Source organism: Neoroseomonas oryzicola (genome assembly GCF_012163135.1).
Classification (GTDB): Bacteria; Pseudomonadota; Alphaproteobacteria; order Acetobacterales; family Acetobacteraceae; genus Neoroseomonas; species Neoroseomonas oryzicola.
Genome location: NZ_JAAVUP010000001.1, coordinates 1,054,333 through 1,275,760, shown reverse-complemented (window position 1 = coordinate 1,275,760; position 221,428 = coordinate 1,054,333). Strand labels below are relative to the sequence as shown.

General features: G+C 71.8%; 214 protein-coding genes, 2 tRNA genes and 2 other RNA genes (2 of these 218 running past the window's edge). 89 read left to right on the top strand and 129 right to left on the bottom strand.

Going from position 1 to position 221,428, the window contains the following annotated elements; all coding sequences use genetic code 11:
• The 16 genes from GWK15_RS06260 to GWK15_RS06185 form a co-directional block, all read right to left on the bottom strand.
• A protein-coding gene (locus GWK15_RS06260) for a cell division protein FtsQ/DivIB (RefSeq protein ID WP_168040108.1) crosses the window boundary here: on the bottom strand, positions 1 to 94 show its beginning. The gene continues 788 nt to the left of window position 1, outside the view; the window shows 94 of its 882 coding nt (coding positions 1–94); its start codon is at positions 92 to 94; the stop codon falls past the left edge of the window.
• Complete coding sequence (locus GWK15_RS06255) at positions 84 to 1,010, bottom strand: D-alanine--D-alanine ligase (protein WP_168040106.1); 927 nt, start codon at positions 1,008 to 1,010, stop codon at positions 84 to 86. The genes GWK15_RS06260 and GWK15_RS06255 overlap by 11 nt, the downstream gene beginning before the upstream one ends.
• Complete coding sequence (gene murB, locus GWK15_RS06250) at positions 1,007 to 1,903, bottom strand: UDP-N-acetylmuramate dehydrogenase (RefSeq protein WP_168040105.1); 897 nt, start codon at positions 1,901 to 1,903, stop codon at positions 1,007 to 1,009. The genes GWK15_RS06255 and murB overlap by 4 nt, the downstream gene beginning before the upstream one ends.
• An 8-nt stretch (positions 1,904 to 1,911) precedes the next feature.
• The gene (gene murC, locus GWK15_RS06245; protein ID WP_168040103.1) at positions 1,912 to 3,354 is read right to left on the bottom strand and encodes a UDP-N-acetylmuramate--L-alanine ligase; all 1,443 of its coding nucleotides are present in this window, start codon (positions 3,352 to 3,354) and stop codon (positions 1,912 to 1,914) included.
• Entirely contained in the window at positions 3,354 to 4,487 is a 1,134-nt protein-coding gene (gene murG, locus GWK15_RS06240) for an undecaprenyldiphospho-muramoylpentapeptide beta-N-acetylglucosaminyltransferase (RefSeq protein ID WP_168040101.1), read from the bottom strand. The genes murC and murG overlap by 1 nt, the downstream gene beginning before the upstream one ends.
• A complete protein-coding gene (locus GWK15_RS06235) occupies positions 4,484 to 5,656 on the bottom strand; it encodes an FtsW/RodA/SpoVE family cell cycle protein (protein WP_209442002.1) in 1,173 nt (390 codons plus the stop codon). Before GWK15_RS06235 ends, murG begins: the two co-directional genes overlap by 4 nt.
• On the bottom strand, positions 5,656 to 7,038 hold the full coding sequence (gene murD / locus GWK15_RS06230; protein ID WP_168040099.1) for a UDP-N-acetylmuramoyl-L-alanine--D-glutamate ligase: 1,383 nt from the start codon (positions 7,036 to 7,038) through the stop codon (positions 5,656 to 5,658). Before murD ends, GWK15_RS06235 begins: the two co-directional genes overlap by 1 nt.
• Positions 7,035 to 8,123: a phospho-N-acetylmuramoyl-pentapeptide-transferase gene (gene mraY, locus GWK15_RS06225; RefSeq protein WP_168040097.1), complete on the bottom strand. Its 1,089-nt coding sequence runs from the start codon at positions 8,121 to 8,123 to the stop codon at positions 7,035 to 7,037. The genes murD and mraY overlap by 4 nt, the downstream gene beginning before the upstream one ends.
• Positions 8,120 to 9,499: a UDP-N-acetylmuramoyl-tripeptide--D-alanyl-D-alanine ligase gene (locus GWK15_RS06220; protein WP_168040095.1), complete on the bottom strand. Its 1,380-nt coding sequence runs from the start codon at positions 9,497 to 9,499 to the stop codon at positions 8,120 to 8,122. Before GWK15_RS06220 ends, mraY begins: the two co-directional genes overlap by 4 nt.
• Complete coding sequence (locus GWK15_RS06215) at positions 9,496 to 10,938, bottom strand: UDP-N-acetylmuramoyl-L-alanyl-D-glutamate--2,6-diaminopimelate ligase (RefSeq protein WP_168040292.1); 1,443 nt, start codon at positions 10,936 to 10,938, stop codon at positions 9,496 to 9,498. The genes GWK15_RS06220 and GWK15_RS06215 overlap by 4 nt, the downstream gene beginning before the upstream one ends.
• A gap of 4 nt (positions 10,939 to 10,942) precedes the next feature.
• Positions 10,943 to 12,859 (bottom strand): peptidoglycan D,D-transpeptidase FtsI family protein, encoded by a 1,917-nt coding sequence (locus GWK15_RS06210; RefSeq protein ID WP_168040093.1) that lies wholly within the window; start codon positions 12,857 to 12,859, stop codon positions 10,943 to 10,945.
• Between the two features lie 12 nt (positions 12,860 to 12,871).
• A complete protein-coding gene (ftsL, locus tag GWK15_RS06205; RefSeq protein WP_168040091.1) occupies positions 12,872 to 13,711 on the bottom strand; it encodes a cell division protein FtsL in 840 nt (279 codons plus the stop codon).
• Positions 13,708 to 14,646, bottom strand: a complete 939-nt coding sequence (gene rsmH / locus GWK15_RS06200) for a 16S rRNA (cytosine(1402)-N(4))-methyltransferase RsmH (protein WP_168040089.1) — start codon at positions 14,644 to 14,646, stop codon at positions 13,708 to 13,710. Before rsmH ends, ftsL begins: the two co-directional genes overlap by 4 nt.
• Positions 14,643 to 15,113 (bottom strand): division/cell wall cluster transcriptional repressor MraZ, encoded by a 471-nt coding sequence (locus tag GWK15_RS06195; RefSeq protein WP_168040087.1) that lies wholly within the window; start codon positions 15,111 to 15,113, stop codon positions 14,643 to 14,645. The genes rsmH and GWK15_RS06195 overlap by 4 nt, the downstream gene beginning before the upstream one ends.
• A gap of 314 nt (positions 15,114 to 15,427) precedes the next feature.
• Positions 15,428 to 15,828, bottom strand: an RNA gene (gene rnpB / locus GWK15_RS06190) — RNase P RNA component class A.
• A 36-nt stretch (positions 15,829 to 15,864) separates the two neighbouring features.
• Positions 15,865 to 16,770: a LysR substrate-binding domain-containing protein gene (locus GWK15_RS06185; protein WP_168040085.1), complete on the bottom strand. Its 906-nt coding sequence runs from the start codon at positions 16,768 to 16,770 to the stop codon at positions 15,865 to 15,867.
• A 116-nt stretch (positions 16,771 to 16,886) separates the two neighbouring features.
• On the opposite strand from GWK15_RS06185, the gene GWK15_RS06180 reads away from it, so the two are divergent.
• Entirely contained in the window at positions 16,887 to 17,147 is a 261-nt protein-coding gene (locus GWK15_RS06180; protein ID WP_168040083.1) for a DUF1127 domain-containing protein, read from the top strand.
• Here the strand turns inward: GWK15_RS06180 and GWK15_RS06175 are convergent.
• The 3 genes from GWK15_RS06175 to GWK15_RS06165 are packed head-to-tail and all read right to left on the bottom strand — an operon-like array spanning position 17,144 to position 19,141.
• A complete protein-coding gene (locus tag GWK15_RS06175) occupies positions 17,144 to 17,692 on the bottom strand; it encodes a nucleotidyltransferase family protein (protein WP_168040081.1) in 549 nt (182 codons plus the stop codon). The genes GWK15_RS06180 and GWK15_RS06175 overlap by 4 nt on opposite strands.
• Position 17,693: 1 nt before the next feature.
• Positions 17,694 to 18,407, bottom strand: a complete 714-nt coding sequence (locus GWK15_RS06170; protein ID WP_338147200.1) for an N-acetylmuramoyl-L-alanine amidase — start codon at positions 18,405 to 18,407, stop codon at positions 17,694 to 17,696.
• Positions 18,374 to 19,141, bottom strand: a complete 768-nt coding sequence (locus GWK15_RS06165) for a TerB family tellurite resistance protein (RefSeq protein WP_168040079.1) — start codon at positions 19,139 to 19,141, stop codon at positions 18,374 to 18,376. Before GWK15_RS06165 ends, GWK15_RS06170 begins: the two co-directional genes overlap by 34 nt.
• 154 nt (positions 19,142 to 19,295) lie before the next feature.
• Here GWK15_RS06165 and GWK15_RS06160 point away from each other — a divergent pair, with 154 nt between their 5' ends.
• From GWK15_RS06160 to GWK15_RS26530, 3 genes are all read left to right on the top strand, one after another.
• Complete coding sequence (locus tag GWK15_RS06160; RefSeq protein ID WP_168040077.1) at positions 19,296 to 20,918, top strand: FMN-binding glutamate synthase family protein; 1,623 nt, start codon at positions 19,296 to 19,298, stop codon at positions 20,916 to 20,918.
• Between the two features lie 75 nt (positions 20,919 to 20,993).
• Positions 20,994 to 24,599: a hydantoinase B/oxoprolinase family protein gene (locus GWK15_RS06155; protein WP_168040075.1), complete on the top strand. Its 3,606-nt coding sequence runs from the start codon at positions 20,994 to 20,996 to the stop codon at positions 24,597 to 24,599.
• A complete protein-coding gene (locus tag GWK15_RS26530; protein ID WP_168040073.1) occupies positions 24,596 to 27,445 on the top strand; it encodes an AsmA family protein in 2,850 nt (949 codons plus the stop codon). The genes GWK15_RS06155 and GWK15_RS26530 overlap by 4 nt, the downstream gene beginning before the upstream one ends.
• Before the next feature lie 20 nt (positions 27,446 to 27,465).
• Here the strand turns inward: GWK15_RS26530 and GWK15_RS06145 are convergent, their stop codons facing one another.
• The 11 genes from GWK15_RS06145 to GWK15_RS06095 all read right to left on the bottom strand — a co-directional run bounded on the left by GWK15_RS06145 (position 27,466) and on the right by GWK15_RS06095 (position 34,878).
• Positions 27,466 to 27,684: a ribbon-helix-helix domain-containing protein gene (locus GWK15_RS06145; protein WP_168040071.1), complete on the bottom strand. Its 219-nt coding sequence runs from the start codon at positions 27,682 to 27,684 to the stop codon at positions 27,466 to 27,468.
• Complete coding sequence (locus GWK15_RS06140) at positions 27,681 to 29,093, bottom strand: class II fumarate hydratase (protein ID WP_168040069.1); 1,413 nt, start codon at positions 29,091 to 29,093, stop codon at positions 27,681 to 27,683. The genes GWK15_RS06145 and GWK15_RS06140 overlap by 4 nt, the downstream gene beginning before the upstream one ends.
• A gap of 18 nt (positions 29,094 to 29,111) precedes the next feature.
• Positions 29,112 to 29,519, bottom strand: a complete 408-nt coding sequence (locus GWK15_RS06135; RefSeq protein ID WP_168040067.1) for a VOC family protein — start codon at positions 29,517 to 29,519, stop codon at positions 29,112 to 29,114.
• A gap of 67 nt (positions 29,520 to 29,586) precedes the next feature.
• Positions 29,587 to 29,901: a YXWGXW repeat-containing protein gene (locus GWK15_RS06130; RefSeq protein WP_168040065.1), complete on the bottom strand. Its 315-nt coding sequence runs from the start codon at positions 29,899 to 29,901 to the stop codon at positions 29,587 to 29,589.
• Between the two features lie 128 nt (positions 29,902 to 30,029).
• Positions 30,030 to 30,422, bottom strand: a complete 393-nt coding sequence (locus GWK15_RS06125; RefSeq protein ID WP_168040063.1) for a RidA family protein — start codon at positions 30,420 to 30,422, stop codon at positions 30,030 to 30,032.
• Positions 30,423 to 30,433: 11 nt separating this feature from the next.
• On the bottom strand, positions 30,434 to 30,691 hold the full coding sequence (locus GWK15_RS06120) for a DUF1272 domain-containing protein (protein ID WP_168040061.1): 258 nt from the start codon (positions 30,689 to 30,691) through the stop codon (positions 30,434 to 30,436).
• A 16-nt stretch (positions 30,692 to 30,707) separates the two neighbouring features.
• Entirely contained in the window at positions 30,708 to 30,956 is a 249-nt protein-coding gene (locus GWK15_RS06115) for a DUF2798 domain-containing protein (protein WP_338147199.1), read from the bottom strand.
• Positions 30,953 to 32,614, bottom strand: a complete 1,662-nt coding sequence (locus tag GWK15_RS06110) for a fumarate hydratase (RefSeq protein ID WP_168040059.1) — start codon at positions 32,612 to 32,614, stop codon at positions 30,953 to 30,955. The genes GWK15_RS06115 and GWK15_RS06110 overlap by 4 nt, the downstream gene beginning before the upstream one ends.
• Before the next feature lie 216 nt (positions 32,615 to 32,830).
• Positions 32,831 to 33,355 carry an SspB family protein gene (locus GWK15_RS06105; RefSeq protein ID WP_408891864.1) on the bottom strand — a complete coding sequence of 175 codons (525 nt, stop codon included), beginning with the start codon at positions 33,353 to 33,355 and terminating at the stop codon, positions 32,831 to 32,833.
• A 40-nt stretch (positions 33,356 to 33,395) separates the two neighbouring features.
• Positions 33,396 to 33,714, bottom strand: a transfer-messenger RNA (tmRNA) gene (ssrA, locus tag GWK15_RS06100).
• Positions 33,715 to 33,720: 6 nt separating this feature from the next.
• Positions 33,721 to 34,878, bottom strand: a complete 1,158-nt coding sequence (locus tag GWK15_RS06095; RefSeq protein WP_168040055.1) for a M20 aminoacylase family protein — start codon at positions 34,876 to 34,878, stop codon at positions 33,721 to 33,723.
• Positions 34,879 to 35,100: 222 nt separating this feature from the next.
• On the opposite strand from GWK15_RS06095, the gene thyX reads away from it, so the two are divergent.
• The 4 genes from thyX to GWK15_RS06075 all read left to right on the top strand — a co-directional run bounded on the left by thyX (position 35,101) and on the right by GWK15_RS06075 (position 37,389).
• Positions 35,101 to 36,042, top strand: coding sequence for an FAD-dependent thymidylate synthase (gene thyX / locus GWK15_RS06090; protein WP_168040053.1), 942 nt, complete (start codon positions 35,101 to 35,103; stop codon positions 36,040 to 36,042).
• Positions 36,032 to 36,637 carry an HD domain-containing protein gene (locus GWK15_RS06085; protein ID WP_168040051.1) on the top strand — a complete coding sequence of 202 codons (606 nt, stop codon included), beginning with the start codon at positions 36,032 to 36,034 and terminating at the stop codon, positions 36,635 to 36,637. The genes thyX and GWK15_RS06085 overlap by 11 nt, the downstream gene beginning before the upstream one ends.
• Entirely contained in the window at positions 36,634 to 36,861 is a 228-nt protein-coding gene (locus GWK15_RS06080) for a hypothetical protein (RefSeq protein ID WP_168040049.1), read from the top strand. The genes GWK15_RS06085 and GWK15_RS06080 overlap by 4 nt, the downstream gene beginning before the upstream one ends.
• Positions 36,862 to 36,930: 69 nt before the next feature.
• Positions 36,931 to 37,389, top strand: coding sequence for a hypothetical protein (locus tag GWK15_RS06075; RefSeq protein ID WP_168040047.1), 459 nt, complete (start codon positions 36,931 to 36,933; stop codon positions 37,387 to 37,389).
• Between the two features lie 45 nt (positions 37,390 to 37,434).
• Here the strand turns inward: GWK15_RS06075 and ilvD are convergent, their stop codons facing one another.
• Positions 37,435 to 39,291 (bottom strand): dihydroxy-acid dehydratase, encoded by a 1,857-nt coding sequence (gene ilvD, locus GWK15_RS06070; RefSeq protein ID WP_168040045.1) that lies wholly within the window; start codon positions 39,289 to 39,291, stop codon positions 37,435 to 37,437.
• 74 nt (positions 39,292 to 39,365) lie between these two features.
• Complete coding sequence (locus tag GWK15_RS06065; protein WP_456306833.1) at positions 39,366 to 40,445, bottom strand: Mrp/NBP35 family ATP-binding protein; 1,080 nt, start codon at positions 40,443 to 40,445, stop codon at positions 39,366 to 39,368.
• A gap of 341 nt (positions 40,446 to 40,786) precedes the next feature.
• Here GWK15_RS06065 and hflK point away from each other — a divergent pair, with 341 nt between their 5' ends.
• The 5 genes from hflK to GWK15_RS06040 all read left to right on the top strand — a co-directional run bounded on the left by hflK (position 40,787) and on the right by GWK15_RS06040 (position 46,301).
• Complete coding sequence (gene hflK / locus GWK15_RS06060) at positions 40,787 to 41,872, top strand: FtsH protease activity modulator HflK (RefSeq protein WP_456306832.1); 1,086 nt, start codon at positions 40,787 to 40,789, stop codon at positions 41,870 to 41,872.
• Complete coding sequence (gene hflC / locus GWK15_RS06055; RefSeq protein WP_168040039.1) at positions 41,869 to 42,792, top strand: protease modulator HflC; 924 nt, start codon at positions 41,869 to 41,871, stop codon at positions 42,790 to 42,792. The genes hflK and hflC overlap by 4 nt, the downstream gene beginning before the upstream one ends.
• Entirely contained in the window at positions 42,789 to 42,980 is a 192-nt protein-coding gene (locus tag GWK15_RS06050) for a DUF2065 family protein (protein WP_211844052.1), read from the top strand. The genes hflC and GWK15_RS06050 overlap by 4 nt, the downstream gene beginning before the upstream one ends.
• 94 nt (positions 42,981 to 43,074) lie before the next feature.
• Entirely contained in the window at positions 43,075 to 44,595 is a 1,521-nt protein-coding gene (locus GWK15_RS06045) for a DegQ family serine endoprotease (RefSeq protein ID WP_245211405.1), read from the top strand.
• Positions 44,596 to 44,642: 47 nt separating this feature from the next.
• Complete coding sequence (locus GWK15_RS06040) at positions 44,643 to 46,301, top strand: DUF6311 domain-containing protein (protein WP_168040037.1); 1,659 nt, start codon at positions 44,643 to 44,645, stop codon at positions 46,299 to 46,301.
• A gap of 121 nt (positions 46,302 to 46,422) precedes the next feature.
• On the opposite strand, the gene serB is transcribed toward GWK15_RS06040, so the two are convergent.
• A complete protein-coding gene (serB, locus tag GWK15_RS06035; RefSeq protein ID WP_168040035.1) occupies positions 46,423 to 47,316 on the bottom strand; it encodes a phosphoserine phosphatase SerB in 894 nt (297 codons plus the stop codon).
• A 23-nt stretch (positions 47,317 to 47,339) separates the two neighbouring features.
• Between serB and miaA the strand changes: the two genes are divergently transcribed.
• The 4 genes from miaA (at position 47,340) to ilvC (ending at position 51,779) form a co-directional block, all read left to right on the top strand.
• Complete coding sequence (gene miaA / locus GWK15_RS06030; RefSeq protein WP_168040033.1) at positions 47,340 to 48,305, top strand: tRNA (adenosine(37)-N6)-dimethylallyltransferase MiaA; 966 nt, start codon at positions 47,340 to 47,342, stop codon at positions 48,303 to 48,305.
• A gap of 86 nt (positions 48,306 to 48,391) precedes the next feature.
• Positions 48,392 to 50,191: an acetolactate synthase 3 large subunit gene (locus GWK15_RS06025; protein WP_168040031.1), complete on the top strand. Its 1,800-nt coding sequence runs from the start codon at positions 48,392 to 48,394 to the stop codon at positions 50,189 to 50,191.
• Positions 50,192 to 50,204: 13 nt separating this feature from the next.
• Positions 50,205 to 50,723, top strand: coding sequence for an acetolactate synthase small subunit (gene ilvN, locus GWK15_RS06020; RefSeq protein WP_168040029.1), 519 nt, complete (start codon positions 50,205 to 50,207; stop codon positions 50,721 to 50,723).
• 39 nt (positions 50,724 to 50,762) lie between these two features.
• Entirely contained in the window at positions 50,763 to 51,779 is a 1,017-nt protein-coding gene (gene ilvC / locus GWK15_RS06015) for a ketol-acid reductoisomerase (protein WP_168040027.1), read from the top strand.
• 57 nt (positions 51,780 to 51,836) lie between these two features.
• Here the strand turns inward: ilvC and GWK15_RS06010 are convergent, their stop codons facing one another.
• Entirely contained in the window at positions 51,837 to 52,460 is a 624-nt protein-coding gene (locus tag GWK15_RS06010; RefSeq protein WP_168040025.1) for a TetR/AcrR family transcriptional regulator, read from the bottom strand.
• A gap of 199 nt (positions 52,461 to 52,659) precedes the next feature.
• Here GWK15_RS06010 and GWK15_RS06005 point away from each other — a divergent pair, with 199 nt between their 5' ends.
• The 3 genes from GWK15_RS06005 to GWK15_RS05995 all read left to right on the top strand — a co-directional run bounded on the left by GWK15_RS06005 (position 52,660) and on the right by GWK15_RS05995 (position 56,054).
• Positions 52,660 to 53,994 (top strand): tetratricopeptide repeat protein, encoded by a 1,335-nt coding sequence (locus tag GWK15_RS06005; RefSeq protein ID WP_168040023.1) that lies wholly within the window; start codon positions 52,660 to 52,662, stop codon positions 53,992 to 53,994.
• A gap of 86 nt (positions 53,995 to 54,080) precedes the next feature.
• On the top strand, positions 54,081 to 55,022 hold the full coding sequence (gene puuE / locus GWK15_RS06000; RefSeq protein ID WP_168040021.1) for an allantoinase PuuE: 942 nt from the start codon (positions 54,081 to 54,083) through the stop codon (positions 55,020 to 55,022).
• Positions 55,023 to 55,067: 45 nt separating this feature from the next.
• Complete coding sequence (locus GWK15_RS05995; protein ID WP_168040019.1) at positions 55,068 to 56,054, top strand: tripartite tricarboxylate transporter substrate binding protein; 987 nt, start codon at positions 55,068 to 55,070, stop codon at positions 56,052 to 56,054.
• Positions 56,055 to 56,089: 35 nt separating this feature from the next.
• Here the strand turns inward: GWK15_RS05995 and GWK15_RS05990 are convergent, their stop codons facing one another.
• Entirely contained in the window at positions 56,090 to 57,058 is a 969-nt protein-coding gene (locus GWK15_RS05990; RefSeq protein ID WP_168040017.1) for a Bug family tripartite tricarboxylate transporter substrate binding protein, read from the bottom strand.
• 306 nt (positions 57,059 to 57,364) lie between these two features.
• Here GWK15_RS05990 and GWK15_RS05985 point away from each other — a divergent pair, with 306 nt between their 5' ends.
• Positions 57,365 to 58,945, top strand: coding sequence for a 2-isopropylmalate synthase (locus GWK15_RS05985; protein ID WP_168040015.1), 1,581 nt, complete (start codon positions 57,365 to 57,367; stop codon positions 58,943 to 58,945).
• Positions 58,942 to 59,214, top strand: coding sequence for a hypothetical protein (locus GWK15_RS05980; RefSeq protein ID WP_168040013.1), 273 nt, complete (start codon positions 58,942 to 58,944; stop codon positions 59,212 to 59,214). Before GWK15_RS05985 ends, GWK15_RS05980 begins: the two co-directional genes overlap by 4 nt.
• Positions 59,215 to 59,242: 28 nt before the next feature.
• On the opposite strand, the gene GWK15_RS05975 is transcribed toward GWK15_RS05980, so the two are convergent.
• Positions 59,243 to 59,470, bottom strand: a complete 228-nt coding sequence (locus GWK15_RS05975; protein ID WP_168040011.1) for a YMGG-like glycine zipper-containing protein — start codon at positions 59,468 to 59,470, stop codon at positions 59,243 to 59,245.
• 201 nt (positions 59,471 to 59,671) lie between these two features.
• Between GWK15_RS05975 and GWK15_RS05970 the strand changes: the two genes are divergently transcribed.
• The 7 genes from GWK15_RS05970 (at position 59,672) to nhaA (ending at position 67,199) form a co-directional block, all read left to right on the top strand.
• Positions 59,672 to 60,715 (top strand): rod shape-determining protein, encoded by a 1,044-nt coding sequence (locus GWK15_RS05970; RefSeq protein WP_168040009.1) that lies wholly within the window; start codon positions 59,672 to 59,674, stop codon positions 60,713 to 60,715.
• 65 nt (positions 60,716 to 60,780) lie between these two features.
• The gene (gene mreC, locus GWK15_RS05965; RefSeq protein ID WP_168040007.1) at positions 60,781 to 61,647 is read left to right on the top strand and encodes a rod shape-determining protein MreC; all 867 of its coding nucleotides are present in this window, start codon (positions 60,781 to 60,783) and stop codon (positions 61,645 to 61,647) included.
• 13 nt (positions 61,648 to 61,660) lie between these two features.
• Positions 61,661 to 62,218: a rod shape-determining protein MreD gene (gene mreD, locus GWK15_RS05960; RefSeq protein ID WP_168040005.1), complete on the top strand. Its 558-nt coding sequence runs from the start codon at positions 61,661 to 61,663 to the stop codon at positions 62,216 to 62,218.
• Positions 62,215 to 64,116, top strand: a complete 1,902-nt coding sequence (gene mrdA, locus GWK15_RS05955; RefSeq protein ID WP_168040003.1) for a penicillin-binding protein 2 — start codon at positions 62,215 to 62,217, stop codon at positions 64,114 to 64,116. The genes mreD and mrdA overlap by 4 nt, the downstream gene beginning before the upstream one ends.
• Entirely contained in the window at positions 64,113 to 65,258 is a 1,146-nt protein-coding gene (gene rodA, locus GWK15_RS05950) for a rod shape-determining protein RodA (protein ID WP_168040001.1), read from the top strand. Before mrdA ends, rodA begins: the two co-directional genes overlap by 4 nt.
• 90 nt (positions 65,259 to 65,348) lie before the next feature.
• Positions 65,349 to 65,424: transfer RNA gene (locus GWK15_RS05945), tRNA-Lys, on the top strand.
• A 572-nt stretch (positions 65,425 to 65,996) separates the two neighbouring features.
• Positions 65,997 to 67,199: a Na+/H+ antiporter NhaA gene (gene nhaA / locus GWK15_RS05940; protein WP_168039999.1), complete on the top strand. Its 1,203-nt coding sequence runs from the start codon at positions 65,997 to 65,999 to the stop codon at positions 67,197 to 67,199.
• Positions 67,200 to 67,355: 156 nt separating this feature from the next.
• Here nhaA and GWK15_RS05935 read toward each other — a convergent pair whose 3' ends face one another.
• The gene (locus tag GWK15_RS05935; RefSeq protein ID WP_168039997.1) at positions 67,356 to 68,783 is read right to left on the bottom strand and encodes a DUF1254 domain-containing protein; all 1,428 of its coding nucleotides are present in this window, start codon (positions 68,781 to 68,783) and stop codon (positions 67,356 to 67,358) included.
• 179 nt (positions 68,784 to 68,962) lie between these two features.
• On the opposite strand from GWK15_RS05935, the gene GWK15_RS05930 reads away from it, so the two are divergent.
• Both GWK15_RS05930 and GWK15_RS05925 read left to right on the top strand, forming a co-directional pair.
• A complete protein-coding gene (locus GWK15_RS05930) occupies positions 68,963 to 69,976 on the top strand; it encodes an NAD-dependent epimerase/dehydratase family protein (protein ID WP_209442001.1) in 1,014 nt (337 codons plus the stop codon).
• A complete protein-coding gene (locus GWK15_RS05925; protein ID WP_168039993.1) occupies positions 69,973 to 70,944 on the top strand; it encodes a tripartite tricarboxylate transporter substrate binding protein in 972 nt (323 codons plus the stop codon). Before GWK15_RS05930 ends, GWK15_RS05925 begins: the two co-directional genes overlap by 4 nt.
• 18 nt (positions 70,945 to 70,962) lie before the next feature.
• On the opposite strand, the gene GWK15_RS05920 is transcribed toward GWK15_RS05925, so the two are convergent.
• Entirely contained in the window at positions 70,963 to 71,580 is a 618-nt protein-coding gene (locus GWK15_RS05920) for a hypothetical protein (RefSeq protein WP_168039991.1), read from the bottom strand.
• Between the two features lie 149 nt (positions 71,581 to 71,729).
• On the opposite strand from GWK15_RS05920, the gene GWK15_RS05915 reads away from it, so the two are divergent.
• Genes GWK15_RS05915 through GWK15_RS05905 form a run of 3 tightly spaced genes read left to right on the top strand, consistent with a single transcriptional unit; the run spans position 71,730 to position 74,313 of the window.
• Positions 71,730 to 73,169, top strand: coding sequence for a class I adenylate-forming enzyme family protein (locus GWK15_RS05915; RefSeq protein ID WP_168039989.1), 1,440 nt, complete (start codon positions 71,730 to 71,732; stop codon positions 73,167 to 73,169).
• Positions 73,166 to 73,432, top strand: coding sequence for an acyl carrier protein (locus GWK15_RS05910; protein ID WP_168039987.1), 267 nt, complete (start codon positions 73,166 to 73,168; stop codon positions 73,430 to 73,432). Before GWK15_RS05915 ends, GWK15_RS05910 begins: the two co-directional genes overlap by 4 nt.
• On the top strand, positions 73,432 to 74,313 hold the full coding sequence (locus GWK15_RS05905) for a hypothetical protein (RefSeq protein ID WP_168039985.1): 882 nt from the start codon (positions 73,432 to 73,434) through the stop codon (positions 74,311 to 74,313). Before GWK15_RS05910 ends, GWK15_RS05905 begins: the two co-directional genes overlap by 1 nt.
• Positions 74,314 to 74,317: 4 nt before the next feature.
• Here GWK15_RS05905 and GWK15_RS05900 read toward each other — a convergent pair whose 3' ends face one another.
• The 5 genes from GWK15_RS05900 to GWK15_RS05880 form a co-directional block, all read right to left on the bottom strand.
• The gene (locus GWK15_RS05900) at positions 74,318 to 75,175 is read right to left on the bottom strand and encodes a LysR family transcriptional regulator (RefSeq protein WP_168039983.1); all 858 of its coding nucleotides are present in this window, start codon (positions 75,173 to 75,175) and stop codon (positions 74,318 to 74,320) included.
• A 123-nt stretch (positions 75,176 to 75,298) separates the two neighbouring features.
• Entirely contained in the window at positions 75,299 to 76,066 is a 768-nt protein-coding gene (locus GWK15_RS05895; protein WP_168039981.1) for a DUF2076 domain-containing protein, read from the bottom strand.
• Between the two features lie 114 nt (positions 76,067 to 76,180).
• Positions 76,181 to 76,609: a CoA-binding protein gene (locus tag GWK15_RS05890; protein ID WP_168039979.1), complete on the bottom strand. Its 429-nt coding sequence runs from the start codon at positions 76,607 to 76,609 to the stop codon at positions 76,181 to 76,183.
• Positions 76,606 to 77,115, bottom strand: a complete 510-nt coding sequence (locus GWK15_RS05885; RefSeq protein ID WP_168039977.1) for a GNAT family N-acetyltransferase — start codon at positions 77,113 to 77,115, stop codon at positions 76,606 to 76,608. Before GWK15_RS05885 ends, GWK15_RS05890 begins: the two co-directional genes overlap by 4 nt.
• Positions 77,115 to 77,864, bottom strand: coding sequence for a maleate cis-trans isomerase family protein (locus GWK15_RS05880; protein ID WP_168039975.1), 750 nt, complete (start codon positions 77,862 to 77,864; stop codon positions 77,115 to 77,117). Before GWK15_RS05880 ends, GWK15_RS05885 begins: the two co-directional genes overlap by 1 nt.
• Before the next feature lie 120 nt (positions 77,865 to 77,984).
• Between GWK15_RS05880 and GWK15_RS05875 the strand changes: the two genes are divergently transcribed.
• Positions 77,985 to 78,959, top strand: coding sequence for a Bug family tripartite tricarboxylate transporter substrate binding protein (locus GWK15_RS05875; protein WP_168039973.1), 975 nt, complete (start codon positions 77,985 to 77,987; stop codon positions 78,957 to 78,959).
• Positions 78,960 to 78,966: 7 nt separating this feature from the next.
• Here GWK15_RS05875 and GWK15_RS05870 read toward each other — a convergent pair whose 3' ends face one another.
• The 3 genes from GWK15_RS05870 to GWK15_RS05860 form a co-directional block, all read right to left on the bottom strand.
• Entirely contained in the window at positions 78,967 to 79,737 is a 771-nt protein-coding gene (locus tag GWK15_RS05870) for a hypothetical protein (protein WP_168039971.1), read from the bottom strand.
• Positions 79,734 to 80,366 (bottom strand): isochorismatase family protein, encoded by a 633-nt coding sequence (locus GWK15_RS05865; RefSeq protein ID WP_168039969.1) that lies wholly within the window; start codon positions 80,364 to 80,366, stop codon positions 79,734 to 79,736. Before GWK15_RS05865 ends, GWK15_RS05870 begins: the two co-directional genes overlap by 4 nt.
• Before the next feature lie 298 nt (positions 80,367 to 80,664).
• Complete coding sequence (locus GWK15_RS05860; protein WP_168039967.1) at positions 80,665 to 81,861, bottom strand: FAD-dependent oxidoreductase; 1,197 nt, start codon at positions 81,859 to 81,861, stop codon at positions 80,665 to 80,667.
• A 75-nt stretch (positions 81,862 to 81,936) separates the two neighbouring features.
• Between GWK15_RS05860 and GWK15_RS05855 the strand changes: the two genes are divergently transcribed.
• The gene (locus GWK15_RS05855; protein WP_168039965.1) at positions 81,937 to 82,752 is read left to right on the top strand and encodes a S49 family peptidase; all 816 of its coding nucleotides are present in this window, start codon (positions 81,937 to 81,939) and stop codon (positions 82,750 to 82,752) included.
• On the opposite strand, the gene GWK15_RS05850 is transcribed toward GWK15_RS05855, so the two are convergent.
• The 6 genes from GWK15_RS05850 to GWK15_RS05825 all read right to left on the bottom strand — a co-directional run bounded on the left by GWK15_RS05850 (position 82,749) and on the right by GWK15_RS05825 (position 89,221).
• Positions 82,749 to 83,381 (bottom strand): sulfotransferase family protein, encoded by a 633-nt coding sequence (locus GWK15_RS05850; RefSeq protein ID WP_209442000.1) that lies wholly within the window; start codon positions 83,379 to 83,381, stop codon positions 82,749 to 82,751. The two genes, GWK15_RS05855 and GWK15_RS05850, sit on opposite strands and share 4 nt — an antisense overlap.
• A gap of 82 nt (positions 83,382 to 83,463) precedes the next feature.
• Complete coding sequence (locus GWK15_RS05845) at positions 83,464 to 84,597, bottom strand: M20 family metallopeptidase (RefSeq protein WP_168039963.1); 1,134 nt, start codon at positions 84,595 to 84,597, stop codon at positions 83,464 to 83,466.
• A 3-nt stretch (positions 84,598 to 84,600) separates the two neighbouring features.
• Complete coding sequence (locus tag GWK15_RS05840; RefSeq protein WP_168039961.1) at positions 84,601 to 84,876, bottom strand: acylphosphatase; 276 nt, start codon at positions 84,874 to 84,876, stop codon at positions 84,601 to 84,603.
• Positions 84,873 to 85,580 carry an ATP12 family chaperone protein gene (locus GWK15_RS05835; RefSeq protein ID WP_168039959.1) on the bottom strand — a complete coding sequence of 236 codons (708 nt, stop codon included), beginning with the start codon at positions 85,578 to 85,580 and terminating at the stop codon, positions 84,873 to 84,875. Before GWK15_RS05835 ends, GWK15_RS05840 begins: the two co-directional genes overlap by 4 nt.
• A 160-nt stretch (positions 85,581 to 85,740) precedes the next feature.
• Positions 85,741 to 88,236 carry an AsmA family protein gene (locus tag GWK15_RS05830; RefSeq protein ID WP_168039957.1) on the bottom strand — a complete coding sequence of 832 codons (2,496 nt, stop codon included), beginning with the start codon at positions 88,234 to 88,236 and terminating at the stop codon, positions 85,741 to 85,743.
• Between the two features lie 10 nt (positions 88,237 to 88,246).
• Positions 88,247 to 89,221, bottom strand: a complete 975-nt coding sequence (locus GWK15_RS05825) for an RluA family pseudouridine synthase (protein ID WP_168039955.1) — start codon at positions 89,219 to 89,221, stop codon at positions 88,247 to 88,249.
• Positions 89,222 to 89,289: 68 nt separating this feature from the next.
• Between GWK15_RS05825 and GWK15_RS05820 the strand changes: the two genes are divergently transcribed.
• Both GWK15_RS05820 and GWK15_RS05815 read left to right on the top strand, forming a co-directional pair.
• A complete protein-coding gene (locus GWK15_RS05820) occupies positions 89,290 to 90,387 on the top strand; it encodes a 4-oxalomesaconate tautomerase (protein ID WP_168039953.1) in 1,098 nt (365 codons plus the stop codon).
• A gap of 11 nt (positions 90,388 to 90,398) precedes the next feature.
• Positions 90,399 to 90,848, top strand: a complete 450-nt coding sequence (locus GWK15_RS05815) for a YaiI/YqxD family protein (RefSeq protein ID WP_408891868.1) — start codon at positions 90,399 to 90,401, stop codon at positions 90,846 to 90,848.
• On the opposite strand, the gene GWK15_RS05810 is transcribed toward GWK15_RS05815, so the two are convergent.
• Together GWK15_RS05810 and GWK15_RS05805 are read right to left on the bottom strand one after the other, a co-directional pair.
• On the bottom strand, positions 90,845 to 91,204 hold the full coding sequence (locus GWK15_RS05810) for a fluoride efflux transporter FluC (RefSeq protein ID WP_338147198.1): 360 nt from the start codon (positions 91,202 to 91,204) through the stop codon (positions 90,845 to 90,847). The two genes, GWK15_RS05815 and GWK15_RS05810, sit on opposite strands and share 4 nt — an antisense overlap.
• 9 nt (positions 91,205 to 91,213) lie before the next feature.
• Positions 91,214 to 92,575 carry a replication-associated recombination protein A gene (locus GWK15_RS05805; protein WP_168039949.1) on the bottom strand — a complete coding sequence of 454 codons (1,362 nt, stop codon included), beginning with the start codon at positions 92,573 to 92,575 and terminating at the stop codon, positions 91,214 to 91,216.
• A gap of 112 nt (positions 92,576 to 92,687) precedes the next feature.
• Here GWK15_RS05805 and GWK15_RS05800 point away from each other — a divergent pair, with 112 nt between their 5' ends.
• The 3 genes from GWK15_RS05800 (at position 92,688) to GWK15_RS05790 (ending at position 95,409) form a co-directional block, all read left to right on the top strand.
• Positions 92,688 to 93,632 carry a Bug family tripartite tricarboxylate transporter substrate binding protein gene (locus tag GWK15_RS05800; RefSeq protein ID WP_168039947.1) on the top strand — a complete coding sequence of 315 codons (945 nt, stop codon included), beginning with the start codon at positions 92,688 to 92,690 and terminating at the stop codon, positions 93,630 to 93,632.
• A gap of 41 nt (positions 93,633 to 93,673) precedes the next feature.
• Positions 93,674 to 94,633 (top strand): Bug family tripartite tricarboxylate transporter substrate binding protein, encoded by a 960-nt coding sequence (locus GWK15_RS05795; protein ID WP_168039945.1) that lies wholly within the window; start codon positions 93,674 to 93,676, stop codon positions 94,631 to 94,633.
• A gap of 80 nt (positions 94,634 to 94,713) precedes the next feature.
• Positions 94,714 to 95,409 (top strand): CBS domain-containing protein, encoded by a 696-nt coding sequence (locus tag GWK15_RS05790; protein WP_168039943.1) that lies wholly within the window; start codon positions 94,714 to 94,716, stop codon positions 95,407 to 95,409.
• An 18-nt stretch (positions 95,410 to 95,427) separates the two neighbouring features.
• Here the strand turns inward: GWK15_RS05790 and GWK15_RS05785 are convergent, their stop codons facing one another.
• A complete protein-coding gene (locus GWK15_RS05785) occupies positions 95,428 to 96,330 on the bottom strand; it encodes a LysR family transcriptional regulator (RefSeq protein WP_168039941.1) in 903 nt (300 codons plus the stop codon).
• A 115-nt stretch (positions 96,331 to 96,445) separates the two neighbouring features.
• On the opposite strand from GWK15_RS05785, the gene GWK15_RS05780 reads away from it, so the two are divergent.
• The gene (locus GWK15_RS05780; RefSeq protein WP_168039939.1) at positions 96,446 to 97,360 is read left to right on the top strand and encodes an alpha/beta fold hydrolase; all 915 of its coding nucleotides are present in this window, start codon (positions 96,446 to 96,448) and stop codon (positions 97,358 to 97,360) included.
• 34 nt (positions 97,361 to 97,394) lie between these two features.
• Here GWK15_RS05780 and pap read toward each other — a convergent pair whose 3' ends face one another.
• From pap to fsa, 4 genes are all read right to left on the bottom strand, one after another.
• Complete coding sequence (pap, locus tag GWK15_RS05775; RefSeq protein ID WP_168039937.1) at positions 97,395 to 98,891, bottom strand: polyphosphate:AMP phosphotransferase; 1,497 nt, start codon at positions 98,889 to 98,891, stop codon at positions 97,395 to 97,397.
• A gap of 88 nt (positions 98,892 to 98,979) precedes the next feature.
• On the bottom strand, positions 98,980 to 99,912 hold the full coding sequence (locus GWK15_RS05770; protein WP_168039935.1) for a tyrosine recombinase XerC: 933 nt from the start codon (positions 99,910 to 99,912) through the stop codon (positions 98,980 to 98,982).
• 1 nt (position 99,913) lies between these two features.
• Complete coding sequence (locus GWK15_RS05765) at positions 99,914 to 100,600, bottom strand: DUF484 family protein (protein WP_168039933.1); 687 nt, start codon at positions 100,598 to 100,600, stop codon at positions 99,914 to 99,916.
• Positions 100,597 to 101,253 carry a fructose-6-phosphate aldolase gene (fsa, locus tag GWK15_RS05760; protein ID WP_168039931.1) on the bottom strand — a complete coding sequence of 219 codons (657 nt, stop codon included), beginning with the start codon at positions 101,251 to 101,253 and terminating at the stop codon, positions 100,597 to 100,599. Before fsa ends, GWK15_RS05765 begins: the two co-directional genes overlap by 4 nt.
• Before the next feature lie 73 nt (positions 101,254 to 101,326).
• Here fsa and GWK15_RS05755 point away from each other — a divergent pair, with 73 nt between their 5' ends.
• Positions 101,327 to 103,549: a primosomal protein N' gene (locus GWK15_RS05755; RefSeq protein ID WP_168039929.1), complete on the top strand. Its 2,223-nt coding sequence runs from the start codon at positions 101,327 to 101,329 to the stop codon at positions 103,547 to 103,549.
• On the opposite strand, the gene GWK15_RS05750 is transcribed toward GWK15_RS05755, so the two are convergent.
• The 12 genes from GWK15_RS05750 to GWK15_RS25795 form a co-directional block, all read right to left on the bottom strand.
• Positions 103,546 to 103,698: a hypothetical protein gene (locus tag GWK15_RS05750; protein WP_168039927.1), complete on the bottom strand. Its 153-nt coding sequence runs from the start codon at positions 103,696 to 103,698 to the stop codon at positions 103,546 to 103,548. The genes GWK15_RS05755 and GWK15_RS05750 overlap by 4 nt on opposite strands.
• A gap of 261 nt (positions 103,699 to 103,959) precedes the next feature.
• Positions 103,960 to 104,937, bottom strand: a complete 978-nt coding sequence (locus GWK15_RS05745; RefSeq protein WP_168039925.1) for a Bug family tripartite tricarboxylate transporter substrate binding protein — start codon at positions 104,935 to 104,937, stop codon at positions 103,960 to 103,962.
• 34 nt (positions 104,938 to 104,971) lie between these two features.
• Positions 104,972 to 106,297, bottom strand: a complete 1,326-nt coding sequence (locus GWK15_RS05740) for a M20/M25/M40 family metallo-hydrolase (RefSeq protein WP_168039923.1) — start codon at positions 106,295 to 106,297, stop codon at positions 104,972 to 104,974.
• 70 nt (positions 106,298 to 106,367) lie between these two features.
• Positions 106,368 to 107,939 carry an ABC transporter substrate-binding protein gene (locus GWK15_RS05735; RefSeq protein ID WP_168039921.1) on the bottom strand — a complete coding sequence of 524 codons (1,572 nt, stop codon included), beginning with the start codon at positions 107,937 to 107,939 and terminating at the stop codon, positions 106,368 to 106,370.
• Between the two features lie 129 nt (positions 107,940 to 108,068).
• Positions 108,069 to 108,851, bottom strand: coding sequence for a succinate dehydrogenase iron-sulfur subunit (locus GWK15_RS05730; RefSeq protein WP_168039919.1), 783 nt, complete (start codon positions 108,849 to 108,851; stop codon positions 108,069 to 108,071).
• A 12-nt stretch (positions 108,852 to 108,863) separates the two neighbouring features.
• Positions 108,864 to 110,675 carry a succinate dehydrogenase flavoprotein subunit gene (sdhA, locus tag GWK15_RS05725; protein ID WP_168040285.1) on the bottom strand — a complete coding sequence of 604 codons (1,812 nt, stop codon included), beginning with the start codon at positions 110,673 to 110,675 and terminating at the stop codon, positions 108,864 to 108,866.
• A 104-nt stretch (positions 110,676 to 110,779) separates the two neighbouring features.
• Positions 110,780 to 111,172 carry a succinate dehydrogenase, hydrophobic membrane anchor protein gene (sdhD, locus tag GWK15_RS05720; RefSeq protein ID WP_168039917.1) on the bottom strand — a complete coding sequence of 131 codons (393 nt, stop codon included), beginning with the start codon at positions 111,170 to 111,172 and terminating at the stop codon, positions 110,780 to 110,782.
• A gap of 5 nt (positions 111,173 to 111,177) precedes the next feature.
• The gene (gene sdhC, locus GWK15_RS05715; protein WP_168039915.1) at positions 111,178 to 111,624 is read right to left on the bottom strand and encodes a succinate dehydrogenase, cytochrome b556 subunit; all 447 of its coding nucleotides are present in this window, start codon (positions 111,622 to 111,624) and stop codon (positions 111,178 to 111,180) included.
• 145 nt (positions 111,625 to 111,769) lie between these two features.
• Positions 111,770 to 112,225, bottom strand: coding sequence for a hypothetical protein (locus tag GWK15_RS05710; protein WP_168039913.1), 456 nt, complete (start codon positions 112,223 to 112,225; stop codon positions 111,770 to 111,772).
• Positions 112,225 to 112,629 (bottom strand): DUF350 domain-containing protein, encoded by a 405-nt coding sequence (locus tag GWK15_RS05705; protein ID WP_168039910.1) that lies wholly within the window; start codon positions 112,627 to 112,629, stop codon positions 112,225 to 112,227. The genes GWK15_RS05710 and GWK15_RS05705 overlap by 1 nt, the downstream gene beginning before the upstream one ends.
• 16 nt (positions 112,630 to 112,645) lie before the next feature.
• The gene (locus GWK15_RS05700) at positions 112,646 to 113,764 is read right to left on the bottom strand and encodes a glutathionylspermidine synthase family protein (RefSeq protein WP_211844031.1); all 1,119 of its coding nucleotides are present in this window, start codon (positions 113,762 to 113,764) and stop codon (positions 112,646 to 112,648) included.
• A gap of 4 nt (positions 113,765 to 113,768) precedes the next feature.
• Positions 113,769 to 114,110 carry a hypothetical protein gene (locus tag GWK15_RS25795; protein WP_211844032.1) on the bottom strand — a complete coding sequence of 114 codons (342 nt, stop codon included), beginning with the start codon at positions 114,108 to 114,110 and terminating at the stop codon, positions 113,769 to 113,771.
• Positions 114,111 to 114,198: 88 nt separating this feature from the next.
• On the opposite strand from GWK15_RS25795, the gene GWK15_RS05695 reads away from it, so the two are divergent.
• Genes GWK15_RS05695 through GWK15_RS05685 form a run of 3 tightly spaced genes read left to right on the top strand, consistent with a single transcriptional unit; the run spans position 114,199 to position 116,964 of the window.
• Complete coding sequence (locus GWK15_RS05695; protein ID WP_168039906.1) at positions 114,199 to 115,422, top strand: MFS transporter; 1,224 nt, start codon at positions 114,199 to 114,201, stop codon at positions 115,420 to 115,422.
• 28 nt (positions 115,423 to 115,450) lie between these two features.
• On the top strand, positions 115,451 to 116,095 hold the full coding sequence (locus tag GWK15_RS05690; RefSeq protein ID WP_338147197.1) for a trimeric intracellular cation channel family protein: 645 nt from the start codon (positions 115,451 to 115,453) through the stop codon (positions 116,093 to 116,095).
• Positions 116,092 to 116,964 (top strand): DMT family transporter, encoded by an 873-nt coding sequence (locus tag GWK15_RS05685; RefSeq protein WP_168039902.1) that lies wholly within the window; start codon positions 116,092 to 116,094, stop codon positions 116,962 to 116,964. Before GWK15_RS05690 ends, GWK15_RS05685 begins: the two co-directional genes overlap by 4 nt.
• Here GWK15_RS05685 and GWK15_RS05680 read toward each other — a convergent pair.
• From GWK15_RS05680 to opgC, 5 genes are all read right to left on the bottom strand, one after another.
• Positions 116,942 to 117,973, bottom strand: coding sequence for an aspartate-semialdehyde dehydrogenase (locus GWK15_RS05680; protein ID WP_168039900.1), 1,032 nt, complete (start codon positions 117,971 to 117,973; stop codon positions 116,942 to 116,944). The genes GWK15_RS05685 and GWK15_RS05680 overlap by 23 nt on opposite strands.
• A 126-nt stretch (positions 117,974 to 118,099) precedes the next feature.
• Positions 118,100 to 120,421 carry a methyl-accepting chemotaxis protein gene (locus GWK15_RS05675; protein WP_168039898.1) on the bottom strand — a complete coding sequence of 774 codons (2,322 nt, stop codon included), beginning with the start codon at positions 120,419 to 120,421 and terminating at the stop codon, positions 118,100 to 118,102.
• Positions 120,422 to 120,466: 45 nt separating this feature from the next.
• The gene (locus GWK15_RS05670; protein WP_168039896.1) at positions 120,467 to 121,135 is read right to left on the bottom strand and encodes an NrsF family protein; all 669 of its coding nucleotides are present in this window, start codon (positions 121,133 to 121,135) and stop codon (positions 120,467 to 120,469) included.
• Positions 121,132 to 121,776, bottom strand: coding sequence for a sigma-70 family RNA polymerase sigma factor (locus GWK15_RS05665; RefSeq protein WP_209441999.1), 645 nt, complete (start codon positions 121,774 to 121,776; stop codon positions 121,132 to 121,134). Before GWK15_RS05665 ends, GWK15_RS05670 begins: the two co-directional genes overlap by 4 nt.
• Entirely contained in the window at positions 121,773 to 122,906 is a 1,134-nt protein-coding gene (opgC, locus tag GWK15_RS05660) for an OpgC domain-containing protein (protein ID WP_168039894.1), read from the bottom strand. The genes GWK15_RS05665 and opgC overlap by 4 nt, the downstream gene beginning before the upstream one ends.
• 125 nt (positions 122,907 to 123,031) lie before the next feature.
• Between opgC and GWK15_RS05655 the strand changes: the two genes are divergently transcribed.
• Complete coding sequence (locus GWK15_RS05655) at positions 123,032 to 123,457, top strand: DUF1489 family protein (protein ID WP_168039892.1); 426 nt, start codon at positions 123,032 to 123,034, stop codon at positions 123,455 to 123,457.
• A gap of 131 nt (positions 123,458 to 123,588) precedes the next feature.
• On the opposite strand, the gene GWK15_RS05650 is transcribed toward GWK15_RS05655, so the two are convergent.
• From GWK15_RS05650 to GWK15_RS05625, 6 genes are read right to left on the bottom strand one after another with little or no spacing between them, the layout of a single operon-like run.
• Positions 123,589 to 124,158, bottom strand: coding sequence for an NADH-quinone oxidoreductase subunit B family protein (locus GWK15_RS05650; protein WP_168039890.1), 570 nt, complete (start codon positions 124,156 to 124,158; stop codon positions 123,589 to 123,591).
• Positions 124,159 to 124,213: 55 nt separating this feature from the next.
• Entirely contained in the window at positions 124,214 to 125,725 is a 1,512-nt protein-coding gene (locus tag GWK15_RS05645; protein WP_168039888.1) for a hydrogenase large subunit, read from the bottom strand.
• Entirely contained in the window at positions 125,722 to 127,158 is a 1,437-nt protein-coding gene (locus tag GWK15_RS05640) for a hydrogenase 4 subunit F (RefSeq protein WP_168039886.1), read from the bottom strand. The genes GWK15_RS05645 and GWK15_RS05640 overlap by 4 nt, the downstream gene beginning before the upstream one ends.
• The gene (locus GWK15_RS05635; protein WP_168039884.1) at positions 127,158 to 127,826 is read right to left on the bottom strand and encodes a hydrogenase-4 component E; all 669 of its coding nucleotides are present in this window, start codon (positions 127,824 to 127,826) and stop codon (positions 127,158 to 127,160) included. The genes GWK15_RS05640 and GWK15_RS05635 overlap by 1 nt, the downstream gene beginning before the upstream one ends.
• Positions 127,823 to 128,782, bottom strand: a complete 960-nt coding sequence (locus tag GWK15_RS05630) for a respiratory chain complex I subunit 1 family protein (protein WP_168039882.1) — start codon at positions 128,780 to 128,782, stop codon at positions 127,823 to 127,825. Before GWK15_RS05630 ends, GWK15_RS05635 begins: the two co-directional genes overlap by 4 nt.
• Positions 128,782 to 130,800, bottom strand: coding sequence for a proton-conducting transporter transmembrane domain-containing protein (locus tag GWK15_RS05625; RefSeq protein ID WP_168039880.1), 2,019 nt, complete (start codon positions 130,798 to 130,800; stop codon positions 128,782 to 128,784). The genes GWK15_RS05630 and GWK15_RS05625 overlap by 1 nt, the downstream gene beginning before the upstream one ends.
• A 280-nt stretch (positions 130,801 to 131,080) precedes the next feature.
• On the opposite strand from GWK15_RS05625, the gene GWK15_RS05620 reads away from it, so the two are divergent.
• The gene (locus GWK15_RS05620; RefSeq protein WP_168039878.1) at positions 131,081 to 131,629 is read left to right on the top strand and encodes a TRAP transporter small permease subunit; all 549 of its coding nucleotides are present in this window, start codon (positions 131,081 to 131,083) and stop codon (positions 131,627 to 131,629) included.
• A gap of 4 nt (positions 131,630 to 131,633) precedes the next feature.
• Positions 131,634 to 133,046, top strand: coding sequence for a TRAP transporter large permease subunit (locus GWK15_RS05615; RefSeq protein WP_168039876.1), 1,413 nt, complete (start codon positions 131,634 to 131,636; stop codon positions 133,044 to 133,046).
• A gap of 15 nt (positions 133,047 to 133,061) precedes the next feature.
• On the opposite strand, the gene GWK15_RS05610 is transcribed toward GWK15_RS05615, so the two are convergent.
• Positions 133,062 to 133,886, bottom strand: a complete 825-nt coding sequence (locus tag GWK15_RS05610) for an aldo/keto reductase (protein WP_168039874.1) — start codon at positions 133,884 to 133,886, stop codon at positions 133,062 to 133,064.
• A 65-nt stretch (positions 133,887 to 133,951) separates the two neighbouring features.
• On the bottom strand, positions 133,952 to 134,662 hold the full coding sequence (locus tag GWK15_RS05605; protein ID WP_168039872.1) for a pirin family protein: 711 nt from the start codon (positions 134,660 to 134,662) through the stop codon (positions 133,952 to 133,954).
• Positions 134,663 to 134,880: 218 nt separating this feature from the next.
• Between GWK15_RS05605 and GWK15_RS05600 the strand changes: the two genes are divergently transcribed.
• A complete protein-coding gene (locus GWK15_RS05600; RefSeq protein WP_168039870.1) occupies positions 134,881 to 135,423 on the top strand; it encodes an OmpA/MotB family protein in 543 nt (180 codons plus the stop codon).
• A gap of 58 nt (positions 135,424 to 135,481) precedes the next feature.
• Here the strand turns inward: GWK15_RS05600 and GWK15_RS05595 are convergent, their stop codons facing one another.
• Genes GWK15_RS05595 through pdxH form a run of 3 tightly spaced genes read right to left on the bottom strand, consistent with a single transcriptional unit; the run spans position 135,482 to position 138,468 of the window.
• A complete protein-coding gene (locus tag GWK15_RS05595; RefSeq protein ID WP_168039868.1) occupies positions 135,482 to 136,360 on the bottom strand; it encodes a universal stress protein in 879 nt (292 codons plus the stop codon).
• Between the two features lie 51 nt (positions 136,361 to 136,411).
• A complete protein-coding gene (locus tag GWK15_RS05590) occupies positions 136,412 to 137,878 on the bottom strand; it encodes an AAA family ATPase (RefSeq protein WP_168039866.1) in 1,467 nt (488 codons plus the stop codon).
• Entirely contained in the window at positions 137,875 to 138,468 is a 594-nt protein-coding gene (gene pdxH / locus GWK15_RS05585) for a pyridoxamine 5'-phosphate oxidase (RefSeq protein WP_168039864.1), read from the bottom strand. The genes GWK15_RS05590 and pdxH overlap by 4 nt, the downstream gene beginning before the upstream one ends.
• Before the next feature lie 131 nt (positions 138,469 to 138,599).
• Here pdxH and fabI point away from each other — a divergent pair, with 131 nt between their 5' ends.
• The 3 genes from fabI (at position 138,600) to aroC (ending at position 141,074) form a co-directional block, all read left to right on the top strand.
• The gene (gene fabI, locus GWK15_RS05580) at positions 138,600 to 139,442 is read left to right on the top strand and encodes an enoyl-ACP reductase FabI (protein ID WP_168039862.1); all 843 of its coding nucleotides are present in this window, start codon (positions 138,600 to 138,602) and stop codon (positions 139,440 to 139,442) included.
• A 54-nt stretch (positions 139,443 to 139,496) separates the two neighbouring features.
• A complete protein-coding gene (locus GWK15_RS05575; protein WP_168039860.1) occupies positions 139,497 to 139,892 on the top strand; it encodes a hypothetical protein in 396 nt (131 codons plus the stop codon).
• 75 nt (positions 139,893 to 139,967) lie between these two features.
• Positions 139,968 to 141,074, top strand: a complete 1,107-nt coding sequence (aroC, locus tag GWK15_RS05570) for a chorismate synthase (protein WP_168039858.1) — start codon at positions 139,968 to 139,970, stop codon at positions 141,072 to 141,074.
• An 88-nt stretch (positions 141,075 to 141,162) separates the two neighbouring features.
• Here the strand turns inward: aroC and GWK15_RS05565 are convergent, their stop codons facing one another.
• Both GWK15_RS05565 and GWK15_RS05560 read right to left on the bottom strand, forming a co-directional pair.
• Positions 141,163 to 141,819 (bottom strand): ribonuclease D, encoded by a 657-nt coding sequence (locus GWK15_RS05565; RefSeq protein WP_338147196.1) that lies wholly within the window; start codon positions 141,817 to 141,819, stop codon positions 141,163 to 141,165.
• An 87-nt stretch (positions 141,820 to 141,906) separates the two neighbouring features.
• Positions 141,907 to 141,993, bottom strand: a tRNA-Leu gene (locus GWK15_RS05560).
• Between the two features lie 131 nt (positions 141,994 to 142,124).
• Between GWK15_RS05560 and GWK15_RS05555 the strand changes: the two genes are divergently transcribed.
• The 5 genes from GWK15_RS05555 to fzlA all read left to right on the top strand — a co-directional run bounded on the left by GWK15_RS05555 (position 142,125) and on the right by fzlA (position 150,625).
• Positions 142,125 to 143,075 carry a complex I NDUFA9 subunit family protein gene (locus GWK15_RS05555; protein WP_168039854.1) on the top strand — a complete coding sequence of 317 codons (951 nt, stop codon included), beginning with the start codon at positions 142,125 to 142,127 and terminating at the stop codon, positions 143,073 to 143,075.
• 218 nt (positions 143,076 to 143,293) lie between these two features.
• The gene (locus GWK15_RS05550; RefSeq protein WP_168039852.1) at positions 143,294 to 144,733 is read left to right on the top strand and encodes an NAD(P)-dependent oxidoreductase; all 1,440 of its coding nucleotides are present in this window, start codon (positions 143,294 to 143,296) and stop codon (positions 144,731 to 144,733) included.
• A 5-nt stretch (positions 144,734 to 144,738) separates the two neighbouring features.
• Complete coding sequence (gene gltB, locus GWK15_RS05545) at positions 144,739 to 149,277, top strand: glutamate synthase large subunit (RefSeq protein WP_168039850.1); 4,539 nt, start codon at positions 144,739 to 144,741, stop codon at positions 149,275 to 149,277.
• Positions 149,278 to 149,401: 124 nt separating this feature from the next.
• Positions 149,402 to 149,908, top strand: a complete 507-nt coding sequence (locus tag GWK15_RS05540) for a hypothetical protein (RefSeq protein ID WP_168039848.1) — start codon at positions 149,402 to 149,404, stop codon at positions 149,906 to 149,908.
• Between the two features lie 48 nt (positions 149,909 to 149,956).
• Entirely contained in the window at positions 149,957 to 150,625 is a 669-nt protein-coding gene (gene fzlA, locus GWK15_RS05535; protein WP_168039846.1) for an FtsZ-binding protein FzlA, read from the top strand.
• Positions 150,626 to 150,639: 14 nt separating this feature from the next.
• On the opposite strand, the gene GWK15_RS05530 is transcribed toward fzlA, so the two are convergent.
• Entirely contained in the window at positions 150,640 to 151,461 is an 822-nt protein-coding gene (locus GWK15_RS05530; protein WP_168039844.1) for a tetratricopeptide repeat protein, read from the bottom strand.
• A gap of 56 nt (positions 151,462 to 151,517) precedes the next feature.
• On the opposite strand from GWK15_RS05530, the gene GWK15_RS05525 reads away from it, so the two are divergent.
• The gene (locus tag GWK15_RS05525) at positions 151,518 to 152,393 is read left to right on the top strand and encodes a Rossmann-fold NAD(P)-binding domain-containing protein (RefSeq protein ID WP_168039842.1); all 876 of its coding nucleotides are present in this window, start codon (positions 151,518 to 151,520) and stop codon (positions 152,391 to 152,393) included.
• Here GWK15_RS05525 and GWK15_RS05520 read toward each other — a convergent pair.
• From GWK15_RS05520 to GWK15_RS05500, 5 genes are all read right to left on the bottom strand, one after another.
• A complete protein-coding gene (locus tag GWK15_RS05520; protein ID WP_168039840.1) occupies positions 152,346 to 153,098 on the bottom strand; it encodes an alpha/beta hydrolase in 753 nt (250 codons plus the stop codon). The two genes, GWK15_RS05525 and GWK15_RS05520, sit on opposite strands and share 48 nt — an antisense overlap.
• Before the next feature lie 148 nt (positions 153,099 to 153,246).
• Entirely contained in the window at positions 153,247 to 154,413 is a 1,167-nt protein-coding gene (locus tag GWK15_RS05515; protein WP_168039838.1) for a fumarylacetoacetate hydrolase family protein, read from the bottom strand.
• Between the two features lie 62 nt (positions 154,414 to 154,475).
• Positions 154,476 to 154,961, bottom strand: a complete 486-nt coding sequence (locus GWK15_RS05510; protein ID WP_168039836.1) for a hypothetical protein — start codon at positions 154,959 to 154,961, stop codon at positions 154,476 to 154,478.
• 45 nt (positions 154,962 to 155,006) lie between these two features.
• Positions 155,007 to 156,197 carry a patatin-like phospholipase family protein gene (locus GWK15_RS05505; RefSeq protein WP_168039834.1) on the bottom strand — a complete coding sequence of 397 codons (1,191 nt, stop codon included), beginning with the start codon at positions 156,195 to 156,197 and terminating at the stop codon, positions 155,007 to 155,009.
• Positions 156,198 to 156,263: 66 nt separating this feature from the next.
• Positions 156,264 to 157,487, bottom strand: a complete 1,224-nt coding sequence (locus GWK15_RS05500) for a patatin-like phospholipase family protein (protein WP_168039832.1) — start codon at positions 157,485 to 157,487, stop codon at positions 156,264 to 156,266.
• A gap of 107 nt (positions 157,488 to 157,594) precedes the next feature.
• Here GWK15_RS05500 and GWK15_RS05495 point away from each other — a divergent pair, with 107 nt between their 5' ends.
• Together GWK15_RS05495 and GWK15_RS05490 are read left to right on the top strand one after the other, a co-directional pair.
• Positions 157,595 to 158,569 carry a tripartite tricarboxylate transporter substrate binding protein gene (locus GWK15_RS05495; protein ID WP_168039830.1) on the top strand — a complete coding sequence of 325 codons (975 nt, stop codon included), beginning with the start codon at positions 157,595 to 157,597 and terminating at the stop codon, positions 158,567 to 158,569.
• Positions 158,566 to 159,648, top strand: coding sequence for a malate/lactate/ureidoglycolate dehydrogenase (locus GWK15_RS05490; RefSeq protein WP_168039828.1), 1,083 nt, complete (start codon positions 158,566 to 158,568; stop codon positions 159,646 to 159,648). The genes GWK15_RS05495 and GWK15_RS05490 overlap by 4 nt, the downstream gene beginning before the upstream one ends.
• A gap of 15 nt (positions 159,649 to 159,663) precedes the next feature.
• Here the strand turns inward: GWK15_RS05490 and GWK15_RS05485 are convergent, their stop codons facing one another.
• From GWK15_RS05485 to GWK15_RS05470, 4 genes are all read right to left on the bottom strand, one after another.
• Positions 159,664 to 160,356, bottom strand: coding sequence for a hypothetical protein (locus GWK15_RS05485; protein WP_168039826.1), 693 nt, complete (start codon positions 160,354 to 160,356; stop codon positions 159,664 to 159,666).
• 92 nt (positions 160,357 to 160,448) lie between these two features.
• The gene (locus GWK15_RS05480; RefSeq protein ID WP_168039824.1) at positions 160,449 to 161,444 is read right to left on the bottom strand and encodes a Bug family tripartite tricarboxylate transporter substrate binding protein; all 996 of its coding nucleotides are present in this window, start codon (positions 161,442 to 161,444) and stop codon (positions 160,449 to 160,451) included.
• Between the two features lie 79 nt (positions 161,445 to 161,523).
• A complete protein-coding gene (locus GWK15_RS05475) occupies positions 161,524 to 162,516 on the bottom strand; it encodes a Bug family tripartite tricarboxylate transporter substrate binding protein (protein WP_168039822.1) in 993 nt (330 codons plus the stop codon).
• Positions 162,517 to 162,603: 87 nt separating this feature from the next.
• Entirely contained in the window at positions 162,604 to 163,083 is a 480-nt protein-coding gene (locus GWK15_RS05470; RefSeq protein WP_168039820.1) for an Lrp/AsnC family transcriptional regulator, read from the bottom strand.
• A gap of 146 nt (positions 163,084 to 163,229) precedes the next feature.
• Here GWK15_RS05470 and trxB point away from each other — a divergent pair, with 146 nt between their 5' ends.
• The 9 genes from trxB to GWK15_RS05425 all read left to right on the top strand — a co-directional run bounded on the left by trxB (position 163,230) and on the right by GWK15_RS05425 (position 171,801).
• Complete coding sequence (trxB, locus tag GWK15_RS05465; protein WP_168040282.1) at positions 163,230 to 164,204, top strand: thioredoxin-disulfide reductase; 975 nt, start codon at positions 163,230 to 163,232, stop codon at positions 164,202 to 164,204.
• On the top strand, positions 164,204 to 165,097 hold the full coding sequence (locus GWK15_RS05460; RefSeq protein WP_209441996.1) for a LysR family transcriptional regulator: 894 nt from the start codon (positions 164,204 to 164,206) through the stop codon (positions 165,095 to 165,097). Before trxB ends, GWK15_RS05460 begins: the two co-directional genes overlap by 1 nt.
• Before the next feature lie 543 nt (positions 165,098 to 165,640).
• Entirely contained in the window at positions 165,641 to 166,702 is a 1,062-nt protein-coding gene (rfbB, locus tag GWK15_RS05455; RefSeq protein ID WP_168039818.1) for a dTDP-glucose 4,6-dehydratase, read from the top strand.
• Positions 166,699 to 167,580: a glucose-1-phosphate thymidylyltransferase RfbA gene (rfbA, locus tag GWK15_RS05450; RefSeq protein WP_168039816.1), complete on the top strand. Its 882-nt coding sequence runs from the start codon at positions 166,699 to 166,701 to the stop codon at positions 167,578 to 167,580. The genes rfbB and rfbA overlap by 4 nt, the downstream gene beginning before the upstream one ends.
• Positions 167,577 to 168,137 (top strand): dTDP-4-dehydrorhamnose 3,5-epimerase, encoded by a 561-nt coding sequence (rfbC, locus tag GWK15_RS05445; protein WP_168039814.1) that lies wholly within the window; start codon positions 167,577 to 167,579, stop codon positions 168,135 to 168,137. Before rfbA ends, rfbC begins: the two co-directional genes overlap by 4 nt.
• On the top strand, positions 168,131 to 169,012 hold the full coding sequence (gene rfbD, locus GWK15_RS05440) for a dTDP-4-dehydrorhamnose reductase (RefSeq protein WP_168040280.1): 882 nt from the start codon (positions 168,131 to 168,133) through the stop codon (positions 169,010 to 169,012). Before rfbC ends, rfbD begins: the two co-directional genes overlap by 7 nt.
• Entirely contained in the window at positions 169,009 to 169,761 is a 753-nt protein-coding gene (locus GWK15_RS05435) for a GDSL-type esterase/lipase family protein (protein WP_168039812.1), read from the top strand. The genes rfbD and GWK15_RS05435 overlap by 4 nt, the downstream gene beginning before the upstream one ends.
• A gap of 165 nt (positions 169,762 to 169,926) precedes the next feature.
• Positions 169,927 to 171,306, top strand: a complete 1,380-nt coding sequence (locus GWK15_RS05430; protein ID WP_168039810.1) for a leucyl aminopeptidase family protein — start codon at positions 169,927 to 169,929, stop codon at positions 171,304 to 171,306.
• A 93-nt stretch (positions 171,307 to 171,399) separates the two neighbouring features.
• Complete coding sequence (locus tag GWK15_RS05425; protein ID WP_168039808.1) at positions 171,400 to 171,801, top strand: MarR family transcriptional regulator; 402 nt, start codon at positions 171,400 to 171,402, stop codon at positions 171,799 to 171,801.
• 204 nt (positions 171,802 to 172,005) lie between these two features.
• Here the strand turns inward: GWK15_RS05425 and GWK15_RS05420 are convergent, their stop codons facing one another.
• The 8 genes from GWK15_RS05420 to GWK15_RS05385 all read right to left on the bottom strand — a co-directional run bounded on the left by GWK15_RS05420 (position 172,006) and on the right by GWK15_RS05385 (position 180,661).
• Positions 172,006 to 172,938, bottom strand: a complete 933-nt coding sequence (locus GWK15_RS05420; protein ID WP_168039806.1) for a 2-hydroxyacid dehydrogenase — start codon at positions 172,936 to 172,938, stop codon at positions 172,006 to 172,008.
• Positions 172,938 to 173,405, bottom strand: a complete 468-nt coding sequence (locus GWK15_RS05415; protein ID WP_168039804.1) for a hypothetical protein — start codon at positions 173,403 to 173,405, stop codon at positions 172,938 to 172,940. Before GWK15_RS05415 ends, GWK15_RS05420 begins: the two co-directional genes overlap by 1 nt.
• The gene (locus tag GWK15_RS05410) at positions 173,402 to 175,009 is read right to left on the bottom strand and encodes an ABC transporter ATP-binding protein (protein ID WP_168039802.1); all 1,608 of its coding nucleotides are present in this window, start codon (positions 175,007 to 175,009) and stop codon (positions 173,402 to 173,404) included. Before GWK15_RS05410 ends, GWK15_RS05415 begins: the two co-directional genes overlap by 4 nt.
• A complete protein-coding gene (locus GWK15_RS05405) occupies positions 175,009 to 176,049 on the bottom strand; it encodes an ABC transporter permease (RefSeq protein WP_168039800.1) in 1,041 nt (346 codons plus the stop codon). The genes GWK15_RS05410 and GWK15_RS05405 overlap by 1 nt, the downstream gene beginning before the upstream one ends.
• A gap of 253 nt (positions 176,050 to 176,302) precedes the next feature.
• The gene (locus GWK15_RS05400; RefSeq protein ID WP_168039798.1) at positions 176,303 to 177,430 is read right to left on the bottom strand and encodes a microcin C ABC transporter permease YejB; all 1,128 of its coding nucleotides are present in this window, start codon (positions 177,428 to 177,430) and stop codon (positions 176,303 to 176,305) included.
• 7 nt (positions 177,431 to 177,437) lie between these two features.
• Positions 177,438 to 179,297, bottom strand: coding sequence for an extracellular solute-binding protein (locus tag GWK15_RS05395; protein ID WP_168039796.1), 1,860 nt, complete (start codon positions 179,295 to 179,297; stop codon positions 177,438 to 177,440).
• A gap of 48 nt (positions 179,298 to 179,345) precedes the next feature.
• The gene (locus tag GWK15_RS05390; protein ID WP_168040278.1) at positions 179,346 to 180,128 is read right to left on the bottom strand and encodes an inositol monophosphatase family protein; all 783 of its coding nucleotides are present in this window, start codon (positions 180,126 to 180,128) and stop codon (positions 179,346 to 179,348) included.
• Entirely contained in the window at positions 180,125 to 180,661 is a 537-nt protein-coding gene (locus GWK15_RS05385; RefSeq protein ID WP_168039794.1) for a c-type cytochrome, read from the bottom strand. Before GWK15_RS05385 ends, GWK15_RS05390 begins: the two co-directional genes overlap by 4 nt.
• Positions 180,662 to 180,798: 137 nt before the next feature.
• Here GWK15_RS05385 and GWK15_RS05380 point away from each other — a divergent pair, with 137 nt between their 5' ends.
• Both GWK15_RS05380 and GWK15_RS05375 read left to right on the top strand, forming a co-directional pair.
• Positions 180,799 to 181,545 carry a 3-deoxy-manno-octulosonate cytidylyltransferase gene (locus GWK15_RS05380; RefSeq protein ID WP_168039792.1) on the top strand — a complete coding sequence of 249 codons (747 nt, stop codon included), beginning with the start codon at positions 180,799 to 180,801 and terminating at the stop codon, positions 181,543 to 181,545.
• A gap of 165 nt (positions 181,546 to 181,710) precedes the next feature.
• Entirely contained in the window at positions 181,711 to 182,568 is an 858-nt protein-coding gene (locus tag GWK15_RS05375; protein ID WP_168039790.1) for a prephenate dehydratase, read from the top strand.
• A gap of 100 nt (positions 182,569 to 182,668) precedes the next feature.
• Here GWK15_RS05375 and GWK15_RS05370 read toward each other — a convergent pair whose 3' ends face one another.
• From GWK15_RS05370 to GWK15_RS05355, 4 genes are all read right to left on the bottom strand, one after another.
• The gene (locus tag GWK15_RS05370) at positions 182,669 to 184,135 is read right to left on the bottom strand and encodes an MFS transporter (protein ID WP_168039788.1); all 1,467 of its coding nucleotides are present in this window, start codon (positions 184,133 to 184,135) and stop codon (positions 182,669 to 182,671) included.
• Positions 184,136 to 184,213: 78 nt separating this feature from the next.
• Positions 184,214 to 185,170 carry an acetyl-CoA carboxylase carboxyltransferase subunit alpha gene (locus tag GWK15_RS05365; RefSeq protein WP_168039786.1) on the bottom strand — a complete coding sequence of 319 codons (957 nt, stop codon included), beginning with the start codon at positions 185,168 to 185,170 and terminating at the stop codon, positions 184,214 to 184,216.
• Positions 185,171 to 185,225: 55 nt separating this feature from the next.
• Positions 185,226 to 186,122: a tyrosine recombinase gene (locus GWK15_RS05360; RefSeq protein ID WP_168039784.1), complete on the bottom strand. Its 897-nt coding sequence runs from the start codon at positions 186,120 to 186,122 to the stop codon at positions 185,226 to 185,228.
• A 10-nt stretch (positions 186,123 to 186,132) separates the two neighbouring features.
• Positions 186,133 to 186,282 (bottom strand): hypothetical protein, encoded by a 150-nt coding sequence (locus tag GWK15_RS05355; protein WP_168039782.1) that lies wholly within the window; start codon positions 186,280 to 186,282, stop codon positions 186,133 to 186,135.
• A 53-nt stretch (positions 186,283 to 186,335) separates the two neighbouring features.
• On the opposite strand from GWK15_RS05355, the gene aroB reads away from it, so the two are divergent.
• From aroB to GWK15_RS05340, 3 genes are all read left to right on the top strand, one after another.
• A complete protein-coding gene (gene aroB / locus GWK15_RS05350; protein WP_338147195.1) occupies positions 186,336 to 188,042 on the top strand; it encodes a 3-dehydroquinate synthase in 1,707 nt (568 codons plus the stop codon).
• A 25-nt stretch (positions 188,043 to 188,067) separates the two neighbouring features.
• Positions 188,068 to 188,994, top strand: coding sequence for an FkbM family methyltransferase (locus GWK15_RS05345; RefSeq protein ID WP_168039780.1), 927 nt, complete (start codon positions 188,068 to 188,070; stop codon positions 188,992 to 188,994).
• Positions 188,995 to 189,225: 231 nt separating this feature from the next.
• The gene (locus GWK15_RS05340) at positions 189,226 to 190,518 is read left to right on the top strand and encodes a cyclic nucleotide-binding domain-containing protein (RefSeq protein WP_168039778.1); all 1,293 of its coding nucleotides are present in this window, start codon (positions 189,226 to 189,228) and stop codon (positions 190,516 to 190,518) included.
• 28 nt (positions 190,519 to 190,546) lie between these two features.
• On the opposite strand, the gene GWK15_RS05335 is transcribed toward GWK15_RS05340, so the two are convergent.
• From GWK15_RS05335 to GWK15_RS05320, 4 genes are read right to left on the bottom strand one after another with little or no spacing between them, the layout of a single operon-like run.
• On the bottom strand, positions 190,547 to 190,906 hold the full coding sequence (locus GWK15_RS05335; protein ID WP_168039776.1) for a DUF2155 domain-containing protein: 360 nt from the start codon (positions 190,904 to 190,906) through the stop codon (positions 190,547 to 190,549).
• Positions 190,903 to 191,121, bottom strand: coding sequence for a hypothetical protein (locus GWK15_RS05330; protein ID WP_168039774.1), 219 nt, complete (start codon positions 191,119 to 191,121; stop codon positions 190,903 to 190,905). The genes GWK15_RS05335 and GWK15_RS05330 overlap by 4 nt, the downstream gene beginning before the upstream one ends.
• Entirely contained in the window at positions 191,118 to 191,636 is a 519-nt protein-coding gene (mlaD, locus tag GWK15_RS05325) for an outer membrane lipid asymmetry maintenance protein MlaD (RefSeq protein ID WP_168039772.1), read from the bottom strand. Before mlaD ends, GWK15_RS05330 begins: the two co-directional genes overlap by 4 nt.
• 19 nt (positions 191,637 to 191,655) lie before the next feature.
• On the bottom strand, positions 191,656 to 192,015 hold the full coding sequence (locus GWK15_RS05320; RefSeq protein WP_168039770.1) for an NADH-ubiquinone oxidoreductase subunit NDUFA12 family protein: 360 nt from the start codon (positions 192,013 to 192,015) through the stop codon (positions 191,656 to 191,658).
• 156 nt (positions 192,016 to 192,171) lie between these two features.
• Between GWK15_RS05320 and GWK15_RS05315 the strand changes: the two genes are divergently transcribed.
• From GWK15_RS05315 to GWK15_RS05270, 10 genes are all read left to right on the top strand, one after another.
• Positions 192,172 to 193,674 (top strand): TSCPD domain-containing protein, encoded by a 1,503-nt coding sequence (locus tag GWK15_RS05315; protein WP_168039768.1) that lies wholly within the window; start codon positions 192,172 to 192,174, stop codon positions 193,672 to 193,674.
• A 158-nt stretch (positions 193,675 to 193,832) separates the two neighbouring features.
• Positions 193,833 to 194,297, top strand: a complete 465-nt coding sequence (locus GWK15_RS05310; RefSeq protein ID WP_168039766.1) for a RidA family protein — start codon at positions 193,833 to 193,835, stop codon at positions 194,295 to 194,297.
• Between the two features lie 296 nt (positions 194,298 to 194,593).
• Positions 194,594 to 194,803, top strand: a complete 210-nt coding sequence (locus GWK15_RS05305) for a hypothetical protein (protein ID WP_168039764.1) — start codon at positions 194,594 to 194,596, stop codon at positions 194,801 to 194,803.
• A gap of 399 nt (positions 194,804 to 195,202) precedes the next feature.
• Complete coding sequence (locus GWK15_RS05300) at positions 195,203 to 195,412, top strand: hypothetical protein (protein WP_168039762.1); 210 nt, start codon at positions 195,203 to 195,205, stop codon at positions 195,410 to 195,412.
• An 88-nt stretch (positions 195,413 to 195,500) separates the two neighbouring features.
• The gene (locus GWK15_RS05295) at positions 195,501 to 196,664 is read left to right on the top strand and encodes a GNAT family N-acetyltransferase (RefSeq protein WP_168039760.1); all 1,164 of its coding nucleotides are present in this window, start codon (positions 195,501 to 195,503) and stop codon (positions 196,662 to 196,664) included.
• A 48-nt stretch (positions 196,665 to 196,712) separates the two neighbouring features.
• Positions 196,713 to 197,591: an EamA family transporter gene (locus GWK15_RS05290; protein ID WP_168039758.1), complete on the top strand. Its 879-nt coding sequence runs from the start codon at positions 196,713 to 196,715 to the stop codon at positions 197,589 to 197,591.
• On the top strand, positions 197,588 to 199,588 hold the full coding sequence (locus GWK15_RS05285; RefSeq protein ID WP_168039756.1) for a DNA/RNA helicase domain-containing protein: 2,001 nt from the start codon (positions 197,588 to 197,590) through the stop codon (positions 199,586 to 199,588). Before GWK15_RS05290 ends, GWK15_RS05285 begins: the two co-directional genes overlap by 4 nt.
• Positions 199,589 to 199,596: 8 nt before the next feature.
• Positions 199,597 to 200,466 carry an endonuclease/exonuclease/phosphatase family protein gene (locus tag GWK15_RS05280; protein WP_168039755.1) on the top strand — a complete coding sequence of 290 codons (870 nt, stop codon included), beginning with the start codon at positions 199,597 to 199,599 and terminating at the stop codon, positions 200,464 to 200,466.
• Complete coding sequence (locus GWK15_RS05275; protein ID WP_168039753.1) at positions 200,466 to 201,704, top strand: MFS transporter; 1,239 nt, start codon at positions 200,466 to 200,468, stop codon at positions 201,702 to 201,704. The genes GWK15_RS05280 and GWK15_RS05275 overlap by 1 nt, the downstream gene beginning before the upstream one ends.
• A complete protein-coding gene (locus tag GWK15_RS05270; RefSeq protein ID WP_168039751.1) occupies positions 201,701 to 202,582 on the top strand; it encodes a polyphosphate kinase 2 family protein in 882 nt (293 codons plus the stop codon). Before GWK15_RS05275 ends, GWK15_RS05270 begins: the two co-directional genes overlap by 4 nt.
• Here GWK15_RS05270 and GWK15_RS05265 read toward each other — a convergent pair.
• The 5 genes from GWK15_RS05265 to GWK15_RS05245 all read right to left on the bottom strand — a co-directional run bounded on the left by GWK15_RS05265 (position 202,579) and on the right by GWK15_RS05245 (position 207,152).
• Positions 202,579 to 202,911 carry a carboxymuconolactone decarboxylase family protein gene (locus GWK15_RS05265; RefSeq protein WP_168040274.1) on the bottom strand — a complete coding sequence of 111 codons (333 nt, stop codon included), beginning with the start codon at positions 202,909 to 202,911 and terminating at the stop codon, positions 202,579 to 202,581. The two genes, GWK15_RS05270 and GWK15_RS05265, sit on opposite strands and share 4 nt — an antisense overlap.
• 47 nt (positions 202,912 to 202,958) lie before the next feature.
• Complete coding sequence (pncA, locus tag GWK15_RS05260; RefSeq protein WP_168039749.1) at positions 202,959 to 203,591, bottom strand: bifunctional nicotinamidase/pyrazinamidase; 633 nt, start codon at positions 203,589 to 203,591, stop codon at positions 202,959 to 202,961.
• Positions 203,588 to 205,939, bottom strand: a complete 2,352-nt coding sequence (gene clpA, locus GWK15_RS05255) for an ATP-dependent Clp protease ATP-binding subunit ClpA (protein ID WP_168039747.1) — start codon at positions 205,937 to 205,939, stop codon at positions 203,588 to 203,590. The genes pncA and clpA overlap by 4 nt, the downstream gene beginning before the upstream one ends.
• A gap of 108 nt (positions 205,940 to 206,047) precedes the next feature.
• Positions 206,048 to 206,389: an ATP-dependent Clp protease adapter ClpS gene (gene clpS / locus GWK15_RS05250; protein WP_168039745.1), complete on the bottom strand. Its 342-nt coding sequence runs from the start codon at positions 206,387 to 206,389 to the stop codon at positions 206,048 to 206,050.
• 265 nt (positions 206,390 to 206,654) lie between these two features.
• Positions 206,655 to 207,152 carry a phasin family protein gene (locus GWK15_RS05245; RefSeq protein WP_168039743.1) on the bottom strand — a complete coding sequence of 166 codons (498 nt, stop codon included), beginning with the start codon at positions 207,150 to 207,152 and terminating at the stop codon, positions 206,655 to 206,657.
• Positions 207,153 to 207,501: 349 nt separating this feature from the next.
• Here GWK15_RS05245 and GWK15_RS05240 point away from each other — a divergent pair, with 349 nt between their 5' ends.
• Both GWK15_RS05240 and GWK15_RS05235 read left to right on the top strand, forming a co-directional pair.
• The gene (locus GWK15_RS05240; RefSeq protein ID WP_245211403.1) at positions 207,502 to 208,701 is read left to right on the top strand and encodes a D-alanyl-D-alanine carboxypeptidase family protein; all 1,200 of its coding nucleotides are present in this window, start codon (positions 207,502 to 207,504) and stop codon (positions 208,699 to 208,701) included.
• Positions 208,702 to 208,846: 145 nt separating this feature from the next.
• A complete protein-coding gene (locus tag GWK15_RS05235; protein ID WP_168039741.1) occupies positions 208,847 to 209,812 on the top strand; it encodes a Bug family tripartite tricarboxylate transporter substrate binding protein in 966 nt (321 codons plus the stop codon).
• 10 nt (positions 209,813 to 209,822) lie between these two features.
• Here GWK15_RS05235 and GWK15_RS05230 read toward each other — a convergent pair whose 3' ends face one another.
• The 3 genes from GWK15_RS05230 to galU are packed head-to-tail and all read right to left on the bottom strand — an operon-like array spanning position 209,823 to position 212,161.
• Positions 209,823 to 210,323 (bottom strand): CAP domain-containing protein, encoded by a 501-nt coding sequence (locus tag GWK15_RS05230; RefSeq protein ID WP_168039739.1) that lies wholly within the window; start codon positions 210,321 to 210,323, stop codon positions 209,823 to 209,825.
• A 58-nt stretch (positions 210,324 to 210,381) separates the two neighbouring features.
• The gene (locus GWK15_RS05225) at positions 210,382 to 211,296 is read right to left on the bottom strand and encodes a polysaccharide deacetylase family protein (RefSeq protein ID WP_209441994.1); all 915 of its coding nucleotides are present in this window, start codon (positions 211,294 to 211,296) and stop codon (positions 210,382 to 210,384) included.
• Positions 211,289 to 212,161: a UTP--glucose-1-phosphate uridylyltransferase GalU gene (gene galU, locus GWK15_RS05220; RefSeq protein ID WP_338147194.1), complete on the bottom strand. Its 873-nt coding sequence runs from the start codon at positions 212,159 to 212,161 to the stop codon at positions 211,289 to 211,291. The genes GWK15_RS05225 and galU overlap by 8 nt, the downstream gene beginning before the upstream one ends.
• Positions 212,162 to 212,312: 151 nt before the next feature.
• On the opposite strand from galU, the gene GWK15_RS05215 reads away from it, so the two are divergent.
• Positions 212,313 to 213,518 carry an MFS transporter gene (locus GWK15_RS05215; RefSeq protein ID WP_168039734.1) on the top strand — a complete coding sequence of 402 codons (1,206 nt, stop codon included), beginning with the start codon at positions 212,313 to 212,315 and terminating at the stop codon, positions 213,516 to 213,518.
• Positions 213,519 to 213,522: 4 nt separating this feature from the next.
• On the opposite strand, the gene GWK15_RS05210 is transcribed toward GWK15_RS05215, so the two are convergent.
• On the bottom strand, positions 213,523 to 214,050 hold the full coding sequence (locus GWK15_RS05210) for a hypothetical protein (protein WP_168039727.1): 528 nt from the start codon (positions 214,048 to 214,050) through the stop codon (positions 213,523 to 213,525).
• A gap of 165 nt (positions 214,051 to 214,215) precedes the next feature.
• Between GWK15_RS05210 and GWK15_RS05205 the strand changes: the two genes are divergently transcribed.
• A complete protein-coding gene (locus GWK15_RS05205) occupies positions 214,216 to 215,814 on the top strand; it encodes a peptide chain release factor 3 (protein WP_209442059.1) in 1,599 nt (532 codons plus the stop codon).
• 25 nt (positions 215,815 to 215,839) lie between these two features.
• On the opposite strand, the gene GWK15_RS05200 is transcribed toward GWK15_RS05205, so the two are convergent.
• From GWK15_RS05200 to GWK15_RS05180, 5 genes are all read right to left on the bottom strand, one after another.
• Positions 215,840 to 216,793, bottom strand: coding sequence for a LysR family transcriptional regulator (locus tag GWK15_RS05200; RefSeq protein WP_168039723.1), 954 nt, complete (start codon positions 216,791 to 216,793; stop codon positions 215,840 to 215,842).
• 88 nt (positions 216,794 to 216,881) lie between these two features.
• Entirely contained in the window at positions 216,882 to 218,258 is a 1,377-nt protein-coding gene (locus GWK15_RS05195) for a serine/threonine protein kinase (RefSeq protein ID WP_168039721.1), read from the bottom strand.
• 17 nt (positions 218,259 to 218,275) lie between these two features.
• On the bottom strand, positions 218,276 to 219,019 hold the full coding sequence (locus GWK15_RS05190; RefSeq protein WP_168039719.1) for a metallophosphoesterase family protein: 744 nt from the start codon (positions 219,017 to 219,019) through the stop codon (positions 218,276 to 218,278).
• A gap of 5 nt (positions 219,020 to 219,024) precedes the next feature.
• Entirely contained in the window at positions 219,025 to 220,869 is a 1,845-nt protein-coding gene (locus GWK15_RS05185; protein ID WP_245211402.1) for a polysaccharide biosynthesis/export family protein, read from the bottom strand.
• Positions 220,859 to 221,428, bottom strand: partial view of a capsule biosynthesis protein gene (locus GWK15_RS05180; protein ID WP_168039717.1) — the final stretch only. The gene runs 627 nt beyond the window's last position; only the last 570 of its 1,197 coding nucleotides appear in the window; the start codon falls outside the window, past its right edge; it ends in the stop codon at positions 220,859 to 220,861. The genes GWK15_RS05185 and GWK15_RS05180 overlap by 11 nt, the downstream gene beginning before the upstream one ends.

The window sequence follows — 221,428 nt, the reverse complement described above, 5'->3', positions numbered from 1 at the left end:
GGCCGCGCCGCCGGCGCATCCAGATGCGCAGGCGTGACGGGCGGGACGGTTCCTTCTGGGTTGCGGAGGTGCGGGCGAGCCGCTCACGCGCCATACCGGGCCTCCCGCACCATCCAGGCGCAGAGCGCGCCGAAGGGAATGCCGCAATGAGCCGCCTGTTCGGGCAGCAGCGAGGTCGGCGTCAGGCCGGGCTGGGTGTTCACTTCCAGCAGCACCAGGCGGCCGGGTTCGCCCGTCGTGTCGTCGTAGCGCAGGTCGGCGCGCGAGGCGCCGCGGCAGCCCAGCGCCTGATGCGCGCGCAGCGCAATGTCGAGCGCCTGGGCATAGGCGTCGGGGTGCATCTGCGCCGGCAGGACATGGCGCGACCCGCCGGCCGCGTACTTGCTGTCGTAGTCGTAGAAGGCGCCGGCATCGGCGAGGATGTCGGTCACCGCGAGCGCCCGGTCCCCCATCACGCCGACCGTCAGTTCGCGCCCCGGGACGTAGGTCTCGGCCATGGCGTGGGCGCCGTAGCGCCAGTTGCGCGCGATCTCGCCGCGGCGGTTGTCGCCTTCCATCAGGATGTGCACGCCGACCGAGGAGCCCTCGTTCACCGGCTTCACCACATAGGGAAGGGGCAGCGGGTCGGCGGCCTCGAGTTCCTCGCGCGTCACCAGGCGGTCCTGCACCACCGGCAGGCCGGCCGAGCGGAACACTGCCTTCGCCGCGGCCTTGTCCATGGCGAGGGCGGAGGCGCGCAGGCCCGAATGCGTGTAGGGCAGGCCGAGCCAGTCGAGCACGCCCTGGATGCAGCCATCCTCGCCGAAGCGGCCATGGAGGGCGTTGAACACCACGTCCGGCCGCGGATGCGTCAGGGCGTGGATGACCGCACCGAGATCCTCCCCGACATCGATCGGCGTGACGTTGAAGCCTGCCTCGCGCAGAGCGACGATGACCTGGCCGCCGGAGGAGAGGGAGACCTCCCGCTCGGCCGAGATGCCGCCGTAGAGGACCGCGACGTTCTGGGTCATGCGGGCCTCCCGACGCGCTTGATCTCCCATTCGAGCTCGATACCCGAGGCAGCGCGCACGCGGGCGCGGACCTCTTCTCCGAGAGCCTCGATATCGGCGGCGGTGGCGCCGCCGGTGTTGAGGAGGAAGTTGCAGTGCTTCTCGCTGACCTGCGCGGCGCCGTGCATCAGGCCGCGGCAGCCGGCGGCGTCGATCAGTTCCCAGGCCTTCTTCGCACCCGGCGGGTTCTTGAAGGTGGAGCCGCCGGTGCGGGCGCGGACGGGCTGGGTCGCCTCGCGCGCAGCGCGGATATCGTTGAGGCGGGCGGTGACGGCTGCGGCATCGCCTGGCGTCGCGCGAAGTCGCGCGCGGGTGACCACGGCGCGGGCGGGCAGGGCGGCGCGGCGATAGGCGAAGTTCAGATCCGCAGCGGTCAGACGCAGCAGGCCGGACGGCGTTGCGACCTCGGCCCAGTCCAGTACGTCCTTGATCTCGGCCCCATAGGCGCCGGCGTTCATCGCCACCGCGCCGCCGATGGTCCCCGGGATGCCGACGAGGAATTCGAGGCTGCCCAGAGCACTGGCAGCCGCCGTCTCCGCGACCGTGACGTCGAGCGCGGCCGCGCCGGCCACGATGCCGTCGGCCTCGATCGCGATGTCGCCGAAGCCGCGCGCGAGGCGCACCACCACGCCCGCCACGCCGCCGTCACGGACGATCATGTTCGACGCGGCGCCGATCACCGTCAGCGGCACGTCGTCCGGCAGGTCGCGCAGCAGCAGCAGCAGGTCATCGACATCGGCCGGGCGCACCAGGATCTCGGCCGGGCCGCCGACGCGGAACCAGGTCGCGGGGCCGAGCGGCGCGTCGCGCTGCACGCGGCCGCGCAGCGGGGGCAGCGTGGCGTGCGCTTCCATCCCGGGCCTCACTTCATCGCTCCGGCGAGGCGGCCGCGGGTGCGGGACTGCAGGTCGGCAAGCTGGCCCGGCAGCGCATGCGCCCAGGCGGTGATGTTGCCGGCGCCGAGGCAGACCACGTAGTCGCCGGACTTGGCGATGGCGTGGATCATCTCGGGCAGGCTGTCGGGGCCGGGCAGCGGCACGACGGAGCGGTGGCCGCGGGCGCGCAGGCCCTCGACCAGCGCGTCCTTGTCGACGCCGGCGATCGGCTGTTCGCCCGCCGCGTAGACGTCGGCGACGATGACCGTGCCGGCGTCGTTCATGCAGGTGCAGAACTCCTCGAAGAGGGTGTTCAGGCGCGAGTAGCGATGCGGCTGGACGACGGCGATCACGTCCCGCGCGCCCGCCTGGCGGGCGGCCTTGAGCACGGCGGCGATCTCGACCGGGTGGTGGCCGTAGTCGTCGATGACGGTGATGCCGCCGGCTTCGCCGGTCCGGGTGAAGCGGCGCTTCACGCCCTTGAAGCCGGCCAGCGCGGTGCGGATGGTGCTCTCGTCGACGTCCATCTCGACGCCGATCGCGATCGCCGCGAGCGCGTTCTGCACATTGTGCTGGCCGAGCATCGGCAGGCGGAAGGGCTTCATGGTGCGCGACCGGCCGGTGGCGCGGTCGGTCACCGTCACCTCGAAGGTCGCGCCCATGCGGTCGGTGATGATGCGTTCGGCGCGCACATCGGCCTGCGGCGAGAAGCCGTAGGTGACGATGCGGCGGTCCGACAGGCGCGGGATCATCGCCTGGACCTCGGGGTGGTCCATGCAGAGCACCGCGAAGCCGTAGAACGGGATGTTGCCGACGAACTGGGCGTAGCCTTCCTTCATGGCATCGCCCGTCCCCCAGTGGTCGAGGTGCTCGGGGTCCATGTTGGTCACGACCGCGACGACGGCCGGCAGCTTCAGGAAGGAGCCGTCGGATTCATCGGCCTCGACGACCATCCAGTCGCCGGCGCCCATGCGGGTGTTGGTGCCGTAGGCGTTGACGATGCCGCCATTGATGACAGTGGGGTCGAGGCGCGCAGCCTCGAGTACTGCGGCGACGAGGGAGGTGGTGGTCGTCTTGCCATGCGTGCCGCCAATGGCGATGGACCATTTCAGGCGCATCAGCTCGGCCAGCATCTCGGCGCGGCGGACGACCGGGATGAAGCGCTTGCGGGCGGCGACCACCTCGGGGTTGTCGCGCTTCACCGCCGTGGAGACGACGACGACCTGCGCATCACCGAGATTGGCGGCGTCGTGGCCGACCGCGACGTGGATGCCGGCCTCGCGCAGGCGGGTGACGTTGTAGCCCTCGGCGATGTCGCTGCCCTGCACGTGGTAGCCGAGGTTGTGCAGCACCTCCGCGATGCCGGACATGCCGATGCCGCCGATGCCGACGAAGTGGATCGGCCCGATGTTGAGCGGAAGCGCGCGCATCAGGCGGTCCCCATGGCGTCGTGGTGGGCGAGCGCGAGCACGCGATCGGCAAGGTCCCGCGCCGCATGCGGGCGGGCGAGGGCGGCGGCCGCGGCGGCGGCCGAGACAAGGCGAAGGGGAACCGCGAAGAGCGAGACGAGGCGTTCGGCGAGCGCCGCCGGGGTGAAGGAAGGCTGCGGGTAGACCCAGGCGGCGTCGGCCTCGGCGAGCGCGCGGGCATTCGCGGATTGATGGTCGTCGATCGCCGAGGGGAGCGGCACCAGGACGGAGGGGCGCCCGGCGCAGGCGAGTTCGGCGACCGTCGAGGCGCCGGCGCGGGCGACGACGAGGTGCGCGGTCGCGATCCGCCCGGCGATGTCGGGGAAAAAGGGCGCGAGGTCGGCGACCACGCCCGCGGCGCGATAGGCGCTCTCGGTGCGGGCCAGGTCCTCGGCGCGGCATTGCTGCGTCACCAGCAGCCGCGCGCGGATCTCCTCCGGCAGGGCGGCGACGGCGGCGGGGACGACATCGGCGAAGACGCGCGCGCCCTGGCTACCGCCGGTCACCAGCAGGCGCAGCGCGCCGCCCTCGGGCGGCAGCGGATAGGGTTGGCCGGCCAGGGCGGCGAGCGCCGGGCGCACAGGATTTCCCACCACGGCGGTGGTCGTGCCGGCGGGGACATTCGTCGTGCCCTCGAAGGACAGGGCGAGCAGGTCGGCGGCGCGGGCCATCAGGCGATTGGCGCGGCCGAGCACGGCGTTCTGTTCGTGCAGCACGATGGCGGGGCGACGCGCCGCACCCGTCAGCCGTGCGGCAGCGAGGGGCGGGAAGGAGGCATAGCCGCCGAAGCCGACCACGGCCGACGGGTTGAGCGCCGCAAGGTGCCGGCGCGCCTGGACCGTGCCGGCGACGAGCGCGACCGCGCCCTTGGCCGCGCCACGGACGCCACGGCCGGACAGGCCGGCGCCGCTGAGAACGAAGCGCTCGGCGGCGGCGAAGGCGGCGCTTTCGTAAGCGGCGGAGCGCGCATCGGTCATCAGCGCGATGCGCTCGCCACGACGCAGCAGTTCCGCGGCCAGGGCTTCGGCCGGAAACAGGTGGCCGCCGGTCCCGCCGGCGGCGATGACGATGGGGCGCACGGCCGGGCCCCTCACCGGATCCCTCCCGCCGGGACGGCGGGGGCGGCGGGATCGGCATCCTCCCCGGCCCGCGTGCCGGTGCGTCGCCTGGTCAGGGCGAGCAGCATGCCCATCCCCATCGCAATGGCGAGCACCGAGGAGCCGCCATAGGAGACGAAGGGCAGCGTCATCCCCTTGGTCGGGATGAGGTGCAGCGTCGAGCCCATGTTGACGAAGGCCTGCAGGCCGAACTGCGTCAGCAGCCCGGTGCCGGCGAGCATGACGAAGAGGTCGCTTTCGCCCAGCAGCCGCATCAGCCCGCGCACCACGACATAGGCGAACAGCGCGATGATCACGAGACAGAGGACCATGCCGTATTCCTCCGCCGCGACGGCGAAGACGAAGTCGGCATGGGCATCTGGCAGCACGTTCTTCACGCGGCCCTCGCCCGGGCCGCGGCCGAGCAGGCCGCCATTGGCGAAGGCCTCGAGCGCGACGCTGACCTGGTAGGAATCGCCGGACGACGGGTCGAGGAAGCGCTGCACGCGCGACTGCACGTGCGGGAACATGAAATAGGCCGCGACCGCCCCCGCCACGCCGATGCCGCCCACCGCGCCGACCAGGAACAGGTTCATGCCGGCGACGAAGAACTGGGCGAAGAACACCGCCGAGATGACGATGAGCATGCCGATGTCCGGCTGGCCCTTCAGGATCCCCGCGACCACCAGATAGAGCACGAGGGCGATGCTTGCGCCCCAGACCTTGGAGCCGGGGGCCTTGCCCTCGGCGATCAGCCAGGCGGCGACGACGGCGAAGAAGGGCTTGAGGAATTCCGAGGGCTGCAGCGACAACGCCGGGATCGGCAGCCAGCGCCGTGCGCCCTTGATCTCGACGCCCACGACGAGGGTCGCGGCCGTCAGTGCCAGCGCGATGGCGAAGCCCACCAGCGCGAGGCGCCGCACCCCGCGCACCGAGAGCAGCGACACCGAGACCATCAGCAGCGCCGCCATGGCGAGGTAGGCGACCTGCTTGATGAAGAACATGTGGCGCGAGGAGGCGCCGATGCGCTCGGCGACCGCCGGGGAGGCGGCGAGCATCATCACGTAGCCGAAGCCGATCAGGATCAGCAGCGCGCCCAGCGTCCAGCGGTCGACCGTCCACCACCAGCGGCCGAGGACGGAGGTGTCGGCGCGGGAGAAGGCCATCAGGCGGCACCCGCCGAAAGCAGGCCGGCCACGAGTTCGCGGAACCGGTCGCCACGGGCGTCGAAGCCGCTGAACTGGTCCCAGGAGGCGCAGGCCGGGGAGAGCAGGACCACGGGGGCCGCGCCGGCGAAGGCGGCCGCGGCCGCGGCGGGCACCGCGGCATCGAGGGTGCCGACGACCTCGTGCGGGACGCCATGGGCGGCGAGGGTCGCGGCGAAGGCCGGGGCGTCGCGGCCGATCAGCAGGGCCTTCGCGATGCGGGGGAAGAAGGGGGCGAGGCCCTCGATCCCGCCGTCCTTGGCCATGCCGCCGGCGATCCAGACGACGCGGTCGTAGGAGGCGAGGGCGCGGGCGGCGCTGTCGGCGTTGGTCGCCTTGCTGTCGTTGACGAAGGTGACCCCGCGGGAGGTGCCGACGCGTTCCTGGCGGTGGGGCAGGCCGGGATAGGTGGCGATGCCGACCGCCACATCCTGCCGAGACAGGCCGAGCGCGAAGCCCGTGGCGGCGGCGGCGGCGGCGTTCTGGGCGTTGTGGCTGCCTGGCAGCGCCGGGGCGTCCTCGAGGGAGAGGATCGCGCCCGAATCGTCGCGCAGCAGCCGCCCCTCGGCCCAGACGCCGCCCGGCTGGGGCGCGACGCCCGAGACCGGAACGATCCTGGCCGCTAGGCCGCGGGACAGGGCCACGGTCATCGCGTCGTCCTGGCCCAGCACCGCGACGTCCCCGGCCCCCTGGCGCGCGAAGATGTTCGCCTTCGCAGCGGCATAGCCGGCCATGCTGCCATGGCGGTCGATATGGTCCGGGCTAAGGTTCAGCATGACAGCCACGTTGAAGCGCAGCGTGGCGATTCGCTCCAACATGTAGCTCGACATTTCGAGGGTATAGACCCCTTCGGACCCCAAGATGTTGAGTCCCAGCGCCGGGGGACCGAGGTTGCCGCCGACCTCGGCCTCGCGTCCCGCGCGGATGAGCATGTGGTTGATGAGCGCCGTGGTGGTGGACTTGCCGTTGGTGCCGGTGACGCCGACGAAGCGAGCGCCGGAATGGGCCGCGAGCACCGCCCGGTAGAGGAATTCCGCGTCGCACAGGATCGGCGCCCCGGCCTGCTGGGCCGCCGCGGCGATGCGATGCGGCTTCGGCAGGCGGTGCGGGATGCCGGGGGACAGCAGAAGGGCGTCGGCGCGGAAGCGGCCCTCGGCGGGGTCGCGGACGGGCAGTCCGGCGGCAGCGGCCTCGCGGCGCTTCGCCTCGTCATCGTCCCAGGCCTCGACCTCCGCCCCCCAGTCGGCGAGGCGCAATGCGGCGGGCAGGCCTGCGCGGCCGAGCCCGACGACCGCGATGCGCGCGCCGAGGAAGGGGGTGAAGGGCGGGGCCGGAACGGTCATCGGATCTTCAGCGTGCTGAGGCCGACGAGGGCGAGGATCATGGCGATGATCCAGAAGCGGATGACGATGGTGGGTTCCGCCCAGCCCTTCTTCTCGAAGTGGTGGTGCAACGGCGCCATCAGGAAGACGCGCCGGCCCGTCCGTTTGAACCAGAAGACCTGGATCATCACGGAGACGGTCTCGACCACGAAAAGGCCGCCAACGATGGCGAGCACGATCTCGTGCTTCGTCGCGACGGCGAGCGCGCCCAGCGCGCCGCCGATCGAGAGCGAGCCGGTGTCGCCCATGAAGACCGCGGCCGGCGGCGCGTTGAACCACAGGAAGCCGAGCGCCGCGCCGATCAGCGCCGAGGCGAAGACCGCGAGCTCGCCCGTGCCGGGCACGTAGTGCAGCTGCAGGTAGTCGGCGAAGACGCGGTTGCCGACCAGGTAGGCGATCAGCGCAAAGACGGCCGCGGCGATCATTACCGGAACGATGGCAAGGCCATCGAGCCCGTCGGTGAGGTTCACCGCGTTGGACGAACCCATCATCACCAGCATGCCGATGAGCGGGAACAGGATGCCGAAGGGGATCAGCAATTCCTTGAACACCGGCACGGCGAGCTTGTCGGCGAGCGGCCCGGGCATCAGCGCGGTGATCCAGACCGCGACCGCCAGGCCGAGGCCGGCCTGCACGATCAGCTTCATCCGCCCCGACACGCCCTTGGTGTTGCGCTTGGTCACCTTCAGCCAGTCATCGGCGAAGCCGAGCGCGCCATAGCCGACCGTGACCACCAGCGTCGCCCAGACCATGCCCGAGCGGAGGTCCGCCCAGAGCAGCGTCGAGACGACGAGGGCGAGCAGGATCATCACGCCGCCCATGGTCGGCGTGCCCTTCTTCTCGATCAGGTGGCGCTCCGGCCCGTCGTCGCGGATCGGCTGGCCACCGCGCTGGAAGGATCGCAGCCAGCGGATGATCGCGCCGCCGAAGACGAGGCAGATCAGCAGCGCCGTCAGGCAGGCCGCGCCGGCTCGGAAGGTGTGGTAGCGCGCGAGGTTGAAGAGCGCGAAATCCTCGGCGAAAGGGGTGAGGAAGTTATAGATCACGGCCGCATGCCTTCGGTCAGCGCCTCCACAACGACCGCCATGCGCGATCCGAGCGAGCCCTTCACCAGCACCGCGTCGCCCGGACGCAGCGCCTGCTTCAGCACCGGCGCGAGGCTCGCGGAATCCGGCAGGTGCGCACCGCGCCGCCCCTCGGGCAAAGCGCGGTAGAGGTGGCCCATCATCTCCCCGCAGCAGAAGACGAGGTCGCAGGACTGCGCCGCGTCAGGCGCCAGACTCGCGTGGATGGCGGGCGCCTCATCGCCCAATTCGCGCATGTCGCCAAGGGCGGCGATCCGGCGCGTCGCCGCCTGGGCGGCGAGCACGGCAAGCCCGGCGCGGATCGAGGGCGGGGAGGCGTTGTACGAATCGTCGATCAGCAACGCCTCGCCGCCCGAGACTGTGATGCGGGTGCGACGGCCACGGCCGGCGGGCGCGCCGAAGGCGGGCAGGGCGGCGGCGGCGGTCCGCGGCGACAGGCCAAGGGCCGCGACGGCGGCGAGCACCGCGCAGGCATTGAGCGCGACGTGGCGGCCCGGGGCGGCCAGCATGACGCCGATCCGTTCGCCGCGCAGAAGGATCTCGGCGCGCCCGCCATCTTCGGTGCCCTCGTAGGCGAGCAGGCGGGCATCGGCGCCGGGCGCCTCGCCATGCGCCAGGACGGCGAGGCCGGCTTCCTCGCCGCGCGCGGCGAGGCGTGCGGCGAAACGGCTGTCGGCCGGGATGACCAGCGTGCCGCCCGCTTCGATGCCGAGGAGGATGTCGCCCTTCTCCTCGGCGATCGCCTCCTCGCTGCCGAGGTTGCCGATATGCGCGGTGCCGGTAGTGGTGATGACGCCGACATGCGGCCGGGCGAGGCGGGTGAGGGGCGCGATCTCGCCGCGCTGGTTCATGCCCATCTCGATCACCGCGAAGGCGGCGTCCCGCGGCATGCGGGCGAGGGTGATCGGCACGCCCCAGTGATTGTTGAAGGAGGCCGCGGAGGCATGCGTCGGCCCGAAGGCGGAAAGCGCGACGCGCAGCATCTCCTTCGTCGTGGTCTTGCCGACCGAGCCGGTGACCCCGACGACGCGCGCCGCGGATCGCGCGCGGCCGGCGGCGCCGAGGGCGGTGAGGCCGGCCAGCGTCTCGGTCACGCGCAGCAGGGGGGCGTCCGGGGCGACGCCGGGCGGGTCGCTGTCGACCAGCGCGGCGGCCGCGCCCTTGGCCAGCGCGTCGGCGACGAAGTCGTGCCCGTCGCGCGCATCACGCAGCGCAACGAAGAGGTCGCCCGGCGCGAGGCTGCGCGTGTCGATCGAGATGCCGGTCACGGAGACCTCGGCCGCGAGCGTTCCGCCGGTCGCGGCGCGGAGCTCGTCGCTGGTCCAGAGCGCGGTCACGACAACGCCCCGGCGAGGCGGCGGACGACCTCGATGTCGTCGAAGGGGTGCTTGATGCCCGCGATCTCCTGGCCGGTCTCGTGACCCTTGCCGGCGACGGCGAGCACGTCCCCGGGGCCGAGGTCGGCGAGCGCGGCGGCGATGGCGTCCTCCCGCGCGCCGGCGTCGATGGCGCCGGGAGCGCCCGTCATCACGGCGGCGCGGATGGTGGCGGGATCCTCGCTGCGGGGATTGTCGTCGGTGACCCAGGCCTTGTCGGCGCCCTCGGCGGCGGCGCGGCCCATCAGCGGGCGCTTGCCGGGATCGCGGTCGCCGCCGGCGCCGAACAGGACATGCAGGCGGCCGGCGGTGTGGGGGCGCAGGGCCGCGAGCAGCCGCGCCAGCGCATCGGGCGTGTGCGCGTAGTCGACATAGACCGCGGCGCCGTTCGGCAGGACGGCAGCGCGCTCCATCCGCCCATGCACGCCGGCGAGGCGCGGCAGCGTGCCGAAGACCTGGTCGGCCGGCAGGCCCGCACCGACCGCAAGGGCCGCGGCGAGCAACGCGTTGTCGGCCTGGAAGCGGCCGGGCAGGGGCAGGTGCAGGTCGTGGCGCGTGCCGAACGCCTCGACCTCGAGCGCCTGGCCGTCCGGCAGCGGACGGGCGGCGAGGAGGCGCACATCCTCTCCTGCCTCGCCCACGGTCAGCAGGTTGACGTGGCGGGCGCGTGCGGTGGCGCGCAGGGCGTCGAGCGTCGTGCCGTCCATCTCGGTGCAGGCGGCGCCGATCGCCCCGGCGGGCAGCAGCGTGTCGAAAAGCCGCAGCTTGGCCGCGCGATAGGCCTCCATCGAGCCGTGGTAGTCGAGGTGATCGCGCGTGAGGTTGGTGAAGCCGGCCGCGGCCAGCACCACGCCGTCGAGGCGCCGCTGGTCGAGACCATGGGAGGAGGCTTCCATCGCCGCTGCGCCGAAGCCCGCGCGGGCGAGGGCGGCGAGCGTCGCATGCAGCGCGACCGGGTCCGGCGTGGTCAGGGAGGGCCCGCGCGGGAAGCCCTCGGCGATCAGGCCGAGGGTGCCGAGGGAGGCGGCGCGCTCGCCGGCCAGGGTCCAGATCTGGCGCAGGAAGTCGACCGTGCTGGTCTTGCCGTTGGTACCGGTCACGGCGACGACCGTGCGTGGCTGCGCGCCATGGAAGGCGGCGGCCATCAGCGCGAGCGTCCGGCGCGGGTCGGCCGAGGTGATCAGCGGCCGCACCGGCACGCCCGGCGGCCAGTCGGTGCCGTCCGGGGCGATCACTGCGGCGGCCCCGCGTTCGACGGCATCGGCGATGAAGGCACGGCCATCGGCACGCAGGCCGGGCAGGGCGGCGAAGATCATGCCGGGTGCGACGGCCCGGCTGTCGGCGGTCAGCCCGGCGACCGGGCTGTCCTCGGCGAGCGCGGGCAGGCCGCTGCGGCGCATGAGCTCACCGAGGTGCAAGGCTCGCCTCCCGCTGCGGCGCGGCGGCGGCGGGCTGGGCGGAAGGACGCGACGGCGCGGTCGGCCGGGTCGCGGGCGTCGCGGCCGGCGGCGCATAGCCGGGAATGCCGCGCCCGTTCATCGGCATGGTAATGGCGCGCGTGATCTCTGGCGTGACCGGCTCCGGCAGCATGCCGAGGATCGGGGCGATGCGGGAGATCACCATGCCGGCCGCGGGGGCCGCAACCCAGCCGGCGGTCGCGAAGCCATGGCTGCGCGCGTTCGGCTTGGGTTCGTCGACCATGACGTAGACGGCGTAGCGCGGGGCATACATCGGGAAGGCGCCGATGAAGGCGGCGATGCGCTTGTTCTCGAGGTAGCCGCCGCGCGGACCGGTCTTCTGCGCCGTGCCGGTCTTGCCGCCGACGAAGTAGCCGGGGACGTCGGCGCCGCGGCCCGAGCCGTCGGTCACCACCAGGCGCATCATGCGGCGCATGATCTCGGAGGTGCGCTCGCTGATGACGCGCGTGCCCTCGCGCTGGGTGCCGGGCGGCACGGCGAGGATGGTCGGCTGACGCAGGATGCCGCCATTGGCGATGGTCGCGCCCGCCATGGCGACATGCAGCGGCGTGACCGAGATGCCGTGGCCGAAGCCGATGGTCATGGTGTTCAGCTCGCGCCAGGTACGCTGGCCGGGCACCAGCGGCAGCGCGGTCTCCGGGATCTCGATCCGCAGGCGCGAGGTCATGCCCATCCGCTGCATGAATTCGCGGTGGCGGTTGACGCCGACCGCGGCCGCCATGTGCGCCGAGGCGAGGTTCGAGGAATAGGCGAGGATCTCGGGCAGGGCGAGCCAGCGCCCCTTGCCGCGATAGTCGTTGATGGTGAAGCGGCCGACGGAGATGGGGCGCGAGGCGTCGTAGCCCTGCCAGGGCTGCAGCCCGTTCTCCAGCGCCATCGAGGCGGTGAGCAGCTTGAAGGTTGACCCCGGTTCGTAGACGCCGACGGTGACGCGGTTGAAGCGCTGGTCGTTGGTGGCGGCGCCCACGTCGTTGGCGTCGTAGTCGGGCAGGCTGACCATCGACAGCACTTCGCCCGTGTTGACGTCCATCACGACGCCGGCGCCGCCGATGCCGTTGAACTCGTCGATCGCGCGCTGCACCGCTTCCCGCAGCGCGAGCTGCACGCGGATGTCGAGCGAGAGCCGCAGGCGTTCGTTGGGTTGGCCGCGCAGGCGCTGGTCGAAGGACCGCTCGACGCCGGCGATGCCGTTCCCGTCGACGTCGACGCCGCCGATGATGTGCGCCGCGGTGCGGCCCTGCGGGAAGAAGCGGCGCTCGGCTTCCTCGAAATACAGGCCCGGGATGCCGAGGGTGTTGACCTGTGCGACCTGGCGCGGGGTCAGGGCGCGGGCGATGTAGGCGAACTGCCGCTCGCCCGACAGGCGCTGGATCAGCCGCTCGCGGTCGAGTTCGGGCAGCACGCGGCGGAGCCGGTCGGCGGCCTCGGGGGCGTTCTCGATCTGGCGGGGGTTCGCATAGAGCGCGGTCAGCGGCAGCGAGACGGCGAGGATCTCGCCGTTGCGGTCGGTGACGGTGGCGCGCGCGACCGGCGCCTCGGCCGGCGGCGCGGGCGGGCGGGACAGGGCGGCGGCGCGGCGCGGCTCGGCCGGGTGGATCACCGTCGCCATGGCGAGCTTCAGCGCCACGGCGCCGAACAGCCCGGCGAAGCCGATGGCCGCGAGCACCAGGCGGCCGCGCGTCTTGTCGAGGATCGCCCGGCGCATCAGGTCCGGCTGGGTGACGCGGACGACGGCGCGCGGCGGATCGGCCGGCATCACCGGGCGCCGCAGCATCGGCGCATCGGCGGGTGCCGAATGCGGGGCCGGCGCGGCGACCGGAGCGTGGGGGGGGATGTGGGTCATGGTCCGCGGCGGCTACCGCCCGGTGCCGCCGGACAGCGTGGCGGCGGAGGCGCGGGAGATCGGCACGGGCGGCGCGAGGGCTGGTCCGCCGGTGGCGAGGACGGAGGTGATCGGCGGCGCGGCGACGCGCTGCACCGGCGTGGCCTGGGCCGGTTGCTCGACATGCAGGGCGCGCTGCACGGGCGGGCGCGGCGCGGCCGGCACCGGCGCTGGCCGGGGAGCCGCGGCGCTGGCGAGCCGCGGGGGCTGGTGTTCGGGCGTGCGCGGCGCTGCCGGGCGGGTGGCCTGCACGGCGGCGACGGCGACGGCCGCGGCTGCGGGCGCCGTCAGGCCGGGCGGGGCCGCGGCGGCGGTGGGCGCCATCGCGGCGACCACGACCGCGGTGGCAGCAGGCTCGGGAGCCGCGGGTTCGGCGGCGGCGGGCGCGACCGGGGCGGCGGCTGCGGCGGCTGCGGCAACCGGCGCACGGTTGCGCGGTTCGGCGGCGGCGATGGCGAGCGGCGCGGCGCGGCCGTCGCCGGGCGGTTCGGTCGGCGCGAAAAGCGAGGCGGGCGCGGCGAAGGCGCGCGGGCCCGGCAGGCGCCGTTCCAGTTCGGACATGCGCACGAACTGCGTCGGGGCCATCGGCTCGAGCGGCAGGTGGCGCTGCGCGACCTGGCGCAGGCGCTCGGGCTCGTTCAGCAGCGCCCATTCGGCGCGCAGCACCTGGGTGCGCTCGCGCGCCTGCTCGGTCTGGCGGTTGATGTTGCGCAGTTCCCGGTCGAGCTGCGCGACCGAGTGCTTCACCTGGTAGAGGTAGAGGCCTGCGCCGGCGGCGGCGACCATGCTCAGCAGGGTCAGGGGTCGGATCATGCGGCCTCCTCCAGCCGTTCGATCGCGCGCAGACGCGCGGAACGGGCCCGGGGGTTGTCGGACGTCTCGTCATCGGCCGGGCGCAGCGCGCGCGGCGTGACGAGGCGGAAGCGGGGTGCCGCGCGCTGCGTCAGCGCGCCGGGATCGTGGCGCGAGGCGCCGCCGGAGCGCCCGGCGGCATCCGCCATGAAGCGCTTGGCGATGCGGTCCTCGAGCGAATGGAAGGCGACGACCACGAGCCGCCCACCCGGGGCGAGCAGCCGCGCCGCGGCCTCGAGCCCGCGCTCGACCTCGCCGAGCTCGTCGTTCACCGCGAGGCGCAGCGCCTGGAAGGAGCGCGTCGCGCCGTCGATGCCGGAGGGATCGCGCGGCACCTTGGAGCGCACCAGGGCGGCGAGGTCGCCGGTGGTCTCGAAGGGCTGGGTCTTGCGGCGCTCGACGATGGCGCGCGCGATGCGGCGGGCGAAGCGTTCCTCGCCGAGGCGGAAGAGGATGTCCGCGAGCTCGGCCTCGGGAAGCGTGTTCACGAGGTCGGCGGCGGAGGGGCCGGACTTCTCCATCCGCATGTCGAGTGGGCCGTCGGCGCGGAAGGAGAAGCCGCGCTCGGCCTGGTCGAGCTGGAAGGAGGACACGCCGAGATCCATGACCACGCCGTCGAGCGCGGTGACGCCGCGCGCGTCGAGGTGTTCGAGCATGTCGCCGAAGCGGCCCTCGATCAGGTGAAGCCGGGGGGCGTAGCGCGCGACGAGGTCGGCGCCGCGCGCGATCGCGTCTGGGTCGCGGTCCATCGCGAACAAGGTGCAGCGCGGCGCGGATTCGAGGATAGCCGTGGAATAGCCGCCGCCGCCGAAAGTCGCGTCGAGATAGGTCGCCGCGTCGCGCGGGGCGAGAGTTGCGAGGACCTCGCGCAACATCACGGGGAGATGGCCGCTCATCGCGCCTCTCCGTCGCCGCGCGCGGGGGATGGAAGCGTGAGGCGGAAGTCGCGGGCACGGGCGCGGGCGTCGCGGATATGGGCGAGCGCGCGCTCGGTGTCCCAGATCTGGAAGCATTGGTTCGCGCCGATGAAGGAGACGGCTTCGGACAGGCCGGCCTCGGCGACGAGATCCTCGGGCAGGACCAGGCGGCCCTCGCCATCCGGGCGCGCGGGATGGGCGGTCGCGAAGAGCGCGGCGGCGAGGTTGTCGGATGCGTCGGAGAAGACATCGAGGCGCGTGTGGCCGGCCGACAGGGCGGCGAAGGCGGGCGCGGGCCAGGCCTCGATGCAGGGATGACGGAAGGAGGGGAAGAGGACGATGTCGGCGGTGCCGAGGGCCTCGAGGACCGCGCGGAACTGGGCCGGGACCGAGATGCGGCCCTTCTTGTCCAGCTTGCCCTTGTGCGTGCCCAGGAACTGGGTCATCGCCCCCCGCTGCCGGCTGCGCGATGCCGCCGAATTAAGCTGTTCCGCCCCGGTTCAGCGGCCGGCGAGGCCCCCCGACCCCGCCGGCTCGCCCGACCATCCCGCTCCGTGCCCCGCTCGCCCCCCCGAGCGCTGTGGGACCCTCACGGGATGACATGGGATAACATGGGAAAATCCGGGACAGCAAGCGAGAAACGTTGCTTCCGGAAAGATATGCGATTCGAAAAACAACATGAATCGAAATGCTTGCGGCGCGAGACTGCATGCCCTGCTGAAGCGTGGCGAATGAAATCGCGGAATGGTGTGCGCAAGGCGGCGCCAGACGGCCTGTAAGCCGGGTTCTGTCGTGCCCTTGCGGGCACGGACGGCCATTCCTCTGGAGCCCGCATCGCTGCGGGCTTCGCGCGGCCAACCCGGGCGGAAGGGCGGGACCGCCCCTGCGTCAGCGCCTTTCGGCGCCTCGCCGTCCGCCCCTATTCGGCCTTGCTCCCGGTGGGGTTTGCCGTGCCGCCGCCGTTGCCGGAAGCGCGGTGGGCTCTTACCCCACCGTTTCACCCTTGCCCGGCGGGCCGAAGCCGTCCGGGCGGTCTGTTCTCTGTGGCACTTTCCCTGGGGTCGCCCCCGCCGGCCGTTGACCGGCACCGTAGTCCCGTGGAGCCCGGACTTTCCTCCAGCGCGGGATCTCTCCCGCGCCAGCGGCCGCCCGGCCGTCTGACGCCGGGCGCGGTGTGCGCCCGCCCAGGGGCGCGCGTCAAGCCGAGGTCGCGGCCTGCGCGCGCAGCCAGTCCCAGAAGGCCTGCGCCGGGCGGCGCAACGGCCCCGCCGGCTTCGCGAGATGGAAGGCGCGCGGCCCCGGTGCGACGAGCGGATGCGCGTAGACGAGCCGCCCGGACAGCAATTCGCGATCCGCGAGGTCGCCGCGCGCGAGCGCGAGGCCGATGCCCGCGGCCGCCGCTTCGAGCGTCAGTGTGTAGTCGCTGAACACCGTGCCGTTGGCCGGCCGCGGTCCGGTCCAGCCGGCCGCGGCGAGCCAAGCCTCCCAGGTGTCGGCATTGGTGTCGAAGAGCAGCGGCAGGCGCGTCGCGATGGCGCGCACCGACGGCGTGCCGCGCAAGGGAAAGCCGGGCGCGCAGACGGGGCGCAGCGTCTCCGGCAGCAGCCGCTCGGCCTCGAGCCCCGGCCAGGGCGGCACGCCGTAGCGGATCAGGAAATCGAGGCCGCTGCGCCCCGGATCCTGCAATTCGGTCGTCGCGACAAGGTCGACGCGGATCGCGGGATGTGCGCGGGTGAAGGCGGGCAGGCGCGGCAGCAGCCAGCGCGCGGCGAAGGAGGGGACGAGGCCGACACGGACTTCCCCGGCGGCGTCCTGCGCGCGGCGGCGGCGTGGGCTCGCGGCGCGGCGCGTCGCCTCCTCGATGGCGGCGAGCAGCGGGGCGACCTCGGCGTGGTAGCGGAGCGCGAGGGCGGTGGGCTCGGCGCCACGCGGGCCGCGGGCGAAGAGCTCGGCGCCGAGCATCGCCTCCAGCGCCGCGATGTGTCGGCTGATCGCGCCATGCGTCAGGCCGAGCGCGGCGCCGCCGCGTCCGAAGGACCCCGCGCGCAGCGCCGCGTCGAGGGCGCGGAGCTGCTCCATGCTCGGCAGGCGGGTGGGGCGCATAGGTGTGAGTATTCCTCACGTCCGGCGTGATTGCTAGGCGCTTCCGCGAGCCATGCCTTGCGCGCAAGGCTTTTCCCACGGCGTGGACCGCAACCCCCGCGCCGATGGAGAGACCCATGTCCGTCGAGCCCTCTGCCCTGTCGATCCGTGCCGCGAGCGGCCGGCGCGAGACCGCGCCCGGCATCGCGACGCGAGTCTGGCTGGCGCTGGCGGCGATCGTCGAGCGCCATCGCGCGCGCGCCCTGATGACGGAGATGGAAGACCGCATGCTGAAAGACATCGGCATCACGCGCAGCGACATCGACCGCGCCGCGCGTTTCGGGCACGCCAGTCCGGATCCGATCCTGCCGTGGTGGCGTGATCCGGCAAACCGCTAGTCGAGCCTGATCCGCAGCGCCGGCCAGCGCGCGGCCCAGCCCTTGGCGGCGATGCGGGCGAGCATCGCCGCCGGGTCGGCGCGATGGGCCGGCGTTGGGCGCGCGATCATGGCGAAGAGGTCCGCCTCGCCCCAGGGTGCGAGGATCTCGATGCCCGTCGGCCCGAGCCGCGCCGCGACGGCGGTGGCGGTCTCGGGCCAATAGGCGATGGCATCCGCGACGCTCGCGTAGGGGGCATGGCCGTTGCCCCCATGCATCCGCGCCTGGTTCGCGACCGACCAGGGAAGGCCGGGTGCGGCGGCGCGCAGGGCCTGCTCCGAGGCCGCGTCGCGCGCGGCGGTCGGGTCCGTGGCGTCGTAGAAGACCACGTCGATATCGGCGGGGGGGATCGCGTCAGGATCGCGGCCGGAAAGCCGGTCCCAGACGGCGTTTCGCAGCAGGCCGGCGCCGATCCAGGCGCCGCGCGGGCCGTGCGACGCGACGGCGGCGAGCGCCTGCATCACATGCGGCTCGCGCGCGACGAAGCCCGCGAGATCCATCGGCATGTCAGCCGCAGAGCGCGGCGACGGCGGCGATCCGGGCGCGGGTTTCCGCATCCGCGATGCCGTCCGTGCGGTGCTGCAGCCAGTGGCGTTGGAACGCGGTGACGAGCACGGAGAGCGGCAGGTCCGTCCGGTAACCGATGGCGCCGAGCAACGGCTGTGTCTCGGCCTCGGGCGGCGGCGCGGGATCGCGGGCGGGCCAGATGCCGACGCCGTTCCGCGCCAGGCCTTCCCAGTCGAACAATTCCCCCGGGTCCTGCTTGCGGTCCGGCGCGACGTCGCTGTGCGCGACGACGTTGCGCGCCGGGATGGGGTGGCGGGCGAGGATGTCGAGGCAGAGGTCGCAGACGGCGGCCATCTGCAGCGCGGGGAAGGGGCGGTAGCCCCATTCGTGGCCCGGATTGACGATCTCGATGCCGATCGAGCGGCCGTTCAGCGCGGCGTTCCCGCGCCAGTGCGAGATGCCGGCATGGGCGGCGCGGCGATGTTCGGGCACCAGGCGGACGACGGTACCGTCTTCCTCGACGACGTAGTGGGAGGAGACCTTGGCTGCCGGGTCGCGCAGGCGGTCGATGGCTTCCCGGCCGGTCTTCATGCCGGTGTAGTGCAGGATGAGCGTATCAACCGGGACGCCGGCGGGGCGGTCGTCCTGGTTGGGGCTCGAGGCGTCGACGACGCGCAGCGTCAGAGGCCGCGCTCCCGCTTGATGCGGTCCCACGCGGCGTTGATGTCGGCGACCTTCGCGGTGGCGCGCTTCACGAACTCCTCGGGCACGCCGCGGGAGGCGAGGCTGTCGGGGTGGTTCTCCCGCATCAGCTGGCGCCAGGCGGCGCGGATTTCCTCATCCGTCGCGTCGCGCGTCAGGCCGAGGATGCGGTAGGGGTCTTCCACCTGCTGCGCGGTCACGCCGCGCGGCGTGCCGCCCTTGGCGCGTTCCCAGGCCGCGCGGTCGAGGCCGAAGCGCGCATGGATGCCGCGCAGCATGTCGCCCTCGGAGCGCGTCACCGGCCCGTCGGCGCGGGCGATGCGGACCAGGGCGGCGAGCACGTCTTCGAGCATCGCCTTGTTGTCGGCGAAGGCCTCGCCGAGCTTGTCGGCGAAGGATTCCCAGCCGTCCGCGTTTTCGCGCGCCTGGTCGAACAGGCGCCCGACATCGCGCAGCGATTCCTCGGGCACCCGGAACATCTGGCGGAAGGCGTCGATCTCGGCCCGCTTCACCGGGCCGTCGACCTTGGCGAGCTTGGCCGAGAGCACGACGATGGCGAAGGAGAACAGGTTCTCCTTCCCGCCGAGCATGTGGACCATGTCCGCCGCATTGGGCGGGATGCGGGCGCCGCCGGGGCCGGTGCCCTGGTCCGCGGCATGGCCGAGCGCCGCGCCCACCATCGCGCCGAAGGGCCCGCCCATGGCGAAGCCCGCCATGCTGCCCAGGATCTTGCCCCAGAAGCTCATCGTCGCGTCCGTGCTAGCACGCCGCCGCGCCCGCGTCAGGCGCTTCGCGCGGCGTGCGCTGCCGCACGGGCCGCACGGGTCGCCGCACCGCCGCCCCTGACCAGGGTGCGAGCGTTCCGCTAGCGTTGCGAGACCCCGGAGGGAATCGCCCGTCATGCAGCCCTGGCACCTGGCCTTCACGCCCCGCTACATCGCCCTGACCATCGCCGCGGCCGCGAGCCTCGTCTTCCTAGCCGGCCTCGCCACGAATCCCGGCGCCTGGGCCTGGTGGCTGCCGGGGCTTGGGTTGTTCGGGGGGCTGACCGCCCTGGGCGTGCGGGACATCACGCAGACGCGCCACGCGATCCTGCGCAACTACCCGATCGCTGCGCATCTGCGCTTCATCCTCGAGGATATCCGTCCGGAGATGCGGCAGTACTTCTTCGAGGACGAGAAGAAGGGCACGCCCTTCAGCCGCGACCAGCGCGCCGTGGCCTACCAGCGCGCCAAGACACAGCCGGACAAGCGCCCCTTCGGCACGCAGTTCGAGGTCTATGACTGCGGCTATGAATGGCTGCTGCATTCCATCGCCGCGCGACCGGTGCCGTCGGCGGATTTCCGGGTGACGGTGGGCGGGCCGGACTGTGCGCGGCCCTATTCGGCCTCGGTCTTCAACATCTCGGCGATGAGCTTCGGCTCGCTCAGCGCCAATGCCATCCGGGCGCTGAACGAGGGCGCGCGGCGGGGCAATTTCGCCCATGACACCGGGGAGGGCGGGCTGAGCCCGCATCACCTCGCCCCGGGCGGGGACATCATCTGGGAGATCGGGTCGGGCTATTTCGGCGCCCGCACGCCGGAGGGGCGCTTCTCGCCCGAGCGCTTTGCCGAGACGGCGGCGCATCCCCAGGTGAAGATGGTCGAGCTGAAGCTGAGCCAGGGGGCCAAGCCCGGCCATGGCGGCGTGCTGCCGGCGGCGAAGGTGAGCCCCGAGATCTCCGCGACGCGCGGCGTGCCGATGGGCGTCGATTGCATCTCGCCTTCTTCCCACTCCGCCTTCTCGACGCCCATCGGGCTGCTCGAGATGGTCGCGCAGATGCGGCGCCTGTCGGGCGGGAAACCCGCGGGCTTCAAGCTCTGCATCGGGCATCGCTGGGAATTCCTCGCCATCTGCAAGGCCATGCTCGAGACCGGCATCTATCCCGACTTCATCGTGGTGGACGGCAAGGAAGGGGGGACCGGCGCCGCGCCGATGGAGTTCATGGACCACCTCGGCACGCCGCTGCGGGAGGGGCTGGACTTCGTCCACAACGCGCTGGTCGGCATCAATGTCCGCGACCGCATCCGCATCGGGGCGAGCGGCAAGATCGTCACCGCCTTCGACATCGTGCGCGCCACGGCGCTGGGGGCGGATTGGTGCAATGCCGCGCGCGGCTTCATGTTCGCGCTGGGCTGCATCCAGTCCCAGTCCTGCCACACCGATCGCTGCCCGACCGGCGTCGCGACCCAGGATCCCACGCGCCAGCGGGCGCTGGTCATCGCCGACAAGGCGCCGCGGGTGGCGAATTTCCACGCCCAGACGCTGCATGCGCTGGCCGAGCTGGTGGCCGCGGCGGGGCTCGACGCGCCGGGCGAGGTGCGGCGCGAGCACCTGTTCCGCCGCATCTCGGAGCATGAGGTGGCGAGTTTCGCGACGCTCTATCCCCTGCTGCGGCCCGGCGCGCTGCTGGAAGGGACGGACGATCCCCGCTTCGCGGCGGCCTGGGCGATGGCGCGGCCGGACCGTTTCGCCCCGGCCTGAAGCGCCGGTCCGGCTTGTCCTGGGGCGGCCGGGCTCGCATTCTCCGGCCGGCTTTCACGCAAGGACGGGGACCTCATGGCCGGCTGGCAGTTCTGGATCGATCGCGGCGGCACCTTCACCGATATCGTCGCGCGCGACCCGCAGGGGCGGCTGTCCACCCGCAAGCTGCTGTCCGAGAATCCCGAGCGCTACCGGGATGCCGCCGTGGCGGGCATCCGCGAGGTGCTGGGCGTCGCCCCGGGTGCGTCGATCCCGCCCGGCGCGATCGACGCGGTGAAGATGGGCACCACCGTCGCGACCAATGCGCTGCTGGAGCGCAAGGGCGAACGCGTGCTGCTGATCGTCAACCGCGGCTTCGCCGACATGCTGCGCATCGGCAACCAGGCGCGGCCGCGGCTGTTCGACCTCGACGTGCGGCTGCCGGAACTGCTGCATGAGCGCGTGACGGAGGTCGGCGGGCGCGTCGCCGTCGATGGCGCAGAGATCGAGCCGCTGGACGAGGCCGCGGCGCGGGCGGCGCTCAAGGCGGGCTTCGCCGATGGCATCCGCGCCGTCGCCATCGTGATGATGCATGCCTGGGCGCATCCGGCGCATGAGATGCGCCTGGGCGAGATCGCGCGGGAGGAAGGCTTCACCCAGGTCTCGCTCAGCCACCAGGCGAGCCCGCTGCCGCGCATCGTGCCGCGCGGGGATACGACGGTGGTGGATGCGTACCTCTCGCCCGTGCTGCGCCGCTACGTCGACCAGGTGGCATCGGAACTTCCGGGCGTGCGGCTGTACTTCATGCAGTCCAATGGCGGCCTGACCGAGGCCGGGCGCTTCCAGGGCAAGGATGCGATCCTGTCCGGCCCGGCCGGGGGTATCGTCGGCGCGGCGCGCACGGCGGGGATGGGCGGCTTCGAGCGCATCATCGGCTTCGACATGGGCGGCACCTCGACCGACGTCGCGCTCTATGCCGGCGAGTTCGAGCGCGCCTTCGAGACCGAGGTCGCCGGCGTGCGCATGCGCGCACCGATGATGGCGATCAACACGGTGGCGGCCGGCGGCGGGTCGATCCTGCATTTCGACGGGGCGCGGATGCGCGTCGGGCCGGATTCCGCCGGCGCGGTGCCGGGGCCGGCCTGCTACCGGCGCGGCGGGCCGCTCGCGGTGACCGACGCGAACGTCATGGTCGGCAAGATCCAGCCGCGGCATTTCCCGGCGATCTTTGGCCCGGACGGCGACCAGCCGCTGGATGCCGAGGTCGTGCGGGAGAAGTTCACCGCGCTCGCCGCGGAGATCGCGCGCGCGACTGGCACGCCGCAGGACCCGCGCAAGGTCGCGGAAGGCTTCCTGCGCATCGCGGTCGCCAACATGGCGAACGCGATCAAGCAGGTGAGCATCCAGAAGGGCCACGACGCGACGCGCTTCGCGCTGCAATGCTTCGGCGGCGCGGGCGGGCAGCATGCCTGCCTGGTCGCGGATGCGCTGGGGATGGAGACGGTGTTCATCCATCCCTTCGCCGGCGTGCTGTCGGCCTATGGCATGGGCCTCGCCGACCAGGCCGCGATCCGGGAGGGCGCGGTCGAGGCGCCGCTCTCGGCCGAGGGCATGGCGGACCTCGCCGCGCGGCTCGACGCGCTGGCCGGGGAGGGGCGGGCGGAACTGCTCCGGCAGGGGGCCGATCCGGCGCGGCTGCAGGTCGCCCGGCGCCTGCACCTGCGCTACGCCGGCACCGACGCCTTCCTGCCGGTAGCCTTCGGGGACCACGCGACGGTCCTCGCCGATTTCACCGACGCGCATCGCCGCCGCTTCGGCTTCGCGACACCCGAGCGCCCGGTGGTGGTCGAGGCCTGCATCGCCGAGGTCACCATGCCCGGCGAGCAGGTGAACGAAGCCGCGCTGCCCGCGCGTGCCGGCGGCGACGCGCCCGCCGTCATCGACACCGTGCCGCTGTTCACCGAGGGCGCCGAGCACGCAGCACCCGTCTATGACCGCGACACGCTGCATGCCGGCGATCGGCTGAAGGGCCCGGCGCTGATCCGCGAGGCCAATGCGACGACCGTCGTCGAGCCCGGCTGGACCGCCGAGATCACGGCGCGCAACCACCTGGTCCTGCGCCGGACGGAGAAGCGCGCGGCGGCGCGGCTCGCGGATGCCTCGCGGCCCGATCCGGTCATGCTCGAGCTGTTCAACAACCTCTTCATGAATGTCGCCGAGCAGGCGGGCGCGGTGCTGCAGAACACCTCGCTCTCGGTCAACATCAAGGAACGGCTCGACTTCTCCTGCGCGATCTTCGATGCGCAGGGCTTCCTGGTGGCGAATGCGCCGCACGTCCCGGTGCATCTCGGCGCCATGGGCGAAAGCGTGCGGACCGTCATCCGTTCCCGCGGTACGACCCTGAAGCCCGGCGACGTGGTGGCGCTGAACAACCCGTCCAATGGCGGCACGCACCTGCCGGACATCACTGTCATCACCCCCGTCTTCGACGAGGCGGGGCGCGAGATCCTGTTCTTCGTCGGCAGCCGCGGCCATCACGCCGATGTCGGCGGGCTGACGCCCGGCTCGACGCCGCCAGGATCGAAGACGCTCGAGGAGGAAGGCGTCGTCATCGACGATTTCCTGCTGGTCGATGGCGGCAGGATCCGCGAGGCCGAGTTCCGCGCCATCCTCGCCGCCGCGACCTATCCCGCGCGCAGCCCCGACGTGAACGTCGCCGACATCAAGGCGCAGGTGGCGTCCAACGAGAAGGCGGTGCAGGAACTGCAGCGCGCGGTCGCGGAATTCGGCCTCGACACGGTGCGCGCCTACATGCGTCACGTGATGGACAATGCCGAGGAATCCGTCCGTCGCGTGCTGGAACGCCTGCCGGACGGCGCCTTCGCGACCACCATCGACGACGGCACGCCGCTCAGGGTCGCGGTGCGCGTCGACCATGCGAACCGGCGCGCGGTGATCGACTTCACCGGTACCGGCCCGCAGCGGCCGGACAATTTCAACGCGCCCTCCGCCGTGTGCAGGGCCGTGGTGCTCTACTGCTTCCGCTGCCTGGTGGGGGAGGACATCCCCCTCAACGACGGCTGCCTCAAGCCGCTGGAGATCGTGATCCCCGAAGGCACCTTCCTCTCGCCGCGCCCCGGCGCGGCGGTCGTCGCGGGCAACACCGAGGTCTCGCAGATGACCTGCAACGCGGTGCTCGCCGCGCTCGACGCCTGCGCCTCCGCCCAGGCGACGATGAACAACTTCATCTTCGGCGACGCGACCTACCAGTATTACGAGACGATCTGCGGCGGCACCGGCGCCGGCCCCGGCTTCGACGGCACCGGCCCTGTGCAGACGCACATGACCAACACGCGCATGACCGACCCCGAGATCCTGGAACTGCGCTACCCGGTGCGGCTCGAGGAATTCGGGATCCGTCGCGGCTCGGGTGGCGCAGGGCAGTGGCGCGGCGGCGACGGGTCGCGCCGGCGCATCCGCTTCCTCCGCCCGATGGAGGCCGTGATCGTCGCCTCCCGCCGCGACGTGGCGCCGCATGGCCTGCATGGCGGGCGGGACGGCGCGGCCGGGCGGCAATGGGTGGAACGGGCGGATGGCGCGGTGCAGGTGCTGAAGGGCAGCGACCGCGCCTCCCTGCAACCCGGCGACGTCTTCGGGCTGGAGACGCCGGGCGGCGGCGGCTGGGGGCCGCCCGCCGGGTGAGCCGTCGCGCGCTCCTGCTGCTGCTGGCCCTGCCGGCGGCGCTGCTCGCGCTCGCCTGGTTCGGGCCGCGGATGCTCGACTGGGAGGCGCAGCGGATGCGCGTCGCGGCGATCGTCGAGGCCCGGCTCGGCCGGCCGGTCGGGCTTGGCGGTCCGCTGCGCGTCACGCTGCTGCCGCAGCCGATGGTCGAGGCGTCGCGCGTGCATGTCGGCACGCCGGACGGGGAGGGGCTCGGCATCACGGCGCGGGCGCTGCGGCTGCGGCTCGGGCTGCTGCCGCTGCTGTTCGGGCGGTTCGAACCGCGCGACCTGGTGCTGGTCGGCGCCGACATCCGCCTGCCCTGGCCGCCCGAGACCATCGGCGCGCTGCGCCCGCCGCCCTGGCTGACCGATTTCGACGCGAGCATCGAATCGAGCCGCGTCTCCGTGGGCGGCGCGGTGTTCGAAGGCGTGGCGGCGCGGCTCGCCGCACCCGGCCCGCTCGACGCCGTGCGCATCGAAGGCAGCTTCACCTGGCGCAGCGCGCCGGTGCGCTTCGAGGCGGTGGTCGGGCGGCCCGGCTACGATGGTGTCGCGACGCTCGACGTCGTGCTGGGCGTGACGGGGGCCTCGGCCTCGGCGCGCGGGGTGCTGGTCGCCGAGGGTGGCTTCGAGGGGCGGGTCGAGGCTTCGGGGAGCGATATCGCGACGCTGTTCGCCGCACCGTCGGGCGCCTTCCGCGCGACGGGGCGGCTCGCGGTAACGGGGGAACTCGCGGCCGCGGACGACCTCGCCCTCGACATCGCGGGCGTCACCGGGCGCGGGGCGGCGACCTTCCGCTTCGCGCCGGAACCGCGGCTCGACGTCGCGCTGGCCTTGGCGCGGCTTGATCTCGATGCCTGGGTCGCGGCGTTGCGGCGCGCGCCGCAGCCGCCAATCCCGGTGGGTCTCGACCTGTCGGCCGAGGTCGCGGCCTTCCATGGCGCGACGCTGCGCGGCCTGCGCGGCGGCGTGATGCGGGAGGGCGATCGTCTCGTCCTGTCCAACGTTTCGGCCATGCTGCCCGGCGAGGCGCAGCTCATCGCCGCGGGCAGCGCGCAGGGCGGCAGGCTGGAACTGTCGGGGCAGGCGAGCGGGGCGAGCCTGCGCGCCACGCTCGCCGCCTTCGGCGTGCCGGTGGACCGCTTCGCCGCGACGCGCCTGCGCGCCTTCGAGGCGACCGGGCGGGTGGCGCTGGACGCGGCGCAACTCTCGGTGCCGGAACTCGCGGGCATGGTCGATGGCGCGCGGCTGAGCGGGGCAGGCGTGCTGCGCTTCGGCGCGCGGCCGGTGCTGGCGGCGGGGCTGACCTTCGACCGGCTCGACCTCGACGGGCTGCTGCCGGAACGCCTCGCGCCGCTCGAGGCGCTGCGCGCGCCGCCGGGCTTCGACGCAAATCTGCGCCTCGCGGCCGAGACCATCGCCTGGGCCGGGATCCGCGCCGAGCGCGCGAGCCTCGATGCCGCGGTGGAGCAGGGCCGGGTGACGATCCGCCGCGCCGCCGCGCGGCTGGGGGAGGACGATGTGAGCCTCGCTGGCACCGCCGCCTTCGGCGCGACGCCGCGCTTCACCGACGTCACGCTCGATCTCGGCGGCGGGACGGCAAGCGGCGTGGCTCAGGCGCTGCTGCCGAATGCCGGGCTGCCGGATGCGTTGCTCGCCCAGCCGCTGCGGTTGCGCCTGACCGGCACCGGGCCGTCGGATGCGCTCGCGGTGACGACGGAAGGCGAGCTCGGCGAATTGCGCGTGGCGGGGCAGGGGACGCTGGTCCTGGGGCAGGGGCGGGGCAGCGGGTCGCTGACCTTGCGCCATCCGGGGGCGCCGCGCCTCGTCTCCCTGCTGGGCTTGGCGGAGCCGCCGGCGTGGATGGGCGAGGGATCGCTGTCCATGGTCGCCGCGCTCAACGTGGCGCCGGGCAGCCTGGCTGCGGAGAACATGGAACTGGTCGCCGGCGGGCTTCGCGCGCGGGGGCAGTTGGCCCTGGCGCTGGACGGCGCGCGGCCGCGCCTGACCGGGCGCATCGTGGCGGACCGGCTGCCGCTGCCCGGCGTGCCGGGGCGCGAGGCGCCGCCGCTGGTGGTCGCACCGGTCGGCCGGGTCGATGCGGATGTCGCGATCGAGGCGGCCGAGGTCGTCATTCCCGACCTGCCGGTGCTGCAGGCGGTCACGGGCCGGCTGACCGTCGAGGACGGCAAGGCCGCGCTGGACGGGCTCCGCGCGGGCCTCGGCGGCGGGACGCTGGAAGGGCGGCTCGCGCTCGACGCGGTGGCGCAGCCGCCGGTCTTCTCGGGGTCCCTGGGGCTGAGCGGGGCGACGTTGACCGGGCCGCTGTTCGGCACGCCCTTCGACGTCACCTCGGGCCAGGTCGAGGCGCAGGGGCGCTTCACTGCCAGCGGGCACGGCGCGGCGGCGCTGCTGTCGACGCTGACCGGGGAAGGGCGCTTCGGGCTGGCCAACGGCGTGTTGGGGGGCGTCGCGCTGGCGGGGGCCGCGGCCGCCGCCGCGCGCGACGATGCCGCGGCGGCCGAGCAGGGCGTGCGCGAGGCGCTGGAGGGCGGGGCGACGGCCCTCGATCGCCTGACCGGCGGCTGGCGGGCGGCGGATGGGCAAGTCGCGCTGGAAGGCGTCGGCTTCGCGGCCGAAGGCGGGGCGACGGGCGCGATCGAGGGGCGGATCGACATCACGCGCGGCGCGCTCGACCTGCGTTTCGCGGTGCAGCCGCCGGGCGAGGGCGCGCCGCCGATCGCGCTGCGCGTCACGGGACCGGCGGAGGCGCCGCGGCGCCAGCCCGAGGTGGCGCCCTGGGCGCGGTGGCGGGCGGAGCGCTGAGGGTTCCGGCGGCGGCGGCGCTACGGTTCTCGCGAGGCCAGGGCGAAGACGCGCAGCGTGCTCGCGAGCGGCGCGCCGTCCTCGGCCCGCACCGCGTCGCGTTCCGCGACGAGCGCGGCGAGGCTGAGCCCGCGCTTGTCCGCGATCGCCTCGAGCGCCGCCCAGAAGGCCGGTTCGAGGGCGACCGAGGTGCGGTGGCCGGCGAGGCTGAAGGACCGCTTGGCGAGGTGCGGCTTCACCCGCCGCCCTCCAGCCGGCCTCCGGGACGCAGCATCTCCTCCGCCCGGACCCAGCGGTCGAAATCCTCGGGCGCGACGTGGCCGAGCTGGTGGGCCGCGTCCTTGAGGGTGAGGTCCTCGGCCAGCGCCTTCTTCGCGATCGCGACCGCCTTGTCGTAGCCGATGCGCGGGTTGAGCGCGGTGACGAGCATGAGCGACTTCGCCACTTGGTCGGCGATGCGCGCGCGGTTCGGCGTGAGCTTTGCGACCATGTGCGTCGCGAAGGACCGCGCGGCGTCGCCGAGCAGATGCGCGCTTTCCAGCACGGCCTCGATGATCACCGGTTTGAAGACGTTCAGTTCGAGATGCCCTTGCGCGCCGGCGAAGGTGACGGTGGTCTGGTTCCCCATGACGCGGGCGCAGACCATGGTCAGCGCCTCGGCCTGGGTCGGGTTGGTCTTGCCCGGCATGATGCTGCTCGACAGGCCGTCGGCCGGCACGATCAGCTCGCCGAAGCCGCCGCGCGGGCCCGAGCCGAGCAGGCGGATGTCGTTGGCGATCTTGGTGAGCGAGACCGCGAGCGTGTTCATCGCCCCGTGCAGTTCGACAAAGGCGTCGTGCGCGGCCATGCCTTCCGACTTGTCGGGGTTGGGGGCGTAGGCTTCCCCGGTGCGAGCGGCGACGATGGCGCAGAACACCTCGTCGAACGCGGGGTGGCGGTTGAGGCCGGTGCCGGCGGCGGTGCCGCCCTGGGGCAGCAGCAGCAGGCGCGGGATGGCGCCGGCGACGCGGGCGATGCCGTTCTCGACCTGGCGGGCCCAGGTGGCGAATTCGCCGCCCAGCGTGACCGGCACCGCATCCATCATGTGGGTGCGGCCGAGCTTCACGATGTCGGCGTATTCGACGGCCTTTGCCGTCAGCGCGGCGTGCAGGGCGGCAAGGCCGGGCAGCAGGCGGTGGCGCACCGCATGGACGGCGGCGAGGTGCATCACCGTCGGGAAGGAATCGTTCGACGATTGGCCGCGGTTGACGTGGTCGTTCGGATGGATCGGCGTCCGCGTGCCGAGCGGCTGGCCGAGCATCTCATTGGCGCGGTTCGAGATGACCTCGTTCGCGTTCATGTTGGTCTGGGTCCCGGAGCCGGTCTGCCAGACGGGCAGGGGGAAGTCGGCGTCGCGACGGCCGTCGATGATCTCCTCGGCCGCGGCCTTGATGGGTTCGGCGATCGCCTCGGGCAATTCGCCGAGGCGGCGGTTGGCCTCCGCCGCGGCCCATTTCTGCAGGCCGGTCGCGCGGATAACGGCGGGGTCCAGGCGTGCATCGCCGATGCGGAACAGCGCGCGGGCGCGTTCCGTCTGCGGACCCCAGTAGCGATCCGCCGGGATCTCGATGGTGCCGAGGCTGTCGGTTTCGGTGCGCGTCGTGGTCATGACGCGTAATCTAGTCCCTCAGGGGGCGGTTCCGTAGGTCGCGATCTCGATCAGGTTGCCATCCGGATCGCGGCAATAGACGGAGGTGATCGGGCCCAGGGCGCCGTCCTTGGCGACCGGGCCCTGTTCCACCGCGACGCCGCAGCGCTGAAGGTGGGCGATCACCTGCTCGGCATCGACGGTGACGATGAAGCAGAGATCCTCGGTCCCCGGGACGCCGCCGGCGGCCCCGGTCCACCATTCCTGCTGCGTGGATTCGACCGGGCGGAGGTTGATCTTCTGGCCGCCGAACTTCAGGGCGGTGCGGCGATGGGGGCCGAATTCCTCGACCTCCATGCCGAGCACGCGCTGGTACCAGGACGCCGAGATGGTCACGTCCCGGCAGGTGACGACCAGGTGGTCGAGGCGGTCGACGGCAAAGCGCATGACAGGTCCCGATCGGATGGCGGAGGCCGCCCTGTACAGAACGGCGCCGCGCCTGTCACCCGCGGGTTCAGCGGTCCCAGCGGCCCGGGTAGTAGCCCCAGCGGCCGTCGCGCTCGACCCATTGCGGTTCGCGGTAGTGCCGGCCACGGCGTTCGCGGATCCACTGGCCCTCGACCCAGACATGCCGGCGGCCGTTCCAGCGATAGTGGCCGGGTGCCCAGACATAGCCGCGGCGCGGCGGCGGCACGGGCCGGGCATAGGGCGGGGGCGGCGGCGGGCCGAAGCTGAGCGTGACGCTCTGCGCCTCGGCGGCCGTGGGCAGGGCGAGCGCCGCTGCGGCAAGGGCGGGAATTGCGGCCAGCAGGCCCCGGCGTGTGGACATCGTGGTCTCCTTCGCGTCTGGACGGGGCCGTGCGGCCCCGCCCGTGGCTCCGAACCTCGCCGTGCCTTGCGGCGGCGGCGGGGCGGGTGTGCTGCGAAGGGTAACGTCGTGTCGCGGAACGGGTTGCCTCAGGCGGCGCTGCCGCGGCGCACGGTCACCTCGATCTCGATCTTCATCTCGGGCGACATCAGCGCGGTGTGGATCAGCGTCGAGGCCGGGCGCGCGCGCCCCAGGTAGCTCTTGATGACCGGCCAGCAGGGTTCCCAGTCCTTTGGGTCGGGCACGATGAAGAGCACGCGCACCACCTCGTCAAGCGAGGCGCCGGCCTGTTCGAGCGCCGCGGCGATGTTGCGGAACACCTGGTCACATTGCGACACCACGTCGGGGCGGATGGTCATCGTCGCGTAGTCGTAGCCGGTGGTGCCCGAGACCCAGATGTCGTCGCCGACGACGACGGCGCGCGAATAGCCGATCTGGTCCTCGAACTTCGAGCCGGAGGAGATGAGGCGGCGTGGAGGCATGGCGTCGGTCCTCAGACGGTGGTGGGGCCGCCGCAGCGTTCGGGGCGGTGGATGCGGTCCGTCGAGGCGGGGAATTTCCCGAGCTTCTCGGCCGGCCGGATCGGACGGCGCACGAGCTCGCCGCCGCAATTGGGGCAGAGCCCGCCCGGCAGCTTCGTGCGGGCGCAGTCGACGCACCAGGTGCATTCGAAGGAACAGATCAGCGCGTCGCGGCTGGCGGGGGGCAGGTCCCGGCCGCAGCATTCGCAGTTGGGGCGGAGCGCGAGCACGGGAGACCTCCGGTTCCTAGGGTGTGACGACGATGCGCGAGACCAGGCGGCGCACGATCGGCAGCACGATCAGCACCGTCGGGAAGGCAACCATCCAGGAGGAGAGCCAGGCGACCGGCCAGCGCGCCAGCATCTCGGCGCCCGGCCCGAGGGCCAGCAGTGTCGAGATGCCGGAGATGATGACCGTCATGATCCCCGAAAGGATGAAGCCGGTCACCGGCAGGGTGTAGCGCGCCGGGAGGCGGCGTTCGCCGCCTCCGCTCACTCGAGCCCCTCGTAGAAGTCGTTCCCCTTGTCGTCGACGACGATGAAGGCGGGGAAGTCCTCGACCTCGATCCGCCAGACGGCTTCCATGCCGAGCTCGGGGTATTCGAGGACCTCGACCTTCTTGATGCAGTCGCGCGCGAGGCGCGCTGCCGGGCCGCCGACCGAACCGAGGTAGAAGCCGCCGTACTTCTTGCAGGCGTTGAGCACGGCCTTGGAGCGGTTGCCCTTGGCAAGCATGACGAAGGACCCGCCGGCGGCCTGGAAGGCCTCGACGTAGCTGTCCATGCGCCCCGCGGTGGTCGGGCCGAAGGATCCGGTGGCGTAGCCCGTCGGCGTCTTGGCCGGGCCCGCGTAATAGACCGGATGGTCCTTGATGTATTGCGGCAGGCCCTGGCCGGCATCGAGCCGTTCCTGCAGCTTGGCGTGCGCGATGTCGCGCGCGACCACCATGGTTCCGGTCAGCGAGACACGCGTCTTCACCGGATACTTCGACAGCGTCGCGCGGATCTGGTCCATCGGCTGGTTGAGGTCGATCTGCACGACCTCGCCGCCGAGGATGTCCTCGGTGTGCTCGGGCAGGTAGTGCGCGGGGTCGCGCTCGAGCTGCTCGAGGAAGACGCCATCCGCGGTGATCTTCGCCTTGATCTGGCGGTCGGCGCTGCACGACACGCCGATGCCGATCGGCAGCGAGGCGCCGTGGCGCGCCAGGCGGATCACGCGGACGTCGTGGCAGAAGTACTTGCCGCCGAACTGCGCCCCGATGCCGAGGTTCTGCGTGAGCTTGTGGATCTCGGATTCGAGCTCGGTGTCGCGGATGGCGTGGCCGGCCTTGCTGCCCTTCGTCGGCAGCCCGTCGAGGTAGCGCGTCGAGGCGAGCTTGACGGTCTTGAGGTTCATCTCGGCCGAGGTGCCGCCGATCACGATGGACAGGTGATAGGGCGGGCAGGCGGAGGTGCCGAGCGTCTTGATCTTCTCCTCGAGGAAGGCGAGCAGCTTCGGTTTGTTCAGCACCGCGCGGGTCTGCTGGAACAGGAAGGTCTTGTTGGCCGATCCGCCGCCCTTGAGGATGAACATCAGGTGCATCTCGTCGGCGTGGTCCTCGCCGGGCTGCGCCAGGATGGAGAACTCGACCGGCATGTTGTTGCCGGTGTTCGTCTCCTCGAACATCGTGATCGGCGCCATCATGGAATAGCGCAGGTTGGTCTCGGTGTAGGTGCGCGCGACGCCGTAGGCGAGCGCCTCCTCCTCGTCGCCCTCGACCCAGACGCGCTGGCCCTTCTTGCCGGAGACGATGGCGTTGCCGGTGTCCTGGCACATCGGCAGCACGCCGCCCGCGGCGATGTTCGCGTTCTTCAGCAGGTCGAGTGCGACGAAGCGGTCGTTCGCGGACGCCTCGGGGTCCTTGAGGATGTTGGCGAGCTGCTGGAGGTGCCCCGGGCGCAGCAGGTGGGAGACGTCCTTGCAGGCCTGGAAGGCGAGTTCGGTCAGCGCCTCAGGCTTCACCTTCAGCACGCGCTTGCCGTCGACCTCGATCGAGGAGACGCCGCCGATGTCGAGCTTGCGGTAGGGCGTGGTGTCCTCGGCGAGCGGGAACATCGGGGCGTACTGGAAGCCGGCCGGGCGGGCGGGGGCGGCGGCGTCGAGCGGCGGGGTCATGCGCAATCTCCGGGCGCGCGAAAGGGCGCGGATGGGCGGGACTTAGCGCAGCCGGGGGCGGGGCGCCAACCTGGACCAACAGGGCGGCCCAAGGCGGAGCGTCGGGCCGCGAGCGCGCAACGCGACCGCGCCAAGACCGACCGTGGCGCCCGGCGGTCCAGCCCAAGGCGCGCGAGCCAAGCGCGCGGATGCGCGCGCCGGCGCCTGAGGTCTAGATCAAACTTCCTTCGCCGGCTTGCGGCGGAAGGCGTCGAGGCTGACGACCTGGCCCTGCGGCGGGGGCGCGGCTTCGGCCGGCGGAGCCTCCTCGGCGGCGGGTTCCTCGGCCGGGGTGGCGTCGTCGAAGGTGGGCGGCTCGACGCCGGTCACCGGGAAGCGCAGGCCGAAGCGGACATGGGGGTCGTGGAACATGGTCAGGGCGCCGAAGGGCACCGACAGCCGAGACGGAACGCCGCCGAAATAGAGCGTCACCTCGAAGCGCTGGGCCTCCCGGTCGATGCGCAGATCCTCGAACTGGTGCTGCAGGACGATGGTGATCTCGTCCGGGTAGCGCGCCTTGAGGTGGCCCGGGACGGTCGTGCCCGGATGGTCGGTGCGGAAGGTCAGGTAGAAGTGATGCTCGCCGGGCAGGCCGTTCGCGGCGACGCTTTCCAGCGCGCGGATGGCCACATCGCGCAGGGCTTCCTCGGCCCAGACGTCATAGGGCAGGAGGCTGTCGGGCGGGGCGGCATCGTCGCTCATGCGGGCCATCTAGGCCAGGAGGGGGCAGGCTGCCAAGGGAAGTGGGGGGCTTCTGTTGCCCGGTGCCCCCCGAACCGCGCTTACCTATTTAGGCAGCGAGCGCCACAGCCTCGCGGCTGTTGTCGTTGGCACTTGTGATTTGGTCCGATGACGGCGGTACCATGCCGGGCAAAAGACGGATCTTTACCGCGCGCGTCGAGCCTATTTCGCCCCCATCTGCCGCTGACAAGGCGGGGTTTATGGTGGAGGCGCCGGGTACCGCCCCCGGGTCCGCAACGCTTATTCCATACGCCGTTTATCGCCATAGTCACCGAAGTGACGGCGCTCATATAGGCGAGCGCGCGCCGGATTTCGAGGGGAATTGATCAGCGGTTCAGGCCGCGTTCGACGATCCGCGCATAGAGCGCCGCGCCGTAGGGGATCGCCTCGTCGTTGAACTGGTAGCGCGGGTGGTGGGGCATCTCGCCGGGCCCGTTGCCGACATGGATGTAGGCGCCGGGGACCTTCTCCATCATGAAGGAGAAATCCTCGGATCCCATGCCTGGGGGGTTGTCGCGGGCGACATTCGCCGCGCCGACCAGATCCGCGGCGGCCTCGGCGTAGGCGTCGGTTTCCTTGGGGTCGTTGATGGTGGGCGCGAAGATCAGCCGCCAGTCGACCTCGGCCGTGGCGCCGAAGCCGGCGGCCACGCCCGCCGCAACCCGGCGCAGGCCTTCCTCGATCTGGCCGCCGACCTCGCGGGTGAAGAAGCGCGCGGTGCCGGAGATCGTCGCGGTCTGCGGAATGACGTTGTAGGCCTCCCCGCCCACCACCTTCGTCACGCTGACGACGGCGGGGTCGCGGGGCGAAAGGGTGCGGCTGACGATCGACTGCAGCGCGGTGGTGACGTGGCAGGCGGTGAGTACCGGGTCGATGCTTGCCTCGGGGCGCGCGCCATGGGCGCCCTTGCCGCCGATCACGATGTCGAAGAAGGCGCCGCCGGCCGCCGTGGGGCCGCTGCGGATGCCGTATTCGCCCACCGGCATGCCGGGGCGGTTGTGCATGCCGTAGATGGCATCGCAGGGGAAGCGTTCGAACAGGCCGTCCTCGAGCATCGCCAGGGCGCCGCCGCAGCCTTCCTCGCCGGGCTGGAAGATGAAGTGGACGATGCCGTCGAAGTTGCGCGTCTCGGCCAGGTATTTCGCGGCGCCGAGCAGCATCGTGGTGTGCCCGTCATGGCCGCAGGCATGCATCACGCCCTTGGTCGTGCTGCGGTAAGCGACGTCGTTCAGTTCCTCGATCGGCAGGGCGTCCATGTCGGCGCGCAGGCCGATGGCGCGGTTGCCGGACCCGTTGCGCAGCACGCCGACGACGCCGGTGCGGCCGATGCCGCGATGGACCTCGATGCCCCAGGATTCGAGCTTGCGGGCGACGATCTCCGCGGTGCGATGCTCCTCCATGCCCAGTTCGGGATGGGTGTGGAAATCGCGGCGGATGGCGGTGAGCTCGGCATGGTCGCGGCGGATGACGTCGAGGGGGGACATGGGCGGTTCCGTGTTTGACGGAGGGCATGGTGCGGCGGGGGGCGGCGCCCGTCGAGGGGGCGCCGCCGCCTCGGGCTCCCCCGCCAGGGGACTGCGGTCCCCTGGACCCGCGGGGACTTAGGGGATTGGTTTCCAAGGGTCTTTCGTCACCTGGGCGGGGGAGGCTGTGACGACTCGGCTCCGGCCCCCTATTAGGCAGGACTCGACCTACAGGGGGCCGGCATGGCGCTGACCGCGGAACAGCAGCAGGAAATCGACGCCGCGCGCGCCGCCGAGGGCCGCACGCGCCGGCCCACCGTGCCGGCGCTCGAGGCGATGCTCTTCCAGGCGATCCCGGTGCTCGACCACGGCTTCGTGCGCGTCATCGACTACATGGGCGACGATGCCGCCATCGTGCAGGCGGCGCGCGTGTCCTACGGGCGCGGCACCCGCGCGGCCAACGAGGATCGCGGCCTGATCCGCTACCTCATGCGGCACCGCCATTCGACGCCGTTCGAGATGTGCGAGATCAAGTACCACGTGAAGCTGCCGATCTTCGTGGCGCGGCAGTGGATCCGCCACCGCACCGCGAACGTGAACGAGTATTCCGCGCGCTACTCGATCCTCGACCGGGAGTTCTACATCCCGGGGCCGGATCACCTGGCAGCGCAGTCGGTGGTGAACCGGCAGGGGCGCGGCGATGTCCTGGAAGGCGAGGAAGCCGCGCGCGTACTCGACCTGCTGCGCGAGGACGCGACGCGCAACTACGACCATTACCTCGAGATGCTGAACGAGGACGATGACGGGCAGAAGCGCGACCCCGGCCGGCAGGGCCTGGCGCGCGAACTGGCGCGCATGAACCTCACGCTCAACGCCTATACGCAGTGGTACTGGAAGACCGACCTGCACAATCTGCTGCACTTCCTGTCGCTGCGCGCCGACGCCCATGCGCAGTACGAGATCCGCGTCTATGCCGAAGCGATGCTCGACACCGTGAAGGCCTGGGTGCCGATGGCCTACGACGCCTTCCGGGACTACCGGCTGGGCGCCGTCACGCTGTCCGCGCAGATGATGGGCATCGTGAAGCGGATGCTGGCCGGCGAGAACGTCACGCAGGAGGGCTCGGGCTTGTCGAAGCGGGAATGGCGCGAGTTGATGGAGACCCTCGGCCGAGATGCAGCCTGAGCGCGCCGCGGCGATCCTCGACTTCCTCGCGCTCGCAGACCGGCTGAAGACGGTCGAGCGGCGCGGGCGGGTCGTGCTGCCGGACGGCGCGACGCGGCGGGAGAACAGCGCCGAGCATTGCTGGTCGCTCGCGCTGATCGGCACGCTTCTGCATGCCGAGGTGGCCGAGCCGGTCGATCTGGGCCGCGCGCTGATGATGGTCGCGATCCACGACCTGGTGGAGATCGAGGCCGGCGATACCTTCGCCTATGACCTCGCCGGCCGCGCGACGCAGGCGGCGCGCGAGGCCGCGGCGGCCGAGACGGTGTTCGGCCTGCTGCCCGGTGACCTCGGCGGGCGGCTGCGCGCGCTGTGGGAGGAATTCGAGGCCGGGGAGACGCCCGAGGCCCGCTTCGCCATGGCCTGCGACCGCATGCAGGGCTTCCTGCAGAACGTGATGACCGGCGGGATCGCCTGGAAGGAACACGGCGTCAGCCGCGCCGACACCCTGCCGCGCATGACCCCGGCGATGCAGGTCGACCCGGTCTTCGCCGCGCTGATCGGCCGGCTCTATGACCGGGCAGAGGCGGAGGCCCTGCTCGGGCCGGAGGCATGAGCGGCGCGGCCAAGGGCCGGCGTACCGCGGCGCCGGCGCGCAAGGGAAAGAAGGCGACAGGATTGTCGCCCGCGGCGCGGCGCTGGATCTTCATCGCCGGCTTCACCCTCGCGCTGCTGGTCGGGCTGCCGCTGGCGCATGCCATGGTGGGGGATATTGGCGCCATCCTGCTCGGCACCTTCGCCTTCGGCTTCGTGGTCGGGCGGATGACGATCCGGCGCTGAAACGCCCCGCGTAACCGTTGCCTGCGCAGCGGCGAATCCCAGGGCACATCCGCCCAAGGGAGCACGCCCATGACGCGCACCGACCGCATCCTCCGCTGGCTCGCCTGGCCGGCGGCGATCTGGATCGCCTACGAATTCCTCTGGTACGAGCAGTACAAGCTCACCGGGCATCCGGGCTCGGTGAATTACATCTTCCAGCCGCTCGCCGACTGGTTCGGCATTCCCGCCTACGAGAAGCCGTTCCGCCTCACGGTCGCGAGCATGGAGATCCTCGCCTCGGTTCTCGTGCTGGTGCCGCTGACGCGGGCCTGGGGCGGGCTGCTGACGATCGGGCTGATGTCCGGCGCGATCTTCTTCCACACCATCGGGCCGATCGGCATCGACCCCTACGGCGACGGTGGGCAGCTGTTCAAGGAGGCGATCTTCACCTGGTGCATGGGCGCGCTCGTCGCCTATGCGCACCGGCAGGAGATCTTCGCCGTCGCCTCGCGCTTCGGCCTGCCGGTGCCGGCCCCCCGCATCGGATAGGGCCTCCGCCCCGGCCGCGTTTCCCCCGCGGCCGGGGCGCCGTCGTCAGCGGCGGCGGACGCCCGAGACGTCACGCACCGCGCCGCGCGACGCGCTGGTCGTCAGCGCCGCATAGGCCTTCAGCGCCGCGGTCACGTTGCGCTTGCGCGGGGCGGCCGGCTGCCAGGCATCCGCACCCTTCGCTTCCATCGCCGCGCGGCGCTGGCCCAGCACCTCGTCCGACACCGCGAGGTGCAGGCGTCGGGCCGGGATGTCGATCTCGATGATGTCGCCGTCCTCGACCAGGCCGATGGTGCCGCCCTCGGCCGCTTCCGGGGAGCAATGCCCGATCGACAGGCCCGAGGAGCCGCCCGAGAAGCGGCCATCCGTCACCAGCGCGCAGGTCTTCCCGAGGCCCTTCGACTTCAGGTAGCTCGTCGGATACAGCATCTCCTGCATCCCCGGGCCGCCGCGCGGGCCTTCGTAGCGGACCAGCACGACCTCGCCGGCCTTCACGCTACCGCCGAGGATGCCCTCGACCGCCGCGTCCTGGCTTTCGAAGACGCGCGCCGGGCCGGTGAACTTGAGGATCGAGGCGTCCACGCCCGCCGTCTTCACGATGCAGCCTTCCTCGGCGATGTTGCCGAACAGCACCGCGAGGCCGCCATCCTTCGAGAAGGCGTGCTCGAAGTCGCGGATCACGCCCGTCGCGCGGTCGAGGTCGAGCGTCTCGAAGCGCGCGGACTGGCTGAAGGCGACGGTGGTCGGGATGCCGCCGGGGGCGGCGCGGTAGAAGGTCTGCACCGCCTCGGACGGGGCGCGCTTCACGTCCCATTCGGTGAGCGCCTCGGCGAGGCTCGGCGCATCCACGCGGGAGACCGAGGTGTCGATCAACCCGGCGCGGTCGAGCTCGCCCAGGATGCCCATGATGCCGCCGGCATGGTGGACGTCCTCGACATGGACGTTCTGAACCGAGGGCGCGACCTTGCAGAGCACCGGCACGCGGCGCGACAGCCGGTCGATGTCGGCCATGGTGAAGGGCACCTCGCCTTCCTGGGCGGCGGCGAGGAGGTGGAGCACCGTGTTGGTCGACCCGCCCATGGCGATGTCGAGCGTCATCGCGTTCTCGAAGGCGGTGAAGGTCGCGATCGAGCGCGGCAGGACCGAGAAATCGTCGGTCTCGTAGTGGCGGCGCGTGATCTCGACGATCCGGCGACCGGCCTCGAGAAAGAGCTGCTCGCGGTCGGCATGGGTCGCGACGACGGTGCCGTTGCCGGGGAGCGCCAGGCCCAGCGCCTCGGTGAGGCAGTTCATCGAATTGGCGGTGAACATGCCCGAGCAGGACCCGCAGGTCGGGCAGGCGGAGCGCTCGATGACCTGGACTTCCTCGTCGGTCACGGAGCTGTCGGCGGCGACGATCATGGCGTCGATCAGGTCGACCGAGCGCTTCACGCCGCGATGGACGACCTTGCCCGCTTCCATCGGCCCGCCCGAGACGAAGACGGTCGGGATGTTGAGCCGCATCGCGGCCATCAGCATACCCGGCGTGATCTTGTCGCAGTTGGAGATGCAAACGAGCGCGTCGGCGCAATGCGCGTTGACCATGTATTCGACGGCATCGGCGATGAGCTCGCGCGACGGCAGGCTGTAGAGCATGCCGTCATGGCCCATGGCGATGCCGTCATCGACCGCGATGGTGTTGAATTCCTTGGCGACGCCGCCGGCCTTCTCGATCTCCCGCGCGACCAGCTGGCCGAGGTCCTTGAGGTGGACATGGCCGGGGACGAACTGGGTGAAGGAATTGGCGATGGCGATGATCGGCTTGCCGAAGTCGCCGTCCTTCATCCCCGTCGCGCGCCAGAGGCCCCGCGCGCCGGCCATGTTGCGGCCATGGGTGGTGGTGCGGGAACGGTACTGCGGCATGCGGGGTTTCCTCGGTGGCGTCGTCTGTCGGGGCAGGGGTTTAGCGCGGTTGGGGCCCGCGCCAAAACGGTGGATCAGTCGAGGACGATGGCCGGGCCGGCCTCGGCCTTGGCCCGGGCCTTTTCGTAGACACGGGCGGCGATGCGGCGGTAGGTCGCTGCTTCCTCGGTCTCGGGCATCGCCGTCACGATCGGCGTGCCGGCGTCCGCCAGTTCGCGGATGGCGAGCTTGAGCGGCAGTTCGCCAAGGAACTCGACGCCGAGCCGCTCGGCCTCCCGCTTCGCCCCGCCATGGCCGAACAGGTCGGTGCGGTGGTTGCAGTTCGGGCAGCAGAAATAGGACATGTTCTCGATCAGCCCGAGGACCGGAACGTTCACCTTCTCGAACATCCGCACGCCGCGGCGGGCGTCGAGCAGGGCGACGTCCTGGGGTGTCGAGACGATCACCGCGCCCGCGAGCGGCACGCGCTGGGACATGGTCAGCTGGGCGTCGCCGGTCCCGGGCGGCATGTCGACGATCATGATGTCGAGGGCGCCCCAGTCCACCTGGCCCATCATCTGCTCGAGCGCGCCCATCACCATCGGGCCGCGCCAGATCATCGGCGTCTCCTCCTCGACGAGGAAGCCGATCGACATCGCCTTGAGGCCCCAGCGCGACAGCGGCGTGATGCGCTGGCCGGTGGCACGCGGCTTCTCCCGCGTGCCGAGCATCTGCGGCAGGGAGGGGCCGTAGATGTCGGCGTCCAGCAGCCCGACCTTCAGCCCCTGCGCGGCGAGAGCCACGGCGAGGTTCACCGCGGTGGTGGACTTGCCGACGCCGCCCTTGCCGGAGGCCACCGCGACGATTGCCCCGACCTCGGGCAGCAGCATCGGGCCCTGGCCCGAGGGCGCGCGGGCGGCCTGGCGCGGCGTGGCCGGCTGCGGCGCGGCGTCGCGATGCGCGGTCAGGACCACGGTCGCGTTGAGCACGCCGGGCACCGCGGCGGCGGCCTTCTGCGCGGCGATGCGGAGGGGTTCGAGCTGGGCGGCGCGTTCGCGCGGAACCTGCAACGAAAACTGCACCATGCCGTCGCGGGCGGCGAGGCCCTGCACCATGCCCGCTGCGACCACGTCCTGGCCCGTCGCCGGGTCCTTCACGGCGCGGAGAGCAGACATCACCGCTTCCGCCAAAGTCTGAGCCATTGCTTGAAAAGCCCTCGTTCCTGGACAATATCGGCGCGGCGGGCGAGGTTGCCTTACATCTTCAGGCGGCTCCCCGGCACCCGGCCGGCGTCCATATGGTCGGGCGCCGGTTCGCTTGCACCCCTCATGGCAGGCGGCGGGTGAGACGTCACCACTGCTTCTGCTGGGAGGCCCATTCTCGAATGCCCTGGAACAACAGCGGCGGCCAAAGTCCCTGGGGGAATCCACGGCCCGGCGGGCCGTGGGGCTCGCCGCCCCCGCCTGGTGGCGGCGGAGGCCCCCCCGGCAGTGGCCGTGGCCCCGACCTCGACGACATGATCCGCCAGGCGCAGGACGCGGTCCGCCGCTACCTGCCGCGGGGTGGCGGCAAGGGCATCGCGCTGCTGGGCGTGCTGGTAGTCGCCGTCTGGGCGGCCTCGGGCTTCTATCGCGTGCAGCCGGACGAACAGGGCGTGGTGATGCGCTTCGGCGCCTTCGACCGCACCGCCCCGCCCGGCCTGAACTACCACATCCCCTGGCCGGTCGAGACCGTGACGACGCCGCGAGTGACGCGCATCAACCGCGTCGACATCGGCTTCATCGGTGCCTCCGACACCCCGGTGATGGGCGGGCGGGTGCAGCCGGCGCGCGACGTGCTGGCCGAATCGCTCATGCTCACGGGCGACGAGAACATCATCGACATCGACGTCGCCGTATTCTGGCGCATCCGCGATGCCGGGGAATTCCTGTTCAACACGCGCAATCCGGAAAGCACGGTGAAGTCCGCGGCTGAATCCGTGATGCGCGAGGTGATCGGCCGAACCCCGATCCAGCCCGCGCTGACCGAGGCGCGCGCCCAGATCGAGCAGGAAGTGCGCCGCGGCACGCAGGCGATCATGGACCAGTACCGCGCGGGCATCGAGATCGTGCAGGTCCAGCTGCAGAAGGTTGATCCGCCGGCGCAGGTGATCGACGCCTTCCGCGACGTGCAGCGCGCCAACGCCGACCGCGAACGCGCCCGCAACGAGGCGGAATCCTTCCGCAACGACATCATCCCCCGCGCCCGCGGCGAAGCCGAGCGCCTGGTCCAGGAAGCCCAGGGCGTGCGCGAGAGCCAGATCGCCCGCGCCCGCGGCGAGGCGGCGCGCTTCAACAGCGTGCTCGCGGCCTACCAGGCGGCGCCGGACGTGACCACGCGGCGGCTCTACCTCGAGACCATGGAGGACATCCTGCGGCGCAACCCGATGATCATCGTCGATGATCGCCTGCAGGGCGTCGTGCCCTTCCTGCCGCTCGGCGAAGGCGCCGCCGCGCCCCGCCCGGGGCAGGCGCAACTGCCCACCGCAAGGCCGCAGGCGCTGCCCGCCCTGCCGCAGGGCCAGGGCACCGTGCAAACCCGCAATCCGGGGGCGACGCGATGAACCGCACCTTCATCCTGCTCGGGGTGCTCGCCGCGATCGTCGTCACGGCCGCCTCCTCGCTGTTCACCGTGCACCAGACGCAGCAGGTGCTGATCACGCAGTTCGGCCAGCCGATCCGCGTCATCCGCGAGCCGGGGCTGCACTACAAGCTGCCCTTCATCCAGTCGGTCATCACCTTCGACCGCCGGCTGCTCGACTTCGATGCGCCCGGCGAGGAAGTGATCCTGGGCGACCAGCGCCGCCTGATCGTGGACAGCTTCACCCGCTACCGGATCATCGACCCGCTGGTGTTCTACCAGACGGTCGGCGCGACCGAGCAGGGCATCCGCGCTCGGCTGAACTCGATCGTCTCGTCCTCGCTGCGCCGCGTGCTCGGCAACGAGCCGCTGCTGTCGGTGCTGTCGACCGACCGCCCGCGAATCATGACCGAGATCCGCCAGCAGGTGAACACCGAGGCGCGCCAGTTCGGCATCGAGGTGGTGGACGTCCGCATCCGTCGCGCCGACCTGCCGGAGGAGAACACCCAGGCGATCCTGTCGCGCATGCAGTCCGAGCGCGAGCGCGTCGCCCGGGAAGCGCGCGCGGAAGGTGCCGAGGTCGCCCAGCGCGTCCGCGCCGGCGCCGAGCGCGAGCGCACCGTGCTGCTGGCCGAGGCCCAGGCCCAGGCCGACATCCTGCGGGGCCAGGGTGAGCAGGAGGCGATCCGCATCGTCGCGGAGGCCTTCAACAAGGACATCGAATTCTTCCAGTTCTGGCGTTCGATGCAGGCCTACCGGGATGCCTTCTCGGAAGGCACGACCCGCATGGTCATGACCCCCGAGCTGGAGTTCTTCCGGTTCTTCCGGGACAGCAGCGGCCGCCCGCCGCCGGGCCCCGGTCAGGCGCCCGCGCAGGCGCCGGCGCCTGCGCCCGTGCAGTGACACTGATCAACCTCCTCCAGGGCGTGGCCGTGGTCCTCGCCCTGGAGGGCCTTCTCTATGCCGTTGCCCCCGGCGCGATGCGCCGGGCGCTGCGAAGCCTGGCCGAGGCGCCGGAACAGCGCCTGCGCGTCGGCGGGCTGGTCGCGGCCATGCTCGGCATCGGCCTGGCCTGGCTGCTGAAGGCCTGATGGTGCCCTCTGCAACGTTTCGATGCATGATGGCCGCTTCCCCTGGCAGGGGATGAGCGGCACACGACTTGCTCACCCCGACCGGAGTCCTCGCATGAGGTTGCCCAGCATGCGCTTCGCCGTCCTTGCCCTTGCCGCCGCCATGGCCGTCGCACCGCTGGCGCCGGCCGCCCAGGCGCAGCGCGCGCCAGAAACCTTCGCGCCATTGGCGCGGCAGCTCCTGCCCGCGGTGGTGAACATCTCCTCCACCCAGGCGGTTCAGGCGCGGCCCGGCCGCCCGGACGCGCCGGACGTGCCGCAGGCCCCGCCTGGCAGCCCCTTCGAGGAATTCTTCCGCGACTTCTTCAACCGCAACCGCCCCGAGGGCGGGCCGCAGCAGCCGCAGCAGCCGCAGCGCCCGCAGCGGCGCGGCCAGTCGCTCGGCTCGGGCTTCATCATCGACGCCCAGGCCGGCATCGTCGTGACGAACAACCACGTCATCGACGGCGCGGACGAGATCAACGTGATCCTGTCCGACAACACCTCGATCCGCGCGGAGCTGCTCGGCACCGATCCGCGCACCGACATCGCGGTGCTCCGCATCCGCACCGACAAGCCGCTGACCGCGGTGACCTTCGGCAATTCGGATGAGGCGCAGGTCGGCGACTGGGTGCTCGCGATCGGCAACCCCTTCGGCCTTGGCGGGTCGGTGACGGCGGGCATCGTCTCGGCCCGCGGGCGCGACATCCGCCAGGGTCTGTATGACGACTTCATCCAGACCGATGCCGCGATCAACCGCGGCAATTCGGGCGGCCCGCTGTTCAACATGGCCGGCCAGGTGATCGGCATCAACACGGCGATCTACTCGCCCTCCGGCGGGTCGATCGGCATCGGCTTCTCGATCCCGTCCAACCTCGCCCAGCGCATCGTCGCGCAGCTGCGCGACGGCGGCCGCGTGCGGCGCGGCTGGCTCGGCGTGAACATCCAGCAGGTGACGGACGAGATCGCCGAGGCGCTGCGCCTGCCCGGAGGCGCGCGCGGCGCGCTGGTCGCCCGCGCGCAGGATGACGGACCGGCGGCCAAGGCCGGCATCCGGTCCGGCGACGTGATCCTGCGCTTCAACGGCGCCGATGTGCGCGAGATGCGCAACCTGCCGCGCATCGTCGCCGACAACACGGTCGGCGCGCAGGTGCCGGTGGTGATCTGGCGCGACGGCAAGGAGGAGACGGTCACCGTCACTCTCGGCGAGCTGCCGACCGAGCAGGCCCAGGCGGCCGGCGGCGGCCAGCCCGCGCAGCCCGAGCCCGCCCGTCCGGTCGAGCTCACGGGCCTCGGCCTGCTGGTGGCGCCGATCACGGACGAACTGCGCCAGCGCTTCAGCCTGCGGGCCGAGCAGCGCGGCGTCGTGATCGTCGAGGTCGCGCCGAACAGCCCTGCCGCGGAGCGGGAACTGCGCCCCGGCGACGTCATCGTCGAGGTGCAGCAGGAGCGCGTAACCACGCCCGCCGAGGTGCAGGAGCGCATCGCGCGGCTGCGCCAGCAGAACCGCGGCGTCGCGCTGTTCGCCGTCGAGGGCCAGGGTGGGCAGCGCTTCGTCCCGCTGCGCCTGCGCGGCGAGCGCGGCTCGCCAGGCTGAGGCGGCAGGACGGGGGCGGGCGCACCGCCCCCGTTCCGCAGGGTCCCATGCGGGACGGCGGCAGCCGCGTCGCGGAATGGATCGGCACCCTTGCCGCCGCCGCGCTCGGCTGCCTCATCGTGGCCGAGGCGTTCGGCACGCACATCCTGCCGCCGTCCAACACCGGCTGGATGCTGTCGGGGCGGATCGGGCCGGATCCGGTCCAGTACTGGCTCGGCTGGACCGCCTTCGCGCGGGACGCCTGGCGCTGGCCCCCGGGCGCCAATCCCGGCTGGGGCATGGAACTGGCGTCGTCGATCTTCTACGCCGACGCCATCCCGCTGCTGGCGTTCCTGTTCAAGGCGCTGCGGGCGATCGTCGAGGTGCCGCAGTACTGGGGCCTCTGGATCTATGCCTGCGGGGCGCTGCAGGCGGTGCTCGCCTTCAAACTCATGGGTCTCGCGACGACGGCGCCGCTGGCGCGGCTGTCGGTCGCCGGGCTGCTGGTGCTGCAGCCGGCGTTGCTCGGGCGGCTCGGCGGGCATTTCGCGCTCGGGGGGCAGTTCCTGCTGCTGGCGGGGCTGTGGCTGTGCGTGACGCCGGGGGCGGGGTGGCGCCGGGCGGCCGGATGGGTCGCGCTTGTCGGGGCGGCGTCGCTGGTGCAGGCCTATCTGGTGCCGATGGTGCTGGCGCTGTGGGCGGCAGATGGGCTGGCGCGCGCGGTCGATCCGGCGCGGCGGGGCGGGGCGATCCTGGCCGAGGCGGTGGGCGTGCCGGCGGCGGGGCTTCTCGGGCTGTGGGCGGCGGGGTTCTTCCTGCTCGGCGGTGGCTTCGGGGGGACCTGGGGCGGCTACGGGCAGATGCAGCTCGACCTGTTCGCGCCCTTCGACGGCGGGGATTGGAGCGTCTTCCTGCCGGATGCGGCGACGGCCGATCACCTCGATGCGGGTAACTCCTATCTCGGGCTTGGTGCGCTTGTCGTGATTGGTGCCGGGGCGCTGGCCTGGGCGTTGGGGCCGCGCGGCGGGTTGCGGCGGCATTGGGCGCTGGCGTGCGCGTTGCTGGCGCTGCTGGTCTTCGCGATGTCGCACCACGTGACAGTCGGCGGGCAGGAGGTCGCGGCGCTGCCGCTGCCGGACTGGATCGTCGAACGCGCCGATGCGCTGCGTGCCTCAGAGCGCTTCGCCTGGCCGCTGTTCTACGCCGTCCTGATCGGGGCCGCGGTCGCGCTGGTGCGGCGTATCGGCGCGGGGGCGGCGGGGGCCGTGCTGTGTGCTGCGCTGCTGCTGCAGGCGGCGGATCTGCGGCGCGGCTTCGCGAGGCTGAAGGATTTCTTCGCGGAGCAGCCGGCGCAGGTGCCGCTGCGCCTTGCCGATCCCTTCTGGGCGGAGGCGGCGCGCCGCTACGCCGCGGTGCGCGTGGTGCCGACCGGGATGCAGGCCCCGAACTGGGAAGAGGTGGCGGTCTATGCCGTCACGCTCGGCCTGCAGACGGATGCGGTCTATCTCGCGCGGCTCGATCCGCGTGCGGTCGAGGCGGTGAACGCCGCGGTCGCGCAGCGGATCGAGAGCGGCGCATATGAGGCGCGCACCTTCTACGTGCTGGGCGACGAGGCCGCGCTGGCGCGGGCGCGGGCGGGCATGGATCCGGCGCGGGATATGCTCGGGCAATTCGACGGCCGCTGGGTGCTCGCGCCGGGGTGGCGGCGTCAGGTCGGGGGAGGATGAACCTCCCCCGAACCCCCTCCCTTTTTTGGTCGGCTGGTGCCGCCCACGGCGGTCAGTCCCCAAGAGCCAAAGAAGGTTGAGGGGGGCTCGGGGGGAGAAGTTCCCTTCTCCCCCCGCCGCGTCACCCGTGAGCGATTTCCGCCGCGCGATACCCCTGCGCGAACAGCAACCCGCGCAGGTCGCCATGGTCGATGCGTGCCCGCGCCGCCGCCGCGACCACCGGCTTGGCGCGGAAGGCGACGCCGAGCCCCGCCGCCTGGATCATGTCGAGGTCGTTGGCCCCGTCGCCCACGGCGACCGTCGCCTCGAGCCCGATGCCCTCTTCCGCGGCGAGGCGCTTCAGCGTCGCGAGTTTCGCGTTGCGCCCGAGGATCGGGTCGGCGACATGGCCGGTGAGGCGGCCATCGGCCTCGAGGAGCGTGTTGGAGTGATGTTCGTGGAAGCCCACCAGCGCGGCGACGCGGCCGGTGAAGAAGGTGAAGCCGCCGGAGACCAGCGCGCAGCGCGCGCCGCTCGCGCGCATGGTGGCGACGAGCTCGCGCGCCCCGGGCATGAGTTCGGTTTCTTCCCAGGTGCGTTGCAGCGCCTCGACGCCCAGGCCCTTCAGCATGCCGACGCGTTCGCGCAGCGCGCCCTCGAAGTCGAGCTCGCCATTCATGGCGCGCTTCGTGATGGCGGCGATGCGGTCCTTGATGCCGGCCTGGCCGGCGAGCTCGTCCAGCGTCTCGGTCGTGACGATCGTGCTGTCCATGTCGGCGATGAGCAGGCGCTTGCGCCGGCCGGCCGATCCCTGGGCGATGACGTCGACCGCCTGGCCCTCGAGCGCGGCGCGCGCGGCGGCGTCGGCCTGCCCGGGCGCAAGGTCCGCGAAGGGCAGGTCCGCCGCTTCCTCGGGGGAGAGCCAGTCCGGCGTGCCGGTGGCCGCGCCCAGGGCGGCGAGGGCGTCGCGCGCGGCATGCAGCGTCGCGGAGGAGAGGCCGCCGCGCGGGGCGACGAGGGTCAGAACATGGTCCATCGGCGCCGGGGTATGCCCGCCCGATGACGGGGGATCAACCACGGGCGCTGCTGGTCGCCGGCCCGACCGCGAGCGGCAAGTCCGCCCTGGCGCTGGCGATCGCCGAGCGGGTCGGCGGGACGGTCATCAACGCCGACAGCATGCAGGTCTACCGCGAGCTGCGGATCATCACGGCGCGGCCGACGCCGGAGGAGGAGGCGCGGGTGCCGCACCGCCTCTATGGCGTGCGGCCGGCGGCGGAGGCGGCGAGCGTCGCCTGGTGGCGGGGGGCGGCGCTGGCGGAGATGGAGGCCGCGCGCGCGGCCGGGCGCCTGCCGATCCTCTGCGGCGGGACCGGGATGTATTTCGCGAGCCTGACCCAGGGCCTGTCCGACATCCCGCCCATCCCGGCCGAGGCGCGGGAGGAGGCGCGGCGGCTGCTCGCCGCGGAAGGGCCGGCGGCGCTGCATGCCAGGCTGGCGGCCGTGGACCCGAAGACGGCGGCGCGGCTGCGCCCGTCCGACAGCCAACGCATCGCCCGTGCCTTCGAGGTCTGGCGCGGGACGGGCAGGGGGCTCGCCGCTTGGCAGGCGGGGGGCGGGACGGGCCCGGCGCCCTGGCGCTTCGCCGCCATCCTGATCGACCCGCCGCGGGAGGCGCTGCGGGCGGCGATCGCGGCGCGGTGGGAAGCGATGCTCGCCGGCGGGGCGATCGAGGAGGTGCGCGCCCTGGTGGCGCAGGGGCTGGACCCGGCCCTGCCAGCCATGCGGGCGCATGGGGTGCCGGAGATCGCCGCGCATCTCGCCGGGCGGATGACGCTGGCGGAGGCATCGCGGCGGGCGATCCTCAACACCGGGCAGTACACGAAGCGGCAGGCGACCTGGTTCCGGCACCACGAACTGGCCGATGCGTCGCGAACGCATACGATCCATGCGCGTATCGCGGGTGATGCGCAATTTTCGGAAAGAATCATGGCCGACGCCTTCGCTTTTGTTGATCGGCTGCGTTGACGCAGCGCAGCGAGGGGTCTAAGGAGCGCGCCTCGCCCGCCGGACCCGCCTGCGGGCGGGTGCCGTTTTTCAGGAAAGAGAGACCCATGTCCGCCGCCACCAAGCCCGCCAGCACCGAAGCCGCCCTGACGATGTCGGGCGCCGAGGTCGTCCTGCGCGCGCTGAAGGACAACGGCGTCGAGGTCATCTTCGGCTATCCCGGCGGCGCGGTATTGCCGATCTACGACGCGCTGTTCCAGCAGAACGCCATCCGCCACATCCTGGTGCGCCACGAGCAGGCCGCGGTGCATGCGGCCGAGGGCTATGCGCGGTCGACCGGCAAGGTGGGCTGCGTGCTCGTCACCTCGGGCCCTGGCGCGACCAATGCCGTGACGGGCCTGGTGGACGCGCTGATGGATTCCATCCCGGTCGTGTGCCTCACCGGGCAGGTGCCGACGCACCTGATCGGCAACGACGCCTTCCAGGAAGCCGACACGACCGGCATCACCCGGCCGGCGACGAAGCACAACTACCTGGTCAAGAAGTCCGGCGACCTCGCGCGCGTGGTGCATGAGGCCTTCTACGTCGCGAAGTCCGGCCGCCCGGGCCCGGTCGTGATCGACCTGCCCAAGGACATCCTGATCAACAAGGCGCCTTATACCGAACCGCCGATCGCCGCGCATCGGTCCTACCGCCCGCAGACCGAGCCGGACGCCGAGCAGATCCGCAAGGCGGTGCGCCTCCTGAAGGCCGCGAAGCGCCCGATCGTCTATGCCGGCGGCGGCGTCATCAATGCGGGGCCCGAGGCGTCGCGCCTGCTGACCGAATTCGTGCGCATGACGGGCTTCCCCTGCACGAACACGCTGATGGGCCTCGGCGCCTTCCCGTCCGAGGACCCGCATTTCGTCGGCATGCTCGGCATGCACGGGACCTACGAGGCGAACCTCGCGATGCATGGCTGCGATGTCATGCTGAACATCGGGGCGCGCTTCGACGACCGCGTGACGGGGCGGCTCAACGCCTTCGCACCGAACTCGAAGAAGATCCACGCCGACATCGACCCATCCTCGATCAACAAGAACGTCCCGGTCGATGTCGCGATCGTGGGCGATGCGGGGCGCGTGCTCGCCGCCCTGATCGAGTGCTGGAAGACCGAGGACGCGCCGCAGGACAAGCATGTCCTGACCGCCTGGTGGCGCCAGATCGACGAATGGCGCACCAAGGACTGCCTGCGCTACCGGCAGTCCGGCAAGATCATCAAGCCGCAGCACGCGGTGAAGCGGCTCTATGAGATCACGAAGGAGCTCGGCCGCGAGACCTTCATCACCACCGAGGTCGGCCAGCACCAGATGTGGGCCGCGCAGTATTTCGGCTTCCAGAAGCCGAACCGCTGGATGACCTCGGGCGGCCTCGGGACGATGGGCTACGGCCTGCCGGCGGCGATGGGCGTGCAGATCGCGCACCCGGATGCGCTGGTGATCGACATCGCCGGCGAGGCGTCGATCCTGATGAACATCCAGGAGATGGGCACGCTGGCGCAGTACCGCCTGCCGGTGAAGGTCTTCATCCTGAACAACGAGTACATGGGCATGGTCCGCCAGTGGCAGGAACTGCTGCATGGCGGGCGGTATTCGGAATCCTATTCCGCGGCACTGCCCGACTTCGTGAAGCTCGCGGAATCCTTCCACGCCAAGGGCATCCGCGTGACCGACGCCGATGACCTCGACGCCGGCATCCGCGAGATGATCGCCTACCCCGGACCCGTCATCGCCGACATCGCGGTGGCCAAGGACGAGAACTGCTTCCCGATGATCCCCTCCGGCGCCGCGCACAACGAGATGATCCTCGGCGAGGATCAGGAGGGCGGCGTCGCCGGTGTCACCGACGAAGGCAAGGTCCTGGTCTGAGGGGGCGCGGAACATGTCGGAAGCAGGAAACGCGCAGCGCGCGGCGACCATCGCCGTGCTGGTGGAAAACGAGGCCGGCGTGCTGGCCCGCGTCATCGGCCTGTTCTCGGGCCGCGGCTACAACATCGACAGCCTGACGGTGGCACCGGTGGACGAGACGGGGCGGATCAGCCGCATCACCGTCGTCACCTCGGGCACCGAGATGGTGATCGAGCAGATCAAGGCGCAGCTCGACCGCCTGGTGCCGGTGCACAAGGTGTCGGACCTGACGCTGGAAGGCCCGCACCTGGTCCGCGAGCTTGCGCTGATCAAGGTGGTGGGCCGCGGCGAGAACCGCGTCGAGGCGCTGCGCCTCGCGGACGCCTTCCGCGCCCGCGTGGTGGATGCGACGACGGAATCCTTCGTGTTCGAGATGACGGGCGCGGCGGAGAAGATCGACGCCTTCTGTGCGCTGATGCGGCCGATCGGGCTGGCGGAGGTGTCGCGCACCGGCGCGGTCGCCATCGCGCGCGGCCCGCGCGGCCTGAGCTGAGTTTTTCGAGAGACCCGTAGGAAGAGGGAGAGCGCAGCCATGCGCGTTTACTACGACCGCGATGCGGATGTGAATCTGATCAAGGGCAAGAAGGTCGCGGTCATCGGCTTCGGCAGCCAGGGCCACGCGCATGCGATGAACATGCGCGATTCCGGCGTGAAGGACGTCGTGATCGGCCTGCGTCCGGGCGGATCCTGGCAGAAGGCCGAGGCCGCGGGATTCCAGGTGATGACGCCGGCCGACGCCGCGAAGTGGGCTGACGTCGTCATGGTGCTGACGCCGGACGAACTGCAGGGCGACCTGTATCGCGACCACCTGCACGCCAACATGAAGCCGGGCGCGGCCATCGCCTTCGCCCATGGCCTCAACGTGCACTTCAACCTGCTCGATCCGCGCGCCGACATCGACGTGTTCATGATCGCGCCGAAGGGCCCCGGCCACACGGTGCGCTCGGAATACCAGAAGGGCGGCGGCGTGCCGTGCCTGGTGGCCGTGCACCAGAACCCCTCGGGCAACGCGCTCGAGATCGCGCTGTCCTATGCCTCCGCCATCGGCGGCGGCCGTTCGGGCGTGATCGAGACGACCTTCAAGGAAGAGTGCGAGACCGACCTGTTCGGCGAGCAGGCGGTGCTCTGCGGCGGCCTCGTGGAGCTCATCAAGGCGGGCTACGAGACGCTGGTCGAGGCCGGCTACGCGCCCGAGATGGCGTATTTCGAGTGCCTGCACGAGGTGAAGCTGATCGTCGACCTCATCTATGAGGGCGGCATCGCCAACATGAACTACTCGGTCTCGAACACCGCCGAGTACGGCGAGTACGTCACCGGCCCGCGCATCATCACCGCCGAAACCAAGGCCGAGATGAAGAAGGTGCTCGAGGACATCCAGACCGGCCGCTTCGCGCGCGACTGGATGCTCGAGAACAAGGTGAACCAGGCCTCCTTCAAGGCCATCCGCCGCCGCAACGCCGAGCATCCGATCGAGGAAGTCGGCGCAAAGCTGCGCGCGATGATGCCGTGGATCAGCAAGAACGCGCTGGTCGACAAGGCGAAGAACTGAACCAGCCCACAGGCTGGATGGAAGGGGCGCCGGGGGGAGACCTTCGGCGCCCTTCGCTTATGTGCCCAGGAAGATCGCGCGGATGAAGGCGCGGTAGAGCGTCACCTGCTGGCTGAGCAACGCAGGATCGCGCGTGGCCTTGGACATCGTGATGCCGCCGTCGATCACGACCGAGAGCATGTCCGCGAGCGCGTCGAGGTCAGCCGCGATACGCGGCGGGTAGCGTGTGGCGATGGCATCGAGCCGTGCCCGGAAATACTGCCGCCACGCGATGACGGCGGCCTGGTTCATGGCCACGATCTCGCGGTCGAAGAGCTGTTCCTGGTAGCAGATGGAGGCGACCATGCAGCCCGGATGGACTTCCGCCATCCCGGCCATCTGCTCGGCCAGCATCTTCAGCCCGACGAGGAAGCCGTGCAGAGGATCGTCGGCGAGCTCGTCGGCGCGCGTGAAGACCTCGCCCAGCAGGTCCCGGTCGCGTTCCATCGAACGTTGCAGCAGCGCCTTCGCGAGCGCGCCCTTGTCGGGGAAGTGGTAGAAGAACCCGCTTTTTGAGATGCCGGCGCCGGCGATCAGTTCCTCGATCGAGGTCGCGCCGAATCCCTTCTGCAGGACTGCGGCTTCCGCCAGGTCCAGGATGCGTTCGCGGGCGCTTTCCCGTTTCAGCGTGGTCGCGCTCATGGAATGACTGTACCGCAGGTGCAGTCGGGCTGTGCGCCCAATTACACATGGCGATCCCTGGGGCCGGCCGCGTGGCGCAACCGACTGGAATCCTTGGCGCATTCGAAACCGCACGGACCGCACCACGCGACCGGTAGAGGAGGAGGGCCCGACGGCGCGACACATCGGGGGTCATCAACGCCGGGAAAGGATTTCCGCCATGGCCACCGACCTCCGGGGCAACCCGCTCTCCTGCTCCGCCGCCGCCGCGCGCCGCCTCGATGTCGCGATCGACAAGTTCCATGCCTACCAAGCCGATCCGGTCGCCGAGATCGACGCCTTGCTCGCCGAGGAGCCCGATTGCGTGATGGGGCATGCGCTCCGAACGGGCATCCTCGCGACGACCACGGACAAGGCGTTCGACGCCGAATTGCGGGCGAGCCTCGCGGCGGCCGAGCGGCTTGTGCCGCGCGCGAATGCGCGGGAGCGCGCCTACGTCGCCGCCGCGCGGCAGTGGGCCGATGGCGACCTGTCCGGCGCGACCGAGACCTGGGGGCGCATCGCGATCGACCATCCGGCCGACCTCGCCGCCGTGCAGCTCGCGCAGCTCGGCGACTACTTCCTGGGGCAGAGCCAGATGATCCGCGACCGCGTCGCGCGCGTGCTGCCGCGCTGGAACCGGGACATGCCGGGTCATGGATACCTGCTCGGCATGCATGCCTTCGGCCTCGAGGAATGCGGCGACTATGCGCAGGCCGAGGCCACCGGGCGCGAGGCCGTGGCGTGCAACGCCCAGGATGGCTGGGCCATCCATGCGGTCGCGCATGTCATGGAAATGCAGGGGCGGGCGAGCGAAGGCGCGGCCTTCATGACCGAGACCGCGGCGGGATGGTCTCCGGACAGCCTGTTTGCCTTCCACAACTGGTGGCATGTCGCGCTGTTCCGCATCGACCAGGGCGACATCGCCGGCGCGCTGCGGCTGTTCGATGAGCGTATCTCGGCCGGCGGCTTCGGCCAGGCGCTGGAGGCGATCGACGGCTCGGCGCTGCTGTGGCGGCTGTGGGTGCTGGGGCACGATGTCGGCGACCGCTGGTCGCGCTTGGCGCAGCCCTGGGCGTCGCGGATCTCGGACGGCATCTACGCCTTCAACGACGTCCACGCGATGATGACCTTCGTCGCGACCGGTGATCGGCACGCGCAGCGCGAAGTGATCGCGACGCTCGAACGCGCCGCGGCGGGGCGGGGAACCAATGCGATGATGTCGCGCGATGTCGGCCTGCCGCTCGCGCGCGGCATCGCTGCCTTCGGAAAGGGCGATTTCGCCAGCGCGGTGGCGCGGATCCTGCCGCTGCGCGGCATCGCCAACCGCTTCGGCGGCAGCCATGCGCAGCGCGACGTGCTGTCCTGGACGCTCTGCGAGGCGGCGATCCGTGCCGGCGATGCGCGGCTCTCCGAGGCGATGGTGGCCGAGCGCCTGGCGATGAAGGAAGGCAGCCCGGTCGCGCAGGGCTGGGCGGCCCGGGCGCGGGCGCTGGCGCGGCCGATCGCCGCCTGATCCGGCCGGGGCGGCGGCCGAGGCTTCGCGCCGCGCCGCCGCCCTGGCATCCTTTGCGTCCCGCCTGCCAGACGCGAAGGCCGACGATGCCGGACCAGCCCCATCTCCTCGCCGCCGAGACCGACTACCCCCGCGACTTCCGGGGCTACGGGCCGAACCCGCCCGACCCGCAATGGCCGGGGGGCGCGAAGCTCGCGCTCTCCTTCGTGCTGAACTACGAGGAGGGGGGCGAGAACACGATCCTCAACGGCGATGCGGGCAGCGAGCTGTACCTGCACGAGGTGCCGGGCGGGTCGCCGATCCTCGGCGAACGCAACCGCACCGTGGAATCCCAGTTCGACTACGGCGCCCGCGCCGGCGTCTGGCGCGTGCTGCGCGCCTTCGCCGCGCATGGCTTCCCGCTGACGGTCTATGGCGTCGGCCGCGCGCTGGAACTGAACCCCGAGGCGGCGCGTGCCTTCACCGCGGCCGGGCATGAGGTCGCCTCCCACGCCTGGCGCTGGATCGACTACCACAAGGTCGACGAGGCGACGGAACGCGCCGAGATCGCGCGCTGCGTCGAGACCATCGAGCGCCTGTGTGGCCATCGCCCGGTCGGCTGGTACACGGGGCGGATCAGCCCGAACACGCGGCGGCTCGTCGCCGAACATGGCGGCTTCCTCTACGAATCCGACGCCTATGACGACGACCTGCCGCACTACGTCACGGCGGCGGGCAAGCCGCTGCTGATCATCCCCTACACGCTCGACAACAACGACATGAAGTACGCGGTCCCGCCCGGCTTCGGCGATCCCGATGGCTGGGAACGGCACCTGACCGACGCCTTCGAGGTGCTGCTGGCCGAAGGCCGCGCCGGCGCGCCGAAGATGATGTCGGTCGGGCTGCATTGCCGGCTGGTCGGGCGACCGGGGCGGGCGGCGGCACTGCAGCGCTTCCTCGCCCGCGTCGCGCGGGAGAAGGATGTCTGGATCTGCCGCCGCGCCGACATCGCGCGCCACTGGTGGGCGACGCATCCGCCCGCGGCATAGGGATTGCTGCATCGCCGAGGCCCGGATCCGCGCAGGAGAGCCATGATGACCGACCGTCGCACCGCGATTGCCCTCCGCCGCCGCGCAGTGCTGGCCCTGCCGGCGCTGGCCTTGGCCGCCGGGGCGCGGGCGCAGGGCGCACGGACCGTCGAACTCATCGTCCCCTATCCGCCCGGCGGGGGGAACGACATCGGCGCGCGGGCGTTGGCACCGCTGCTCGAACGCGAGCTCGGCATGGCCGTCGTGGTGCAGAACCGGCCCGGCGCGGGCAGCCAGATCGGCATGGCGCAGGTGGCGCGGGCGCGGCCGGACGGGCTGACCATCGCCTACGGCCTCTGGCCGCAGACCACGACGCTCTACCTCGATCCCGGCCGCCAGGCGGGTTTCACGCGGGAGAGTTTCACGCCGCTCGCCCTGCACGTGACGGATCCGGGGGCGATCGTGGTGCGGACGGACAGCCCGATCCGCAGCCTCGCGGAGATGATCGCGGCGGCGAAGGCGCGGCCGGACGATTTCCGCATGTCGGACAACGGCATCCTGGGGCATGAGCACCTGGCCTCCATCCGCCTGCAGCGGCTGGCGGGCGTGACCTTCAACCAGGTCCACTTCAACGGGGCGGGGCCGGCGCTGACGGCGCTGCTCGGCGGGCAGACCGAGGCGGCGATCTTCGCCGTCGGCACCGCAAGCGCGCAGATGCGCCAGGGCGCGGTGCGGGCGATCGCGGTGCTTTCGCCGCAGGAAAGCCCCTTCCTGCCGGGCGTGCCCACGGCGCGATCGCAGGGCTACGACATCGTCGCGGGATCGACGCGCGCCTTCGTCGGTCCGGCCGGGCTGCCGCCGGACGTCCAGGCGCGCCTCGCCGGGGCGCTCGAACGCGCGATCAGGTCGCCCGAGCACGAGGAGCGGATGCGCCAGCTCAACATCCCGATCACCTTCCAGGGCCCGGACGGCTTCGCCGCCTACTGGGCGCAGGAGGAACGGGAACTGCGCCCGCTGATCGAGGGGCTGGCCCGCGCGGGGCAGACGCAGTGACGGGCCGCGCCCTCGTCAGCCGCGGGTGAGGGCGGTCAGTTCAGCTTCTCGATGTTGTTGCGCTCGACCACCTCGCGCCAGCGCGCCACCTCGGCGCGGACGTGCTCGGCGAAGCGCTCGGGCGATCCGCCTTCGGGGCGGGCGCCGAGGTCGCGCAGGCGCCGCTGCACCTCGGGGTCGGCATTCGCCTCGTTCAGGATGCGGTTGAGTCCGGCGACGACGTTGGCCGGCGTGCCGCGCGGCGCCATGTAGCCGAACCAGGGTTCGACCACGATGCCCTCGATGCCCGCCTCGGCGAAGGTCGGGATGTCCGGCAAGGCGGGGTCGCGCTCCCGGCCGGTCACCGCGAGGGCGCGGATCTGGCCCGCCCGGATCGCCTGGATCTTGGTGGGCACGTTCTCGATCATCACCTGGACTTGGTTCGCGAGCAGCGCCTGCAGCGCCGGCGCGCCGCCGCGGAAGGGGACATGCACCATGCCGGTGCCGAGCCGCCCGTTCATCAGTTCCGGGATCAGGTGGTTGGAGGACCCGAAGCCCGAGGAGCCGTAGTTGACGCGCCCGGGGTTCGCCCGCGCCCAGGCGACGAATTCCTGCAGCGTCCGCGCCGGGACCGCGGGGTTCACGGCGACCACGTTCATCACGCTGCCGCTCCAGAAGACCGGCACCAGGTCGCGCTCGATGTCGTAGGGCATGCGCGCATAGATCGCGGGATTGATGGCGCAGTTGCCGATGGTGCAGGCGCCGAGCGTGTAGCCGTCCGGCGTGCTGCGCGCCGCGGCCTCCATGCCGATGTTGCCGTTGGCGCCGGACCGGTTCTCCACCACCCAGGGAAATGGCGCGGTGCGGCTGATGCGGTCGGCGAAGATGCGTGCAACGAGGTCGGTCGACCCGCCCGGCGGAAAGGGCAGGATGATGCGCACCGGGCGGTCCGGGGCCCAATCCTGGGCGAGGGCAGGCGAGGCGATGAGCCCCGCGGCGAGCGCGAGGGCGATCCGGCGCAACATTGTTTCCTCCGGTTTTCGTTGCGGCCACCCTGCCCGCGCGGGGCGGTGGCGGCAACATCGGCGCTTGCGGCGGGTTCGCACCGCCCGTAATCTCCCGCCCGCGATGAACATGCGCGCGATCCCGGCTGGGCTGGACCTGGGGCTGATGGCCCCGGCTTCCGCGCGCGCGCCGCTCGGCCTCCTCCTTCTTCTTCGACTTACCCGCCCCTGGGCGTGACGCCCGGCTGAGCTCGGCCGGACATCGCTCAGGGGAACCTGGGACCGAACGCGCACATCCACATCATCGCCACACAGGAAACGCCTGACATGGCCATCACCCATCCCTCCTTCGGCACCCTGGCCGACGACCGCATCATCATCTTCGACACCACGCTGCGCGACGGCGAACAGTCGCCCGGCTTCTCGATGAACCTCGAGGAGAAGCTGCGCATGGCGGAAGCGCTGTGGGAGCTGGGCATCGACGTGATGGAGGCCGGCTTCCCCATCGCTTCCCCCGGCGACTTCGAGAGCGTGCTGTCGATCGCGAAGCATTTCGCCAAGGACGGCCCGGTGGTCTGCGGGCTGTCGCGCACCGCGCCGGCCGATATCCTGCGCGCCGCCGAGGCGGTGAAGCCCGCCGCGCGCAAGCGCATCCACACCTTCGTCTCGACCAGCCCGCTGCACATGCGCGTGAAGCTGCGGCTCGAGCCCGAGCAGGTGCTGGACCTGGTCACCAGCAGCGTCTCCCTGGCGCGCCAGCACACCGACGACGTCGAATGGTCGGCCGAGGACGGCACCCGCACCGATCCGGACTTCCTCTGCCGCTGCGTCGAGGCTGCGATCAAGGCGGGTGCTACCACGATCAACATTCCCGACACGGTCGGCTACGCGCTGCCCGAGGACATGCACCGCATCTTCACCATGGTGCGCGAGCGTGTCCCCGGTGCGGACCGGATCATCCTGTCCACGCACAACCACAACGACCTCGGCCTTGCGGTGGCGAACACGCTGGCGGCGATCCGCGCCGGCGCCCGCCAGGTGGAATCGACCATCAACGGCATCGGCGAACGCGCGGGCAATGCGAGCCTCGAGGAGGTGGTGATGGCGCTGCGCACGCGCCATGACGCCATCGCGACGACGAACAACATCGTCACCGAGCGGATCCTGAAGACGTCGAAGCTGCTGGCGACCATCACCAGCTTCGACGTGCAGCCCAACAAGGCGATCGTCGGCCGCAACGCCTTCGCGCATGAATCGGGCATCCACCAGGACGGCGTGCTGAAGGACAAGTCGACCTACGAGATCATGACGCCCGAGAGCGTCGGCTGGTCCAACACCTCTCTCGTCATGGGCAAGCATTCGGGTCGTGCCGCCTTCCGCGACAAGCTGAAGGGCATGGGCTACGAGATCGGCGACAACCAGCTGAACGACGCCTTCCGCCGCTTCAAGGACCTCGCGGACCGCAAGAAGGTCGTCTACGACGAGGACATCGCCGCGCTGGTCGATGACGAGATCGTCCGCGGCAATGACCGCATCAAGCTGACGGCGCTGACGGTCGCGACCGGCATGGCGACCAAGCCGACCGCCTCCATCACGCTCGAGGTCGACGGCGTCGCGCATGACGGCGTGGCCGCCGGCGACGGCGCGGTGGACGCGACCTTCAACGCGCTGCGCAACGCCTTCCCGCACGACGTGAACCTCAAGCTCTATGCCGTGCAGTCGGTCACCGGCGGCACCGACGCCCAGGCGCGCGTGACCGTGCGGCTCGAGGAAGGGGGCAAGCTCGTGGACGGGCAGGGGGCGGACACCGACACCATCGTCGCCTCCGCCCGCGCCTATGTGCACGCGCTGAACAAGCTGCTGGTGAAGCGGGAGCGGACCGAGCCGCCGGCCGTCCTGCGGGCGTGACCGGCCTGGGCCGCCGCGTCCTGCTGGCGGCCCTCGCCGTGCTGCCCGGTGCCGCCCGGGCCCAGGCGCCGGCCGCGCCGCCCCCGATCGGGACGGCGCGGATGGAGGCGGACGGCACCATCGTGCTCGACCTGGTGGCGCGGCAGGATGGGACGGTCGGGCATGCCAGGCTGACCTACCCGCCGGGCCACCCCGACTACGCCGCGATCCTGCGGCATCTGGGCGGGCTCAGGCCCGGCGAGGCCAAGCCCGTCCCGCCCTTCCCGTGATCTCCCGCCCCCCACGGGGGCGGCGGGTTCAGCGGTAGTAGCCCTGGTTCTGCGGGGCGGTGACCGCGCCGCCCACGGCGCCGACCGCGCCGCCGATCAGGGCGCCGGCACCCGCATTGCCCGACAGCGAGCCGATCGCGGCACCGCCGCCGGCGCCGAGCAGGCCGCCCGTGAGGGCGCGCTCGCCCGGGGTGTTGCCGCAGGCCGCCAGCGCCAGGCCGGCGGAGGCGAGGATCGCGAGGGTCATCCGTTTCATTACCGTTCTCCCATGAGGCTGCTGCCCGGAGAACGCCGCGACCCGGCTTCGGGTTTCATGCATGCCGCGACTTCCGGAAACCGGCTTGAGAGTCCACGCCCGGGGGGGTAAACGCCCCCGTCCTCTCTCGCCCCATCACGCGCCACGGCGGCCATGGCCCCGGCGCGGGCTGTGCGGCCCCCGTCGGAAGGTCCGGTACGCATGTTCTCTCGCCTGTTCGGCTTCCTGTCCGCCGACATGGCCATCGATCTCGGCACGGCCAACACGCTCGTCTACGTGAAGGGGCGGGGGATCGTGCTGAACGAGCCGAGCGTCGTCGCCATCTCCGACCAGCGCGGCCGCAAGCAGGTGCTCGCGGTCGGCGAGGAGGCGAAGCTCATGCTCGGCCGCACGCCGGGCAACATCGCCGCCATCCGCCCCCTTCGCGACGGCGTCATCGCCGATTTCGAGGTGGCGGAGGAGATGATCAAGCACTTCATCCGCAAGGTGCACAACCGGCGGTCCTTCGCCTCCCCCATGATCATCGTCTGCGTGCCCTCCGGCTCCACCGCCGTCGAGCGCCGCGCGATCCAGGAGAGCGCGGAATCCGCCGGCGCCCGCCGCGTGCTGCTGATCGAAGAGCCGATGGCCGCCGCGATCGGCGCCGGCCTGCCGGTGACCGAGCCCTCGGGCTCGATGATCGTCGACATCGGTGGCGGAACGACCGAGGTCGCCGTCATCTCGCTCGGCGGCATCGTCTATGCGCGGTCGGTCCGCGTCGGCGGCGACAAGCTGGACGAGGCGATCATCTCCTACATCCGCCGCCAGTTTAACCTGCTGATCGGCGAATCCACGGCCGAGCGCATCAAGCTCGAGATCGGCGCCGCCGCCCCGCCCGAGGACGGGGAGGAGGGGCCGCTCGCCGAGGTGAAGGGCCGCGACCTGATGAACGGCGTGCCGCGCGAGGTCGTGGTCAGCCAGCGCCAGGTGGCCGAGTCCCTCTACGAGCCGGTCTCCCAGATCGTCGAGGCCGTGAAGGTGGCGCTGGAGAACACGCCCCCCGAGCTCGCGGCCGACATCGTGGACAAGGGCATCGTGCTGACCGGGGGCGGGGCGCTGCTCAACCGCCTGGACCAGGTGCTGCGGGATGCGACCGGACTGCCTGTCGTGGTGGCAGAGGATGCCCTGTCCTGCGTCGCCCTCGGCACCGGACGCGCGCTCGAGGACATCAAGCGGCTTCGCCACGTCCTGAGTTCGATGTATTGATGCTGCCCCCGGCCGGCGGATCCCGCCGTCCGGGGTAACAGGGCTCGCAGGGGGACCTTGGGCGCGTGATCCGACTGAGCATCCCGCTCCGTCAGGCGCTGGCGCGGCTTTCGCTGCCGCTGATGATCGCGGCTGCCTTCGGCGTCATGCTGCTGGGCAAGGCCGATGCGCTGCTCGCCGAGCGGCTGCGCAGCCACCTGGCCGATGCCCTGTCCCCGATCTACGCGGCGCTCGCCGAGCCGATGAGCGCGGTGCGCGGGGCGGTCGAGGAAGTCCAGGCGCTCGCGCAGCTGCGCGAGGAGAACGCGGCGCTGCGCGAGGAGAACGACCGGCTGCGCCGCTGGCATTCGGCGGCCCTCGCCCTCGAATCCGAGAACGAGATGCTGCGCCGGCAGCTGAGCTTCCTGCCCGAGGCCGCGCCGGCCTTCGTGACCGCCCGCGTGGTGGCGGATGGCGGCGGGACCTATGCGCGCGCGGTGCTGCTCGCGACCGGGCCGCAGCACGCGATCCGCAAGGGCCAGGTGGCGCTGGACGACCGCGGCTTCGTCGGCCGGGTCACCGAGGTCGGCAGCCGCTCGGCCCGCGTCCTGCTCGCGACCGACATGAACAGCCGCATCCCCGTCACCCTGGAATCGAGCCGCGCCCGGGCGCTGATGGTCGGCAGCAACGCCGCCCGCCCGCGCCTGTCCCAGTGGCCCGAGGGCGTGATGCCGGTGGATGGCGAGCGGGTGGTGACGAGCGCCGAGGCCGGGGCCTTCCCGGCCGGGCTGCCGGTCGGCGTGGTGCGCCTGTCGGACCACGGCGCGCCGGAGGTCGAGCTGTTCGCCCGGCTGGACCGGCTCGATGCCGTCCGCCTGTTCGACTACGGGCTGCGCGGGATCCTGCCGCCCGAGGCCGTGGCCCGGCCGGAACCCCGCCAGGGCCGGCGCTGACAGGCGCCAGGCGATGGCCAATCCCCCCTTCCGCCGGCCCGAGGGCCGGCCGGCGCCGGCCCCGGGCCTGCTGCGCCGGATCGACGCCTTCGCTCGGCTGGCCTTTCCAGGCGTGTCGACGGCGGTGCTGATGGTCCTGGCCGCGGCGCCGGTCAGCCTACCCTCGCCGGTGCTGGCGGCCGCACTTCCCTGTGTGGCCTTCTGGACGGTGTTCCGCCCCGCCGCCATGTCTCCGCCCGTGACCTTCGCGCTCGGCCTGCTGATGGACCTGCTGACCATGGCCCCGCTCGGGGCCGGGGTGCTGGTGCTCCTCGCGGTCCATGCGGCGGCGCTGCGGCTGCGACGCTTCCTCGCGCGGCAATCCTTCCTGGCGGTGTGGCTGGCCTTCTGCGTCGCAGCGGTGGGGGCGGCGGCGCTCTACTGGGCGCTGCAGGCGCTGCTGGCCCTGAGGCTGCCGCCGATCGCGCCGGCCATGCACGGCGCGATGCTGGCCGCCGGCCTGTATCCGCTGATCGCGCTGGTGCTGACCCGCATCCACGAGGCGATGCGCATCGCGGAGAACACGCCATGAGCTGGCGCCCCTGGGGCGGGCAGGGCGCGCTGGGCGGCCAGCGCGGCGTGCGGAAGGAGGAGGAGCGCCGCCGCGGCATCTTCACCCGCCGCGCCGCGGTGCTGGGCGCGATCCAGCTCGGCGCGTTCGGCTTCCTGGGCAGCCGGCTGTACCGGCTGCAGATCGAGGAAGGCGCGCGCTACGCGACGCTCGCCGAGGAGAACCGGGTCAGCGCCCGGCTGTTCGCCCCGCCGCGCGGGCGCGTGCTGGACCGCAACGGGCGGGTGGTCGCCGGCAACCGGCTCAACTGGCGCGCCCTGCTGGTGGCCGAGCAGACCGCCGACGTCGCCGCCACGCTGCAGACCTTCTCCTCCATCGTGCCGCTCGCCGACCACGAGAAGGCGCGCATCGAGCGCGAGGTGCGCCGCAACCGCCGCTTCGTGCCCGTCATCATCCGCGAGTTCCTCTCCTGGGAGGAGATGGCGCGGATCGAGGTCAACGCCCCCGACCTGCCCGGCGTCACGGTCGACATGGGCACGACCCGGATCTACCCGGAGACCGAGCACCTCGCGCACGTCGTCGGCTACGTCGCCGCCCCGGCCGAGGCCGATGTCGGCGACGACCCGCTGCTGCAACTGCCCGGCATCCGCGTCGGCCGCGCTGGCGTCGAGCGCCACCACGACCGCGTCCTGCGCGGGCGCGCCGGCGCCGTGCAGGTCGAGGTGAACGCGGTCGGGCGCGTCATCCGCGAGCTCGACCGGCGGGAAGGCATTCCCGGCCAGGATGTGCAGATCAGCGTCGATTCCGAGCTGCAGAAGGCGATCCGCGGCAAGATCGAGGAAGGCACCTCCGCCGTGCTGCTGGATGCGCGGAACGGGGAGGTGCTGGCCATGGCCACCAAGCCCTCCTTCGACCCCAACATCTTCAATGCGGGCGTCTCGGCCGCCCAATGGCGGCAATGGACGGCGAGCCGGTCGACGCCGCTGATCAACAAGGCGACGAACGGGCTCTACGCGCCGGGTTCGACCTTCAAGATGATCGTGGGGCTGGCCGCGCTGGAGGCGAAGGTCTGCCGGCCGGGCGACATCGTGAGCTGCCCGGGGCACCTCGACTACGGCGACACCCGCTTCCACTGCCACCTGCGCAGCGGCCATGGCGGGATGAACCTGCGCAGCGCCATCATGGCGTCCTGCGACGTCTACTTCTACGAAATGGCCCGGCGCGTCGGCATGGACCGCATCGCGGCCATGGCGAACCGCTTTGGGCTCGGCGTCGACCTCGAGATCGAATTGCCGGGCACGCGCCGCGGCCTGGTGCCGACGCGCGGCTGGCGCCAGGCCCAGGGCAAGCCCTGGTCGATCGGCGACACCATCGTCCATGGCATCGGGCAGGGCTTCTACCAGATCACGCCGCTCGCCCTTGCCGTGATGACGGCGCGGCTGGCCACCGGGCGGGCGGTGCAGCCGCACCTGACGCGCGCGATCGGCGGGCGGCCGGTGCGCGGTTCGCGGCCGGAGGACTGGCCGAGCCTCGGCATCGCCGATGCCGACATGCGCCTGATCCGCGAGTCGATGTGGGGCGTGGTCAATGGCGGCGGCACCGCGGGCGTCGCCCGCCTGCCGGGCCAGTACGGCCAGATGGCCGGCAAGACCGGCACCACCCAGGTCCGCCGCGTGACGCGCGAACAGCGCGAGCGCGGCTTCAACGTCTCCCAGGTGCCGCGGGAATGGCGGCCGCATGCGCTGTTCGTCTGCTACGCGCCGCATGACAATCCGCTGTTCGCCCTGTCGGTGATCGTCGAGCACGGGTCGAGCGGTTCGGGCGCCGCGGCGCCGCTGGCGCGCGACATCATGGTCGAGGCCTTCCAGCGCCTCGGGCCGCAGCGGCCCGGCCAGCGCGTGGCGGAGGCCGGGCGATGATCTTCGAACGCCGCCTGCTGACGCGCGACCGTGGGGCCGGGATCCTCGAGAAGCTGTGGCAGATCCCCTGGTCCTTCGTGCTGCTGCTCTGCGGCGTCGCGGCGATCGGCTATGTCGCCCTGCTGTCGGCCGGCAGCGGCAACGCGGATCTGTATGCCCAGAAGCACGCGATCCGCTTCGGCTTCGGGCTGGTGGTGATGCTGGGTCTGGCGCTGGTCGACATCCGGCTGATCGCCCGCTTTGCCTGGGTCGGCTACCTCGGCGGCATCGTGCTGCTGGTGCTGGTGCTGATGCACGGCAATGTCGGCAAGGGCGCGCAGCGCTGGATCGACATCGGGCCGGTCCAGCTGCAGCCCTCCGAACTGATGAAGATCATGCTGGTCGTGGCGCTGGCCGCCTGGTTCCACCGGGCGTCGTGGGAACGGATCGGCAATCCGCTGTTCCTCATTCCCGCGGCGATCGCGGTGCTGCTGCCGATGGGGCTGATCCTGAAGCAGCCGAACCTCGGCACTGCGCTGATCACGGGGATGGTCGGCGCGGCGGTGTTCTGGGCCGCCGGGGTGCGGTGGTGGAAGTTCGCGCTGATCGGGGCGGCGGGGGCGGTGGCGGCGCCCATCGCCTATGAACGCCTGCACGACTACCAGCGCGCGCGCATCACGACCTTCCTCGACCCCGAGAGCGATCCGCTCGGCGCCGGCTACAACATCATCCAGTCCAAGATCGCGCTGGGGTCGGGCGGGCTGTGGGGCAAGGGGTTCCTGCAGGGGACGCAGGGCCACCTGAACTTCCTGCCCGAGAAGCAGACCGACTTCATCTTCACCATGATCGCCGAGGAGTTCGGCCTGGTCGGCGCGGTCACCACGCTCGGGATGCTGATGCTGGTGGTGGCCTTCTGCTACCTGGTCGCCTTCCGCAGCAAGCACCAGTTCGGCCGGCTGCTCGCGATCGGGCTGGGGACGAACTACTTCCTCTACATCTTCGTCAATGTGGCGATGGTGACGGGCTCGATCCCGGTGGGCGGCGTGCCGCTGCCGCTGATCAGCCACGGCGGATCGGCGATGCTGACGGTGATGGTCGGCTTCGGGCTGCTACTGTCGGCCTACGTCCATCGCGACGCCGAGATGGGACCCATGCGGGAATGATCCCGCGGGGGTGCTGAAAGGGGCTGGACAAAGCCGGGGCGGGCGTTATGAAGCGCGTCCTCGGCGCCGGTGATCGCACCGGTACCCGGCGGGCGCATAGCTCAGTTGGTAGAGCAGCTGACTCTTAATCAGCGGGTCCAAGGTTCGAATCCTTGTGCGCCCACCACTCTTTCCGCCGGATACTTCGGAACGCTGTGAGAATGCGGAGTTGGAATGCCAACCCCGCGCAATTTTGAGCGATCCTGCGCTGTCGCGAGGCACCGTAAGGCCGGCGCCGGCATCGACGCGGTCGGCAGGCTGCAGCAACTGCTCCTCGGTCATGCATCCTGGCCCTTAGCGGCGAGCCGCTTTCGGAAAGCGCCCTCCGCTGCCTTCGCGGTGCGGATGATGCAGGGGCGATCGAGAATCGCGCGGATGCCGTCGGGCGATGCCCGGCCCATCGACGCCGGCCCCCTGCAGCCCGATGACCGCGGCGTGCGCCGCCGCGTCCTCGCCGGACGCGCTGGCGCGCCCAAGGCGGCCGGATCCGGCAGCGGCCCAGCCGCGCCCATGTCCTGGCCCGCCTACCGCGCCCGGCGCATTGCCCGCGGGCGAGCGACGTGACAAAGAGGCAGTGGGTGTCGGGCGAGGTCGCCAGGCAGGTCGTGTGTTGGTCGGGCCGCCAGCACGGAGGACCCGTGCCCGTGATCTCCCTTCGACCTGCCATCCTTTGCCCACGGCTCCTCGCGGGAGCCCCCCGTGGCTGAGCGGCTCCGCACCATTGCCCGCCGGCCGGTGTCGCTGCTGCGCGGCTTCCTCGACAGCGAGGCTGCGGGCGGGCTGCTGCTCATGGGCGCGGCCGCACTCGCGCTGGTCGTCGCCAATTCGCCGTTGGCGGGGGCCTATCGCGCAGCTCTCGGCACCTATCTCGGCCCGATGAACCTCGCGCATTGGATCAACGACGGGCTGATGGCGGTGTTCTTCCTGCTCGTCGGGCTCGAGATCAAGCGCGAGGTGCTCGACGGCCAGCTCGCCTCCTGGTCGAACCGCGCGCTGCCGGGCTTCGCGGCTGCCGGCGGCATGCTGGTCCCTGCGCTCATCTTCGTCGCGTTCAACGCGGGGTCGGCGGATACGCTGCGCGGCTGGGCGATCCCGACCGCGACCGACATCGCCTTCGCGCTTGGCGTGCTGTCGCTGCTCGGGCCGCGCGTGCCGGCGGCGCTCAAGGTGTTCCTGGCCGCGCTCGCCATCCTCGACGACCTCGGCGCCGTCGTCGTCATCGCCCTGTTCTATACGGGCGAAATCTCGTTCGCGTATCTCGGGCTTTCCGCGGCGACCTTCGGCGTGATCCTCGCCATGAACCGGCTGCGGGTGCCGGTGCTCTGGCCCTTCCTGGTCGTCGGCCTGGTGCTGTGGTTCTTCGTGCTGCGGTCGGGCGTGCACGCGACGATCGCGGGCGTGCTGCTGGCGCTCGCCATTCCGCTGCACCCGGCGCCGGGCCGGCCGGACGACCTGTCGCATTCCCTGCTGCACCGGCTTGAGCACGCGCTGCACAAGCCTGTCGCCTTCCTGGTCGTGCCGGTCTTCGGCTTCGCCAATGCGGGCGTCTCGCTCGCCGGCATCGGATGGCAGGCGCTGACGGAACCGCTCACCCTCGGCGTCGCGATCGGGCTGCTGGTGGGGAAGCTGGTCGGCGTGCTCGGCGCCGCCGCGCTGGCCATTCGCTTCGGCCTCGCGGTGCTGCCGTTCCGAGCGACATGGACCCACCTGTTCGGCGTCGCGCTGCTCTGCGGCATCGGCTTCACGATGAGCCTGTTCATCGGATTGCTAGCCTTCGACGGCGCGCCGGACCTGCAGGAGAGGATGAAGATCGGCATCCTGGGCGGGTCGCTGCTGGCGGGGCTGCTCGGCTACGCCGTGCTGCGCCTGGCGCCCGCGCCTTCGGAGGTGCGCCGGGGCTAGAGCCGCTTCCGTTCGCCATGGCGCACGGCAACGCGCCTCTACGCACTTGTTTTCGCGTAGCAACTTCACCCGATCCGGTGATTCCCCCTGCTCGGGATCTGTCCTAGGTCGCCGCTGTCGCGGGCGGGCCGCATCGGCGGCCCGCCCTGCGGAGGTTCAGCCCGTCACCTTGCTCGCCGGCGGGATCGTCCAGCTGCCATCCAGGATCGAGGGATCGGCCTCCCGCGGCCAGTAGAGCCGCATCATCAGGATGAACTTGCCCGCCGGGGCCGGCAGCCAGTTGGATTCGCGATCGGCGCCCGGGCTGGTGTTCTGGATGTGCAGGTCCACCGACCCGTCGGGGTTGCGCTTGAGGTCCTGTCGCGCGCTAATCGAGTAGCGGTTGATCGGGTTGGCGACGAAGAAGTAGTCCGCGTCGTACATCGTGATGGACCAGAAGCCGTCGGCCGGCGGCAGCTGTCCGGGGGGGAAGCGGACGACGTAGCGGTTGGCGCCGGAATACTCGTCGCCGTTCGCGTCCTTGAGCGAGGTCGGATAGACAGCATCCTGCGGCCGGTTGGCGCCGAGGCCGATCGCCGTGACCAGCGCGCGCATCAGGTAGTCCGTGCCGTAGATGCCCGTCCGCGTCGTGTAGGCCCAGCCGTTGATGTCCTTCACGGCCGGATTGATCTTGAACTGCAGCATGATGCGGTCGAAGCCGACCTGCGGGATGCGGCTGGCGAAGTCGGCGCGCAACTTGGACGCATCGAAGCTTTGCCCGGGCACGAGCCCGATGCGCGCGAAGCGGGCCAGCGCCGGGGCGTCGGCGGCAGCCGGCGGATTGCGCTTCATCAGCTCGGCCAGCAGGGTGAAGTACTGAACGGCCGTCATTCCGTTCACCTGGTCGCGCACAGCGGTGCGCATGTCGACGGACGCGTCCACCGTGCCGGCCGGCGGCGTGTAGGGACGGCCGTAGGAACTCAGCGGGACGACCGTGACCTGGTCCTGCAGCGCATGCACCTCGGCGTAGTCCTGCGGCGTGCCGGTGCAGTAGATGCGGCCGAGCAGCCAGACGATGCTGGTGCGCGACTTGTACTCCGTGACGCCGGGCGGCAGCGTGCCAGTCCAGCCCGGCCCGGTGATGGCGTAGGTCTGCGCGCCAGTGCCCGTGGTCCGCTTGCCCGGCACCTGGAAGACCGTGGTCCAGCCGTCGAGCATCGGGAAGAGCGCGTAGCGCCCCTTCATGTCGGGCAGACTGACGATCCAGGGCTCGTTGCCGACGTCGATCCAGGCGGTGGTGTAGAGCGTGTCGGCATTCGGCGCGGTCACGTCGCGGAAGCTTGCGTCGGGATAGGTCCGCGCCTTGTTCATCTGACCCATCGGTGCGCGCAGGCCACTGGCGGTCGCGACATTGGTCATGACGCGGCGCGTCATCTCCATCGTCACCAGCGGGTAGCCGAAGATGTAGGCGTCGGTGGCGATCCAGAAATCCTCGACGCCTTCGAACAGGCGGAGGCCTTCGGCGAGCGCGCTCGTCGGCGGCACCACGGCGCCGGCCAACAACCCGAGGCCGCCCAGGGCGGCGGTGCGACGTGTGACGTTCATGCGTGATTCCTTACGGCTGAGCCACGAAAGCGAGTCCGGCGGCGCACCCTATGCCCGCCGCTTATCAGCCAGCGAGGATTTTTCGCGTCCGAAATTGGCGATGGCGCCGCCCCCTATCGCTCACCGTCCACCCGCGCAATCATCCGCGCGGAAACATGTCCAAGAGGGAATGTAAGCGCATGTCTGCGGCTGTGCCTGTTGCCGGCAACAAGTTCATCATCGTGGGCGGGGCGAGCCTGGTCGGCTCCGCGACCGCGGCCGGGCTGCTCGACGCCGGCGCGTCGGAAGTCGTGCTGTTCGACAATTTCTCCATGGGGTCGGAAGGCGCGATCGCGCATATCCGCGACAATCCGCGCCTGAAGCTGGTGCGCGGCGACGTGATGCGCCTGCCGGACCTGCTGCGCGCCATGGAAGGCTGCCAGGGTGCGCTGCTGCTCGCGGCCTACATGACGCTGAACATGGACCGCGATCCCTGGGGCGGGCTCGACGTCAACATCCGCGGCGTGCAGAACGCGCTCGAGGCGGCGCGCGCCAATGGCGTGAAGAAGGTCGTCTTCGCGTCGTCGAACGCCGTCTATGGCTACGGGCCCGGCGTGAAGGGCGACCTGGTCGAGACCACGCCCTTCCATTCGGTCGGCGCCCCGCCGGCGGCCATCCTGTATGGCGCGACCAAGATCATCGGCGAGCAGCTCTGCCGCGACTACAAGCGCCGCTTCGGGCTCGACTACGTCGTGCTGCGCTACTCCACGGTCTATGGCGAGCGCCAGCACTACCGCGCGGCGAATGCGCTCTACATCATCGAGACCTGGGACAAGGTGAAGAAGGGCGAACGCCCGCAAGTCTACGGCGACGGGTCCGAGACCAAGCACTTCGTCTATGTCGGCGACCTCGCGCGCGCCAACCGCATGGCCTTCGAGGCCGATGCGACCGACGTCGCGGTCAACACCTCCGGCCCCAAGCCGGTCACCACGCTCGAACTGGTCCGCATGGTCACCAGGCTCGCGGGCAAGGACATCGAGCCCGAATTCGTCGGCGACACGCCGGGCAAGGTGCGCCTGACCTCCGGCGGGGCCTTCCGCATCGCGCATGAGGAGGCCTTCAACGCCATCGGCTGGAAGCCCGAGGTGCAGATGGAGGAAGGCCTCCGCCGCCTCATGGCCTGGATCGAGAGCAACGAGGGGAGGACGACATGACGACACGTAGAAGGACGCTGCTCGCCGCGGCGGGCGCCTCGCTGGCCGCGCCGGGCTTCGCGCCGGCGCTGGCGCAGACCAACCGCTGGCCGGAACGCCCGGTCGAGATCGTCGTCGGCTTCGTGGCCGGCGGTGCGACCGATCTCGATGCCCGCGCCGTCGCGCCGTTGCTCGAAAAGCGCATCGGCGGATCGGTGGTGGTGGTGAACCGACCCGGGGCGGGGGGCGAGGTGGCGCTCGCCTCGGTCGCGCGGGCGCGGCCGGACGGCCATGTGCTCGCGACGACGAACATGCCGGGGCTGCTCACCATCCCGATCGAGCGCCAGGCGCAGTTCAAGCTCGACGACTTCGCCGGCATCGCGAACATCGTCACGGACCCCACCGCGATCACGGTGCATGAGGACAGCCCTTACCGCACGCTCGCGGACTTCATCGCCGCGGCCAAGGCGCGGCCCGAGGCGCTGACCTATGCCTCGCCGGGCGTCGGAACCGACGACCACCTGCAGCTGGTGCTGCTGCAGGCGGCGACCGATACGCGCTTCACCCATGTCGTCTTCCAGGGCGATCCGCAGTTGCTGGCTGCGGTGCTCGGGCGGCAGGTGGATTCGATGGGGCTGAACCTCGGCCCCGTCTCGGCCAACCGGGACAAGCTGCGCACGCTGGCGATGGCCGGCGCGGCGCGCAGCCCGTTCCGTCCCGACGTGCCGACACTCAAGGAACTGGGCTTCGACATCGAGATGGCCTCCGAGCGCGGCCTGGTCGCGCCGGCCGCGACGCCGCCCGCGGTGCTGGCGAAGCTGCGCGAGGCGATGGGCGAGGTGGTGCAGGACCCGGACTTCGTCCGCATCATGCGCAGCCGCTACACCGAGCCGCGCTACGAGGAAGGCAGCGCCTGGTTCACCCGCCTGCGCGGGCTGCAGGAAGGCTACCGCACGCTGTGGCAGCGCACGCCCTGGAACCAGCGCTGAGCGAAATCGGGGTGCCGGTCAGGCCGGCATCCCGCCCGCATATTGCTTCACCCCGCCCGCGCGGCGGGTGAGGCCGCCTGCGATCACCTCGTTGTCGACGGAGTTGGGCGCATCCGTGCCCGAGAGCGGCGAGGAATCCGTCTCGCGGCAGATCACGCCCTTCTGCACCTTGTGGATGTCCTTCACGATCGGCGTCGTCGCGTCGCACAGGTTGTGCGCGAGTTCGTGCAGCACGCAGTTCGCCACCAGCGTCTCGCGGTTCGTCGTCGCGTTGCCGCGCGGGTCGCCGCCCTGCACGATCTGGCGCAGGTAGACCTCGGACACCACGGCCTTGTCGGCGACGCCGAGCATGGTGGAGCCCGAGACGCCGAGGGTGATGTCGGTCGTGGTGCGCGTCGCGACGATGCTGTCCGCGCCCGAGGTGAGCAGGTAGCAGACCAGGTCGCCGCCCTTCACGTCGCCCTGCTTCGAATCGCTGCGGACCGACACCGCGTTGTAGGCCGCGACGGGCTTGATCGCGTCCTCGAAGTATTTCTGCAACGTGCTGCAGCAGGTCCTGAGGTGGTTCGCGTCGAACCGCCCGCTGAGATCGCCCGCCTTGTTCACGACATGCACGGTCAGGGTGGTCGCCGCCATCGCGCTTCCCTCCTTCGCCTTGTGCCCGGCGGGGCAAATCTGCACCGGGAAAGGGGGCGGATGCGAGTGATGCGGCGCACCCCGCGACTTGAACGCACGGGTTGAATCCCGCAGGGTCCGGCCGGAACGACAACGGAACCGGGAACCCGATGGACGATCGGACGGCGCCGCCCATCGTCGGGGTCATCGAGCAGGTCGCGGCGCAGGCGCCCGACCGGCCGGCGCTGATCCACGAGGACGGGGCGGTTGGCTATGGGCGGCTCGTCGCCGAGGCACGCGGCCTCGCGGCGCAATTCGCGTGCGCCGGGCTGCGGCCGGGCGATGCCGTGGGCGTCACGCTGGCCGAGGAGCGCGCGGCGATCCCGGTGAGCCTCGCGCTGCTGCGCCTCGGCTGCCGCCAGGTCGCGCTGCCGCCGCGCGATCCCGCCCCGGTGCGCGAGGACCTGGCGACGCGGCTGTCGCTCGTCGCCGTGGTGGGCACGTCGCCATTGGACGCCGTGGGCGGCGCGGCGATCGTCGTCCCGGACCTCGAGGCCGCGGCGCGGGAGGGCGAGGGACCGGCCGCACCGCCATCCCTGGCTGGCGACGTCGTCGTCGGCACCTCGGGCACCACCGGCCGGCCCAAGCTGATGCTCGCGGACCAGGGGCAGCTGGTGCACCAGGCGGCGACGCTCGCGGGCTATGGCACGGTCTTCCATCGCCAGGTGCCCTTCGACAGCAACTACGGCAAGCGCCTGACCCTGCGCAGCCTGGTGACCGGCGGGACGGAGGTGCTCGGCGCCGACCTGACGCCGGAAGGGCTGGCGGAGCTCTGCGCCCGGCACGGCGTGACGCGCGTGCACATGCCGCCCCAGGTGGCCGAGGCGCTGTTCGCCGCCGGCGCGCGGATCGGCGCGACCTGGCCCGATGCGACGCGCATCTTCACCACCGGCGCGCGCATCCCGCAGGCGCTGCGGCTCGGACTGCAGCAGCGCCTCGGCTGCGGCGTGCATGTGCAGTACGGCGCGACCGAGGCCGGCATGGTCACCATCGCCGGTCCTGAGGAACACGCCGCCCATCCCGACACGGTCGGCCACGTGCTGCCCGGGGTTGAGGTGATCCTGGTGGACGAGGATGGCCGGCCCGTTCCGCAAGGTGAGGAGGGGCTTGTGCGCATCCGCTCGGCCGGCGCGATCGATCGCTACCTCGACGATCCGGCGGCGACGGCGCGGCATTGCATCGACGGCTGGTACCAGCCGGGCGATGTCGGCCGCTTCGCCCCCTGGGGCGCGCTGCTGGTGGCGGGGCGGCGGGACGACATGATGACGCTCGGCACCATCAAGATCCTGCCCGCCGAGATCGAGGCGGTGGCCGAGGGATTTCCCGGCCTGCGCGACTGTGCCGCCTTCCCGGTGCGCGCGCCGGCACTGGGCGACATCCCCGTGCTCGCGGTGGTGGGCGATGCCGGATTCGATGCCGCGGGGCTGCTCGCGCATTGCCGCGCGCGGCTGGGGCTCCGCGCGCCGCGCAAGGTGGTGGCGGTCGACGCGATCCCGCGCAACGCGATGGGCAAGGTGCTGCGACAGCAATTGGCGGAGATGGCGCGATGAGCCGTGACGTCGCCGCGATGCGTGCGTTGGTGGTGCGGGCCGTGCTCGCCAATCCCGTCACGTTGTTCCCCGACGACGCCACGCGCGCGCGGCTCGAGGATCCCGCCGCCGACTGCACCTTCGAGGAGCTCGGCTTCGACTCCCTCGCACGCATGGAGTTCTGCATCTGGATGCAGCTCGAGGCCGGGATCGAGATCGCCGAGGCGGCGCTGCTCGACCATCCGTCCGTCGCCGCGCTCGCGGCCCATCTGGCGGGGCGCTGATGGACCTCGCCGCGGCCTTCGCGGCCTGCCGTACCGAGGCCGATTTCTACCGCGTGCAGATCGAGGCGGAGACGCTGCTCGCGCCGGCCGAGATCGCGGCGCAGGCGCCGGAGATGCTCGCCGACCCGGCGCGCGGCTGGCTCGAGCGCCTCCACGGCTCGTTGCGCCGGATCGGCCCCTCGGCTGCGCCGTTCCGTCGTCGTGCGCTGGCCGATGCGGTGACCCTTTTCGAAGGTCCGTCGACGCCGGGCGTGGCGCGAACGCTCGTCGTCGCCTTCGCCGGCATCGCGCAGCGGATGAACATCCCGACGGCGGTCTTCCTGCAGGCCCTGCCCGCGGAGCGATGCGACGTCGTCATGCTGCGCGACCCGGCGCGCGCGGCCTTCCTGACCGGCGTGCCGGGCTATGCGGCGGACCTCCGCGCGCTGGCCGTGCGGCTGGCGGAGGATGTGCCGCTCGCTGCCTATGCGGACGGGATGCGCTGCATCGGCACCAGCGCGGGCGGCGCGGCGGCGCTGTGCTTCGGGCTGCTGGCCGGGGCGCGGCGGGCGGTCAGCGTCGACGGCGCACACCCGGCGGCGCTGCGCCTGCGCTTCGCCGAGGGGGCGGACCGCGGCGCGCTCGATGCCGCGATCGCCGGGGTGGAGCCGCGTGGCACGGCGCTGCTGTCGGCCTACGGCGCCTTCCATCCGCAGGACGGGCTGCGGGCGCGGCTGCTGGCGCTGGGTCTGCCGGGCGCGCGCAGCGTCGGCATCGCGGTGCAGGGCGGGCATGGGCTGCTCGCGCCGCTGCTCGCCGCCGGCGCGCTGCCGCGTTTCCTTAGCGAGTTCCTCCTCGCCGACACGCCGCCCGAGGCCATGCCCGATCCCTGGCAGGCGTGACGCCTCAGCCCGGCGGCGCCTCGAGGCTGTCGCGGATGAAGCCGATCAGCGGATCGACCAGCGCCGAGCGGCCCTCGGCATCGCCGAACAGGCACATCTCGGCCGTGCCGCACTCCGGCAGGCCGTGGAGTTCCGCGAGCCCCACCGGCAGGCCGGTCCGACCGAGAACCGTCGCCGCGAAGCCCGCCTGCGCTGCCGCCGCGACGCCGAGCAGCGAGGCGGAGGTGTAGAGCACCTCGAAGGCAATCCCCGCGCGCGCAAGGGCGGTCAGGGCGCGGTCGCGGAACATGCAGCCCTGCGGCAGCATCGCGATCGGCAGCGGGCGGCCCTCGGGCGGCACCCAGCCGGGGGATGCGACCCAGACGATGGTCTCGGTGAAGACCGGGCGGCCCTCGGTCTCGCCGTCGCGGCGCTTGCCCAGCACCAGGTCGAGCGCACCATCGGCCATGGCCGCGCGCAGCTCGTGGCTGCGGCCCACCTCCACCTCCAGCCGAACCTCGGGGTAGGTCTGGGTGAAGCGGGCCAACACGGGGGCCAGGTTGCGCGGGATGAAATGATCCGCGACGCCCAGGCGCAGGCGGCCCGCGACCGGGGGGGCGACCATGCGGCGCACGGCCTCGTCGTTCAGGGCCAGCATGCGCCGCGCATAGGCGAGAAGGGTCTCGCCCTCCCGCGTCAGGGCCACGCCGCGGCCGCCACGGTCCAGCACGCGCTTGCCGAGGATGTCCTCGAGCCGCTTCACCTTCAGGCTGATCGCCGATTGCGTCAGGCCGAGCGCCACGCCGGCGGCGGTGAATCCGCCGCGCTCGGCCACCGTGACGAAGCCGCGCAGCAGGTCGAGGTCGAGGTCGGGAACGCGCATGGTGGGATGAGGAACCATCATGCCGCGGCGCGAGTCAATGAGAGGGGCAAATGAGAACGGGGAGGGCGCCGCCCTCCCCGAACCCCGCCCGCCAAAGGCCGAAGGGCCTTTGGAAACCGATACTCAGATTTCCTCGTCGCTGCCCCAGTCGCCGCCATCGTCCTGGGCGCCCCAGGCATCCTGCTCGACGGGCGCGGCATCCTGCTGGCCCCAGCCGGTGTCGGCGGGCGCCTTCGCACCGCCGTCGAAGCCCGCGGTGCCGGCGGGGTCCGTCCAGGGGGAGGAGACGGGGGCCGCATCGGCGCCACCGGTGCCGAAGGGGCTCGCCGCCTGGGCGGCGCCGCCATGGCCGCCGAAGGCGCTGGACAGCATGTTGCCGATCAGCATGCCGCCGGCCACGCCCGCGGCAGCGGCCGCGGCGGTGCCGAGGAAGCCCATGCCCCCGCGGCCCTGCGGCTGCAGCGCCTGCGGGTTGTAGCCCTGCGGATACTGCGGCTGCGGGCGGGGCGGCATCGGCGGGGGCATCTGCGCATTGGACCGGCCGCCGAACAGGCCGCCGAACACCCCGCCGCCGCCCGCCTGCGCCGCCGCGGCCTGGCCCTGGCGACGGGCGTTCTCGACTTCCCATTCCAGCTGCTGGATGCGGTTGTTCGCCTCGATCAGCGCGGCTTCCTGCACGAAGGCCGTCTGGGTGATGCGGTAGCGCGCCTCCGGATAGCGGGCGAAGAGGTCCGCGATCAGCCGGTCCGCCTCGGGGTCCACGGGCGGCAGGGCCGGGCGCTGCGGCGCGGCGGTGCCGCCCCACGGGCTGGCCGATGGCTGCGGCACGGGCGCCGCGCCGCTGATCCGTTCAACGAAAGCGGAGATGATCCGCCGTTCTTCTTCCGTCATCCTCAGAATCCTCTCCCGGGCAGGGTCAGGGGCGGCCCTCCATCGGACCAACTCTCCCGCCGCGCGGCGAAGTGGCCCGGCGGGAGGCCGGTTTCAAGCGGGCGCGCTGCGCTGTTACCCGCCTGTAGCAATCCGCGGCGGCAGGCCGAGCCGGCCCCATTCGATCGCCGGGCAGCGATCCATCACCACGATGAGGCCCGCGGCCCGCGCGCGGTCGGCCGCCGCCTCGTCGATGACGCCCAGTTGCAGCCAGACGGATGTCGCGCCGAGGCGGATCGCCTCGTCCACCACCGCCCCGGCCTCGGCACTGCGACGGAAGATGTCGACCATGTCGAGCGGCCCGGCCTCGGCGAGGCTGGCGACGGAAGGCACGCCATGCACCGGCCGGCCGTCCAGCGCGGGGTTCACCGGCACCGCGTCGTAGCCGCGGTCGAGCAGAAAGCGGAACACCCCATGGCTCGGCCGCCCCGGCCGGTCCGAGGCGCCGGCGACGGCGATGCGCCGCGTGCGCAGCAGCAGGTCGCGGATCTCGCCGTCAGTCATCGCGGCGCCCCCGGCGCGTCGAGGATCTTTTCCATGAAGAGCAGGTCCAGCCAGCGGCCGAATTTCCGCCCCACCTCGTGCAGCACCGCGCCGCGCACGAAGCCGAGGCGTTCATGCATGCGGATCGAGCCCTCGTTCGAGGCATCGATGCCGGCGATCATCACATGCTTGCTGAGGGCGAGCGCGGGTTCGAACAGCGCGCCGACCAGCGCGGGGCCGAGCCCCTTGCCGCGCATGTCGGCACGGACATGCACGGAATGCTCGACCGTGTGGCGATAGCCGGGGAAGGCGCGGAAATCGCCGAAGGTGGCAAGGCCCAGCACGCCGCCGCCGTCATCGGCGACCAGCACCGGATACCGCGCGGCCTGGCGCGCTGCGAACCAGGCGCGGCGGTCCTCGAGCGTCACCGGGTCGTCCATGTAGATCGCGGTCGAGGTCGCGATCACCTCGTTGTAGATCGCGGTGATCGCGGGCAGGTCGGCTTCGGTGGCGGGGCGGATGGGCATCAGAATTCCTCGAGCAGGCGCCCGCAGCCTTCCACCTTGTCCATGATCCCGTTGGCGCGCAGCGCGTGCCAGTAGGTCGCGGTGTTGATCGCGATGACCGGCTTGCCGAGCCAGAGTTCCGCCATCGCGGCGAGCTTCACCATCGAGAGGTTGGTGCCGACCTGGATGATCGCATCGACGTCGTCGCCGTCGATCTGCTTGATGGCGTCGACGCATTGCCGCGGCGTGACCTGGGCGATGCCGGTCCAGGAGCGGCATTGCAGGGCGATGTCCCGCACCACGGTGAAGCCCATGTCGCCGAAGTAGCGCGCGACCTCGATGTTCATCGCCGGCCAGTAGGGCGAGAGCACGGCGAGCCGCTTCACCCCGCCATGGGCGTTCAGCGCCGCGGTGCAGGAATGGCTGCCGACCGAGATGTCGAGGCCCGAGACGTCCTTCACCTGGCTGATGAAGCGGTCCGCGCCCTTCGATCCGTCGAAGAAGGTCACCGCCGACATGCCCATGACCAGGTAGTCCGGGTTGCAGGTCATCACCGAACGCACCGCATCGAGCGTGTTCGCGCCGATCAGTTCCGCGCCGGCGCGGAAGGTCTCGTTGGACACGGCATCGGCATTGGGGGTGTAGATTCGCGAATAATGGTTGGTCACGCCGGCCGGGCGCATCATGTCGAAATCGGGCTGCACCACCGTGTTGGTGGACGGCCCCATCACGCCGAACAGCTTGCGCCAGCCAAGGATGTCGCGGCCCATCGCCTTCTCCCGCTTTCGTCAGGGCGTGCAGCCTGCCACAGGCGCACGAACGCGCCAGCCCTTGCCGGCACGCGGCATGCAAGCATCATGGCGGTTACTTCACGCCGGAGACCGACACCGATGGCCGCCATCCGACGCCGTGCCCTGATGCTTGCCGCGCCGGGCCTCGCGCTGCCCTTCGCCGCGCGTGGCCAGGGCGCCTGGCCCGACCGCCCGATCCGCTGGATCAATCCGGGGCCCGCGGGCGGCGCGGGCGACGTGATGTCGCGCCTGGCGGGGGACCGGCTTTCGGCGAAGCTCGGCCAGCCTGTGGTGGTCGAGAATCGCCCGGGGGCGGGGACCAATATCGGCATGACCGCGGTCGCGCGCAGCGCGCCGGACGGATACACGCTGGGTCTCGCCTCCATCGCCTCCCACGCGGCGAACAAGTGGCTTTATCCGAACATGCCCTTCGACCCGGAGAAGGACTTCGCCGCAGTCGGCATGATCGCGCTGGTGCCGAACATCGTCGTCGTGCCGCCGTCCATCCCACCGAAGACGCTGCAGGAATTCGTGGCCTGGGCGAAAGGGCTTGGCCGGCCGCTCAATTTCGGCTCGGTCGGGATCGGGTCGTCCCAGCACCTGGCGGCGGCGCAGTTCGGCCAGATCACGGGCATCGAGATCATCCACGCGCCCTACAACCAGGCAGGTCAGATGAACACGGACCTGATCGAGGCGCGGCTCGACGTGCTGTTCCAGTCGATCTCGGCGGTCGCTTCCATGGCCCAGGCAGGTCGGATGCGGCCCATCGCGGTATCCGGCCCCGACCGCGTGCCGGCCTTCCCAGACCTGCCGACGATGCGCGAGCAGGGCGTCGATGTGACGACGACGGGCTGGTTCGGCCTCGCGACGCCGGCGGGCGTGCCGGAACCGATCCTCGCAAGGCTGGACGAGACGTTGGCGGCTTCACTCGCTGAGGAGGAGCTGCGCCAGCGCATCATCGCCGGCGGCTCGGTGCCGACCATCATGCGGCGCGCGGACTTCGCCCGCTTCATGGCCGAGCAGAGCGAGAAGATGGGCGCGATCATCCGCGCCTCCGGCGCACGGCTGCAGTAGGCGCGGGTCAGGCGAAGGCGCCGCGCAACGCGAGGCCGACGGGGACCATCGCGGGAATCACCTCCCGCGTGAAAAGGCCGAGGGTCGCGAGGAAGCCGGGCAGGGCCGCGGGTGCGGCGGGCGCCGGGCCCAACGTGGCGATCAGCCCTGGCGCTTCGACCGCGGCGGCCGCGACGGCGGCGTCCCGCGCATCGCGCAACGCCGCGCCCGTGAAGATCGGCGCGAGCAGGCCCGCGAGCCGCGCCAACACCTCGGGCCAATGGGCGAGGTGCAGGTAGAGGCTCGGCACCACCGCCGGGTCCGACAGGCCATGCGCGGCGGCGAGCGCGCGCACCGTAGCGGCCTCGGCCGGCGGCAGCGTGTCGAGGCGCGGCAGGGGCGGTGGCGCCGGTAGCGCGGGGCCGACCGGGGCGGAGGCACGCGGCGTGCCTTGCGCCACGCCCTCGGCGCGCATCCGTACCGCCGTCAGCACCGCGAGGTTCGTCAGGTTGCCGCGATTGTAGGTCTCGACCAGGGCGGCGACGCCTTCCGGCGCTGTGCTGTGCGCCAGGGCCGGCACCCGCACGGCCGCCGCGATGCGGTCGCGCGCGCCCGCGGCGGCGCCACTGTTCAACGCCGGCCGTGCCTGCGCCCAGAGCCAGTCCAGCACGCCCGGCAGTGCTGCCGCATGGCGCCAGATCAGGTTGATCTGCGGCACGCCCATCGTCGCGCGCAGCGCCGCGTAGACCGTGGCGATGTCGGGCGTGGCCTCGGCATCGCGGATCTCGATCAGGCTCATCGCGGCGCCGTCCAGGCGGCTTCGAGGTCCGCGCGCGTCATCAGGTCCGCGTATTTCTGGCCCATGTCGAAGAGGTTCGCCTCATGCGGCGCGATGGCGCGGTCGCCGACGCAATCCACCACGCAGACGGTGCGGAAATTGTGCTGCATGGCGTCGACCACCGTCGCGCGCACGCAGCCCGATGTGGTGCAGCCCGCCACCGCCACCGTGTCGACGCGCCGGAACGCCAGCCATCCCGCCAGGTTGGTGTCGAAGAAGCCCGAGGCGCCCTGCTTGCGCACGACCAGTTCGCCCGGCAGCGGCGCGAGCTCCGGCACGATCTGCGACAGCGGGCTGGTCTCCGTCAGCTTGCGCAGCGACGGGGCCTTCAGCGTGAAGACGCCGGCATCCGACCCGTCCTCGGCATAGACCACGCGCGTATGCGCGACCGGCCAGCCCTGCCGGCGCGCGAAGGCGAGCAGTTGCACCGTCTGTTCGATCGCGGGCCCGATGTTGCCGCCGCCGAAATGCGCGGGGTCGGAGAAACCCACCACGAAATCGACGATGACGAGGGCGGGCGCTGCGCCCAGGCCCGAGCGGTTGCCCATGCCCTGCCGGTGGTAGATGTCGGCTTCGGGGTGTCCGCTCATTTTTCTTGTCCCTCAGACGCCGGGCGGCGGCCATCCGGCCGCCTTGGCTTCGCGCCGTGGGCGGGCGTGCCGGGCGCGGCGGATGGTCTGGGCGCGGTCGCGCGTTGCGCTCCCGGCCCGAGGCGTGGCCTCGGGCCGAAGTGTGTTCTGCCCTCAAGCGCCGGGCGCCGCGCATCCGCGCGGCTTGGCTTCGCGCCGTGGGCTGGCGCACCGGGCGCGGCGGGTGGTTTGGGCGCGGTCGCGCGTTGCGCTCGCGGCCCGAGGCGTGGCCTCGGGCCGCCGGGATTTGGCGTCATGGTCACGCGACCGCTCCCAGGTCGCGCAGCGACTGGATCATCGAGCTGCGCAGCAGGAAGGCGCGGTGCTTCGCCGGGTCGGCGGCGGTGGCGCGAAGGTCGTCGTGATAGGCGCGCCGCACCTCCGGGTCGCGCTGGTTCAGGATCTGGCGGTTGCGCAGCGCCGTCGCCTGCACCGTCTCGAGCGCCACCTTCCGCCGTTGGCGCGAATAGCGCTCCATCAGCGCGAGGTCGGCGCCGCGCCAGACCTCGATCAGCTTGCCTGCCAGGTTGAAGGCGTCGTGCACGCCCCCGTTCATCCCCATGCCGCCGAGCGGATTGTTGATGTGCGCCGCATCGCCGGCGATGAAGCAGCGGCCCTTCGCATAGGTGTCGGCCACGCGTTCGTGCACGCGGTAGGCGGTGCGGTGGCGCAGCTCATAGCCCTTGGGATTCGGCACCACCGCCTGCAACCGTTGCTCGATGCGCGCGGGGTCGAGCATCCGTTCCTCGCTCTCCCCCGGATCGGTCGGAAAGAGCACCCGCCACAGGGAGGCCGTGCGCAGCAGCACGAACCACTCCTCGGGGTCGGAGATGTAGGCGATGTTGGTGAGGTCCCCGATCGCCTCGTGGAAGGGGAAGGTGGTCGAAAGGGTGAGGAAGATCTCGGGGATCGTCATCCCCTCGAAGCCTATGCCGAGCGACTTGCGCACCGCCGAGGAGGCGCCGTCCGCGCCGACCAGGTAGCGCCCGCGCAGCGGTTCGCGCGACCCGTCGGGGCGCTCGACCGTCAGCGTCACGCCATCCGCGTCCTGCGCCACCTCCACTGCCTTGGCGTCATAGACGAAGGTCACGTCGGGATTGGTCGCGAGCCGGTCGCGCAGCATGCGCGTCAGCCGCCACTGCTCGCATTGCAGCCGGTAGGGATGCCGCGTGTCGTCCTTCAGGTGACCCAGGTCGAAGGTGGCGATCACCCCGGTGTGCCGGTCGCGGAACTGCCAGGTCGGGCAGATCAGCCCCTGTTCGATCATCGCCCCCGTCACGCCGAAGCGGTCGAGCATGTCGAGCGTCGGCGGATGGAAGGTCGAGGCGCGGAGGTCGTCGGGCAGGTCGCGTGCCTGCTCGACGATCAGGACGGGAATGCCCTCATCCGCCAGCAGGGCGGCGGCAACGAGGCCGGCAGGGCCGGCGCCGGCAATGATCACGCGGTTCTCGGTCATGGGCGCATTGCAGCGCGGGGGCGGCGAACCGGCAAGGCGGCTTGATGCGGGGCGCGGCGTCGGCATCTATGGGGCATGCGTATTCCCTTCCTCGACCGCGCGCCGCGCGTGGCGCTGGTTCGCCTGGCCGGGCTGATCGCCGCGCGGCCCGATCCGCTCTCCGGCGGGCTCAATGCCGCCGGGGTGCAGGCGCTGCTCGAGCGCGCCTTCTCCCTCAAGCGTGTCGCGGCCGTGATGCTGGTGATCAATTCGCCGGGCGGATCGCCGGTGCAGTCCTCGCTGATCGCGCGGCAGATCCGGCGCCTGGCCGAGGAGAAGAAGGTCCCGGCCATCGCGGTGGTGGAGGATGCGGCGGCCTCGGGCGGCTACTGGATCGCCTGTGCGGCGGACGAGATCGTCGCCGACCCGGCTTCGATCCTCGGGTCCATCGGCGTGATCAGCGCCGGATTTGGCTTCGGGGAGGCGATGGCGCGGCTCGGCGTCGAGCGCCGGTTGCGCACGGCGGGGGAGGAGAAGTCCTTCCTCGATCCCTTCCGGCCGGAACGGGCGGAGGATGTCGCGCGGCTCGAAGACCTGCTCGCCAAGTTGCACGAGGAATTCAAGTCCTGGGTGCGGGAACGGCGCGGCGCGAAGCTCAAGTCGCCGGAGGAGACGCTCTTCACCGGCCGCTTCTGGACCGGGCGCGATGCGGTGGGGCTCGGCCTCGCCGACGCGCTGGGCGATGCCGAGAGCGAGGCGAAGCGCCGCTTCGGGGAGAAGGTGAAGATCATCCGGCTGGGCCAGCGCAAGCGCGGCTTCCCCTGGCGGCTGATCCCCGGCGCCCGGGAAGGCGCCGAGGCCGTGGCCCATGCGGTCGAGGAACGCGCCGCCTGGGCGCGGCTTGGCCTCTAGATCGGCGTACCGCCGAGGGGTTCCCAGAACTCCTCGCTGGAATTGACCTTCGGGAAGGGCTCCTCGGGCACCGGCACGCCGAGGAAGCGGCAGAGCGGCTCCCAGCCCTCCGCGACGTCGAAGACCAGCAGGCGGCCGGGCGGGATGGCGGCGCGGACCTCGGCTTCCCGCCTGCGATAGGCGGCGAGCACGCCCTCACGGTCATCGGCGGGGCAGCCGAAGGTCTGTTCCTGCACCATCGAGATCCCGGCCTGGAGCATGTCATGGACATGCGGGGGCAGGGGCGGCAGGGCGTCCCGCTTCACCGCGAGCCGCCCGATCGTCGAGGAGAAGCTGCGCCACCACGACTCCTCGGGCCGCACCGAGTGGATCACCTTGGCGTCGGGGAAATGCGCGGCGAGCTCACGCCAGACATGGGCGCCGGGCCAGTCCACCTGGGACCGGTAGCCGGCGAAGACCGTGTCCCAGTCGACCGCCTTGCCGGCCGCGACGGCCTGCCAGTGCGGCACCTGGGGCGGGTTCGCGAAGACCTCGTGCATGTGGTGGCAGGGCCCGAAGCCGAGCCGTTCGAGGGCCAGTTTCAGCGATGCCGTACCGGTGCGTCCGAAGCCGCTGCCGATGATCTCCAACGCAATGGATGATTCCTCTCGCAGACCCGGCCTGCGGAGGATGGACCGGCCCCGTGACGATGTCACGGAGCCGTGTGTTCTCTCAGAGCCCCGCGGTGCCGGGCCCCAGCGTCTCGAACAGCCGCGCCAGCAGCCGGGTGCGGGGCACGAGGCAGCGCAGCTCGACGAATTCCTCCCGCGTATGCGGACCGCCGCCGATGACGCCGAGGCCGTCGAGCGTCGGCACGCCGAGCGCGCCGGTGAAGTTGCCGTCCGACCCGCCGCCCGCGATGCGTTCCCCGGCCGAGGGAAGTCCCGCCTCCCGTGCCAGCGCCGCGGCGTGGTCGTAGAGCGCCTGGATCGCCGGCGTCTTGCCGAAGGGCGGGCGACCGAGGCCGGCCGTCACCTCGGTGAAGACGTCGGGGTCATGCTGGGGCAGGGCGTGCACGGCCTCGCGCAGCTCGCGCTCCTCGACCGCCGTCGGCACTAGCGCGTAGCAGATGGCGCGGCATTCGGCGGGGACCATGTTCTCGTGCGTGCCGCCCTGCACGATACCGATGTTGACGAAGAAGTTGCGCGGATGGTCGGTGAGCGCCTCGAGTGCCAGGATGTGGTGCGCCATCTCGCGCACCGCGGAACGCCCCTCGGCATGATAGGCGCCGGCATGGGCGGGACGGCCCAGGGTGCGCAGGTGCCAGCGCGCGATGCCGTGCCGCGCGACGGTGAACTTGCCGCCTTCGCCGGAGGGCTCGACCACCAGCGCGGCGCGATGACGCAGGGCCTCCGCCTCGATGGCGGCGCGGGAGGAGGGGCTGCCCACCTCCTCGTCCGGGATCATCATGACGCTGACCGGCAGGCGCGGGCGACGGTCGGTCGCGTGCAGGTGCTGCAGCGCCGCGACCGCCATCGCATTGCCGCCCTTCATGTCGTAGATGCCCGGGCCATAGGCGCGGTCGCCCTCGCGGCGATACGCGAAGGTCCCGCGCTGGTGCACGGTATCGATGTGGCCGAGCAGCAGCAGGCCCGGACCTGGTTCCGCGCCCGCCACGCGGCCGATCAGGATGTCGCCATAGCCGTCGCGGCCCGGGGTTCGCTCGATCGCCGCGCCGATGCCGCGCAGCAGGCCTTCGGCATGGTCCGCGACGCGGTTCACGCCGGCGGCGTCGTTGGTCGGGCTCTCGATCTCGACCCATCCGCGGACGGCGTCGAGCAAGGCTTCGGTCGTGAGGTCGTGCATGTCCTATCCGGTCGGCAGGCGGCGGAAGCCGGGCTCGGCGGGCGCCTCGGCGAAATCCTCGGCGATGTCCTCGACGCGCGCCATGACCGGGCCGCGGCGGCAGAGCAGCAGCAGCGCCTGCACCGCCGCTTCCTCGCCGGCGACCAGCGCCTCCACCGCGCCGTCGCGGCGGTTGCGCACCCAGCCATGCACGCCGAGGCGCTCGGCCTCGATCACCATCCAGTCGCGATAGCCGACGCCCTGGACGCGGCCGGTGATGATGACGATGCGCGCGCTCATGCCCGCACCAGCGCGAGGAAGCGCTCGGCCAGCGCCAGCTCCTGCGCGGCCCGGGCGCGGCGTTCGAGGCGTTCGGGATCCTCGCCCCAGCGGCGTTCCTGGAACACCTCGTCGATGACCGCGAGGCGATGCGCCTCCGCGGCCGCGATCCGGCCAGCCGAGAGCGCGAGCCCGAGCACCAGGCTGCCGAGCGAGGGCACGGCGACGCCGAGGGCCGCGAGTTCCTCCGCGCGATGCGCCGCGACCGCGTCGCGCAGCGCGGCGAGGCTCGCTTCCGGCTGCGTGACGGGCATCAGCCCGGCGGTGACGGTCAGCGGCGCGCCGTGTACCGCCGCGGCCCAGTCGAGCAGCGGCTGCCACTCGCGCGACTGCAACTCGGCGAGCGCCGGATCGTCGGCGCGGTAGCAGAGCAGGTCGGTCTCGCCATACTTCGCGAGGCCCGCGACCATCGCCGCGGGATCCGGCGCGACGCGGTCCTGCGCGGTGCCGAGCAGGCGCGTGAGCGGCACATGCTCCATCGTCATCTCGCCGCCCTTGGCTTCGCCCGCCGCCTGCCATTCGGCGGCGATGGCCTCGGCCAGCGGGCCGGAGGCGGTGGCGAGCGGCTTGCCGCCGGGCAGCCGCAGCGGACGTCCGTCGAGCAGGACGGCGTGGCCGCCCTCGGGCCGTGTCACGGCGACGGCGTTGTCCCAGAAGCGTTTCATCTTTCGTGGCCCTCAGACGGCGGGCGGCCGGCATCCATCGGCCCTGCCTTCGCGGCACGTGCCGCGGGCCGCCTTCGCGGCCTCGGCCCTTCGGGCCGCTGGGCGTGCGGGTCTTCGGCGCGTGTCATGCCGTGCCTGTACTCCCGTTCGGGCGCGGGCTCTACCGCCGCCCGCCGCCGAACAGCCCGCCGAGGCCGCGTAGCAATTCCTGCGTCGTGCCCTGCAATTCGCGCGGCACGCCGGGGACGATCTCCTGCGGCGGCGGCACCGGGCCGTCGGCGCCGAAGCGCGCCAGGCGCAGCTGCGCCGCGCAATCCCCGGCGGGATGCCCCCCGGCGATCCGCCCCCGCAGCCATTCCACCGTCGGATCGCGCCAGAGCCGGTTCGCGACCGTGTCCTCGACAACCTGGGCGAGGGCGCGCGCCGGCTCGGCGCCGATGCGCGGCGCGGCGAGGGTGCCGCCCACGCCGACCGGCGCGCGCACCCGCACGCCGAGCAGCGTGACGTCGGGCAGCAGGCGTGCGGCGATCGCCTCGGATCGCAGGTTCACCGCCACGGAACCCTCGATGCGCCCGGCCGAGGTCTCGGCGAGCAGCGCCTGCGTCGTGGCCATCCCGTCCTCCGCGCTGATCCGCACGGCGAAGCAGCGCAGGTCCAGCCCCTCCTGCGGCGCTCCCGGCAGCAGCAGCCCGAGCAGATCCGGCCCGAGCCGCAGCATGCCCGCGCGGTCGAGCCGCCCGTTCACCAGCGCGAGGCCGGCTTCCCCGGTCAGCGTGCCGGCGAGGGCGCGGGTGGTGGCGCCGCGGCCATGGCCCTCGATCCGGATCTGGGCGCGGCCGTGGATGCTTGCGGCTTCGTGCCGGGCAATGCGCAGCGCGGCGAGGTCGAGGCCCGCGCCGTCGCTCTGGATCGCGAAGGCTATCGCCGGCGGCGATTGCGCGGCGTCGATCGTCACCTGCCCCTGCACGGGCCCGCCCGGCGTCACGGCGGCGAAGGGGGTGAGATGCGCCACGCCATCCGCGATCGCGAGCGTGCCCCGCACCTCCCGCCAGGCCGCGCCGCCGAGGATCAGTTCGGTGGCCGAGACCGCGACGCGGCCCTGATAGGCGCGCACCGCGGCGATCGGCAGCGGGATGTCGGGGATGACGCGGCGTTCGCCCGAACGCGATGGGGCGGGGGCGGCTGCCGGTGCGGATGTCGGCGCAGGGGAGGGTGCGGCCGCCGGTGCCCCGGTCGCGGCACGGGCGGCGAGCCGCTCGCCCAGCGTGTCGAGATCCGCGTTGGTCGCCGCGATGCGGCCCGTGACGCCGAGCGGCCTGCCCGGCCGCAGCGCCAGGTCGCCTTCCGCGGTCAGCAGCGGCGAGGCGACGCGGAAGCGCCGGACGCGGATCTCGCCGTCGAGCCCGGCGGGCAAGGTGAGGTCGGCCTCGATGTCGAGATCCGTCAGCGGCGGCGGGTCCGGCAGCAGCGGCGCGAGCGCGGCGAGGTCCGGGATGGCCAGGCGCAGCGCGGCGGTGCCGCCGGACCGGCCGAGCGGCGCCTCGATGCGCCCCTCGGCGCGCAGCGTCGCGCCGGCCGCCGCGGCCTCGACCAGCGCGGAGACGGGGCGGTCGGCGAGCAGCGCCGCGGGCGTCTCGATCCGGATTGTCGAGGCGACGGCGAGTCCTGCGCGCGTCGCCTCGATCCGCAGCTCGGCGGGCTGATCGAGAGCCGGCGCGCTGAGGCTCGCGCGGGTCAGCGCGAGGCCCTCGCGCAGCGCGCCGAGATCGGCCGCGCCGAAGGTCGCCGTGACCTCCGTGGGGCGCAGCGTGGCGTCGAGGGTGAAGGCGGCCTCGACCGGTGGCAGCGGCGCCGCCTCGGGCAGCCCGGGGACCAGCGCGGCGAGCAACGGGCGCAGCCCGGCTGGCTCGGGCAGGGCGAGGGTCACGCGCAGCGAGGTGCCGGGGCGTCCCTCGACGCCGATTCGGTTGCCGCCGGCGACGAGGCTGCCGCGGATCGCACCGATCGCGTCGCCCTCGGGCCAGGCGTCGCCCTCGATGGTGGCGGTGAGGCCAAGCACGCCGATGCGTGCCGCGAGCCCCGGCGGGCGGCCGCTGCCGATGCCTTCCACCCGTGCGCGGGCGACCGCGACGATGCCGAGACGCGGATCGGGCAGGGTGATGCGGCTGTCGGTGAGGATGATCTCCTCGATCACCATCGGCCGGGCGGCGGTGGCCGGCCGCGCGGGGGTGGCGGGGGCGGTGGGCGCGGGGTCGCGTGGCGCCGCACGGAACAGCCAGTTCGGCGCGCCTCCGGCCGTACGCTCGAGAAGGATGTCGGCGCCGTCGATCTCGATCCCCTCGATGCGGACGTCGCCGCGCAGCAGGGGCAGCAGGGCGAGGCGGACCTCGAGCCGGCGGATCGTCGCCATTTCCGGCCGCGAGCCGCCGGGCAGGTTGGCCAGGGTGGCGCCCTGGACCTCGACGCGCGGGGACAGGCCGGGGCGCAGCGATACGGCGCCGAGCGTCGCCACCCGGCCGGTCGAGGCCTCGATCGCGGCGAGGATGCGCGGCGACAGCGCGCCGGCATCGAGCGCCATGGTCAGCGCGACGACGCCGCCGATGGCGAGGAGTACCAGGCCGAGGAGGATGCCCCCGGCCCATTTCAGGGCCTGCATCGCCGGCGCCTCAGCGCACCCGCCGGCAGGAGGGCGTGCGCGGCCGGTCGAAGCCGAGGAAGGCGAAGGTGTCCTTCATGTGCGGCGGCAGGGGGGCTGCGAGTTCCAGCATGCCGCCCTCGGGGTGCGGCACCCGCAGGGCGCGGGCGTGCAGGTGCAGGCTGCGGTCGCCGAAGCCCTCGGGATGCGCGGCCGCCCCGCCATACTTGCCGTCCCCGAGGATCGGGCATTTCAGCGCCGAGGCGCAGTGGACGCGCAGCTGGTGCGTGCGGCCGGTGAGCGGCGTCAGTTCCAGCAGCGCCGCCTGCTTCTGCGCTGAATCGATGGTGCGGAACAGCGTCACGGCGCGCGCGGCGTCCTTCGCGTCCGACGGGACGACGCGTTCGCCATGGCCGCCGGCATGCTTGGCCAGCGGCATGTCGATGCGGCCTTCGAGCGGATGCGGCCGGCCGACGACGATGGCCCAGTAGGTCTTCTCCGCGTCGCGCCCGCGGAAGGCCGCGGCGAGCTTCGACGCCGCCGCCGGGGTGCGCGCGAGCAGCAGCACGCCGGTCGTGTCGCGGTCGAGCCGATGCACCAGGCGGGGGCGTTCCTCGTTGCCGAAGCGCAGCGCGTCGAGCATGCCGTCGATGTGCTTCGCGATGCCCGGCCCGCCCTGCACCGGCATGCCCTGCGGCTTGTCGAGGGCGATGACCGAATCGTCGCGGTAGATCACCAGACGTTCGAGGGCGGCGGCCTCCCGTGGGTCGATCGGCTTGGGTTCGGCCTTGGGCGCCGGCGCGTCGGGCATGGGGGGGATGCGGAGGACCTGGCCGGGGACCAGGCGGGTATTGGACTCGGCGCGCTTGCCATCGACGCGGATCTGGCCGGACCGCAGCATCTTCTGCAGCGCCCCTTGCGTGAGGGCGGGGAAGTGGCGGTGGAACCAGCGATCGAGGCGGATCTCGCCATCCGCGGGGCGGACGGTACGGGTGGTGACGGGCATGGCGCCCTATAGCACGGCTTCGCGGGGGGTGCTGACGACTGCCCGGGGCGGGCCTATCGTCCGGCCCCATGACCCAGACCGCGATCCCCTGCACCCTGATGCGCGGCGGCACCAGCCGCGGCCCCTATTTCCTCGCCTCCGACCTGCCGGAAAGCCGGGAGGGGATCGCGCAGGTTCTGCTCGCGGCCATGGGATCGCCCGATGCGCGGCAGATCGACGGCCTTGGCGGCGCGACGACGCTAACGAGCAAGGTCTGCATCGTCTCCCCGGCCGCGATGGGGGAGAAGCAGCAGGTCGACTACCTGTTCGCGCAGGTGTCGGTGGACAAGGCCTTCGTCGATTTCGGGCCGACCTGCGGGAACATGCTGGCGGGCATCGGACCCTTCGCGATCGAGAAGGGGCTGGTCCCGGCGCAGGATGGCGAGACCAGCGTGCTGATCCGCGCGGTGAACACCGGCGCGCTGATCGATGCGGTGGTGCAGACGCCCGGCGGCAAGGTGACCTATGAGGGCGATACGGCGATCGCCGGCGTGCCCGGCACGGCCGCACCCATCGTGCTGAACTTCGCCGATGCGGTGGGCGGGGCGACAGGCAAGCTGGCGCCGACCGGCAACATGAAGGACGTGATCGAGGGGGTGGAGGTCACCTGCCTCGATGTCTGCATGCCGGTGGTGATCGCGCGCGCGGCGGACCTCGGCAAGACGGCGCGGGAGAGTGCGAAGGAGCTCGACGCCGACAAGGACTTCATGGCGCGGATCGAGCGCATCCGCCGCGCCGCGTCGCTCGCCATGGGCATGGGTGACGCGGAGGGGCGCGTGATCCCGAAATTCGCGATGGTCGCCGAACCGGCGGGCGGGTCGGGCATCGCCGCGCGCTACTTCACGCCGCTCGCCTGCCATGAGGCTATGGCGGTGACGGGCGGCATCTGCATCGCCACCGCGACGATGCTGCCGGGCACGGTCGCGGACGGGATGGCGCGCATCGGACCGAACGAACGCGAAATGGTGGTGCTGGAACACCCGACCGGGCAGATGGAAGCGGTGATCAGCACGCGCCGTACCGGCAACGAGAATGTCGAGGTGCTGGGCGGCGGCACGCTGCGCACTGCGCGCAAGCTGATGGCCGGCGAGGTCTTCATCCCTTCGCGCGTCTGGGCTGGCCGCTGACCCAACCGACCATCTACATCGACGGCGATGCCTGCCCGGTGCGCGACGAGACCTATCGCGTCGCCGGCCGGCTGGGCTTGCCCGTGGTCGTGGTCGGCAACGGGTCGCGCGGCGTGCGCCCGCCGCCGCTGCCGAATGCGCGCATCGTCGTGGTGGGCGAGGGCGCCGACGTCGCCGATGACTGGATCGTGGAGCACATCGCCGCGGGCGATGTCTGCGTCACGTCCGACATCCCGCTGGCCTCCCGCTGCCTTGCGAAATCGGCCAAGGCGCTGGCGCCGAACGGGCGCGTCTGGGACAGCAGCAACATCGGCGGTGCGCTCGCGAGCCGCGAGATCGGCCGCAGCCTGCGCGAGGCCGGGATAGCGACGGGCGGGCCGCCGCCGCTCGACAAGGCGGCGCGGTCTCGCTTCCTCTCGGCGCTCGATACGCTGGTGCAGGCGTCGCTGCGCGGGCGCTAGCGGCGCAGCAGCCAGAATCCCGCGACGCAGCAGGCGACGCCGAGCGCGATGGACGCCGCCACATAGGCGATCGACAGAAGGGGCTCCCGTTCCCACAGCATCGTCGCCTCGAGCGAGAAGGCCGAGAAGGTGGTGAAGCCGCCGAGCAGGCCGGTGACGAGGAGGAAGCGCGCATTGCCCTCGAGCCCGGCGCCGGCCATGGCGCCGATGACGAAGCTGCCGATCGCGTTCACCGCCAGCGTTCCCCAGGGGAAGGCCGCGCCCAGCCATTCCAGCGCGGCGACCGAGGTGAGGTAGCGCAGCACCGATCCGGCGGCGCCGCCGATGGCGACGAGCAGCACCGCGGTGAAGGTCACCGGCACCGCTCAGCCCCGCTTCCTGCGGCGACGGATCTCGTCCCACCGCGCCATGCGTTCGGCGATGGCGGCTTCCGCGCCGCGGTCGCTCGGGCGGTAGAAGGATTGGCGGCGCATCTCGTCGGGGAAGTAGTCCTGGCCGGAGAAGGCCTCGTCGGCATCGTGGTCGTATTCGTAGCCGCTGCCGTAGCCGATTTCCTTCATCAGCTTCGTCGGCGCGTTGAGGATGTGCTTGGGCGGCATCAGCGAGCCGGTCTCCTTCGCGGCGCGCATCGCCGCGCCGAAGGCAGCATAGACGGCGTTGGACTTCGGCGCGGTGGCCAGGTGCACGACGAGTTGCGCGAGCGCCAATTCGCCTTCCGGCGAGCCCAGCCGTTCGTAGGTCTCCCACGCCGCGATCGCGAGGGGCAGGGCGCGCGGATCGGCCATGCCGACATCCTCGGCGGCGAAGCGCGTCAGGCGGCGGGCGATGTAGCGCGGATCCTCGCCGCCCGTGAGCATGCGCGCATACCAGTAGAGCGCCGCGTCGGGGTCCGATCCGCGCATCGACTTATGCAGCGCGGAGATGAGGTTGTAGTGCTCCTCGCGGTCCTTGTCGTAGAGCGCGGCGCGCTTCGCGAGCAGGTTCGACAGCGCGGCGGTGTCGAGCGGCTTGGTGCGTTCCGGCAGCGCGAACAGCTGCTCGGCCATGTTGAGCAGATAGCGCCCGTCGCCGTCGCCCATGGCACGCAGCGTGGCGCGCGCGGCCGCATCCAGCGGCAGGGGCCGTCCGGTCAGTGCCTCGGCACGGTCCAGCAGCAGTTCGAGCGCGGCATCGTCCAGGCGCTTCAGCACCATCACCTGGCAGCGCGAGAGCAGCGCTCCGTTCAGCGCGAAGGAGGGATTCTCGGTCGTCGCACCGACCAGGGTGACGGTGCCGTCCTCGACCACCGGCAGGAAGCCGTCCTGCTGGGCGCGGTTGAAGCGGTGGATCTCGTCCACGAACAACAGCGTGCCCTGGCCGTTGGACTTGCGCGCGCGCGCCTCGTCGAAGGCGCGCTTCAGATCAGCGACGCCGGAGAACACCGCCGACAGCGCGGCGAAGCGCAGCCCTGCGGCTTCCGCGAGCAGGCGCGCGATCGTCGTCTTGCCGACGCCCGGCGGGCCCCAGAGGATCAGCGAGGCAAGCGAGCCGCGCTCCAGCATGCGCGCGATCGCGCCTTCGGGGCCGAGCAGGTGGTCCTGGCCCACCACCTCCGCCAGCGTCTGCGGGCGCAGCCGGTCGGCGAGGGGACGCGCGGCATCGGGCGTCGCCGCGGATGCATCCTCCGCAGGGGCGCCAAAGAGATCGGAGGCGGGCGCGGGATTGCCCTGCGGACGGCGAACGGCCATGACCCGAGGATACAACGCCAATGGGACGGGAGCGACAGATGACGGGCGGAACGATCCTCCGTCATCGACCCGTCGCTTGACGGATCGGCCAGGGACGCCCACCCCAGGGGCCATGCTGCGCCGCGCCCTGCTCGCCCTGCCGCTCGCCAGCCCGGCCCCGGCCCAGGACCGGCCGGTGCGCCTCGTCATCGCCTTCCCGCCGGGCGGATCGACCGACATCCTCGGCCGTCTGGTCGCGCCGCGCATGTCGGACCTGCTGGGCGCCGTCGTGACGCCGGAGAACCGGTCCGGCGCCTCGGGCGCCGTCGGCGCGGGCTATGTCGCGCAGGCGGCGCCGGATGGGGCGACGCTGCTGCTCGATTCCGGCGGCCAGAGCGTCAATCCCTTCCTGCTGCGCGGGCTCGCCTTCGATTATGTTAGGGACTTGGCGCCGGTCACGCTGCTCGCAACGCTGCCGTTGCTGCTGGTGGTGCGGGCGGAGTTCCCCGCGCAGGACCTGCCCGCGCTGCTCGCGCGGCTGCGCGCCGATCCATCCCAGGCGCGTTACGGCAGCGTCGGCGTGGGCGCGCGCACGCACCTCGCCATGGCGGCGCTGCTGCGCCGCGCGGGCATCGCGGGCGAGCACGTGCCCTATCGCGGCGGCGCCGACCAGATCGCGGGGCTGCTGCGCGGCGACCTGCCGATGGGCTTCACCTCCGTGGCACTCGCCGCGCCGCTGCTGCGCGACGGGCGGCTCAGGGCGCTCGGCATCTCCTCGGCGGAGCGCAGCGCGCTGTATCCCGACCTGCCGACCGTCGCGGAACAGGGCTTCGCGGGCTTTGCCATGGGCGACTGGCTCGGGCTGCTCGCGCCCGCCGCGACGCCGGCGCCGACCATCGCGCGCGTCGCGGCGGCGGCCGCCGATGCGGTGAACCAGCCGGCGCTGCGCCCGCGGCTCGATGCGCTCGGCCTGCTGCCGGCGGCGGAGGGGCCTGAGGCATTCGTCCGCTTCCTCGCGGCCGAGCGCGCCTTCTTCGGCGCCTTGATCCGCGACGAAGGCATCCGCCTCGACAGTTGAGCCGCATCGGGCGAGCATCGCCGCAACGGGAGGACCACCACATGCTTCGTCGCGCGCTGCTCGCCACGGCCTTCGCCACGCCGGCCCTGGCCCAGGGGCCCTGGGCGCCGACGCGACCGATCCGCCTGATCGCGCCCTATCCGCCCGGTGGCGGCGTCGATACGACCTCGCGGCTGCTCTCTGTGCCGATGGGCGCGTTTCTCGGCCAGCCCGTGGTGGTGGAAAACCGCGGTGGCGCCGGCGGGTCGATCGGGGCGCAGGAACTCGCGCGCAGCGCGCCGGACGGGCAGACCATCATGGTCGATGCGCTGGCCCATACGGTGAACCCGCATCTGATCCGCGGCCTCGGCTTCGACTACGCCACCGCCTTCGCGCCGATCAGCCAGGTGGTGGTGCTGCCGCAGATCCTCGCGGTGAATCCGCAGAAGGTGCCGGCCAGGACGGTGCAGGACTTTATCGCCTGGGCCAGGCCGCGGCAGCGGGAATTGTCCTACGGCTCCTCGGGCAATGCCACGGCGGCACATCTGGCCGCGGCGCTGTTCCTCAACCGCGCCGGGCTCGACATCACGCATGTGCCCTATCGCGGCGGCACGCCGGCGTTGCAGGACCTGCTGGGCGGCAACATCGCCTTCGTCTTCGGCACCGTCTCCTCGACGCTGCAGCTGGTGCGGGACGGGCGGCTGGTCGCCCTCGGCGTCACCACCACGCAGCGCATCCCTCCGCTGCCCGAGGTGCCGACCATCGCCGAGCAGGGCTTCGAGGGCTACGAGCTGAACGAGTGGAACGGGCTCTATGCCCCGGCCGGCACGCCGGCGCCGGTGGTGCAGCGGCTGTACGAGGCCGCGCAACATGCGCTGGCCGATGCGACGGTGCGCCAGCGCCTCGATGCGCTGGGCGCCATTCCGCTCGGCACCGATCCCGCGGTCTTCGCCCGCTACGTCGCCGAGCAGCGCGCCCTGATGGGCCGCATCGTGCGGGAAGCGAGGATCGAGGCCGGCTGAGCCACCCTATTCTTGATCCGCGTCAAGGCGCCGGGCCCGGACGCGGGCAAGTCTGCGGCAATATCCAACGGAGGAATACCATGCGCGCCCGGGACATCATGACCCCCGACCCCGTTTCCGTCCCGCCCGAGACGCCGCTCGAGGTCGTCGCGGCGCTGATGGCCGAACGTCACATCTCCGGCCTGCCGGTCGTCGAGACGGATGGCCGCCTGGTGGGGCTGGTCACCGATGGCGACCTGATGCGCCGCCTGTCGGCGAAGGAGGACAAGCCGGCATCGTTCTTCGCGGCGATCCTCGGCGCCAATGCCGACCAGGCGCTCGCCTATGCCCGTGCCCATGGCCGGCGCGTGCGCGACGTGATGAGCACCGATCTCGCCACCGTCGGCCCCGAGGCCACGGTCGAGGAAGTCGCGCATATCCTCGAGACCAAGCGCATCCGCCGCGTGCCGGTGGTCAGCGACGGGATGCTCGTCGGCGTCGTCTCGCGCGCCGACCTGCTGCGCGCGGTGATGGCGCCCGTCGCCAGTGGCGCGGAGGAGGAGGCGTCGGACCCGCGCATCCGTCGCGAGCTCTATACCGCGATGGAGGCGCAGCCCTGGGTCAGCACGCGCTTCGTCTTCCCCGAGGTGAAGGACGGCACCGTCACCTTCCACGGCTTCATCGCGGGCCAGGAGGCGAAGACGGCGCTGCGCGTCCTCGCCGAGGGCGTGCCTGGCGTGAAGCAGGTGTCCTTCGACACCTCCGAGCCGCCGCGCATCATGATCGGCGTGCCCTGATCGTCCGGCACGTCGGGGTCAGTCGCGATCCCATACCGGCGGGTCGCCGAAGGCCCGCCGCAGATGCGCGACCAGTGCGCGCAGCTTGGCCGAGCTGCGCCCGCGTTCGGCGTGGACCAGCGCGATGACTTCCGGCTCGGGCTCCGCGCCCGGATGGATCGCGACGAGCCGGCCGGCGCGCAACGCCTCGCCGGCGATGAAGGACGGCAGCATCGCGATGCCGAGGCCGGCCTCCGCCGCGTCGCGCATCACGTCGCCATTGTTGACGGCGAGCGCGACGCGGGCGCGCACCAGGACCGGTCCTATGGCGCCCATGAGCCGCCAGTCTGCGACGCCCCGATGGGCGTAGAAGATTCCGCGATGGCGCTCGAGCTCGTCGATGCTGTCCGGCACACCATGCTGCGCGAGATAGGCCGGCGAGGCGACGAGGCAGCGCCGGCTGGTGGCCAGGCGCAGCGCGACCAGCCGGCTGTCCTCCACCGACCCGTGCCGGATCGCCGCGTCATAGCCTTCCGCGGCGATATCGACGCGCCGGTCGTCGAGTTCCAGCGACAGGGCGATGCCCGGATGCGCGGCGAGGAAGGGATACAGCGCGGGCCCCAGATGCATCCGCCCGAAGGTGACGGGCGCCGATAGCCGCAGCGGCCCCGTCAGGCTCCCGCGCCGCTCCGCGAGCTCGGCCGCCGCGTCCTCCACCTCCCGCACGATGCGTCCCGCCCGGTCGAGGAAGGCGACGCCGTCCTCGGTCAGCGAGAGCCGCCGGGTGGACCGGTGCAGCAGCACCGCGCCCAGGCTGCGCTCCAGCTCGGTCAGCCTTTCGCTCACCACGGATTTGGCGAGGCGCAGGCGGCGCGCCGCCTCGCTGATCGAACCGGCCTCGGCCACCTGGACGAAGGTCGCGATGGCATCGAGCTTGAGCATCGTTCTGCTTTTCCGAATTTGGATTTCGGCTTTTTCAGTCTGCTCCGAACGATACGAAAGCGCCATCGTCTGCCCACCCAGGCGGCCCGATCGGCCGTCTCCCAGGAGACAGACCATGATCCGTTCACTCGTCGGCGCGGCCTTCGCGCTGGCCTTCGCCCTGCCGGTCGCGGCAGAGGTGCCCCCTTATCCCGCCGGCTTCCGGACGCAGCAGGTCCAGGTCGACGGCGCCACCCTCCATGTCCGCATCGGCGGGCAGGGCCCTGCGGTGCTCATGATCCACGGATACGGCGAGACCGGCGACATGTGGTCGCCGCTCGCCGCCGCGCTGGCCGCCGACCACACCCTGATCGCGCCCGACCTGCGCGGCATGGGCCTCTCCTCGAAGCCCGAGGGTGGCTACGACAAGCGGACCCAGGGCGTGGACATGGCGCGGATGCTCGACGCGCTTGGAGTCGCGCGCGTCGATCTCGTGACCCACGACATCGGCAACATGGTCGGCTACGCCTTCGCCGCGCAGTACCCCGAGCGCGTGACGCGCTTCGTGCTGATGGATGCGCCGATCCCGGGCGTCGGTCCCTGGGACGAGATCCTCAAGAGCCCGTTGCTGTGGCATTTCCGCTTCGGCGGCCCCGACATGGAACGCTTGGTGGCGGGGCGGGAGCGCATCTACCTCGACCGCTTCTGGAACGACTTCTCGGCCGACCCCGCCCGCTTCGACGAGGCTTCCCGCGAACACTACGCGCGGCTTTACGCCCAGCCGGGTGCGATGCGCGCCGGCTTCGCGCAGTTCCTCGCCTTCGACCAGGACGCGGTGGACAACCGGGCGCTGCTGGCGCGCGGGCCGCTGACCATGCCGGTGCTCGCGATCGGCGGGGCGGCGTCGCTGGGTCCGGTGATGGGCGCGGTCGCGCGCGGCGCCGCGACCAATGTGGAGGAACTGATCATTCCCAATTCCGGCCACTGGCTGATGGAGGAGCAGCCCGAGGCGACCGTCGCGGCCATCCGCGCCTTCCTCGCCCGGCGCTGAGGCGCGGGCCGGCCTCCACCGACGGGAGGTCGGCCTATTTCGTCCGCTTCAGCGCGTCCTCGACCATGTCCGCGAGGGTGGAGATGACCTTCACCCGCGCGTGCAGCTTGTTGTCGGCCTCAACCAGCGTCCAGGGTGCCTGGCCGGTCGAGGTGCGCTCGACCATCTCGCAGACCGCTTCCTCGTAGGCGTCCCACTTCTCGCGGTTGCGCCAGTCCTCCTCGGTGATCTTGTGGCGCTTGAAGGCGGTCGCCTCGCGTTCCTTGAAGCGGCGGTGCTGCTCCTCCTTGCTGATGGCGAGCCAGAACTTCGCGACCACCGCGCCGTGGTTGACCAGCTGCTCCTCGAAATCGTTGATCTCGCCATAGGCGCGGCGCCAGTCGGCCTCGGGCGCGAAGCCTTCCACGCGTTCCACCAGCACGCGGCCATACCAGGTGCGGTCGAAGATGGTCACGCGCCCGGGCCGCGGCATGTGCCGCCAGAAGCGCCAGAGATAGGGCTGGGCGCGTTCTTCCTCGGAGGGTGCGGCGACCGGCACGATGCGATAGGCGCGCGGGTCGAGTGCGGCGCCGAGGCGGCGGATCGCGCCGCCCTTGCCGGCGGCGTCGTTGCCCTCGAACGCCGCGATGACGCTGATCCTGCCATAGCGCTTGTGCCGCGTGGCGCGGGCCAGCCGTCCCTGCGCCTCGGCCAGCGCCTTGTCGTAGTCGTCGCGCGACATTTCCTGCTTGAGCGTCAGCGCGCGGATGACGTTCACCTGGTCGGGAAGGGCGGGCTTCGCCTTCGCCTTGGCCGGCGGCTTCGCCGGGGCGGGCGGCGGCGCGTCGAGCCGCTCGCGCATCGCCGCGAGCAGATGCCGCCCGACGAAGAGCGCGCGGTAGCGGTCGTCGGCCGCCGGCACCACCGTCCAGGGCGCATTGCCGGTCGAGGTCTCGCGCAGGAAGGGTTCGCAGACCTCGATGAAGTCGTCGTAGCGGTCGAACAGCGCCCGGTCGTAGCGGGAGACCTTCCAGGAGGTCTCCTTGTCTTTCTCCAGCGCCTTGATGCGCTTCTTCTGCTGCGCCTTGGACAGATGGAACCAGTACTTGATCAGCAGCACGCCCTCGTCGGTGAGCATGCGCTCGAGGCGCATGATCTCCTCCATCCGCGCGGCGAAGCCGTCGGGGCCGAGGTTGCCGAGCACACGCTCGAGGATCGGCATGGTCTGCCAGGCGCCGAAGAAGATGCCGATGCGCCCCTTGGGCGGCAGCGCCTTCCAGAAGCGCCAATTGGGCGGGTGGGCGGCCTCCTCCTCGGTCGGGATGGCGAAGCCTGTCACCTCGATGAAGCGGGGGTCCATCCATTCGTTGAGCAGGTGGACCGTCTCGCTCTTGCCGGCGCCTTCGATGCCGGCGATCAGGATCAGGACCGGGAAGCGCTTCCGCTCCCCGAGGTCGCGCTGGGCCTGGAGCAGGGCGCGGCGGAGTTCCGCCTCCTCTGCCTTGAAGGCCGCCTTGTCGACCTTGTGGTCGAGTTCCGCCGCTTCGAACATCGCGTTCCCATCCTGCCGCGCGCCTCGGGTCGGGCGCTTCGCGGAACGGGATCATGCATGAATGCGAACGCATCCGGTAGCGCCGCGATCAGCCGGCGCGCGGGTGCGCCTTCTTCCAGGTCGCAAGCAGCCCCGCCGCATCGACCGCGGTGTAGCGCTGCGTGGTCGATAGGCTGGCATGGCCGAGCAGGTCCTGGATGGACCGCAGATCCGCCCCGGCGCCGAGCAAATGCGTCGCGAAGGAATGCCGCAGCGCATGGGGCGTCGCGTGCTCCGGCAGGCCGGCGAGGCGGCGGAATTCGCGCAGCGACTTCTGCGCCACCGCGGGGTCGAGCCGCTTGCCGCGGGCGCCGATGAAGAGCGGTTCGTCCGGCGCCCCCGGCCCGCGATGCTTCAGGTAGCCGGCGATCGCCGTGCGGACCGCGGGCAGGACGGGGACGACGCGTTCCTTGTTGCCCTTGCCGCGCACCCGCAGTGCGTCGTCGCGCCCCGGCAGCGGCGCGTCGCCGAGGTCGAGCGACAGCGCCTCCGCGATGCGCAACCCGGCGCCGTAGAGCAGGGTGAAGAGCGCGACGTCGCGCGCGGCCTGCAACTCGGGGCGTTCGTGGCGGCCGAGGGCGTAGACCTCGCCGGCCTCGGTCGCGACGGCGCGGGCCGCCTCGGGCGTCAGGGCGCGCGGGATGGGCGGCTTCGGCCGCGGGCCGCGCAGCGCGCCGAGCGGCAGCGCCGCCAAGCCGTGATGCCGCGTCAGGTAGCGCAGTAACCCGCGGATGGCGGCGAGCCGCCGCGCCCGCGTCGCCGGCGAATCGCCCTGCGCCGCGCGGTGCGCGAGGAAGGCGCGCAGATCGGCCGGCGTGAGCGCGCCGAGCGCCGCGAGGTCGGGCTCGCCCCCCAGGTGATGCGTGAGGAAGCCGAGGAATTCGGCGGTGTCGGCGCCATAGGCCTCGAGCGTATGGGGGCTCGAGCGGCGTTCGCCCGCGAGCCAGGCCAGCCAGGCGGCGCGCGCCTGATCGGCAGTCATCTCACCGCGACAGCGCCGCGGCGACGGCGCGACCCAAGAAGGCGAGCACCGCGACGGTCTGGCGCATCGGCAGCGCGGCGGTGTCGCGCGCGCCGATCGCGATCAGCGCCGGGTTGGGGCCGGCGAGCGGCACGCGGGCCAGCGCGTCACGCAGGACGAGCGGCGCGGCCTCCCCATGGAGCAGGCTCAGGTCGCCCGGCGTCTGGCGCACCACGGCGTCGCGGCCGCGGCCGATCAGCCGGCCGACCGTGCCGGGCGGGAGGGACCGCACGCCGAGCGGGAGGAAGGCGAAGACCGGCGCGGGCGCGGCCTCGACGGCGAGGGTGCAGGTCTCGACGCCGAGCAGCGCGGGCAGTTCCTGCGTCACCGCCTCATGCACGTCCTGCGCGCGCATCAGCGCAAGGACCGCGAGGCGGACGCGGACGGTGAAGCCGGCGCCGGCGCGCCCGGCCTCGAGCGCGGCGCGGACCTCGGCCTCGAGGGCGCGGGTGCGGGTGCGCTCGGCGTCCAGCATGGCGGCCATGTGGTCGGCGAAGCGTTCGCCGTGCAGCCGCCGGGGCGGCTGCAGGCTGCGGTAGATCTCGGGGCGCTCGGCGAGGAAGCCGGGATTGGCCTCGAGGAACGCGGCCACCTCCTCCGCCGTCGGGCCCGGCGGGATCTCTTCGGCGGGGAGGGGGCGCGTGGTCACAGGATGGTTTGTCCCGTCTTCTTCCAGTCGGCCAGGAAGGCCTCCAGGCCGCGGTCGGTCAGCGGGTGCTTCAGCAGCATCCGGATGACGTTCGGCGGAAGGGTTGCGACATGGGCGCCGAGCTTGGCGGACTCGACGAGGTGGATCGGATGGCGGACCGAGGCGACCAGCACCTCGGTCTTCAGGTTCGGGTAGTTGCGGTAGATCTGCACGATGTCCGCGATCAGCCGCATGCCGTCGGTGGCGATGTCATCGAGCCGCCCGACGAAGGGGGATATGAAGGTGGCGCCCGCCTTGGCGGCGAGCAGCGCCTGCGCCGCGCTGAAGCAGAGCGTGACGTTCACCATGGCACCTTCGCCGGCGAGCGTGCGGCAGGTGACGAGGCCCGCTTCCGTCAGCGGCACCTTCACCGCGACGTTGGGCGCGATGGCCCGCAGCACCCGGCCCTCGGCGATCATGCCGGCGGCGTCGGTGGCGGTCACTTCCGCGCTGACGGGCCCTGGCGTGATGGCGCAGATCTCCGCAATGACCTCCTTGAAGTCGCGGCCGGATTTCGCGACCAGGGAGGGGTTGGTGGTGACGCCGTCCACGAGGCCGGCTTCGGCAAGGGAGCGTATCTCCGCCACGTCGGCGGTATCGACGAAGAACTTCATGGTGAGGGACCTTGTGATTCCAGGTTGGCGTCGGGAGCCAAAGCCGGCCGTGCCAAGAGTCACATCTTAGGCGATGGCGGGCGGGAAAAGAACGCGCGGCGGTGTGACAACGGGCCCTGTGGCCGCCGCGCCACGCGTGCGCGTGCTGCTGCCGTTGCCCTTGGGGAACGCCTACGACTACCGCGTGCCGGAGGGCCTCGCCCTGACGCCCGGCGCCTTTGTCGTGGTGCCGCTGGGCGGGCGCGAAACGATCGGCGTGGTGTGGGACGGGGAGCCCGACCCGGGCCTGTCGGAAAACCGGCTGCGCAACGTGCAGGCGGTGCTGGATGCGCCGCCCATGACGGCGGTGCTGCGCCGCTTCGTCGACTGGGTCGCGGCCTATACGCTGAGCCCGCCGGGCGCGGTGCTCCGGATGGCGATGAGCGCTCCCTCGGCGCTCGAGCCCCCCGCGCCGCAGGCCGGCTGGCGCAGGGCGGCCGCGCCGCCGGCGGGCGCGCGCACCACGCCGATGCGCCGGCGCGTGCTGGAGGTGCTGGCGGATGGCGCGGCGCGGGCGGGCGGCGAACTCGCCGAGGCTGCTGGCGTCGCGCCGGCCGTGCTGCGCGGCATGGCCGATGCCGGGCTGATCGAACCCGCCCTGATGCCGCGCCGGCGCCTTTTCGCCGCCCCCGACCCGGACCATCCCGGCCCTGCGCTGGGGCCCGAGCAGCGCGAGGCCGCAGACGCCCTGCGTGCCGCCGTCGCGCGCCACGGCTTCTCGACCACGCTGCTGACCGGCGTGACGGGCTCGGGCAAGACCGAGGTCTATTTCGAGGCCATCGCGGAATGCCTGCGCCGGGGCCGTCAGGCGCTGGTACTGCTGCCGGAGATCGCGCTGTCCGCGCAATGGCTCGACCGCTTCCGGGCCCGCTTCGGCGTCGCCCCGGCGCTGTGGCATTCGGAACTGACGTCACGGACCCGGCGGGAGACCTGGCGGGCGGTGGCCGAGGGCGCGGCACCGGTGCTCGTCGGCGCGAGGTCCGCCCTGTTCCTGCCCTATCCGGATCTCGGCCTGATCGTGGTGGACGAGGAGCACGAGACGGCGTTCAAGCAGGAGGAAGGCGTCGTCTACCACGCGCGGGACATGGCCGTGGTCCGCGCGCGGCTGTCCGAGGCTGCCTGCGTGCTGGCGAGCGCGACGCCGTCGCTCGAAAGCGCCACCAACGCGCAGACCGGGCGCTACGCCACCGTGCACCTGCCCGCGCGCCACGGCGGGGCGGAGATGCCGGCGGTCGAGGCGGTCGACCTGCGTCGCACGCCGCCCGAGCGCGGGCGCTTCCTCTCCCCGGCGCTGGTCGCCGCGGTGGGCGAGACGCTGGACCGCGGCGAGCAGGCGATGCTGTTCCTGAACCGGCGCGGCTATGCGCCGATGACGCTGTGCCGCACCTGCGGGCACCGGCTGCGCTGCCCCAACTGCACCGCCTGGCTGGTCGAGCATCGCGCCCAGCGCCGCCTGCAATGCCACCATTGCGGCCATGTCGAGCCGATTCCGGAAGCCTGCCCCGAATGCGGCAGCGCCCATTCCACCGTGCCGATCGGGCCGGGGGTGGAGCGCGTGCTCGAGGAAGCGCGGGCACTGTGGCCGGAGGCGCGGGTGCTGGTCATGGCCTCCGACACCATCCCCGGTCCTGCGGCGGCGGCCGCGGCGGCGAAGGCGATCCAACACCGCGAGGTCGACCTCATCATCGGCACGCAGATCGTCGCCAAGGGCTGGCATTTCCCGCACCTGACGCTGGTCGGCGTGGTGGATGCCGATCTTGGCCTGGCCGGCGGCGACCTGCGCGCGGCCGAGCGGACCGTGCAGCTGCTGCACCAGGTCGCCGGCCGGGCGGGGCGCGAGGAACGCCCGGGCCGCGTCCTGCTGCAGACCTTCGCCCCCGAGCATCCGGTGATGCAGGCGCTGGTGCATGGCGACCTCGAGGCCTTCATGGAGGCCGAGGCGGATGGTCGCCGGCCGGGCCATTGGCCGCCCTTCGGGCGCCTCGCGGCGTTGATCGTCAGTTCCGAGGACGAGCGCGCCGCCGACCGCACGGCGCGGGACCTCGGCCTGGCCGCGCCGGGCGGGGAGGGGGTGGAGGTGCTGGGGCCGGCGCCGGCGCCGCTCGCCATCCTGCGCGGACGGCATCGTCGGCGGCTGCTGCTGAAGACGCGGCGCGACATCGCGGTTCAGCCGCTGCTGGAGGACTGGCTCGACAAGGTCGAGGTGCCGGGGAATGTCCGGGTGCAGGTGGACGTGGACCCGGTGGGGTTCCTCTAGCGGCGCATCTCCTTTTCGATGCGGCGGAGGTCGTCCCGGGCCTGGTGCTGCATGTCGCTGACCATGACCATGCCGACGACGAAGGCCGCGATCTGGAAGGCGATCCAGATCCCAAGCAGCGCGGCGATGATCGTGAGCAGGGTCCGCATCGCGCCATGCAGGCTGGCACGCGCGCCCGTATCGCGGGTTGCGCGAGGTCAATCATGGCCGCGCGGCGGCCGATGCCATGGCGTGACGACCGGGCGGCGATGAACGCCGGGCCGTGGGAACCGCGGCATGATGGCGATCATCTTCCTGCGCTGCGGCGGCCGGCGGCGGCACACCTCGTCGCCGTCGTCATGCCATGCGGCCTCGGCCGATGCCACGCCAGGGGCGTCCGGCGGCGGTCCCGGGGCCGCCGGCGCCAAGGGTCACTGCGGCGTGACGCCGGAGACGTTCACCAGTTCGACCCAGATGTTCCGCTGCGCGCGCATCAGCGCGGCGAACTCGGCCGGGCTGGACGGGAAGGTCGCGTTGCCGTTCGCCGCGAGCCGCGCGACCATCTCCGGCGATCGCAGCCCGTCATTGATGATGCGGTTCATGCGCGTGACCATCTCCTCCGGCAGCCCACGCGGGCCCATGACGGCGGAGAAGCTCGGCAGGTCGTAGTCGGGCACGCCCTGTTCCTGCACGGTCGGGAATTCGGGCGCGAGCGGCCAACGCTGCGGGCTGGTGACCGCGATGGCGCGCACCTGGCCCGCGCGCACCGCGCCGATGATCCCCGAGAAGCTGTCGAAGACGAGCTGGATGTTGCCCGCGATCAGGTCCGCGAGCGCCGGCGCGGCACCGCGATAGGGCACATGCGTGAACTCGACGCCGGTGCGGAGCATGAACAGCACGCCGAGCATGTGGTTCGCGCCGCCCGCTCCGGCCGATCCGTAGTTCAGCGCCCCGGGGCGTGCGCGCGCATGGGCGATCAGCTCCTGGACGTTGGTGATGGGCAGGCGTGGGTTGACGCAGACGAGCGCGGTGCCCGTCGCGAAGGTCGCGATCGCCGTGAAGTCGTCCACGCCCTGGTAGCCGGCGTTGCGAAACAGCAGCGGCGCGCCGAGGTGCGAGGAGGGGCTCGCCATGACCAGCGTGTAGCCGTCGGGGGCGGACTGGGCGACATGGGCCGATCCCACCGTGCCGCCGGCGCCGGCGCGGTTGTCCACGACCACCGGCACGCCAAGCCCCGTCGAGAGGATCTCGGCCTGCAGGCGGCCGGCGATGTCACTCGCCCCGCCCGGCGGATAGGGCACGACCAGTCGGATCGGGCGGTTCGGCCAGGGCGCCTGCGCGAGGGCGGGGGCGGCGAGGGTCGCGCCGAAGGCCGGGCCCGCGGCGATGAGGGAACGGCGGCGGATCATGCGGGTGTCTCCGTGCGGCTGCGGCGTGCGGTCGTCATCCGGCGGCGATCGTGGCGCCCGGCCGGTCCTCGGCACCGCACCATTCGGCGATCAGCGCCGCCGTCACCGCCACGGCGCGCAGGTGGTCGGCGACATCCACCCATTCGTCGGTCCGCCCGTTCTGCGTCAGGTCGCCGCCGAGCGGGCCGAGGCCGACGCAGGGAATCCCTTGCTGCACGGCCGGGTTGCGGATGTCGCTGCCGGTGTGCAGCGGATTCATGAAGGGCTCCACGCTGGTCTGGCCGAGGATCGCGGTCGCGGTCGCGGACCACAGCGGATGCGCGAGCGGCACCTCCGCCCCCGTCACCCCGGCGACGAAGTCGATCCGCGGCGGATGGTCGCGCAGCCATGGATCGGCTGCGGCGGCCTCGGCGACCGCGGCCTCGATCTCCGCGCGGACGGCCGAGAGCGTCTCCCCCGGCGGGAAGGCGAGCGCGCCGGAGATCACGCAGTCCGTCGGCACCCGCGTCCCCCGCTGCGTCCCGCCGGCGATGCCGCCGACGAGCAGGTTGGTGGAGCGCCCGATCGCGGCCTCGAGCGCGGGATGGTGCACGTGCGCGCCGCGATGGGCATCGAGCGCGCGCAGCGCCGCGATGACCGCGAAGGCCTTCTCGATCGCGTTCACCCCGCGATGGGCGAAGGCGCCGTGGCCGGGCTCGGTGGTGTCGGGCGCGCGGCCGGGGACCGTGATGCGGAACTCGATCTGGCCGCAGGCGAAGGCCTTCACCTCCCGCATGCCCGCGCCCGATTCGGCCGGGTGCAGGTAGACCGCTGCATCGGCGCGGTAGCCGTGGTGCATCACCGCATGAACGCCGCGCGCATGGCGCTTGGACGGCGTGCTGGCGACGATGACGTCCCCGCGCGGCGCGACGCCCGCCGCGCGAAGCACGTCCAGCGCCGAGACCATCGCCGCCACACCTGCCAGGTCGTCCGACACGCCCCATCCGTGCAGGCGCCCGTCGCGTACTACGCCGGCGAAGGGGTCGACCGACCAGCCAGGCGCGGCCGGCAGCGGCTCGCTGTCCGGATGGGCAAAGAGGATGAGGCTGCGTCCGCCACCGGTGCCCGACAGCAGGCCGAGCACGCTCTCGCGCTCGCCCGGCGGCGGCTCGGCGGCGAATTCCTCGCGCATCGGCACCTCGGCGGGCCGGTAGCGCAGGCTGCGCACCTCGGCACCCGCCCCGGCCAGGCCACGGGCGACCTCGGCCTGCACCGCGGCCTCGCCGGTGCGCTGCGCGGCGATCATGCCCCGCAGCAATGCGAGGGCCGCGTCGCCCCGGTCGGTGGCGGCGGCGCGGAGCCGCGCGGTGAGGTCGGCCATGTCGTCAGGATCCCGGCAATGCGAACGCAGCGTCGCGCCGCATGCGGGGAGCCGTCAACGTTCCGGGACGTTATTGAGCCCGGCGAACCCCCATCGCGATCGTCCGTTCGTCCATGCGCGGGTCGTGCGTGAGGCCGCGGCGCAGCGCCCAGGTGTTCACGTACTGGACGAGCTGGATCAGCGGCTCCTCCTCGGCATAGAGCGCGACGGCCTCGTGCCAGATCGCCTCGCGCCGCTCGTCGTCGAGCGTGGCCGAACCGCGCGCGGCGAGCTCGTCGAAGACTGGGCTCGAGAAGCGGGCGTTGTTGTTCGCCCCGGTCAGGCGCTGGCGGTTGTTGGTCGCGACGGTGTTCACCAGGAAGTTCGAGCCTTCCCCCGTGCTGCTGCCCCAGGCGCCGATCTGCATCGCGTATTCGATGCGCGCGCGGCGCGGCACGAAGGCGGTCCAGGGCGCGGCATCGACCTGGGTGCGCACGCCGATGCGCGTCCACATCTGCGCCACCGCCTGCGCGAGGCGCGAATCGTTCGGCCAGCGGTCGTTCGGCGTGTTGAGCGTGATGCGGAAGCCGTCGGGATAGCCGGCCTCGGCCAGCAGGCGCTTCGCGCCCTCGGGGTCGTAGGCGCGGGGGCGGACGTTGCGATTGTAGCCGAAGGCGCCTTCGGGCAGCCATTGCGCGGTGGCGGTCGCCGCCCCTTCCATCACGCGTTCGACCAGCGCGTCGCGGTTGATCGCCATGGACAGGGCGCGGCGCACGCGGACGTCCTTGAAGGGGTTCACCGGCAGCGGGTTGCCGGCATTGTCGGTGACGAGCGGCGTGCCGCCGTCGCGCGAATAGTCGGGCGCCATGTAGACGGTGCGCAGCGAGGCGATCTCGGTGACCGTGAGGCGCGGGTCGCGCCGCAGCCGCGCGAGGTCGGAGGTCGGCACCTGCTCGATGATGTCGAGGTCGCCGGCGAGCAGGGCGGCGGTGCGCGCGCCGTCATTCGCGACGATGCGGTAGTTCACCCGCGCCCAGGGCTCGGCGCCGCGGAAATAGGCGTCGTTGCGCGCCATCTCGATCCGGTCGCCGGAGCGGTAGGAGACCAGGCGATAGGGGCCGGTGCCGACCGCCGCGCGGCCGGTGTTGAAGTCCTCGGTGCCAAGGCCCTCGGCCGCGTGGCGGGCGATGATGGAGACCGAGGCGAGGTCGAGGGGCATCAGCGGATGCGGCGCGGCCGTGTGCAGGCGGATGGTGTGGGGATCCACCACCTCCACCCGTTCGATGGCGCGCAGGAAGCCCTGGAAGCCGCCCGGGCTGTTGGGCACGTTCGGCACGCGGGAGAAGGTGAAGACCACGTCGTCGGCCGTGAAGGGCCGGCCGTCGTGCCAGGTCACGCCCTGGCGCAGCTTGAATTCCCACACCGTGTCCGAGATGACGCGCCAGGATTCCGCCAGCGAGGGATGCGGCCGCGCGCGCCCGTCGCGTTCGACCAGACGGTCGAAGATGTGCATGGTCAGCGCGTTGTTCGGCCCGACATTGTGGAAATGCGGGTCGATCGTCGTCACCGGCGCGGCCGACCCGACGGTGAGCGTCTGCGCGCCCACCGCGGGCGCGGTGAGGGCGATGGCGCCGGCGAGCGCGGCGCGGGCGATCATGGACATCGGACTTGTCTCCCGGGGTTCTTGCCGGAAAGGCTAGACCCGGGGCGGGAGGATGCGCCACCCCCGGAACGGAAAACGCCGCGGCCCCATCGGGGACCGCGGCGTTTCGGGTGGCGCCGGAAGGGCCGGTCAGCCCTGGCGTTCGACCATCAGCTTCTTGATCTCGCCGATCGCCTGCGCCGGGTTCAGCCCCTTCGGGCAGGTCCGGGTGCAGTTCATGATGGTGTGGCAGCGATAGAGCTTGAACGGATCCTCGAGCGCGTCGAGACGCTCGCCGGTCGCTTCGTCGCGGCTGTCCGAGATCCAGCGATAGGCCTGCAGCAGCACCGCCGGGCCGAGATAGCGGTCGCCGTTCCACCAATAGGACGGGCAGGCCGTCGAGCAGCAGAAGCAGAGGATGCATTCCCAGAGGCCGTCGAGCTTCGCCCGTTCCTCCTTGGACTGCAGGCGCTCGCCATCGGGCGGCGGGGGGGTGTCGGCCTTCAGCCAGGGCTCGACCGAGCGCAGCTGCGCGTAGATCTGCGACAGGTCCGGCACCAGGTCCTTCACCACCGGCATGTGCGGCAGCGGGGAGATGCGGACGTCGCCCTTCACCTCATCGATCGGCTTGAGGCAGGCGAGCGTGTTCAGCCCGTCGATGTTCATCGCGCAGGAGCCGCAGATGCCCTCGCGGCACGACCGGCGGAAGGTGAGGGTGGTGTCGACCTCGTTCTTGATCTTGATCAGCGCGTCCAGGACCATCGGGCCGCACTGGTCGAGATCGATCTCGTAGGTGTCGGTGCGCGGGTTGGCGCCGCCATCCGGATCCCAGCGGTAGATCCTGAACGACTTGACGTTCTTCGAACCGGCAGGCGCCGAATAGGTACGGCCCTCGCCGACGGTGGAGTTCTTCGGAAGAGTGAACGTCGCCATCGATCGGGATCCTCAGTACACGCGCGGCTTCGGCGGAAAGACCTGCACTTCGTTCGTCAGCGTGCGCATCTTCACGTCGCGGTAGTCGAGGCTGACGGCGTACTTGTCGTTCACGCGCGCCAGGGTGTGCTTCATCCAGTTCTGGTCGTCGCGCTCGGGGAAGTCCTCCTGCGCGTGGGCGCCGCGGGATTCCTTGCGCGCATCGGCGCCGTAGACCGTGGTCAGCGCGTTGCCGATCAGGTTGTCCAGTTCCAGCGCTTCCATCAGGTCGCTGTTCCACACCAGGGAACGGTCGGCGATCTTGATGTCGCTGTAGCCGGCGGCGACCTTGTCCATCTTCTCCACGCCCTCCTTCAGCAGTTCGGAGGTGCGGAACACCGCGGCGTGGGTCTGCATGGTGCGCTGCATGTTGAGGCGCAGCTCGGACACCGAGGTCGAGCCCTTCGCGTTGCGCACGCGGTCGAAGCGATCGAGCGACGCCTCGCCGGCCTTGGGCGGCAGCGGGGCCTGGGTCGCGCCGGGGCGGATCGTCTCGGCGGCGCGGTGGGCGGCGGCACGGCCGAACACCACGAGGTCGAGCAGCGAATTGGTGCCGAGGCGGTTCGCGCCATGCACCGAGACGCAGGCCGCTTCACCCACCGCCATCAGGCCGGGCACCACCTTGTCCTGGTCCTTGCCGGTGGCGGCGAGGACCTCGCAGTGGATGTTCGTCGGGATGCCGCCCATGTTGTAGTGGACGGTGGGCAGCATCGGGATCGGCTCCTTCGTCACGTCCACGCCGGCGAAGATCTTCGCCGTCTCGGAGATGCCGGGCAGCCGCTCATGCAGGATGTCGGCGCCGAGATGCTCGAGGTGCAGGTGGATGTGGTCCTTGAGCGGACCGACGCCGCGCCCTTCGCGGATCTCCATCGACATGGCGCGCGAGACGACGTCGCGGGACGCCAGGTCCTTCGCGGTCGGCGCGTAGCGCTCCATGAAGCGCTCGCCCTCGGAATTCGTCAGGTAGCCGCCCTCGCCGCGGGCGCCTTCCGTCACCAGGCAGCCCGAGCCGTAGATGCCGGTCGGGTGGAACTGCACGAACTCGTTGTCCTGCAGCGGCAGGCCGGCGCGCAGCACCATGCCGCCGCCATCGCCCGTGCAGGTATGCGCGGAGGTGCAGGAGAAGTAGGCGCGGCCATAGCCGCCGGTCGCGAGCACCGTGGTCTGCGCGCGGAAGCGGTGGATCGACCCGTCCTCGAGGCACCAGGCGATCACGCCGCGGCAGGCACCTTCCTCATCCATGATGAGGTCGAGCGCGAAGTACTCCACGAAGAACTCGCAGTTGTGCTTCAGCGACTGCTGGTAGAGCGTGTGCAGGATCGCGTGGCCCGTGCGGTCGGCCGCGGCGCAGGCCCGCATCGCGGGCTCCTTGCCGTAGTGCTTCATGTGGCCGCCGAAGGGGCGCTGGTAGATCTTGCCGTCCTCGGTGCGGGAGAACGGCACGCCGTAGTGCTCGAGCTCGATGATCGCGGGGATCGCTTCGCGGCACATGTACTCGATGGCGTCCTGGTCGCCGAGCCAGTCCGACCCCTTCACGGTGTCGTACATGTGCCAGCGCCAGTCGTCCTCGCCCATGTTGCCGAGCGCGGCACCGACGCCGCCCTGCGCGGCGACGGTGTGGGAGCGCGTGGGGAAGACCTTGGTGATGCAGGCGGTCTTGAGGCCGGCGGCACCCATGCCGAAGGTGGCGCGCAGGCCGGCGCCGCCGGCGCCGACCACCACCACGTCATAGGTGTGGTCGACGATGCGGTAGGCGCCGTTGGAAGGCTTGCTGATCGCGTTCATCGCTTCCGTCTCGTTCTTCACCGCGGCGGGGAGAGGATCCCCCGTCCCGCGGTCGTCATCCATGCACCCAAGCTTGTCATCCCTGGCGAATTCGCCAGGGGTCGTCAGATCGCGATGCGCAGCACCGCGAGCGTGGCCGACAGCCACAGCAGGAAGCAGGCACCCTTCAGCGCCAGCAGCGCGCCGACCTTGGCGAGCTCGCCACGCACATAGTCCTCGACCACTTCCTGCAGGCCGTAGGCCATGTGGTGGAAGGCGGCGGCGAGGAAGGCGAGCAGCAGCACCGCGTTGAAGGGCCGGCCGATCCAGGCGGTCGCTTCCTGCCAGGTCGAGTCCGGCATGCGGGCCAGGGAGAAGACCAGCCAGATGGTCAGCGGCAGCAGCGCGACCGAGGTGACGCGTTGCAGCCACCAGTGATGCGTGCCGCCCTTGGCGGCGCCCAGGCCGCGAACGCGGCCGAGCGGGGAGCGGAGGGAGCGTATCGTCGGCGCGGCCATCGGCGTCAGATCCAGGTGATCAGCATGATGAGCCAGGTCAGCGCCGTCAGCGCCGCGGTGCCGATCAGCACCGCCCGGCCCGTGAGGTAGGTCGTCGGCAGGTCGAAGCCGCGCCCGCTGTCCCAGTAGAGGTGCCGGACGCCGGCGAGCGTGTGGTACCAGGCGACCGCGGTCAGCCCCATCAGCCCGATCACGCCGAAGAAGGACCCGAAGAACCACTGCGCCCCGTTGAAGGACGCCTCTCCGGCCGCGGCGGCGACGAGCCACCACACCAGGAAGATCATCCCGATCGACCAGAGGGTGCCGGTGATGCGGTGGGTGATGGAGAGCGCGCTCGTCATCTGCATCATGTCGTAGGCCTGCAGATGCGGCGAGAGCGGGCGGCGGACGAGGGTGCCGTCCGAGCGACGGCCGACCATGACGGCCTCGCGCGCGTCGGTGATCTTGGACATGGGTCCGAAACTCCAGGCGGCCGGTTGCCCCGATCCCCGAGCCGGGGGCCTGCCTTGCGTGCGTCTTGTATGGTGCGGCGCCGCACAGCGTCAAATCCGCGCGACGGCCCCGGGCGTGAGGCCCATGGCCCGGCGCCTCGCGACGCTAGTCGATACGCAGGCGGAAATCCCGTTCGCCGCGCCGGCCCTGGTCGTCGGCGACCGAGAGGATGATGCGGTGCTGCCCGGCGGGCAGAGCGACCTCCTCGGCCACCAGCCCGGCGGCGTCGATCCGCGCATGGGCGCGCAGCCGGTCGGTGACGTCGACTCGGAAGGCGCCGTAGAGCGCGCGGAAGCTCGTCGGATCGACCATGGCGCCGGGGGCGGGGGCGAAGCGCAGGCGGATGGTCAGCGGCGGGCGCAGCGGGGCGGTCTCGGACGGCGTCACCACCTCGATCCGCGGCCCCGGTCCGGCGGCGAGGCTGCGCGCGACCGGCGGCAGGCCGGCGCGGGCGGAGGCGGCCGCTTCGTCCGCCGTCACGAGCTCCCAGGCGGCGGCCTGGGCGCGCGCCGGGATCAGCAGCAGCAGGGCGGGAAGTGCCAGGGCCGCCCGCCGGCGCATCAGGAACTCATCGCTGCCGCGTTGACGATGCCGACGGCGATGGCGACGCCGCCCTTCACGATGGCGCCGGCCGCCTCGTTGCGCTGTTCCATCGCCTCCCGCCAGCCGGGGCCGAGCATCCGCGTCACCACGAAGAAGCAGCCGAGCTGCGCGATCAGCGCGATCAGCCCCCACACCGCCGCATCGACCAGGTTCGCCGAGTTCGACACCGAGGCGCCGACCGGGATGGCGAGGCCGATCAGCGCGCCGGTGAAGGCGATGGCGGCCGCGGTGTTGCCCTGGCGGATCAGCGCCACCTCGTCCTGCGGCGTGATGCGGCAATAGATCCAGCCACCGACCCAGACGAGCGCGATGCCCGCGATGAAATGGGTCAGGAAGCCGGGCAGGGTGGCGAGGCTCGTCATGGTCTTCCCCCCAGGATCAGTCGAACAGGTGCGGCACGAAGCGGCTGGTGTCGCGCGTCACCGGCGTCGCATCCTCCCGGATGCCGAGCCCGCGCGGTTCGCCGGCGATGATCCAGGAGCCCAGCACCGGGTAGCGGCCACCGAAGACGGGCAACTCGGCATATTCCTGCCAGACCCGCGGCTGGTCGGCGTAGGGGCCGTCGGTCTCGATGCCGGGGGCGGAGATGTTCGACCCCTCCCGGCCCCAGAGCGGCTTGACGATCTCGGGCTTGCCGGTCCTGCCGGGCTCGAGGAAGGCCGCGAGCAGGTTCGGATGGTCCGGGTAGAGGTGCCAGAGCAGGGAGAGGAAGGCCTTGCTCGCCGGGATCAGGCGCCAGGCGGGCTCGATCCAGCGGGTGCGGGCGTGGGGGATGTCGGCGCCGAAGGCCTCCCGCAGCAGCCAGTCCCAGGGGTAGAGCTTGAACATCGCCTCGATCGGGCGTTCCTCGAGGTCGGTGAAGTCCACGCCGTTCCAGCCGATCTCCTCCATCGCGAGGAAGGGCGCGTCGAAGCCCGCTTGCATGGCGGTGTCGCGGAGGTAATCGACGGTGCCGCGGTCCTCGACGCTCTCGGCGTGGCAGCAGAAATGGACGGTCGGCGGTAGGCCGAGCCGCGGCCAGGCCTCGATCAGCGCCTCGTGCAGGCCATTGAACTGGTCGTGGTTGTCCGGGCCATGGCCGTCATCGAGGCATTGCAGCCATTCCCACTGCACCACGGCTGCCTCGAACAGCGCGGTGGGCGTGTCGGCGTTGTATTCCAACAGCTTCGGCGCTCCGGTGCCGTCCCAGCGCAGGTCGATCCGGCCATAGAGGGAGGGCTCGCCCCGTTCCCAGGATCGCTTGGCGATCGGCCAGGCGCCGGGCGGGATGCCGAGGGGCTCGTTGAGGTCGTTCGCCACGGCATAGGCGACCGCCTCGCGGCTGATGCGCTCGATCTCGCCCGTCGCGGCCTCGAGGACGTCCACCTCATCCTCGGTGAAGCGGTAATAGGCGCTCTCGTCCCAATAGGCCTCGCCCTCGATGTCGGCGAAGGCGAAGCCCATCCGGCGGGCGCGGTCGCGCCGGTCGGGGCGGGGGTCGAGGCGCCGGCGCTCCACCCCCTCAGGACCCCGAGGAGGAGAAGCCCCGCGCGGTGGAGCCGAACCCCCCGCGGGAGGAGGTGACCGCGGCGGTGCGGAAGCCGCCCGACCCGACCAGGGCCGAGCCTCCGGAGGTGTTGGTCCCGCTGCCGCTGCGCCCGAAGAACCAGGCGCCGCTGCCGCCATGGTAGCCGCGGCCCGAACTCGCCCCGGCGCAGATCTGATCGGCGTCCGCGCGGCCGGCGCCGCGGGCTTCCTGGCAGGCGCGCTGGCGGTCCCGCGCGGCGGGGTTGCTCATGAGCATCGTGGCGCCGCCCAGCACCACGCCGCCGCCCAGCAGAACGAGGGTGATGGTCCGGGCCATTCTCATGGCCGGAATGTTAGGCATGGCGGAGATTGACGGGAAAGCGTCCCGCGCCCAGCGTTGTGACGGATTTCACAGGGCGGACCCGATGAGCGCCGATCCCACCCCCGGCATGGGCCGCGACGCCCGCATCATCACGCTGATCGGCACCGGGCACTTCCTGTCGCACTTCTACATGCTGTGCCTGCCGCCGCTGTTCCTGTTCTGGCGGGCGGAATTCGACGTCTCCTTCGCGGAGCTGGGCCTGGCCGTCGCGCTGATGTCGGGGACCACGGCGCTGCTGCAGACGCCGGTCGGCTTCCTGGTGGACAAGCACGGGGCGCGGCCCTTCCTGGTGGGCGGGACGCTGCTGATGGCGCTCTCGGTCTCGGCCATGGCGGCCGCGCCAGGGATCTGGGCGATCTGGCTGCTGGCGATCCTCTCGGGCGTGGGCAATTCGGTGATCCATCCGGCGGACTATGCGATCCTCGCGGGGTCGATCGATAAGGCGCGGATGGGGCGCGCCTTCGCGCTGCACACCTTCACGGGCAACCTCGGCTTCGCGCTGGCGCCGCCTGTGATCGCGCTGCTCGCCGCGACCATGGGCTGGCGCTGGTCGCTGCTTCTCGTCGGGCTGCTTGGCGTGCCGGTGGTCGCGGCGATCGTGGTGCAGAGCCGCATCCTGCAAGACCAGGCCAAGCCGAAGAAGGCCGAGGACGGGCCGACGGGGCGCGAGATCCTGCTCTCCCGCCCCATCCTGCTGTTCTTCGGCTTCTTCCTCCTCTCCTCCATGGCGGGGTCGGGCATCCAGGCCTTCGTCATCACGGTGCTGGGCAAGCTGTGGGGGACGCCGGTCGCGGTCGCCTCGACCGTGCTGACCGGCTACATGATCGGCGCGACGGCAGGCACGCTGGTGGGCGGCTGGGTGGCCGATACGTCCAAGCGCAACCTGATCGGCTTCGTCGTGGTGCTGACGGGCTTCGCCATGGCGATGATCCTCGCGCTCGGCCTGATGCCGATGCCGGAATTCGTGCTGCCGGTGGTGGGGCTGTTGGGCGGGCTCGCCATGGGGGCGTCCCGCACGCCGCGCGACGTGATGCTGAAGGATGCCTCGCCCCCCGGGCAGATCGGCAAGGTGTTCGGCTTCGTCTCCTCCGGCCTGCCGCTGGGCGGGGCGATCACGCCGGTGCCGCTCGGCTTCCTGATCGACATGGGCTACCCGCAACTCGTGCTGCCGGTGGTGGCGGCGCTGCTGGGGCTGTCGCTGCTCTGCGCCGGGTCGGCCCAGGCGGATGCGCGCAGCCGCCGGGCGGCCGCGATGCCCGCCGAGTGATGCCGGACCTCCGGGGGCCGGGGCCCCGGTGACGGCCTTCGACGATCTTCTGCTGGCGCTCACCTGGGCGGCGGTCGCGGTGCTGGCGGTGGCCGGGGCGCTGAGCGCGTCGCGCAAGCAGCTCGATCCGGTGGGGTTCATGCTGGTCGCCTGCCTCTGCGCCTTCGGGGGTGGCACGGTGCGGGACGTGATCCTGAACCAGCCTGTCTTCTGGCTGAACGTGCCGGGGATGGTGGGGCTCGCGGCGGGGCTGGCGCTGCTGGTATTCTTCACGGCGCATCTGGTCGAACGGCGCTTCGTCGTATTGCTCTGGGCGGACGCGGTGGGCCTCGGGCTGTTCGCCGTGCTGGGGGCGGAGGTGGCGCAGCGCGCCGGGGCGACGCCATGGGTCGCGGTCCTGATGGGCACCATCACCGCGACGGCGGGCGGCATGCTGCGCGACATCATCTGCGCCGAGATGCCGCTGATCCTGCGGCGCGAGATCTACGCGACCGCCGCGGCGCTGGGCGCGGCCGTCTTCGTGGTGCTGCAGGGCGCGGGCGCCGGGCGCACCGTCGCGGTGTCCATCGGGATCCTGGTGGGTTTCGGGGCGCGGGCGGCGGCGATCCTGACCGGCTGGTCCCTGCCGACCTACCGGGCGCGGCCGGGCAGGGACTACCCGGACCAGCGATGAGCCAGCCCGTCTTTGCCGTGATGCTGACCCTCGGGGCGGGGCTGCTCTACACGCTCGGCTACGCCATCGCGAAGATCCTCGCGGCGACGCTCGATCCCGTGCAGATCACCTTCCTCCGCTCGGCGATCGTGCTGGCCGGCGCGGCGGTCTTCGCGCTGCGGCTGCGCGATCCCGCGGCGGCGGTGCGCCGGCTGGTGGCGCCGCCGCAGGCGAAGGACCAGCGCCTGGCCGCCGTGCTGCTGATCGTCTCGACCACGCTGGCGGTGGTCGGCTATTCGCTGGTGCCGGTCACCGAGGCCTCGGCGCTGGGCTTCACTGCGCCGATCATCCTCGTGCTGCTCGGCGCGCTGGTACTGCGGGAACATGTGACGCCGCGGCGATGGGTGGCGCTGGCGCTCGGCTTCGCGGGGATGCTCGCGGTGGTGCGGCCGGGCGGCGACCTGTTCACCTGGGCGGCGGCGGTGCCGGTGTCCGCCGCGCTGATGTACGCGCTGTACCAGGTGATGACGCGGCGCATCCGCGGCGTGGCCGACGAATGGGATGCGACGCTGCAGGGGGCGCTGGCCGGCGTGGTGATGCTGGCGCCTGCCATGCCCTTCCTGTGGCGCGTGCCGGATGCGGCGGCGCTCGCTCTCGTCGTGGTCTATGCGGCGGTGCAGACGGCGGCGCTGCTGTGCATCGCCGGCGCGGTGCGGCGGGCGGAGGTCTCGGGCCTCGCGCCCTGGCATTATTCGCGCATCGTCTTCGCGCTGATCCTGGATGCGATCCTGTTCGCGCGCGTGCCGGGCGCCTGGGCGCTGGTCGGCTGCGCGCTGATCGCGGCGGGCGGGCTGGTGCTGGCCTGGCCTAGGAAGCCTGCCGCCCGATGAGGCCCTTCCTGTGCAGCTCCTCCGCGATCTGCACCGCGTTCAGCGCCGCGCCCTTGCGCAGGTTGTCCGCCACGCACCAGAAGGCGAGGCCGTTCGGCACCGTCGGGTCCTTCCGCAGGCGCGAGACATAGACCGCATCCTCGCCCGCGATCTCGAGCGGCGTCGCATAGCCGCCGTCGTCGCGGGTATCGAGCAGCGTCACGCCGGCCGCCGTGCGCAGCGCCTCGCGCGCCTGGCGCTCGGTGATCGGCTTCTCGAACTCGACATGCACCGCCTCGGCATGGCCGATCATCACCGGCACGCGCACGCAGGTCGCGATCACCTGGATGTCGGGGTCCAGGATCTTCCGCGTCTCGACCGCCATCTTCCATTCCTCCTTCGTCGCGCCGTCGTCCATGAATCGGTCGATATGTGGGATGACGTTGAAGGCGATGGGCTTGGTGAACTGCTCCGGCGTCGCCGGGTCGTTGACGAAGACGCCGCGGGTCTGGGACCAGAGCTCGTCCATCGCCTCCTTCCCCGCGCCGGAGACGGACTGGTAGGTCGCCACCACCACGCGCTTCACCTTCGCGATCTCGTGCAGCGGCTTCAGCGCGACGACCATCTGGATGGTCGAGCAGTTGGGATTCGCGATGATCCCCTTCTTCGGCCTCTTCGCAATGGCCTGCGGGTTCACCTCCGGCACCACCAGCGGCACGCCCGGTTCCATCCGGAACTGGGAGGTGTTGTCGATGACCAGGCACCCCGCCGCCGCCGCGCGCGGCGCATGGACGGCCGACACCGCCGCTCCCGGCGAGAACAGCGCAAGGTCGGTGCCGTTGAAATCGTAGCGGTCGAGGTCGCGCACCTTCAGCACCGCATCCTCGCCGAAGGAGACCTCAGCCCCCGCCGAACGGCCCGAGGCGAGGGCCACCGCCTCCCGCACCGGGAAGCGACGCTCGGACAGCGTCTTCAGGATCTCCCGCCCGACCGCGCCGGTGGCCCCGACGACCGCGACCTTGTACGCCATGACACCACTCCAGCCTGTCGACGGGGGCTGTAGAGCAACTTGGCCTGCAAGGGAAAAGGCCGGAGGGGCCTTGCCCCTCCGGACCACCCCACCAAAGGCCGAAAGGCCTTTGGAAACCGATACTTGTCAGGCGGCGCGGACGGCCTTCAGGAAGCTCTCGGCACGGGTGCGCAAGGTTTCGGCGTCGCCGCTCAACGCCCCCGACGCCTGCAGGACGGCCCCGGCCGAACCGCCGGTCGCATCGGCGGCGGCCCGGATGCCCTCGATCTTCCGCGCCACCGTGTCGGTCGCCTGGGCAACCTGCGCGGCACTGCGGGCGATCTCGCGCGTCGTTGCACCCTGTTCCTCGACCGCGGCGGCGATCGCCGTGGCGATGTCGCTGGTCCGGTCGACCGTCGCACCGATGGCGCGGATCGCATCTACCGCCTGGTTCGTCGCGCCCTGCATCTCGCCGATCTGCCGGCCGATCTCCTCGGTCGCCTTCGCCGTCTGGCCGGCGAGGTTCTTCACCTCGCTCGCCACCACCGCGAAGCCCTTGCCGGCCTCGCCCGCACGCGCCGCCTCGATCGTCGCGTTCAGCGCCAGCAGGTTGGTCTGGCCCGCGATCTCCCCGATCAACCGCACCACGTCGCCGATGCGCGATGCGGCTTCTGCCAGCCCGCGCACCGTCGTGTCCGTCGCCTTCGCCTCGGCCACCGCGCGCCGCGCCACATCCGCCGCCTCGGCGACGCGGCGGGTGATCTCCTCGACCGAGGCCGCCATCTCCTCGGCGGCGGCCGCGACGGCCTGGACATCGGCATTGGCCTGCGTCCCGGCCTCGGAGACCGTCATCGCCTCGCGGCCCGTCTCGGCGGCCGCGTCGGTCAGGGTCCGCGCCGCCTGCTGCAGCTGCGTCGCCGAGGCCGCGACGGAATTCACCACCGCGCCGATATCCTCCTCGAAGGTGTCCGCGAGCCGCGCCTGCTCGGTCGTGCGGGACCAGGCCAGCATGGCGCCGACATACTGCCCGGACGGGTCGCGCAGGGCCGAGGCATTGAGGTCCAGCGTCTCCGTCCCCACCCGCACGCGCGCCTTGTGGGGCAGGTTGGCCGGATCGGACAGCAGCGCGCGGATGCGCGCCGGACCTTTGTGGAAGATGTCGATGCTCTGCCCGAGCATCGCATCGGCCTTCACGGGCATATGCGCCTCCATCAGCTGCACCAGGTGCATCGAGAAGGCGTTGGCGTAGGTGATGCGGAACTCGTTGCGCGGATCGGCGACCAGCACGCCGATGGGCATCTGCTCGATGATCTGGCTGCGGGAGAAGGCCTCGGCCACGGTCACGCGCATGCGTTCCACCGCCTCGGCGATGCGGCCGATCTCGTCGCGGCGGTTGCGGTCGGGCACGGTCACGTCCGCCTCCCCGCCGGCGATGGCGCCGATCGCCGCGGCGAGGCGCCGCAGCGGCGCCCCGATGGTGCGCGCCATCGCCCAGGCCGAGAGCAGCAGCACCAGCGCGATGCCGACCGCGGTGCCGAGCACGATCCGCGACTGGCTGCGCAGCTCCGCCCCGATGGCGGCCTCCGCCGCCGCATCGATCTGGGCAAGCCGGTCATTGGCCGCGGCGAAGGCGGCGAGCAGCGCCTCCTGCGCCGGCTGGGCCCGCTCGGCGGCGAGGCGCTCGAACTGCGCGCGCGTCTCGATGGTCGCGATGGCGCCGGCGGATGCCTGCTCGGCCAGGGCGCCGATGCGCTCGAACTCCTCGCGCACCCGCGGCACCTGCTGGGTGGAGGAGATCGCGCCGCGCAGGTGCACGCGCGACTGCGCGGCGGCGCGGCGCACGCGCTGGGCCATCCGCTCGTCCCCGGTCGCGAGGTAGCGCAGCGCAGAGGCGCGCACATCGTTGAAGCCCTGGTGGAAGGCCGTGAAGCGCGTGCGCGCGTCGTTCTGCGCTTCCCCCGTCAGGTCGAAGTCGATGGCGGCGTTGGTGCCTTCGAAGGCCTGGTCGTAGTCCTGGGCGCGGGCGAGGAAGGCCTCGTCCCGCTGGCGCAGGATCTCGAGCCGCAGGCGGGCCTGTTCCTCGAGCAGCAGGGTATAGGCCCCGGCGCGCTCCACGATGGTCGCGACCAGCGCCGTCGTCGCCGGGTCATCGAGGCGCAGCGCCGCCTGCCGCGCCTGCGCCGTCGCGCGGTCCAGCGCCTGGATGGCGGCGGCGCGGATGGCCTCCACGGCGGCCGGCGTATGCGCAGCGGCCAGCGCGCGGGCCTGGGTGGGCGCCTCGGCGGCACCGACGGCCGCGGCCGAGATGATCGCCGCCGCCGCCCCGCTTTCGGACTGGCGGCGGATACTCGCCTCGACCGAGGCGCCGGTGATCTGCATGGTGGCGACGATCGCGCCGACCATCAGGAGGGCGACGAGGCCAGAGACCGCGATCTTGGCGGCGACGGGAAGATGGAGGAATGCGCGCATGGGCCACCCTGGCAAAGGAGCGGCCGCAACATTCCTTGGCCGGGCTTAAGCGCCGGTGAAGCCGTGCTCGGCCTCGCGACGTTCCCAGGACCGCCCGAAGGCAAGCAGGATGCCCACCACCACCAGCGTCATGCCCGCGTGCCAGATCAGCGCCTCGGCGGCGCCTTCCAGCTCGTGGAACAGCCACAGCCCGGCCGCCGACAGCGCCGCCCCGGCGAGCCCGCCCATGACCGCGACCGGCACCGGCCGGATCGCCACCGCGTAGCGCAGCATCCACACGAGCGACCCCGCCAGCGGCAGGCCGAGGCCGAGCACGAAGGCCATGCAGCCGGGCGAGAATCCTGGCCACAACGCGGCCGGCCCGACCCTTGCCACCTCCGCCAGGCAGCCGAGGCCGAGCGTGGCGACCCAGACCGCCGCGGCGGGCAGCGGCAGCAAGATCCAGCGCGGCGAGCGGTCGGGCAGCGAGAGCTGGAAGGCCGCGATGGTCGCCAGTACGCCGGTCGCGGCCGAGGCGACCCATTGCACGACCTCGCTGGCGTCGCGCAGGCGCTCGGCGAAATCGGGACGCAGCCCGAACACCGCGACCGCCACCGCGATCAGCAGGGTGGCGAAGCCAAGCCAGCCCGCCGCGCGGCGCATCGGCGGCGCGAGGCGGCGGACCGGGCGGAGATCGGCGGACAGGCGGGAGATCAGGTCGTCGGTGGCGGTCACGGCTTGTCCTCCGCGCCGAAGCGCCGGCGCAGGGTCTTGAGGGCGCGATGCGTCGCGACCTTCAGCGCGCCGACCGACAGGCCGGATTTCGCGGCGGCATCGGCCAGCGGCAGGTCCTCGAGCTTGGCGAGGCGCAGCGCGGTGCGCTGGCTTTCGGGCAGCTCCGCGACGGCCTCGCGCAGCTGGCGGCCGGCGATCCGGTCCTCGCCCGTCTCGGTCGCGGGGGCGGCGAGGGTCTCGGCATGGTCGTCGATCGGCGTCTCCCGGCCTGCGCCGCGCCCGCGGCGGCGCAGGCGATCGACGCAGCGGCGCTCGGTGATGGCGATGAGCCAGGGGCGCAGCGGGCGCGAGGGGTCGTAGGTCGCGAGCATCCGATGGACGGTGAGCAGCGTGTCCTGGACCGCGTCCTCGGCCTCGTGCGCGTCGGCGATGCGGCGGCGCGCGATGCCGCGCAGCAGGGGCAGGCAGTCGCGCAGCAGCAGGTCGTAGGCGCGCGCGTCGCCGGCCTGCGCCGCGACCATCAGGGCCTCCCAGCGTCCGTCGCCATCCGCCACTACGACCGTGCCGCTCCGTTGCCGACCCAATCTAGGGGCGCGGGGGCCCTTCGCGAAGACCGGCCCGATGGTGGCGCAGGCGCTCATGGCGTCACGGGGGCCGTGACGGCGCGGCGGCGCTCGGCGATCAGGGCGAAGCCGACCAGCAGCGCGGCGCCGGCCAGCGTCAGCGCGGGGTCGACCCACCAATGCGGCGGCAGCAGGCGCAACCCGGCCGTCACCGCCCAGGACAACAGGATGCCGATGCAGAACACATTGAGGCTGTGCCGCCCGACCGCGGCCAGCGCCTGCGCACCCGCGCGGTGCATCCAGGCCGCGTCGCGCGGCACCAGCACCGCGACCAGATAGGCAAGCGCCAAGCCGTGCAGCAGGTTAAACGGCCCGATATGCGACTTGGCGGCAAGGATCCAGATCGTGTCCTCGTCGAGCGCGAGCGGGCTGCCCAGCCCTTCCGCCACCCGCTGGGCGAAGCCTGCCGCGACCACAACGGCCGCGAGGACCACGCCCCAGCGCCGGTAGGCCACCGCCGCGCCGGTCAGCAGCGCCCGCCGGCCGAACCAGGCCCCGAGCAGGAAGACGAATTGCCAGGCCAGCGGGTCGAGTCCGGTCGGCAGCCAGGACCAGTACTCCCAGATCCCCGCCTGCACCCCGGCCCAGACCGCGAAGGAGGGCAGCAGCGCCCAAGCCCCGACCCGCCCGGCCAGCAGCAGGAAGCCCGGCAGCAGCAGCATGGCGAGGACGAAGACCGGCAGGATGTCGACGTAGTTCGGCATGTAGAGCAGCAGCGCCGCGCCCGGCAGGGCATGGAGCGGGTCATCCACCAGCATCCGCCAGGCCAGGCGGTCGATCTCGCCGGGCAGGGGCAGGGCCATCTCCGACCAGATGACCGTCGCGCCGAACATGAAGAACAGGATGAGGTGGACCACCCACAGCCGCCCGGCGCGGCGCAGCATGTCCGTCGTCGCATCCCACGCCCCGCGCCGGTGTTCCTTCAGCAGGAAGACCGAGGCCAGCACGAAGCCCGACAGGAAGACGAACTGCCCGGAACTGTCCGAGACCCCCCAGGCGGCATGGATGCCATAGGCACCGAAGGCCGATCCCACCGCATGGGCGCCGAAGATCGAGATCTGCATCCAGCCCCGCACGATATCGAGGCGCAGGTCCCGCGCCGGGCGGGCCAGGGGCCGCGGGGCGGCGGCAGGGGCGGGAAGGGACATGCGGCGTCTCCGGGGCGGCCCGGGAGGCCGCGGTCACTGGCAGTTTCGCCGCCCTGGCCGGGCCGGTTACGGCCCCGTCGCGCTCGCCCCTTGCCGACTCGGGGTCCGGCGCGAGATGGAGGGGCGTGCTGCACCTCATCAAGCTCTCGGTCGGGCCCAAGGACGTCGCCGCGCTCGCGGCGCTGCAGAAGGAACGGCTGCGCACCGAACCGCCGCTGCGCGCCTGGACCCGCATGTTTCCCAAGCGGATCGCCGAGGTCACCGATGGCGGGTCGATCTACTGGGTGATCGGCGGCTTCGTGCGCGTGCGCCAGCGCATCCTCGAGATCCGCGAGGAAGCCTGGGACGACACCACCCAATGCGCCGCCCTTGTGCTGGATCCCACCCTGGTCCCCGTCGAAGCCCGCCCGACCAAGGCCTTCCAGGGCTGGCGCTACCTCAAGCCCGAGGAAGCGCCCCCGGATGTCGCCGCCGACCGCCCGCCGGCGATCGGGCTGGACCGCCTGCCGCCGCGGCTGCGCAAGGATCTGGCCGAGCTCTGCCTTATCTGACCGCCCGGCTTGGTTGCTCAGATGTAAGGACACTGCCACCGGGAGGAGAGGCCGCACCTGCGAAGGTCCTTGTGTCGCGGCGGCTTATTCCCGGCAGGCCGCCGTCAGACTGGCCCCCCTTCGGGGTGGGCTTACGGGCCGGCTGGAGCAATCCAGCCGGCCCTATTTTCTTTGCGGGGGGGCCGGGCCTCGGCCTCCAGCAGCGCCAGCAGCCCTTCCAGCAACTGGGTGGGGGAGGGCGGGCAGCCCGGGATCAGCAGATCGACCGGCAGCACCGCGCCGACGCCGCCATGCACGGCGTAGGACCCCTTGAAGACCCCGCCATCCACCGCGCAATCCCCCGCGGCAACGACCCAGCGCGGTTCGGGCGTGCAGGCGAGCGCGCGCTCCATCGCCTCGGCCATGTTGCGGCAGGCGGGGCCGGTGACGAGCAGCACGTCGGCATGCTTGGGGGAGGCGACGAAGCGCAGGCCGAATCGCTCGAGGTCGTAGGCGACGTTCTGCAGCGCGTTCACCTCGAGCTCGCAGCCGTTGCAGGATCCGCTGTCGACCTCCCGGATCGCGAGGCTGCGGCCCAGCCGGGTGCGGGCCGTGGCGGCGAGGCGTTCGGCCAGCGCGTGGACCGTGTCCTGCGGCACCGGCGGCGCCGGGTCGGTCAGCGGCTTGCCGATCAGCGCGCGGGCGAGGCGTGGCCAGAGCATGTCGATTCGCCTGGGGGGGTTGTGCTCCCGGGCGCCGCGCCTGTGCGTCGTCCGCTCACAGGTCGACCCCACTGTAGGAGCAGTTGAAGGATTTGTTGCACAGGGGGAAGTCGGCGACGATGTTCCCCTCGATCGCGGCCTCCAGCAGCGGCCATTGCAGCCAGGACGGGTCGCGCAGGAAGACGCCGCGGATCAGCCCGCCATCGTCCAGGCGCAGCCAGGCCAGGCATTCGCCGCGGAAGCCTTCGACGAGGGCGCTGCCCTCGCCGCCATGGGCGGGCAGGGCGACCAGCGTCTCGCCGCCGGGCAGGGCGCCGAGCAGGCGGCGGACCATGGCGATCGACGCTCGGAGTTCGGCGATGCGCACGCGCACACGGGCATCGACGTCGCCGCCGGCCTCGACCACCACGGGCGGGGCGAGCAGGTCGTAGGGCGCGTAGCCCGGCGCCATGCGGGCGTCGAAGCGCCGGCCGGACCCGCGGCCGACGAAGCCGCCTGCCGCATAGGCCCGGGCGAAGTCCGGGTTCAGGAAGCCGGTGCCGACCACGCGGTCCTGCAGGCTGGCGTGGCTCTCGTAGATCTTCACGAGTGCCGGGATCTCGGCCTCGACGGCCGCGAGCGCGGCGAGGATCGCCGCCGCCCCGCCATCGGCGATGTCCGGCGCGACGCCGCCGGGCAGGACGCAATCCATCATCAGCCGGTGGCCGAAGGCCGCGGCGCAGGCGCGCAGCACCTGTTCGCGCAGGAAGCCGCAGCGGGCGTGCGGGAAGGCGAAGGCCGCGTCGTTGCAGACGAAGCCCCAGTCATTGAGGTGGTTGTGGATGCGCTCGAGCTCGCCCATCACGGCGCGCAGCGCGGTGGCACGTTCCGGCACGGCGACGCCCAGCGCGGCCTCGGCCGCGGCGGCGAAGGCCCAGGCATGGGCCACGGTGGAATCGCCCGACAGCCGGGCGGGGAAGACCGCCGCGGCGCGCGGCGACTTGCCGAGCATGAGCGACAGCGTGCCCTTGTGCTTGTAGCCGAGCCGTTCCTCGAGCCGGACGACGATCTCGCCCTGGATGTGGAAGCGGAAATGGCCGGGCTCGATGACGCCGGCATGGATCGGACCGACCGGGATCTGGTGGACGCCCTCGCCCTCGACCGGGAGGAATTCGGGCTGGGGGGGCTCGGCGCCCGTAAGTTGCGCCGGCTGGCCCGACAGCGGCCCAGCCACTGGCCAGCGTCCATGGTCGAGCCAAGGGCGGAGGTCGACGGCGCCCTCGGCCGTGAGGCCCCAGAGGTCGCGGATCATGCGCTCGAAGCGGATCGCACCCGGGCGGGCGGGCGAGAGGGCGGCGTAGCGGCCGCCCTCGGCCGGGGCGGAAGCCAGAAGTACGCCGCCCGCGGCTTCGTCGAGGAAGGCGGCGTGGACCAGGCCCGGTTCGGCCCAGAGGGCGAGCAGCGCAAGCGAGGGTTCCGCCCGCAGCGCGGCGGGCAGGCGGGCCCAGGCGTCGGGGGACAGCAGGAATCGCTCGAAGGGCCGCGCCCCCTGCGGCGCACCGGCGCGGATCAGGGCGGTAGCGCTCATCCGATGATCCTCGCGGCCTCGGCCAGCATGGCAGCCAGCGCGCCGGGCATGGCGAGGCCGAGCAGGGTGGCGACAGCGAGATGCAGCCAGAGCGGTGCCGCCGCTGCGGCCTCCCGCCAGCCATCCAGCGCACCGGCGGCGTCGGACGTCGGCGGGCCGAAGCAGAGCGCCTGCAGGACGGTGATGAGCGCGGCCAGCGCCATCACCATGCCGGCGACGAGCGCCAGCGCCAGCCAGGGCGCCTCGGCCGCCGCGGCGGTGAGCAGGCGGAATTCCGAGGCAAACAGCAGGAAGGGCGGCATCCCCGCGATGCCCGCGATGGCGAAGGCGAGGCCCCAGCCCAGCGCCGGATGCGTCGCGACCAGGCCCGAGATGTCGGCGATCTTCTGGCTGCCCTTGGCCTGGGCGGCGCGACCGACGCCGAAGAACACCGCGCTCTTGATGACGGAATGGCCGACCAGGTGCAGCAGCCCCGCGAGGTTCGCCGCCGCCCCGCCAAGCCCGAAGGCGAAGGCGACGATGCCCATGTGCTCGATGGAGGACCAGCCGAAGAAGCGCCGCGCATCCCGCCGCCGCCACAGCGAGACCGAGGCGAGCAGCACCGAGGCGAGGCCGAGCGCGATCAGGAACGGCCCCGGCGCGATGGCGTCCGGATTGGCGCCGACGATCGACTTCGCCCGCAGCACCGCGAGCATCGCCGCATTCAGCAGCAGTCCCGACAGCACGGCCGAGATCGGCACCGGCCCTTCGGCATGGGCATCCGGCAGCCAGGAATGCAGCGGCACGAGCCCCGCCTTGGTGCCGTAGCCGAGCAGCAGGAAGGCGAAGGCGAGGTTGAGCGTGTTCGGGTCGCACCGCGCCGCGACACCCATCAGCGCGGCCCAGGACAGGCCGGTTTCCTCATGCAGCAGGGGCTGGGCCGCGAGGTAGAGGACGATGGTGCCGAACAGCGCCAGCGCGATGCCGACGCCGCAGAGGATGAAGAACTTCCAGGCTGCCTCGAAGGCCGCCGGCGTGCGGTGGACCGCGACCATCGAGACGGTCGCCAGCGTCGCGATCTCGATCGCCACCCACATCACGCCGAGGTTGTCGGCGAGCAGGGCGAGCGTCTGCGCCCCCATGAAGACCTGGTAGGCGGCGTGGTAGGCGCGGATGCGCCAATGGTCGAAGCCTTCCTGGTCCAGCGTCGCGGCCGAGAAGACCGAGGTGGTGAGCCCGACGAAGGCCGAGACCAGGATGAAGGGCGTGTTCAGCGCATCCGTGCGGGTCCAGCCATGCTGCGCGAAGGGCTGCAGGGCGAGGGCGACGGCGAGCAGGAAGGAGACGGCGCTGACGCCGACATTGACCAGCGTCGCGGTGCGCAGCCGCGGCACCGCGGCCAGCGCGACGGCGCCGCCCCAGGCGAAGAAGACGATGGCCCATTGCAGGGGCATCACCGACCCTCCCCGCGATGTTCCTCGAGGCTGCCGGTGTCGAGCGTGTCGAAGCGCTCGCGGATCTGGAAGGCGAAGACACCGGCGACGACGGCGACCATCAGCACCAGCGCGGCGGTGGAAAGTTCGACCACCAGCGGCATGCCGGCGACGCCGATGGCGGCGAGGATCAGACCGTTCTCGAGCGACAGCAGCCCGATCACCTGGCTGATCGCGTTGCGCCGCGTGATCATCATCAGCATGCCGAGCAGCACGACGGACAGCGCGAGGGCCACATCCTCCCGCGCCAGGGCGCGCGCGCCCTCGGTCGCCGGCAGCACCACCAGGATGGACAGGCCGACCAGCGCGACGCCGGCGGTCATCGACAGGCCGACGCCGAGCGCCGTTTCCACGCTGCGATGCAGGTTGAGCCGCCGCACGATGGCGTGTAGCGCGAGGGGGATCAGCACACCCTTGGCGGCGAAGGCGAGCACCGCCGTGAGGTAGAGCCCCGGCGCCCCCTGCGCATGGGCCTGCCAGGCGGCGGCCAGCGCGAGCAGCGTCCCCTGCGTCGCGAAGGCGTTGATCACCGCCCCGATGCGCCGCTGGTACAGCAGCACGAAGGACAGCAGCAGCACCCCGCCCCCGAGCAGATGCGCGACGTCGTAGCCGAGCTGACCGAAGCTCATGTCAGCCCCGTCGAGACGAAGAGCAGCACCGCGCCCAGCAGGCCGAGCAGCAGTGCCGCGCCAAGGAATTCCGGCACGCGGAAGACACGCATCTTGGCGATCGCGCTTTCGAAGGCGGCCAGCGCCAGCGCCAGCGCGCCCATCTTCGCGAGCCAAGCCGCGAGACCGACGATCCACAGATGCGGCCCCGCGCCGGCCGGCGCCTGGCCCAGCGGCAGGAACACCGCCGAGAGGAGCGCGAGCCACAGCGTCAGCCGCAGCATCGCCGCGAAATCCCACAGCGCGAGGTGCCGGCCCGAGGCCTCGAGGATCATCGCCTCATGCACCATGGTCAGTTCGAGATGCGTCGCGGGATTGTCGACGGGGATGCGGGCATTCTCCGCCACCGCGACGGCCAGCATCGCGACGAGGGCGAGGCCGAGCGAGACGCGAAGGCCGAGCCCGCCTTCGCGGAAGGCACCGGCGATGGCGTCCAGGTTCGTGGTGCCCGCGAGGATCGCGAGCGACAGCGCAGCGACGACGAGGGCCGGTTCCGCGAGCGCGGCAAAGGACATCTCGCGGGCCGCGCCGAGGCCGCCGAAGGGCGTTCCCACATCCATCCCCGCCAGCGCCATCGCGACGCGACCGAGCGCCAGCAGCCCCGCGACGACGATGAGGTCCGACAGCGGTGCCAGGGCCATGCCGCGCGCGAAGGAGGGCACCAGCGCCGCCGCCGCGACCGCAGCGCCGGCCGTGAGGTAGGGCGCGGCGCGCGAGACGACCGAGGCGTTCTCCGCCAGCACCGGCGTCTTGCGCAGCAGCTTCAGCAGGTCCCACACCGGCTGCAGCGGATGCGCGCCGCGCCGGCCCATCATCCGTGCCTTGAGCCAGCGCAGCACGCCGGTCAGCACCGGCGCCGCCGCGACGATCAGCGCGATGTGCAGCGCCTGGGAGAGGATCGACCACACGACCGCCATCAGCGCGCCTCCAGCCAGGCGAGCAGGGCGAGCATCAGAACCACCGCGCCGAAGGTGAGGCCGAGGCATTGCCGGATCGACAGGTCGCGCAGCCGTTCCGCCTGCGCCGCGGCCGCGTCCCGCCAGCGCGGCACCGGCCCTTCCAGCGCAACGAGGGCAGGGTCGTGGAAGCCGGATTGGAGCACGGCGGGGGCGGTGGCGCCGGGCGGCGGCATGGTCACTCCCTCCCGCGCCGCGAGCAGGCTGGTGCCGAGCATCCGGCGCAGCGGCTGGCCGAAGCCCGAGGCGGTGGGCTGCGACGAGGGGTCGCCGAAGGGCAGGTGGTGCGGGGCGGCGATGAAGCCGCAATCCCAGATCGGGCCGCGCGCCACGCCCGCCGGCGCGCGCCGGCGCACCGCCCAGACCACGGCGCCGACCGCCGCCGCGAGCAGCAGCGCGACCAGCAGCGGCCAGTAGCGCGCCCCGCCTTCCGCCGCGCCGATGGCGACGAAGCCCGCCCGCGGCGCCGCGGCGCGCGTCATCAGCCGCAGCGCCGGCTCCGCGAGGTCGAGCATCACCCCGGGCAGCAGCCCGAACAGGACGGTAAGTGCCGCCGGCAGGATCAGCGCGGCCTGGACCAGCCGTCCGCCTTCCTCCGCGCCCGCGGCGCGCGGCGTGCGCGGCCGGCCGAGGAAGACCAAGCCCCAGAAGCGGACCATGGCCGCTGCTGCGAGGGCCGCGGCCAGCGCGGCCAGCGCCGTCGCTGCCGCGGCACCCATCTGGAAGGCGAGGTCGCCCACCCGCCAGGACGCCAGCAGCGCCTGCAGCAGCAGCCATTCGGACGCGAAGCCCGACAGCGGCGGCAGCGATGCGGCCGCCGCCACGCCCGCCAGCGCCGCCCAGGCGGTGACCGGCATGCGATGGATCAGCCCGCCCAGCCGGTCGATCCGCCGCGACAGCGCGCCGTGCAGCACTTCCCCGGCGGCCAGGAACAGCAGCGTCTTGAACACCGCATGGTTCAGCGCGTGCAGCAGCGCCGCCCCTGCCGCGAGTGCGGCGAGCGCCGGCAGGTCCGCGCCGCGGAAGGCCAGCGCAAGCCCGAGGCCGATCGAGATCAGCCCGACATTCTCGATGGTCGAGCAGGCGAGGAGCGTCTTGATGTCCTCCTCGAGATTCGCGCGCAGCGCGCCGATCACCGCCGAGGCCGCGCCGAGTGCCACCAGCGGCGCGCCGAGCCAGAGCGGCTGCGCCGATCCCATCAGGTCGAAGGCGAAACGGGCGAGGACGTAGATCGCGACCTTGGTCATCGCGCCCGACATCAGCGCCGAGACATGGCTCGGCGCCGCGGGGTGGGCGAGGGGCAGCCAGACATGCAACGGCGCGAGCCCGGCCTTGGATCCCGCCCCGGCGAGTACCAACGCCAGCACCAGCGCCGCGCGCCAGCCGTCGGGCGGGGCCTCCCGCAGGGCGGCGAAGGCGACGTCCCCCGCGCCGCCGGCGAGCACGCCGAAGGCGAGCATCAGCGACAGCCCGCCGAAGCCCGCGAAGCCGAGGTAGATCCGCGCGGCGCGACGGTTCGCCTCCTCCTCCTCGTGCTCATGCGCGACGAGCACCCAGGAGGCGAGGGACATCGCCTCGAAGCCGAGCAGCAGGGTGAAGCCGTCAGCGGCGAGCAGCGTGACAGCCATGCCCGCGAGAAAGAGCGGGTAGGGGAGGAGGCGGCGCGGCGCCTCCGGCCCATGCAGGCTGCCCAGGGCGAAGATCGAGGCGGCGGTCCCCGCCAGCCCCAGGATCAGCAGGAACCAGGCCGACAGCGCATCGATCGCGACCCGCGCCGGACCCCAGGGCGGGCCGAAGGGCAGGTCCAGCGCGTCGGGCCCGCCGAGCAGCCCGCCCACGGCCCCCGCCGCGATCAGCACCGATGCGGCGGCGCAACCGCCCAGCACGACGGGCGCACCCTTCGCGTGGCGCGCCAGCGCCGGCGCCGCCGCGGCAAGGACCAGCAGGCCCCCGGTGGCGAGGAGCAGCAGGGTCAGCACGGCGTGGCGGAGTCGCGGGTCACGTAGGGAGGATACCCCCCGGAGCCATTCAGGGAAGCGCATGCTTCTTCGGCATGCGGGTGGAGAAACCCTCATTTTGTGAAATGTCGCGGGGTGTGATACCCGCCGCGCGTCTGAAGCGCCGGTAAACCGAGCGGCGCGCGCCTGCGAAACGACCAGGATCAGGAAATTCGGACGTGGAACGCCGTCACCTCGTCGCCAGTCCGTTGGCGAGCGCCGCCCCGGCCACGCACGCCGCCGGGGCGCAGGGGAACAGGGAATGAGGCCGCTGCTCGCCTTCAGCCGGGGGATGGATGCGGTCAGCGCCGCCTTCGGACGCATCGCGGACTGGATGGTGCTCGCGGCCTGCGTGGTCAGCGCGGGCAATGCGGTGATCCGGTACGGCTTCTCGATGTCCTCCAACGCCTGGCTCGAGGTGCAGTGGTACCTCTTCGCCGGCGTGGTCATGCTCGGCGCGTCCTACACGCTGGAACGCAACGAGCATGTGCGCGTCGACCTCGTCTACGGCAGCGTCAGCGCGCGGGCGCGACTGTGGATCGACGTCTTCGGCATCATCTTCTTCCTGCTGCCGGCCATGGCGCTGCTCGCCTGGATGACCTGGCCCTTCTTCTGGGACGCCTGGGTGCGGGGGGAGGGGTCGCCCAACGCGGGCGGTCTCATCCGCTGGCCCGTCAAGCTGGTACTGCCGCTGGGCTTCCTGCTGGTGACGCTGCAGGGGCTGTCCGAACTGGTGAAGCGTGTCGCCGCGCTGATGGGCATCGCGCCCGATGCGGCGCACCTCGCCGAATACCACCGACCGGAGCAGTAGGACCGTGCTGAGCCTGGAAATCATGCCGCCGCTGATGTTCGGCGGCCTGGTGGTCTTCCTGCTGATGGGCTTCCCGGTGGCGTTCTCGCTGTCCGCGGTCGGGCTGTTCTTCGGCTTCCTGTCGATCGAGATGGGCTTCTTCACCACCGCCTATCTCGGCAACCTGCCGCTGCGCGTCTTCGGCATCCTGTCCAACGACCTGCTGCTGTCGATCCCGTTCTTCACGCTGATGGGCGCGATCCTCGAGCGATGCGGCCTGGCGGAGGACCTGCTCGAGGGCACCGGGCAGTTGTTCGGCAAGATCCCGGGCGGGCTCGCCTATGCCGTCATCCTGGTGGGCGCGGTGCTGGGTGCCATCACCGGCACGGTGGCGGCGAGCGTGATCGCGATGGGCATGATCTCGCTGCCGATCATGATGCGCTACGGCTACGACATGCGCATCGCGACGGGCGTGATCGCGGCATCCGGTACCATCACGCAGGTCATCCCGCCCTCGCTCGTGCTGATCGTGCTGGGCGACCAGCTCGGCAAGTCGGTCGGCGACATGTATGCCGGCGCGATCGGGCCGTCCTTCCTGCAGGTCTTCCTCTTCATCCTCTTCATCGCGGGCGTATCGATCTTCGCCCCCCACAAGGTGCCGCCCCTGCCGGACGAGGCGCTGGGCCCGCGCGGCTGGGCGCTGTGGTGGCGCGTGCTCAAGGGCATGGTGCCCTCGGTCGTGCTGATCTTCCTGGTGCTCGGGACCATCTTCATGGGCCTCGCGACGCCGACGGAAGCGGGTGCGATGGGCGCGGTCGGCGCCGTCGTGCTGGCGATGATCAACGGCCGCTTCACCTGGACGCTGATGCGCGAGGCGATGGCGAACACGATGCGGATCACCTCCATGGTGATCTTCATCCTGATCGGCGCGACCGTGTTCAGCCTGGTGTTCCAGGGCGTGGACGGCAGCCACTGGATCGAGCACCTGCTGTCGCACCTGCCGGGCGGTCAGACGGGCTTCCTGGTCTTCGTCAACATCTTCGTCTTCTTCCTGGCCTTCTTCCTCGACTTCTTCGAGATCGCCTTCATCATCATCCCGCTGCTGGCGCCGGTGGCGGCGAAGCTCGACATCGACCTGGTGTGGTTCGGCGTGCTGCTCTGCATCAACATGCAGACGTCCTTCATGCACCCGCCCTTCGGCTTCGCGCTGTTCTACCTGCGCGGCATCGCGCCCAAGGAAGTGCTGTCGCGGGACATCTACTGGGGTGCGATCCCCTGGGTGGGGCTGCAGCTGCTGCTGGTCGCGATCGTGATCCTCTGGCCCGAGAGCGTGACCTACTGGATCGACAAGGGCACCGGCGTCGATCCCTCGACCGTGCGGATCGAGGTGCCGATGCCGGATACGAGCGAGGAGAACGAGGTGCCGGTCTTCCGGTAGGGAACCGGCGCGCGCCTACAGCATCGCGAGGCTTCGCTTCCTCGTCGGCGGCGCGAAGCCGAGGTCCAGCGTCGCGAGGTCCTCCGCGGTCAGCGCAATGTCCCGCGCGGCCGCGTTCTGCCGCACATGGGCCGGATCCGAAGCCTTCGGGATGCTGATGACGTGCGGGTGGCGCAGGGTCCAGGCGATGGCGACCTGCGCCGGCGTCACGCCGTGCCGCTGCGCGACCTCGGCCAGCGCCGCGTTGCGCAGCATCCGCCCGCCCTGGCCGACCGGGGAATAGGCCATCACCGGCATGCGGTGGCGGGCGCAGAAGGGCAGCAGGTCGAATTCCACGCCGCGATGCTCGAGGCTGTAGAGCACCTGGTCCGTGGCGCAGTCCGGCAGCGCGGCGCCGAGTTCCTCGAGGTCGTCCACGTCGCAGTTGGACACGCCCCAGTGGCGGATCTTGCCGGCGGCCTTCAGCGCCTCGAAGGCGGCGACCGTCTCGGCGAGCGGATGCGAACCGCGCCAGTGCAGCAGATAGAGATCGATCGTCTCGACCCGCAGGCGCTTCAGGCTGCGCTCGCAGGCGGCGACGGCGCCGCGGCGCGACGCGTTGTGGGGATAGACCTTGGAGACGAGGAAGACCCCGTCCCGGCGGCCGGCGATGGCCTCGCCCACCACCTCCTCGGCCCCGCCCTCCCCATACATCTCGGCGGTGTCGATCAGGCTCATGCCGAGGTCGAGGCCGAGGCGGAGCGCATCGACCTCGATCCGGCGCTGGGAGGCGAGCTCCCCCATGTGCCAGGTGCCCTGGCCAAGGGCGGGCACCGGGGTTCCGTCGGGCAGGGTCGGCATGGCGGCGTCTCCGCGGTCGTTCCGCGAAGACTAGGCCGCCTTGCCGGTACGCGCGACCCGGCGGGTCAGTCCGCCGCCACCTCGACCATCACCAGCTCGGCATCCTCGGTCGCCGTGATGGTGAATTCCGTCTCGTCGCGGATGGCGATGCCATCGCGCGCCGAGGCGGGTGCGCCGTTGACGGTCACCGCGCCGCGGGCCGGCACGATGTAGGCCGCGCGGCCCGGGGCGAGCGCCTGCACCAGGCTCTGCCCCTTCTTCATCGTGGTCGCGAGCACCGCGCCGTCCACGTTGATCGGCAGGGCCCCGTTGCCGCCATCCTGCGTGCGGCCGGAAGCGAGCACCTCGAAGCCCGCCTCGCGCTGCTCCTTCGGGAACTGCTTCGCGCCCCAGGCCGGCTTCACGCCGCGACGGTCGGGCATGATCCAGATCTGGAAGATGCGCGTCGTCGTGGGCTCGAGGTTGTATTCGGCATGCACCACCCCGGTGCCGGCGGACATGATCTGCACGTCGCCGGCCTCGGTGCGGCCCTCGTTGCCCATGTTGTCCTTGTGGGTGATCGCACCTTCGCGGACGTAGGTGATGATCTCCATGTCGCGGTGCGGGTGCGGGTCGAAGCCGGTGCCCGGCGCGATCTCGTCGTCGTTCCACACGCGCAGCCGGCCCCATGCCATGCGCTGCGGGTCCATGTAGTGGCCGAAGGAGAAGTGGTGGTTGGCGTTCAGCCAGCCGAAATTGGCCTTGCCGAGGCTCGAGAAGGGGCGGATGTCGATCATGGTCGTGATCTCCGTTTCGGGGCGGGCCGCGCCCGCCGTTCGGCAACCGAGATAGGCTTTGGCCCGCGCCGCCGCCACGCCGGGGGTCCAATCGCCCCCATTCATGCCCTGAATGAGGGAAGGGCTTGCACCCTGCCGAAAACGGATCTCGTTTCGCTCCTGTCGCCGGGCCCCGGACGCGTCACACTGGGGCCCCAGTCCCACCAGGAGCAAACGAGATGCGTCGCACCTTCCTGAAGCTTGCCGTGGCGCCCGCGGCGCTCGGGCTGCTCGGCCTGACCGGCTGCGTGTCCATGGAACGCTACGAGGAGCTGGAGCGCGCCTACCAGCAGCTCCAGGGCCGCTACACGGCGGACGAGGCCGAGATCCGCATGCTGCAGGGCCGCCTGCGGGTGACCATGACGGACCGCATCCTGTTCCCCTCCGGCGGCTACCGCATCGAGGAACCGGCGCGCCAGCAGCTGCGCAAGATGATCCCGACCCTGCAGGGCCTGGTGCAGACCCGCGTGATCGTCGAGGGCTACACCGACAACACCCCGGTCGGGCCGGAACTGCGCCGGATGGGGATCAGCTCGAACCTCGACCTGTCCTCGCGCCGCGCCGACACCGTGGCGGACACGCTGATCCGCGAAGGCGGACCGCGGAACCTGATCTCGGCCGACGGGCGGGGCGAATCGAACCCGATCGCGTCGAACGACACGCCGCAGGGCCGGGCGCAGAACCGGCGCATCGAGATCACGCTGGTCGGTCCCGGCAACTGACCGACGGCGAGGCGGCGCGGCGGCGGCACCGGGGGGCCGGCCGCCGCCGCGTTGCGCCTCAGCGGCACATCAGGACGGGGATCTCGGCGTTCTCGAGCACGTGGCGCGTCACGCCGCCGAGGATCAGCTGGCGCAGGCGCGAATGCGAATAGGCGCCCATGCAGAGCAGGTCCGCCCCGAAATCGCGCACCGCCCCGAGCAGGCCCGCGCCCACTTCGCGCGTCGTCGGCTTGAAGGGAACGATCTCGGCATTGATGGAGTGCCAGCGCAGATAGGCCTGGATGCCCTCGGCCTTCGGCCCGCGGCGCTGGTATTCGTCGGCGCAGAGGATGCGCACCGCGGCCGCCTTGTGCAGCCAGGGCAGGGCGGCGGCGACGGCCGCGGCGCTTTCCGCCGTCCCGTTCCAGGCGACGCAGATCCGGTTGCCGATGTCGGCCGGGGCAACGCGCGGGGCGATCAGGACCGGGCGGCCGGAATCGAACAGGATCGCGTGCAGCGCGTCGGAGGAGGAGACGTCCTCCCCCGCCTCGGGGTGCGGCACCACGGCGAGGTCATAGAGGCGCGACTGCTGCGCGACGATGTCCTCCTCCCGCCCCGCGATGGCCTCGAAGGACAGCGTCGGGCCGTCGGTCTTGGCGGCGGTGTCGGGATTGTCGGCGAGCGTCACGCCGCCGAGGCCGGAGGTGAACTTCTCGAACAGGGTGCGCACGCGGTCGGCGCGCTCGCCGCTCTCGCGCTCGGTGGCGGCCATCATCTCCTCGATCATCGCGCCCGAGAGGCCTTCGCCGGCGAGCGGCGCGACGTCGCGCGCATCGACGCGGACATGCAGGCAATGGACATGCGCGCCCCAGGCGCGCGCGGTGATCAGCGCAGTGGCGAGGGCCGCCTCGCCTGCGGCGGTCCCGGTCAGCGGCAGCAGCAGCCGGCGATAGGCCATGATCAGAAGCTCCCCTTCCTCGCTGCGTTCTGCGTCAGTCGAGTGCGAACACTAGCACATGGAATGGCGTTCCATGCCAAGTGCTACAAGTGCGGCGGCAAGGGCGCCGTCATCGGCGGCGATGCGGTGCCAGGCGATCGGGCCGGGATCGACGGCGGCGGCGCGCAGCAGCACGGCCTCGTTGGCATCCGAGGCATCGTCGCGCCGTGCCGCGAGGCGCGCGCGCAGCAGGTCGAGCGGCGCCTCGAGCCAAAGGCCGTCGAAGGGCACGCCGGCCTCGCGCGCGGCCGCTTCGGCCGCGGCGCGCTGCGCGGGGTCGAGGAAGACGGCATCGGCGATCACGGCCTGGCCGCCCGCGAGCGCATCGCGCGCCATGGCGAAGAGTTCGGCGTGGACCGAACGGCTCACATCCTCGGCATAGGCCTCGGGCGGCAGGCGCTGTTCGGGGGCGAGGCCGAAGCGACGCTTGCGGATCTCGTCCGTGCGCAGCACGAGCGCGCCGGGGCAGCGGCCGAGGAGCGGCGCGATGGCGCGGGCGATGGTGGACTTCCCGGTGCCCTGCAGCCCGCCCACCGCCACCATGCGCGCCGGCGCGGGCACGAGATGCTGTTCCGCCGCCGCGAGCAGCGCACGCCAGTCGCGCCCCCGCGCGCCTTCGACATGGGCGCGGATCATCGCCCGCATCGACAGCCAGAGGGGCAGGCCTGCGACGATGCCGGCATCGCCGCTGCGCGCGACGTAGCGGTTCAGCACCCGGTTCGCCGCCGCGCGCCCATGCCGCAGGTCGAGGTCCATCAGGAGGAAGGCGAGGTCGTAGCCGACATCGATGCGCGCCAGCGCCTCGTCGAATTCCAGCGCGTCGAACAGCGTCGGCCGGCCGTCCCAGAGGCAGAGATTCCCCAGGTGCAGGTCGCCATGGCAGCGGCGCGTGAAGCCTGCGGCCGAGCGCGCCGCCAGAACCGGCGCGATGCGCGCGAGTTCGGCCCGTGCGGCGGCGGCCCAGGCCTCGACGCGCGGTGCATCGAGCCCCGCGCGCAGCGCCGAGGGGACATTGCCCTCCAGGATCGCGCCCATCGTCGCGGGCGCATCGACCGGTATCCGTTCCGCCGCCGCATGCATCGCCGCGACCGCGTCGGCCACGGCGTCGAGCAGCGCCGGGGTGGGCGGCACCTGGTCGAGGAAGTCGCCGGCGGGAATCGGCGCCATGCGCAGCACCCATTCCACCGCCGGACCGTCCCCGCCTTCCCGCAGCGCACCATCCGGGGCGCGGGTGAGGGGGATCACATCGCGGTAGATGCCCGGGGCGTGGGGGCGGTTGAGGTCCAGCTCGCGGCGGCAGAAGCGCGCCCGGTCCTCGAGCCGGGTGAAGTCGAGGAAGCCGAGGGCGACCGCCTTCTTCATCTTCCAGGCGGTGTCGCGGCCGACATAGACGGCCGAGATATGCGTCTCGACCGGCGCGGCGCCGGAGAGGCGGGCGAGGAGATCCGCCGCCTCGGCCTGCGCCGCGGGGATGGTCACGGGTAGAGCGTCTCGATCCGCCAACCGGTGCCGTCACGATGGAAGACGCGGCGTTCGTGCAGGCGGAACGGCATGTCGCGCCACAACTCGATCCGCCGCGGCAGCACGCGGAAGCCGGACCAGTGGGGCGGGCGCGGGATCTCGCCGACCGCGTATTTCAGCCCGTACTCGGCGACGGCCTTTTCCAGCGCGAAGCGGGATTCGAGCGGCCGGGACTGCTTCGACGCCCAGGCGCCAAGGCGCGAGGTCCGCGCGCGGGAGGCGTAGTAGGCATCGGCCTCGCCGTCGGTCACGCGCTCGACGGCGCCTTCGACACGGACGGATCGCGCGAGCGTCTTCCAGTGGAAGCACAGGGCGGCATTGGGGTTGGCGGCCAGTTCCGAGCCCTTGCGGCTCTCGAGGTTGGTGTAGAAGACGAAGCCCCGCGCATCGACGCCCTTGAGCAACACCATGCGGGCGGAGGGGAAGCCGTCCGGCGTGGCGGTGGCCAGGCAGACGGCGTTGGGGTCGTTGGGTTCGGTCTTCGCCGCCTCGGCCATCCAGGCCTCGAAGATGGCGATCGGATCCTCGTTGGTGGGGGTGCCGTCCATGCGCTGTGCTCCTCGTGGAGCCTGTATCGGGGCGGGGGGCGGGGGCGGCAAGGGGGCGGGAACCTCTTGCCCGGCGGACCCCGCCATGGCACCACCCCTGCCCTGCCAGACAAAGACGGGTCCCACCAGTGATGAACGACTCCGCGCCTGAGCCCCGGATCGCCTCCGGCAACCTGATGCAGGGCAAGCGCGGGGTGATCATGGGCGTGGCCAACGACCGGTCGATCGCCTGGGGCATCGCGCAGGCCGTGGCCGCCCAGGGCGGCGAGATCGCCTTCACCTACCAGGGCGAGGCGCTCGAGAAGCGTGTCCGGCCGCTGGCCGAAAGCGTGGGGTCGAGCCTAGTGCTGCCCTGCGACGTGGCCGACGACGCCAGCATGGACGAGGCCTTCGCGGCCATCGGCAAGGCCTGGGGGAAGATCGACTTCCTCGTCCATGCCATCGGCTATGCGGACAAGCAGTTCCTGCGCGGGCGCTACCTCGACACGCCGCGGGCGGCCTTCCTGCAGGCGATGGACATCTCCTGCTTCTCCTTCGTCGCGGTCGGCCAGCGGGCGGCGGCGCTGATGGAAGGGGGCGGGTCGCTGCTGACGCTGTCCTACCTCGGCGCCGAGCGTGTCACGCCCCACTACAACGTGATGGGCGTGGCCAAGGCGGCGCTCGAGGCCTCGGTGCGCTACATGGCGACCGACCTCGGGGAGCGGGGGATCCGGGTGAACGCGATCTCGGCCGGACCGATCAAGACCCTGGCGGCGAGCGGCATCGGCGACTTCCGCTACATCCTGAAGTGGAACCAGTACAATTCGCCGCTGCGCCGGAACGTGACGATCGAGGAAGTGGGCGGCTCGGGCCTCTACCTGCTGTCTGACCTCGCCCAGGGCGTGACGGGCGAGGTCCATCACGTCGATTCCGGCTACCACATCGTCGGCATGAAGAACCCCGACGCCCCGGACATCACAGTCGAGAAGGGCTGAGGCCCTCCGCCTGGCCATTGAGCCGCCGCCCCGTCCGGGCTAACCCAGCGGTCGATGAAACCGCCGTCCTGCCGCGCCCTGCTGCGTCTCGCCGTCCTGGCCGCCCTGCCGGCGGCCGGCACCGTCCTGCCGGCCCGGGCGCAACTGCCCGACGAGGGGCGCTGCTGGGTCGCCGTCCGCGTCACCGGCCCGGAAAGCCAGCGCGTCAGCGAGGAGGAGGCGCATTCGCGCCTGCGCCTGCGCTGCCGCGCGGGGGATGCGCTGGTGTTCCTCAGCGATGCCGGCCAGCCGCTCGGCGCCATCGCGGCGCGGTATTGCGACATGACGAAGTCGATGGCTATCGAGCGGACCACGGCGGAGAGCATCGACGGGCCGGGCAACCAGGAGATCCGGGTGCCGCTCGGCATGCTGACCTGCGTCTATCGCGGCGCGCCGCGCCTCGACCGCTGACGGCGATGGGAGGGTCGCCCGGAGGACCCTGCATCGCCGCCCAGATCCCACCCGCCGGCTGTTGAAGCGCACCCCATGTCCCACAATTCCTTCGGCCACCTGTTCCGCGTCACCACCTGGGGCGAAAGCCACGGCCCGGCCATCGGCTGCGTGGTGGATGGCGTGCCGCCCCGCATCGCGCTGAGCGAGGCCGACATCCAGCCCTGGCTCGACAAGCGCCGGCCGGGACAGTCGAAATTCGTGACGCAGCGGCAGGAACCGGACCAGGTCCGCATCCTGTCCGGCGTCTTCGAGGGGCTGACGACGGGCACGCCCATCGCCCTGCACATCGAGAACACCGACCAGCGGTCCAAGGATTACTCCGAGATCGCCGAGCGGTTCCGCCCCGGCCATGCCGACATCACCTATGAACTGAAATACGGCATCCGCGACTATCGCGGCGGCGGGCGGTCGAGCGCGCGCGAGACGGCGATGCGCGTCGCGGCTGGCGCGGTGGCGCGCAAGGTGCTGGGGCCGGAGGTGCGCATCCGCGGGGCGCTGGTCTCGATCGGCGGGGACTGGGTGGATCCGGCCGGCTGGGACTGGGCGGCGGTGGAGGAGAACGCCTTCTTCTGCCCCGACCGCGCGGCCGCCGCGCGGTGGGAGGAACGGCTGCTGGAACTCCGCAAGGCGGGTGATTCGGTCGGCGCGGTGATCGAGGTGGTGGCCGACGGCGTGCCGCCGGGGCTCGGGGCGCCGATCTACGGCAAGCTCGATTCCGACCTGGCGGCGGGGCTGATGTCGATCAACGCCGTGAAGGGCGTCGAGATCGGCGATGGCTTCGGGGCCGCCGCGCTGACCGGGTCGGCCAATGCCGACGAGATGCGGATGAACCCGGACGGCACGGTGGCCTACCAGTCGAACCACGCGGGCGGGATCCTGGGCGGCATCAGCACCGGGCAGCCGATCGTCGCGCGCTTCGCGGTGAAGCCGACGAGCTCGATCCTGACGCCGCGTGCGGCGGTAGACCGCCAGGGGCGGGAGGTCGAGGTGCAGACCAAGGGTCGCCACGACCCCTGCGTCGGCATCCGCGCCGTACCGGTGGGGGAGGCGATGCTGGCGATCGTGCTCGCGGACCACCTGCTGCGGCACCGGGCGCAGAACCCGGATGCGCCGAGCGTGGCGCGGCTGCCGCGCAACTGAAGCGGCGCCGCTGCGCGTGCCGCGAAGCCAAGCCTCGCGGATGCGCGGCGTCTGAGGGGCGCGACGGCCCCGCCGTCGCGCGCACCAATCAATGACTCAGGATGTCGGGATCCTCGTAGCCCAGCAGGTCCAGCTTCCCGCGCGTGGGCAGGAAGCGGAAGCAGCCCTCGGCGATGTCGAGGCGCCCCTCGCGCTTCAGCAGGCCCTCGAGCTTCGCCCAGAGCGCATGCAGGTGCAGCACGTCGGACGCGGCGTAGGCGAGCTGCTCGGGCGTGAGTTCGGGCGCGCCCCAGTCGGAGGTTTGCTGCTGCTTCGACAGGTCGACGCCGAGCAGCTCCTTGCAGAGATCCTTCAGCCCGTGCCGGTCGGTGAAGGTGCGCACCAGCTTCGCGGCGACCTTGGTGCAGACCACCGGTGCCGTGGTGACGCCGAGATACCGGTACAGCACCGCGACGTCGAAGCGCGCGAAGTGGAACAGCTTCGTCACCGCGGGATCGGCCAGCATCCGCTTGAGGTTCGGCGCGCCGTAGCCCTGGCCGCCGAGGTTCTCGGGGATGAGCTGCACGAGATGCGCGGTGCCGTCGCCCGAGGAGAGCTGCACCAGGCAGAGCCGGTCGCGATGGGGGTTGAGGCCCATCGTCTCGGTGTCGATGGCGACGACGCGGCCGAGGTCGAGCCCGTCCGGCAGGTCGTTGCGGTGCAACCGGATGGTCACGCCGGCATGGGTGAAAAGGGTGCTGCCCACGATCGCGCCAAACCTCTCAGACAGGGGCCACATCGCCCCGGCCCGGTCCCGGGTGAGGCTGGCATTCGCCTACTGTCTCTCGGGGAGTGGTGCCCAGGAAAGGACTCGAACCTTCACAGCCTTGCGGCCACAGGTACCTGAAACCTGCGCGTCTACCAATTCCGCCACCTGGGCAAGGGGGCCGGCGCCTTGCGGCGAGGGCGGCGATTTACGCGGGGGCGGAGAGGTCGTCAAGCCATGCCCGCACTTTCATGCAGCGCGATGCGTGCCATATCGTCGGAACAAGGAAATCGGGGGTGCTGACGATGGCGGGACGTCGTGTCGCGACGGTCTTCGGTGGTGCGGGATTCATCGGGCGTCACGTCGTGCAGCGATTCGCGCGCGCCGGCTTCATCGTGCGCGTCGCCGGGCGCGATACCGAGAAGGCGGCGCGGCTGCGCACGCTCGGCGATGTCGGGCAGGTGGTGCCCGTCTCGGCCTCGGTGACGGACGAGGCCTCGGCCGCGCGCGCCGTCGCCGGCGCCGAGGTGGTGGTGAACCTGGTCGGCATCCTGTTCGAGAAGAAGCCCGGCGACTTCGCGCGCATCCAGGCCGAGGGCGCAGGGCGCGTCGCGCGCCTCGCCGCGGCGGCCGGGGTGTCGCGGCTGGTGCATGTCTCGGCGATCGGCGCGGATGCCGACAGCGAGAGCCTCTATGCCCGCAGCAAGGCGGCAGGGGAGGCGGCGGTGCGCGCGGCCTTCCCGGCGGCCACGATCCTGCGCCCCTCGGTGGTGTTCGGGCCCGAGGACCAGTTCTTCAATCGCTTCGCGGCACTTGCGGCACTGCTGCCGGTGATGCCGGTGGTCGCCGGCGAGACGCGCTTCCAGCCGGTCTATGTCGGCGACGTCGCCGATGCCGTCTTCGCCGCAGCGACGCGCGCCGACGCGATGGGCAGGACCTACGAACTGGGCGGCCCGCGGGCGATGAGCATGCGGGACGTGCTGCGTTTCGTGTGCGAGCACGCGCATCGCAGCCGCTTCATGGTCGACCTGCCGCAGGGTTTCGTCGCGCTGCAGGCGCGGCTGGGGGAGATGCTGCCGACGCCGCCCCTGACCCGTGACCAGTTGATCCTGCTCGGGCGGGACAATCTGGTGGGCGAGGGAGCCCTGGGCCTGGCAGATCTCGGCATCGAGGCGAAGGCGGCGGAGGCGATCGCGCCGGCCTACCTGGCGCGCTACCGACCGGGGGGTCAGCGACAGCAACGACTTGCGGGCTGAAATGTCCGAATCGGACATAAGAACTGGGCAGTTCTCTCACGGAACATCGGTCCGGCGGGTGTGGAGACCATAATAGGGCAAAAAAACTGACCTATCGGTGCAGAAAGGACTCGCGCTGCCGGATTTGTTGCCTTATCTGACCCTCCGCCCCTGATGCAGCGCAGCATCCTTCATGCCTGCGCCCCGCCGGGGTCGACACAGTCCCGCGGGGGTTTCGCATGGCCGAGAAGATGCTCCAGTTCGTCCGCCTGCAGCAGCGGCAGCCGGACAAGCGCGACGCGTCCGAACGCCGCGCCGACTGGGGCGAGGTCTATCAGGCCTTCGCCGCCGATGCCGCGTCCCAGCAGGCCTCGCGTTGCTCGCAATGCGGCGTGCCCTTCTGCCAGGTGCACTGCCCGCTCAACAACAACATCCCCGACTGGCTGAAGCTGACGGCGGAAGGCCGGCTTGAGGAGGCCTACGAGGTCGCCGCCGGCACCAACACCTTCCCCGAGATCTGCGGCCGCGTCTGCCCGCAGGACCGCCTGTGCGAGGGCAACTGCGTCATCGAGAAGGGCTTCGACAGCGTCACCATCGGCGCCGTCGAGAAGTTCATCACCGACACCGCCTGGGAGAAGGGCTGGGTCAAGCCGCCGATGCCGGTGCGCGAGCGCCAGCAATCCGTCGGCATCATCGGCGCGGGCCCGGCCGGCATGGCCGCGGCGGAGCGCCTGCGGACGCTCGGCTACCAGGTGACGATCTACGACCGCCACGACCGCGCCGGCGGGCTGATGATCTACGGCATCCCGAACTTCAAGCTGGAGAAGGACATCGTCGTCCGCCGCTGGAAGCAGTACGTGATGGGCGGCATCCAGTTCCGCATGAACACCGCGGTCGGCAAGGACGTCACGCTGGGCGAACTGCGCCAGCGCCATGACGCGATCCTCGTCGCGACCGGCGTCTACAAGGCGCGCGACATCGACAACCCCGGCGCGGGCCTGCCCGGCGTCGTCGCCGCGCTCGACTACCTGATCGCGTCGAACCGCAAGGGCCTCGGCGACGACGTGCCCGATTTCGAGAGCGGCGCGCTGAACGCCGAGGGCAAGCATGTGGTCGTGGTCGGCGGCGGCGACACCGCAATGGACTGCGTGCGCACCGCGGTCCGCCAGGGTGCCGCTTCGGTGACCTGTCTCTATCGCCGCGACAAGGCGAACATGCCGGGCTCGATGCGCGAGGTGAAGAACGCCGAGGAAGAAGGCGTGCGCTTCGAATGGCTCGCGGCGCCGGAGGCCTTCTTCGGCGAGGGCAAGGTGGACGGCGTGCGCGCGCAGCGGATGCATCTCGGCCTGCCGGACGCGACCGGCCGCCAGCAGGTCGAACCGATCGCCGGGGCGCATTTCAACCTGCGTGCCGACCTGGTCATCAAGGCGCTCGGCTTCGACCCCGAGGACCTGCCCGCCGCCTTCGGCGAGCCCGAGCTCACGGTGACGCGCTGGGGCACGCTGAAGATCGACCACCGCACCATGATGACCGCGCTGCCCGGCGTGTTTGCCGCCGGCGACATCGTGCGCGGCGCCTCGCTCGTCGTCTGGGGCATCCGGGACGGGCGCGACGTCGCCGAGCAGATCCACCAGTTCATCCAGGCACGGGGCGCGGCCCCGGCCATGGCCGCGGAGTGACCGCCATGACGCAGCACGAGACCGGTTCCGCCTATGTCGAATCCTACGCGCGCGGCCGCGACCTGCTGGCCTCCGCGGCGCATATCGACCTGACCGAGCATGATGCCTGCGGGGTCGGCCTCGTCGCCGCCCTGAACGGCAAGCCGAGCCGCGAGGTGGTGCAGGCCGGCATCGACGCGCTGAAGGCGGTCTGGCACCGCGGCGCCGTGGATGCGGATGGCAAGACCGGCGACGGCGCCGGCATCCATGTCGAGATCCCGCAGGACCTCTTTGCCGAGGTGGTCGAACGCGGCGGCGACAAGCTGCGCCCGGGCCGCATCGCCGTCGGCATGGTCTTCCTGCCCAAGACCGACCTCGGCGCGCAGGAACGCTGCCGCCAGATCATCGAGACCGAGATCCTCAACGCCGGCTACAACATCTATGGCTGGCGCCAGGTGCCGATCAACGTCACCTGCATCGGCGAGAAGGCGAACGCGACCCGGCCCGAGATCGAGCAGATCCTGATCTGGGATCCCGAGCAGCGCGAGATCGCGACCGCCGAGCGCGACATGTACGTGATCCGCCGGCGCATCGAGAAGCAGGCGATCGCCGCGCAGATACCCGAGCTATACCTGTGCTCGCTGTCGGCGCGCTCGGTCATCTACAAGGGCATGTTCCTCGCGGAGAGCCTGACGGAGTTCTACCCGGACCTGCTCGATGCGCGCTTCGTGTCGCGCTTCGCGATCTACCACCAGCGCTACAGCACCAACACCTTCCCGACCTGGCGCCTGGCGCAGCCGTTCCGGATGCTCGCCCACAACGGCGAGATCAACACGCTGCACGGCAACGCCAACTGGATGAAGAGCCACGAGACGCGGCTCTCCCATCCGCTGCTCGATCCCTTCATGGACGATTTGAAGCCGATCGTGCAGGCGGGCGGCTCCGACACCGCGACGCTCGACAACGTCTTCGAGCTGCTGGTCCGTGGCGGGCGCGATGCGCCCATGGCCAAGGCCATGCTCATCCCCGAGAGCACCGGCAACAACGCGACCATGCCGGAGAACCACCGCGAGCTGTTCATGTACTGCAACGCGGTGATGGAACCCTGGGACGGCCCGGCGGCGATCGCTGCGACCGACGGCCGCTGGGTGGTCGCGGGCCTGGATCGCAACGGCCTGCGTCCGATGCGCTTCACCATCACCGATGGCGGGCTGCTGATCGTCGGCTCCGAGACCGGCATGGTGAAGGTGGCCGAGGATCGCGTGGTCCAGAAGGGTCGCGTCGGCCCGGGCCAGTGCATCGGCGTCGACCTCGAGGAAGGCGTCTTCTACGAGGACCGTGCGCTGAAGGACCTGCTCGCCGGCCGCAAGCCGTTCGGCAAGTGGACCGCGCGCACCACGCGCATCGACGAGATCGTGAAGGCCGAGGGCGACGAGCGCGCCCATTTCGCGGTCGAGGAACTGCGCCGCCGCCAGCTCGCGATGGGCTACACGCTCGAGGAGCTCGAGCAGATCCTCCATCCCATGGCCGAGGATGCGAACGAGGCGGTCGGCTCGATGGGCGACGACACGCCGATCGCGGTGCTGTCCACGCAGTATCGCGGCCTGCACCACTATTTCCGCCAGACCTTCAGCCAGGTGACCAACCCGCCCATCGACTCGCTGCGCGAGACGCGGGTGATGACGCTGAAGACGCGCCTCGGGAATCTCGGGAACATCCTCGACGAGGACCCAACCCAGTGCGACATGCTGATGCTGGACAGCCCGGTCCTGTCCAACGCGCAGTTCGAGGCGATGCGCGCCTATATGGGTGCGACCGTCTGCACGGTGGACTGCACCTGGCCGGTCGAGGAGGATGAGACCGGCCTGCGCCGCGCCATCGAGCGCATCCGCCGCGAGGCGGAGGAGGGCGTGCGCTCGGGCTGCGCCCACGTGATCCTGACCGATGAGGCGCAGGGCCAGGAGCGCGCCGCCATCCCGATGATCCTCGCGGTCGGCGCGGTCCAGACGCACCTGGTCAAGCACGGGCTGCGCACCTTCACCTCGCTCAATGTGCGCGCCGCCGAGTGCATGGACGTGCACTACTTCGCCGTGCTGATCGGCGCGGGGGCGACGACGGTCAACGCCTATCTCGCGCAGGAGAGCATCGCCGACCGCCACCGCCGCGGCCTGTTCGGCAATGTCGGCCTGGGGGACGCCGTCGCGAAGTACAAGAAGGCGGTGGACAAGGGCCTGCTGAAGGTGATGTCCAAGATGGGCATCGGCGTGCTGTCCTCCTACCGCGGCGGCATGAACTTCGAGGCGATCGGCCTGTCGCGCGCGCTGGTGGCGGAATTCTTCCCCGGCACGCCGTCGCGCATCTCCGGCATCGGCCTGTCGGGCATCGCGCGGCGCCTCCTCGCGCTGCACGAGAAGGCCTGGCAGGAAGGTGCGATCACCCTGCCGGTCGGCGGCCTGTACAAGCTGCGCCGGCGCGGCGAGGTGCACGCCTTCGACGGCAGCCTGATCCACACGCTGCAGAAGGCGGTCGAGACCGACAGCTACCAGACCTTCAAGCGTTATTCCGACGCGGTGCGGAAGCTGCCGCCCGTCGCGCTGCGCGACCTGCTCGACTTCCGGATGGAAGGCCGCACGCCGGTCACGCTCGAGGAAGTCGAGAGCATCACCGAGATCCGCAAGCGCCTCGTCGCGCCCGGCATCTCGCTCGGCGCGCTGAGCCCGGAAGCGCATGAGACGCTGTCGATCGCGATGAACCGCATCGGCGCGAAGTCGGACAGCGGCGAGGGCGGCGAGGATCCGTCGCGCGCCAAGCCGCGGTCGAACGGCGACAACGCCAATTCCGCCATCAAGCAGATCGCGTCGGGTCGCTTCGGCGTGACCGCGGAATACCTCAACAACTGCCGCGAGATCGAGATCAAGGTCGCCCAGGGTGCCAAGCCCGGCGAGGGCGGGCAGCTGCCCGGCTTCAAGGTGACCGGGCTGATCGCGAAGCTGCGGCATTCGACGCCGGGCGTGACGCTGATCTCGCCCCCGCCGCACCACGACATCTACTCGATCGAGGACCTGGCGCAGCTCATCTACGACCTCAAGCAGATCAACCCGGATGCATCGGTCTGCGTGAAGCTCGTGAGCCGTTCGGGCATCGGCACCATCGCCGCCGGCGTCGCCAAGGCGAAGGCGGATGCGATCCTGGTGTCCGGCCATTCGGGCGGCACCGGCGCCTCGCCGCAATCCTCCATCAAGTATGCCGGGCTGCCGTGGGAGATGGGCCTTTCCGAGACCCACCAGGTGCTGCTGCTGAACCGGCTGCGCCACCGCGTGAAGCTGCGCACCGATGGCGGCATCAAGACCGGGCGCGACGTGGTGATCGCGGCGATGCTGGGGGCCGAGGAATTCGGCATCGGCACCGCCTCGCTCGTGGCCATGGGCTGCATCATGGTCCGCCAGTGCCACTCCAACACCTGCCCCGTCGGCGTCTGCGTGCAGGACGAAGCCCTGCGCCAGAAGTTCACCGGCACGCCGGAGAAGGTGATCAACCTCTTCTCCTTCGTGGCGGAGGAGGTGCGCGAGATCCTCGCCTCGCTCGGCTTCCGGAAGCTCACGGACATCATCGGGCGGACCGATCTGCTGCAGCAGGTCAGCCGCGGGTCGGAGGACCTCGACGACCTCGACCTCAACCCGCTGCTGGTGCAGGCCGATGCCGGCCCGCATGCCGCCTATTGCACCCTCGAAGGCCGCAACGAGGTGCCGGAGACGCTGGACGCGGAGATGATCCGCGACGCCGACGCTCTGTTCCGCCACGGCGAGAAGATGCAACTGCAGTACAACATCCGGAACACGCATCGTGCGATCGGCACCAAGGTGTCGTCCCGCATCACGCGCCAGTTCGGGATGAGCGGCCTGCAGCCCGGCCATCTCAGCGTCCGGCTGCGCGGGTCCGCCGGCCAGTCGCTCGGCGCCTTCGGCGTGCGGGGCCTCAAGCTGGAAGTCTTCGGCGACGCCAACGACTATGTCGGCAAGGGCCTGTCTGGCGCGACCATCGTGGTGCGCCCGGCGCCGTCCTCGCCGCTGGTGTGGAACGAGAACACGATCATCGGCAACACCTGCCTCTATGGCGCGACGGCCGGTGAGCTGTTTGCCGCCGGCCAGGCGGGCGAGCGCTTCGCGGTGCGCAATTCCGGCGCCACCGCGGTGGTCGAGGGCTGCGGCGCCAATGGCTGCGAGTACATGACCGGCGGCACGGTCGTGATCCTCGGCGCCGTGGGCGACAATTTCGGCGCCGGCTTCACCGGCGGCCACGCCTTCGTCTACGACGCCGACGACAATTTCGAACTGCGCGTCAATCCGGACACGTTGGTCTGGAACCGCGTCTCCCACCCGCATTGGGAAGGTGTGCTGTGCGACCTGATCGCCCGGCATGTCGCGGAGACCGGCAGCCGCTTCGCCGCCCGCCTGCTGAACGAATGGGCGACCGAGCGTGGCCGCTTCTGGCATGTCGTGCCGAAGGAATACGTGAAGTACCTGCCGGTGCCGATGCGCGATGCGGACGCCGTCGCCGCCGAGTGATCCTGCGCACGCCGCCCGGTGAATCGCTTCACCGGGCGGCGGCCGCCCACCTTCCGTCCGCATGTCCTGCCTGTCATGTTCCGTCCGTGACGCCGGCCTCCCGGACGGACGAAAGGAGCAGCGCATGCGTTTCCTGGCCCTGGCCCTTGCGGCCGTCCTCGCCCTTTCGGCGCCGGCCTCGGCGCAGGTCCGCGACATCGCGGCGGTCAATGGCTGGCGCGCCTATGTCGCGCAGACCGAGAACGGGCCGCTCTGCGGCATGGGGACGGATGCCAACCGCCTCGGCCGCTTCTTCTGGATCAAGGTGGAGCGGATGCAGGGCAACCTGCACGGCTTCGTCCAGGTGGGCGACCGCAGCTGGAACGTTCGCCAGGCCGCGACGGGGCGCATCGTCATCGCGATCGACAGCCGCCGCGCGGAGCTCAACTACCACGGCACCAGCCGCGCCGACATGATCGAGGCCTCCTACCAGGGTGCCTTCCAGAACTTCATGAACTTCGTCGAGGCCTTCGCCCTCGGGTTGCGGATGCAGGTGCTGTTCCCCGGCGAGAACGTCACGCCCTGGTCGGCCGACCTGCGCGGGACGCGCGCGGTGACCGAGGCCTTCCTCGCCTGCGCCAGGCGAATCTGACCGCGAGGCTTTGCGCGATGCGGGGCCGGATGGCATAAGCCCCGCATCGTGAGGCTGCTGTTCCACCTTCCCCTCTCGCCCTTCTCCCGCAAGGTCCGTCTCGCCCTGGCGGAGAAGCGCATTCCCTTCGACCTGCGCATCGAGCGCGTGTGGGAACGGCGCGACGATTTCCTGGCCATGAACCCCGCCTGCACCGTGCCCGTGCTGCAGGAGGACAACGGCCTCACCATCCCGGATTCCTACGCGATCTGCGAATACCTCGATGAGGCCTATCCGGACACGCCGCTGCTCGGCCGGACCTTGGCCGAGCGCGTCGAGGTGCGGCGCCTGGTCGCCTGGTTCGACGGCAAGTTCCACGCCGAGGTCGGCATGAACCTGCTCTACGAAAAGCAGTTCAAGCGGGCCATGGGGCGCGGCAATCCGGATGCGTCCTCGATCCGCGCGGGCTACGCCAATCTCAAGCCGCACCTCGCCTATCTCGGCTGGCTGGCCGAGACGCGGCCCTGGCTGGCGGGGCCGATGCTCTCGCTTGCCGACCTCGCGGCGGCGGCGCATCTCTCGGCCCTCGACTACATCGGCGACATCGACTGGTCGCTGAGCGAGGGGGCGAAGGACTGGTATGCGAGGGTGAAGTCGCGCCCGTCCTTCCGGCCGCTGCTGGCGGACCGGGTCAGCGGCCTCGAGCCGCCGGATCACTACGCCAACCTCGATTTCTGAGCCCCCCGCGGGGATCAGCGCTGGGCGGGGCCCGCCTCGATCAGCGCCATGTTCTGCGCGGCGAGGTCGGCCGTCGGGCCGTCGGGCGCGAGTTCGATCACCCGTTCCCAATCCGACCGCGCACCGCTTGCATCGCCCTGGATCTGGCGGATGACCCCGCGCTCCAGCAGCGCCTCGACATTGTCGGGCTCGAGCCGCAGGGCCTGCGCCACGCTTTCCGCGGCCGGGCCCACGCGGTCCAGCCGCCGCAGGGCGGAGGCGCGCAGCACCCAGGATTCGGCGTTCGATCCATCGGCCGCGACGGCGTGGTCGAGGTCGTCCAGTGCCTCGGACGGGCGATCGAGCGCCAGCAGGGCGACCGCGCGCGCCGTGAGCAACTGGGCGTCGGCCGGCACCAGGGCGAGGGCGAGGGTCAGCGCCGCATGGGCACGTTGCGGCTTGCCGGCGGCGGTCCAGGCCTCGCCGGCCTGGCCGAAGACGGCGGCACGGGCGGCGATTCCGGCCTGGCTGCGCGCGGCGATGCGTTCCAGCGCCTCGGCCGCGCGTTCCGCCTCACCCAGCGACAGGGCCGCGAGCGCCGCGCAATGCGCCGCCGATTCGCCGCCGCCGTCCATGCCCCAGGAATCGGCGAAGCGCCGCGCGCCTTCGGGATCGTCTTCGAGCATGTCGAGGCAGCGTTCGTATTCCGGCGCGTCCGACAGGCGCGGCGGTTCGGGCGGGGTGGGCAGCATTTCCGCCGGGCCGCGCCCCGACAGCCACCACCACGCGCCGCCGCCGCCGGCGACGAGCGCCAACGCCGCGACACCTGCGAGCAGGAGGCGTGTGAGGGGGGGCATCCCCACAATCTAGCCGTGCGGCGGGGTGCATGCCAGATGAGCAGCGGAGGGTCCGTATGCTTCTCGTTGCGGGACTGGGATATGCGGGCCGGGCGGTGGCCCGGTTGGCGGCGGAATCAGGCTGGGAGGTGGCCGGGACGGCGCGCGACCCGGCGGCCGCGGTACCCCTGCCGGGCGTGGCCGTGCTGCCCTTCGCGGAAGCCGCGGGCGCGATCGGCCGGGCCAGCCACCTCCTCGTCACCGCGGCGCCGGGGGAGGGCGGGGATCCGGTCCTCGCCGCGCATGGGGCGGCGCTGGAAGCCGCGCTCGCGGCCGGGACGCTGCGCTGGCTGGGCTACCTGTCCACCACGGGCGTCTACGGCGACCGCGGCGGCGGCGTGGTCGAGGAGGCGACGCCCCCCGCGCCCGGTCAGGCGCGATCCGTCCGGCGGCTCGAGGCCGAGGAGGCCTGGCGGCGCCGCGTCGCCGGCCGCGCCGCGCTCGACATCTTCCGCGTCGGCGGGATCTACGGGCCGGGCCGATCGGCCTTCGACGACCTGCGCGCCGGGACGGCACGCTGCGTGGTGAAGCCGGGGCACGCCTTCTCCCGCATCCATCGCGACGACATCGCGCTGGCGGTCTGCGCCGCGATCCGCCAGGACCTGCCGCCGGGCGTCCGCGTGCTGCACCTGGTGGACGACGAGGCGGCGGAAAGCGCCGTCGTCACCGCCCACGCCGCGCGTCTGCTCGGCGTCCCGCCGCCGCCCGCCATTCCGTTCGAGGAAGCCCGTGCGCGCATGTCGCCCATGGCGCTGTCCTTCTGGGCGGAGAACCGGCAAGTGACGAACACGGCCACCAAGGCCGCGCTCGGCATCGCCTGGCGCCATCCGACCTATCGGGAGGGCCTAGCGGCCATCCTCGCGGAGGAGGGGCGCGAGGGTCTCGCCGAGTAGCGCGAGGTCCTGCGGGCGGGAGAGCCGATGGTCCCCGTCCTTGATCAGGTGGACGCGCACCTCGCCGCCCGTCACCGCCTCCGCGATGCGCAGCGCGTGCCGCCACGGCACGTCCGGATCCTGCTGGCCCTGCAGGATGCGAACCGGCGCCTCCAGCGCGATCGGGGCGCGCAGCAGCAGGTGGCTGCGGCCGTCCTCGATCAGCGCGCGGGTGATGGGGTAGGGGTCGCCATACGCGCTCGGGCGGTGCCAGACGCCGTCGCGCTCGATCATCGCGCGCTGGTCGGGCGTGAACTCGGCCCACATCAGGTCCTCGGTGAAGTCGGGCGCCGGCGCGATGCCGACCAGCGCGCGGATCGCCACGCGCCGCGCCAGCAGCAGCGCGATCCATCCGCCCATCGAGGATCCCACCAGCACCTGTGGGCCCTCCGTCAGCGCCGTGACCACGTGCGCGGCATCCTCGGCCCAGCGGCCGATGGTCCCGTCCACGAAGCGGCCGCCGGAGGCGCCATGGCCCGAGTAGTCGAAGCGCAGGAAGGGCGTGCCGCGGGCCTCGCACCAGCCGGCGAGGAATTCCGCCTTGCTGCCGGTCATGTCGGAGTTGAAGCCGCCGAGGAAGACCACGCCGGGTCCGCGGCCGGACAGGCGCCGCCAGGCGAGGGGGACGCCGTCGCCGCGGTCGATCGTGCCGTGTTCTTCCTTCATCGCGTCGGACTCCTGGGGAGGGCTTCGCCCTCCCCATACCCCACCCACCAAAGGCCGAAAGGCCTTTGGAAACCAGTACCGGGTGCCGGCGTCATGTGACGCGCTGGCCTATTGGCGGGGAGGTGCGGAGGGGCGGTGCCCCGCCGCCTCACGGCCGCGGCAGGCCCCGCCGCACCAGGGACGCGAACAACGCCCCGGTCCCGAAGGCCCAGGGCGGGCATTCGTCGGTCCGGTCCACCTCGTTCACCAGCGCGCCGAGCCGCGGGGAGGCGATCCGCACCGTGTCGCCCTCCTTGTGCGTGAACCCCATGCCGGGCGCGCCGCGATCCTTCGACGGCGAGAAGGGCGTGCCGAGATACAGCACCGCCCCGTCCGGATACTGATGGTGCGCGCCGATCATCTGCGCCACCAGGTCCGTCGGATCGCGACTGATCGAACCGACTGCGCCGCGCTCGTCCAGCGTGAAGCCGTCGCGGCCGGAGATGGTCAGCGCGATCTCGGCGCGGCGGATGTCCTCGAGCGAGAAGCCGTCGTCGAACAGCCGGATCATCGGGCCCAGCGCGGCGGAGGCGTTGTTGTCCTTCGCGCGGCCGAGCAGCAGCGCCGAACGGCCTTCCACGTCGCGCAGGTTGACGTCGTTGCCAAGCGTCGCCCCCTGGATGCGGCCGCGGCTGTTCACCACCATCACCGCCTCGGGCTCCGGGTTCGACCAGGCGGAGTTCGGATGCACGCCGATCTTCGATCCGACGCCGACCGGGGCCATGGGCGGGCATTTCGTGAAGATCTCGGCATCGGCGCCGATGCCGACCTCGAGGTACTGGCTCCACCACCCCTTGGCGACCAGAGCTTCCTTGACGCGCATCGCCTCGGCGCTGCCGGGGACGAGGTTCGCGAGGTCGTCGCCGATGATGCCGCGCACCTCGACCCGCACGGCGGCGGCAAGCGAGGCGTCGCCGCGGCAGCGCTCCTCGATCACTCGTTCGAGCATGGATCGCACATAGGTCACGCCGGCGGCCTTCACCGCCTGCAGGTCGATCGGCGCGAGCAGCCAGGGCTTGGACGGATCGCGCGCGTCATGCGCCGAATTCGCGAGCAGCGCGTCGAGGTCGATGGCGAGCGGCGCGCCGCGCTGGCGGATCGCCGCGACCGGGTGCTCCTCCTCCATCCAGCGGGACATGGTGCCGAAGGCGCAGGTCATGTCGAAGGCCGCGCCGCCGAGGAAGCCGACGATGCACGGCCCATCGGCCGTCATGATGCGCGCCGCGAAGGCGCCCTTGCCGAAATCCTCCGGCAGGCAGGAGCGGTCCAGCCGCATGCGTCTCTCTCCCCGTTCCGGCGCACAGGCTGGCCGGGCCGGGGGAGGCTGCCAAGGGGGGGTCAGCAGGCCGGGCGCAGGGTGGCGGCTTCAGGCCCCAGGCCGCGGGCGCGACGCCAGGCGTCATGCCGGCGGCGGATGGCGCTGGCGAGCAGGGCGGGTTCGCGCGATGCCGCGGCGGCGATGGTCGCGGCGTCGGGCGCGCCGCTCGGCGCGACGCCGAGCTCCTCCTGCAGGTCGGACAGCGCCTGCATGGTCCCGGCCTCGGCCGCATAGGCGAAGAGGGCGAGGTCCGGCCCCGCCGCGAGACGGCCGGCGCCGAGCGGCGCCCAGACCATCTGCTGGAGAATCCGCGCTGCACCGTCCGCCCCGAGGCGGCGCAGCGCGGTCTCGTCGGCGGGCCCCCCGACCCAGACCGAGAGAAGGCCGAGCCCGATGCCGTGGGCCGAGGGCCCCTCGAACAGCGGGTCGTAGGGAAGGAAGGGGCCGCGCGCGGCCATGACGGCGGCGGCGCAGGCGTCGAAGCGGTCCATTGCGGCGGGCGACATGCGCCACCCTGGCGCCCGAAAGGTGAAGGAAGGATTAGCGCCGCTTCAGGCCGGCAGCATGTCCTTCCAGGGATAGCCGACCTCGGCCTTGGCGAAGCCGTAGGTGAACAGGGCGCGCAGATAGGCCGGATCGAAGGGCTCGGATTCCTCGGCGGTGAAGTCGTCCTCGATGTTCGCGAGGCGAAAGCCGATGCCGTGGCGCATCGCCGAGACCTGGATGCGGTAGATGTCGTTGACCCCCGCGGCGCCGATCAGCGTCGAGATGGCGCGCTCCGCGATCGAGACGGCGCGGCGGCGCACCGGCCCGCCGCTCTGCGTCAGCCGCGCGTTGCGCACGATGTAGGCGGTGACCGAGGGCGGGGTGAGGCCGAGGCGGATGCGTTCCATCCGCGTGTCTCCGAGCGCGGGCGGGTAGAGATAGGCCTGGGCGTAGGTGCCGCCGTCGACATGCATCTCCTGGTAGGGGCGGCCGTCCACCGTCACGTCGATCATCACCGGCGGGAAGATGCCGGGGATGGAAGCGGAGGCGAGCAGGATCTGGCGCACCAGGTCGAGCGCGCGCGGATGGCCGCTGTCGGCGATGGCGCCGATGTTCCAGCCCACCGGGCGCTGCGCGTCGAGGTTCGTCGTCCCGATCACGAGTTGCGCGCCATTGCGGTAGCGCTGGGCGATCTCGGCGAGCAGCCCGGCGTCCATGTGGCGTGCGATGGTGCGCGCGAGCGGCGCGCTGTCGGCCACCGCATCGTCGGTCAGCGCGGCGAGGAAGCCGCGCTGCGTCAGCACGTCGGCGGCCGTGATCTCGGTGTAGGCGGCGCGCAGCTGGTCGTCGCGATGCGGCCCGGCGAAGACCAGCGGCGCGGTCAGCGCGCCGGTGCTGATGCCGGTGACGAGGGCGAAGCGTGGCCGCGTGCCGTTCTTCGTCCAGCCGCAGGCGAGGCCGGCGCCGAAGGCCCCGTTCTCGCCGCCGCCCGAGAAGGCGATGATGTGCGCCGGCGGCAGCGGGTCGCGCGGGCCGAGGCCGAAGGCGCGGCGCTGGCGGCGGCCGGCATCGTTGAATTCCTCGACGATGCGGGGCACGTCGGCGGCGTCCGCGACGCAGAAGCGTTCGTTGGGCAGTCCCAGCACCTGGGCGTTGCGCACCCGGTCGCCCGGCACGGGGTCGTGCTGGCGCGGCAGCGTGCATCCTGCCAGGGCGCCGGCGGCACCCGCCAGGGCCGCGCGTCGCGCAAGGATCATTCCTGGGCCGGTCCGTCGCATGGGGCGGAGACTATCCCGCGCCGCCCGCCGCGGTGAAGCGCGCCGTCAGAGCGGCGGCTGCTTCGCCCAGTCGTAGCCCTGCCGGGCGCGCTCGAAGGCGAAATTGAACAGTTCGCGCATGTAGGTCTGCTCGAAGGGCTGGGTGTAGGTGGCGGTGAAGTCGCGGCCGATGAACGCCAGGTTGTAGTCCACGCCGTCGCGCTGGCAGGAATTGTAGATGCGGAGGACGTCGTTCAGGCCGCTCGCCGCGATCATGGTCGAGATGGCGCGCCCGGCGATGGTCAGGGTGCGCCGGTCGACCGAGGCCCAGTCGGGATCGAGCCGCCCGTTGCGCAGGATGTAGGCGGTGGCGGGCACCAGGCGCTGGCCGCGCTGCGCGCGGGCGCGCCGCGCCTCCCCGACCTGGCGGGGATAGAGGAAGACCTGCGCGAAGGCGCCGCCGTCGACATGCATCTCCTGACGGGTCTCGCCATCCACCGTCACGTCGATCATCACCGGTGGGAAGGCGCCCGGGATCGCCGCGGAGGCGAGCAGCAGCCGGCGCACCAGGTCGAGCGCGCCGGGATGGCCGCTCGCCGCGATGGCGCCGATGTTCCACACCACCGGCACCTGCGCGTCGAGGTTGGTCGACCCGACGAAGAGCAGGCGGCCCTGTTCGTAGCCGCGCGCGATCGCCGCGAGCATCCGTTCGTCGAGGTGTCGGGAGATGGTGCGGAACAGCGGTTCGTTGTCCGCCAACGCATCGTGGAACACCGCGGACAGCAGCCCGCGGCTGCGCAGCACGTCGTCGGGCGTGATGTCGGTGTAGACGGATTTGAGCTGCGGATCCCATTCGGACCCGAGGAAGGCGAAGGGCGCGGTCAGCGCGCCGGTCGACACGCCGGTCACGAGCTCGAATTCCGGCCGGTCGCCCCGGGCGCTCCAGCCGCACAGCAGGCCGGCGCCGAAGGCCCCGTTCTCGCCCCCGCCCGAGACGCCGAGAAGGTCGTAGCGGGGCATCTGGTCGATGCGACGCAGGCCGAGATGGCGCAGGCGGCGTTCGGCCGCGGCCCTGAACTCGCGCTCGATGGCCAAGCCGGCGGAACCCGGTTCGCCCGCGAAGACGAAGCGTTCATTGGGGATGCCGAGGACCGAGGCCGCGGCCGCGCGGCCGCTGGGCACGGCGGGCAGGCGCTCGGGCGTGGCGCAGGCGGCGGTGCCGCCCAGCGCGGCCAGGCTGGCGAGCTTCAGAACATCGCGGCGCGCGCCACCGGTTCGCTGCTTCGTCACGCTTGGGTCTCCGATCGGCGGGTGTTCGCGGGCTTCTAGCGCGCCTGCCCTTGCCGCCCAAGGCGCCCGGCGTCCAATGTGACGTCAAAGCAATCCGGAGGATCGCCATGACCACCCGCCGCGCCGCCCTCGGCGCCCTTGCCGCTGCCGGCACGCTCGCGCTGCCGCGCCTCGCCCGCGCTGCCTGGCCCGCGGACCGCCCGATCGAGGTAATCGTGCCCTATCCGCCCGGCGGCGGGGTGGACACCATGGCGCGGATGGTGCTGCCGGCCGTGCAGGCCAAGCTGCCCGGCGCGCGGTTCGTCGTGGTGAACCGCGCCGGCGCGGGAGGTCAGCTCGGCTGGGAGGCTGCCTTCAGCGCGGCGCCGGATGGCTTCACCCTGGCCGCGACCAGCGTTCCCGCGCTCGTCACCTACCCGATGGAGCGTCAGGTCCGCTACCGGCCGCTCGAATTCACCTTCATCGCGAATGTCGTGGACGATCCGGGCGGGCTGTTCGTGGCGGCGAATTCGCCGCTGCGCACGCTCGCCGACCTGATCGCCGCGGCGAAGGCGCAGCCGGGGGCGCTGTCCTACGGCACGACGGGCATCGGGTCGGACGATCACCTGCTGGTCATTGCGCTTGAGGACAAGGCCGGCATGCCGCCCATGACGCATGTCCCCTTCAATGGCATGGCGCCGCTGTCCACCGCGCTGGTCGGCGGCCACCTGCAAGTCGGCGCCTTCAACATGAGCGAGAGCCTCGCGTTGCTGCGCGACGGGCGCATCCGCTCCCTCGGCCAGGCAGCGGCCACGCGCTGGTCGGGGACGCCGGAGGTCCCGACCTTCCGCGAGCAGGGCCAGGACCTCATCAGCGGCGCGACACGCGGCATCGTGGCGCCGCCCGGCCTGCCCGCCGAGATCACTGCGCGCCTGACCACCGCCTTCCGCGACGCGATGGCCGAGGCGGGCTTCGTCGCCGAGGCGAACCGCATGGGCCTGCCACTGTCCCCGCGCATCGGAGCCGACTACCGCGCCGATGTCGCAGCACTCGAGACGGAACTCCGCGGCCTGTGGCAGCGCCGCCCGTGGAAGGAATCATGAGCGAGGCGGCGACGCTGCATGTCGAGGCCGGCGCGCTCGAGGGCTTCGTGCGCGCCATCGTGGCGGGGACCGGCAGCACGCGGCAGGAGGCCGAGGAGGTCGCGGCGCATCTGCTCGAAGCCAACCTGCAGGGCCATGACAGCCACGGCATCATGCTGCTGCCGCGTTACGTGCAGCATGTGCGCGAGGGCAAGCTGAACCCGAACGCCGCGCCGGAGCCGGTGCGGCAGGAGGCCTCGCTGGCGCTGTTCGACGGCCGGATGGGCTACGGCCAGCATGTCGGGCGCATCGCCATGGACTGGGCGATCGAGGCCGCGCGGCAGCACGGCCATGCTGTGATGGGGCTGCGCAACGTCCACCACATCGGGCGCGTCGGCACCTATGGCGAGCAGGCGGCGCGGGCGGGGATGATCTCCGTCCACTTCGTCAACGGCGTGTCGGGGCCGCCGGCGGTCGCCCCCTTCGGCGGGTCGGCGGCGCGGCTGTCGACCAACCCGGTCTGCATCACCATCCCGCCGGCGGACCCGGACGGGCAGCCGCTGGTGCTGGATTTCGCGACCTCGGCGATCGCGCTCGGCAAGTGCCGGGTCGCGTTCAATGCAGGCCGCGCGGTGCCGGGCGGCGCGCTGGTGGATGCGAGCGGACAGCCGACCAACGATCCGGGCGTGCTCTATCGCGGGGAACCACGCGGGGCGCTGCTCTCCTTCGGGGCGCACAAGGGCTATGGGCTGGCGCTGGTGTGCGAACTGCTGGCGGGCGCGCTGCTCGGCGGTGCGACGGCCTGGCGGCCGGAGATGCGCGACCGCGGCATCGTCAATTCCTGGCTCGCCTTCGTGCTGGACCCGGCGCGCTTCGGCGACATTGAGGCGTTCCGGGCGGAACTCGCGGCCGTGATCGCCGATGTGAAGTCCTCCCCGGCCGCGGACCCGGACAGCCCGGTGCTGGTCGCGGGCGAGAAGGAGCGCATCACCAAGGCGCGGCGTCTTGCGACCGGCGTGCCGGTGGATGCGAACACCTGGTCGATGCTGGTCGACGCCGCGCGGGGCCTCGGCATCAACGAGGTTCCCGAGGCCAGGTGACCCGCGGCCCCGTGGTCAGATGCGGGACAGCGCCTTGTTGGTGAAGTTACGGGTCAGTGGGTTCACCTCATGGACGTAGCAGGACCAGCCGGTGGCCGTCCGCTCGCCCCAGACGAAGGCCGGGATCTGGTAGTCGCCGCGCGCAAGCCGATGGGTGAGCGTGAAGCCGCGTTCCGAAGCGATGTTGATCGCTTCCTTGTCCTTGCGGACGTTGTTGGTGTTCCGGTCCTCGCCATCGGAGTTGAGGTTGCCGTGGAAGGCGAGCAGGCGGTGGCCAGGCTTGGCGGCGATGTAGATGTTGCAGCCGGTGAGCGGCCCGGTCAGGAACAGGGTCGCGTGGTTGGACATCTTGGTGAGCGTGCAGCGGTCCTCCTGCCAGGGCAGGAAGCAGACGCGTTCGGTTCCTTGGCCGCCCTCGGTCACCCGGATCAGCGGCAGACCGGGCATGTCGCGGACTGCGGTCATGATCGTCGCCGTCAGGCGCCGCTTGCCTGTCCGAAGGAACTCGATGCCGCGGGAACCGCAGGTCGCACGATCGAAGGTCTCATTGGTGAGCGCGGTCGAGCCTCGCTCCGACAGCAACTCGGCGTGCAGCAGGCAGGCGTGGGTGCGGATGTAGCCGGCCGGGTCCCCGGCGAACAGCGCAGCATGGGCATGCGGTGTTTCTAACGCGGCGCCCCCCGTGGGCGCCGAGACGGTGATGGACATCGCTTTACCCCCCCCTGCTCGGATGCGACCGTTGCGAAGCTTAGTCGAAACGAAATCGTAGCGATAAGCGCAAACGGTGCTGGCAGGCAACTTCAGTCCACGCGTGCGCCGGAGGCGCGGATCAGCGGCGCGAAGGCCGCCTCGTTCTGCGCGCGGAAATCGGCGAGCCCTTCGGGCGTCGTCCACCACGGCGTCGCGCCGTTCTCGCGGAAGCGCTGCTGCAGATCCGGACTTTCGAGGGCCTGCTTGGTCAGCGCGTTCATGCGGTCGACGATCGGGCGCGGGATGCCGGCGGGGCCCTGCACGCCGCCCCAGGAGGTGATCTCGAAGCCCGGCAGGAATTCCGCCATGGCCGGGATCTCGGGCGCCATGGGGCTGCGCTGCGCGCCGGTCACGGCCAGCGCCCGGACCTTGCCGTCGCGCGCTTCCGCGAGCGCCTGGGGGATGTTGTCGAAGATCATGTGCACGCGCCCGCCGATCAGGTCGATATGGGCTGGCGCGCCGCCGCGATAGGGCACGTGCAGGATGTCGAGCCCCGCCATGTGCTTGAACATCTCGCCCGAGAGATGGACCGTCGTTCCCGAGCCCGAGGAGGCATAGGCGTAGCGCCCTGGATTGGCGCGCAGCAGCGCGATCAGCTCGGGCACGGTGCGCGCCGGCACGTCGTTGTTCACGACGAGCAGGTTGGGCAGCTGCCACAGCCCCGAGATGAAGGTGAAGTCGTGCCGCACGTCGAAGGGCAGCCGCGCATAGAGCGTGGGCGCGATCGAGAGCGAGGAGACCGAGGCGAGGCCGATCGTCATGCCGTCCGGGTTGGAGCGCGCGATGGCTTCGGTGCCCACGTTGCCGGCGCTGCCGGAGCGGTTCTCGACGACGAATTGCTGGCCGGTGATCTCGCCCATCTTGGCGCACCAGAGGCGCGAGAGGATGTCGGTTCCGCCGCCGGGCGGGAAGATGCCGATGAAGCGGACCGGGCCGGTCGGCCAGAGGCCCTGGGCAAGGGCCGGCGTGGCGAGGGCAGCGGTGGCGGCGGCGAGCAGCGCGCGGCGTCCGAGGACGGACGGGCGGTGGTTTGGCGGCGTGGTCATGAACGCGTCTCCCTGGCGGCCTTGGATGGCCTTGCGGTCATCGGAGGCGCGGCGGGGGCGGTCCGTCAAGCGCGGCGCGTCATTCGACCACGGCGCCGGAGGCGCGGATGAGCGGGGCGAAGCGGGCCTCGTTGTCGCGGCGGAAATCGGCGAGCTGCCGGGGCGTGGTCCACCAGACCTCGGCGCCGCCTTCCTCGAAGCGGCGGCGGACGAGGGGCGCGTTCAGCGCCTCCCGCCCGAGCTCCGCCGCGCGGGCGACGATCGCGGGCGGGATGCCGGCCGGGCCGCAGACGCCACCCCAGGAGTTGATCTCGTAGCCCGGCAGGAACTCCGTCATGGCTGGTACGTCCGGGGCCTGCGGGCTCCGTGCCGCACCGGTGGTCGCGAGGCCGCGCACCTTGCCTTCGCGGTGCAGTCGGCTCGCTTCGGGGAAGTTGCCGAACACCATGTCGACGCGGCCGCCGAGCAGGTCGGCATAGGCCGGCCCGCCGCCGCGATAGGGGACGTGGAGGATGTTCACCCCGGCCATCTGCTTGAACATCTCGCCGGCGATGTGGAGCGTGGTGCCGGCGCCGGAACTGGCGAAGGTGTAGCGGCCGGGATCGGCGCGGCAGAGCGCGATGAGCTCGGGAATGCTGCGCGCCGGCAGGTCCGGCCGCACCACCAGCAGGTTCGGCAGCTGCCACAGGCCGCAGATGAAGGTGAAGTCGCGCTCCACGTCGAAGGGCAGGCGCCGGTAGAGCGTCGGCGCGATCGCCATGGAGGAGACCGAGGCGAGGCCGATGGTCAGTCCGTCCGGCGCCGCGCGCGCGATCGCCTCGGTGCCGACATTGCCGCCCGACCCGCCGCGGTTGTCGACGACGAAGGACTGGCCGGTGATCTCCGTCATGCGCTGGCACCAGACGCGGCTGAGAAGGTCGGTCGAGCCGCCGGGGGGAAAGATGCAGATGTAGCGGATGGAGGCGGGCGGCCAGACGGGCTGCGCAAGGGCGGGCCGGGCGAGGAGCGGCGCCGCGGCCGCGGCGATCAGGGCACGGCGCGACGCCCGCGCCGCGCGGTCGGTCTCGTCCATCGGTTTCCATCCCCGTCGTCCCGGCTGGCCCGGGTTCGGGGGATATGCCAGGGCATGGGAGGGCGGCGCGTCAAGCGCGGCGTGGCATCACCCGATCGGCACCCCCGCCGCATCCTTCGCCGTCCTGATGGTCTGCAGCGTCTGCACCCGCAGCACGGACGGCGCATTGGTCAGCCGGGCGGTCAGCTCGTTCTCATGGGCCGTGTCGCGCGCCACGAGGCGCAGCAGGAAGTCGCCGCCGCCGCGGATCATGTGGCACTCGCGGACCTCGGGCCAGGAGGTCGCCAGCGCCTCGAAGGCGTCGAGGACGGCCTGCTTCTGCGATTCGAGGCCGACCAGGGCGAAGAAGGTGATCTCCCAGCCCAGCGCCACCGGGTCGATGTCGGCATGGTAGCCGCGGATCACCCCCGCTTCCTCGAGCCGGCGGACGCGCCGCAGGCAGGGGGGGGCCGAGAGGTTCACCCGTCGCGCCAGCTCGACATTCGTCATCCGCCCATCCCCCTGCAGCTCGGCGAGGATGTTGCGGTCGACGGAATCGAGGTCCGTATCGTCGTGGTCGCGGGGCATGGATCGGGAATCGCTTGTTTCGTTGCCGTATAGCGCAGGTCCGCGCAATATCATTGCACGGGACGGCAGTATCAAGGCACCGGGTTGTGACTGGCGCAGGTCTGCCCGATATCGGACGCATTGCAACTGAGTTGGGACTCCGCACCGTGGCCGAGACGCATCGCACCCGCCTCCTGATCATCGGCGCCGGCCCGGCGGGGTACACGGCCGCGATCTATGCGGCGCGCGCGGGTCTCGCGCCGCTGGTCGTCGCGGGGCTCCAGCCCGGCGGGCAGCTGACCATCACCACGGATGTCGAGAACTATCCTGGCTTCGCCGAGGCCATCCAGGGCCCCTGGCTGATGGAACAGATGCAGAAGCAGGCCGAGCATGTCGGCGCGCGCGTGCTTCACGACATCATCACCTCGGTCGACCTGTCGCGCCGGCCGTTCCGCGCCACGGGCGATTCGGGCGACGCGTACGAGGCGGAAGCGGTGGTCATCGCGACCGGGGCGCAGGCGAAGTGGCTCGGCATCCCGGGCGAGAAGGAACTGGGCGGCTTCGGCGTCTCGGCCTGCGCGACCTGCGACGGCTTCTTCTACCGCGGCAAGGACGTGGCCGTGATCGGCGGCGGCAATTCGGCGACCGAGGAAGCGCTCTACCTCGCGAACCTCGCGAAGCATGTGACGCTGATCCATCGGCGCGATTCGCTGAAGTCCGAGAAGATCCTGCAGAAGCGGCTCTTCGCGAAGCCGAACGTGACGGTGCTGTGGGACACGGTGACCGAGGCGGTGCTGGCCGATCCTTCGGGCCGGGTGCCGGTCGCGCGTGGCCTCGCGCTGCGCCATGCGAAGACCGGCGAGCGCAGCGAGCTCAAGGTCGACGGCGTCTTCGTGGCCATCGGCCATGCGCCGGCGACCGCGCTGTTCCAGGGGCAGGTGGAGATGGACGGGGAGGGCTACATCGTGACGGTGCCGGGCACCACGCGCACCTCCGTCCCCGGCGTCTTCGCCGCGGGCGACGTGCAGGACAAGGTCTACCGCCAGGCGGTCACCGCCGCCGGCACCGGCTGCATGGCGGCGCTCGAGGCGGAGAAGTACCTCGCCGTCCTCGACGCCGAGACAGAGCAAGCGGCCGCCTGATGCCGATCGACTGGGACAAGCTCCGCGTCTTCCACGCGGTCGCCGAGGCGGGATCCTTCACCCATGCGGGGGAGACGCTGAACCTCAGCCAGTCGGCGGTCTCGCGCCAGATCCAGGCGCTCGAGGAAGCGCTGACGGTCCCGTTGTTCCACCGCCATGCGCGCGGCCTGATCCTGACCGAGCAGGGGGAGACGCTGAACCGCACCGTGCGGGAGGTCTTCGCCAAGCTCGCGATGACCGAGGCATTGCTGACCGAGAGCCGGGAACGCCCCGCGGGGCGGCTGAAGGTCACGACCACGACGGGCTTCGGCAGCGCCTGGCTCGCGCCCAGGTTGCGTCGGATGATCGACCTGCATCCGGAGATCAGCGTCACCCTGCTGCTGGACGATTCGGACCTCGACCTCGCGATGCGCGAGGCGGATGTCGCGATCCGCATGCATCCGCCGCGGCAGCCGGACCTGATCCAGCGGCATATCGCGACCTTCGGCTGGAAGGTCTGCGGATCGGCCAGCTACCTGAAGGCGACCGGGATCCCTCAGCGGGTCGAGGACCTCGATGCCCACAGGCTGATCGTCTACGGCGACTACCGGCCGCCAATCGACAACATCAACTGGCTGGCCGAGGCCGGCCGCCGGCCCGGGACGCCGCGGCGCGCGGCGATCGAGATCAATTCGCTGCCCGGCATGATCGAGGCGGTGCGCAGCGGGCTCGGGCTGGCGGCCCTGCCGGACTACGTCAGCGACCAGCTAACCGACCTGGTGCAGGTGCTCCCCGGCGTGAAGTGCCCGCGGATCGAATCCTTCTTCGTCTATCCGGAGGAAATGCGCCATTCGAAGCGGGTGGCCGTGTTCCGGGACTTCCTGGTGGCGGAACTGGCCGGCGCGGGCGTCTGAGGGGCGTCTCCGCCGCGGGCCGCGGGGGGGGGGGGGGCTTGCATCCGCGGAGGCCAGGCGCCGTCGCGAGCGGGTTCCTGGCCGCTCGCGCGGTCCCTGACGCCGTCAATGCGCTGGGTTACGGATCGATAACGAAAAGCCATGCACACCTCGCATGGCCGGGTGTCCGATATCGAGAAACACGCATGCGCCGGGACCGGTATGTTTTGCGTGTTCGATGACTTGATCGAACGGGGTCCTTTGGATCCCTCGTCTCCCAGACGTGAAGCCTCCCTGTTGACTAGGCCTGGAAAACTTCGGTTTTCCGGGCCTTTCTTTTTCACAGGCGCGTGATCGTTTCGCATTCTATTGCGGCCGGGACTTGCGTTCGTATCGCGGTTGCGTCCGGTCGGAACGATGCCCGGAAGGCGCGTGGCGCCGCGGCATTCCTGCATCGGCAGGTTGTCCCCGTCCGCGCCGCCGAGGCGTCGGGAACTGCCTTGGTCCTTTCGCAATTGTGCGGCATGCAGGCGGCAGAATGTTCTGTCAGGGACTTCCCGCGACATGCCCCTCCTGATCACCGGCGGCTACGGCTTCATCGGATCTGCCGTCCTGCGCCGGCTGCTGGCGACGACGGACGAGGTCGTGGTGAACCTCGACCGCATGACCTATGCGGCGAGCCCGGAAGCCCTCGGCACGCTGCGCAACGACCGCCGCCACGTCCACATCCAGGCCGACATCTGCGACGTCGCCGCGGTGCGGGAGGTCTTCGCGACCTGGAAGCCCTCGCGCGTCATGCACCTCGCCGCCGAATCGCATGTCGACCGTTCGATCGACGGGCCGGCGGAATTCATCCGCACCAACGTCGTCGGCACCCAAGTGCTGCTCGAGGCGGCGCGCGAACACTGGGCCGCGCTCGACGGCGAGGCGAAGGCCGCCTTCCGATTCCACCATGTCTCGACCGACGAGGTGTTCGGCTCGCTCGAAAGCCGCGACGACCCGCCCTTCGACGAGCACACGCGCTACGACCCGCGCAGCCCCTATTCGGCGTCGAAGGCCGCCTCCGACCACCTGGTGCGCGCCTGGCAGCACACCTACGGGCTGCCCTCCTTCGTCTCGAACACGACGAACAACTACGGGCCCTGGCAGTTCCCCGAGAAGCTGATCCCGCTGGTCACGCTCAACGCGCTCGAGGGCCGCACCCTGCCGGTCTATGGCGACGGCTCGAACATCCGCGACTGGATCCATGTCGAGGACCATGCCGAGGCGCTCTGCCTCGCGCTGTTCCGCGGCCAGCCGGGGGCGACCTATTGCCTCGGCCCGCGGCAGGAGCGGACCAACCTCGAGGTGGTGCGCGCGATCTGCGCGACGCTTGACCGGCTTCGGCCCGATCCGGCTGGCCCGCGCGAACGGCTCATCACCTATGTGAAGGACCGGCCGGGCCATGATTTCCGCTACGCGATGGACCCCTCGGGGGCGGAACGCGCCCTCGGCTGGACCGCGCGGCGCGACTTCGAGAGCGGCCTGGCGGAGACCATCGCCTGGTATCTCGACAACGAGGCCTGGTGGCGCCCGATCCGGGAGAAGCGATATGCCGGCCAGCGGCTGGGCGGAGTGAAGGCATGAAGGGGATCCTGCTCGCGGGCGGGTCGGGCACGCGGCTGCATCCGATGACGCTTGCCGCGTCGAAGCAGCTGCTGCCGGTCTACGACAAGCCGATGGTTTACTACCCGCTGGGGACGCTGATGCTCGCGGGCGTGCGGGACATCCTGCTGATCTCGACGCCGGCGGACCTGCCGCAGTTCCGCCGCCTGCTCGGCGACGGCAGCCAGTTCGGCGTGACCATCACCTATGCCGAGCAGGCGAAGCCCGAGGGCATCGCCCAGGCCTTCCACATCGGCGCCGAGTGGATCGGCGGCGAGCCCTGCGCGCTCGCGCTCGGCGACAACATCATCTACGGCCATGGGCTGGTCGACAGCCTCAAGGCCGCGGCGGCGCGCGCCCTGGCAGGCGAGGCGACCGTGTTCGGCTACCGCGTCGCCGACCCCGAGCGCTACGGCGTGGCGGAGTTCGACGCCTCGGGCCGCGTTCTCTCGATCGAGGAGAAGCCGTCGCAGCCCAAATCGGACTGGGCGGTGATCGGGCTGTATTTCTACGATGCGCGGGTGACGCAGCTGGCGCGCGACCTCAAGCCTTCAGCGCGCGGGGAGCTCGAGATCACCGACCTCAACAAGGTCTATCTCGAACTCGGCGCGCTCTATGCGGAACAGCTCGGGCGCGGCTGCGCCTGGCTCGACGCCGGCACGCCGGCCTCGCTGCTGCAGGCGGCGCTCTTCGTGCAGACGGTGCAGGAACGCCAGGGCCTGCAGGTCGGCTGCCCGGAGGAGATCGCCTTCCGCATGGGCTTCATCGACGCGGCGGCGCTGACCCGCCAGGCCAATGCGCTCGGCAAGACGGCCTATGGGGCGTATCTGCGCGACCTCGCGGCCGGCAGGCTGGCGTGAAGGTCGAACCGCTCCGCCTGCCCGGGCTGCTGCTGGTCGAGCCCGCGCGCCACGGGGATGCGCGCGGCTTCTTCAGCGAGGTCTGGTCGCGGCGCGCCCTGGCCGCGCACGGCATCACCGCCGACTTCGTGCAGGACAACCATTCCCTCTCGCGCGAGGTCGGCGTCGTTCGCGGGCTGCATTTCCAGCGGCCGCCCTCGGCGCAGGGCAAGCTCGTGCGCGTCGTGCGCGGGGCGATCCTGGACGTGGTGGTCGACCTGCGGCAGGGCTCGCCCACCTACGGCGAGAGTGAGGTGATCGAGCTCTCCGCCGCGAACTGGCGCCAGCTCTGGGTGCCGCGCGGCTTCGCGCATGGCTTCGCGACGCTCGAGCCGGATACCGAGGTTCTCTACAAGGTCGACGCCTATTACGACCGCGAGGCGGATGCCGGGATCCTGTGGAACGATCCCGCGCTCGGCATCGACTGGCCGCTCACCGATCCCATCCTGTCGGAGAAGGACCGCGGCGCCCCGCGCCTCGCCGAGATCGACCCGCCCTTTCCCGCGGGGTCCTGGTGATGCGGCGCATCCTGGTGACCGGCCGCGGCGGGCAACTGGCGACCGGGCTCGAATCGGCGCTGCCCGCGCAGGGCTTCGAGGCGATCCTGGTGGGCCAGCCCGACTTCGAATTCAACCGGCCCGAGACCGTCGCCGCCGCCTTCGCCGCCGCCCGGCCCGAGGCGGTGGTGAACTGCGCCGCCTGGACCGCGGTCGACGCCGCCGAGGACAACGAGCCCGCGGCCTTCCGCGCCAATGCGCTCGGCCCCGATCTGGTGGCCCGGCACTGCGCGGCGCGCGGCATTCCGCTGGTGCAGGTCTCGACCGACTACGTCTTCGACGGGCGCAAGGGCGCGCCCTATGTCGAGGAGGACGCGCCGAACCCGCTCGGCGCCTACGGGCGGACCAAGCTCGCGGGGGAATGGGCGGCGCTGGCGGGCAATGACCGCACGGTCGTGCTGCGCACCGCCTGGGTCTTCTCGCCGGTCGGCAACAACTTCCTGCGCACCATGCTGCGCGTGGGCGCGGAGCGGCCGGAACTGCGCGTCGTCTCGGACCAGCAGGGCAGCCCGACGGCCGCACCCGACCTCGCGGATGCCATCGCCGCCGTGCTCGCGCGCATCCGGGCTACGGGCTGGCAGCCCGGGTATCGCGGGGTGTTCCACGCGGTGGCCGGCGGCTTCACCACATGGCACGGCTTCGCCGAGGCGATCTTCGCCACCGCCGGCGGCCCGCGCCCGCGCGTGCAGGCGATCGCGACCGCCGACTACCCCACCAAGGCGGTGCGGCCCGCCGATGGCCGGCTCGACACGACCCGGCTGCGCGAGACCTTCGGCGTCGCCCTGCCGCCCTGGGAGGCCGGGCTGGCCCGCGTGCTCAAGGCGCTGAGCGCGTGACCGGGCGGCGCGTCCTGCTGGCCCTGGGCCTTGCCGCCGCGCTGCCGCGCGCGTCGCGCGCCGCCTCGGCGGAGTCCTGCCCGGTCCTGCCGCAGCCCGCCCTGCGGGCCTCGAGCTTCGCCGCCGCTGTGGCGCGGGGCGGGGAGGTGAAGGTGGTCGCCTTCGGCTCCTCCTCGACCGCCGGTGCCGGGGCCAGCCTGCCCTGGCGCGCCTATCCCGCCCGCCTGCAGTCGCTGCTCCGCGAGGCCCTGCCGGGCCATGCCGTCACCGTGATGAACCGCGGCGCGGGCGGGGAGGATGCGGTCCAGATGATCGGGCGCATCGACCGCGACGTGCTCTCGGAGTCGCCGGACCTGGTGATCTGGCAGCTCGGCGCCAATGCGGCCCTGCGCGGGCTGGACCCGCAGACCTTCCGTCGGCTGCTCCTGGAAGGCCTCGCCCGGTTCCGCCAGGCCCGGGTCGATGTCGTGCTGATGGACAACCAGCGCGCCCCGCGCATCGCCGCGCGTCCCGGCCACGGCGTCTATGACGCCATCCTGGCCGAGGCGGCGGCGACCCAGCCCGGCGTCGCGCTGTTCCGGCGCGGCGCGCTGATGGATGCCCTCGCGGCGAAGGGCGTGGCGCCGGACAGCCTGCTGGTCTCGGACGGGCTGCACCACAATGACCGCGGCTATGCCTGCGTGTCGGAAGCCCTCGCCCGCGGATTGGTCGAAGGCCTCCCAAGCGGAACGTTGCGCCTGCGTCGTTGATCGAGCGCAGGATTCCAGCCGGAAATCCATTCTTTGCGTTGCGACGCATGCATATCGCTCTTGCGTAATGGATGCCTTGGATTCACGGACGGAACGGGCGCAATATAAAACATAAGAAGTTCATGAATTTTCCCCGCGACGATCGCGGCTGTTCGGGAGCATTCGATGCTGGAGGGCCTTGTGGCCAGCGCGACGGGAGCATTGCCGCTGCACGCGGTCCGTTCGGAAGGCCTTGCGGCCTTCCTCGACGGGCAGGCGGGCGGGGCGGCGGCTTTCCTGCGCGCGACCGGCTTCACGGCCCGCCCCGGCGAGGTCGCGCTGCTGCCGGGGCCGGATGGCCTCGCCGGCGCGGCGATCGGCCTCGGCGCCGAGACCGGCCCCTGGGCCTTCGGCGGTGCCTCCCGCGCCCTGCCGGCTGGGTCGGCCTGGCGGCTGATGCCCGGACCGCAGGACGATTCGCTGGCAGCCCTCGGCTGGGCGCTCGGCGCCTATCGCGCCCGGCGGCACAAGGCGGGCGGCCCCGCGCCCGCGCTGCTCGAGATCCCGTCCAATGCCGCCGATGGCGTCATGATGGCCGAGGCCATCTGCGCCGCACGCGACCTGATCAACGCCCCGGCGGCCGATCTTGGCCCGGCCGAGCTCGCCGCCGCGACCGCCGCGCTCGCCGCCCGCCACGGTGCGACCTGCGAGGTCATCGAGGGCGAGGCGCTCGAGCACGGCTTTCCGGCCGTCGCCGCGGTCGGGCAGGGCAGCCCCCGGGCGCCGCGCGCCGCCGTGCTGCGCTGGACCGGCACGGAGGACGGGCCGCTGATCGCGCTCTGCGGCAAGGGCGTGTGCTTCGACACCGGCGGGCTCGACCTCAAGCCGCCCTCGTCCATGCTCCGCATGAAGAAGGACATGGGCGGGGCCGCGGTGGTGCTGGCGGTGGCCGAGATGGCCATGCGCCGCGCGCTGCCCGTGCGGCTGCTGGTCCTGGTCGGTGCGGTCGAGAACGCCGTCTCCGGCACTGCCATGCGGCCGATGGACGTCCTGCGCACGCGCAAGGGCCTCAAGGTCGAGGTGACGAACACCGACGCCGAGGGGCGGCTCGTGCTCGCCGACCTGCTGACCTACGCGGCCGAGCAGAACCCGGACGCCATCGTCGACTGCGCGACGCTGACCGGCGCGGCGCGCACGGCGCTCGGGCCCGACCTGCCGGCGCTGTTCAGCAACGACGACGCCTTCGCCGCGCGCCTGCTCGCATCCGGCCAGGCGACGGGCGAGCCGATGTGGCGGCTGCCGCTGCATGCCGGCTACGACGCCTGGCTCGACAGCGGCATGGCCGACCTCGTGAACTCGGCGACCAAGCCGATGGCGGGCGCGATCACCGCGGCGCTGTTCCTCCGGCGCTTCGTGCCGGGTGGCGTCCCCTGGGCGCATCTCGACCTCTATGCCTGGAACGACGCGACGCGACCGGGCCGCCCCGAAGGTGGAGAAGCCCAATGCGCACGAGCTCTCTTCGCATCACTCCCCGAGATCCCGCGACGGCCAGCCGGCCACGCGTGACGCACCGCGAGCGGTAACCGCCCCGGCCTCCCCCCCAAACGGGCCCCGGCAGGACCCTCGCCCCAAAGCCTCCAACCAAAGGGAAGACCCCAGATGACCAACACCACCAACCCCGACCAGCAGATCGGCATCCTGCGCGAGACGATCGTGGCGCTCGTCCGCGACGACGGGCCGGACCTCTCGGCCCGCCAGCTCGCGGTGCTGCTGACCGTCTACCTCAGCGAGGGGCCGCACACGGTCCGCGGCCTCGCCGCCGACCTCAACGTCTCCAAGCCCGCGATCACCCGCGCGCTGGACCGCCTCGGCGAGCTCGACCTCGCGCGCCGCAAGGTCGATCCGGCGGATCGCCGCAGCGTGCTCGTGCAGCGCACGCCGAAGGGCACGACCTTCCTGCAGGACCTGCGCAACGTGATGATCGAGGCGCAGAAGGGCACCGCGGACGCGAAGCTGCTGCCGCCGCAGGCCAGCAGCGAGCCGGCGCTGCGCGCGGTCTGATCCGCGCGGGTCGGGGCGGCCACGCGCCGACCCGGTCGCCTGACGATGCGAACGGCGCGAGGGGAACTCCCTTCGCGCCGTTGGCATGTCCGGGCCTCATTGCCGACGGCACGACGTTTCGGCCGGCGCCCGCCCCTTATCCGACGAGCCAAGCGAAGCGCCGGCGCTTGTGGGCACGAGGGTGCAACCTTCGTGCGGCTGGTCTCAGTAGCCGGCTGAGAAATCCACCAGGTTGATCAGCGGCCGGCCGTCCCGGGCGCGATGGATGTTCTCCACCACCTGCGGCGCCGCGCTCGAGGGGATGGTGATGGACGCCGCATGGGGCGTCAGGATCACCTTCGGGTGCGACCAGAAGGGGCTGTCCGCGGGCAGGGGCTCGGGTTCGAAGACATCGAGCGCGGCGCCGGCGAGATGGCCGGAGTCGAGCGCGGCCAGCACGTCGGCCGCGACCTGGTGCCCGCCGCGCGCGGCGTTGATCAGGAAGCCGCCCGGCTTCATCGCGCCGAGCAGCTTCGCGTCGATCACGCCGCGCGTCTCTGGCGTCAGCGGCAGCAGGCAAACCAGCATGTCGGCCTGCGCGGCCATGGCCACCAGGCCGTCCGCGCCGTGGAAGGTCTCGACGCCGTCGACCTGCTTCGGCCGGCGCGACCAGCCCATCACCGGGAAGCCGAGCGCCCGCAGCGCGCGCGCCGCGTCGGAGCCGAGCTCGCCGAGGCCGAGGATGCCGATGCGCCGCGCCGAGGTCTCGGGCGCCGGCAGCTCGAACCACACCTTGCGCGCCTGCTGGTCGCGGTATTCCGGGTCCTGCCGGTGGAAGCGCAACACGTTCAGCAGCACCCATTCGGTCATGCCCTGGGTGAGGCGCGTGTCCACCAGCCGCGCCACCGGCACGCCCGGCGGCGGGCCCGGCGGGCGGAACAGGTGATCCACACCCGCGCCCATCGACACGATGACCCTGAGGTTGGGGTAGCGGCGCAGCTCCATCATGTCGTGCGCGGTCCAGACCACGGCCGCCTCGATGTCCTCGGGGGCACCGGCCTCGGGGAAAAGCCGGATCTCGAGCGACGGGTCGACGGCCAGCAGCGCCGCCTTCCAGTCCTGCATCGTGTGCGCCTTGGTCGAGAGCAGGACCGCCATCAGGAGTGACCCTTCAATTCGTTGTCGATCGCCGTGGCGAAATCGCGCCAGGAATCGCGCCGCGTCGCCGCGCGTTCCGTGCCGTCGGGCATCTTCGCGTAGAGGCTGAGCACGCCCTTCGCCCACAGCGCGTCGAAATGCGCCGGGGATTGCAGGCCGAAGGCGGCGGTCCGTTCGAAAACGCCGTCCTTCACCTTCGGCATCATCTTCGCCAGCCACCACCAGCAGCCGGCGCCGAGCACGGCGAGGCCCAGCCAGGACCCGCCCTGCGCGATGCCCATCTCCGCCAGCAGCGGCCCGCCGACCTTGAGCGCGAGAAAGGAGCCGACGAGCACCACGGCCGGGGGCCAGATGTTCTCCCATGACCGGTAGACCGGGGATCCCGGCGAGTTCATCTGCCGGATGCTCACGCCGAGCTTCACGGTCCCGCCGTCCATCAGCGCCTTCAGCGTGTCGAGTTCGCTCAAGTCCCCAGCCCCGGTGCCGTCTCGGTCCGCAGGTCGAAGGCCGCGGCCATTAGGGCCCGGGTGTAGGCTTCCCGCGGCGCGGCGACAACATCGGCCGCGGCACCTTCCTCGACCACCTTGCCGTCCTTCAGGACGATGATCCGGTGCGCCATGGCGCGGACCACGCGCAGGTCGTGGGAGATGAAGAGGTAGGCGAGCCGGTGCTTCTCCTGCAGCCCGCGCAGCAGGTCGACCACCTGGGCCTGGACGCTCACGTCGAGCGCCGAGGTGGGTTCGTCCAGCACCAGGAAGCGGGGCTTGAGCACCAGGGCGCGGGCGATGGCGATGCGCTGACGCTGGCCGCCGGAGAATTCGTGCGGGTAGCGCTCAGCCATCCCGGGCTGCAGGCCGACTTCCTCGAGCGCCGTCGCGACCGCCTGGGCCCGCTGCTGGCGCGTCAGGCCCGGTTCGTGGACGGCCAGGCCCTCGCCGACGATCTCGCCCACGCTCATGCGCGGGGAGAGGGCGCCGAAGGGGTCCTGGAAGACGATCTGCATGCGCCGGCGCAGCGGGCGAAGCTCGGCCCGCGCCAGGCCCTGGATGTCGCGGCCCTCGAAGCGGATGGCGCCCTGGCTCTCCTCGAGCCTTAGCAGCGCCAGGCCCAGGGTCGTCTTGCCGGAGCCGGATTCGCCCACCAGCCCGACCGTCTCTCCTTCCCGCACGCCGACGGTCACGCCATCGACCGCGCGCACCTCCGCCACCACGCGGCGGAGCAGGCCGCGGCGGATGGGGAAGCGGACCTTCATGGCGTCGCCGTGCATGATCCCGGGCGCGGCATCCGCGACCGGCGCCGGGGCGCCGCGCGGTTCGGTCGCGAGCAGCATGCGCGTGTAGTCGTGCCGCGGGTTGGCGAAGACCTCGGCGACCTTGCCCTGTTCGACGGCGTGGCCGTCCTTCATCACCACCACGCGGTCCGCGTGCTTCTTCACGATGTTGAGGTCGTGGGTGATGAGCAGCATCGCCATGCCGAGTTCGCGCTTCAGCCGTTCCAGCAGTTCGAGGATCTGCGCCTGGATGGTGACGTCGAGCGCAGTGGTCGGCTCGTCGGCGATCAGCAGCTTCGGGTCGTTGGCGAGCGCCGCGGCGATCATCACGCGCTGGCGCTGCCCGCCGGACAATTGGTGCGGATAGGCGCCGAGGCGGTCCTCGGCCTTCGGGAAGCCGGCGCGGCGGAGCAGTTCGATCACCCGGGCACGCAACGCCGCGCCGGCCAGCGGCTGGTGCAGGGTGATGGCCTCGCCGACCTGGCGCTCGACGCTGTGAAGCGGGTTGAGCGAGGTCATCGGTTCCTGGAAGACCATCCCCGCGACGCCGCCGCGGAGCCGGCGCAGTTCCGCATCCGGCGCCGACAGCACGTCGGTGCCGTCCAGCATGATGCGGCCCGCCGGGTTCGCCCCGGCCGTCGGCAGCAGCCGCAGGCAGGACAACGCCGTGACCGACTTGCCCGAGCCGGACTCACCGACCAGCGCGACCGTCTCGCCCTTCTCGACCGCGAAGGAGACGCCTTCGACCACACGCTTGCCGCGAAAGGCGACGGAGAGGTTCTCGACCGTCAGCAGCGTCATCAGCGCCCGCCCCCCGGCAGCTTGCGGGGATCGAAGGCATCGCGCACCGCCTCGCCCACGAAGATCAGCAGCGTCAGCATGCCCCCCAAGACCACGAAGCCGGTCATCGCGAGCCAGGGCGCGGTCAGGTTGTTCTTGCCCTGGTTCACCAGCTCGCCCAGCGACGGAGAACCCGGCGGCAGGCCGAAGCCCAGGAAGTCGAGGCTCGCCAGCACCGTCACCGACCCCGACAGGATGAAGGGCAGGAAAGTCAGCGTCGCCACCATCGCGTTCGGCAGAATGTGGCGGAACATCACCACGGGATCCGACACGCCCAGCGCCTTCGCCGCGCGCACGTAGTCGAAGTTGCGCCCGCGCAGGAACTCCGCCCGCACCACGCCTGTCAGGCCCATCCAGGAGAACAGCAGCAGGAAGATCAGCAGGACCCAGAAGGAGGGCTCGATCACGGAGGCGAGGATGATCAGCAGGTAGAGCTGCGGCATGCCCGACCAGATCTCGATGAAACGCTGGAACAGCAAATCCGTCAGCCCGCCATAGAAGCCCTGCACCGCGCCGGCCGCGATGCCGACGACGGAACTCACGATCGTCAGTGTGAAGCCGAACAGCACCGAGATGCGGAAGCCGTAGATCACCCGCGCCAGCACGTCCCGCGCCTGGTCGTCGGTGCCGAGCCAGTTCTTCGCCGATGGCGGCGAGGGCGCCGGCTGCCCGAGATCCCGCACCACCGTCCGGTAGGAATAGGGGACCAGCGGCCAGACCATCCAACCGCCCTTCGCCTCGAATTCCTCGCGAAAGCCGCGGTCGTGCCAGTCGACGCCGGTGGGCAGGCCGTCCTCGACGATGTCGCTCTCGGCATAATCCGCCAGAACGGGGACGAACCAGCGCCCGTCCACCTTCGCGACCAGGGGACGATCATTCGCGATGAACTCCGCGAACAAGGTCACGAAGAACAGGAAGCCGAAGATCACCAGCGAGACATACCCTCGCCGGTTCGCCCGGAAGTTCGCAAGGCGCCGGCGGGTGAGGGGGGAGAGCGTCATGGCGCTGCTCCGCCGCCGCAGGGGGGCGCCGCCCCCCTGCACCCCCCGCCAGAGGCCGAAAGGCCTCTGGACACCGTCAATTGGCCGGTTGGAGGGAGGGGCACGGAGCGACCGCCGGACGCGGAGCGCGCGCGGTGCCCCTCCCTCCAACCGGCCAAGTATTGGGTTCCAAGGGCCTTTAGGCCTTTGGCGGGTGGGTGCGGGAGGGCAGCGCCCCCCTGCGGCGCGCGCAGCGCCACGACCGCCCGCCCCGTCACCGCCGCGCCTCGAAGTCGATGCGGGGGTCGACGAGGGTGTAGGTGAAGTCGCCCACGATCTGCATGACGAGGCCGAGCAGCGTGAAGATGTAGAGGGTCGCGAACATCACCGGGTAGTCGCGGCGGATGGCACTTTCGAAGCCGAGCAGGCCGAGCCCGTCGAGGGAGAAGATGATTTCCGTCAGCAGGGCGCCGGTGAAGAGGATGCCGATGAAGGCCGCGGGGAAGCCCGCGATGATCAGCAGCATCGCGTTGCGGAAGATGTGCCCGTAGAGGATGCGCTGTTCGGTGTTGCCCTTGGCGCGGGCGGTGACCGTGTATTGCTTGCCGATCTCGTCGAGGAAGGCGTTCTTCGTGAGCATGGTCAGCCCGGCGAAGCCGCCGATCACCAGGGTGATGGTCGGCAGGACCATGTGCCAGGCGTAGTCCATCGCGCGTTGGAAGAACGGCATGTCGGCCGCGCCGGGGGAGGCGAGCCCGCGCAGCGGGAACCATTGCAGGAAGGACCCGCCGGCGAAGAGCACGACGAGCAGGATGGCGAAGAGGAAGCCCGGGATGGCGTAGCCGACGAGCACGACGCCCGAGGTCGCGACGTCGAAGCGGGACCCGTCCTGCACCGCCTTGCGGATGCCCAAGGGGATCGACACCAGGTAGATGATCAGCGTCGACCACAGGCCGAGGCTGATGGAGACCGGCATCTTCTCGACGATCAGGTCAACGACGGGCCTGTCGCGGAACAGGGACCGGCCGAAGTCGAAGCGCAGGTAGCCCGACATCATCTCGTAGAAGCGGGTCGAGGCGGGCTTGTCGAAGCCGAAGCTGCGCTCGATCTCGGCGACGATGGCGGGGTCGAGGCCGCGGGCGCCGCGATAGGTGCCGACCGGACCGTTGCCGGACCCGCCGCCGGCCTGGCCGCGCTGTTCGGCGGCGTTGGGCGTGCGGACCTCCCCGCCGCCTTCGCCGGTGATGCGGCCGAGCGTCGACTGCGCGTCGCCGCGCAGTTCCGCGAGCATCTGCTCGACAGGCCCGCCCGGGGCGAACTGCACGACGATGAAGTTGATGATGATGATGCCGAGCAGCGTCGGCACCACCAGCAGCAGCCGGCGGATCAGGTAGGCGCCCATGGCGCGGTCAGCCGCGCCGGGCTTCGGTGAGGGCGCGTTCGCGCGCCGGGTCGATCCACCAGGCCTGCGGGAAGCCGAGGCCGTAGCGCGGGTTGCGCTCGGGCCGGCCGAACTTGTCCCAGAAGGCGATGCGGAAGGTGCGGCTGTGCCAATGCGGGACGACGAAGTTGTGGTGCAGCAGCACGCGGTCAAGCGCGCGGGTGCGCGCGACCAGTTCCTGGTAGTCGGGCGCGTTGATCACGAGTTCCACGATCTCGTCGATCGCGGGGTCGGCGATACCCGCGACGTTCTGGCTGCCGTTCTCGCGCGCCTTGGCGGAGGTCCAGTAGTCGCGCTGCTCGTTGCCGGGGGAGAAGCCCTGGCCCATCGAATCGACGGTCATGTCGTAGTCGAAGGCGTCGATGCGGACCTGGTACTGCGCGGGATCGACGGTCCGCACGCGCGCGGTGATGCCGAGCCTCTCGAGCCACTGGACGTAGGGCAGGGCGACGCGTTCGAAGGTCGCGCCCTGGAGCAGGATCTCGAATTCGAAGGGGCGCCCTTGCGCGTTCACCAGGCGGCGGTCGCGCACGGTCCAGCCGGCTTCACGCAGCAGCGCGAGGGCGCGGCGCGCGCCGTCGCGGTTGTTGCCCGACCCGTCGGTGACCGGGAGCCTGTATTCCTCGGTGAAGACGCTGTCCGGGATGCGGCCGCGGAAGCCTTCCAGGATCGCCTTCTCGCGCCCTTCCGGCAGGCCGCGCGCGGCGAAGTCGGAGTTCGAGAAGTAGGAGGAGGTGCGGGTGTAGGCGCCGTAGAACAGGTTCGTGTTCATCCACTCGAAGTCAAAGACCTCGATCAGCGCGCGACGCACGCGCGGATCCTGGAAGAGCGGACGGCGCAGGTTCACCGCGAAGCACTGCATCCCGGTCGGGATCTCGTGCGGGATCTCCTCCCGCTTCACGAGGTTCCGCCGCGCGGCAGGGAAGTCGTAGCCGGTCGCCCAGTCGCGGGCGACGTTCTCGGTGCGGAAGTCGATCTGGCCGGCCTTGAAGGCCTCGAAGGCGACGGTGGTGTCGCGGAAATACTCGTAGCGGATGGTGTCGAAGTTGTTCAGGCCGCGCCGCACGCCGAGGTCGCGCGCCCAGTAGTCCTCGACGCGGCGGTAGACGACGCTGCGGTTGGGCTCGAACCGTTCCAGCCTGTAGGGGCCGGAGCCGAGCGGCACGTCGAGCGAGGGGCGCGTGAAGTCGCGCCCTTCCCACCAGTGCTTCGGCAGCACCGGCACGTCGCCCAGGATCTGGGCGAGTTCCCGGTTGTCGTTGCTGCGGAAGCGGAAGGTGACGCGGCGGGGGGATTCGGCGACCACCTCCGCGACGTCGGCCCAGTAGGCGCGAAAGAAGGGGCGGCCATGGGTGCGCAGCGCGTTGAAGGAGAAGACGACGTCATCGGCCGTCATCGGCTTGCCGTCGTGCCAGCGGGCGGATTCGCGCAGCTCGAAGGTGACGCCCTTGCGGTCGGCGGGCAGTTCGACCGTCTCGGCGACATGGCCGTATTCGGCCGTCGCCTCGTCCGGGTTGCCGGCCATCAGCGTGTCGTAGATCAGCCCGATGCCGACATCGGGCGTGCCGCGCAGGATGTAGGGGTTGAAGCTGTCGAAGGCGCCGAGCCGTGCGAGCACCACCTCGCCGCCCTTGGGCGCGGCCGGATTGGCCCAGGGCCAATGCGGGAAGTCCGCCGGCAGGGCGGGCGGGGCCAGCAGGGACAGGGCGTGGGTGCGCACCACCTCCCCGGGCTTGTCGCCCCCGGCCGGGACGACAGCCCGCGCGGCACGCGGCAGGGCGGGAAGGGCGGCGCAGGCGCCAAGCGCCAGGAGGTCGCGACGGAGCATGTCGGGCAGGATGGGGGCTCGACCGTTGCAGGACAACGGTCGAGGCGATTACGCGCCTGTCAGAAGCGACACGGCCTCGGGCAGCAGGGCGGGATCGCCCACGGCGAGGACGCGGCCCTCGGCACCCGGGGCGAGCGGCTCGCCGTCCCAGCCCGTCACCCGCCCGCCGGCGCCTTCCACGATCGGCACCAGGGCCGTCCAGTCCCAGATCTTCATCGTCGCCTCGGCGACGATGTCGACCAGGCCGAGCGCCAGCAGGCCATAGGCGTAGCAGTCCCCGCCCCAGGTCACGCGGCGGGCGGCGCCGCGCAGCCGTTCGAACCCCACCCGGTCGCCGGGGAGAAACATGTCGGGGCTGGTGCAGGAGAGCTCGGCTTCGCCCACCGTAGCGCAGGGGCGGCAGGCGGCGGCCCCGCCCAGGGGCGCGCGGAAGGTCGTCGGTCGGCCGGCGACGCCAAGCCAGCGTTCGCCGGTGACCGGCTGGTCGATGATGCCGAGCACCGGCTTGCCCCGGTGCAGCAGCCCCACGAGGCTGCCGAACAGCGGCCGGCCGGTGACGAAGGCGCGGGTGCCGTCGATGGGGTCCACCACCCAGACCCATTCGGCGTCCGGGCGGTCGGCGCCGTGCTCCTCCCCGATCACGCCGTGGTCGGGGAAGCGTGCGGCGATCAGGGCGCGGATGGCCTCCTCGGCCTCCTTGTCGGCGCGCGTGACGGGGCTCGCGTCGCCCTTCGCCTCGACGAGCAGGGCCGAACGGAAGAGGGGGCGGATGACCGCCCCCGCCGCGTCGGCGGCCGCCTCGGCCGCCGCGATGTAGGCGTCCGGGATCAGGGCGCGGGCGCGTTCGGCGAGATGGACCGCAGGTAGGCGATCAGGTCGGCGCGCTGCTGGGCGCTGGAGATGCCGCCGAAGGACATGCGGTTGCCCGGGGCGTAGCCGCGCGGGTTCGCGATCCAGGCGTTGAGTTCCTCGTAGGTCCACGGCTTGTCGTGCATGCCGCGGATCGCCGGGGAGTAGTTGAAGCCGTCGACATGGGCGTGCTTGGCGCCGACGATGCCGTAGAGGTTCGGCCCCACGCCGGCGCGGCCGCCCTCGTTGAAGGAGTGGCAGGAGGCGCACTGGCGCTGCGCCAGCGCCTGCCCGTTCTGCGCGTTGGCGCTGGCAAGCAGTGGCGTGATCGGCTCGAGCGCGGGGGCGGCCGGGGCGGCGGGCGCGGCGGCCGGCTCGGCGCCGGCGATCGCGATGTGGGCTTCGTGCGGCATCCTCGGGTGCACCAGCAGGCTCGCCACCACCCCGGACAAGCCGAGCGTGACGCCCGCGGTCAGCACCGCGGCGATGATCTTGTTGCCTTCAAGACTATGCATCTCGCCTCGAACCCTCATGGCCGCCGGGCACGCGTTTGCGCGGCCGGACCGCCTTGCCTAAAACGCGCCGGACCATAGTGCCCGGCCATCGGCCAGACAACCCGCGTCGCCCCAGCTTTTCAACCGGAACCGCACCCTTGCGCCCCATTCTCGTCATTCCGGCCCGCATGGCGGCCACCCGCCTGCCAGGCAAGCCGCTCGCGGACATCCACGGCCGGCCGATGATCGCCCATGTGCTGGACCGCGCGCGGGAGGCCGGGATCGGCCCCGTCGCGGTCGCCGCCGGCGAGCCCGAGATCGTCGCCGCCGCCCGCGCGGCGGGCGCCGAGGCGGTGCTGGTGGCCGACGACGTGCCCTCGGGCACCGACCGCGTGCATCGCGCCATGGCGGCCCTCGACCCCGAGGGCCGTTACGACGTCGTGGTGAACCTGCAGGGCGACTTCCCGACCATCGCGCCCGAGACGCTGCGCGCGGTGCTGGAACCTCTCGCCGACCCTGCGGTGGACATCGGCACGCTGGTCTGCCCGATCGCGAACGAGGAGGAGGCGAACACCTCCTCTTTCGTCAAATGCGCCTGCGCCTTCGAGGGCGAATCGCGCGTCGCCCCGGCGCTGTATTTCTCCCGCCTGCCGATTCCCTGGGGGGAGGGGCCGCGCTGGCACCATATCGGCGTCTATGCCTATCGCCGCGCGGCGCTGGACCGCTTCGTGACCCTGCCGGCGAGCCCGCTGGAACTGCGCGAGAAGCTCGAGCAGTTGCGCGCGCTGGAGGCGGGGATGCGCATCGCCGCGGCGCGGGTCGACCACGGGCCCTTCGGCGTCGACACGCCGCACGACCTCGAACGCGCCCGCAGCCTTCTTGCGCCGCGCGGTCACGGGGCGTGACCGCGCCCCTCAGACGCCGGGCGCCGCGCATCCGCGCGGCTTGGCTTCGCGCGGCGATGTCGTGCCCGGGGCGGCTGCTGGCCGTGCGCGGTCGCGCTTCGCGCTCCCGGCCCGAGGCATCGCCTCGGGCCGCCTTGATGCATCCCTTCGGCTGATCGGGTTTCCATGACCAACACGACCATCGCCTTCCAGGGCCTGCCCGGCGCCTATTCGGACCTGGCCTGCCGCGCCGCCTATCCGGGCTGGACGACGCTGCCGAGCCCGTCCTTCGAAGCTGCGATGGAGGGGCTGCGGGACGGGCGCGCCGACCTCGCCATGCTGCCCTGCGAGAATTCGCTCGCCGGCCGCGTGCCGGACATCCACCGGCTGCTGCCCGAATCGGGGCTGTTCGTGATCGGCGAGCACTTCCAGCGCGTGGAGCACTGCCTGCTCGCGCCCAAGGGAGCGAGCCTTGGCACGATCAAACGCGCGCACAGCCACCCCGTCGCGCTTGGCCAGGTGCTGCGGCTGCTGAAGGAGATGAACCTCAAGGCGGTGATCGAGGCCGACACGGCCGGCGCCGCGCATCTCATCGCCGAACGCGGCAATATCGAGGACGCGGCGATCGCCTCCGAGCTCGCGGCCGAGATCTACGGCCTCGAGATCCTGAAGCGGAACGTGGAGGACGAGGCGCACAACACGACGCGCTTCTACGTCATGTCGCGCGAGCGCTCGTATCCGGCCATCGATACGCCGAACCCCGTCACCACCTTCGTCTTCCGCGTCCGGTCGATCCCCGCGGCGCTCTACAAGGCGCTGGGCGGCTTCGCGACCAACGGCATCAACATGACGAAGCTCGAATCCTACATGGTGGGCGGGCGGTTCGAGGCGGCGCAGTTCCTCTGCGACGTGGACGGCCACCCCGAGAGCCCGGCGCTGAAGCGCGCCTTCGAGGAACTTGAGTTCTTCTCGAAGGAGTTCCGCATCCTGGGCTGCTACCCGGCGCATCCCTACCGGCTCGAGCAGGCGAACGCGGCGGACTAGCGGGGCGCCACGGCCTCGCGGCACCGGCCCGCACCACCATTCGGTCACCCATCCAGGATGCTGGCCTTGGGTGGCCGGTGCCGGCCAACCGCCTATCGTCCTAGAAGCGGCGCAGCGGCACCCGCCAGGCGAGCACCGCCGCGACCGCGGTCAGCGCCGCGGCGGTCACGAACAGCATTCGGAAGGCCTCGGCGAGTTCGGCGCGCAGCGCGGCGGCGGCGCCGGGCCCGAGGGTGGCGAGGAAGGCGGGCCCTTCCGCCACCAGACGCTGGAAGGCCGGCGCCGTGCCGGTGCCGATCAGGGTGAGGGCGGCGAAGACGGCCGCTGCGACCAGCGCCGTGCCCGTCGCCGCGCCGATGTTGCGCGAGAATGCGACGCCGGCCGAGGCGGCGCCCAGCCTCTCCTTGCCCGCCGCCGCCTGCGCCGTGACCTGCACCACCGGATAGGAGGTGCCGGAGCAGAACGCCGCGACGACCAGCAGCGGCGGCAGGGCGGCGAGCGGCAGGCTGTCCGCCGTCACCGCCAGCACCGCCCAGACCAGGCAGCCCACCGGCAGGAAGACCGTCGGCCAGCGCATCGCATGGCCCGACTTCGCGACCATCCGCCCGGCGAACATCGCGCCCGAGGCGCCGCCGAGCGACAGCGACAGCAGCATCAGCCCCGACGGTCCGATCGCCATACCGCGCACCGTCTGCAGCCAGACCGGCAGGAAGGAGATCAGCCCGACCTGCGCGCCGACCACGCAGGCCGACAGCAGGTAGGACCGCGCGATCGAAGGTTCGGTGAAGACGGCGAGCGGCAGCAGCGGGTCCTGGACCGCGCGCTCGACCCGCAGCAGCAGGAGGGTGGCGGCAACGGCCAGCAGCGCGAGGCCGGCGGCCATCGGCAGCAAGGCGGGATCGAGCCGCCGCCCGCGGTCGAGCGCGACCAGCGCCGAGGCGACCGCGACGATGAACAGCACCAGCCCCGCCCAGTCGAAGCGGAAGCGCACACCGCGGCGCACTGCGGGGACGCGTTCGAGGCGCAGGGAGAGCAGGGCGCAGGCGGCCGCGACCGGCAGCAGCATGACGAAGACGAAGCGCCAGCCGAACAACTGCGTCGCATAGCCGCCGGCGACCGGCCCGAAGGCCGAGGCGAAGGAGAAGGATCCCGCGATCCAGGCCTGGTAGCGGCCGCGTTCGCGGGGCGGGATGGCCTCCCCGATCAGGGCCTGGGCCATGGTCAGCAGGGCGCCGCCGCCGAAGCCCTGGACGATGCGGGCGGTCACCAGCATGGGCAGGGAGGTCGCGAGCGCGCAGGCGACGCAGCCCGCGGTGAATATCGACAGCGCGACGTAGAGCAGCGGCTTGCGCCCGAAGGCGTCGCCGAGTTGCCCGAAGACCGGCGCCGCGCAGGTCGCCGCCACCAGGTAGGCGACGAGGATCCAGGAGGTCCGCTCGATCCCGCCCATGTCGGCGGCGATGGCGGGCAGGGCGGTCGCCACGATGGTCTGGTCGACCGCCGAGAGGAAGATGGTCAGCGCAATGCCCGGAAAGGCCCGCCGGAACCGGGCTTCCCCCTCGGTCATCTCGGCCGGTCCTGGGTTCCAAGGGCCTTTCGGCCCTTGGCGGTGGGGGTGCGGGGGAGGCGGCGCCTCCCCCGTCTCTCAGATGACCCCACTCCGCCCCATCTCCAGGAACTTCTCCCGGCGCCGGGCGCGCAGCGTCGCGCCGTCCAGTTCGACGAGCGGTTCCAGCAGGTCCGCGATCCGGTCGCCGAGGGCGGCGATGGTGGCCTCGGCATCGCGATGCGCGCCGCCCAGCGGTTCGGGCAGCACCGCATCGACGAGGTTCAGCTTGCGCAGGTCGTCGGCCGTGAGCTTCAGCGCCTCGGCCGCGGTCGAGGCCTGGGCGGCGTCGCGCCAGAGGATCGAGGCGCAGCCTTCCGGGCTGATCACCGAATAGATCGCGTGTTCCAGCATCACGACCCGGTCGGCGGCGGCGAGCGCGATGGCCCCGCCCGACCCGCCTTCGCCGATGATGGTCGCGATGAAGGGGACGGGGGCCTCGAGGCCGGCTTCGATCGACCGGGCGATGGCCTCGGCCTGGCCGCGGGCCTCGGCCTCGATGCCCGGGAAGGCGCCGGCGGTGTCGACGAAGGACAGGATGGGCAGGCCGAATCGCCCGGCGAGCTCCATCAGGCGCTTTGCCTTCCGGTAGCCCTCGGGCCGGGCCATGCCGAAATTGTGCTTCACGCGGCTTTCGGTGTCGTTGCCGCGCTCGGTGCCGAGCACCATCACCGCGCGGCCGCGGAAGCGGCCCATGCCGCCGATGACCGCGGCGTCGTCGGCAAAGGCGCGATCGCCGGCGAGCGGGAGGAAGTCCTCGATCAGGCCGTTGATGTAGTCGGTGGCGTGGGGCCGGTCGGGGTGGCGGGCGACCTGCGCCTTCTGCCAGGGGGTGAGCTTGGCGTACGTCGTCTTCAGCAGGGACTGCGCCTTGTCGCGCAGCCGGCCGACCTCCTCGGCGACATCGATCCCGCCCGCGTCGGTGGTCCGACGGAGCTCCTCGATCTTGCCTTCCAGCTCGGCGATCGGCTTCTCGAAGTCCAGGAAGTGGCGCATGGGGCCGGGGGGTTAGCCGAAAACGGGCCGGGGCGCGACCCCCTTCGGACCGGGGTCAGCCCGCCAGGGGGTGGTGGGCCTCGACCAGCGCCTTGAGCCGGGCCTCCAGCACCTTGGTGTAGATCTGGGTGGTGGCGATGTCGGCATGGCCGAGCAGCACCTGCAGGCTGCGCAGATCCGCCCCCCTGGCCAGCAGGTGGGAGGCGAAGGAATGCCGCAACACGTGGGGGCTGACCCGGGCGGGGTCGAGGCCGGCCGCCAGCGCCACTTCCTTCAGCAGCAGCCCCAACGACTGGCGGGTGAGGTGGCCGGCCGCGGCGCGGGAGGGAAACAGCCAGCGGGCGGCTTTGGGGCCGGCGCGCTCGGCGGCTTCGGCGCGTGCCGCCAGCGCGAGCGTCCGGGCGCGGGCCGAGACCGGAACGAGCCGTTCCTTGCCGCCCTTGCCGCGGATGGCGACCAGGCCTTCCTCGGGCCGCAGGGCGCCGGCGGGCAGGGAGACGAGTTCCGAGGCCCGCAGCCCCGAGCAGTAGAGCAGTTCCACCGCCGCCGCGGCGACCGGGCCGCGCTTGCCGGCCAGGGCGGCGGCGGCCTCGATCAGGCGCTCGACCTCGGCTTCGGAGAGGGCCTTGGGCAGGCTGGCGGGCAGACGGGGGCTGTCCAGCAGTTCCGTCGGGTCGTCCGGCCGGATGCCTTCGCGCGCCAGGAAGCGGTGGAACTGGCGGATGGCGGACAGGCGTCGGGCCTGCGTCCGGGCCGCATAGCCCGCGGCGGCGAGGCCCGCGACCCAGTCCCGCAACAGGTCGGCACCGGCGGCATGGACCGCGACGCCACGCCGGACCGCGAAGCCGGTGAAGTCGTCGAGGTCCGCCTGATAGGCCGCGAGCGTGTTGCGCGCCGCGCCGCGCTCGGCGGCCAGCATTTCCAGGAAGGACTCGACGTGGCGGGACGTCACGCGTCCCGTCTCAGCGGCCGGTGGTGAAGCGTTCGTTGGGCAGGCTGCGCTCGACGGGCTGGGGCGTCACGGCAGGCGGGAAGGCGCCGAGCCCCAGCAGCCCCACGGCGATGGCACCGAGGACGACCAGCAGGATCAGCAGGAACGGGCTGCGGCGCATGCCTTGCGGCGGCTCCCTCACGCATTGGGCATTGTGTGCTAGCCTCCGCCCCCGTGTCGCGCAACTCCACCATCGATCTTCCCGCCGAAGTCGCCCCGTCCGCTTCCGCCCCACCGGCCCCCACCGCCGCGGCGGCGCGGAGCGTCGTGCTCGTCGGCATGCCGGGCGCGGGCAAGACAGCGATCGGACGGCGCCTGGCCGCACGGCTCGGCCTCCCCTTCCGCGACGCGGATGCCGAGATCGAATCGGCGGCCGGCATGCCGATCACCGAGATCTTCACCCGCTACGGGGAACCACATTTCCGTGACGGGGAGCGGCGGGTCATCACCAGGCTGCTCGCCGGCCCGCCGCTGGTCCTCGCGACCGGGGGCGGTGCCTTCGCCGATGCGGCGACGCGCCGCGCCATCAAGGCGAGCGGCGCGGCGACGCTGTGGCTGCGCTGTTCCATGGCGACGCTGCTGCGCCGCGTCGCGGGGCGCGAGCACCGCCCGATGTTCCTCAACGCCGACCCGGCCGAGGTGCTGCAGCGCCTGATGTCCGCGCGGCACCCCTTCTATGCCGAGGCCGACGTGACCGTGACCTGCACCGACGAAAGCCCCGAGGTGACGACGCGCCGCGTCGAGGAGGCACTGTCGGCCGCCGTGCCGCCGAAGCGCCTGTCGGTCGGCCTCGGCGAGCGTGGGTATGACGTGCTGGTGGGCCCGGGCCTGCTGGCGCGCGCCGGTGGGCTGATCGGGCCGGTGCTGCCGGCGCGCAAGGCGGTGGTGCTGACCGATGAATCCGTCGCGGCGCTGCACCTGCCGGCGCTGCGCGCCGGGGCCGAGGCCGCTGGCATCGCCGTGCTGGCCGAGGTCGCGGTGCCGCCGGGCGAGGCCTCGAAGGATTTCTCCCGCCTGCAGGAGGTGCTGGAGGCGATGCTCGGCGCGGGCCTCGATCGGCGCACGGCGGTGATCGCGCTGGGCGGCGGGGTGGTCGGCGACCTCGCGGGCTTCGCCGCGGCGGTCGCGATGCGCGGCGTGCCCTTCGTGCAGGTGCCGACGACGCTGCTCGCGCAGGTCGATTCGAGCGTGGGCGGGAAGACGGGCGTGAACCTGCGCGCGGGCAAGAACCTCGCCGGCGCCTTCCATCAGCCGCGCATCGTGCTGGCCGACACCGACACGCTCGCGACCCTGCCGGCGCGCGAATTGCGCGCGGGCTATGCCGAGGTCGCCAAGCACGGGCTGCTGCAGGGCGCGCTGTGGGACTGGTGCGAGCAGCACGGCACCGCCGTCGTCGCCGGCGAGACGGCGGCGCTGACCCATGCGGTGCTGGAATCCTGCCGCCTGAAGGCCGCCGTGGTCGCCGCCGACGAACGGGAGGAGAGCGCCGAGGGCGGCCGCGCGCTGCTCAACCTCGGCCACACCTTCGGCCACGCGCTGGAGGCCGAGGCGCGCTTCGACGGGTCGGTCCTGCACGGGGAGGCGGTGGGGGTCGGGCTTGGCCTGGCGGCATCGCTGTCGGCGCGGCTTGGCCATTGCAGCCAGGAATGGCCGTCCCGCGTGATCGCGCATCTGGCGGCCTGCGGGCTGCCTTCGCGCATCGCGGACCTGCCGCGGCGCTTCACGATCGAGGCGCTGATGGGGCGGATGGCGAAGGACAAGAAGAACCGCGACGGCACGATGCGCTTCGTGCTGATGCGCGGGGCGGGGGACTGCTTCACCAGTTCCGAGGTTCCGGCCGAGGCGGTGACGGCGCTGCTGCGGGACGAAGGGGCGAGGTGATGCGCGGGCGGAGGCCGGCGGCGACATGAGCGCGGGTCACGACGTTGCCGAGATCCTGGACCTGCTCGGCCTGCTGACGCCTTACGAGGTTCCCGGCTTCACGCGCAGGCGCTTCGGCAACCGCCGGAGCGACGGCGGCTACGTGTTGCTCGAGGAACTGCTGAGCGATCAACCGGTCATCAGTGCCGGCATCGGCCGGCAGATCAGCTTCGACCTCGAAATGGCCGAGCGGGGACACGTGGTCCACATGTTCGACCACACCATCGTCGGCCCGCCGCACGACCATCCCGGCTTCAGGTTCACGCGCCGAGGGATCGGACCGTCGCCGACGGCGGAGTTGACGTCGATCGCCGAGGTCGTGGATGGCCTGGCGACCGATCGCGACGACCTCGTGCTCAAGATGGACATCGAGGGCTTCGAATGGCCCGTCCTGCGAACCATGCCGCGGGCGGTCCTGCGGCGCTTCGGGCAGATCACGCTGGAACTGCATGCGCTGAACGCCATCGCGACGGACGCCCAGCGCGAGCCCAAGCGTGTTGCCCTGCGCAACCTGGCGCGCGACTTCACCGTCTTCCACGTCCACGCGAACAATTTCCACGCGACGCAAACGGTGCTGGGCGTGCCGGTGCATCCGCTCCTCGAACTGTCGCTGGTGCGGACCGACCTCGTGTCCCGCGCGCCCAACCGGACCGTCTATCCATCCCTGCTCGATCCGCCGAATGTGGTCGACAAGCCCGAGGTAGCGCTCTGGTTCCATCCGTTCCTGCCGACGGGGTGCCCGGTCGATCACCTTGCCGCGGAGATGCGCCGTTGCGCTGCCCAGTTGGACCGTAGCGAGGCGATGCGGGCGGGGCGCGAGTCCTTCCTCACGCTCAAGAGCAAGGTCCTGGACCTCGAGCAGCGCCTCGCCGCGGCCGAGGCCCGGGACGGAGACCCGGCCCCGCCGGCCTGACCCTGGGGGGCCTGTCGCCCCCTGGGCTGCGGTCGGGGCCATGGCAGCGCGGCGGCCCAGGCCGGCCTCAGGACGCCATCTGTGCAAAGGCGCAAAGCGACGTAGTCTGGCGATCGCAGCCGGCCCTCATGCATGCCGGCGCGCGGGAGGAAGGCCCTGAGAGGCACGATTTACCGACGGCTCCTCGCCCCCGGCGCGGCTGCGCTGATCGCGCTCGCGCTGCATCTGTCCGTGCCCGCCGACGGTGCGTGGGCTGCCGTCGGGCTTGCGGCTGGCACCGCGTTCTGGCTCTGCCTCGCCTGGACCGCGGCGCGGCTCGCGGGACTGCTGCTCGCGCAGCATCCGAAGCTGCTGACCGACCTGATCGCTGCGGCGTTCTTCGCGACCGCGATGATCCTCGCCGCGCAACTCGTCTTCGACCTGCCGGCGACCGGGCTGATCGCGACCTCCTCGGTCGTCATCGCCGTGCTCGGCTTCGCGCTGCGCAACATCTTCGGCGACATCTTCTCGGGCATCGCGCTCGGCATCGAGCACCCCTACGGCCTCGGCGACTGGATCGAGGCGACGGAGAACTGCTCGGGCCGCGTTGTCGGCATTTCCTGGCGCGCCACCCGGCTGGTCACGCGCGACGGCGTGACGCTGGTGGTGCCGAACACGCTGATCGCGAGCCACCGCATCGCCGTCTACGGCCCGGACAACAACGGACGCTTCCGGGTGGCCATGAGCGTGCCGCTCGACCCCGCCGTGCCGGCGGGCCGGGCGCGGCGCATCCTGCTGGCCGCCGCGATCGAGGCGGGGCGCGACGTGCCTGGCTTCGCGCCGGACGTGATGCTCTCGGACCTCTCGCAGGGTGTCGCGCATTACCTGGTGCGCTTCTACGTGCCCGACTTCCCGCAGGAGATGCGCTGGCGGGACGCGGTGGCGCGCGCGGTGCAGGCGGCGCTGATGCGCGCCGGCCTGTCGGTCGCCCATCCGACGCGCGAGACCGTCATCCGCCAGGCGCCGCCGGCCGTCGAGGACGGCGCAAGACGGGCGCTGCTCGACGCGACCGACCTGTTCCGGGCCTTCAACGCCGGGGAGCGCGCGGCGCTCGCCGCCGCGATGCATGAGGTCACGGTGGCCGAAGGCGAGGCGGTGGTGCGGCGGGGGCAGGCGGGGGACTCGCTCTACCTGCTGGCCGAAGGGGTGCTCGAGGTGCGGGTCGCCGATGCCGACGGCGCGGAGTTCGCCGCCGCGCGGCTCTACCCGGGCGCGGTGTTCGGGGAGATGTCGCTGCTGACCGGCCAGCCGCGCAGCGCGACGGTGCTCGCGGCGACCGACGCGGCGGTGTTCGAGCTGCGGAAGTCGGACCTCGATCCGCTGCTGCGGGCGCGGCCGGCGCTGCTCGACACGCTCAGCGCCATCATGGCGGAACGCCAGGCGCGCAACCTGGCGGGGCCGAGCCGGACGAGCGCCCCCAGCGTGGCGCCGCCGACGCGGGAGGACCTGCTGGCGCGCCTCAGATCCTTCTTCGGAATCCGCTAGATCGGAGGCGGCCAGGCCGTGCCTGGCCTCACCGGCATTCCAGCACGCGGATGTCGTAGACCGGGTGTTCCAGCATGTTCACGCCCGGCGCATTGGCGAACATCCAACCGCGGAAGGCGGGCGGGGCGCCGGGACGGGCGCGGCTGTCGGTCATCTCCATCCAGGCGGCGGCGTCGGGCACCTCGTCCGGGGCGCGGCCGAAGCAGGAGCGGAGGTTGATGGTTAGCGAGCCGAAGGTGACGCTCGATCCGACCCGGGCCTCGAGGATGGTCACCCGCGCCGTCACCTTGTCGAGCGCCTGCAGCCGGGCCGCGCGCTGCGGCACCCATTCCTGCGCCGAGGCGGGCGTGGCGAGGGCGAGCAGGGCGAAGGCGGCGAGCCATCTCATGCGCGGCGCCTCGGGCTGGCGAGGCCGTCCACCAGCTCGGCGAGGATGCGGCGCATCGCCGCCTCGTCCACGCCCATCAGCACCGCGTCCTCGAAGGCGTCCTGCAGGGCCTGGCGGACCTCGGCGTGGTTCTCGGCGAGGACCTTGAGCTTTTCCCGGCAGGAGACCGGCTGGCCATCCGCCCCGGGCCAGACCGCGGGGGAGGTGGTGCTCATCGCGGCGCCGGCGCCTGTTCCGGCGCAGGCTGGGCCGGCTGCTCCTGGTTGCGGTTCTGGTTCATCTCGGTGACCGAGAAGATGAACCGACCGAGCAGGCTCTCGAGGCTCACCGCGCTCTGCGTGATCGTGATCTCGCCGCCGTTCTGCAGGTAGCGCTCCGACCCGCCGGGCACGAGGGCGACGAACTTGCCGCCGAGCAGGCTCTCGCTCTGGATCTCGGCGGAGGTGTCGGTCGGCAGGCGGATGGCGGGATCGACGCGCAGCGTCAGCACCGCGAGGAAGGTCGTGGGATCGATCCGCTGGGAGATGACCTGGCCGACCTTCACCCCGGCGAGGCGCACATCGGCGCCGGGCGCGAGGCCGTCGATGCGGTCGAACCGCGCGGTGAGCTGGATGCCCGACCCGCCGGTCAGCGACCGTCCGCTGCCGGTGACGGCATAGACGAGGAAGACGGCCGCGACCGCGAGGACGACGGCGCCGGTGAGCAACTCGGCAAGGCTGCGCTTCTGCATCGACGGTGGATGTCGGGACTCAGCGCCCCGGCGTCCAGGCCTCGTAGTCGCCGGCGGTGGCGGGACGCTGGCCGCCACGGCTGTCGGCCCCCGGCGGCCGCCAGGCCTCGGCCGTGCCGGTCATGTTCGGGCGATGCTCCTTCTGCCAGGCGCGGCGGGGCGCGGTCTCCGGCAGGGGCTGCTCGATGGTGTTGTGGATCCAGCCCCACCATTCGGGCGGGACGGTCGTCGCCTCGGGCGTGCCGGCATAGATCACGCGGCGCATCGGGCGCCCGTAGACGTCGCGGCGCGACCGCGCCTCCCAATAGGTGTTGCCGAAGCGGTCCTGTCCGACCTTGCGGCTCGTCAGGCGGATAAAGAGGTCGTCGAGGAAGGCCATGGGCGCGTCCTTGGGGCATCCCGGGAAGGGGGCTTGATGCCACAGCGCGGCGGCCGGCGCAAAGGACGGGCTATCCACAGGATATTGGGGGTCGCGAGTCGGTTTGGCACAAGATGCGGCTTCCGTAGGCCGCCGAGTCTCGCTAGCGTCCCGGCCATGGCAGGCATCCTCGGCACGATCTGGGATGGCGTGGCGCTCCGCCGGGAGCGGGTTGGCGCCGATCCCGACGCTCCCCCCCGTTCCGTCGCCCTTCCCGCGGCCTGGGAGGAGGGCGCCGCCGCGGCGCTCGCCGCCCTTGCGCCCGGCAGCGGCCCCGCGGCCCTGCCGACCGTCGCTGAGGGCTGGATCCGCCGCATCACCACCCGCGGGCGCCGGCTCGGTCTGCTCGACAGCCCGGAGGAGGCGGATGCGCTCGCCGACCGGCTGCGCGCGCTGCTGATCTCGCGCCGCGGCGCGCCGGGCATCGAGGTCTGGCGCGACCGCAAGGAGGACAGCCGCTTCGTCCTCAACCTGCCGGCCTTCCTCGAGGCCGATGGCGGCTTCGACGCCGCGGGCTATGTGGCCGCGGTCGCGACGGGGGTGCAGGTGCTCGACATCCTCGGCCAGGGCCGGGCGTCGCGGCTGCGCGTCGGCTTCGCCGACCTCGCCGGCCTGCTCGCCGCCTTCCGCCTGCCCTATGGCGGGGAGGAGGCGCAGGCCGTCGCCGCCGCCATCGCCGCGCTGACGCAGGGCGCGGCGGAGGCCGAGTCGGGACGCCTCGCGGCCCGTCATGGCGCCCTGCATCCCGTCGCGTTGATCTGGCCCGAGCCGCCCGCCGAAACCGCGGTGCCGGGGCTTGCCGCTGCCGCGCGCGCCGCGCTCGATGCCGCCGCGGCCTCGCCGGGGCTGCGCCACCAAGGTTGCGTCGCGCTCGCGCCCGCCGATGCGGTGGAAGCGCTGCTCGGGGCCGAGACCGCGGGCCTCGCGCCGGCTTCCGGCCCGCTGGTGCCGTCGCGCGACGAGGTCGGGCGCTACGTCCTGCGCCCGACCCGGGCCGCGGAGCGCGCCGGCGAGGACGCGCCGAACCTGCTGATGCCGCCGCCGCCGGAATCGCGCGCGGCGATGGAAGCGGCGGCGATGCCCTTCCTCGACGCCGCGCCGCCGGCGCCGGTCGCGATGCCGGCGCCGCCGCAGGCCCCGCGGCGCCCCGCACCCCGGCCGGTGGCGGCCGCCGCCGCGCGCACCTGGCGCGTCTCGGTCGCCGGCGCGCGGGTCGCGCTGCGCGCCACCGAGGACGATCGCGGCCGGCTGCGGGAGATCGCCTTCAGCCTGCCGCGCGAGGGCGCGCCGATGCGCGCGCTGCTCGAGGCCGTGGCGCAGGCGGTCTCGCTCGGCCTCGCACATGGGGTGCCGCTCGCGGCCTTCGTCGATGCCTATGCCTATGGGCCGGGCGCGGGCGGCCTGGTCGAAGGCGATGCGGCGATCCGCCGCGCGACCTCGGTGCTCGACTGGGTGTTCCGGCGGCTGGCGCTGGACTATCTCGGGCGCGGCGACCTGCCGGATCCGGCCGAGGAGGAGACCCTCGCCGCGCCGGCGCGGGCCGAGCCGCCGCTGCTGCCGCTCGACCTGCCGGCCCAGCCGGCGCCGCGGCGCGGACGGTCCTGGCGGCAGGCGGCGTAAAGCAGATCCCGGCCGGGTCGATCGACCCGATCGGGGCAAGCGGCCCGCAAGGACACCGTCCCTGGCGCCGCTTCGACAGCCGCGCGCCTGGGGGGCATGCTGCGACCAGGCCGCGCACCGGGGACGGTGGCGGCCGGCTTGCAACCAGGAGAGCCCCCATGGCCGGACGCATCGACCAGCGCCTCGCAGACCTCGGCATCACCCTTCCGACACCGGCGGCGCCGATCGCCAACTACGTGCCCTTCGTCGTCACCGGGAACCTCGTCGTCATCTCGGGGCAGATCCCGCTGGTCGATGGCAAGGTGGCCTTCACCGGCAAGGTGACCGAGGACATCACCCCCGATCGCGCGAAGGAGGCGGCGCGCGCCTGCTTCGTGAACCTGCTGGCGCAGCTGAAGGCCGCGACGGGGGATCTCGACCGGGTGAAGCGGGTGGTGCGGCTCGGCGGCTTCATCGCCGCGCCCGCGGCCTTCACCGGCCATGCGGCGGTGATGAACGGCGCGTCGGACCTGGCGGTCGAGGTGTTCGGCGATGCCGGTCGCCATGCGCGCACCACGATCGGCGTGCCGTCCCTGCCGGCCGATGCGGCCGTCGAGGTCGAGGGAATGTTCGAGATCGCCTGAGGGCGGAAAGCCCGGCCGGGGCCCTGGCGCCCCGGCAGGGCCGGCCGATACCTCCGGTGGCACGTTACCGTCTGTCCACACTTGCGCCGTTGCGCATGCGCATGGCCGGGATTTAATCTATTTGGCGAAAGACTCGGGTCAGCATCAACCGTAAGAAAAGTTTGCGCGCTTTTCGGTGATTTCGGTCACACCCCCGATTGGCGAATTCACGAATTTGTGAGTAGATGCTCCCGCCGGTCGCGCTCACGCCGGCCCGGCGATTCTACCGGGGGTTGTTGGCGAAGGGGGCTTACGCCATGGGTCTTGGTATCATTGCTATCCTGATCGGCCTGGGCGCGGCAGGTGCCGGCGCCTATCTCGGCTTCGCGACGCAGGGCGTCCCGGTCGCGCTGCCGGGGGCGCTGGCCGGCGCCAGCCCGGAGACCGTCGCGATCGTCATGCTGGTGTCCGGGGCGATCACGATCGTGCTCGGGGCCGTCAGCATCGTTCGCTCGAACGAATACTAGATCCTGGCGGGCGGGCGCCGGCGGCATCGCCCGTCGCGAGGCCCGTGCCGGTGGGCATCGTCGCCGTGGCCCCGCAGCCGCCCTGCCGATGACGGATCGCCACAGGCGAATATTGCACGCTTCGATTCGCCTGAAAGACTCCAGGCTTTGTGGGTCCTGGGCGCGGCTGGCCACCATCGGTAGTGCGTTGCATCAATCCCACAACTGCGCGAAATCCGACATCGTTACGCGCGCCTGACGCGAGGCGGGCGATCAAACTATTGCAAACTATGCTCGCGAAATGGTGATATCTGGCCAGTCGTCCTCGGGGACGGTTGAGATGCCGCCGAGCGCCATGCGCTGCGACGCTAACCTTTCCGGAACGATCTACCAGGGGTTGTTGGCGAGGGGGATTGCGCCATGGGTCTCGGAATCATCGCTCTAATCATCGGTTTGGGTGCGGCAGGGGCAGGCGCCTATGTCGGCTTCGCGACCAACGGGCTGCCGGTGGCGCTGCCAGGTTCGCTGGCGGGCGCGAGCCCGGAGGCCATCGCGATCGTGATGCTGATCTCGGGCGCCATCACCATGGTGCTCGGCGCGGCCAGCATCTTCCGCGCGAACGACTACTGACCCCGCCGCGGCGGGCCGGCCTTGGGGGAGGCCGCCTGCCGCGTCGCCGGAGGCTTGTCATGACGGGCGGGGGCGCGACATTGGGGAGATGCCCGATGGTCCCGCGCCCCTGTCGCTGACGCTGCACCGCCGCATCGCGGAGATCGACGCGGCGGAGTGGGATGCCTGCGCCGGCCCGGACAATCCCTTCGTCAGCCACGCCTTCCTCTCGGCGCTCGAGGACAGCGGCAGTGCCGTGCCCGAACGGGGCTGGCTGCCGCAGCACGCCGCCCTGCGGGACGAGGCCGGGACGCTGCTCGCCTGCGCGCCCTGCTACGCGAAGTCGCACTCCCAGGGCGAATACGTCTTCGACCATGGCTGGGCGGATGCGCTGGAACGCGCGGGCGGGCGCTATTATCCGAAGCTGCAAGTCGCCGTGCCCTTCAGCCCGGTGCCGGGGCCGCGGCTGCTGGTCCGTCCCGGTTCGGGGGTTCCGGCGGGCGCGCTCGGCCAGGCACTGGTGCAGGGCTGCACGGCGGTCGGCGCCTCCTCGGTCCACGTGACCTTCTGCACCGAGGCGGAGTGGACCGCGCTCGGCGAGGCGGGCTGGCTGCAGCGGCTCGGCACCCAGTTCCACTGGGAGAACCCGGGCTATGGCTGCTTCGACGACTTCCTCGGCGCGCTCGCGTCCCGCAAGCGCAAGGCGCTGCGGCGGGAACGACGGGACGTGGCGGCGAGCGGCCTGACGCTGCGCTGCCTGCGCGGGGCCGAGATCACCGATCGCCACTGGGATGCCTTCCACCGCTTCTATCGCAGCACGACGGACAAGAAGTGGGGGCGCAGCGCCTACCTCACGAAGCGCTTCTGGCCGATGCTCGGTGAAAGGCTGGGCGACGCTGTGGTGCTGATGGTCGCCGAGCGTGACGACGAGCCGGTCGCCGGCGCGCTGAACCTGGTGGGCCGGGATGCGATCTATGGCCGCAACTGGGGCGCGGTGGTCGACGTCCCGTTCCTGCACTTCGAGCTCTGCTATTACATGGCCATGGACTTCGCGATCGCGCACGGCATCGGTCGCGTCGAGGCCGGCGCCCAGGGTGAGCACAAGATCCAGCGCGGCTACCTGCCGGTGCCGACCTATTCGGCGCATTGGATCGCGCATCAGGGCCTGGCGCGGGCGGTGGAAGATTTCCTCGCGCGCGAGAGGCCGGCGATGCTGCGGGAGATGGAAATGCTCTCGACGCTGTCTCCCTTCCGGCAGGACGGCGAGGCCTGACCTCGGGCGCCATGGGCAGTCCCGCCACGGCGGGATAGGCTCGGGCGCGTGACGCTCGCCTATCTGCAGCTGGCCCTCGCGATGGTGTTGACCGGCGCCAACGTCGTCGTCGGCAAGCTGCTGGCCGAGGCGCTGCCCGTGCCGGTCGTCGTCTTCCTGCGCTGCGTGCTCGCCATGGCGGTGCTGTGGCCCTTGGCGCGGCGGCTGGATGGGCCGGTCGCCGTGCCACGAGCCGTGCTCGGAAACCTGGCGCTGCAGGCGCTGTTCGGCACCGCGCTCTACAACGCCGCGCTGCTGGCGGGGCTGCGGCTGACGACGGCGCTCGAGGGCGGGCTGGTGCTGGCGACACTGCCTGCGGTCGTCGCGATCGGTGGGGCGCTGTTGCTGCGCGAGAGGCTGCCGCGGCGCCAATGGGCGGCGGTGGCGCTGGCCGGTGGCGGCATGGCCGCGATCACCGTGGCGCGGGCGGCGGGCGGGGCGGATGGCTCGGCCTTCGGCAACCTGCTGATCTTCTGCGGCGTGCTGGGGGAGGCGGCCTACATGCTGCTCGCCCGCCGCATCGCCGGCCGCGTGCCGGTGATCACCGCGAGCTTCTGGATGCAGGCCTTCTCGGCGCTGGTGCTGGCACCCTTCGCGCTGCCCTGGGCCGGCGAGGTCGCGGCGCTGGCCGAACCGAGGATCGGCGGGCTGCTCGTCTTCCACGCCGTGACGGCGAGCGTGCTGTCCCTGCTGTTCTGGTACGCGGGGATGAAGCGCGTGCCAGCGGGGATGGCGGGTATCTTCACGGTCTTCCTGCCGGGCACGGCGGCGCTGGTCGCGGTCACCCTGCTGGGCGAGGCCTTCACCGCTGTGCATGCGGCGGGTTTCGCGTTGATGATGGGCAGCGTGGCGGTGGCGACCTGGCCGCGGCGAGGGGGAAGCGCGTGAGAGCCTGGTTCGCCTGCACCGGCGCGGAACTCCTCGCGCGCGATCCGGCGGATACGGTGGGGCGCCTTGCTTCTGCGCAGCAGGCGCGCGGATTCCCGGGCACGCCGGACCAGGAATTCGCCTGGCATCGGCAGGTCGCGGCGCTGCGCAGCGCGGTGGCGGGCGCCGGCGGCGCGGCCTGGACGATCGTGCTCGAATACGAGCTGCTGCGCCTGGAAAAGCGCATCGACGCGGTGGTGCTGACCGACCGCGCCATCGTCGCCATCGAGTTCAAATCCGGCGCGCCGAGCAATGCCGGCCGGGCCGAGGCCGAGGACTACGCGCTCGACCTGCGCGATTTCCATGCGGGCAGCCGCCGCCATTCGATCGTGCCGGTACTGGTGGCCGCGGAAGCGGCGTTCGCGCCGCCGATGCAGCCCTGGCTGCTGCCGCCCAATCCGACCGAGCCGCTTGTCTGCGGCCATGGCAGCCTGGCGGAGGCGCTGCGCTGGGTGCAGGCCGAATTGCCGCCCGCGGCGACGCCGCTGGCCGGGGCGGATTGGCTCGCGGCCGCGTATCGGCCGGTGCCGAGCATCGTCGAGGCGGCGACCATGCTCTACGCCCGCAACGGCGTCGCCGACATCGCGACCGCGCGGGCCGACGCGCCGAACCTGACGCGCACCGCGCGCGCCATCGCGCGCGCCGTCGCCGCGGCGCAGGCCGAGGGCGGCAAGCGCGTCGTTTTCGTCACCGGCATTCCTGGGGCGGGCAAGACCCTGTGCGGGCTGAACGCGGTCTTCGCGCCGGAGGCCGGCGGGCGCAGCGCCTTCCTCACCGGCAATGTCCCGCTGGTGACGGTGCTGCGCGCGGCGCTGGCGCAGGATGCGGTGGACCGGCGCGAATGCAGCCGCCCCGAAGCCGAGCGTCGCGTGAAGGAGCGGCTGCAGAACGTGCACCGCTTCCTCGAGGACAACGCGACCGATCCGCAGCGTCGTGCACCACCCGACCGGCTGATCGTCTTCGATGAGGCGCAGCGCGCCTGGGACGAGGCGAAGGCGCGGATCGGCACGCAGAACAAGCGGTCCCTCCTGACCATGAGCGAGCCGGCCCATACGCTCGAGATCATGGGCCGGCACGAGGGCTGGGCCGTGATCGTGGCGCTGATCGGCAATGGGCAGGAGATCAACACCGGCGAGGCCGGGCTGCGCGAGTGGGGGCGCGTGATCGCGGCATCGGGCGGGCGTTGGCGTGCCGTCGCCGCGGGGCGGGTGGTGGCCGCGCGCGATCCCGTGCAGCGCCTGGCCGATGGTGCGGCGCCCTGGCTGACCATCGATGAGGATCTCGACCTGACCGTTCCCGTGCGCAGCGTGCGGGAAAGCAATGGCGCGGCCTGGGTCGACGCGCTGTTGCGCGGTGAGATCCTGGAGGCCCGCGCCATCGCGGATGCCGGCGCGCTGCCCTTCCTGCTGACGCGCGACCTCGATGCGCTGCGTGATGGGCTGCGGCGCTTCGCGCGGGGACGGCGGCGGGCGGGGATCGTGGCATCGGCCGGGGCGAAGCGGTTGCGGGGCGAGGGGCTCGGCGTGCAACTGGACGATGTCGCCGACTGGTTCCTGAGGCGCTGGCCGGATGTGCGCGGATCGGAAGCGCTCGAGACCTTTGCGACGGAATACGACTGCCAGGGGCTGGAACTCGACGTCGCTGGCCTGGCCTGGGGCGGCGACCTGCTGTGGTCGCGCAACGGATGGCGTACCCGGCGCTTCGTCGGACATGCCTGGCAGGAACGGACCAAGGATGCGCACTACGTCATCAACAAGTACCGCGTGCTGATGACCCGCGCGCGCTACGAGACGATCCTGTGGGTGCCGCGCGGCAGCCTTCGCGAGGACCCTTCTTACGACGCCACGCGGGATGCGGCGGAGATGGACGCGCTGGCCGACCTGCTCCTCGCCTGCGGCGTCCGGCCGCTCGAGCCGGCGCCGGCCCCCGCGCGCATCGCGGCCGCGACGCTGCTATGACTGCCGCCATGCGCCCCCTGCTGATCGCCCTGTGCCTGCTGTTCGCCCTGCCGCTCCAGGCCGCGGAACTGAAGATCGCGTCGTGGAACATCGCCTGGCTGACCACCAAGCCTACGGGGCATCCCGACCTGCCGCGAGACCTCGCGCCACGGCAGGACCGCGACTTCGCGCGGCTGCGCGCCTATGCCGATCGGCTCGCCGCCGATGTCGTCGCGATCCAGGAGGTGGACGGGCCGCTCGCCGCCGCGCGGGTGTTCGACGCGACGCGCTACGAGTTCCACTTCCCCGACGAGACCGACACGCAGCGCGCCGGCTTCGCCTGGCGGCGCGGGCTGAACGTGACGCGCAATCCGGACGTCTCGGCGCTCGACCTGGTGCCCAATGCGCGACGGTCGCTGCGGCGCGGCGCCGACATCACGGTGCGCAGCGGCGAGGGGCCGCCGATCCGGCTGCTGTCCATCCACCTCGATGGCGGCTGCGCCTGGCAATCGGTGCGGCAGCCCAATTCGCGCGACTGCCAGAACCTGGGCCGCCAGGCGGAGATCCTGCGCGACTGGATCGCCGCGCGCCGGCGGGAGGGGATCGCCTTCGCCATCCTGGGCGACTTCAACCGGCGTATCGAGCGCAACGACGATTTCCTGACCGTGCTGGCCGAGGCGGCGCCGCTGACGCGGGCGACGGAGGGCTTCTCCAATCCCTGCTGGGCCAGGGATGGGCAATCGCGAGGCTTCGTCGATCACATCCTGATCGGCGGTCCGGCGCGGGACTGGCTGGTGCGCGACAGCTTCCGCGTCCTCGTCTACGCCGAGCGCGATCCTGCCCTGCGCGACATCATCTCGGACCACTGCCCGATCAGCGTGAGGATCGATTCGCGCTGATGGCCGATGGTTCGCCGGGCTTCGCCCGCATCACCCTGCCGCTCGCGGCGATCAACTTCCTCAACCAGGCGAACCGCGCGCTGGTGGCGACGATCGGGCCGCTGCTCGCGCTGGAATTCGGGCTGTCCGCGGCGGAGCTCGGGCTGCTCGCGGCCTGCTTCTTCGGGGCTTATGCGCTGGCGCAGCTGCCGATCGGCGTCGCCCTCGACCTGCATGGACCGCGCAAGGTGCAGAGCGTGCTCGCGCTCGTCTCCATGGCTGGCTTTGTCGTCAGCGCGCTGGCGCCCGACGTGCTGGTGCTGGCGCTCGGGCGCGTGATCTGCGGCTTTGGCCTCGCCGCCGGACTGATGGCGATGTTGAAGTCGAACACGCAGTGGTACCCGAAGGAACGCGTCGCGGCGGTGACGGGGGCGGGGCTGTTCATCGCCGGTCTCGGCGGGATGAGCGCGACGGTGCCGGTGCAATGGGCGCTGCCGCTGCTCGGCTGGCGCGGCATCTTCGTGCTGCTCGCGGTCCTCGCGGTCTGCGGGTCGGTGTGGATCCGGCTCATGGTGCCCGACCGCCCGCCGCATGTCGTCCGCCCCGAACGGCGCAGCCTGGTGCGCGAGATAGGGGAGTTCGGCCGCATCTTCAGCGACCGCGCCTTCCTGCGCTTCCTGCCCGCGGTGATGGTGCTGTCCGCGCTGAACTTCACCTTCCAGGGCCTCTGGGCCGGACCCTGGCTGCGCGACGTGGGCGGGATGGCGGACGGGCCGCGCGCGGTCGCGCTGCTGATCTATGCGCTGGGGCTGGTGACAGGCAGCCTCGCCACCGGCCAGGCGGCGTCCTTTGCGCAGGCGCGCGGGTTCTCCCCGATGTTCGTGCCCTATATCGGCATCGCGGGGGTGCTGGCGGCGCAGGCGGTGCTGGTGACGGGACCGCAGGGATACTGGGTCATCGCCGCGACCTGGTTCTGCTTTTCCTTCTGCGGGTCGGTCGGCGTGTCCGGCTATGCCGCGATGGGGCAGGGCTTCCCGCCGGAACTGCAGGGGCGCGTCGCAACCGCGATCAACTTCGCGATGCTGGTGCTGGTCTTCGCGCTGCAGACCGGGATCGGGGCGATCCTCGACCTCTGGCCGCGCACGGCGAGCGGCGGCTGGGATCCGGCCGGCTACGCCGTGGCGCTGTCGGTCACCTTCCTGTTGCAGGCGGGTGCCGCGCTGTGGATCGTGGTGGCACCACGGGGGAGGGCCGCATGATCACCAAGGCGACGGAGAAGATGCTCGACCGCTTCCGCGTCACCCAGGGCAAGGGCTTCCGGCTCAAGAATTTCGACCCCGGCGACACCGGCGGGCTCGACGTGCAGAAGGACCACGCGGCGGACCTGCTGCAGCGCGGCGTGGAGCGGCTCGCGGAGCTGCAGGACATGCTCTACGCGCAGGACCGCTGGTCCGTGCTGTGCATCTTCCAGGCGATGGACGCGGCGGGGAAGGACGGCGTCATCAAGCACGTCTTCTCCGGCGTGAACCCGCAGGGCTGCCAGGTGCATTCCTTCAAGGCGCCGACGCCGGTCGACCTCGACCATGACTTCCTGTGGCGCCATTCGACCGCGCTGCCGGAGCGCGGGCGCATCGGCATCCACAACCGGTCCTGGTACGAGGAAGTGCTGGTGGTGCGCGTGCATCCCGATTTCCTCGCCGGCCAGAAACTGCCGCCGCGTGTCGTCGGCAAGAATATCTGGGAGGAGCGGCTCGAGGACATCGCGGCCTATGAGCGCTACCTCTCGCGCCAGGGCACGGTGGTGCTGAAGTTCTTTCTCAACGTCAGCCGGGAGGAACAGAAGCGCCGCTTCCTCTCCCGCATCGACGAACCGGAGAAGAACTGGAAGTTCTCGGCCAACGACGTGGCCGAGCGGGCGCATTGGGACGCCTACATGACGGCGTATGAGGCCGCGATCCGCGGCACCGCGGGCCGGCACGCGCCGTGGTTCGTCGTGCCGGCTGATGCGAAGTGGTTCACGCGCCTGGTGGTCGTCGCCGCCATCGTCGAGGCGCTGGAGGGGTTGGACCTCCATTACCCCAAGGTGACAAAGGCGCAGAAGGCGGCGCTGGAGGTGGCGCGGAAGGCGCTGGTCTAGGCCTCGTTCGCCCGGTCCAGCGCATGCAGCGCGTAGGTGAAGGCAGCACCCGCATTCAGGGCGATGGACACGCCGAGCGCCTCGGCGATTTCTTCCTTCGACGCCCCCGCGATCATCGCCTTGCGGACATGCGCATCCAGGCAGCCTTCGCAGCGTGTCGTGATGGCGACGGCGAGCGAGATGAGCTCGCGTGTCTTGGCGTCGAGGTGCTGCGTCTTGGCCGCGCCGTTGTTCAGCGCGACGAAGCCCTTGACGATTTCCGGATGCAGTTGCCCGAGTTCCTTGCCGCGTTCGCGCAGCGTGGCGGAATAGGCGGGCCAGTCCTTGATCGCGCTCATGGCGTTCTCCCCTGCCGTGCCGGCGCGGGATGGCGCCGTCAGGCGGCCAGGATATCCGCCGATGCCAGGCGCCGCACCCCCGCGGCCGTCATCTCGGACCAGGCGCGCGCGAGGCTGCCTTCGAGGTCGATGGCGCGGCAGGCTTCCTCGATCACCGCGGCGGCGAAGCCGAAGCGCCGCGCATCCAGCGCGGTCCAGGCGACGCAGAAATCCGTCGCGAGGCCGCAGACATGCACCTCCGTCACGCCGCGGGAGGTGAGCCAGCCGTCGAGCCCGGTGCGCGTCGCGCGATCGGCCTCGAGCAGGGCGGAATAGGAATCGACGGCGCGGTGGCTGCCCTTGCGCAGGATGGTCTGCGCGCGGCTGACGTCGAGGTCCGCGTGGAGCGCCGCGCCCTCGCTGCCCATCACGCAATGGTCCGGCCACAGCACCTGCGGGCCGTAGGGCATCTCGACCGTGTCGAAGATCGTCCGGCCGGGATGCTGCGAGGCGAACGAAGCGTGGTCCGCCGGATGCCAGTCCTGCGTCGCCACGATGGTCTCGTAGCGCGGCAGGATGGCGTTGATCAGCGGGACGACATGCTCCCCGTGCGGAACGGAGAGCCTGCCGCCCGAGCAGAAATCATTCTGCACGTCCACGACGAGCAGCGCCGTCGTGGACGGCAGCCTCATTCGGCGGTCTCGGGCTCGCGCTCGGGATCGCCTTCGCCGCCTTCCTCGGGCTTGGGCAGCGCCGGGGGCGCGGCTTCCACCACGTCGAAGGTCAGCGCGCCGTCCTTGAGCCCCACCTTCACCGCCCCACCCTTCACGAGCTTGCCGAAGAGCAGCTCCTCGGCGAGCGGCTTCTTCACATGCTCCTGGATGACGCGGGCGAGGGGGCGCGCGCCGTAGAGCGGGTCGTAGCCCTTCTCGGCGAGCCATTCCTTCGCGGCGGAGGAGAGCTCGATCGTCACGTTGCGGTCGGCGAGCTGTGCCTCGAGCTGCATGACGAACTTTTCGACGACGCGGCCGACGATCTCGGGCGTCAGGCCCGAGAAGGGCACCGTCGCATCGAGCCGGTTGCGGAACTCCGGCGTGAACATCCGCTGGATCGCCTCGGTGTCCTCGCCGACGCGCGCCGAGCGTTCGAAGCCGATCGCCGGCTTCGCCATGTCGGACGCGCCCGCATTGGTCGTCATGATCAGGATGACGTTGCGGAAGTCGACGGTCTTGCCGTTGTGGTCCGTCAGCTTCCCGTGGTCCATCACCTGCAGCAGGATGTTGTAGAGATCCTGGTGCGCCTTCTCGATCTCATCGAGCAGGAGCACGGCGTGCGGGTGTTGGTCGATCGCATCCGTCAGCAGGCCGCCCTGGTCGAAGCCGACATAGCCCGGGGGCGCGCCGATCAGGCGGGAGACGCTGTGGCGCTCCATGTACTCGGACATGTCGAAGCGGATCAGCTCGATGCCGAGGGTCTTGGCGAGCTGCTTCGCCACCTCGGTCTTGCCGACGCCGGTCGGGCCCGAGAACAGGTAGTTGCCGATCGGCTTCTCCGGGTCGCGCAGGCCGGCGCGGGCGAGCTTGATCGCGGCCGACAGCGCGTCGATCGCCTTGTCCTGGCCGAACACCATGGCCTTGAGGTCGCGCTCGAGCGTGCGCAGCTGCTCGCGGTCGTCGGTCGAGACCGACTTCGGCGGGATGCGCGCGATCTTCGCGACGATGTCCTCCACGTCCTTCAGCGTGACCGTCTTCCGCCGCTTGCCCTCGGGCAGCAGCATGCGCGACGCGCCGACCTCGTCGATCACGTCGATCGCCTTGTCGGGCAGCTTGCGGTCGTGGATGTACTTGGCCGACAGCTCCACCGCCGCGCGGATGGCTTCCGGCGTGTAGCGGACCTTGTGGTGCTTCTCGTAGTTGGTCTTGAGGCCCTGCAGGATCTTCACCGCATCCTCGACCGACGGCTCGTTGACGTCGATCTTCTGGAAGCGACGGACCAGCGCGCGGTCCTTCTCGAAGTAGTTGCGGTATTCCTTGTAGGTGGTCGACCCGATGCAGCGCAGCGTGCCCTGGGCGAGCGCCGGCTTCAGCAGGTTCGACGCATCCATCGCGCCGCCCGAGGTGGCGCCGGCGCCGATCACGGTGTGGATCTCGTCGATGAAGAGGATCGAGCCGGCCTGGTTCTCCAGCTCCTGCACGACCGCCTTCAGCCGTTCCTCGAAATCGCCGCGGTAGCGCGTGCCGGCAAGCAGGCTGCCCATGTCGAGCGCATAGATGGTCGACTTGAGCAGCACCTCGGGCACGTCGCCCTCGATGATGCGCTTGGCCAGGCCTTCCGCGATCGCGGTCTTGCCCACGCCCGGGTCGCCCACATAGAGCGGGTTGTTCTTGGTGCGGCGGCAGAGGATCTGGATGGTGCGCTCGATCTCGGAGTCGCGCCCGATCAGCGGGTCGATCTTGCCCTGCTGCGCCTTCTTGTTGAGGTTGACGCAGTAGTTCGACAGCGCGTCCTGGCCGCGGCCGCCGCGGGGCTTGTCGTCCTTCTCCTGGTTCTCCTCGCCGCTGTTCGATCCGGTCGAACCCTGCACCGGGCGCGGCTGCGAGCGCCCCGGCGCCTTGGCGATGCCGTGGGAGATGAAGTTCACCGCGTCGAGCCGCGTCATGTCCTGCAGCTGCAGGAAATAGACCGCGTGCGATTCGCGCTCGCTGAACAGGGCGACGAGGACATTGGCCCCCGTCACCTCGTCGCGGCCGGAGGACTGCACATGGATCGCGGCGCGCTGGACGACGCGCTGGAAGCCGGCGGTCGGCTTCGGATCGCCGCCGCGCTCGGTCACCAGCCCCGCGAGGTCCTTGTCGAGGAACTCGGTCAGGTCGCGCTTGAGCCTGTCGAGGTCGACGCCGCAGGCGCGCAGCACGGTGGCCGCGTCCTGGTCGTCACCCAGCGCAAGCAGCAGGTGTTCGAGAGTGGCGTATTCGTGACGCCGTTCACTGGCCAGGGCCAATGCCCGGTGGAGCGTCTGCTCGAGGTTGCGGGACAGCATGTCAGTGACGCTCCCCTGTAGGTGGTGCGGACGCCTCGTTGGGCCGCTGCGCCACCGGAGTTCCAGTCGTGATGTGGGCCTCCCCCTGGGGTTCTGCGACCCCCGCCCCTATTCCTTCTCGATCGTGCACTGAAGCGGGTGCTGGTTCTGGCGGGCCAGGTCCATCACCTGCGTCACCTTGGTCTCTGCGACCTCGTAGGTGAAGACGCCGCAGACGCCGACGCCGCGACGATGGACGTGCAGCATGATGCGCGTCGCCTCCTCGCGGTTCTTCTGGAAGAAGCGTTCGAGGACGTGCACGACGAATTCCATCGGCGTGTAGTCGTCGTTCAGCATCAACACCTTGTACATGGCCGGCTTCTTGGTGCGCGGCCGGGCCTTGACGACGACCCCCGTCTGGGAGCCGTCACCGCCCTGTCCGCCGCCGGTACGCTTGTCCTGGTCGCTCATGGCCGCACTAGGTGGTTTCCCTCGACGCGGCCGGCAACAGGCGGCGCCGCATGACAGGATATCGGAGCGCGCGGCCCGAGGTGAAGGGCCGAGCGAAATCCTTGCGCAGATTGTGGCCCCGCACCGTTACCGCCCCCCTGACGCGAAAGGGCCCGGCCCGGGCCGCCGCCCTGAGGCAGCGACCCGGAACCGGGCCCATCGTCGGCCGCCCCGCCCGTTGGGGGAGGGGGGAGTAGGCGGAGGCGGCCGGTCGTCCCGTGCGGGATCAGGCCGCGAGCGGCTTGGTGATCTTCTCGACCGCGATCGTCATGCGGGCGGAGAGCGGGGCCACGGTCTGCTCGGTCAGCTTGAAGACGGCTTCCTGGAACTTCGCGGACTCGGCGACCGCCTTCTCCATCGCGGTCTTGGCGAACTTCGCCTGGATCTCGGCGGCCTCGTTCAGGCTCTTCACGCCGGCGAGGGCCTTCGCACCCTCGAGCGACTGGTCGGTGAAGCCCTGCGCGAGCGCCATCGCCTGGCGGGCGAGGTCCTGCGTGCCGACGGCCCAGGTCTGGGCGGCCTTCGTGAAGGCCTCGAGGTTGCCACGGCCGAACTCGGCGGCGTCCTCGGCGGCCTTCATGAGGCCTTCGGCCCCCTTCGTGATCTGTTCCATGCTCTTCTCCATCGTGGCGCGCGCCTGCGCCGTACCTTCGGTCATCATCTTCTGCGCCTGGGCGGCACCCTCGGCGGCGATCTTCTTCACGTCAGCCTTGGCTTCGGCCATGTCCGTATCCCTTTCGTCAGTGACGACGGGTGCCGGATTGGCCCCGTCCCGCTTGATCGATCCGGGCTTCCGGACCGCTTTGCTGCGCTGCAACATGATGGCCGTGTATCCAATTCGAAGACCCCGCCGCAAGAACTTTTTTGCACTGCACCATGGAAATCTTCCGCCCTTGGGTCGGGACGGGGGCGGGTCAAATCATCGAGTGCAGCAACTGGGGCCTCTAAGCCATTGCCGGAAAAGGGTATGGCCCGGTCGTTTCGGCTGGACGCCGCCTTGCCCACGCCCTTATCCTGTGCCCAGAAAGGGGGGCGGGCACGCGGGGGCGTGCCGCGCCGGAGGGTGATTCAGCATGATTCCAGACCGCGCCGAGACGCCGGCGATGCGGCTCAGCCGCACCATCGGGGCGACGCTGGCCTGCCTGTTCTCGCTGTTCGCCTGGCTGCTGCCCACCCCGGCCGCCGCACAGATCGGTTCCGACCGCTACTCCGCGATCGTGATGGATGCACGCAACGGGAATGTCCTGATCGCCGCCAATGCGGACGAGGAACGCTACCCCGCCTCGCTGACCAAGATGATGACCCTCTACATGCTGTTCGAGGCGCTGCGCGAAGGCCGCGTGCAGCTCAACACCCCGATCCGCATGAGCGAGGAGGCGGCCTCCCGCCCGCCCTCCAAGCTCGGCCTGCCGCCGGGCATGACGCTGACCGCCGAGCAGGCGATCCTCGCCCTGGTGACCAAGAGCGCCAACGACGTCGCCGCCGCGGTCGGCGAGCACCTGGCCGGCAGCGAGGACCGCTTCGCCCAGCTGATGACGATGCGCGCGCGCTCGATCGGCATGACGCGCACCACCTTCCGCAACGCCTCGGGCCTGCCGGACCAGGAAAACACGACGACGGCCCGCGACATGGCGACGCTGGGCCTGCGGCTGATCCGCGACTTCCCCGACCGCTACCGCTACTTCAGCACGGTGCACTTCGCCTGGGGGCGGCAGATGATCCGCAACCACAACCGCATGGTCGGCGACTACGAAGGCGCGGACGGCATCAAGACCGGCTACATCCGGGCCTCCGGCTTCAACATCGTCACCTCGGCCCAGCGCGACGGCGTGCGGCTGGTGGGCGTGACCATGGGCGGTTCCTCCTGGGTCGAGCGCGACCGGCACATGGGCGCGCTGCTCGACCAGGGCTTCGCGCAGCTTGGCGTGGCGCCGCGGCCGCCTTCCTCGGTGATGGCGGCGGTCGGCGCGGTGGGCGCGGCGCGCGCTGCCTCCGCGGGTGGGCGCGCCGTCGCGACGCGCAACGCGGCGACGCAGCAGCGGGTCGGGCCCGGCCGGGGCACCACCGCCGCGGCCGCCGCGCGGCGGGCCGTCGCACCGCGCACCGCGACAACGACGCGCCCGGCACCGACGGTGCAGCGCACCTCGGCGCGCACGACGGCCACGAATGCAGCGCGCATCGAGCAGGGCAGCCGGGCGGCGCCGGTTTCCGCCGGCCGCGGAAGCCTGCCGGCGCCGGTGCGGCGGACCACGACGACCCAGGCCTCCCGCTAAGGGTGCCGCCCGTTCCAGGCGTGGCACGAGGCTTGCGATCCTGACCTTCCGGTAATCACGCCGCGCGGCGCGACCCCCGCAATGCCTCCGCCATGGGCGCAGGCTGCGCGGATGGGCGGGCCGGCGCCACCGGAAAGGGCAGTCCATGCTGCGTCGCCGCCTTCTTCTCGCTGCCCCAGCCGTGCTGGCGGCGCCTGCCGTCCAGGCCCAGGGTGCCTGGCCGAGCCGGCCGGTGCGCATCATCAACCCCTACGCGCCGGGCGGGACCTCGGACATCGTGGTGCGGTTCCTCGCCGTCGGGCTGGAACGCACCTTCGGCCAGCCCTTCATCGTGGAGAACCGGCCCGGGGCGGGCGGCGCCGTGGGGACGGCGCAGGTCGCGGCCGCCGCGCCGGACGGCTACACGCTGCTGGTGACGAATACCGGGCCGCTCGCGGTCTCGGTCAGCATGACGCCGCCGCCGGCCTACGACCCGCAGCGGTCCTTCGCCTACATCACCATGTTCGGCGGCGCGCCGATCCTCTGCGCGGTGAAGGGCGAGGGGCCGATCCGGACCATGGCCGACTACAAGGCGGCCGCCGCGCGCGGGCGGGATGCGGTGTCATTCGGGTCTTCCGGCGTCGGGTCGGTCGGGCACCTGGCGGGAATGCTGTGGGCGCAGGAAGCCGGCGTCGAGCTGCTGCACGTCCCCTTCCGCGGCGCGGCGGATGCCGAGCAGTCGATCATCGGCAACAGCACCACCTCCCTGTGGAACACGGTCGGCGCGCATACCGGCGGCCTGCAGGGCGGCAGCATCCGCGGCCTCGCGGTGACGAGCGAGGCGCGCATCTCCTCTGTCCCCACGGTGCCGACGATCGTCGAGGCCGGCTTCCCGGGCTCGGTCGCATCGAACTGGTTCCTGCTGGCGGGCCCGGCGGGGCTGTCCGCCGAGATCGTCGGCCGGCTGCGGACGCATCTGAGCACCGCGATGGCCGAGCCCGCGGCGCGCGAGCGCTGGGCGAATATCGGCATGGTGGCGCTGGGCGACCCGACGCCGTCGGAGATCGCCGGCTTCGTCGCGCGCGAGGCGGCGCGCTGGGCGCCGGTCGTCCGCGCGGCCGGTCCGGCCTGAGGCGTCCCGCTCAGCGCGGGGCGGCGAGCACCAGGGTCCAGAACAGCCGCGGCATGTTGCCCGGCATCATGCCCGGGGCGCCGGCATAGCCGACGCCCACCTGGGTGACATCGTCGGCCAGCATGTTGTCGCGGTGCCCGGGGCTGGTGATCCAGCCGTGCATCACCTCGGGCACGCCCATGTAGCCGGCGCCGACATTCTCCCGGTAGGAGCGCCAGCGATAGCCCGCGCGGCTGATCCGTGCGCCGGGGTCGCTGCCGTCGCTGCCCGCATGCGACATGCGGCCCCAGCGCAGCATGTCGAGCGAATGCGCCGTCGCCGCCTGGGTCAGGCGCGCATCGAGGCCGAGCGCCGGGCGGCGCTGGCTGGCGCGGAAGGCATTCACCTCCCGCAGGACGGCCTGCTGCAGCCATGCCTCCGTGGCCGAGGCAGGCTGCGCGAGGCCCGTGAGGCAAGCGCCCGCGCCGGCGAGCAGCGCGCGCCGTGAGACTCGAAGATCCGATCCACCCATGGGCCTCACGAAGCCGAGCGCAGGTGCACGCCGCAACGCACGATCGCGCTACCGGCCCTCAGCCGGAACGAGCCAGCCAATGCCGCGCGATGTCCATCCGCCGCGCCACCCAGACCGCCTCACCGGCGCGCGCGACATGGTCGAGGAACTGCTCGAGCCCGGCGATGCGCCCCGGCCGGCCGATGGTGCGCAGGTGCAGCCCGACCGACATCATCCGCCCGCCTTCCTGCATCAGCCGATCGAAGGCGGCGATGCAGTAGCGGGAGAAGTCCTCGGCATGGTTGAAGCCCGCGCCGGGGCGGAAGCGCATGTCGTTGGTGTCGAAGGCGTAGGGCAGGACGACATGCGGCCGCCCCGCGCCGGGCACCAGGCGCGGCAGGTCGTCGTCGTAGCAGTCGGAATCGTAGAGGAAGCCGCCCTCCTCGATCAGCAGCCGCCGCGTGTTCACCGAGGAGGCCGACTTGGTGTGCCAGCCGACCGGCCGCGCGCCGGCATGCTCGGCGAGCGTCGCGACGGTCTTCGCGATCACCGCCCGCTCGGTCGCTTCCTCCATGCCGGCATGCATTTCCCACCGCCAGCCATGGGCGCTGACCTCGTGGCCGCGCGCGGCGGGGGCGGCGGCGAGCGCCGGGGTGTGCGCGACGGCGCGGCCGCAGGAGGAGAAGGTCGCCTTGGCGCCATAGGCGTCGAGCACGCCGAGCACGCGCCACAGCCCGACGCGCGCGCCGTAGGCGAAGTGGCTTTCCATGCAGGGATCCGGCGCGCCCTGGATCAGCTGGCCGGATTCCGGGATGGCTTCGTTGCGCTCGTCGCCGGAGGCGACCGACAGTTCCGCGCCTTCCTCGACATTCACCACGATCGAGAGCGCGAGGCGCGCGCCGCCGGGCCATTGGGGGTCCGGCGGCGTCGGCCCATAGCCGGCCAGGTCGCGGGCGGGGTCGGGCATGCCGCCCGGCAGGCGGGGTTCAGCCATAGGCCTTGAGGATCGCCCGCATCGCGGGCGCGAGGTCCGGGCGGCGCAGCGCGAAGGCGACCTGCGCCTCGAGGAAGCCGGCCTTGTCGCCGCAATCGAAGCGGCGGCCCTGGTAGCGCAGGCCGTGAAAGGGCTGGGTGCCGATCAGCTTGGCCATGGAATCGGTCAGCTGCACCTCGCCGCCCGCGCCCTTCTCGAGCCGCGCGAGGAAGCCCATCACCTCGGGCATCAGGACGTAGCGGCCGATGATGGTGAGGTTCGACGGCGCCTTGTCGACCGGCGGCTTCTCGACCAGCCCCTTCACCGAGACGAGCCGCCCCTTGTCCTCCGCGACGTCGAGCACGCCGTAGCGGTTCACCCGCTCGCGCGGCACTTCCTCGATGGCGACGACGCTGCCGCCGGTCTCCTGGTAGGCATCGGCGAGCTGCTGCATGCAGGGCACGTCGCAGAGCATCAGGTCGTCGGGCAGCAGGATGGCGAAGGGGTCCTCGCCGACGAAGGACCGCGCGCACCAGATCGCGTGACCGAGGCCGAGGGGCACCTGCTGGCGCACGGTGACGATCGCGCCGGGCGTCATGGTCTGGGCGCGCAGCGCCTCGAGCTCGGCGGCCTTGTTGCGTTCCTCGAGCGTGCGCTCGAGCTCGAAGGCCACGTCAAAATGCTCGACGATCGCGGTCTTGCCGCGGCCGGTGATAAAGCAGAACTGCTCGATGCCGGCGGCGCGCGCTTCCTCGACCGCGTACTGGATCAGGGGCTTGTCGACCACCGGCAGCATTTCCTTCGCCATCGCCTTGGTGGCGGGCAGGAAACGGGTGCCGAGGCCGGCAACGGGCAGGACGGCCTTCTTGAGCGGCTTCAGGGGCACGGTTGGCGAATCCTCGTGACAGTCGTCGCAGCATACGAAGCACGGCTTGAAGACGCGAATAGGGCGGCGTTGCCATGCCGGCGCAACGGGCGGAAGGCGGGCCGGGCGGGCGGCGTGGCACTGGGCGGGCCGTAACGACGGAGCCCGTCCCATGACAAACCCCCTTCATCGCCTGGCCGCCGCCGCCTTCGGGCTGCATGCGGCCGACCAGTTCGCCATGGCGGCGCTGCCGCTGACGGCGGTGCTCGCCTTCGGGGCGGGGCCGGGGCTGGTGGGCGCGCTGCTCGCGGCCCAGGCGGCGGCCTGGCTCGCCTTCTCCCTGCCGGCGGGGCTGCTGGTCGACCGAGTTGGCCGGGTGCGGCTGCTGGTGGCGGCGACGGTCGCGGCCGCGACGGGCAGCGCGCTCGCCCTGCCGGCGGCGGCCGGTGGCGGGGCGGCGATGCTGGGGGCTGCGGCCTTCGTTGCCTCCTGCGGCACCGTGCTGTTCGTGCTGACGGCGGGCTCGCTGGTTCCGGACTTCGCGACGCGGGAGGGGTTGGCCGGGGCCAATGCGCGGCTCGAGCTGGCGCGGGCGGCGGCGAGCCTCGGGGCACCGCCGCTGGTGGGCGCGCTGGCCGGGGCGGGCTGGGCGGTCGCGGCCTATGGGCTGGCGCTGGCGGCGGCGGGGATTGCGGTGGTCGCGGCGCGCGGGCTGCCGGCGCGGGCTTCGGCGCGCCCGGCGGCGCGGGCGCCGATGCGGGCGCAACTGATGGAAGGCGCGCGCTTCGTCCTCGGGCACCCGCTGCTGCGGGGGATCTTCGGCTGCGCCCTGGCGTGGAATTTCGGCTTCTTCGCGCTGCTGGCGGTGTTGGTGCCCTTCGCCCTGGGGCCGCTGGGGCTGGATCCGGCGCGGCTGGGCCTGGCGCAGGCGGGCTATGGCGCGGGGATGATCCTGGGCGCGACGATCGCGGCCACGTTGCAGCGGCGGCTCGGCCCGAACGCCGTCCTGCTGGCCGGGCCGGGATTGTCGGTGGCGACGCCGCTGCTGCTGCTCGGCGCGCCGTCCGGCGGCGTGGTGCTGCCCTTCGCGGCCATGCTGCTGGTCGGCTTCGGGCCGATGATGTGGCTGATCTGCCAGACCGGCATCCGGCAGATCGTGACGCCGCCGGCGATGCTTGGCCGCGCGGGGGCGGTGCTGCAGGTGGCGATCTACGGGGTGCGGCCGCTGGGCGCGCTCGCCGGCGGGACGCTGGCTGCGGCAGGCGGCCCGGCGGCGGGGATGTGGCTGGTCGCGGCGGCCTTCGCGGCGTCCTTCCTGGTCGCCGCGCTGTCGGACCTGGCGCGGCTGCGGAACCTTCCGGCCGCCGCGCCGGCCTGAGGCACTACTTCCGCCCGGTCGCGCCGCGCCCGCGGCCCGGCCCGTCGGAGGGATCGGCGTCGGTCAGCCCCGAGGGCGGGCGCCCGCGCCCGCGGCCGGGCCCGTCCGAGGGATCCGAATCCGTGACGCCCGAGGGCGGCCGGCCGCGCCCCCGCCCCGGGCCGTCCGAGGGATCCGAATCGGTCACGCCCGAGGAGGCGCGGCCCCGGCCCCGGCCCGGACCATCGGAGGGATCCGAATCCGTGACGCCCGACGGCGGGCGCCCGCGCCCACGGCCCGGGCCGTCGGAGGGGTCGGCATCCGTGACGCCGGTGCCGCCGCGCGCCCCACGCCCGCGCCCGGGCCCGTCATTCGGGTCGGAATCGGTCAGGCCGCTGCGGCCGCGGCCCGGCGCGTCGTTGGGGTCGGAATCGCTGCGGCCGGACTGCGCCTCGGCCGGGGCGGCGACGGCCACCGCGCCGGCGGCCGGCGCGCTGACGATCAGCAGGCGGCGACCGAGCCGCTTCGGCTTGTCGGGCGTCTCGTCGGACATGGCGGGCCTTCCCCTCGGGCACATGTTTGGTTGCGCTGCCGGTTATGGAGGCCCGGGCCGAATCGCCGCAAGCACCGCCCGCATTGCAATACGGTCATGATCCGGCGGCCCGCCGCCGCGATTCCCCGCGCGGCCAATTTCGACTAGGGTCCGCCCACCATGGACATGCCCCTGAACGCGGACCCCCGCGTGGCTGCGGAAGCCGCGCGGCGCCGCTCCTTCGCCATCATCGCCCACCCCGACGCCGGCAAGACCACGCTGACGGAGAAACTCCTGCTCAAGGGCGGGGCGATCCAGCTCGCGGGCCAGGTGCGCGCCAAGGGCAATGCGCGGCGCACGCGCTCGGACTGGATGAAGATCGAGCAGGAGCGCGGCATCTCGGTCGCCACCTCGGTCATGACCTTCGAAAAGGACGGGACGGTCTTCAACCTGCTCGACACGCCGGGCCACGAGGACTTTTCCGAGGACACCTACCGCACGCTCACGGCCGTCGACGCGGCGGTGATGGTGCTCGACGCCGCGAAGGGCATCGAGAGCCAGACCCGCAAGCTGTTCGAGGTGTGCCGCCTGCGCGACATCCCGATCATCACCTTCGTCAACAAGATGGACCGCGAGGGGCGCGACCCCTTCGACCTGCTCGACGAGATCGAGAAGACGCTCGCGCTCGAAGCCAGCCCCGTCGCCTGGCCGGTGGGGCAGGGGGCGGATCTGCGCGGGGTCTACGACATCCTGCATCCGTCCCTGCGCATGGTGGACAGCGACGAGATCATCCCGCTCACCGGCCTCGACGATCCGACCATCGAGGCGCGGGTGCCCGGCGACCGTGCCGCGACGCTGCGCGAGCAGGCGGAACTCGCATCCGGCGCCTGCGCGGAATTCGACCTGGCGAAGTTCCTCGAGGGCTCGCTGACGCCCGTCTATTTCGGATCGGCGCTGCGCGACTTCGGCGTGGCGCATCTGCTCGAAGGCCTCGCGCGCTTCGCCCCGCCGCCGCGCGCGCGCCCGGCGGATGTGCGCACCGTGCGGCCGGAGGAGCCGAAGCTGTCGGGCTTCGTCTTCAAGATCCAGGCGAACATGGACCCGCAGCACCGCGACCGCGTCGCCTTCTTGCGCATCTGCTCCGGCCGGCTCGAGAAGGGGATGCGCCTGCGCCAGGTCCGCACCGGCAAGCTGGTGCCGGTCAACGCGCCGCTGTTCTTCTTCGCCAAGGACCGCCAGGTGGCCGAGGAGGCCTGGCCCGGCGACGTCGTCGGCATCGCGACGCATGGCGGCATCCGCATCGGCGACACGCTGACCGAGGGCGATCCGCTGAACTTCCAGGGCGTGCCCTCCTTCGCGCCGGAGCATCTGCGCCGCGTGCGGCTCGACGACCCGATGCTGGCGAAGAAGCTGCGCAAGGCGCTGGACGAGCTGGCGGATGAAGGCGTCGTGCAGCTGTTCCGGCCGCTCGACGGGTCGCAGCCGATCGTCGGCGTGGTGGGCCTGCTGCAGCTCGACGTGCTGCAGTCCCGGCTGCGCGTGGAATACAGCGTGCCCGCGTCGTTCGAGGCAGCGCCCTGGACCACGATGCGCTGGATGGCGTCCGAGGATCGCGGCGCCATCGAACGCTTCGCCGCTGCCAACAAGATGGACATGGCGCAGGACCATGACGACGAGCAGGTGGCCTTCTTCACCTCCGACTGGCGCCGCCGGCGCGCGGAGGAGGAATTCCCGATGATCCGCTTCCTGCCGGTGCGCGAGCAGCACGGACTCGCGGCGGCCTGACCGGGAGGGACGCCGCCCCCTCCGCCTACTTCGGCGACGTCGCCTCCGTCAGCAGCCCGGCCTCCACCGCCGCCGCCTGCATCTCGCGGTGGACCAGCGCCCGCAGCCAGGTGTGGCCCGCGTCGCGCCGCCGCCCTTCGTGCCAGACGATCCAGATCGGGATGCGGATCGCCGGGCCGGGCACCGGCACGATGATCATGCGGAACTGCTCCTCCGCGATCCGCGCCATGCTTTTCGGCAGCACGCCCAGGTAGTCGGTGCGCCCGATCACGAAGGGGACCTCGAGGTATTCGCTGACCGTGAGGCGGCTCTCGGCCATCAGCTCCCACAGCTTGCCCGACAGCGCCCTGGGCCGGCGTTCGGGCGCGCGGCGATGGCAGCGGACGAATTCCTCCTGCGCGAGGTCCCGCCAACCCATGCCGGGGCGCGCGCGCGGATGCCCTTCCCGTGCGGCGATCACCAGGCTGTCGTCGAACAGGCGGCGGTTCACGAAGCGGTCGTCCTCCGCCGGGATCCAGTCCACGGCGCAGTCGAGCAGCCCTTCGCGCATCAGCGCCGGGGCGTCGTCGGCCAGGGTGCGGGTGTCGAAGCGCAGCGCGACGCCGGGCGCCACGGCGCGGGCGGCGTCGCGAATTCGCAGCGCGAAGGCGGGGCCGAGGGGATGTGGGATCGCGATCTCGAAGCGCCGCGTGCTGGTCGTGGGATCGAAGCCGCGGGCTTCCTCGACCGAATGGCGCAGGGCGTCCAGCGCCTGGTGGATGTCGGGAAAGATGCGGTTGGCGACCGGCGTCGGGGTCATGCCGATCGGGGCGCGGAGGAACAATTCGTCGCGGCAGGCCTCGCGCAGCCGGGCGAGGGCGTGGCTGGTCGCCGACTGGCTCAGGCCGAGCCGCTGCCCGGCGCGGGAGACCGAGCGCGTCTCGTGCAGCGCCTCGAAGACGAGGAGCAGGTTCAGGTCCAGGCCGCGCAGCGACGTCATCCGGCAATCCTTGGCGGCAGCGGCGGGTCCGGCATGCCGTTGCGGCAACGATTTGGACCCGAAGCGGCCCGGCGATCAAGCGCCGCGCTCAATCCGTGCGGCGGGACCGCACGACCGTGACGCTGCAGGGCGCCTCGGCCGCGACGCGGCCCGAGACGCTGCCGAGCAGCCGTCGCGTCAGGCTGCTTTCCCGGGCGCCGAGCACCACATGGTCGACGCGGTTCGACCGCGCATAGTCGATGATGGCGTCGGCGACGTCGCTGCCTTCCAGGACGTGGAAGGTCGCCCGCCCTTCCGCGATGCCGAGCGGCCGGGCCCAGTGCTGCAGTTCCACCAGCCGCTGCACGTGCCGGTTGCGCCCCTGGTCGTCGAGCGTGCTGTCGATCGACAGGAGCGTCGTCTTGAGGACGTTCAGGCAGGCAAGCCGCGCGCCCGGACGGCTGGCGAGCATCTTGTAGGCCTGGTTGCGCAGCGCCGCGGCGAGGTCCTCGGTCATCTGGGTGAAGTCGAGCGCGATGGCGACGATCGGCGCGGACTGGACCTGGCGGGCGGTGGCGAAGGCGCGCGGCTGGATGGCGTCGCGGCGCAGGCGCCGGCGCAGCACGGTCAGGAAGCCGTCGCGGCGCGTCTTCTCCGCCCGTTCGGTCAGCGCGATCTGGCTGGGGTTCCGCAGTTCGAAGGCGAGTTGCGCCGCAGTCGGGTAGCGCGCATCGGGCTGCACCTCGAGGCAGCGGAGGATCACCTCCTGCAGCCAGGGCGGGATGTTCGACCGGCGGCGCCGCGGCGGCACCGGGTCCCTCCAAAGCCGGCGCTTCACCCCGCTGAGGTGCTGCGGTTCCCCGAAGGGCAGGTCGGCGGTCGCCAGCTGGTACATCAGCGCGCCAAGCGAGAAGATGTCGCTGCGCGGGTCGTTGCGGATGCCCAGCGCCTGCTCCGGCGCCATGTAGGGCACGGTGCCGTAGGGCAGGCGGAACTCCTCCGCCATCAGGTCCGGCAGGCGTTCGTGGTGCGCGAGGCCGTAATCGACCATCACCGCCTCGCCGGTCTCGCGGAAGATGATGTTGGCCGGCTTCACGTCGAGATGGACGACGTGCTGGTGATGCAGGGCGTCGAGCGCATCGGCGACCGCCGCGCCGATGCGTGCGACCTCCTCCGCCGGCAGCGGCACGTCGCGCAGCCGGATCGAGAGGGCGGGCCCGGGAACGCGCTCCATGACGATGAAGGGATCGGCCTCGAAGCCGCCGAGGGCGATGAAGCGGGGCACATGCACGCCGGCAAGGCGCGGCATGATCATCTGCTCCATCTCGAAGGAGACGATCGCGGCCGGATCCTCGCCCTCGCGCAGCCGAGGCACCTTCATCAGCATGGGCAGGTCGTGGTCGGGGTGGGTCACGCGGTACAGCACCGCCATGCCGCCCTCGTGCAGGACTTCGTGGACCGTGAAGCCGCCGACCTCGCGCGTCATCGGCCGGGCCTCGCCGGTCAGCGACCGACGAAGAGCCGCTCGGCGAGGCCGGGCGGCAGGCCCGCGACGCGGATCTTCGCTGCGGCGGTGGCGACGTCGTAGGGCACACGCAGCCAGGTCACCTGCATCGGATGCGTGTCGATGATGGCGTAGCAGGCGGCGGGATTGCCATCCCGCGGCTGCCCGACGGCGCCGAGCACGCCAAGCCAGCGCCGCCCGCGCGTCAGCGGCACGGGCGCATCCTCGACCGGGCGGAAGGCGATCAGCTTGCCGGTGTCGCCAAGGCTGTAGAGCGCCGGGCGGTGGACATGGCCGCAGATCGTCGCATGCGCCGTCGTCGCCTGCAGGCTGCGGTTGGCACTCTCGGAATCCGTCACGTAGCGCCACTTGGCCGGCGCCGAGGGATCGGCATGGACGAAGAGGCAGCCTTCCTCCTCGATCGTCAGCGGCAGGCCGCCGAGGAAGCGGCGATGCGTCTCGCTCAGCTTGGCGCGAGTCCAGGAGATGGCGGCCGCGGCGGAATCGTTCATGCCGGTCGCGCCGGTGCCGATCGCGGCCTCGTCATGGTTGCCGAGCAGGGCGAGGCCGCCGCGCCCCATCTCCTCCATGGCAAGGTCGAGCACCGCGCCAGGATCGGCGCCGTAGCCCACCAGGTCGCCGAGCAGCACGATGCGGTCCGCCCCGCGCGCCCTCGCATGGTCCAGGCAGGCCCGGAAGGCCTCCAGGTTGGCGTGGACGTCGGCGAGGACGGCAAAGCGCATGGCCGCTAGTTGTTGATGAAGACGCGCGCGGCGAGGGCGACCTGGAACAGCGCGGTCACGAGATCGGTGCCGAGCTGCCAGTACTTGGGGTCGAGGTAGGGCAGGGCGATCAGCTCGTCGCCTGGCCGCGGCGGCTGGCTTGGGCTGAGCTGCGCGAAGCCCGAGGGGCGGCGGATCATCAGCGTCGAGCGGTTGCCACGCGGAGAGAGTCCGCCGGCGGCCTCGAGGTACTGGTCGATCGACCAGCCCTCGCGCCACACCACGGCCTGGGGCGCGTTGACCTCGCCCTGGACCATGACGGTCTGCGAGCGCTCGGGGATGACGATGACGTCCCCGGTCTCGAGCCGCAGCGGGGCGCAGGTGCCGTCATTGCCCATCACCACCAGCGTGCCTTCGGGCTGCACCCGGCGGGCGCGGCTGATGTACTGGGTGATCAGCGCGGCCTCGGCCGTGCGGGATTCGGCGATGCGCGTGGTTGCCGAGGGGGCGAGGAACAACTGCCGCTCGAGCCGGTCGAGCGCGTCGTCGATCGCGCGCTTCTGGCGAAGGGCGAGGGAGGGGCGCAGCACGAAGACGCCGTCGGTGTTCGCGAGCTGCGGATCGACCGCGATGTGGTCGAGGGCCTGGCAGAGGTTGATGTCGCGGTCGGCGACCAGCACCGAGGGATACAGGCGGCTGCCCTCGACCGAGACGCGCACGGTGCGCGCCGCGACGTCGGCGACGAAGGTGACGGTGTCCTGGTCGAGCAGGGTCTGCTGCGCCAGCTCGCCGATCGACATGTAGCGCGAGAAGGGCTGCGCGTTGCGCACGCCGCGGATGACGGCGTTGGTGGCGGCAGGCAGCGGGCGCGTCAGCTCGATGAGCTCGCGGCCCGTGAGGTTGGCGCGCGCCGTGCTCTCGAACAGGTAGTTGTTCCGGACGGCGCCGTCGGCGCCCACCATCGCCCGCTGGCGGGCGACGACGATGGTGTCGCCTTCCTGCAGGCGCAGGATGGGCAGCTGTCCCTCGAGCAGGAAGCGGTAGAGGTCGACGCGGGCGATCGTAGTGCCGCCGCGGTTGACGGCGATCTCGCGGAAGGAGCCGCGGCCGGGGTCGATGCCGCCGGCGCGGACCAGGAAGTCGAGGATGCTGTCCGAGGCGACGCCGGCAAAGCGGCCGGGCGAGCGCACGAAGCCCGTGACGAAGACGCCGATGCGCTGGGTCGAGAGCACCGTCGCATAGACCTGCACCTGGGAGGTGTAGACCTTGCGGATCTCGCCCTCGACGACGGCCTGCAGGTCGCCCACGCGCGTGCCGGCGACGCGGATCGGGCCGATATTGGGCAGGAACAGGTTCCCCGCCGGGTCGATCACGCCCATCAGTTCGGAATCGACGGCACCCCACGCGCGGACCGAGACGCGGTCGCCGGGCTGCAGCACGTAGTTCGGGTTCGGCGCGTCCGAGGAGGATTGCGCGGCGCCGGTGAAGAGCGAGGCGCCGAAGACGGCCGTGGCCGGGCCGGTGATGCGCCCCTGGTCGCCGAGCGGGGCAACGAGGGTCGGGCCGCCTTCGGCCTGGGTCGGGCTGCCGATGCGCTCCGTCCCGCGGGACTGGCCGGGGATGTCCGCGAGGCTACGGCGGTCGAAGACCGGCGGCGGTTGCGCGGCCTGGTCGCTCGGCGCCGCGCCGGCGCCGTCCTGCGGGGCGGGCAGTCGCGACAGAAGGTTCGGCATCCCCGGCAGCACGGCCGGCACCCCGCCGATGCCGGTGGGCAGCCGGGTCTGGCCCTGGGCGGCGACGTCCCCCGCAAAGGCGATCGCGAACAGCGCAGCCAGCAGCCCCGCGCCAAGGCGGCGGCCGTCAGACCGCATGGTCACGCATGCTGGCGACGAGGAGCCAGGCGATACCGAAGGCAACCGTAAGTCCGAGGAACACACTGCCGACACCGATGAGCTTCCGGGGATAGAGAGGATAGACGGCGAGGTTGGGTTCGACCACGCGGGCGACGAAGACCTGCTGGCGCTGGGCGTCCATCCGCGCCGTCTCGAGGCTCGTTGTCGCGGAGGCGAGCTGACGGTCGGCGAATTCGCGTTCCAGCATCAGGCGGTCATAGGCGGCGAGTTGGTGGACCAGCGTGCCGTCGCCCCCGGTCCGGCGCAGCCGCTCGGCCTCGATCTGGCGTTCGAGCGCCTCGATCCGGTTGCGGGTGCTCTGGAGCGCCGGGTTGTCGGGGCGCATGAAGGCCGAACGCTCCCGCAGTTCCGCGCGCGCGGCCGTCAGCGCGCCTTCCATGGCCGAGATCTGCTGCTGCGAGGCGTTGGCCGTTCCCTGGCTGTCGAGGTCGCGCTGCTGTTCGCGGAACCTGGCGAGCGCCTCGCGGCTGTCGGCCACGCGCCGTTCGGCGATCGCGACTTCCTCCCGCGCCATGCG

Coding starts and splice junctions, on each gene's coding strand:
- GWK15_RS06255 (WP_168040106.1), bottom strand. CDS start 1,010: ATGACCCAGAACGTCGCGGTCCTCTACGGCGGCATCTCGGCCGAGCGG.
- murB (WP_168040105.1), bottom strand. CDS start 1,903: ATGGAAGCGCACGCCACGCTGCCCCCGCTGCGCGGCCGCGTGCAGCGC.
- murC (WP_168040103.1), bottom strand. CDS start 3,354: ATGCGCGCGCTTCCGCTCAACATCGGGCCGATCCACTTCGTCGGCATC.
- GWK15_RS06235 (WP_209442002.1), bottom strand. CDS start 5,656: ATGGCCTTCTCCCGCGCCGACACCTCCGTCCTCGGCCGCTGGTGGTGG.
- murD (WP_168040099.1), bottom strand. CDS start 7,038: ATGACCGTTCCGGCCCCGCCCTTCACCCCCTTCCTCGGCGCGCGCATC.
- GWK15_RS06215 (WP_168040292.1), bottom strand. CDS start 10,938: ATGCGCCGCAGCGGCCTGCCCGCGCTCGCCGAGGACAGCCCGGTCGCC.
- GWK15_RS06210 (WP_168040093.1), bottom strand. CDS start 12,859: ATGACCCACATCCCCCCCCACGCTCCGGTCGCCGCGCCGGCCCCGCAT.
- ftsL (WP_168040091.1), bottom strand. CDS start 13,711: ATGATCCGACCCCTGACCCTGCTGAGCATGGTCGCCGCCGCCGGCGCA.
- rsmH (WP_168040089.1), bottom strand. CDS start 14,646: ATGAGCGGCCATCTCCCCGTGATGTTGCGCGAGGTCCTCGCAACTCTC.
- GWK15_RS06195 (WP_168040087.1), bottom strand. CDS start 15,113: ATGACCCAGTTCCTGGGCACGCACAAGGGCAAGCTGGACAAGAAGGGC.
- GWK15_RS06185 (WP_168040085.1), bottom strand. CDS start 16,770: ATGCGCCCCACCCGCCTGCCGAGCATGGAGCAGCTCCGCGCCCTCGAC.
- GWK15_RS06180 (WP_168040083.1), top strand. CDS start 16,887: ATGTCCGTCGAGCCCTCTGCCCTGTCGATCCGTGCCGCGAGCGGCCGG.
- GWK15_RS06175 (WP_168040081.1), bottom strand. CDS start 17,692: ATGCCGATGGATCTCGCGGGCTTCGTCGCGCGCGAGCCGCATGTGATG.
- GWK15_RS06165 (WP_168040079.1), bottom strand. CDS start 19,141: ATGAGCTTCTGGGGCAAGATCCTGGGCAGCATGGCGGGCTTCGCCATG.
- GWK15_RS06160 (WP_168040077.1), top strand. CDS start 19,296: ATGCAGCCCTGGCACCTGGCCTTCACGCCCCGCTACATCGCCCTGACC.
- GWK15_RS06155 (WP_168040075.1), top strand. CDS start 20,994: ATGGCCGGCTGGCAGTTCTGGATCGATCGCGGCGGCACCTTCACCGAT.
- GWK15_RS06140 (WP_168040069.1), bottom strand. CDS start 29,093: ATGACCACGACGCGCACCGAAACCGACAGCCTCGGCACCATCGAGATC.
- GWK15_RS06135 (WP_168040067.1), bottom strand. CDS start 29,519: ATGCGCTTTGCCGTCGACCGCCTCGACCACCTGGTCGTCACCTGCCGG.
- GWK15_RS06130 (WP_168040065.1), bottom strand. CDS start 29,901: ATGTCCACACGCCGGGGCCTGCTGGCCGCAATTCCCGCCCTTGCCGCA.
- GWK15_RS06125 (WP_168040063.1), bottom strand. CDS start 30,422: ATGCCTCCACGCCGCCTCATCTCCTCCGGCTCGAAGTTCGAGGACCAG.
- GWK15_RS06110 (WP_168040059.1), bottom strand. CDS start 32,614: ATGACCCCGCCGCTCGACGCCGCCGCCCCCGCCCGCCCGGCCGGCTTC.
- GWK15_RS06105 (WP_408891864.1), bottom strand. CDS start 33,355: ATGAGCGACGATGCCGCCCCGCCCGACAGCCTCCTGCCCTATGACGTC.
- GWK15_RS06095 (WP_168040055.1), bottom strand. CDS start 34,878: ATGTCCCCCCTCGACGTCATCCGCCGCGACCATGCCGAGCTCACCGCC.
- thyX (WP_168040053.1), top strand. CDS start 35,101: ATGGCGCTGACCGCGGAACAGCAGCAGGAAATCGACGCCGCGCGCGCC.
- GWK15_RS06085 (WP_168040051.1), top strand. CDS start 36,032: ATGCAGCCTGAGCGCGCCGCGGCGATCCTCGACTTCCTCGCGCTCGCA.
- GWK15_RS06080 (WP_168040049.1), top strand. CDS start 36,634: ATGAGCGGCGCGGCCAAGGGCCGGCGTACCGCGGCGCCGGCGCGCAAG.
- GWK15_RS06075 (WP_168040047.1), top strand. CDS start 36,931: ATGACGCGCACCGACCGCATCCTCCGCTGGCTCGCCTGGCCGGCGGCG.
- ilvD (WP_168040045.1), bottom strand. CDS start 39,291: ATGCCGCAGTACCGTTCCCGCACCACCACCCATGGCCGCAACATGGCC.
- GWK15_RS06065 (WP_456306833.1), bottom strand. CDS start 40,445: ATGTCTGCTCTCCGCGCCGTGAAGGACCCGGCGACGGGCCAGGACGTG.
- hflK (WP_456306832.1), top strand. CDS start 40,787: ATGATCCGCCAGGCGCAGGACGCGGTCCGCCGCTACCTGCCGCGGGGT.
- hflC (WP_168040039.1), top strand. CDS start 41,869: ATGAACCGCACCTTCATCCTGCTCGGGGTGCTCGCCGCGATCGTCGTC.
- GWK15_RS06045 (WP_245211405.1), top strand. CDS start 43,075: ATGAGGTTGCCCAGCATGCGCTTCGCCGTCCTTGCCCTTGCCGCCGCC.
- GWK15_RS06040 (WP_168040037.1), top strand. CDS start 44,643: ATGCGGGACGGCGGCAGCCGCGTCGCGGAATGGATCGGCACCCTTGCC.
- serB (WP_168040035.1), bottom strand. CDS start 47,316: ATGGACCATGTTCTGACCCTCGTCGCCCCGCGCGGCGGCCTCTCCTCC.
- miaA (WP_168040033.1), top strand. CDS start 47,340: ATGACGGGGGATCAACCACGGGCGCTGCTGGTCGCCGGCCCGACCGCG.
- GWK15_RS06025 (WP_168040031.1), top strand. CDS start 48,392: ATGTCCGCCGCCACCAAGCCCGCCAGCACCGAAGCCGCCCTGACGATG.
- ilvN (WP_168040029.1), top strand. CDS start 50,205: ATGTCGGAAGCAGGAAACGCGCAGCGCGCGGCGACCATCGCCGTGCTG.
- ilvC (WP_168040027.1), top strand. CDS start 50,763: ATGCGCGTTTACTACGACCGCGATGCGGATGTGAATCTGATCAAGGGC.
- GWK15_RS06010 (WP_168040025.1), bottom strand. CDS start 52,460: ATGAGCGCGACCACGCTGAAACGGGAAAGCGCCCGCGAACGCATCCTG.
- GWK15_RS06005 (WP_168040023.1), top strand. CDS start 52,660: ATGGCCACCGACCTCCGGGGCAACCCGCTCTCCTGCTCCGCCGCCGCC.
- puuE (WP_168040021.1), top strand. CDS start 54,081: ATGCCGGACCAGCCCCATCTCCTCGCCGCCGAGACCGACTACCCCCGC.
- GWK15_RS05995 (WP_168040019.1), top strand. CDS start 55,068: ATGACCGACCGTCGCACCGCGATTGCCCTCCGCCGCCGCGCAGTGCTG.
- GWK15_RS05990 (WP_168040017.1), bottom strand. CDS start 57,058: ATGTTGCGCCGGATCGCCCTCGCGCTCGCCGCGGGGCTCATCGCCTCG.
- GWK15_RS05985 (WP_168040015.1), top strand. CDS start 57,365: ATGGCCATCACCCATCCCTCCTTCGGCACCCTGGCCGACGACCGCATC.
- GWK15_RS05975 (WP_168040011.1), bottom strand. CDS start 59,470: ATGAAACGGATGACCCTCGCGATCCTCGCCTCCGCCGGCCTGGCGCTG.
- GWK15_RS05970 (WP_168040009.1), top strand. CDS start 59,672: ATGTTCTCTCGCCTGTTCGGCTTCCTGTCCGCCGACATGGCCATCGAT.
- mreD (WP_168040005.1), top strand. CDS start 61,661: ATGGCCAATCCCCCCTTCCGCCGGCCCGAGGGCCGGCCGGCGCCGGCC.
- mrdA (WP_168040003.1), top strand. CDS start 62,215: ATGAGCTGGCGCCCCTGGGGCGGGCAGGGCGCGCTGGGCGGCCAGCGC.
- rodA (WP_168040001.1), top strand. CDS start 64,113: ATGATCTTCGAACGCCGCCTGCTGACGCGCGACCGTGGGGCCGGGATC.
- GWK15_RS05935 (WP_168039997.1), bottom strand. CDS start 68,783: ATGAACGTCACACGTCGCACCGCCGCCCTGGGCGGCCTCGGGTTGTTG.
- GWK15_RS05930 (WP_209442001.1), top strand. CDS start 68,963: ATGTCTGCGGCTGTGCCTGTTGCCGGCAACAAGTTCATCATCGTGGGC.
- GWK15_RS05925 (WP_168039993.1), top strand. CDS start 69,973: ATGACGACACGTAGAAGGACGCTGCTCGCCGCGGCGGGCGCCTCGCTG.
- GWK15_RS05920 (WP_168039991.1), bottom strand. CDS start 71,580: ATGGCGGCGACCACCCTGACCGTGCATGTCGTGAACAAGGCGGGCGAT.
- GWK15_RS05915 (WP_168039989.1), top strand. CDS start 71,730: ATGGACGATCGGACGGCGCCGCCCATCGTCGGGGTCATCGAGCAGGTC.
- GWK15_RS05910 (WP_168039987.1), top strand. CDS start 73,166: ATGAGCCGTGACGTCGCCGCGATGCGTGCGTTGGTGGTGCGGGCCGTG.
- GWK15_RS05905 (WP_168039985.1), top strand. CDS start 73,432: ATGGACCTCGCCGCGGCCTTCGCGGCCTGCCGTACCGAGGCCGATTTC.
- GWK15_RS05900 (WP_168039983.1), bottom strand. CDS start 75,175: ATGCGCGTTCCCGACCTCGACCTCGACCTGCTGCGCGGCTTCGTCACG.
- GWK15_RS05895 (WP_168039981.1), bottom strand. CDS start 76,066: ATGACGGAAGAAGAACGGCGGATCATCTCCGCTTTCGTTGAACGGATC.
- GWK15_RS05890 (WP_168039979.1), bottom strand. CDS start 76,609: ATGACTGACGGCGAGATCCGCGACCTGCTGCTGCGCACGCGGCGCATC.
- GWK15_RS05885 (WP_168039977.1), bottom strand. CDS start 77,115: ATGCCCATCCGCCCCGCCACCGAAGCCGACCTGCCCGCGATCACCGCG.
- GWK15_RS05880 (WP_168039975.1), bottom strand. CDS start 77,864: ATGGGCCGCGACATCCTTGGCTGGCGCAAGCTGTTCGGCGTGATGGGG.
- GWK15_RS05875 (WP_168039973.1), top strand. CDS start 77,985: ATGGCCGCCATCCGACGCCGTGCCCTGATGCTTGCCGCGCCGGGCCTC.
- GWK15_RS05870 (WP_168039971.1), bottom strand. CDS start 79,737: ATGAGCCTGATCGAGATCCGCGATGCCGAGGCCACGCCCGACATCGCC.
- GWK15_RS05865 (WP_168039969.1), bottom strand. CDS start 80,366: ATGAGCGGACACCCCGAAGCCGACATCTACCACCGGCAGGGCATGGGC.
- GWK15_RS05860 (WP_168039967.1), bottom strand. CDS start 81,861: ATGACCGAGAACCGCGTGATCATTGCCGGCGCCGGCCCTGCCGGCCTC.
- GWK15_RS05855 (WP_168039965.1), top strand. CDS start 81,937: ATGCGTATTCCCTTCCTCGACCGCGCGCCGCGCGTGGCGCTGGTTCGC.
- GWK15_RS05845 (WP_168039963.1), bottom strand. CDS start 84,597: ATGCACGACCTCACGACCGAAGCCTTGCTCGACGCCGTCCGCGGATGG.
- GWK15_RS05840 (WP_168039961.1), bottom strand. CDS start 84,876: ATGAGCGCGCGCATCGTCATCATCACCGGCCGCGTCCAGGGCGTCGGC.
- GWK15_RS05835 (WP_168039959.1), bottom strand. CDS start 85,580: ATGAAACGCTTCTGGGACAACGCCGTCGCCGTGACACGGCCCGAGGGC.
- GWK15_RS05830 (WP_168039957.1), bottom strand. CDS start 88,236: ATGCAGGCCCTGAAATGGGCCGGGGGCATCCTCCTCGGCCTGGTACTC.
- GWK15_RS05825 (WP_168039955.1), bottom strand. CDS start 89,221: ATGCCCGTCACCACCCGTACCGTCCGCCCCGCGGATGGCGAGATCCGC.
- GWK15_RS05820 (WP_168039953.1), top strand. CDS start 89,290: ATGACCCAGACCGCGATCCCCTGCACCCTGATGCGCGGCGGCACCAGC.
- GWK15_RS05805 (WP_168039949.1), bottom strand. CDS start 92,575: ATGGCCGTTCGCCGTCCGCAGGGCAATCCCGCGCCCGCCTCCGATCTC.
- GWK15_RS05800 (WP_168039947.1), top strand. CDS start 92,688: ATGCTGCGCCGCGCCCTGCTCGCCCTGCCGCTCGCCAGCCCGGCCCCG.
- GWK15_RS05795 (WP_168039945.1), top strand. CDS start 93,674: ATGCTTCGTCGCGCGCTGCTCGCCACGGCCTTCGCCACGCCGGCCCTG.
- GWK15_RS05790 (WP_168039943.1), top strand. CDS start 94,714: ATGCGCGCCCGGGACATCATGACCCCCGACCCCGTTTCCGTCCCGCCC.
- GWK15_RS05785 (WP_168039941.1), bottom strand. CDS start 96,330: ATGCTCAAGCTCGATGCCATCGCGACCTTCGTCCAGGTGGCCGAGGCC.
- GWK15_RS05780 (WP_168039939.1), top strand. CDS start 96,446: ATGATCCGTTCACTCGTCGGCGCGGCCTTCGCGCTGGCCTTCGCCCTG.
- pap (WP_168039937.1), bottom strand. CDS start 98,891: ATGTTCGAAGCGGCGGAACTCGACCACAAGGTCGACAAGGCGGCCTTC.
- GWK15_RS05770 (WP_168039935.1), bottom strand. CDS start 99,912: ATGACTGCCGATCAGGCGCGCGCCGCCTGGCTGGCCTGGCTCGCGGGC.
- fsa (WP_168039931.1), bottom strand. CDS start 101,253: ATGAAGTTCTTCGTCGATACCGCCGACGTGGCGGAGATACGCTCCCTT.
- GWK15_RS05755 (WP_168039929.1), top strand. CDS start 101,327: ATGGCGGGCGGGAAAAGAACGCGCGGCGGTGTGACAACGGGCCCTGTG.
- GWK15_RS05750 (WP_168039927.1), bottom strand. CDS start 103,698: ATGCGGACCCTGCTCACGATCATCGCCGCGCTGCTTGGGATCTGGATC.
- GWK15_RS05745 (WP_168039925.1), bottom strand. CDS start 104,937: ATGATCCGCCGCCGTTCCCTCATCGCCGCGGGCCCGGCCTTCGGCGCG.
- GWK15_RS05740 (WP_168039923.1), bottom strand. CDS start 106,297: ATGGCCGACCTCACCGCGCGGCTCCGCGCCGCCGCCACCGACCGGGGC.
- GWK15_RS05735 (WP_168039921.1), bottom strand. CDS start 107,939: ATGTCCATGATCGCCCGCGCCGCGCTCGCCGGCGCCATCGCCCTCACC.
- GWK15_RS05730 (WP_168039919.1), bottom strand. CDS start 108,851: ATGGCGACGTTCACTCTTCCGAAGAACTCCACCGTCGGCGAGGGCCGT.
- sdhA (WP_168040285.1), bottom strand. CDS start 110,675: ATGAACGCGATCAGCAAGCCTTCCAACGGCGCCTACCGCATCGTCGAC.
- sdhD (WP_168039917.1), bottom strand. CDS start 111,172: ATGGCCGCGCCGACGATACGCTCCCTCCGCTCCCCGCTCGGCCGCGTT.
- sdhC (WP_168039915.1), bottom strand. CDS start 111,624: ATGTCCAAGATCACCGACGCGCGCGAGGCCGTCATGGTCGGCCGTCGC.
- GWK15_RS05710 (WP_168039913.1), bottom strand. CDS start 112,225: ATGCGCCGGCGGGCGGCCCTGGCACTTCCCGCCCTGCTGCTGCTGATC.
- GWK15_RS05705 (WP_168039910.1), bottom strand. CDS start 112,629: ATGACGAGCCTCGCCACCCTGCCCGGCTTCCTGACCCATTTCATCGCG.
- GWK15_RS25795 (WP_211844032.1), bottom strand. CDS start 114,110: ATGGCCCGGACCATCACCCTCGTTCTGCTGGGCGGCGGCGTGGTGCTG.
- GWK15_RS05695 (WP_168039906.1), top strand. CDS start 114,199: ATGAGCGCCGATCCCACCCCCGGCATGGGCCGCGACGCCCGCATCATC.
- GWK15_RS05685 (WP_168039902.1), top strand. CDS start 116,092: ATGAGCCAGCCCGTCTTTGCCGTGATGCTGACCCTCGGGGCGGGGCTG.
- GWK15_RS05680 (WP_168039900.1), bottom strand. CDS start 117,973: ATGGCGTACAAGGTCGCGGTCGTCGGGGCCACCGGCGCGGTCGGGCGG.
- GWK15_RS05675 (WP_168039898.1), bottom strand. CDS start 120,421: ATGCGCGCATTCCTCCATCTTCCCGTCGCCGCCAAGATCGCGGTCTCT.
- GWK15_RS05665 (WP_209441999.1), bottom strand. CDS start 121,776: ATGAGCGCCTGCGCCACCATCGGGCCGGTCTTCGCGAAGGGCCCCCGC.
- opgC (WP_168039894.1), bottom strand. CDS start 122,906: ATGTCCCTTCCCGCCCCTGCCGCCGCCCCGCGGCCCCTGGCCCGCCCG.
- GWK15_RS05650 (WP_168039890.1), bottom strand. CDS start 124,158: ATGCTCTGGCCACGCCTCGCCCGCGCGCTGATCGGCAAGCCGCTGACC.
- GWK15_RS05645 (WP_168039888.1), bottom strand. CDS start 125,725: ATGAGCGCTACCGCCCTGATCCGCGCCGGTGCGCCGCAGGGGGCGCGG.
- GWK15_RS05640 (WP_168039886.1), bottom strand. CDS start 127,158: ATGCCCCTGCAATGGGCCATCGTCTTCTTCGCCTGGGGCGGCGCCGTC.
- GWK15_RS05635 (WP_168039884.1), bottom strand. CDS start 127,826: ATGAGCTTCGGTCAGCTCGGCTACGACGTCGCGCATCTGCTCGGGGGC.
- GWK15_RS05630 (WP_168039882.1), bottom strand. CDS start 128,782: ATGGCGGTCGTGTGGTCGATCCTCTCCCAGGCGCTGCACATCGCGCTG.
- GWK15_RS05620 (WP_168039878.1), top strand. CDS start 131,081: ATGAGGCCGCTGCTCGCCTTCAGCCGGGGGATGGATGCGGTCAGCGCC.
- GWK15_RS05610 (WP_168039874.1), bottom strand. CDS start 133,886: ATGCCGACCCTGCCCGACGGAACCCCGGTGCCCGCCCTTGGCCAGGGC.
- GWK15_RS05605 (WP_168039872.1), bottom strand. CDS start 134,662: ATGATCGACATCCGCCCCTTCTCGAGCCTCGGCAAGGCCAATTTCGGC.
- GWK15_RS05600 (WP_168039870.1), top strand. CDS start 134,881: ATGCGTCGCACCTTCCTGAAGCTTGCCGTGGCGCCCGCGGCGCTCGGG.
- GWK15_RS05595 (WP_168039868.1), bottom strand. CDS start 136,360: ATGGCCTATCGCCGGCTGCTGCTGCCGCTGACCGGGACCGCCGCAGGC.
- pdxH (WP_168039864.1), bottom strand. CDS start 138,468: ATGGACGGCACCCCCACCAACGAGGATCCGATCGCCATCTTCGAGGCC.
- fabI (WP_168039862.1), top strand. CDS start 138,600: ATGAACGACTCCGCGCCTGAGCCCCGGATCGCCTCCGGCAACCTGATG.
- GWK15_RS05575 (WP_168039860.1), top strand. CDS start 139,497: ATGAAACCGCCGTCCTGCCGCGCCCTGCTGCGTCTCGCCGTCCTGGCC.
- aroC (WP_168039858.1), top strand. CDS start 139,968: ATGTCCCACAATTCCTTCGGCCACCTGTTCCGCGTCACCACCTGGGGC.
- GWK15_RS05555 (WP_168039854.1), top strand. CDS start 142,125: ATGGCGGGACGTCGTGTCGCGACGGTCTTCGGTGGTGCGGGATTCATC.
- GWK15_RS05550 (WP_168039852.1), top strand. CDS start 143,294: ATGGCCGAGAAGATGCTCCAGTTCGTCCGCCTGCAGCAGCGGCAGCCG.
- gltB (WP_168039850.1), top strand. CDS start 144,739: ATGACGCAGCACGAGACCGGTTCCGCCTATGTCGAATCCTACGCGCGC.
- GWK15_RS05540 (WP_168039848.1), top strand. CDS start 149,402: ATGCGTTTCCTGGCCCTGGCCCTTGCGGCCGTCCTCGCCCTTTCGGCG.
- GWK15_RS05530 (WP_168039844.1), bottom strand. CDS start 151,461: ATGCCCCCCCTCACACGCCTCCTGCTCGCAGGTGTCGCGGCGTTGGCG.
- GWK15_RS05525 (WP_168039842.1), top strand. CDS start 151,518: ATGCTTCTCGTTGCGGGACTGGGATATGCGGGCCGGGCGGTGGCCCGG.
- GWK15_RS05520 (WP_168039840.1), bottom strand. CDS start 153,098: ATGAAGGAAGAACACGGCACGATCGACCGCGGCGACGGCGTCCCCCTC.
- GWK15_RS05515 (WP_168039838.1), bottom strand. CDS start 154,413: ATGCGGCTGGACCGCTCCTGCCTGCCGGAGGATTTCGGCAAGGGCGCC.
- GWK15_RS05510 (WP_168039836.1), bottom strand. CDS start 154,961: ATGTCGCCCGCCGCAATGGACCGCTTCGACGCCTGCGCCGCCGCCGTC.
- GWK15_RS05505 (WP_168039834.1), bottom strand. CDS start 156,197: ATGATCCTTGCGCGACGCGCGGCCCTGGCGGGTGCCGCCGGCGCCCTG.
- GWK15_RS05495 (WP_168039830.1), top strand. CDS start 157,595: ATGACCACCCGCCGCGCCGCCCTCGGCGCCCTTGCCGCTGCCGGCACG.
- GWK15_RS05490 (WP_168039828.1), top strand. CDS start 158,566: ATGAGCGAGGCGGCGACGCTGCATGTCGAGGCCGGCGCGCTCGAGGGC.
- GWK15_RS05485 (WP_168039826.1), bottom strand. CDS start 160,356: ATGTCCATCACCGTCTCGGCGCCCACGGGGGGCGCCGCGTTAGAAACA.
- GWK15_RS05480 (WP_168039824.1), bottom strand. CDS start 161,444: ATGACCACGCCGCCAAACCACCGCCCGTCCGTCCTCGGACGCCGCGCG.
- GWK15_RS05475 (WP_168039822.1), bottom strand. CDS start 162,516: ATGGACGAGACCGACCGCGCGGCGCGGGCGTCGCGCCGTGCCCTGATC.
- GWK15_RS05470 (WP_168039820.1), bottom strand. CDS start 163,083: ATGCCCCGCGACCACGACGATACGGACCTCGATTCCGTCGACCGCAAC.
- GWK15_RS05460 (WP_209441996.1), top strand. CDS start 164,204: ATGCCGATCGACTGGGACAAGCTCCGCGTCTTCCACGCGGTCGCCGAG.
- rfbB (WP_168039818.1), top strand. CDS start 165,641: ATGCCCCTCCTGATCACCGGCGGCTACGGCTTCATCGGATCTGCCGTC.
- rfbA (WP_168039816.1), top strand. CDS start 166,699: ATGAAGGGGATCCTGCTCGCGGGCGGGTCGGGCACGCGGCTGCATCCG.
- GWK15_RS05430 (WP_168039810.1), top strand. CDS start 169,927: ATGCTGGAGGGCCTTGTGGCCAGCGCGACGGGAGCATTGCCGCTGCAC.
- GWK15_RS05425 (WP_168039808.1), top strand. CDS start 171,400: ATGACCAACACCACCAACCCCGACCAGCAGATCGGCATCCTGCGCGAG.
- GWK15_RS05420 (WP_168039806.1), bottom strand. CDS start 172,938: ATGGCGGTCCTGCTCTCGACCAAGGCGCACACGATGCAGGACTGGAAG.
- GWK15_RS05410 (WP_168039802.1), bottom strand. CDS start 175,009: ATGACGCTGCTGACGGTCGAGAACCTCTCCGTCGCCTTTCGCGGCAAG.
- GWK15_RS05405 (WP_168039800.1), bottom strand. CDS start 176,049: ATGACGCTCTCCCCCCTCACCCGCCGGCGCCTTGCGAACTTCCGGGCG.
- GWK15_RS05400 (WP_168039798.1), bottom strand. CDS start 177,430: ATGGGCGCCTACCTGATCCGCCGGCTGCTGCTGGTGGTGCCGACGCTG.
- GWK15_RS05395 (WP_168039796.1), bottom strand. CDS start 179,297: ATGCTCCGTCGCGACCTCCTGGCGCTTGGCGCCTGCGCCGCCCTTCCC.
- GWK15_RS05385 (WP_168039794.1), bottom strand. CDS start 180,661: ATGCATAGTCTTGAAGGCAACAAGATCATCGCCGCGGTGCTGACCGCG.
- GWK15_RS05375 (WP_168039790.1), top strand. CDS start 181,711: ATGACCAACACGACCATCGCCTTCCAGGGCCTGCCCGGCGCCTATTCG.
- GWK15_RS05370 (WP_168039788.1), bottom strand. CDS start 184,135: ATGACCGAGGGGGAAGCCCGGTTCCGGCGGGCCTTTCCGGGCATTGCG.
- GWK15_RS05365 (WP_168039786.1), bottom strand. CDS start 185,170: ATGCGCCACTTCCTGGACTTCGAGAAGCCGATCGCCGAGCTGGAAGGC.
- GWK15_RS05355 (WP_168039782.1), bottom strand. CDS start 186,282: ATGCGCCGCAGCCCGTTCCTGCTGATCCTGCTGGTCGTCCTCGGTGCC.
- GWK15_RS05345 (WP_168039780.1), top strand. CDS start 188,068: ATGAGCGCGGGTCACGACGTTGCCGAGATCCTGGACCTGCTCGGCCTG.
- GWK15_RS05335 (WP_168039776.1), bottom strand. CDS start 190,906: ATGAGATGGCTCGCCGCCTTCGCCCTGCTCGCCCTCGCCACGCCCGCC.
- GWK15_RS05330 (WP_168039774.1), bottom strand. CDS start 191,121: ATGAGCACCACCTCCCCCGCGGTCTGGCCCGGGGCGGATGGCCAGCCG.
- mlaD (WP_168039772.1), bottom strand. CDS start 191,636: ATGCAGAAGCGCAGCCTTGCCGAGTTGCTCACCGGCGCCGTCGTCCTC.
- GWK15_RS05320 (WP_168039770.1), bottom strand. CDS start 192,015: ATGGCCTTCCTCGACGACCTCTTTATCCGCCTGACGAGCCGCAAGGTC.
- GWK15_RS05315 (WP_168039768.1), top strand. CDS start 192,172: ATGGCAGGCATCCTCGGCACGATCTGGGATGGCGTGGCGCTCCGCCGG.
- GWK15_RS05310 (WP_168039766.1), top strand. CDS start 193,833: ATGGCCGGACGCATCGACCAGCGCCTCGCAGACCTCGGCATCACCCTT.
- GWK15_RS05305 (WP_168039764.1), top strand. CDS start 194,594: ATGGGTCTTGGTATCATTGCTATCCTGATCGGCCTGGGCGCGGCAGGT.
- GWK15_RS05300 (WP_168039762.1), top strand. CDS start 195,203: ATGGGTCTCGGAATCATCGCTCTAATCATCGGTTTGGGTGCGGCAGGG.
- GWK15_RS05295 (WP_168039760.1), top strand. CDS start 195,501: ATGCCCGATGGTCCCGCGCCCCTGTCGCTGACGCTGCACCGCCGCATC.
- GWK15_RS05280 (WP_168039755.1), top strand. CDS start 199,597: ATGCGCCCCCTGCTGATCGCCCTGTGCCTGCTGTTCGCCCTGCCGCTC.
- GWK15_RS05275 (WP_168039753.1), top strand. CDS start 200,466: ATGGCCGATGGTTCGCCGGGCTTCGCCCGCATCACCCTGCCGCTCGCG.
- GWK15_RS05270 (WP_168039751.1), top strand. CDS start 201,701: ATGATCACCAAGGCGACGGAGAAGATGCTCGACCGCTTCCGCGTCACC.
- pncA (WP_168039749.1), bottom strand. CDS start 203,591: ATGAGGCTGCCGTCCACGACGGCGCTGCTCGTCGTGGACGTGCAGAAT.
- clpA (WP_168039747.1), bottom strand. CDS start 205,939: ATGCTGTCCCGCAACCTCGAGCAGACGCTCCACCGGGCATTGGCCCTG.
- clpS (WP_168039745.1), bottom strand. CDS start 206,389: ATGAGCGACCAGGACAAGCGTACCGGCGGCGGACAGGGCGGTGACGGC.
- GWK15_RS05245 (WP_168039743.1), bottom strand. CDS start 207,152: ATGGCCGAAGCCAAGGCTGACGTGAAGAAGATCGCCGCCGAGGGTGCC.
- GWK15_RS05240 (WP_245211403.1), top strand. CDS start 207,502: ATGATTCCAGACCGCGCCGAGACGCCGGCGATGCGGCTCAGCCGCACC.
- GWK15_RS05235 (WP_168039741.1), top strand. CDS start 208,847: ATGCTGCGTCGCCGCCTTCTTCTCGCTGCCCCAGCCGTGCTGGCGGCG.
- GWK15_RS05230 (WP_168039739.1), bottom strand. CDS start 210,323: ATGGGTGGATCGGATCTTCGAGTCTCACGGCGCGCGCTGCTCGCCGGC.
- GWK15_RS05225 (WP_209441994.1), bottom strand. CDS start 211,296: ATGGCTGAACCCCGCCTGCCGGGCGGCATGCCCGACCCCGCCCGCGAC.
- GWK15_RS05215 (WP_168039734.1), top strand. CDS start 212,313: ATGACAAACCCCCTTCATCGCCTGGCCGCCGCCGCCTTCGGGCTGCAT.
- GWK15_RS05210 (WP_168039727.1), bottom strand. CDS start 214,050: ATGTCCGACGAGACGCCCGACAAGCCGAAGCGGCTCGGTCGCCGCCTG.
- GWK15_RS05205 (WP_209442059.1), top strand. CDS start 214,216: ATGCCCCTGAACGCGGACCCCCGCGTGGCTGCGGAAGCCGCGCGGCGC.
- GWK15_RS05200 (WP_168039723.1), bottom strand. CDS start 216,793: ATGACGTCGCTGCGCGGCCTGGACCTGAACCTGCTCCTCGTCTTCGAG.
- GWK15_RS05195 (WP_168039721.1), bottom strand. CDS start 218,258: ATGACGCGCGAGGTCGGCGGCTTCACGGTCCACGAAGTCCTGCACGAG.
- GWK15_RS05190 (WP_168039719.1), bottom strand. CDS start 219,019: ATGCGCTTTGCCGTCCTCGCCGACGTCCACGCCAACCTGGAGGCCTTC.
- GWK15_RS05185 (WP_245211402.1), bottom strand. CDS start 220,869: ATGCGGTCTGACGGCCGCCGCCTTGGCGCGGGGCTGCTGGCTGCGCTG.